The organism is Streptomyces iakyrus, assembly GCF_000717055.1.
Classification (GTDB): Bacteria; Actinomycetota; Actinomycetes; order Streptomycetales; family Streptomycetaceae; genus Streptomyces; species Streptomyces iakyrus.
Window position 1 is genome coordinate 56,146 of record NZ_JNXI01000005.1, and the last position, 219,536, is coordinate 275,681.

The window sequence follows — 219,536 nt, forward strand, 5'->3', positions numbered from 1 at the left end:
CGGGCCAGGGCGAGGAGTTCGGTCTCGCCCCAGGTGCCGACCTCGGCGGCCGTGATGATGCCGGAGCTGCTGACCGACACGACCTCCACACCGGCCGCGCGCAGGAACTCGGCGAACAGCTGCGCCACGTCCTCCGGGTACGTCGCTCCGATCGCGACCCTGCGCGCCCCCAGCTCCCGCACCGCGTGCGCGAACGCGAAGGACGTGGACGACGCCGGCATGCCGGCCGTCTGCGCCAGGGCGCGGACCTGCTCCTGCGCGCCGTCCCAGCCGTAGACGAAGCTGCCGCTCGTGCAGGCCCACACCACGGCGTCCGCACCGGCGTGCCGCAGTTCCTGGACTCCCGCCGCGAGCCGGCCGGCGGAGCCCATCTCCAGCAGCGCGTCCACCCGGTGCGCGTCCTCACCGATGTCGGTGTGCACCAGGTCCACCCGGATGTCGCTGCCCAGCAACTGCTCGATGCGCGGATAGTCGTCCTCGGCGGAGTGGCCCGGGTAGAGAAATCCCAGTGCTGTCATGTCCAGCCTTCCTGCTGCTGCTCTTCTTCCGGCAGTACGGGACCGGGGTCCGCCCCCGGTGCTGCGGGACCGGAACGCGCCGCCGGATTGATCAGCGCTTGGTACGGCCCCACCGCACGGGTACCCAGTCGGCGCAGTGCCGCCCACATCGTCACTTGGTTGGCCGAGATCACCGGGATGCGCAGCTCGGCCTCCAGCTGGGGGATCACGTCGTAGGTGGGCAGGTTGGTGCAGCTGATGAACAGCGCGTCGGCGTCGTCGCGGACGGCCTGCCGGGCCATGTCCACCACCTCGCGGTAGGGGACCTTCCAGATGTGCCGGGTCAGCCCCATGAAGGCGCAGCCGGAGATCGTGACGCCGGCCTGGGCGACGTAGGCCTCCAGCGACTGCGTCACCGAGACCGTGTACGGCGTCACCAGTGCCACCCGGCGTACGTCCAGCTCGACGAGGGCCTCCAGCAGTGCGCCGGAGGTGGTGATCGCCGGTACGGCACCGGCCCGGCTCATCGCCTCGCACATCGCCCGCTCGCCCATCGTGCCGCCGACGAAGGAGCCGGACGTGCAGGCGTAGGCCACGACCTCGGGGGCGATCGCGTTGAGCGTGCGGACCGCCTCGCCGAGCGTCTCGTGCTCGCTGACCAGGCGGGCCAGGTCGAGACTCACCTCGACCGGCACGAAGGGGGTGCGGGTCATATGGAGCGAGACCTCGTCCGGCACCCAGCGCCACAGCTCGCGGTCGAGTGCGAAGTCGAAGGGGGCGACGACGCCGACCCCGCGCTGCGGGCTGGGCCCGCCGAGAAATGAGACGTCCATGGCAGGCACCGGCCTCACGCTGGGCAACGAGTGTGCAACGGATCGTGGGAACGCCCGTGTTGACGACGGTAGGTTCGGGTGCGAGCGTGGTCAATCCGCCCGGATCACTCCTTGGTCAACACCGGGTTAACTCGTCGTCACCGACCGGTGCCCGTGGCCGGTCGGACCCGCCGAACGGCTGGAGAAACGGCTGCTCATGCCCACCCCCACCCTTCTCGTCCTGGACGCCGAACCCCACCCCCGCCTCGGCCGCCTCACCGGTCGCGCCCGTATCGAGCACACCGACGCGGAGGGGCTCGCCGCACGCCTCCCGCGTGCGGATGTACTCCTGGTGTGGGACTTCACCTCGCGCGCCGTGCGGGACGCCTGGCCTGGCGAGGGCCCGCGGCCACGCTGGGTGCATACGGCCAGCGCCGGCGTGGACCACCTGATGTGTCCGGAACTCGCCGCCTCGGACACCGTGGTGACGAACGCACGCGGCATCTTCGACCAGCCGATCGCCGAGTACGTCGCCGCGCTGGTGCTGGCCATGGCCAAGGACCTGCCGCGGACGCTGGAACTCCAGCGGGAACGGACCTGGCGGCACCGCGAGGCGCACAAGATCTCCGGAACCCGGGCCGTCGTGGTCGGCTCCGGCCCGATCGGCCGGGCGATCGCGCACACGTTGGGGGCGCTGGGCATCACGACCGCGCTCGTCGGCCGTGCCGCGCGCTCCGGCGTGCACGGCCCGGAGGACCTGGACCGGCTGCTGGCCCGCGCCGACTGGGTGATCGCGGCGGCGCCGCTCACGGACGAGACGCGGGGGATGTTCGACGCCCGCCGCTTCGGCCTGATGCAGCCGTCGGCCCGGTTCGTCAACATCGGCCGGGGCCGGCTGGTCGTCGAGGACGCGCTCGCCGAGGCCCTGGCCAAGCGCTGGATCGCGGGCGCCGCCCTGGACGTCTTCGAGGCCGAACCCCTGCCTCCCGACAGCCCGTTGTGGCAGACCCCGGACCTGATCGTGTCTCCGCACATGAGCGGCGACACCATCGGCTGGCGCGACGAACTCGGCGCCCAGTTCGTGGAGTTGTACGAACAGTGGGCGTCCGGCGAGCCGCTGAGGAACGTGGTCGACAAGCAGCGTGGGTATGTACCTGGTCACTGACGTTCCGTGGAGGGTGAATGACCGAGCTCACCGACCTGACCGCCGTACGGCTCCTCGACGGGTACCGCAAGGGCGAGTGGAGTCCCGTGGAGGCGGCCCGGGCGGCGCTGGACCGGGCCGAGGCGATCCAGCCGGAGGTGAACGCCTTCGTCCGGCTCACCGCCGAGGACGCGCTGGAACGGGCCCGGGAGTCGGAGGAGCGATGGCGGCGCGGTGAGCCACGGGGGCTGCTCGACGGGGTGCCGGTCACCGTCAAGGACATCCTGCTCCAGCGCGGGGCGCCGACCCTGCGGGGCTCGAAGGCCGTGGACCCGGCGGCCGGGCGCTGGGACGAGGACGCCCCCTCCGTGGCCCGGCTGCGGGAGCACGGTGCGGTCTTCCTCGGCAAGACGACGACCCCCGAGTACGGCTGGAAGGGGGTGACGGACTCGCCGCTCAGCGGTGTGACGCGCAACCCGTGGGACCCCTCGCGCACGGCGGGCGGGTCGAGCGGCGGCAGCGCGGCGGCCGTGGCGCTCGGCGCGGGGCCGCTGTCGCTGGGCACGGACGGCGGCGGAAGCGTGCGCATCCCGGCGTCGTTCTGCGGGATCTTCGCGCTGAAGCCGACGTACGGGCGGGTGCCGCTCTACCCGGCGAGCGCGTTCGGCACGCTGGCGCACGTGGGTCCGATGACCCGGGACGCGGCGGACGCGGCGCTGCTGATGGACGTGATCGGGCATCCGGACTCGCGCGACTGGTCGGCGCTGTCCGCCCCGGCCGGCCCGTACACCGACGGTCTGGCGGGCGGGGTGCGCGGGCTGCGGGTGGCGTACTCGCCCTCGCTGGGCGGGCAGGTGGCGGTGCAGCCGGCGGTCGCGCGGGCGGTGCGGCGGGCGGTGGAGCGGCTGGCGGAGCTCGGCGCGTACGTCACCGAGACCGACCCGGACCTCACCGACCCGGTGGAGGCCTTCCACACCCTGTGGTTCAGCGGGGCGGCCCGGGTGACCCAGCACCTCGGCCCGCACCAGCGGGAGTTGCTCGACCCGGGCCTGCGGGAGATCTGCGCGCGGGGCGCCCGCTACTCGGCGCTGGACTACCTGGCCGCGGTGGACGTGCGGATGGACATGGGCCGCCGGATGGGCCGGTTCCACGACACCTATGACCTGCTCGTCACCCCGACCCTGCCGCTCACGGCGTTCGAGGCGGGCGCCGAGGTGCCGAAGGGATCCGGCCACCGGCGGTGGACGGGCTGGACGCCGTTCACCTACCCGTTCAACATGACGCAGCAACCCGCGGCGAGCGTGCCGGTCGGCGCCGACGGGGACGGTCTGCCGATCGGACTCCAGCTCGTGGCCGCCCGGCACCGGGACGATCTGGTGCTGCGGGCGGCCCACGCGCTGTACGAGGCGGGGGCGGCCTCCGCCGGCCGGCCTACGCCCTCCGGAAGCTGAGCGACTCCCCCGCCGCTCCCGACCTCCACAGGTCGTTGCACGCCTCGGCCATGCTCTCCAGACCGTCGACGACCTGGCCCCAGACGATGCCGGGGACCCAGCCGACATCGCCGTTCAGCAGCAGGTTGTTGCGCTCGTAGAACAGGGCCAGGTCGACGAGCGTGGTGCCGGCGCGGACCTCACGGTCGTAGCCGTAGGCCTTGGTGCCCAACTCCGCCCCGGCGAAGGTGAAATAGCACAGATCGCCGGGGATCGGGGTAATAGTCGGGTTTTCCAGGGGTGGCTCGGTTTCGGCGAAGGGTGGGAAAAGGGCGTAGATCTCGTTGCGTGCGTACTTCGCGTGGTAGACGTCCCCGGCCAGCGGAAGGGAATCCCAGACGGCGGCGCAAGTGATCGGCGCGCGGTCGTCCAGCAACCTGGCCGTGCAGGTCACGTCACGCTTGACCAGCGAGACTTCGATGTAGCGATCAGCCATGCCCTCCATGGGAGTGCCCGCCGCCGCTCGGGTCAAGGGCGCCCGGGGCAAGTGGGGGGCTTGAAAAGACCGGAATAACTCGGATGCGGTCGGGTAGCCGCGCGCCCATGGCTCCACCACAGAGAAGCCCACACAGAAGCACACTGCGAAGTCCCGGACGCATATCCCGGCCCGCCTCGGGGCCCACACGCCGGTCGCTGCTCGCGGGGGTGGCGGCGCTCGGCGCGCTGGGCGCCGCCGGATGCAGCCGGGTAGCCACCGCCTCGGACGTCAAGGGCGGTGATCTGCTCGGCCGGCTCCGGGCGGCGGGCGTCGTCCGCCTCGGCATCGCCGGTGAGATCCCGTTCGGCTTCATCGACACGAACGGCGAACTGACCGGTGAGGCACCGGAACTGGCCAAGGTGATCTTCAAGCGGCTCGGCGTCGACCGGGTGCAGCCCGTGCCGACCGAGTTCGGCTCGCTCATCCCGGGCCTGAACTCCCAGCAGTTCGACGTCGTGGCCGCCGGGATGTACGTCAACCCCGAGCGCTGCGAGCAGGTCATCTTCGCCGACCCCGACTACCAGATGCTCGACGCGTTCATCGTGCGCAAGGGCAACCCCAAGGGGCTGCGCAGCTACAAGGACGTCGTCGAGAAGAAGGCGAAGTTCGCCACCGGGACCGGCTACGCCGAGATCCAGTACGCCGTCGAGGCGGGGTACAAGGAGAGCGAGATCCTGATCGTCCCGGACCAGGTCGCGGGCCTGAACGCGGTCGAGGCGGGGCGCGTGGACGTCTTCGCCGGTACGGCGCTCACCGTGCGCGAGGTGGTGAAGAAGTCCGCCAAGGCGGAGGCCACCGATCCGTTCAAGCCGATCGTCGGCGGCAAGCCGCACGTCGACGGTGGCGCCTTCGCGTTCCGGCCGACCGAGTCGAACCTGCGCGACGCCTTCAACGTGGAGCTGCGCAAACTCAAGAAGAGCGGCGAACTGCTCCGCATCCTCAAGCCGTTCGGTTTCACCGAGGCCGAGATGACGGATCTGACCGCGAAGGAGCTCTGCGGCGGATGACCTCGGGACTCTGGGAACTCGTACTCAAGGGCGTCTGGGTCACGATCCAGCTGCTCGTCTGCAGCGCACTGCTGGGCGCCGCGGTGTCCTTCGTCGTCGGCGTGGCGCGCACCCACCGGCTGTGGATCGTCCGCTTCCTCGCGGGCGTCTACACCGAGGTGTTCCGCGGCACGTCGGCCCTGGTGATGATCTTCTGGGTGTACTTCGTGCTGCCCGTCGCCTTCGGCTGGCAGCTGGTGCCGCTGTGGGCGGGCACCCTCGCGCTCGGCCTGACCTACGGGGCGTACGGCTCCGAGATCGTGCGCGGCGCGCTGAACGCGGTCGACCCGGCGCAGAAGGAGGGCGGGATCGCGCTCAGCTTCACGCCCTGGCAGCGGCTGCGGCTGATCCTGCTTCCGCAGGCCGTGCCGGAGATGATCCCGCCGTTCTCCAACCTGCTGGTCGAACTGCTCAAGGGCACCGCCCTGGTGTCGATCATGGGCATGGGTGACCTGGCGTTCAGCGGCAACCTGGTGCGCCTCGCGCTCCAGGAGAGCGCGGAGATCTACACGATCGTGCTGCTGATCTACTTCGTGATCGCCTTCGTCCTGACCCGCGGCATGCGCGGCCTGGAGCACAGGCTCAAGGCCGGTACGGGCAAGCCGGTCGGCAGCACGCCCGACCAGGAACTCGACCGTCCGCAGACCACCGGCGTGGGAGGTGCTGTCGCATGAAGTGGGACTGGAGCGCTGTCAGCGGCTTCATGCCGGACCTCTGGGCCGGTCTGCTGGTCACCCTGCAGATCCTGGTCCTCGGCTCGTTGATCTCGTTCGCGCTGGGCCTGGTGTGGGCACTGCTGATGCGGGTGCCCTCGCGGTGGGTGACCTGGCCGGTCGGCGCGGTCACGGAGTTCGTCCGCAACACCCCGCTGCTGGTGCAGTTGTTCTTCCTCTTCTACGTGCTGCCCGAGTGGGGCGTGACCTTCTCGGCGCTGACCACCGGCGTCTTCGCTATCGGGCTGCACTACTCGACGTACACGATGCAGGTCTACCGGGCCGGCATCGAGGCCGTGCCGGCCGGCCAGTGGGAGGCGGCGACGGCACTGAACCTGCCGCTGCGCCGGACGTGGACCGCGGTGATCCTGCCGCAGGCGGTGCGCCGGGTCGTCCCGGCCCTCGGCAACTACGTGATCTCCATGCTCAAGGACACGCCGCTGGTCATGGCGATCACCGTGCTGGAGATGCTCGGCCGGGCGCGCCTGTACTCGCAGGAGCACTTCCAGTTCACCGAACCGCTGACGGTGATCGGCGTGGCCTTCATCGTCATTTCCTACCTGGCCTCCCTTGCCCTGCGAGCCCTGGAGCGACGCCTTGCCCACTGACACTCTCCCCAATTCCGGGACCGACCCCGAGAAGAACCCCGCCCGCAGCACCGGCGAACTGATCCGGCTGGAGCAGGTGACCAAGCGGTTCGGGAGCAACACCGTCCTGGACCACCTGGACTTCTCCGTCGACGCCGGCAAGCACGTCACCCTGATCGGCCCGTCGGGGTCCGGCAAGACCACGATCCTGCGGCTGCTGATGACCCTGCTCAAGCCCGACGAGGGCACGATCACGGTCGACGGGCAGCAGCTGTTCCCGGCCTCCGACAAGCAGGTCCGCGAGGTCCGCAAGAAGATCGGGATGGTGTTCCAGCAGTTCAACCTGTTCCCGAACATGACGGTGCTGCGGAACATCACCGAGGCGCCGGTCACCGTCCTCGGCATGCCGAAGGACGAGGCGGTGGAGCGGGCCAAGGGCCTGCTGGACATGGTGGGCCTGGCCGACAAGTGCGACGCGCACCCCGCCCAGCTCTCCGGCGGCCAGCAGCAGCGGGTGGCGATCGCCCGGGCCCTGGCGATGCGCCCGCAGGTGCTGCTGCTGGACGAGGTGACCTCCGCGCTCGACCCCGAGCTGGTCGCGGGAGTCCTCGACGTCCTCAGGGACATCGCCCGCTCCACGGACATCACGATGCTCTGTGTGACCCACGAGATGAATTTCGCCCGGGACATCTCCGACCAGGTCCTGATGTTCGATTCGGGCCGGATCATCGAGGCGGGCCCGCCGGAGAAAATCTTCAGCGACCCGGAGCTGGACCGGACACGGGAGTTCCTCAGCGCAGTGCTCTGACTACGGCCGGTGAGCAGCCGGAACACCCGGCCCGTCGACCGGGGTGCGGCTGGGGCATGCCTCTGACATATGCCAGAGTGTCATTGCCCCAGTCCGGGGCCCCGGGAATCTTGCCAACCCCCGCTCCCCGCAAGGCCATTGCCGGTTAACCTGGAAAAGGTTCACTGACCGGATTACGGCCCTACAGCAAGCGCAGGGGGAGACCACCGTGGCGCTGAAGCACGAGCCGACCACCCCGTACCACTCGGCCCAGGAAGCCCTGCGCGTCCTGGAGACGGTGGCACGCGGTTCCAGCGGTGTCACCGACACCGAGATAGCCCGCCACACCGGCATCGCACCGGAGCGACTGACCGCGCTCCTGCGCATGCTGCGCCGCGAGGGATACGTCGAGCAGATCACCGACGGCGCGTACGTCACCGGCGAGACCCTGGCCCGCCTCGGGTCCGCCCACCACCGCGAGCAGGCCCTGCGGGACAAGCTCCAGCGCACCCTCGACCGGCTGCGCGACTCGGTCGGCGCCGCCGTCTACATGAGCCGGTACGTCGACGGCGAGATCAGCATCACCCAGTACGCCGACAGCCCGGCCGCGCCCAAGGTCAACGAGTGGGTCGACTTCCGCTCCTCGGCCCACGCCACCGCCATCGGCAAGAGCCTGCTCACCCAGCTCGACCACGCCGGCCGCCGCGACCACCTCGCCCGGCACAAGATGGCCCGCCTCACCTCGCGCACCATCACCAGCGACCGGCTCCTGCTCTCCCGCCTGGAGGCCCAGCCGCCGACCGTGCCCGTCCTGGACCTCCAGGAGTACGCGGTCGGCACGGTCTGCGCGGCCGTCCCGATCACCGCCGGCTCCTCCGTCGGCTGCCTGGCCCTGTCCCTTCCGGTCGAGCACGCCCACCGCCTGCGCCAGGCCGCGGACGCCCTCAACCGCAACGCGGCACCGGTGCTGCTCTCCATGGCGATCTAGACCTGTCGATCACGGACGTCGTCGACCCTGCCGGGTGGTCCGGAGCACCCCCCGGCATTGGGTAGTATTTTCTCCGTCGCCCGCCGCGGAACACGATTCCGGCGGCAGGCGAGAGTCATGCGCCGCTAGCTCAGTTGGTTAGAGCAGCTGACTCTTAATCAGCGGGTCCGGGGTTCGAGTCCCTGGCGGCGCACGGATGAGGGGCCTCTCGTGGGAGCGAGGGGCCCCTCAGCGTTTCCGGGACCGGCGCCGGTCAGCCTGCGGTACGTGCACTCCCCCGGCCTCCGCCACCACACCGGGTCCGGGCAGCCGAGGCCTTCCCTGCGCAGCTCCGCCCGGCGGATCTTGCTGGTGGCCGTCACCGGCATCCGCTCCACCACCCGCACGAACCGCGGCGCCATCTTCGTCCCGAGACCGGGCTGCGCGGCGAGGAACGTCGCGAAGCTCTCCGGGTCGAACGAACCGGCGATCGTCGCCATCACCAGATCACCGGTCACCGGGTCCGGCACGGCGTACACGCAGACCGCCTCCGCCCCCTCGTAGCGGGCCAGGATATAGTTGACGGGTCGTCAGATGTGGAGCGCTACGGCTGCACGAAGTCACCCACGGTGGAGAACATCGTGTACGTCACCACCATGAAGCCGACGGCGAAGAGGATGAACGTGCCGAGGAAGGCGAGCAGACATCCCGTGCCCGCGACGAGCTTCCCCTGCGCCGGGGGCCTGGCCGTGGCGTGCTCCGGGCGGTCCGCCGCGTAGTGCACGGTGACGATGTCGCCCTCGAGGGTCGTCCCCGGCCCGCCGTGCTCCTCGAAGCGGACACCGCGGCCGTCGCGCGTGGCGAACTCGTACACGTGATGCAGAGTGGTGCGCACCGAGCTGTCGCCGCCCCCACTCGTCGTGGTGTACGTCCGCAGGCAGCGGGCCTCGGCGGTCAGGCCGCCGCTCCACGCGCGGCTGACCCGCACCGAGCGGCGGATCACCACGACCACGGCACAGGAGGCAACCGCGATCATGAGCGTGGGCACGATGTAGAACAAGGTTTCCATGAGCTCCCCCGAGGCCCTCGGCGGCCTTCGAGCGGCCGGCGTGGGAGGAACCTACCCACACCGGCCGCACCGGTGACTCAAGAGAAGCTCAGAGGTTCCGAGGGGCTCAGAAGGTCACATCCGAACAGGCGTAGAACGCGTTGGCCGTGTCCGCGATCGTCCAGACCGCCACGATGACATGACGGCCGCTCAGCCCGGACGGCAGCCTGCCGCTGTGGGAGAGCGTGGACGGCGGCCGCTGCCCGTTGTAGGGCACGGTGAAGAACGGGGTGAGGTTGAGGTCGGACCGGGCCAGGTTGTGGTTCTGGTTCCAGCCCGGCTTGGTGATGTAGTACTTGAAGTCGGTCGTGGCGTGCATGGCGGTGAACTGCCAGCGGAACGTGTAGTTCTGGCCGCCCGTCACCTTCGTGGCGGGCCAGGCGCCGCCGGACGGTGTGCGCGGTGCGCTGAGCTGGCCGAAGTGGCCGAGCCCCGCGTTGCATATCTGCCCGTCGGCGGGGCCGGAGGCCGGGAAGCCCTTGGGGCCCTCGACGCTCTGCGGCTCCCACTGGATCGAGCCGCAGTTGGTCACGGTGCCGTTCTGGCAGAGCTTCTGCCGGCTGATGGGGAGGTCGGTGTAGCCGTGGCCGCTGGCGCCGCCGGAGGAGAGTACGAGGGCTCCGGTCGTGGCCAGTCCCACCGCGGCTGCGGACAACTTGGTCCTTGTGCGCATGCTGCCGCTCCTGGAGAACGTGGGGGAGGTTCAGTGAGCCGTGCATGTAGGTCTAGACCAAGTTCGAGATTATGGCCGTTAGTTGAACATGTCCATACCAATCACGGAGCTGTTTCGCCCCGGCCGGCGCAGAACGCCACCGTCAGGTCCTTCACCAGCGCCTTCCGCTCGTAGTCGTCGAGTTCGACCAGCCCCCGCACGGTCAGCCGGGTCACCGTGTCCTCGACCGAGTCGACGACCGAGGTGAGCACGCTCGCCCGGTGCTGGGCGTCCAGCGCGGCCATCCGGCGGCGGTGCATCGCGGTGGCGACCTCGGGGGCGTACTCCACCCGGACCGGCTGCACCGAGAACACCTCCAGGCCGACCGGGGCCGCGTCCGTCGCCACCAGCCGGGTCAGCGTCTCGGCCGCCGCGTCCCCGGCCCCCCTCGGCCCGCCCGGCGTCTCCACCGGCACCCGGGCCAGCGCCGCCTCGACGCACTCGCGCAGATACGTCTCGTGGTCCTCGACGCCGAGCGTGGCCCGGGCGGTGTCCCGCACCCGCCACACCACCAGGACGACCACCCGCACCGCGACCCCGCCCCCGTCGGCCGCGGGCACCGGTTCGCTGCGCCAGTGCCGCAGCCGTACGTCCACCCGGCGGCGCAGCAGCAGCGGGTTGATCCACAGCAGGCCGGAGCGCCGGACGGTCCCCCGGTAACGGCCGAACAGGTCCAGCACCCAGGCCCGCCCGGTCCGGCCCCGGGCCAGCCCGCCCAGCCCGAACAGCCCGAGCGCCCCGGCCCCCGCGTAGGCAGCCCACTGCACGGGACCGAGCCCGGCTCCGGCGATCGCGGGCAGCCGCAGTGCCTCCACCGCGAGCGGCGGCAGCACCCCGGCCCACCAGGAGGTGGCCACGCAGCCCGCCGCACCGCACGCCCCGGCCAGGACACCGGCCGCGCCGGGCAGCACCCGCGCGGGCCGCTCCACCAGGTCGGGATCGACCTGCGGCACCGGGCGTTTCGGGGCGACGGCCGGGCGCCTCAGGCGCGGCTGCTCCCCCGTGCCCTGCCTGCGGCCGACGACCGCCGGTTTCAGCGGCACCGTCGCCGGGGCGGGGTCGTCGCGGAACAGCAGGTGGACGGGGATCTCGGTGGTGGCCTCGTTCTGGATCAGCCGGGCGGGCCGGGCCGGTCCGTCGGGCTCGGACGGGTGGGAAGTGGTCGTACTCATGCGTGCCTTCAGCCTCCGCGCCAGATGCGTCACAACAGTGGTCGGTGAGGGACCGCCCGGCAGGGCCGGGGGCGGACCGAGGGCCCTACGAGAAGAGACGCCGCCAGGTCTCCGGCCCCGGGTAACCGTCCGCCGCGCCGCCCCGCCAGCCCTGGGCGCGCTGGAAGGCCTCGACGGCGCGCCGGTCCGCCTCGGTCCAGCGCGGTCCCGGCCCGACCGTGTAGAACCGGCCGAACCCCTTCCGCACGAGCTGCCTGCCCAGCCGGGTGACGTAGGCGTTGTCCGCGCCGGGGCGGAACAGCGCCCGCCCCGGGTAGCCGGGCACGCCGTGCGAGGCGGGCGGCGGGCCGACCGCCCCGTCCCGCACGTCCTCGCCCTCGCCGGTGACCAGCAGCTCCCAGGTGCGCGGGCCGGGCAGCCCGTCGGCGGCCGCCCCCGTCCAGCCCTGCGCCTGCTGGAACGCCCGGACCGCCCGGCGGTCGGCTTCGGTCCAGCGCGGCCCCGGGCCCGCCGCGTACGAGCCGCCGGCCCCGCGCGCGACGAGCATCCGGCCGAGCAGCGTGACGTACTTGTTGTTCGCGCCGGGGCCGAAATACGCCGCTCCCGGATACGGCGTGACGGCCGGGGCGCCCGGTGTGCCGCCGTCCGGTTCGGGGGCCGGCTCCTCCGGGATGACGTCCTTGTAGCGGTAGGGCACGTACCGGTCGGAGTCGTTCCAGTAGGCGTACGGCGTGGTCTGGCGGCGGGTGTGCGGGCGGGTCTGCTCATAGGCGGTGTAGCGGGTGTGCGCGGCGTCCGTCCAGCCGCCGAAAATGGTGACGTGCGAGCCGTTCGCGGGGTCGGACGCATTGTGGAACAGCAGAATGTCGCCCGGCTGGAGTTCTTCCTTTGAAATGCGCTCCCCGTACTGGGCGAGGCTGCCCGTCCATTCGTTTCCGGGAAGCCGCCAGGCCATCGAGACATAGCCGGAGCAGTCCTGCCGGTAACCGTCGGACCAAAAGGCGCTCATGCTGTACGGCACCTTCGCGGCGACCCAGGTCTTGGCCCGGTTGATGATCTCCGTACGGGTGATGGCGGTGGGCGTGGGGGCGACGGGCGGCTTCGCCGGACGGCCGCCGGGGCCGTGCAGCGGGGCCGAGCCGCCCTGGGGGCTGTCAGGCTCGTCACCTGCGAAGACGCCCGGCCGGTTGGGTGCGTGGGGGGCGGCGGCGGCCGGTACTGCGTGACTGGCGCCGAGGGTGGCGGAGGCCACGGCCGCCAGCGCGAGAGCCCGGTGGGCGGCGGGGTGGGTACTGGCCCGGCCGGACCAGGAATGCGGCAGGGCACGACGCCAGTGGACGCAGCCGGGGCAGTCGCAGTCGCTCGCGGGGTCGATTTCCTCGAATACCGGAGACTCCATGCGATTCCCCTCACACTTCCGGCGGAAAATGCGGCGCCCGGGCACCGGAGGGCGCGCCTCGTCAGTTTCGCAACTGTCTTCCGCACGCGCATGCTGACGGTCCGAATGATGTACGCGGGCGCCTCAGGGGCCCCCTCCCGGTCCCGGGCCGGGTGGTCCGGAGCACCTCCGCATGTCCTGTAGAGTTACGACGTCAGCAGGCGCCGCTAGCTCAGTTGGTTAGAGCAGCTGACTCTTAATCAGCGGGTCCGGGGTTCGAGTCCCTGGCGGCGCACCGACCGGAAGGCCCCTCGCGGAAGCGAGGGGCCTTTTGTATGTCTGTGCAGAGCCTGCCGCTCTCTGGCCGGATACCCTCTCGCCATGGCAGCGCGTGACCTGCAGGAGCGGATCAAGAAGCTCATCATCGACCGCCGGCTGGCCTCCGGGGCCCCGCTGCCGACCGAGCCCGAGCTGATGGAGTACCTCGGCGCGAGCCGGAACTCGGTGCGGGAGGCGCTGAAGGCACTCCAGGCGATGGGCATCGTGGAGATCCGGCACGGCTTCGGCACCTACGTCGGCCCGATGTCCCTGGCCCCGATGATCGAGGGCCTCGCCTTCCGCACGGTCGCCGGGCACTACCGGGGCGAGGACTCCCTGCTCCAGCTGCTGGAGCTGCGGGAGGCGGTGGAGACGGGCCTGGTGTCCCGGCTCGCCGGCCGGATGCCGGAAGCCGACCTCGTTGAACTGGACGCGCTCGTCGACCGTATGGAAGAGCAGGCCGCGCAGGGAGCCGGCCTCGCCGAGACCGACCGGGCCTTCCACGCCACCCTCTACCGGGGGCTGGACAACGTGCTGCTGTGCGAGGTTCTGGAGGCGTTCTGGGACGCCTTCCACCGGGTCCGCACAGACCTCGGGGGTGAGCCGCAGGACCCGAAGGTGACCTGCCGGCAGCACCGGGAGATCCTCGACGCGGTGCGGTCCGGCGACGCGATGCGGGCGGAGGGCGCCATAAGAGAACACTTCGGCAACATCCGCGCCCGCCTGTCCACAACGGCTCCACAGGGCCCCCACACCCGTCACAATGAACGCGTTTGACCGGTAACCACCGTGTTTCGCATCTTGCGATCATGATGAACGCCGTAGAACCCTGGTCATCTGGTTTTACAAGATGCTGCGCATTCGCGGCAGTTGGGGGGCTTTAGGACCGGTTGCGGGATGAGCGGGGGTAGGGGCCCGCGTTCATGAACCGATGCCGTGGGGGGCATCATGCAACCGGAAGGTCGCGTTGCCGTGTCTATAGGGTGTGGATGACGTGGTGACTGCGATCCACCACTGATACGTCTGTGAAGGTCGAGGGGGACCTGGAGCAGACGGTACGAAGCTACGAAACACGCGGCTGTCCGCGTGTGGGGGGATGACTCATGACGTCGAGGCCGACGGGTGCCCGGCAGGACCACGACCCGTCCCAGACCACCCAGCTCAGGGTGCCCGGACACCGGATGAGCACGACGGGGACGTTCCGGCGGATCAAGAAGACCCTGCCGAGGTACGACTACGAGCACTACAGCCGGCTCGCGGGTCCCCTCACCCAGCCGGATCCGGGCAAGCCGTACAAGGTGCAGTACCGCTCGCTGATCTCGCAGGAGCCGCACCGCATCCGGGTCGCCCTGATGCTGGCCGCGGCCCCGGTGCTGTCCCTGGTGCTGCTGTTCTGGCTGCTCCAGCCGGAGCACTGGACCGAGCGCGACTACCCGGCCTTCGACTGGCTGCCCGCGCTCGACATGGTGATGCTCGTCTCGATCGGCCTGATCGAGTTCTTCCGCTGCATGAACGTGCTGTCCAACGCGCACGCGACGCTGGTGGCCCGCGACCCGATCCCGGTGGTGCCCGAGACCGGCACCAGAGTGGCCTTCCTCACCTCCTTCGTGCCCGGCAAGGAGCCGCTGGAGATGGTGACGAAGACCCTGGAGGCGGCCGTCAAGATCCGCCACCGGGGTCTGATGCACGTCTGGCTGCTCGACGAGGGCGACGACCCCGAGGTGAAGGCGGTCTGCGAGCGCCTCGGCGTGCACCACTTCTCCCGCAAGGGCGTCGCGAAGTGGAACCAGGCCAAGGGCCCGCACCGCGCCAAGACCAAGCACGGCAACTACAACGCCTGGCTGGAAGCGCACGGCGACGACTACGACTTCTTCGCCTCGGTCGACACCGACCACGTGCCGCTGCCCAACTACCTGGAGCGGATGCTCGGCTTCTTCCGTGACCCGGACGTCGGCTTCGTCATCGGCCCGCAGGTCTACGGCAACTACGACAACCCCATCACCAAGGCCGCCGAGTCGCAGCAGTTCCTCTTCCACGCGCTGATCCAGCGCGCCGGCAACCGCTACGGCTCCCCCATGTTCGTCGGCACGTCCAACGCCGTGCGCATCAAGGCGCTGAAGCAGATCGGCGGTCTGTACGACTCGATCACCGAGGACATGGCGACCGGCTTCGAGATGCACCGCCACAAGAACCCCGCGACGGGGAAGAAGTGGCGCTCGGTGTACACGCCGGACGTGCTCGCCGTCGGTGAGGGCCCCAGCGCCTGGACGGACTTCTTCACCCAGCAGATGCGCTGGTCGCGAGGGACGTACGAGACGATCATCGGGCAGTACTGGAAGGGCTGGTACTCGCTGCCGCCGAGCAAGCTCTTCAACTACACGATGATGATCATCTTCTACCCGATGTCGGCCCTCAACTGGATCCTGGCGGCGCTGAGCTGCTGCCTGTTCCTGGGCCTGGGCGCCTCGGGTGTGAACATCGACCCGGCCGTGTGGCTGATGCTCTACGGCAACGCCTCCGCCCTGCAGATCGGTCTGTACGTCTGGAACCGCCGGCACAACGTCTCGCCGCACGAGCCGGAGGGCTCCGGCGGTGTGGCCGGCATGGTGATGTCCGCGCTGTCGGCGCCGCTGTACGCGAAGGCGCTGATCGACTCCGTGCTGCGGCGCAAGAGCAAGTTCGTGGTGACGCCCAAGGGCGACTCGGCGAGCCCGGACCGCTGGTTCGGCACGTTCCGCTACCACTGGTACTTCGTCGCGATCTTCGGTGGCTCGATCGCCGCCGGCTTCGTCTACGGCCACTCCCACCCCGCGATGATCATCTGGGCGACGTTCGCGCTGCTGATCACCGCCTCGCCGGTGTTCGCCTGGCGCTGGCAGCTGCGGCAGGACGCGAAGAAGCCCGCCGCCCACGCCGCGGGACAGCCGCAGGACCCTGCCGGGCCGAACCGGACGCAGCCGCCGCCCATCCCGCAGCAGCCGTCGGGGCACGTCCCGCAGCAGAAGCCCACGTGGGCCGCCACCCCGGGCGCACACGGGGAGGTCGGGGGAACCGACCAGACCATGCAGATCGCCCTTGGTGGACTTGGGGGACGTAAGGAATGAACGACCGTGCAGGCCGCCGCCGGGCCCGTCGACTCGCGATCGGCACGGCGGTGGTACTCGCGCTGGCCGGGATGAACGGGCCGTGGCTCTACCGCTTCAGCACCGAGAAATACCACCAGTACAAGATCAACCAGCCGGAGTACAAGGCCGCGAACGGCAAGTGGGAGATCATCGATTTCCCCGAGGAGTACCGGCAGAACACCATCCACGCGGCGCTGCTGCGCACCGGCAAGGTGCTGCTCGTCGCGGGGTCGGGCAACGACCAGGACAACTTCGACGCGAAGAAGTTCGACACCAGGATCTGGGACCCGGTCAAGGGCACCATCAAGAAGGTCCCCACACCGGCCGACCTGTTCTGCACCGGCCACACCCAGCTCGCCAACGGCAACCTGCTGATCGCGGGCGGCACCAAGCGCTACGAGAAGCTCAAGGGTGACGTCACCAAGGCCGGCGGCCTGATGATCGTCCACAACGAGAACCCGGACAAGCCGATAACGCTGCCCGCGGGGACGAAGTTCACCGGCAAGAACAACGGCAAGACCTTCGTCTCGAAGGACCCGGTGCTGGTGCCGCGCGCCAAGAAGGTCTTCGACAAGGCGACCGGCAGGTTCCTGCGCAACGACCCCGGTCTCGGCCGGATCTACGTCGAAGCGCAGAAGCGGGGCAAGAAATACGAGACGGGCACGCAGGACAACTACCGCGTGCACGGCCTGAAGGGCGCCGACGCCAAGAACACCTACGGCATCGCGCAGAAGCTCGCGCTCGACAAGAAGGACTTCCAGGGCATCCGGGACGCCTTCGAGTTCGATCCCGTGGCCGAGAAGTACATCAAGGTCGACCCGATGAAGGAGGCCCGCTGGTACCCGACGCTCACCACCCTGAGCGACGGGAAGATCCTCAGCGTCTCCGGCCTCGACGACATCGGCCAGCTGGTCCCGGGCAAGAACGAGGTCTTCGACCCGAAGACCAGGAAGTGGACCTACACCGACAAGGTCCGGCAGTTCCCGACCTACCCGGCGCTGTTCCTCATGCAGAACGGCAAGGTCTTCTACTCCGGGTCCAACGCGGGCTACGGGCCGGACGACGTGGGCCGTGAGCCGGGCGTGTGGGACGTCGACACCAACAAGTTCTCGAAGATCCCGGGTCTGAGCGACCCCACGCTGATGGAGACGTCGGGCACGGTGCTGCTGCCGCCGGCGCAGGACGAGAAGTACATGGTGGTCGGCGGCGGTGGCGTCGGCGAGTCCGAGGAGTCCAGCGAGAAGACCCGGATCGTCGACCTGAAGGAGGCGGACCCGCGTTTCGAGGACGGGCCGTCCCTGGACAAGGGCACGCGCTACCCCAACGCCTCGATCCTGCCCGACGACAGCGTGCTGATCTCCGGCGGTTCGGAGGACTACCGCGGACGCGGCGACTCCAACATCTTCGAGGCGCGGCTGTACGACACGGAGAAGAACGAGCTCAAGCGCGTCGCCGACCCGCTGGTGGGCCGCAACTACCACTCCGGGTCGATCCTGCTGCCCGACGGCCGCGTGATGTTCTTCGGCTCCGACTCGCTCTATGCGGACGCGGCCAACACCAAGCCGGGCGAGTTCGAGCAGCGCATCGAGATCTACACGCCGCCGTACCTCTACGGCGACGGGGACCGGCCCTCGCTGTCGGGCGGGCCGCAGACCATCGAGCGCGGTGGGACGGGGACGTTCACCTCGTCGGACGCGGCGAAGGTCAAGAAGGTCCGGCTGATCCGGCCGAGCGCCGCCACGCACGTCACCGACGTCGACCAGCGGTCCATAGCCCTGGACTTCGAGGCGTCCGGCAGCAAGCTGACCGTGACCGTGCCGGAGAACCGGAACCTGGTCCAGGCGGGCTGGTACATGATGTTCGTGACGGACGCCGACGGGACCCCGAGCAAGGCGCAGTGGGTCAAGGTGCCCTGACAGGCAAACGGAAAGGGGCGCTCTCCTCGCGGAGAGCGCCCCTTTCGTTCGGGCCGGTGAGGACCGCTCGTCAGCCGGAGGCCTTCGCCAGCTTCAGGGCGTAGTCCGCCCACCACTGGCCGGCCTTGGGTCCGCCCTTGCATTCGCCGTCCGACTCGCCCGGCCGCTTCACCCACAGGTAGGCGTCGACCAGCGGGTCGGCCGTCTTCGTCGTCGGGGTCTCCCCCAGGGAGCGGCCCGGCGGGTTGCACCAGCGCTCGTCGGGCTTGCCGTCGGTGTAGGGGCCCTTGCCGTTGCGGCTGGTGTCGATGACGAAGTGCTTGCCGCCGACCTTGGCGGACAGCTTCTTGCCGTAGGCGATGGAGTCTTCGGTGGAGTAGAAGTTGGAGACGTTGACCGAGAAGCCGTCGGCCTGTGCGATGCCCGCGCGGTTCAGCGGTTCGAAGATCTGGTCGGGGTTCTGCCAGCCGGCGTTGCCCGCGTCGAGGTAGACCTTCGTGTTCTTCAGGGACTTCAGCTTGGTGACGGCGCCTTTGAGGAGGTCGTAGCGCTCCTCGTGGAACTGCTGGGGCGTGCAGCCGTCGACGAGGTGGAGCAGCGCGTCCGGCTCCAGGACGATCGTGGCGGGCCGGTCTCCGATGCCCGCGGCCACGCCGTCGACCCAGTCGCGGTAGGCGTCGCCGTCGGCGGCACCGCCCTGCGAGTACTGGCCGCAGTCGCGGTGCGGGATGTTGTAGAGGACCAGCAGGGCCGTGCGGCCGGCCTTCTCGGCGGCTTCGGTGAGGCCGCGGGTCTGCTGCTGCGGGTCGTCCGGGCCGATCCATTCGGCGGTCGGCTGCTCGGCGATCTTGCGGATCTCCTCGGCTTCCCGCTTGTTGCCCGACTTCTCCAGCTCGGCGACCTGCTGGGCCGCGGTCCCGTCCGGATTGACCCAGAACGGGGCTTTCTCCTTGGGCTGTTGGGTGATCCCCGCGCCCGCGTCGGCGGGCTCGTCCGATCCGTCTCCTCCGTCGGAGGAGGAACACCCCGTGATCAGCAGTGCCGCCCCCAGCACCACTGCGGACATCCGCCTCCCGGCGAACACCCCGGCCCCCCTGCTGCCGTACATCCAACTCCCCCTTGGGTGCAGCGTGACAAGTCTCAATCCTGACATACGTCCCGTGGCACCCACGAGGCGAACCCCACCTGCGCGGATGCCGCAGCGCCACCGTGCCGGGCCCGGGCCCCGCCGGGTCCGTCAGAGGCCGGTCCCCGTCAGGTACGCCGAGACGACCACGTTCGCCGTGTAGCTGCGGGTCGTACGGTCGAAGCTGCCGCCGCAGGTGACCAGCCGCAGTTCGGCCCGCCCCGACTCGCGGGGCCCGTAGGCCTGGTGGGCGTCGAAGCGGTCGCGGGTGAGGACCTGGACGGACTCGACGGTGAACTCGGCGACCTTCGCGTCGGCCCGCAGCACCCGGATCGTCTGGCCGGGCCGCATGGCGCTGACCTTGTAGAAGACGGCCGGCCGGGTGTCGGTGTCGACATGACCGACCATCAGTGCGGTGCCCGGCGCCCCGGGCGCGACCCCGCCGGCGTACCAGCCGACCACGCCCGGCTGGTCGTACGGCGGCGGGTCGAGCGCCCCGTCGGCGTCGAGGCCGCGGGCCACCACGGGGGCCTGGACGCCGAGCCCGGGGATGTCGACGCGCTGCGGCAGCGCGTCCCCCAGCGGGCGGTGCTCGGGCGGCAGCTTGATGTCCGGGGGCCGTCCGGCCGCCGCCATATCGCCCGTGGTGGGGGCGGAGATACCGTGCCGCATCTCGGTGACCTCGCGGCCCCACAGCCACAGCCCGAGCAGCAGCACGACCCAGGCCATGCCGGTCAGCAGGCGGCCGGTGCCGGACAAGCGTCTCTCCATGTGATCGCGATCCCGCATGGTCAGTCCGTCCCGCGGCCCCGGCGGACACCGCGTCGCAGCGCGACGATCACCGCGGCGGCCACCCCCGCGAGCACCAGCCCGGTCACCCCCTGCGCCGCGCCGGGACCGGTGCCCCGCTCCTCGGCGGCGACGCGCTCGGCGGCACCGCCACCGCCCGCCCGGACGGGGGCGACGGGCGAGGCCGGCGCACCGGGCCGGTGCGAGGGGAACGCCTCCCGGTCACGGCCGGGAGCGGACGGCTGCCCGCCTCCTTCCGGCGCGGGCTGCTGCCCGGCTTCGCCGTTTGCGGCCTCGCCGTTCGCCGGCTCACCGTGCGCGAGCGGCTGTCCACCGGCTCCGGGCGCGGAGAGCGGTGCGGCGTCGGGCCGCCGCGCCGCGCTGTCCCGGACGGTGAGGGTGGCGGTCTGCTGCGCGGCACCGCAGGTGATCCGCACGGCGTACGAACCCGCCTCGGCCGTGGAGCGGACGCGGCTCTCACCGGCGAGCTCGCGCGCTCCGGTGACAGTCAGCCGGGCGTCGGCGACGAACGCCGCCGAGGCGGCCACGGCCGTCCGCTGGGCGCAGCCGGTCAGGCGGAGTGTGACGTCACTGCCGGGGGCGGGGGCCGCCGGGGTCACCGAGACGCTCTCCCCGTCCGCCCCGTACGCCGAGGGGGCGAGGGCGGCGACGGCCAGGACGCTCGTACAGACAGTGACTCGCAGGGAACCCATCGTGAACCTCCAGATGCCTGGAGCCTCCCCCGCGCGGTGGGCCGCCGCATCCTCAGGAACGCGGCGGCTGCTCCGTACGGGTGGCGACGGGTTTGAGTCCCTCGTGTGCCGGCGCCCGGGCTCAGACCCGGTCGACGAGGTCCGCGATCGAGTCCAGGACCTGCGACGGCCGGTACGGGAAGTCCTCGACCTGTTCGGGCCGGGTCAGGCCGGTGAGCACCAGGAACGTCTCCATGCCGGCCTCCATGCCGGCCAGCACGTCGGTGTCCATGCGGTCGCCGATCATCGCGCTGGTCTCGGAGTGCGCCCCGATGGCGTTCAGCCCGGTCCGCATCATCAGCGGATTCGGCTTGCCCGCGAAGTACGGCTTCTTGCCGGTCGCCTGGGTGATCAGCGCGGCCACCGCGCCGGTCGCGGGCAGCGGCCCCTCGGTGGAGGGACCCGTCTCGTCAGGGTTGGTGCAGATGAAGCGGGCGCCGCCGAGGATGAGCCGCACCGCCTTCGTCATGGCCTCGAAGGAGTACGTGCGGGTCTCGCCGAGGACGACGTAGTCCGGCTCGTGGTCGGTCAGGATGTAGCCGATGTCGTGCAGCGCGGTGGTCAGGCCGGCTTCGCCGATGACGTACGCCGAACCGCCCGGCCGCTGGTCGTCCAGGAACTGGGCGGTGGCCAGGGCCGAGGTCCAGATGCTCTCGATCGGCACCTCCAGGCCCATGCGGCGCAGCCGGGCGTGCAGGTCGCGCGGGGTGTACATCGAGTTGTTGGTGAGGACCAGGAAGGGCTTCCCGGACTCGCGCAGCTTCTTCAGGAAGGCGTCGGCGCCGGGGATCGGAACGCCCTCGTGGATGAGCACACCGTCCATGTCGGTGAGCCACGACTCGATGGGCTTGCGGTCTGCCATGTGCGGGATCTCCTGCCGTACGCGGTCCAGCGTGCGACCCAGCCTAGACAGTGGCGGGATCTTGCGGAATGGCCCGCGTGCGGCGTCCCGACTGGCGGGACGCCCTGCTCAGCGGCGACGGCGGGCGACGAGCAGGATTCCGGCGCCGGTGAGCAGCAGGGCCGCGGCGGCGGCGACCTGCGTGCCGGTGCCCGTCCGGGCCAGTTCCTCCGCGAAGGGGAACCGGTCCTCGCGGGGCGGGACGGAGGCGTCGGGGTCGGTGTCGGGGCGGGTCTCCTTGCCGGTGTCCGGGCCGGTGTCGGTACCGGTCCCCGCGTCCCCGCCGTCGATCCCGAACCGGTAGTCGTTCGACTGCCCGACCCAGTCGCCGTCGTCGTCGTGCCGCTGCACCACCGCGGCGTTGGCCGTGACGTCGTTGGGCACGGCGTCCGAGGTGAGCGTGAGCCGCACCTTCACGGTGACGGTCCTGCCCGGCCCGACGGTGAACCCGGCGAACCGGTCCTCGTCGTCGGCGAACGCCCCGACGAGCTCGTCCTCGCCGGTCTTCTCGAACCGCACGGGGTGGGCCCGCGGCCCCTCGAAGAATTCGAGGCGCGGCTGGGACGGTTCCAGGGCGCGCTTGTCGTCGACGAGGACGACGACGGGGTGGATGCCGGTGCAGGTCCGGTCGGTCGTGTTGGTCAGGTCGACGTACCAGGTCCCGAACGCGCCCCCGGCCGTGTAGGAGTCCGGCCCGCCGTGGATGCGGGTGGTGAGCGGGAAGGTGTGGTCGTCGGGCGCGGCACACGCGGGCGCCGGGGCGTTCGCGCGCGCCGGATGAGCACCGGGGAGCAGGACGGCGGCCGCCGCTGCCGCCGCAAGGCAGAGATGAGCGGGCGTGCAGAGTCGCATGATGATGTGACATTCCGACCGCCGAGCGCCACGAGACTTCAAGGACGCGAACCGTCCCCGAACGGCGGCACGGATCCGCCCGGTCGGCGGACAGACCTACCTGCGCCCCAGGGCCTTCGCGCGCGTGTGGGCCCAGCCGGCGAGGAGGACGCCGACGGCGGTCAGGGCCGCGTAGGTCAGCAGCAGCGGGACGAAGCCGCCGGGCAGCCCTCCCAGCACCCCGCGCTCACTGTCGTCGATGAGGAGCCGCACGAGCCCCTGGACGCACACCGCCAGCAGCAGCATGCCGAGAACCTGAAAGACGTCGTACTTCATGGCCTTCCTTTCCGCGATAAGGGCGACGAGGGCTACGTTACGAACGTATCAATCGATGCGGGTGCTCGGGCCCTGTGCAGCTGGCAATCTTCTGCTTACGTCACACTTTCTCGACGCGCTACTGTGAAGAGGTGCGTGACGAAAAGAACCGGTCGTGCCGGGTCTGCGGCGCGGGGCTGGCCCGTCCGAGCCGGGGCCGTCCGGCCGTGTACTGCTCCAGGAGCTGTCAGGCCCGGGCGTACCGCAGGCGCAGGCAGCCGCTGCCCGAGCCGGGCACGCCGCCCGCGTCCCCGCCGACGGACGTCCGGGCGCGGCAGCGGCGCCGGATCGCCGAGGCGGTGTGGCGGATCGCGGCCGGGCAGGGCCTGGACGCGGCCAGCATGCGCAGGATCGCGGCGGAGGCGGGGGTGTCACTGCGGGTCGTGCAGTACCACTTCGACTCCAAGCACGCCCTCCTGGTGGACGCGCTGCGCCTGCTGCACGAGGAGAACGAGCGGCTGGCCCGGGCGCGCATCCCGCACGACATGACGGACCCGTGCGCGCTGCTGCGGGCGGTGCTGGACGAGTTCCTGCCGCTGGACGAGCAACGTGCTTTCGCGCTGCGCGTGTTCACGGCGTACTACGCGCGCAGCCTGACCGATCCGGAGCTCGCGGCGGTCTTTCTGGCGGCCGAACAGCCGCTGGAACACCTCGTCGCGGACATCATCGGGGCCGGCCAGGCGGCGGGGAGCACGGCCCCGGGCATCGACCGGGCACACGAGGCCGACCTGCTGGTGTCGGGAGCCGTCGGGCTGGGCCTGGACGTCGTACACGAACGCCGGTCCCTCGCGGGGGTGCGGAGGGTGCTGGAGTACCACCTGGCGAGGATCTTCCCCGCCGAAGCCGCCGGGCCCGGGCACGGGCATGTCCCCGGGCATCGACCGTCACCGCCGGCCGGAGAAAGGCCGGGCACCGGGCCCTGAGTGCCCGGGCCTCGATAACGGCCCCGGCACCAGCTCCGCTCCGCTCCCCGTCCTTCAGCCGCCCCCGCGTCCGAACACCGGTCCCAGCACCAGCTCGGCCGCGCCCCCGGCCACGGCCCCGCCGCCACCGGCCGCGACGCGCACCGGTACGGCGTCCTGGCCCGTGCGCCGGGCCCAGGCCTCCAGCACCGCGCCGACCCCGTCCGTGAAGGTCTCGGGGGCCGCCGCCACCGTCCGGCCGCCGAGCAGGACGACGTCGATGTCGAGCAGCCCGACGAGGTTCGCCGCTCCCGCCCCCAGGACCCGTGCCGCCTCCCGCAGATCACCGCGCTCCACCGCACCGAGGCACAGGGCTTCGACACAGCCCCGGTTCCCGCAGGTGCAGGGCGGGCCGTCGAGCTGGATCACCTGGTGGCCGAACTCCCCGGCTCCGGTCCGCGCGCCCCGGTGCACCCTGCCGCCGATCACCAGCCCTGCCCCCAGTCCCGTGCCGAGGTGCAGGTACGCGAAGGAGCCGCCCTGGCCCCCGGCGGCCAGGCCCAGTGCCGCCGCGTTGGTGTCCTTGTCGACCACGACCGGCACGCCGAGCCGCTCCGCCAGCGCCTCCCGCAACGGGAAGCCGTCCCACTCGGGAAACCCGGTCACCCGGTGCAGCACTCCCCGGCCGTGATCAAGCGGGCCGGGCAGTGCGACGCCCACGCCGAGCAGGGCGGGGCCCGGCCGGGATGCGTTGCCATCCCCACCCGGCCCGGCCGCCGGCACCCCGGCCACCGCCTCCCGCACCGCCCCCAGGACGGCCTCCGCCCCCGCCCCCAGGTCCAGTGCGGCCCGCCGCTCCCCGACCACCGTGCCCCGCAGGTCCACGAGCACGGCCCGCACCTCGTCCCGGTCCAGGTGGACCCCGACCGCGTGTCCGGCCTCCGGCACCAGCCGGAGTACCGTGCGCGGCTTGCCTCCGGTCGACGCCCGGCGCCCGGCCTCCGCCGCGAGGCCGTCCTCCCGCAGCCGGGCCGTGATCTTGCTGACCGCCTGCGGGGTGAGCCCGGTGCGCTCGGCGAGTTCGAGCCGGCTGATGCCCTCGTCCCCGGCCGCCCGCAACAGGTCGAGCACCAGCGCGGCGTTGTGGCTGCGCAGGGCGAGCAGGTTCACCCCGCCGCCGCCCGGCCCACCCGGGCCGACCGGGCCGGTCGGCCCCGACCCTCGCGTCCCGCGCATGCCGCCCACTCCGCCCGTACGGTCGTCCGCCCTGTTCACACGCCTATTGTCCCCGGCGCTTGCACTTTGGCAACAGCGTTGCGAAAGTGGGTGGCATGACTGGCACACCCCTCCGCGTCGGCCTCGTCGGCTACGGCCTCGCCGGCTCCGTCTTCCACGCCCCGCTGATCGCCGCCACGGAGGGCCTCGCCCTCGACACGGTGGTCACCTCGAACCCGGAGCGGCAGCAGCAGGCCCGCGCCGGGTTCCCGGACGTACGCCTCGCCGCCACACCCGACGAGCTGTTCGCCCGGGCCGCCGAGCTGGACCTGATCGTCGTGGCGTCCCCGAACAAGACGCACGTGCCGCTCGCGACGACCGCGCTGAAGGCCGGCCTGCCGGTCGTCGTCGACAAGCCCGTCGCGGGCACCGCGGCCGAGGCCCGCGAACTGGCCGCCCTGGCCGAGGAGCGCGAGCTGCTCCTCTCCGTCTTCCAGAACCGCCGCTGGGACAACGACTTCCTCACCCTGCGCAAGCTGCTGAACGAGGGCGAACTGGGCGACGTGTGGCGGTTCGAATCCCGCTTCGAGCGCTGGCGTCCGAAGCCGAAGGGCGGCTGGCGGGAGTCCGGCGACCCCACAGAGATCGGAGGTCTGCTCTACGACCTCGGCAGCCATGTCGTCGACCAGGCCCTGGTCCTGTTCGGCCCGGCGGCCTCCGTCTACGCGGAGACGGACATCCGCCGCCCGGGCGCCGAGACGGACGACGACACCTTCATCGCGATCACCCACGCCAACGGCGTCCGCTCCCACCTCTACGTCTCCGCGACGACCGCCCAACTCGGCCCCCGCTTCCGCGTCCTGGGCTCCTCCGCCGGTTACGTCAAGTACGGCCTCGACCCCCAGGAGGCGGCGCTCCGGGACGGCCTGCGCCCCGGCCCCGGCTGGGGTACGGAGGACGAGTCGCTGTGGGGCCGCGTCGGCTCCGGCGAGTCCCCGGTGACCGGCGGCGGCCGCCCCGAACCCACCCTCCCGGGCGACTACCCGGCTTACTATGCGGCCGTGGCGAAGGCCCTGCTGGAGGGCGCCCCGAACCCGGTGACCGCACGGGAGGCGGCCGCCGCCCTGGACGTACTGGAGGCCGCCCGTCGTTCGGCCCGCGAGAAGGTGACGGTGACGCTGTGACCCACAAGAGCAACCCCTCCCACAGCCAGGGGCTCACCCCGAAGTTCCACCCGGAGCTCACCCCGAGCCTGGAGGAGCTGGAGAAGCAGGAACGCCACCTGGTGTTCCGCCAGTTCACGTACGACGACGCCTGGGCGCTCGGCTCGCTCCTCGTCGAGCTGGCCCGGGAGCGGCAGGCCCCGGTCGCCATCGACATCCACCGCGCCGGCCAGCAGCTGTTCCATGCGGCCCTGCCGGGCTCCACCCCGGACAACGACGCCTGGATCGCCCGCAAGCGCCGCGTCGTCGAGCGCTACGGCTCCGCCTCCTACCTGGTGGGCGCCCGCTTCCGCGCCAAGGGCAGCACCTTCGAGGAGTCCTCGCGCCTCGACCCCGACACCTACGCGGCCCACGGCGGCTCGTTCCCGATCACCGTCGAGGGCGTGGGCGTGATCGGCGCGGTGACGGTGTCCGGGCTGCCGCAACTCCAGGACCACCGGCTGGTGGTGGAGGCGCTGGAGCGGTTCCTGGACCGCTGACCTTCGCTCCCGGGATGAGCCTGGAATGAGCGGGGACCCCCTCCGGTTGGCACCTGCGTACGCGTGATCCACAACGGCGCCCACCGGAGGACCCAACCCCATGACCACCCCCCTGAAGGACACCGTCGGCCGGTACGGCATCTGGAGCGTGGGCCTGCGCTCGGAGGACCCGGACCGGCGCGGCGAACTCGCCGAGGCCGCCGCCGAACTGGAGGAACTCGGCTACGGCGCCGTCTGGCTCGGCGGCAACAGCTCCGCCGCCAACGCCGCCCCGCTGATCGAGGCGACCTCGACGCTCACGGTCGGCACCAGCATCCAGAGCATCTGGCAGCACGAACCGGACGCCGCCGCCACAGCCTTCGCGGACCTGGAGTCGGCCCACCCCGGGCGATTCCTGCTGGGCCTCGGGGTCAGCCACGCCAAGCGCGTGGAGCAGTACGCCCGCCCCTACTCGGCGCTGGTCGGCCACCTCGACGGCCTGGACGCCGCGGGAGTTCCGGCGGAGCGCCGGCTCCTGGCCGCCCTGGGCCCGAAGTCGCTGCGGCTGGCCCGCGACCGGGCGGCGGGCTCGATCCCGTACCTGGTCACCCCGGAGCACACGGCGCACGCCCGCGAGATCCTGGGCGAAGCCCCGCTGCTGGCGCCGGAGCTGGGCGTCGTCCCGGAGACGGACCCGGTCCGCGCCCGCGCCCTGGCCCGCGAGTTCCTGGAGATCTACCTCCCCCTGCCGAACTACACCAACAACTTCCTCCGGCACGGCTTCACCGAGGACGACCTGGTGGACGGCGGCAGCGACCGCCTGGTCGACGCCCTGTTCGCCTGGGGCGACGACCAGGCGATCCGCACGAAGATCGACGCCTTCTTCGAGGCGGGCGCGGACCACGTCGCCCTCCAGATCCTGACCGGCGAGCCCCGCGACGCCCTCCCGAGGAAGGCGTGGCGCGACCTGGCTTCCGTACTGGCGTGAGGGGAGCGCCCCGAGGGGCGCGGGGAACTGCGCGACCGGCCACGGACGGCCCGCAGCCGGCAACGGACCGCAGTCCCCCGCCCCTCCCAGCGGAGCGCCTACGCGTCCTTGAACTCCTGCCGCTGCCGCCCGAGCCCCTCGATCTCCAGCTCCACGACATCCCCGGCCCGCAGGAACGGCTTCGGCTCGGGCGCGCCCAGGGCCACCCCCGCCGGTGTCCCGGTGTTGATGACATCGCCCGGGTAGAGCGTCATGAACTGGCTGAGGTACCGCACGACCTCCCCGACCGGGAAGATCTGCTCGGCCGTCGTCCCGTCCTGCTTGAGCTCCCCGTTGACCCAGAGCTTCAGGGACAGGTCCTGCGGGTCGCGTACCTCGTCCGCCGTGACGAGCCAGGGACCCAGCGGATTGAACGTCTCGCAGTTCTTCCCCTTGTCCCAGGTCCCGCCGCGCTCGATCTGGAACTCCCGCTCGGACACGTCGTGCGCCACGGCGTATCCGGCGACGTGCGCCAGCGCCTCCTCCGTGGACCCGAGGTACCTGGCCGTACGCCCGATGACGACGGCCAGTTCGACCTCCCAGTCGGTCTTGAGGGACCGGCGCGGCACGAGGACCGTGTCGTTCGGCCCGACGACGGTGTCCGGCGCCTTCATGAAGAGGACCGGCTCGGCGGGCGGCTCGGCGCCGGTCTCGCGCGCGTGGTCGTGGTAGTTCAGCCCGATGCAGACGATCTTGCCGATCCGCGCCAGCGGCGGCCCGATCCGCAGCCCGGTGGCGTCCAGGACGGGCAGGTCACCGGCGTCGGCGGCGGCCCGGACCCGGCCGAGTGCCTCCTCGTCGGCGAGCAGCGCGCCGTCGATGTCCGCGACGACGCCCGACAGGTCCCGCAGGGCCCCCTCGGCGTCGAGCAGCGCGGGCCGCTCCGCCCCCGCCGTACCGACTCGCAGCAGCTTCATGATCAGTCTCCCTCGATCGCGGGCGCCCGGCCGATGCGCGCGACCCGGATGCGGCGGGACAGCCATCGGAGGACTGGTCGATCCTCCAAGCTGGGCGGGCACTGCGCAATACCCCGTTCACGTACTGGACCCCGACCGCCCGGTCACCTGTACAGCACGGCCCGCTCGACGGCACTCCACGTCGTACTGGTCACGACGTACAGCGCGGCGGCCAGTGGCACGACGGCCACGGTGACCAGCGTGAAGAACGACATGAACGGCATCACCTTCGTCACCGCCCCCAGCCCGGGCAGCTGCTCCCCGCCGGCGGCCTGGGCGGCCGGGTTCGCGGCCATCATGCGCTTGCCGGTCCGGTAGCTGAACGCGGCGACGCAGGCCACGACCACGAACAGCCCGGCGTAGACGAGCCCCGCCCCGCTGAGGACACCGCCCTGAAGGGCGTCCGCCCAACGCTCCCCCAGCGGCGCCGCCAGCAGCTGGTGGCCGAGCAGGCCGTTGGGCTCACCGCCGATCGTGTCGCTGGAGAACAGGTGGTAGAGCAGGAAGAACGCGGGGATCTGGAGCATCCCGGGCAGGCAGCCGGCCAGGGGCGAGACCTTCTCCTCGGCGTGCAGCTCCAGCACGGCCTTCTGGAGCTTCTCGGGGTTCTTGCCATGCTTCTTCCGCAGCTCGGCGATCTTCGGCTGGAGCGCGGTGCGGGCCTTCTGACCGCGCGCGGCGGCCCGGGACAGGGGGTGGACGAGGAGGCGTACGAGCGCGGTGAACAGGACGATCGCGGCGGCCGCGGCCGAGGCGCCGAACAGCGGCTGGAGCAGGTCGGCGAGGTGCTCGACCAGGTTGGCGAAGACGGACATGGGTGAGCCCTCCGGGGGTCTCGTCGTGCCGGAACAGGTCATGGCGGCATGACGACCCGCGCGGGGTCACGTCAGGTGTGGTGAGGCCCGCACCCTGCTGTGGTTACGCCCCTACGCGACGGTCGCCCGGAGGGCGTGACCGGGTGCCCGGGGCCGGGTGCGCCCCCGGGCATCGGGATCGCGCTGGGGCAGGAAGGCCGTACGCCGGTCCCGGTCGCGGATGGCCGTACGCACCCGCGTGCGCGGCACGGTGGGCGCGCAGCGGGAGGCGACGACGGCGCAGAGCGCGAGGGCGGCGGAGGCCGCGGTGGTCGCGGCGAGGGCGACGGTGGCGGAGAGGCTGCCGGTGTCGAGCAGCGCCACCTCGACGAGCAGGAAGAGCAGCGCGAGGGCGGGACGCAGCGTCGCCCAGCTCCGGTTCATCGGCTGCCTCCCCTCGTACATGTGTATGCCCTGTTGTTCGTTATACAGGATGGCTCTCCCGCCCGGGCCCCCGACTTCGTACACGGGTTTGAGAAAGGTTCGTCAGAACTCTCGACAACCCACCCGCCACACCCGATGCTTCTCGTCACCAACCACGGGGACACCCCTGTGACGCCGGGCCGGGGACCGGCGTCTGCCCCCATCTCCCTTACGGAGGAGCCGTGATCCGACGCAGGAGTCTGCTGGCAGCAGCAGGCGGTACGTTCCTCGGCAGCGCCCTGGCGACGGGCACCGCGCACGCGGACGCCACGATCGCCGTCAACCCGTCGACGACGTACGGCACCTGGGAGGGCTGGGGCACCTCCCTCGCCTGGTGGGCCAACGTCTTCGGCGCCCGGGACGACTTCGCCGACCTGTTCTTCACCACCAAGTCCGTCACGTACAACGGCCGTTCCCTCCCCGGCCTGGGGCTCAACATCGCCCGCTACAACCTCGGCGCGTGCAGCTGGAACAGCGTCGGCGGCGAGACGATGGTGAAGTCGCCCAACATCCCCGCCTTCAAGCAGATCGAGGGCTTCTGGCAGGACTGGAGCAACGAGGACCCCACCTCCTCGGCGTGGAAGTGGACGGCGGACGCCAACCAGCGCGCGATGCTGGTGAAGGCCACCCAGCGCGGTGCGATCAGTGAGCTCTTCGCCAACTCCCCGATGTGGTGGATGTGCAGCAACCACAACCCCTCGGGCGCGGCGGGCGGCGGCAACAACCTCCAGACCTGGAACTACCGCCAGCACGCGAGCCACTTGGCGGCGACGGCCCTCTACGCGAAGAACAACTGGGGCGTGAACTTCGCGACGGTAGACCCCTTCAACGAGCCGGCCTCCACCTGGTGGACCGCGACCGGCACCCAGGAGGGCTGCCACATGGACCCCGCGGTCCAGGCCGCCGTCCTCCCGTACATGCGCAGCGAGTTGGACAAGCGTGGCCTGACGAACCTCCGCATCGCGGCCTCGGACGAGACGAACTACGACACGGCCCGCTCCACCTGGTCGTCCTTCAACGCGACGACCAAGGGCCTGGTCTCCCAGGTCAACGTGCACGGCTACCAGGGCTCGGGCGGCCGCCGCGACCTCCTCTACACGGACGTGGTGACCACCTCCCGCAAGAAGCTGTGGAACTCCGAGACGGGCGACAGCGACGGCACCGGCCTGACCATGGCCTCGAACCTCTGCCTCGACTTCCGCTGGCTGCACCCCACGGCCTGGTGCTACTGGCAGGTGATGGACCCGTCGTCGGGCTGGGCGATGATCGCCTACGACGCCGGCACCCTCCAGCCGACCACCGTCCAGACCAAGCACTACGTGATGGCCCAGTTCAGCCGCCACATCCGCCCCGGCATGACGATCGTGAGCACGGGCGTGGACTACGCGGTGGCCGCGTACGACGCGACGGCCCGCCGCCTGGTGATCGTCGCGGTGAACACCTCCACCTCAGCCCAGACCCTCACCTTCGACCTCTCCCGCTTCTCGACGGTCACGGGCGGCTCCGGAGGCCTGGTCCCCCGCTGGAACACGGTCACGACGGGCGGCGGCGACCTCTACACGGCCCGCTCGGACATCCGCCTGTCAGGCAAATCGGTAAGCGTCCCCTTCACTGCCAAATCAGTCCAAACCCTGCAGATAGACGGCGTGACGCTGTAAGTCCGCGGCGGCGGTTCGGGGCGAATCGTGAAGCCTGGGGGGCGAGCATGGGGAGTCCGGAGGCCGGGTGGTCTGGCCTGCGCATCTCTCACGCTCGTCACCTCCCGGCAGTACGGTGTCCCCCATGCGCCCCGACACGCCTGCCGAAAACGTCGACCACACCGCCGAGGCGGCACGCCTGGAGCGGACCGCCGGCCTGTATCCCGAGGACGCCGAGGCCCTGCTGCTGCGGGCAGCGGCCCACCTGGAACTCTCCGGCGACCGCCCCACCGCGACCACGCTCTACGACCGCCTGCTGTCCTCCCCCGACGGCCTGGAGAACCCCCACCTGGTACGGGCGCTCAAGGCCTCCAACCTCTGGGAGTACGGCCACGAGGCCGAGGCCCGCGCGATCATCGAGGGCGTCCGGGTGGCGTCCCCCAGCGACCCGGCGCCCTGGGTGATCGTGGCGGAGTCCCTGGAATCCCACGACGAGCTGGAAGCGGCCCACGACACGTTCACGGCGGCCGTGCAGCACCTCCTGAGCAACGTCGAGGAGCCCCCCTACGCCACCCACCCCCTCCTCTTCGGCCGCCACCGCGTACGGCGCATGCTGGGCAGGTCCCACGACGAGTGGGACGCCCTGGCGGACACCGTCCACTCCCTCCCGATCACCCTGGACGAACTCCACGACCCCAAGCGGGTCTGGTCCCTGGGCTCGGAGAACCCGGCCGAACTGGAGGCGGAGATCCTCCGCCTCCGAGCAGAGCTGGGCGCCTACCGGGAGGCCCTCTCCCGCCCCTTCCCGGTAGCGGTCCTGCACTGGCCGGCGACGGAACTCACGGAACTCCTGGAGGCGTATCCGGCGCTCACGACGGAGTACCCGACCCACGAGGAACACCTCGCGACCATAGAGACGGCCCTACGCGAACTGTCCGCCTCCGGCACGCCCAACCTGGGCATCGTCACCGGCACGGTCCCGTCCTACGAGGCGTTCGCAGCTTCGGAGCTCTCGTCCCCGGACGACACGACCCTCCTCCCCCAGTACGCGACGACCCTGGCGGCACGGGGACGGGCAGTGGCGTGGCCCCCGCAGCAGGGGGCGGCTTGCTGGTGCGGGTCGGGCAGGGCGTATGGCCAGTGCCACGGCAGCGCCGCCTGAGACTCCACGTACCCCTGCGGGTCGTCGCTGAGCCAACCCGGCGTGCGCGGAACCGCTGACGCGCCCGTCACGCCGGGCACCTGCACATCGCACCAGAGCGCCGCCCACCCTGGCCCCCGCTTCCCCGGGCCGCCCGCTCGCTTCTCTCCCGTGCTGGAGCGGCCCGGGTCAAGGGTGGCCCGCAGGGCCATCGGCGCAGCCGACGCGGAACGCAGCGCAGCGGAGTGGGAGCGCCCTTGAGGCGGGGCGCGGAGGCACGAGACTGGCCAGGAAGCGGGCGGTCTCAACAGTGATGTGAACTCGTCCCATGGTCGGACTACCCTCTGCCGTGTGTCCGAAGATCCTACGTGGGAAGCGCCGGCTGGTTCCTGGGCTTCATCCGCAGCCCGCCGCCGCAATATGCAGGCGATCCGCAGCCGCGACACAAAGCCCGAGAAGCTGATCCGACGGCTGGTTCATGCCCAAGGCCTGCGCTTCCGCGTTGCCGCCCGCCCCTTGCCGGATCTTCGGCGAACAGCAGACATGGTGTTCCGTCCAGCCAAGGTGGCCGTCTTCATCGATGGCTGCTACTGGCACGGATGTCCTGAGCACTACATCCCTCCAAGGACGAACCCTGGCTACTGGTCAGAGAAAGTTCTGCGCAACGTGGCACGTGATCGTGACACTGACCAGCGACTCAGGGAGGCAGGGTGGCTCGTTCTCCGATTCTGGGAGCACGAGCCGGCAGAAGAATGCTCGCTCGCAGTCTGCAAGGCGGTAGCGGACCGCAAGGCACGGCAGTCCAGGGCTCCACGTTGATGTGAGGAGATGGCCCCCGCAGCGGATCCCACTTCACTGATACAAGAGCTCCGGGCCACACGACCGCATCGCTCCCCTACGCTGTTTCCAGCGATTACAGCGGTATGGGCGCCTTCTTGAGGGCAGGCTGTCTGGCTGTGCTCGCGTTGATGCCTAGCGGCGTGGGCACATCACCACGACCGTGCAGAACACTGGGGGGCAGGGTGGCGGTGGAGCGCACGAACCGCGACGTCCGGACGCTGATCACGCAGATCGCGGCAGGGGAGATCATGCTCCCGGAGATCCAGCGCGGATACGTATGGAAAGCATCGCAGGTCGCCAGACTCATCGAGTCGCTATATCGCGGATATCCGGCTGGCTCCTTGCTCTTCTGGAAGACCGGCCAACTCGCCGAAACCCGGGGAGCAGCGATTGGCGTGCCTCAGGCCCTGCCGAGGGTTCTTCCTCTCTACCTCTTGGATGGCCAGCAGAGGCTCACCTCACTCTTCCGCGTCCTCACCGACCACCCAGACGCCCAAGTGGTCTTCAATATCGAAACTGAGGCCTTTCAGAACCAAAGTGCCGCCACACGGCGCAACAGGAAGTGGATTAAGGTTTACGACGTTGTTGGACCTGACGCCGATGTCTTCGCGATCCACGGGGAACTGAAGGATGCCGGGCTAGCTATCCCGGATCCTGAAATCGGGCGGCGGTTGAGCGCGCTTCAGAAGATCACCCAGCGTGACTTCCACATGGAAGTCCTGCATGACTTCGAATACGAGGAAGTCGCCGACATCTTCGTCCGCGTGAACAGCGGCGGCCGGGCCCTCAAGACCACAGACCTCGCGCTCGCAACGCTATCCGCGCGTACACCTGGCTTCTTGGGGCAGCTAGAAGCCGAATCCGCCCGCTGGTCCGAGCGCGGGTACGGGGCCCTTGATGTCAACTTCCTCATCAAGGCGCTGACCTTGAGTTTGTCGACCACTGGCAAACGTCTAGCCTCTGTTGCCAAGCTAACCGCTGCTAGCCAAGAAACGGTCGAAGCAGGATGGGGAACGGTTCGTCGAGGAATTGCGCGTGTCGTACCTCTACTTGAAGACCGGCTCCTAATCCCAACTACGGCTCTAGTTCCATCGCTTGCCGCGCTCCACCCCCTGATTCTTCACTACGGGCGGCATGAAGAAGGCGCAGCAATTTCCTCGGACGTGGAGAACGGACTCCTCTACTGGTTTCTGGCCGCTACAGCGCGCAACCGATACGGAGGTGCTTCAGATACGGCGCTCACGCAGGACATCAGAGCGCTGGACGATCAAAATCCTGTCGCAGCGCTGCTCAACAACCTTGGGATACGCGCAAACGGAATTTCGATTACCTCTGAAGATCTGGCCGGACGAAACCACCAGAGCCCTTACCTGCTGTTCTGTTATCTCGCAGCAGCCCACGCTGGTGCCACTGACTGGTGGGATGGCGGACCCATCTCAGGGGGTGTCGACAGGTCTGGTAAGCCTCAGTACAGCCTTGTACATCCGGCCACAAAGCTCCGCAACCACAGCGCCAAGTACTCGTCGGCGGAGATCAACGAACTCGCCAACATCGTTTTTGTCTCTGAGCAGACGGCGAAGAACATCATTGACGGTCGTAGCCCGGCCGCCTACCTGCAGAGCGTCAGCCTCAGCGACCGGGCCGCACATGCGATCCCAGGCGACCCTGCGGTCCATGGCCCCGAGGGGTACCGGGGCTTCTTGGCTGCCCGGAGAGCACTGCTAGCCGAACGGATCACAGCCCTCCTCAACCAATTCCGGCCTGAATTCCTGACCAAGGACGCGGTGGCAACCAAGGGCGGAACAGCGAACTCACTCGTGCTCGCGGGGTACAGCGGAGCCGGCCGGAGCGTGCTGGTCGCACAAGCGGTAGCCGCCGGACAGAAGTGGATCGGCTGGATCGACCCCTCGGACCTGGAGTCAGCACTCGACGCGGCAGCGACCGGCCTCGCCAGCGACGTGCCGGTCGGTGACGAAACCGCACCGCTGCGCGTTGACGACGAGAACGGTGTGACCTTCGGCCTCGGCCCGTTCGTTGTCCTGGGTTCACTCGATCAGTGGCGGACCGCGGTCAAGGATGCCTTCGAAGCATCTCAACCATTGACGGAGTGCCCTGAGCCTAGCGACGACCATTGGGCTGCGGAGCCAAAGGAGTTCCTGCTCTCCGACGCTGGGATGCGGAAAGCGTCCTAGGAAGCAGACACCCCCCTGAGCACCGCAGGCGCGGCTTCAGTCAGCATCGGCACAATGCTTGGGATGCCTGGCACAGGTACATCAGGGGGTATGTCGAGTCTGCACGACTGCCAGCGCCCCCGGGAAGTGCGGTCCGAGGGAACATGGTCCGCTATCCAGTGCTTCGGCACCGCTGCTACGGCCGTGACCTCCAGATCAGCCGTGAGCCGGACCGTCACGAGTTCCCAGTTCGGGTCACGCAACATGGTCTCGTATTCGTTGCGCGAGATGTACACCGTAAGCCGGCCTACACGCAGCGTCGTTTTCACTTCCAGGTGGGCGGAGCGCTGATGGGCATCCACGAAAATGTCATAACCGTAGCCGTCAGACCACGCCGCGACATGCTCCACCCGACCGTCTGCTGATTCAGACAGCAACTCAAGTAGCGCGAGTTCACCAGCCGAGCCGATCCGGGAGCGCTCCTCGGTATCCACCTTTCCCCAGATGGAACTTACCTGCGCGTAGGCCACTTCATGAGTCAGCCCCAGCGTCTCTGCCGCACGCAAGGCGTCTTCGGGGAGTTCGTCAGGCCTGCGGATGAGCACGTCGGCATCTCGGAGCCAGGGCACTCCGCTATGTTCCATCGCAGCGTCGAAAATTCTGCAATGCAGTGGGATGCTACTGCTTGTCTCGCCCAGGAGTCCGGTGTCTTTGATCCAGGCGTACGCGGCGTCGTACTGTGTTGGCGTGATGTCGCTGTAATCGCTGTGCGTAGTGAAAAGAGCGCGGGAGCGGGCGGCTCCGCTGGCTGGAAGCTTCTCGAGCCAGCGGACCGCTGCACGCAAGACCGGATCAGGCGGCACGGGCACGGAGATGACCCATCAGCGCCTGAAGATCCCTGTGGTCCAGGCCACCCCCGACTGCCGGCTCCTCCTCAAGATCGGCCAATTGATGGACCGCCGGATCATCGAGAATCCCGCCCATGAACTTCAGCTTGTCACCGAGCCGTTGATCGACGATCTCGTCAATTGTGCCCTCCGATGCGAGCACCGTGACCCGAGTTTCCGTCTCTGGAGTGAGACCCAGGCGGTGGATGCGGTCAAGGCTCTGCAAGAAGCGGCCAGCCGCGAAGTCACGATCCACGTACACGGCGTCGTGGCAGTGATGGTGCAGACTGATGCCCTCACCGAGGGTTCCTGGGTTGGACAAGAGGACCATGCAGTCAGGGTCATGCCGGAACCGCTTGATCGCCTTTTCCCTATCGGCGTCAGGCATCGCGCCACAGACCAGAGCGGGCGAAAACTCGCTGAGCATGCGTTCCAGCGTGTTGAGGCTCCGCACGAAGGTCGACCAAACGAGCGTCTTACGTCCCTGAGCCGCATTCCGGCCGACGATCGCGAGGACCTCACGGTACTTCGGAGACATCTCGTAACTCGGAAGGTCACGCATCAGCTCGAAGAGCGGTGTGCCCTCGGGAACAGAGAGCGGAGGTACCTGATACGACAGCGGCTCATGACGTGTCGTACCCACAGCGAGAAGCGCCGGGCTAGTCGCTGCCATCAGCATGTAGACGATCACCTTGCCGAGAGCGAGGAACTCACTCTCCGAACCAGCGGCACGGGCGGAGAACCGCCCCACGAGTGCCTCGTACACCTCCTGATGGAGGGGCGGCATCGGTACGGGTGTCATATACGTAGACACCGGCGGCAGCCCTAGCTCGGCCTTGGTGGTGCGAGTAAAAAGAGGGCGCAGAACTTGGCTCGCCTTAGCGAGATCTCCACCGGCCACGGCCTGGATCACCTTCTGGCGTCCGTGGCCAGGCCACACGAAACCGAAGAGATTCTCCAAATCCTTGACACCATTCGGAGCCGGCGTCCCGGTAAGGATCAACCGGTGTCTGCTGCGGGGCCCGAGAGCCAGGCAGGCGGCGCCGTCCGTTCCGTCGGCTCCACGCTTCATTCGATGAGCTTCATCGAGCAGCAGCATCGACGGCCGCGCAGCCAGCCATTGGCCGAGCTCGTTGACGACCCCGTCCTGACGAAGCCGCTCGTAGTTCACGATGAGCGCGTCCGCCGCCGGATCGGCAACCTTGGAGAACACGTCCATGCTCAGGGGCTCAGCCAGGCACTGATGATTCTCGTACTTCCACGACTCGTAGCAGGATTTGGGCCCAACGATAAGAAGCCGCTCAAGGCCGTTGCTACGCCGGAGAGCCTGGAAAACCCCGAGGCCTACACGAGTCTTCCCAGCGCCGGGCACAGAAAAGTTGGCCCCGTGACGTAGGGACAGCAGTTTCGCAATGTCTCGCCGTTGGAACCCGGTAAGATCCGCGGTCCAGCCGGGGCCGAGCAATCCGTCGACTTCCTCAGGACGAACCTCTCCGTCTGAAACACCTGCCCGGTCTAGGCGTCTGGCGACGGTCTGGGCGTCGGCAGCGGAGTCTCTGGCCAGTGCCGCTAGCTGCGGATCCCAGACAACGCTCCTAGGTTCGGGCCAAGTAGCAAGGGCAACCAGGTTTGTCAGGAGGTCGTCAATCTCGATCTCCATGGTCCCTGGGGAGCGCTGCACACTGCTCTGGAAACGAAGAGCGAGGCGCCGCAGCTCTCCCTCAAAGTCTGCGCCAGCTCGAAGCCGGGCACGCGTCACGCCATCTCCGAAGCCGATCTCCAGGCTGGCCGCGGAAGACTCTTCCGGCATCAGCTCTCCCGCGTGGCGTCGAGCAGCCAGGCGACGCCGTCGCCAGGGGAGGAGAAAGTACGGCCTGCCTGCTTCGCAAGGCGGGCAAGACTGGCCTTCAAGGTGAGCAACGCATCGTCAAAGGCGTCCTCGTCGAGTGCGCGCTTTGCCCTTGCTTCGGCGAACTCCGCAGCACATTGATTGACGTAGTCGGCAGCATCGGTGAGGCGGGCCGGGACAGCGACCTGGCGCTTCTGCAGTTCGGCGTTCGCGCCAGCCATCTTCACGGCGACATCGAAGGTCTTACGCGCCGACTTGATGAGTGCATCGGCCTGCCTCACCGCCGCAGCACCGAGCTTGTCACCAGCCTGCGCGGTCGCCTTCGCCTGGAGCAGGGCATCCGTGAGGGCACGGGTGGTCTTTACCGCTGCGGTGGCATCCGGGATCGCTACACCTTCAAGTCCAGGAATTGACACGGAGGCGGACTCCTGGACCCCAGGCCTTAGTTCGTCAGGCAGGCGCTCGTCGAGGTAGCGGCTGTGGAAGTCAGACTCTGCGAGGCGCACGGTTGTCTTCGCGTAGTTGAGTACGACCATGGCCAGACGCGATTCTTTGAGCTGCTCGGCGGCGTCGGGATCAGTCGTGGCGAGCTTGGTGTAGTCGCGGTGAAGTTCGCGGAGCTTCTCCTGATGGTCCTCGAAGTCCACTAGCCGCAGCAGGGCACCGCTATCGGTGTGGCTTCGTTCGATCGCATCTTTGATCAACTGGTAGACCCAGCGGTCCTGCTGAAGTGTGGTCCTCTTGATGTTGAAGTCGCGAGCCACGTCTTCCTCGCGACGGCCGTCCGAAAGCTCTTCTTCGATCGCGATCAGTCGGTTGATGTACGAGTACTCGCGGCGCTTGTCGCGGCGCAGCTGAAGAGCGAGCTCAACGTTGTTGATATCGCGTCGGGACGTATCCGCCGGGAGCACCCCCACCCGGATGTCCCTGATGCCCAGATCCTTCAGCGCGGCACAGCGGGTGTTCCCATCGACCAGGATGCCGTCTGGGCTGATGATCCCTGGCTCTCGCTGACCCATGTCGTCCAGCTCATCCTGCAACGCTAGGTAGTCAGGGTCCGTCTGGTTGGGATTTGACGGCCGGCAACGCAGCAGGTCATGCAGATACGTTTGCCCGGCCTCACTCCACGGCTCTTCCTCCAGCACCCGGTTGCGCTCAGGTTCCAGGGTGCGCTGTGCCCGAATGCGGTGGGTGTCGGGGTTGAAGTAGAGCATGTCGACCGGCATAGAGATCACATGCAGGTGCTTCTGCTCACCGCGCCACTCCACGGTCACCTTCGGACCGTCCTCGGCCATGGCTTGTTTCAGTCGCTCGTCCACCAGCGAGCGAATCTTCTCACCCTCGGGTGGAACGCCGAACTTCACAGCCATAGCCAGAGCCTCCCCGGAACAGACGTAGCGTGCCTCAGCATCATCGCAGGCTTCGCTGACAGGAGGCGTGCCGATAATCCACAATCAACGTCTCGATCAACGGAGGACGGAGCACGAAGTGACACTGCCCGCTTGGAACGACCCTGACCTGAAGGCAGGAACTATGGTCCGCGGGGCGCTCTGGCTCGTCCAGGTGGTCGGCGAGGGGAACACCTTCAACAAGGAGCAGATCCGCGAAGCGTTCCCCGGCATCGCTCAGGCGGACCGGCGCATGCGCGATCTTCGCAGCTTCGGCTGGGTCATGCTCACCACCACCGAGGACGCGACCCTCACCGCTGAGGACCAGCGCTTCGTGAAGACCGGAGTCCCTGTCTGGGACCCTGCGGCGCGGCGCGCGGCAACACCGCAGAAGGCCGTCTCCAACAGGGAGCGGCAGGCTGTCATGGCCCGGGATCACTACATGTGCACCATCTGCGGCATCTCTGGGGGAGAGTCCTACTACGACGACTCAAATCAGACCGCAGTGCTATCCGTTGTCCGGCGCCAGACGGTACTGCCCGACGGCAGGGAGGAAACGCTACTGACAACGGAGTGCAAGCGGTGCCGCTCAGGTTCGGATGGGAGCACTGCACGCGCGGATGACGCGTTGGCTGAGGTCAAGCGACTCGACGCCGGGGAGCAGCGTCGCCTGCTCCGGTGGATGGAACGGGGGCGTCGCGGAACTACACCGCTGGAGCGGGCTTGGAACACTTACCGACGATTGCCGGCCGACGCCCGGGATGAGCTGCGGTCGGCCATCCAAGGCTGACGCACCTTGCGGCGCCAGCGCCGCCAAGTATGGCCCTCGTCCAGAGAGGTCCCGAGTAGCCGTAGACTTCACTGGCCTGTGCAGCTCTGCGTGCCGACCACCCCCTTCGCCGACAACATGCGGCTAGGGTGCTGGTCCACATCGAGTTGGAAACTTGTTACGTCTGCGGGGCCGAGTAATACGGTGCCCTTGTGCCGGCTTCGGCCGGCGCACTTGGAAGGAGATCGCGATGTCGGCGGCGGAGCGCAAGCAGAGACTCGAAGTCGTCGAGATCTGCGCTGGCGCCGGCGGGCAGTCCTTCGGACTCCATCGTGCCGGGTTTACCCATCGGCTCGCCGTTGAGTTGGACGTACATGCGGCTCACACGCTGGAGCAAAACCTCCGTCGCTTGCTCAAGGAGGACGGCGTTGAGGTACCAGATGACTTGGTGAAGGTCGGCGACGTTGCGGATCCTGCCGTATGGGACCCGGATGCCTTCAAGGAGGGCGAAATCGCCCTACTGGCAGGCGGCGTGCCCTGCCCTCCCTTCAGCATCGCGGGAAAGCAACTGGGGTCAAGCGACGAGCGCGATCTCTTCGCATGGGCTATCGAACTGTGCGGCCGGATGAGGCCCAAAGCTCTACTCCTGGAGAACGTACGCGGACTTAGCGCGAATCGATTCTCCGGGTACAGGCAGGCCGTTCTCGATAAGCTGCATGACTTTGGCTATATCGCATTCTGGAAGCTACTCAACGCCTCGGACTACGGCGTTCCGCAACTGCGGCCTCGTTTCGTTCTCGTTGCACTTCTCCCTGAATACGCGAAATACTTCCAGTGGCCGCAGGGGCGCCCTGGAGAAGCTCCTACTGTGGGCGAAGTCCTCGTTGACCTCATGGGCGAGAACGGTTGGAGCGACGAGGCAGTTGAGGCCTGGGCGGTAAAAGCTAACAAGATCGCCCCGACCATCGTTGGCGGTTCGAAGAAACACGGCGGGGCCGACCTCGGCCCGACCCGGGCAAAGAGAGCCTGGGCCGAACTGGGGGTCGATGCCATGGGTGTGGCCAACCACGCGCCCACGGCAGACTTCAAGCCCACCAAGGGTGCTACAGGTCCAAAACTAACAACCAAAATGGTTGCTAGACTTCAGGGCTGGCACGAGGAATTCTCCGACTGGGAATTTTTGGGCCTTAAAACTTCGGTGTACCGACAGATCGGCAATGCCTTCCCTCCGCCTGTCGCAAAGGCGCTCGGTGAAGCCATTAGGGATGCGCTCCTGAAGAACGGCGAACCACTCCCTCTCGTGGAGACTTCCAGCACCATCCACGACCCTGTGTACAAGCTTCTGCGGCAGCAGACTCGGCCTCTTACCGCCGAGCAGATCATTGCGAAGCTCGCCAAAAACGGCGTGACCATGGAGCAACCCGAAGTAGAGCGACGCCTCAACCACTTGGGCCACGACTTCGAATTGCAGAAAACGGAACGCAAGTCCGGCGAACTCGCTTACAGCTTGGGGCAGTTCAAAGCGTTCGTAGGCCAGGACGACCATCAACGCCATGACTTGTTCACCCAGCACCGCACAAAGATCAGCTGACGTTGTCGGCGCTTCGGCCTCGCAGAATTCATCTTCTGATCTGCAGCCGCACCAACCGGCGCCCCATCGCCCTCCACAGATGGGCAGCGCAATTGGTACTGTCTCACTGCGTGCCTGACCTGCTTGGGGCTAGAGGCGACCAGAGGCCCCGCCCTTCCGCGGATGCAGCCGCGGGATACGAGGGCGAGGCCCCTGGCTTCGGTGGTGTGGGCCCTGGCTGATCACTCAGCTGGGGCCCGCGCGCGTCAGGACCGCATGCCCTGCTCGTAGATCCACGCGATCACGAGGAATGCTTCGCATGCCGCCGAGACCCGTGCGGACGAAACGTGCGGTCGCACTCGGTCCTTCCACCGATCTCCAAGCCAGGTAGCCAGCTTCAAGACCGGTCTCCCTTCTAGCCCGAGGGCCATACTGCGGGGATCGCCCCGCCGCGCGGAGGCCGCCTGTCATGCCTCCAGCTGGAAGGCACAATGCGCGTCCCGCGAAGGGGAAGGACACCTCTCCGTGCAGGAGGTGGCGCATGCCATCAGCACAAATGGCTCACCTCACACCCCACCCTCCTACTCACGCCCACTGACCTCCCACCTCCGCAGTAAGGATTCTGCCGGACGTCGCCGAACGCCGTCGGCCCGTTGTCCGGTGAGGCCGACGGTACACTAGTTGACGCCGTCACCGCTACGAGTGAACGGGCAGTCGAACAGGCAAGCCAGACAGGAGGGTTGCGATGGCGGACGAGCGCCCCGTGCGGCGGTCATCGAAGGTGAAGGTCGCCGAATTTCTGGCGGCTGTGGGTGAGGGCAAGGTCTTCACAAAGCTCCAGCTTTTCGAGGGCGTTCCCGGTGTGGCTCAGGCAGACCGGCGCATGCGGGACCTGCGGGAGCTGGGCTGGAAGATCGACAACTACAAGACCGACCCGCGTCTGCAGCCTGACGAATATCGGCTGACGCAGATCGGCACCCGCATCGACCTCGGAGAACAGCCGAGGGAAAGCCCTCGGCCACGGATCTCTGCCGCTCGTCGGCGGGAAGCCCTGGTAGGGGCCGACTTCGCATGCCAGACGTGCGGCATGCGGGCCGCCGAGCTCTACCCGGACGAAGACCAGACAGCAGTGCTCAGCGTCCACCTCATCGATCCGACCCCGCCCGTGGACACTGACCTGTCTAACCTCCGCGTGGAGTGCCAACGGTGCTATGCGGGAATCCGCGGCGGCACTGCGGCACCAACCACCCCGCAGGACGTCCTGACACGGGCGTCCAGGCTTAGCAGCCGCGAAGAGAAGCGCCGGTTGTACCGGCTAATGCAATCAGGCCGGCCAGAGCGAGACGAGGTTGACCTAGTCTTTGGTGAATGGCTACGGCTCGGGCGAGAGGACCGAGTGGACGTCATGCTGAAGCTTGCGGGGGCACTGATCGAGGACGACTGATGTGGGCCCGGACTGATTGCCGCCTACGGCAGAGCAGTTGGGACCGATCAAACTTCTGGCGTTGCAGAAACAACGACGTCGAACTGGCTATGGGTCGGCAAGGAACCACTGGTGACAGCCAACCCCGCTTCCACCGCTGGAGTGACGTCCAGCAACGGATAATCTGCCCCCATGATTCGCGCAGTCGTGTTCGACGTCGGTGAGTGCCTCGTGGACGAGACCCGGGAGTACGGCACTTGGGCCGACTGGCTCGGCGTGCCGAGGCACACCTTTCATGCGATGTTCGGGGCCGTCATCGCCCAGGGCCGTGACTACCGGGAGACCTTCCAGGAGTTCCGGCCCGGGTTCGATCTGTACGCCGAGCGGGAGAAGCGGGCCGCTGCCGGGCAGCCGGAGAGCTTCGGGGAAGACGACCTGTACAGCGATGTCCGGCCCGCCCTCCGACAGCTCCGGGCCGCCGGGCTGTGGCTTGGAATCGCCGGGAACCAGACCGTACGGGCCGGTGGCATTCTGCGGGAGCTGTTCTCCGATGACGTCGACCTGATCGGTACGTCCGACGACTGGGGCGCCAGTAAGCCCGACCCTGAGTTCTTCAAACGCGTGACCGCTGCCGTGCCCTTCGAGGCCGGTGAGATTCTGTACGTCGGTGACCGGTGCGACAACGACATCGCACCGGCCAGGCAGGCCGGGATGCGTACCGCGCTGGTGCATCGCGGACCGTGGGCCGGCATTCAGTGGAACAGCACCGAAGCCAAGGAGCTGCCGACCTTCCGTATCGAGACCCTCACCGAGCTTGCCTCCAGGGTGGACGAGTTCAACGCCTCAACGCGCTGAGGGTCGTCGCCCAGTCGTACAGGCGGTCGTCGAGGTCACGAACACAGCCCTCGTGCTGGTGTGGAGACAATGCGCGTCGGACTTCGCGCACTCGGTCCATGCCGGTGGCGTACCACGTGAGAGCCAGCTGATCGAGTGCCTTGCCCGCGTACTCGCAGGCCGCTTCCGGACTGCCCGAGGCCGCCTCGACCGCCGCCAAGTCCCCGTACACGACAATTCGTTGCTTCTCCTCGCCCGGCGTCATGGCTTCAAGGGCCTGGAGGAGCGCAGCCCGGGCTTGCGGGAGGTGGCCGGCGAGCAGCTGGGTGTTTCCCTTGAAGGCTGCGAGCCGCGCCGGGGAGAACCAGTCCATCCACGGCGGTGACGGGTGCTCGTTGCCGGCCTCCAGGACGTCCTCGGCGTGGGTGATCAGGTTCAGCGCGGTTCGGGTGTTGCCACACCTGGTCTCGCACTCGGCCTCCACTGCGTCCAGCCAAGCGAGGAACTCGGCGGAGGCAGGGGCGCGGCGGGCGTAGGTCCGGGCCGCGATCATCCGCTCCTGCGCTCCTTCCTGATCACCCACCCAGCCCGGAATGAATGCCATGTGCGCGATGATGGCCGAACCGAGCAAGGCGTGGTCGGCCTCGCCCGCCGCTTGCAGGGCGAGGAGAAGCGTGTCGTGCGCGGTGGCGGGTTCGGAGAGGTCGAAGAACTCGATCCGGCCGGCCAGGAGGTATGTCTCGGCGAGGGCGGCGGCGATCGTGCGTCGGGTGGAGTCCGACGTTTCCGGCAGCAGGGCACAGCCGAGCGTCGCGTGTGCCACGACGGCCGGGTGCAGTGTGGTCGGTGCGACGGACCAGTAGAGCCGACGGTGGGAACGGGTGACTGCCTCGAAATCCGCTCCGGCGGTCTCCGGGTGCGAGGCGGCTGCGGCACGGCCTGCTCCGATCGCCAGACCCGGTGTCGGCGCCACTCCGGCGAACCGCCTGCGCCCGGCGTCGTCGGGCACCGTTCCTTCCGCGCCCCACGGAGGCGTGAAGCCGAGGGTCTCCAAGCTCTGGCCGAGCAGGTGTACCAGCACGCGCTGACAGTCCGGTTGAGGCCACGGTGGATTGTCGGACTCCCAGCGCCGGACCTGCCGCGCCCCGATGGACAGGCCTCTCATGCCCATGTCCTTCGCATGCTCCGTGAGCGCGTCGGCCAGGTCCTGCTGCGAGTTGAAGCCGGCGGCCACCCGAGCAGCCTTGAGTCGCACGTTGCCTGTGGGCCTTGGCATGAGCCACCTCCTCCTGCTGTCTGCGGCTCATACCTTCCCACGTGAGTCCCCTACAGGACATCGACTCCACCCCAAGTGGGCATCCAGGCCCTCTTTTTGTCCTGTCAACGGCCTTTGGAAGTCCTCGAATAGGCAGGTCGCTTGGTGAACTCTGTCCCGTGCACACCGACGGACAGCGAGGGAGCACGTTGTGTACTCACACGAGGGCTTGGACGGAGTGGTCTCGGAGTGGCTGGCTCGGACCCACCCGGACCCGGGGCGCGTATGGACGGAGTGGGCCACGCTGGGCGTCGCGCTGCTGCCTCTCGGCCGGCGATTCGCCGCCGTGCGTATGCCGTCCGAGATCGTGCACGCCGCCGTCCGGTGCGAGGACCCGGACCGCGTGAGGGCCGCGCTCGGTGGCTTACTGGGAGGGGGGATCATCTTCGACCGTCGAGTGGCAGGTGGCACCTACTACGCCCTGGTCGATGGGCATGCCGGTCTCGCGTGGGTCGACGACGACGCCGTGACGTGCCTTGGTCGTGGCACCTACTTGGGGGTTCCGCGCATCGACAGACGGCAACCGCCGGGGACGTACTGGGTTGTTCCGCCGCGGCACGAGGGCGAACTGTGTTGCTCGCGTGCGGTCCTCGATCTGCTCGGAGCGGGTCGCGCCCGACTGGCCGCGGAGGGCGAGGTCCGTTCGCACGACGAGGGTGGAGTCATGCGGGCTGTGGTCGTCGAAGGCCCGTGGGCCATGCGACTCGTGACGGACCGGCTGCCCGTACGCCCGCCGGCGTACGCGAGCGTCGTGCTGGACGGGCCCTCACAGACGGCCCGGTACACGGGCGCCGACGGCCGACCCGTCGAGATGGGCAAGCACGGCACATCCAGGACGACGGGCACCGCATCGATCTCTGGAGGCGGGGACGGGCAGAATCCGCAGCCACAGACTCAGGACGACCACACCACCGACTACGAGTCGGACTGAGCGGTGGCGTCCACGGTTCTGGTGGTCACCGCGTTGGAGGACGTCACAGCGGATCTCGTCATCCATGCGCTCAATGAGCGCGGAGTGCCTGTCGTACGCGTCGATCCGGCGGATATCGGAGCGGACCTGGCCTTCGGATTTCGCCTCGGCGACGACGGTCCTCTATGGGCCGGGCGGCTGATCACCCTCAGCCGAGAGATGGACCTACGGGAGGTGGCGGCGGTCTACTACCGTCGCCCCACCCCGTACACCGCCCGCTTCGGGCGTCTCCCCCGGCAACAGCAGGTCTTCTGCGAGGCAGAGGCGAGACACGGGCTGGGTGGCGTCCTGAACGCCCTGCGGACGGCGACGTATGTGAACCATCCCCATGCGGTGGCCCGCGCTGACTTCAAGCCCGCCCAGTTGCAGCAGTTTGCCCTGTCGGGACTGCGGGTCCCGCCCACACTGATCACCAACAAGGTGGACACGGCCAGAAAGTTCGCCGCTGATCACGGGCGGGTCGTCTGCAAGACCTTCCGTGGGCTTCCCCGCAGCGAGGACGGCCACACCGGCGCGATCTGGACCCAGCGGGTGGACCCCGACAGCTTCGACGAGTCCCTGACGGTGACCGCGCACCTGTTCCAGGCAGAGATCCCCAAACGCGCGGATGTGCGGATCACTGTGGTGGGCCACCGGGTCTTCGCCCAGCAGATCCTCACGCTTGACCGAGCGTTGGACTGGCGTCGTGGCGACTGGGACGAGCTGTCGCATTCCTCCATCGCCGTACCCGCCGCGATCGAGGCTGCACTCCATGCCTACTTGAAGTTCTTCGGCCTGGTTTTCGGCTGCTTCGACTTCGCGCTCACCGGCAACGGGGACGATGCCGACGACTGGTGGGCCATCGAGTGCAACCCGAACGGTCAGTGGGGCTGGCTTCCGGACGCGGCGGACATCGCCGAGGCATTCGCCGACATCCTGAGCAACGACGTACGGAAGGAGACGCCAGGTCATGGTGATGCCCGCTGACCCCGAGACCGATGCGGTCCCGCTCCGCGCAGCCATGGTGGACGCCCTCTCGCAGAACGATGCTCTGGCTGACCCGGCTTGGCGGGCTGCTGTTGGAGCCGTGCCACGACACCGCTTCGTGCCCGGGTTCTACCTGCCGGCCGACGAGCGTGACGAGCGCGGATTGACGACTTGGGAACCGGTCACAGCCGAGCTCGACTACGGCCGGTGGCTGGCGGCCGTGTACTCGGACACGACCCTGGTCACCCAGTTCGACGGAGAGGAACCCGATTGGCGGACACCGGTCGTACGGCACGGTGGCGCGCCCACCTCGTCGTCCACGCTGCCGTCCCTGGTGGTGCGCATGTGGTCCGACGCCGAAGTGGCCGAGGGACACACACTGCTGGAGATCGGGACCGGCACGGGCTACTCGACCGCACTGGCTTGTGAGCGTCTCGATTCCGGGGATGTCACCAGCATCGAGGTCGACCCCCGGCGCTTGGAGGCGGCGGCGGACGCGCTGTACGGCTGCGGCTACACCCCGACCCTGGCAGTGGCGGACGGGCTGTACGGGTACTGGCCCGAGGCCCGCTTCGATCGAGTCGTCGCCGCGTGCTCCTTCCGCACGGTCCCCCCTGCCCTGCTCGCGCAGACCCGACCGGGCGGAAAGATCCTGCTCACCCTGTCGGGATGGCTCTACGGCTACGCGCGTGTGCTGCTCACCGTCGCCGCGGACGGAACGGCCGAGGGGGCATTGCTGCCCGGCACGGTGTCCTTCATGTCCGCGCGGACACATGCCGCACCGGCATTCGGAAATCCCGCCCACTGGGCCGCCGGGCTTCCGGACAAGCCCAGAACGGCTCGACACGGGCCGGATCGACTCGTGGCCGTGACCGAAGAGGCGTTCCAGCTGCGGTTCCTCGCCCAATGCGCCGTGCCGGACGCCCAGATGGTCACCGTCGATGAAGTCCTGTGCCTGATCGACGTCGTGAGCGGCTCGGCGGCCACGCTGACGCGCCTGGACGGCGGCTGGCAGGTACGAGAGGGCGGCCCGGTGAGGTTGTGGGAGCGCGTGGAGAGCGTCTTGGAGGCCTACGATGCCGCAGGCCGCCCAGGGCCGGAGACTTTCACGCTACGGGTGTGCGCCAAGGGACAGCGTCTGGAACAACCGATCATGCCGGACCTGCTACTGCCCGGGACCGCTCCGCTCTGAGCGCAGTCCCCGCTCGAACCGATACTGCTCCACCAGCTCCCCCCACTCCCCGGCATCGCCCTCACTCACGGCGACGGACCTCGTCCCGCCCGCGAGAGCACGCACCCTGGCTGCCACCTGGGCGGCCTGGCCCGCGGACGCGTACACGCCCAGGACCAGAGCCGTCGAGTCGTCGTCGGGCCCGTCACCGGCAACGGTGAAGCTCCAGGGGACTTCGCAGGGAGGCGCATGGTCCGGGTCCGGGCACAAGAGGCGTTGGATCGGGTCCTGGAGGGCGAGCGCCTCCTCCGTGCTCGGGTGTCCGGCGATGCGGATCTCGTACACGCGTGGTGGGTCTTCGGCCGGTAACAAGCGCCCCTCCTGGTTCGGCTCGGCGGCTTCCGACCGTAGGTGTCGCCGCGTGCCTGCGCATCCGGATATCGCCGGCTCACATGTACTGGAAGTATCTGTCCCACCAGGCCAGGGGCAGTTCCTCGTCCTCGTCCTCGTCGGGATCGAAGCCGTACTCGGCGGCCGCCCACGCCCTCAGTATCTCCTCGTCCTCCTCCGAAGGCTCCAACTCGGCCCGGCCGTCGTACGGCTCCAGCAGCAGGGTCACGGGTACGCAGACGCATCCCAGTTCCGTGCACAGTCCGTCGAGCCAGGTCACGAACTCCTCGGTCAAGCCCTCCTCGCAGCCGGGCATTCCCCAGCCCTCGCCGGTGCCGGCCGTGACGAAGGGGCCGAAGTTGCTCATCAGTACCCACAGGGGGCGGTCGGTGCCCGTGGCGGAGGCGGGGATCGAGACGGCGCCGTAGTAGCTTGCGTCCTGGGGCATGCCGGAGGTGACGGACTGGCCGTAGCGCTCTTTCAGGGCCCAGGTCAGGCGGGTGAAACGATCGCGGGCGGCTGGGAGGTCGTAGTTCTCAGGCAGTTCCAGGTGCTCCGGGTCGTCCAGTTCGCGCAGGAGCCCGCGGATGCGGTCGATGGGCAGCATGGTGATGGATGTCCCAGCGGCCCCTAGCCCCGCTCGACGCAGAACTCATTGCCCTCCGGGTCCGCCATCACCACCCAGCCCCGGCCGTTCGGGAGGGTGCGGTCCGTCAGGATGCGGGCGCCCAGGGAGGCCGCGCGTTCGACCTCCTCGGCGCGGGTGCGGCCGGTGGGGCCCAGGTCGAAGTGGATGCGGTTCTTCGCCGACTTGGCCTCCTCGACTCTGACGAAGAGGAGGCCGGGCGCTCCGTCGGGGAGTTCGATCAGGACCTCGTCGTCGCCGGGCTTGTCGGTGTCGGAGATCGGGTGGCCCAGGAACTCGGACCAGAAGCGGGCGAGTTCGTAGGGCTCGCCCGTGCAGTCGAAGGTGATGTGGCGGATGGTCGGGTTCAACGGCCTTCTCCCTCAGGGGTGTTCAGCGGGGTGCGTTTCGCAGGATGCGTGGGGAGGCCGGGGTCTGTCGAACTATTTGGGTTGTCGGCCTGCCGGGTTCTCGGGGAGGTTTCCGTTGCCGCCCAGATTGGCGACCATGCGGCGCAGCACGTTGATCGTCGTGATGAAGTCGGCCTGAGTGATGCCCTCGTGGGTCCGGTGGTGGACGCGGAGATTGCGTTCCCGGGCGCGGAGGCGGCCGGCCTCGCCCTCCTCGGTGAGGGTCATGGTGCCCGTCGCGTCCTGGGTGAGCCAGCCCCGGGCGATGAGGTCGTCGTAGACCGCGTCGAAGTCGGTGTTCTGGTCGTCGTAGGGCGTCAGGCGGTCGGTGAGGGTCGCGCGGGTCCAGTGGCCGGGGGCGCCGGAGGCGTGGTTGAGGGTCCACCAGTGGGGCTGGGTGAGGTTCTCCACGACCAGTTGGGCGCGGAGGGCACCCACCACCCTGCGGCAGGCCTCGCCGGTCCAGGCGCCGATCGGCTGGGCGGCCGGTTCCTCCGGGGAGTACTCCTTGAGGTTCTCCGTCTGTGCGCTCATGCGGCCAACGTAGGACCTCAAGCAAACTTGAGGTCAAGGAACGGCCACCCCGCGCCTGAAGGGGTGGCCGTCTTGGTGCGCGCTGCGCTGCGCGGGCTACGACGCCGGGGTCAGATCGGCTCGGCCGAACAGGAGGGCGTAGCCCGCGGGGAGCTGGGCCAGGATGCGGGTGACCAGGTCGTCGCCGATCAGGGGCGGCAGCGCGCCGAGGACCGAGCTGACGTCCCAGCGGGCCGTGGCGGACGTGGCTCCGGGGGTGCGTGAGGCGACCTCGTCGACGAAGCGCGCGGCCGTGAGCCGGTGCGTGGCCGGGATCTGGGCGGCGATCAGCCGGGCGGCCTCGCCGGGCAGGGCGCGGGCGAGGTCGACCCGTTCGTCGCCGGTGACGTGGGTGCCGAGGGCGGCCAGTACGGTGCGGGTGACCTGCTCCGCCTTCGTCCGGGTGGGGTACAGGCCCGTCTCGCGGACCGCTTCGATCAGCTGGTGCCAGCCGTTGTCGTCGGTGGTGTGGGGGGCGCGGCCGGGAGTCACACGGGGCACCGTCGTCGTGCTCATGTGTGGGGTTTTCCTCCGGGTGTGTGCGTTTCAGTGGGGTAGGTGCGTGGGTGCGGCGCGGGTGGGTGTGCCGCGCCGCCGGGGGATCGTGCCGGCGGCGCGGCGTACCGGTTGGCGGTGCCGTGCGGTGCCGTCAGCCGCTGAGCTGCCTGCGGGTGTCGCCGCCCGAGATCTGGATGCGGCGGGGCTTGGCCTGCTCGGCCACCGGGATGCGCAGGGTCAGGACGCCGGCCTCGTAGGAGGCGTCGATGCGCTCCGTGTCGAGTGTGTCGCCAAGGAAGAGCTGGCGTGTGAAGGTGCCGGTGGGGCGCTCGGCGACGAGCGGTTCCGCGCCCTCGGGGGCGGGGGACCGGCGCTCGGCTCGCACGTTGAGGACGTTGCGCTCGACGTCCAGTTCGATCGTCTCGGGGTCGATGCCGGGGAGGTCGAAGTGGACGAAGAAGTCGTCCCCGGAGCGGTAGGCGTCCATCGCCATGGCCGACGGGCGGGCTGCGGTGGGGCCGAAGACCTGCTGGGTGAGCCGGTCGAGTTCACGGAAGGGGTCCGTGCGCATGAGCATCACTGGTCACTCCTCTCTTCAGGTGCAGTGGGTGCGATGCCCTACGGTCTGCGTCTTCTTATATAGCTCGCAGGAGGAAACTTGACAAGCCTGGGCTCAGGTTCGGGTTTCATAAGAGCCCGGGCTAGCCTCAAGATCCCCATCCGAGATCCCTGGCAGGGTGCAGGACGCAGGAGGCAGACATGGCGAAGGTTCCGAGTGCGGTGGTCGCCGCGAGCGGGCTCGTGGGCGGGTACGGCGTGGCCCGCTGGACCAGGCAGCGGCCCCTCGGCGGGGCCGTACTGGCCGCGGCCGGGGTGGTGGCCGCGCGGCAGTGGCGGCAGCAGGCCGGTGGGGTGGCCGCGGGGGCGTTGTCGGCCGCGTATGTCGCCGCCTTCGCCGGGTCTCATCCGCTGGCCAGAAAGGTGGGCGCCTGGCCTGCCGTGTTCGGGGTGGCGGGGGCCGTGGGGCTGGCGTCGTGGGCGGTCGCGGACCGGCGGAGCCCCGGCGCGTAGGCGACAGCAAAGAACCCGGCCCTGAATGCCAGGGCCGGGTTCTTGTCTGGAGCGCCGGGCAGGCCTTGCACCTGCATTTCCCCACAGGAAGTGGGGCGTCTTTCCTTGGACCACCAACGCACTGTCCCCTCACCGGAGTTCCGGCGACTGGACGCAGATCAACTATAGCGCAGTTTCTGTTATCGCCCGCACCGCCGGGCCGTCTCCTCACCGTCCCCCGCAGGTACGCGACTTACGACGCTGAGGTACGACGACGTGACACGACAGATCAGCCGCCGGAGCATGGTGAAGGCAGCGGGCATCGGCATCGGGATCGGTGTGACCGCGACGGTGACGGCGACGGCGCTCGCCACACCGGCCGGGGCCGCCGCGGGCCCCCTCGCCCACCCCGGGCTGCTGCACACCCGTGCCGATCTGGACCGTATGGCGGCCAAGGTGAAGGCGGGTGCCAGACCGTACGCCGCCGGGTTCGCCAGGCTCACCGCCAACCGGCATGCGCAGAGCGGGTGGCGGCCGAATCCGCAGGCCGTCGTGTACCGGGGGTCGGGTACGCCCGAGAACTACCGGATCCTCTACAACGACATCCACGCCGCGTACCAGAACGCCCTGCGCTATCACGTCAGCGGCGATCAGGCGCACGCCGACACCGCCGTGGCGATCCTCAACGCCTGATCGGGGAAGCTGACCAGGCTGGACGGCAGTGCCGATCGGTTCCTGACGGCGGGGCTGTACGGCTACCAGTTCGCCAACGCCGCCGAACTGGTGCGGGAACACCGTGACTTCGACCTGGGGCGAGCGCAGGAGCTGATGCGCGACGTCTTCCATCCGCTGAGCGACGACTTCCTGACCCGGCACAACGGTGCCGTCGTCACGAACTACTGGCCCAACTGGGACCTGACGGCCATCGCGTGTGTGCTCGCGACCGGGATCTTCTGCGACGAACAGGCCGTGATCGAGCGGGCCGTGGAGTACTTCAGGCACGGGGACGGGATGGGGTCGGTGAAGCACGCCATTCCCGTCGTCCACGAGGACGGGCTCGGCGAGTGGGTCGAGGCCGGTCGCGACCAGGGGCACGCGCTGCTCGGGGTCGGGCTGATGGGCACGGTGTGCGAGATGGCGTGGAACCAGGGGATCGACCTGTACGGCTATGACGACAGCCGGTTCCTCAAGGGGGCGCAGTACGTGGCCAAGTGGAGCCTGGGCGGGGACGTGCCGTACACGGCCAACACGCGGCGGAAGGGCGCGATCGGGGGGTGGTCGGGGAGTGAGACCGCGTCCGGTGTCGCGGGCGTGGATCCGTCGATGACCCGGCCCATCTGGGCGATGATCGCCAACCACTACACCAAGCGGCGGGGGCTGCCGGCGTCGTACCTGACGCGGGCGGCAGCCAAGGCCGCGCCCGAGGGCGGTGGCGGGGATTACGGGCCCAACAGCGGGGGGTTCGACCAGCTGGGGTTCGGGACGCTGGCGTTCACCCGGGACCGGGTGGAGGAACCGGGCGGAAGCCCCACGCCGGGTTCTGGAGCGGACGCAAGCCCCACGCCCGGGTCGGGAGCGGACGCAAGCCCCACGCCCGGGTCGGGAGCGGACGCAAGCCCCACGCCCGGGTCGGGGTCGCCGGGTGGGTCGCGCGGCGCGGGGGGCTCCCGGCCCCAGGGTTCGGCGTCCCCGGTCGCCGGGGACGGCCTCGCCGCGACCGGTTCCGGGGAGGCGGCGGGGTGGGCCGCCGCGGCGGGGATGGGCGCGGTGGCGGGCGGGCTGCTGTTGCTGCGGAGGCGTGACCGGGTGCGTCGGGAGGCGGCCGAGTAGCGCGATCGGAGCATGTGGGCCGGCTCTGGCCGTGTTTCCCTTGCCGTTCGTGGCCCACATGCTCCGATCGCGCCCCGGCCTTCAGGTCCACGCCGTGGTCGGCCGGGCCTCCTCCGCCCCGGGGCCGCCGCCCTTCGGTCCGTTGTCCCGCCCCGGCCCGCAGCCCTAAACCGTCGCCTGCCGCGGCCCCGAGTCGCCGGAGGCGTCCGCCGCCGTCAGCGGCTTCGCGATGTCCTCCAGGGAGCGGCGTTCCGCCTTCACCGCCAGGAGTGCCGCGACCAGGCCCGCCAGGCACATCAGCGTCGCGCCGATCGAGAAGGCGAGGACCGTGTCGCCGACAACGCCGGATTCCGTGAGCTTGGCGAAGAGGAGCGGGCCGCTGATGCCGCCGGCTGCCGTGCCGATGGCGTAGAAGAACGCGATCGACATGGCGCGGGTCTCCATGGGGAAGACCTCGGAGACGGTCAGGTAGGCGCTGGACGCGCCGGCCGAGGCGAAGAACAGGACCGCGCACCAGCACGCCGTCATCGTGGCCGCGCTCAGGGAGCCCTGGTCGAAGAGCCAGGCCGTGCCGAAGAGGAGCAGGCCGGACAGGATGTACGTGCCGGAGATCATGATGCGGCGGCCGACCGTGTCGAAGAGCTTGCCGAGGAGCAGCGGGCCGAAGAAGTTGCCGAGCGCGATGACGGCGAAGTAGTAGCCGGTGTTGCCGCTCGGGACGTCGAAGAACGTGGTCAGGATCGCGCCGAAGCCGAAGGTGATGGCGTTGTAGAGGAAGGCCTGGCCGATGAAGAGGGAGAAGCCGAGGACGGCGCGCCTGCGGTAGTCGGAGAAGACCGTGCGGCCGATCTCGATGAAGGAGACGCTGCGGCGCTGGTGGATGGTGATCTCGCCCTCGGCGCGCGGCAGCGGCTCACCCCTCTCCTCCTCGATCTTGCGTTCGATGGAGGAGACGATGCGTTCCGCTTCGTCGTCACGGCCGTGGATCAGCAGCCACCGCGGGCTTTCGGGGACGTGCCGGCGGACGAGGAGGATCACCAGGGCGAGGACCGCGCCCAGGGCGAAGGTGAGGCGCCAGCCGACGTTCGCCGCGAAGATGTCGGTGTCCAGCGCGACGATCGACAGCAGCGAGCCGAAGACGGCGCCCAGCCAGAAGCTGCCGTTGATCATCAGGTCGGTGCGGCCGCGGTACTCCTTGGGGATCAGCTCGTCGATCGCGGAGTTGATGGCCGCGTACTCGCCGCCGATGCCGAAGCCGGTCAGGAAGCGGAAGAGGAAGAACCACCAGGTGTCGAAGGAGATGGCGGTGAGGGCCGTGGCTCCCAGGTAGACCGCCAAGGTGATCATGAAGAGTTTTTTACGGCCCCACTTGTCGGTCAGCCGGCCCCAGAAGAGCGCACCCAGGCAGGCGCCCGCCACGTACAGGGCGGCCGCCATGCCGGTGACCTCACCGGAGGTGATGGGCAGACCGCTGCCGGGTTCCGACAGGCGGCTCGCGATGTTGCCGACGACGGTGACTTCGAGACCGTCGAGGATCCACACGGTGCCGAGGCCGATGACGATCGTCCAGTGCCAGCGCGACCACGGGAGGCGGTCGAGGCGGGCGGGGATGTCGGTGGTGATGGTTCGGCCGGTCCCGGCCTGCGCGGTGGTCATGGGCTCCCTCCACATCGAGCGAACCCGGGTCGAGTGCCCTGAGCGCCTTTTCTCACGCCTCGGATTCACGCCCCCAGCGCGCGGGAGACCGTGTAGATCAGCAGGCCGGCCAGGGAGCCGACGACCGTGCCGTTGATGCGGATGAACTGCAGGTCGCGGCCGATGTTGGCCTCGATCTTCTTCGTGGTGTGCTCGGCGTCCCAGCTCGCCACCGTGTCCGTGATCAGGGAGGTGATCTCCTTGCGGTAGGTGGTGACGACGTAGACGGCCGCGTCCTCCACCCACCGGTCGACCTTGTCCTGGACCTTGCGCTCGGCCGCCATCCGGGAGCCGAGCGACAGCAGGGACGCCCGCACGCGCAGCCGCAGCTCGCTGCGTTCGTCCTCCGCGGCGGCGACGATCATGGACCGTACGGCCGTCCAGGCGCTGGCGATGAGGTCCTGGACCTCGCCGCGGCCCAGCACCTCGCCCTTGAGCCGCTCGACGCGGGCCCGGGTGTCGGTGTCGGACTGGAGGTCGGAGGCGAAGTCGGTGAGGAAGCGGTCGAGGGCGCCGCGGGCGGGGTGACCGGGCATGTCGCGCATCTCGGTGGCGAAGCGCAGCAGCTCCCGGTAGACCCGCTCGCCGACCTTGCGGTCGACGAACTTCGGCGTCCAGCCGGGGGCGCCGCCCTCCACGGCGTCCATCACCTCGTCGCGGTGCAGCACCAGCCAGTCGTGCGCGCGGTTGACGACGAGGTCGACGACCCGTTTGTGGCCGCCGTCGGCGACGACCTTCTCCAGCATCTTGCCGATGCCGGGCCCGATCTCCTGGGCGTTGGCCCGGCGGGTGATGGCCTCTCCGACCACCGCCTGGACGTCGGAGTCCCGGAGGACCGTCAGGGCGCCGCGCAGGGCGGTGGACAGCTCGGCGGTGACTCGGTCGGCGTGTTCGGGGACGGCGAGCCAGGCGCCGAGGCGGCTGCCGATGCCGACGGCGCGCAGCCGCTGCCGTACGACGTCCTCGGAGAGGAAGTTCTCGCCGACGAACTCGCCCAGGGAGACGCCGAGCTGGTCCTTCTTGGTGGGGATGATCGCGGTGTGCGGGATGGGGATGCCGAGGGGGTGCCGGAAGAGGGCGGTGACGGCGAACCAGTCGGCGAGTGCGCCGACCATGCCCGCCTCGGCGGCCGCGGCGACATAGCCCGCCCAGGGGCCGGCGCCGGAGTTCTGCGCCCACTTGGCGAGGACGTAGACCACGGCGACGAACAACAGCAGACCGGTGGCGGTGAGCTTCATCTGCCGCACACCGCGCTGCTTTTCCTCGTCCGCCGGGCTGAAGGTCGTCATCGCACGGTTCACGGCGCCCCCGGGCCGGGCATGCTGCCCTCCGGTACCGGCGCCCTTTTCTTCTGCTTTCGTCCGTTCCATCCGCTCCACCCGCTTGGTGATCCCGCACACATTGTCCCTTCCTGACCGACTCCTGGAACGGAACAGAGGTTCCCGGCGTCTGTTGGGAGGGGTAATGCCATGGGGTCCTGTGAGCTCCCCCCGGCCCATGCCGCATCATGGGCACATCAGATCGGAGCCTTGGGCTCCCATCGCCCGAGGAGAACTGAACAGCATGACCCGAGGACGTGGCTACGCCCTCCTGGCCCTGGTCGTCGCAGCGATCGTGGCCCTTTCCACCGCCATATACGTCGGCGTGACGTCCGACGACGGCCTGCGCAACCGGAACGCCCTCGGCGACGGCCGCGCCCCCCACAACTCCGCCGCCCCCGCCTCCACCGGCACCTGGGTCGGCACCTGGTCCACGTCCCCCTCCGCCGCCGAACCCGGTACCGAGACGACCGGCATGGCGGACCGTTCGGTACGCAACGTCGTCCACACCAGCGTCGGGGGTACGGGTGCCCGCGTGACGCTGTCCAATCTCTACGGCCAGTCGCCGCTGAACATCACGCGGGCGACGATCGCCGTGTCCGCGGGAAGCGGCACGGCGGCGGCGCTCGCGGACACCATGCGGCAGCTGACCTTCGGCGGCGGGCCCACGGTCGTCATCCCGCCCGGCCGGCAGGTCATGAGCGACGCCGTACGGGTCGTCGTCCCGCACGACTCCGACGTCCTGATCACCACCTACACGCCCACCAGCTCCGGCCCGGTGACCTACCACCGGCACGCCCGGCAGGTCTCCTACATCGCCCAGGGCGACCACGCGCAGGACACGACCGGCACCCCGTACACCGAGCGGACCGGCTCCTGGCGCTACCTGACCGCGCTGGACGTACTGAGCAACGAGTCCGAAGGCACGATCGTCGCCCTCGGCGACTCGCTGACCGACGGCATCACCTCGACGCCGGACACCAACAGCCGGTGGACGGACGTGCTCTCCGACCGGCTGCGCGCGGAGATCGCGGCCGGGCGTGACCTGCCCCGCTACAGCGTCGTCAACCAGGGCATCAGCGGCAACCAGGTTCTCGCCGACGGGCTGGGCCGCCCCGCGGACAATCCCAGCGGGCTGAACCGCTTCGGGCGGGACGTCATGGAGCGGACGAACGTCAAGGTCGTCGTCATCGACCTCGGCGTCAACGACATCCTGCGCAACCCGCGGCTCGCCGACCCGAACGCGATCCTGAACGGCCTGCGCACGATGGTCGGACAGGCCCACGCGCGCGGGGTGAAGGTCGTCGGCGCGACTTTGATGCCGTTCTACGGTCACCGCGGGTACACGGAGGCCCGGGAGGCGGTCCGCCAGACGATCAACGCGGAGATCCGCGCCGGGCGGGTGTTCGACGCCGTGGCCGACTTCGACCAGGCGCTGCGGGACCCGTACGACCCGCGGCGGCTGCGGGCCGACTACGACTCCGGCGACCATCTGCACCCCAGCGACAAGGGGTACGCGCGGATGGCGGAGTCCTTCGACCTGGAGACGCTGAAGGGATCGGCGCCGGCGGAGCTGTAGGCCCCGGCTCGTCCCGTTCCGTGCCCGCTGCCTGACCTCAGGCGGGCATCCGGCTGCCGGGGCCCGGCGTCAGTGCTCCCAGTGGGAGTCCCGTCGGCGCGGCTCGTCCAGCTCCCGCCGCCCCGCTTTGCGCTCGAGCTTCTCCTGGCGGCGTTCCTCGCGGATCCGCAGCTTCTCCGCCCGGGTCAGCTTCCGCTGCACCCCGACGCCGCCCCAGAACGCGAAGCCCGTGACGACGACCCGCGGGGCGCCCGGCTCACCCGGCACGCCCTCCTCGCGGTGGTCGAAGCCGCCCATGACGCCGATACCGCGGACGACGACCTCGACGCCGGGCGGCACGATCACGTCCACCCCGCCCATGATCGCGATGGCGTTGACCTCGACCTCGCGGTCGGCGAAGTTCGCCTCGCGCAGGTCGATCTCGCCGCCGCCCCAGAAGGCGAAGCAGGTGAAGCGGCGGGGCATCGTCCAGTGCCCCTTGCGCTGGAAGCCGGACATCACGGCGACGGCCCACGTGGAGGACCCCTCGCCGCCGGTGATCCGCGCGGGCCAGTCCGGGCCGGCCGCCGGGTCCTTCGTCAGGGACACCGCCGGGACCGTCACGCCCGCGGCCGGCAGGTCCCGGGTGATCGGCGCCAGTTCCCCGTACGTCCGGGCCCGGTACGTCGCGTCGAGCCGCTCCTCGAACTCCGCCATGTCGAGACGGCCCTCGGCGAGGGCGTCCCGCAGGATCTCGGCGACCCGTTCACGGTCGGCGTCGGAGGCTCGGAGGTCCGGGACGGCGTCGTCGGTCATACACAGCAGCCTACGAGTTCACCCCGCCGGGGGCTACGAGATCGCCCGCTCGGCCTGTTCCGGCGGGGGCCCGGGGGTGCCCCCCGATGAATGCAGCATCTTCGCGATCACCGCCTCGATGTCCGGCTCCCGCACCGACAGGTCGACCAGCGGGTACTCGGCCGCGATCCGCGCCACCAGCGGCGCCGCCGACTCCCCCGCCGGGAACGCGAGCCACTGCCGCGGACCGTCCACCCGGACGACCCGCGCCGGCGCCGGCGCCTCGATCGGCGGCAGTTCCCGCTCCAGGTCCACGACCAGGGTCCGCTCGCTCTCCCCCGCCTCGTGCAGCCCGGCGAGCGGGCCGTCGTACATCAGGCGCCCGTGGTCGATGACCATCACCCGCTTGCACAACTGCTCGATGTCCTGGAGGTCGTGCGTGGTCAGCAGCACCGTCGTGCCGCGCTCGGTGTTCAACTCCCGCAGGAACGCGCGCACCTTGGACTTCGACACGACGTCAAGACCGATGGTCGGCTCGTCGAGGTACAGCACCTCCGGGTCGTGCAGCAGCGCCGCCGCGATGTCGCCGCGCATCCGCTGCCCGAGGGAGAGCTGCCGTACCGGCACGTCCAGCAGGTCGCCCAGGTCGAGGAGTTCGACCAGACGGTCGAGGTTCTCCCGGTAACGGGCGTCCGGGATCCGGTACATGCGGTGCATCAGCCGGTAGGAGGCGAGCAGCGGCAGGTCCCACCACAGCGTCGTGCGCTGCCCGAACACCACGCCGATGCGGTGCGCCAGCCGCGTCCGCTCCCGGGAGGGATCGATGCCGGCCACCCTGAGCCGGCCCGCGCTGGGCGTGAGGATGCCCGTCAGCATCTTGATCGTGGTGGACTTGCCGGCGCCGTTGGGCCCGATGTAGCCGACCATCTCGCCGCGTTCCACCCGGAAGGAGATCGAGTCGACGGCTCTGACCTGCCGCCGCTCCCGCTTCATGAAGCCGGTCTTCCTGCGCACCTCGAAGACCTTCTCCACACCGTCGAGTTCGATGAACCCGCTCGCCGACTCGGTCAACTCAACTCCCTGTACTCCGGTACGAACGAAGCCCCGTCCGCCAGGCCAGCCCGGCCAGGGCACAGCAGGCCACCGCCACCAGCGGCGAGGCGAACGCCGCCCACCCGGGCAGCCCGACCGGGTACGGCCGCCCCAGCACGTGGGCGGCAGGCACCCAGTTGACGAAGGCCAGCGGCAGCATGAAGGTCACGCCCCGCACCAGGTCCCTGCCGAACACCGTCGGCGGATACTGCAGCAGCGTCGTCCCGCCGTAGGTGAACGCGTTCTGCACCTCGGCGGCGTCCTGGGCGTAGATCTGGAAGGCCGCGCCCGCCACGAACACCGCCGAGAAGATCGCCGCGCCGCTGACCACCATCACCGGCACCAGCAGCACCTTGGACGCGCTCCAGTCGACGTCCACCGACGCCAGCGCCCAGCCCAGCACCACCGCACCCTGGGTGATCCGGCCCAGCCGGCGCAGCGCGAAGCGGTCGGCCCCGACCTGGGCGAGCACCGGCGCCGGACGCACCAGCAGCGTGTCGAAGGAGCCGTCGCGCATCCGGGCCCCCAGGACGTCCATCGAGCCCAGCGCCAGATCGGCGATCCCGAACGACGTCACGGACAGTCCGTAGAGGAAGGCGACCTCGGGCAGCGACCAGCCGCCCAGCGCGTCCACCTGCGAGAACATCAGCAGGATCCCCACGAAGTCCAGGCCGGTCACCGTCAGGTTCCCGAGCACCGTGACGACGAAGGAGGTGCGGTAGGTCATGCTCGACCGGATCCACATCCCGGCGATCAGCCGGTAGGCCCGCAGCCCCTCGGCCAGAGCGCCGCGCTCAGCCACCCTGCACCACCACCCGGCGCGTCGCGGCCGACTGCAGCAGCCGCCCCGCCGCCAGCAGCGCCACCGCCCAGGCCGCCTGGAAGGCGAACGCCCCGAGCGGGTCGGTCTCCCCCATCAGCACGTCCGCCGGCATCTGGATCTGCGCCGCCCACGGCAGCACCCGCACCACCTCGCCCAGCGCGCCCGGGAAGGCGTTCAGCGGCAGCACCATGCCCGAGAAGAAGATCCCCGTGACCATCAGGACCTGGTTGACGCCCATGCCGTCCATCAGCCAGAACACGCTCAGCGCCGCCAGGTAGCGCAGGGCGAAGCTCACGACCGCCGCCAGCAGCAGCGTCACCAGGAAAGCCGCCCAGGGGGTGACGTCCGTCGGCAGCGCCATCGGGAAGAAGACCGCGCCGAACACGAACGGCACCACCCCCCGCCCCAGCATCTGGAACAGCGCCCGCCCCACGTCCCCGGCCAGCCACCACAGCTGGAGATCGGCCGGCCGGTACAGGTCGACGGCGATCTCACCGGTGCGGATGCGCTCCATCAGGTCCTTCTCGGCGCCGCCGCCCTGGATCGCGAGGGTCGCGTAGAGGCACTGCCCCAGCCAGACGTAGGTCACGGCCTGCGCCTGGTCGTACCCCCCGAGGTGCGGTTTCTCGTGCCACAGCGCCAGATACGTGTAGACGAGGATGACGCCGAAGACGGTGTTGGTGAACACTCCGGCCACCGTGGCCGCCCGGTAGGTCGCGTACCGCCGGAAGCCTCCCGCGGCGACGGCCGCGTACAACCGTCCCGAGCCCACATCCACAGCCCTCCTCGCCACCGGCACCGAAGCGCAGGAGCCTAGTGGTCCGGATATCGGGCGTGCCACGCAATTTCGGGGAGCGGCGGGGGTGCCGCGGGGCGAGTGCGCACCGGCCCAGACGGTACGATCCGTTGCGTCCGCGTGGGCCGAGGCGCCCGTGGCCGGGGCGAGCAGCGTGGCGGCGGCGCCGGCCGGGCGGAGCGTACGAGCCGTCGCGATCACGGCCGTGTCCCCCTTCGGGCGAATGTCGCCCGCGCACGCGCCCGCACGCGGCCCGTCCCACCACACGGCGCACGACACGGCCCTCGATCAGGGAACTGATCAACGGATGGGACAGTCTTCATCACAGGGGCACAAGAGCGAGCAGAGACGTACGGGAACGACGTACGACGCGAAACAGGAGTCCGTGCACGACATGAGTGACGAGCCGCAGCAGCCGAATCCGGGCTGGGCAGCGAGCCAGCCGCAGGCGCACGCCGACGGCGACCCGGGCACGCCCGAGGCCAAGGCGGCCGGGAAACCGAAGCGGACCGGCTGGCGCCGGGCGATCCCGACCTGGCGCATGACGCTCGGCGGCTTCATCATCGTCGTCCTGCTGCTGGTCGGCGGGTTCTTCCTGGGCTACTCCCTCGTGAAGATCCCCCCGGCCAACGCGCTCGCCACCAAGCAGGCCAACGTCTACCTGTACGCGGACGGCTCGGTGATCGCCCGCGACGGCGAGGTCAACCGGGAGAACGTCACCCTCCCGCAGATCTCCAAGCCCGCCCGACACGCGATCCTGGCCGCCGAGGACCGCGACTTCTACACCGAGTCCGCCGTCGACCCCAAGGCCATGGTCCGAGCCGCCTGGAACACCGCCCTCGGCAAAGGCAAGCAGTCCGGCTCCACGATCACCCAGCAGTACGTGAAGAACTACTACCTGCGCCAGGAACAGACCGTCACGCGCAAGGCCAAGGAGTTCTTCATCGCGATCAAGCTGGACCGCGAGGTGAGCAAGGACCACATCCTGGAGGGCTACCTCAACACCAGCTACTTCGGCCGCAACGCCTACGGCATCCAGGCCGCCGCCCAGGCCTACTACGGCATGGACGCCAAGGACCTCGACCCGGCCCGCTCCGCCTACCTCGCCGCGCTCGTCAACGCCCCCAGCCAGTACGACGTCGTCGCGCACCCGGAGAACCGCAAGGCCGCCGAGTCCCGCTGGAACTACGTCCTGGACGGCATGGTCAAGAAGGGCTGGCTCAGCGAGTCGAAGCGGGCCGGCATGAAGTTCCCCATGCCGAAGGAGTCCACCCTCTCCACGGGCATGTCCGGGCAGCGCGGCTACATCGTCCGGATCGTCAAGGACTACCTCACCCAGAACAAGATCATCGACGAGAGCAAGCTCGACGCCGGCGGCTACCGCATCACGACCACCCTGCAAAAGGGCAAGCAGGACGCGTTCGTGAAGGCCGTCAACGACAAGCTGATGTCCAAGCTCGACAAGAAGAACAACAAGGTCGACACCTACGTCCGCGCGGGCGGCGCCTCCGTCGACCCCAAGACCGGCAAGGTCGTGGCGATGTACAACGGCATCGACTACGTCAAGCAGTACACGCCGAACGCCACCCGCAGGGACTTCCAGGTCGGCTCCACGTTCAAGCCGTTCGTGTTCACCTCGGCCGTCGAGAACCACTCGGAGACCCAGGACGGCCGCGTCATCACCCCGAACACCATCTACGACGGCACCAACAAGCGCCCCGTCCAGGGCTGGACCGGCGACCCCTACGCCCCCGAGAACGAGGACCAGCGCTCCTACGGCGACATCACCGTCACCGAGGCCACCGACAGCTCCGTGAACTCGGTGTACGCGCAGATGGCCGCCGACGTCGGCCCCGCGAAGGTCAAGCAGACCGCGATCGACCTCGGCGTCCCCGAGACGACCCCCGACCTCGCCGACGGCCCCGCCATCGCCCTCGGCACCGCCACCGCCAGCGTCCTCGACATGGCGGAGGCCTACGCCACGCTCGCCAACCACGGCCGGCACGGCACCTACACGATCGTCGAGAAGGTCACCAAGGAGGGCACGCCGATCGACCTGCCCGAGCGGCGCACCCGGCAGGCCGTGAGCCGCGAGGCCGCGGACACCACCACCTCCATGCTGCGGAGCGTCGTCCAGAACGGCACGGCCTCCGCCGCGCAGGCCGCGGGCCGCCCCGTCGCCGGCAAGACCGGCACCGCCGAGGAGGACACGGCGGCCTGGTTCGCGGGCTACACCCCCGACCTCGCCACCGTCGTCTCCGTCATGGGCCAGGACCCGGTCACCGCCGCCCACAAGTCGCTGTACAACGCGATGGGCCTGCCGCGCATCAACGGCGGCGGGGCGCCGGCGGAGATCTGGACGCAGTACACCCAGGACGCCCTCAAGGGCAAGCCCGTCAAGGAGTTCGACCTCAGGCTCCAGCCCGGCGCGAACGTCTCGCAGGCGCCCAGCAGCGAGGCCCCGGCCGACCCGACCACCGGCGGCACCACCGACGGCGGCACGACCACCGGCGGCGAGGAAACCGGCACCCAGACGCCTGAGCAGAGCCCCAGCGCCCCCGAGGGGCAGACCGAGGGCCAGACCGACGGCGGCACCACCGACGGCGGCACCGGCGGCGAGTCCCCCACGGGTGGCGGCACCGCGGACGGCGGCACCACCGACGGCGGCACGACAGACGGCGGCACGGCCGACGGCGGCACCACGGAGGGCGGTGGCGGCGGCGACACGAGCGACGGCGGTGCGACGGGCGGCCCGACCGGCCCCGGCTGGGGCGTCGTCCCGCAGACCGCCCGCCGCGAGTAGCGCCACGACGGCCCAGGACCCCTCAGTGACCGCTGGTCGCCTTCAGCCCCACCACGGCGACCAGCAGCAGGCACACGAAGAAGATCCGGGCGGCGGTCGCCGGCTCACCCAGCACCGCCATGCCGAACACCGCCGCCCCGGCCGCACCGATCCCCACCCACACGCCGTAGGCGGTTCCGATGGGGAGGGTCTTGGCGGCCTGCGACAGCAGCAGCATGCTGGCGACGATGCCGGCGCCGGTGAGCAGGCTGGGCAGCGGACGGGTGAAGCCGTCGGTGTACTTCATGCCGACGGACCAGCCCACCTCCAGCAGACCGGCGACGACGAGCAGAACCCAGGCCATGACGGGCACCTCCGGGATACGGGCTGACGGTGTCGGTGCGTCGTCTTTGCCTTGATCCCGGTACGGCGCGTCTCGTCGGGGTCCCTCCAACGTAGCAAAGCCCACGGCACGGCGAAGGGGCCGGTGACGATGGTCACCGGCCCCTTCGCCACGGGTCCTAGAGGTACAGGCCCGTCGAGTCCTCGGCGCCCTCGAAGCGGTCCGCGGCCACGGCGTGCAGATCACGCTCGCGCATCAGCACGTACGCGATCCCCCGCACCTCGACCTCGGCGCGGTCCTCCGGGTCGAAGAGCACCCGGTCGCCCGCCTCCACGGTCCGCACGTTCTGCCCGACCGCGACGACCTCGGCCCACGCCAGCCGCCGGCCGACCGCCGCCGTGGCGGGGATCAGGATGCCGCCGCCGGAACGCCGCTCGCCCTCGCTGGTGTCCTGCCGCACGAGTACGCGGTCGTGCAGCATCCGGATCGGCAGCTTGTCCGGATGGGTACTGTGCTCGTTTCTCTTGGCGCTCACGCCCTGAAACCTACCTGTCTTCCCCGCAAACATACGCAGTCGGGTCAGCCCTTGCGCCGCCGCGTGCTGACCGCGAGCAGCCCGACCACGCCCACGACGACGAGCGCGACGGGCACGACACGCTCCAGCCGGGGCGCCCCGTCCTCGTCCACGAACCGGGCGCGCACATCGGTGACGGCCCGGTTGACCCCCACGTAAGCCCGTCCGAGGGTGTGATCAATGTTGGAAGCGACCTTGGCCTTGGCATCCCCGACGATCGTCTTGGGGTGCACGCGCACCCCGATCTCGTCGAGGGTCTCGGCCAGGGTCGCGCGGCGGCGCCTGATGTCCGCCTCGATCTGCGCCGGGGTCCTGGAGTCCGCCGTGTCCGCCACCGTGTCGCCTCCGAAGTCGGTGTGAAGCCTGTGCAGGACAGTCTGTCAGCTCCACGGGTCATCACACTGTCAGCACCCCCGGTTACGCTGGCCCGATGAGCGAGCGACTCCAGCCGGGGGACGTGGCCCCCGCCTTCACCCTGCCCGACGCCGACGGCACCGAGGTGTCCCTGTCGGACCACAAGGGCCGCAAGGTCATCGTGTACTTCTACCCGGCCGCCCTCACGCCCGGCTGCACGAAGCAGGCCTGCGACTTCACCGACAACCTGGAGCTGCTGGCGGGCGCGGGCTACGACGTCATCGGCATCTCCCCCGACAAGCCGGAGAAGCTGGCCAAGTTCCGCGACAAGGAGTCCCTGAAGGTCACCCTGCTGGCCGACCCGGACAAGCAGGTCCTGGAGTCCTACGGCGCCTTCGGCGAGAAGAAGCTGTACGGCAAGACGGTCGTCGGCGTCATCCGCTCCACGATCGTGGTGGACGAGGAGGGCAAGGTCGAACGCGCCCTGTACAACGTCAAGGCCACGGGCCACGTCGCCAAGATCATCAAGGATCTGGGAGTCTGAGACCCCGCTGATCGACTCGCGAGCGGCTCGTACCGGTGAAATTCCGGTACGAGCCGCTCCGCTTTTGGGTGCGTTCCGGGGGTGACTGTGCGATAAGCGGGTCGTTACTCCGTGCGAGGTCACGAACGGGTGGTCGAGGACGGAGGGACATCTCGATGGGGGCCAGCGCGTACACCAGGGAGCGGCTGGAAGAGGCGGCTCGGGGGGCCGGGTCGCTGTCGGAGGCGTTGGAGAGGCTGGGGGTGGATCCGCGGAGTTCCACGCGGAATTACATCCGGGAGCGGATGAAGAAGCTGGGGGTGGACACGTCGCACTTCGAGCGGGAGGGGAACAAATGGACGAAGAAGGTTCTGCAAGCCGCCGTCTCCGCTTCGTCCAGCATGAACGACGTGCTGAGGCGCCTCGGGCTTGAGCTGGTCGGGGGTCATCACACGCACATCAGCCGCCGCATCAAGGCGTACGGCATCGACACCTCACACTTCGTGCCGGCGGTCCGCACGGAGAGGATGCGGCACAACCAGCGTCGCAGGAGCGCCGAGGAGATCCTCATCGAGGACACCTCCGCGCACCCCAGACGGGTTCCGAGCGCCCGCCTCAAGAGGGCGATGAGCGAGCTGGGGATCGAGGAGCGCTGCGCGATGTGCGGCATCGAGGCTGTGTGGCTGGGGGAACCACTGCCTCTGGAGGTCGACCACGTCAACGGCAACTGGCGCAACAATCGAGTGGAGAACGTTCGGTTCCTGTGCCCCAACTGCCACTCGACGACGGACAGTTATCGAGGACGCGGCATGGGACGCGAGCGGAGGCGTGCCTCATGAGCGGCCGGCGAACCCGGCCCACCCCCGGAGAACTGCGCGCCGCGGTCGCCACGTCGTCCTCCCTAGCGGAGGTGCTGCGCCGCCTGGGACGACCGGACAACGGTGGACAGCGGGCGGCGTTGCGTCGACAGATCGCGCAGGAGCGGCTGGACACGGCGCACTTCCTGGGACAGGCACACAACCGAGGCAAGCCGGGCACCATCCCGGCCAAGCGCCCCGAGGAGATCCTGGTCCGGCACGATGGCAAGCGCAGGACCACGACCACACTGTTGCGCCGCGCTCTCAGCAGCGTCGGCGTACCCCAGCGGTGCGTGCGGTGCGGCATCGGCCCCGAGTGGCTGGGGAAGCCCATGACGCTTGAGGTGGATCACATCAACGGGGACTGGAGCGACGACCGGCTGGAGAACCTGCGGCTGCTGTGTCCCAACTGCCACGCGGTCACCAGCACCTGGTGCCGGGGAGGTCGACGACCTGCTCCCGGTACCATGACAGGCGGCTAGCGGCGGTGGCGCAACGGCGACGCAGCAGGTTTAGGTCCTGTGGCCCCTGACCGGGCTTGAGGGTTCGAATCCCTTCCGCCGCACGAGATACGGCCTGCACCATCGAAAGTTCGATGGTGCAGGCCGTATCTCTTGTCGTCAGCCCAGCAGCTCCCGCACCACCGGCACCAGCGCCCGGAACGCCTTCCCCCGGTGGCTGATCGCGTTCTTCTCCTGAGGGGTCAGTTCCGCGCAGGTCCGCCTCTCCCCCTCCGGCTGGAGGATGGGGTCGTAGCCGAAGCCGCCCGAGCCGGAGGGCTCGTGGCGCAGCAGGCCACGCAACTGCCCCTCGACCACCCTTTCCGTGCCGTCGGGCAGGGCCAGGGCCGCCGCGCAGGCGAAGTGGGCGCCGCGGTGTTCCTCGGCGATGTCCGAGAGCTGGGCGAGGAGGAGGTCCAGGTTGGCCTTGTCGTCGCCGTGGCGGCCGGACCAGCGGGCGGAGAAGATGCCGGGGGCGCCGTTGAGGACGTCGACGCAGAGGCCGGAGTCGTCGGCGACGGCGGGCAGGCCGGTGGCCCGGGCCAGGGCGTGGGCCTTGAGGAGCGCGTTCTCGGCGAACGTCACCCCGGTCTCCTTGACGTCGGGGATGTCCGGGTAGGCGTCGGCACCGACGAGTTCGTGGGGCAGCCCGGCTTCGGCGAGGATCGCGCGAAGTTCGGTGATCTTCCCGGCGTTACGGGTGGCGAGGATCAGGCGACTCATGAGCCCCAGTATTGCGGGGGCCGTGGGCCGCGCCCCCTGAGGGGCGCGGGGAGCGCGAGCGACCACGGCGCACCCGCGCGCGGTCACCGTCCCGCGGTGCTACGGCGTACACACCTTCGTCAACTCGCCCGCCGCGTCCGTGACCGGGCTGATGTCGGGCGTCTCGTCGCCGTTCTCGACGGCCCCCTGGACCTCGATCAGGGCCTTGCGCATGTCCTGGGTCGCCTTGTCCAGGTCGGCGTTGTCCGTCTTGTCGCCGATCTTGTCGAGGTTGTCGCCGATGGACTGGATGGACTCGTCGATCTGCGTCGGGTCGTTCGACGCGTTGTCCACGGCCTGCTGGAGCTCGGTCACGCTGTCGGCGACGGCTTCCGCGGTCTGGACGCAGTCGAGTGCCTTGTTGACGGCGTCGCAGCCGGTGGTGAGTCCGGCGGTCAGCGCGACGGCCGCCAGGGTGGTGGCGACGGCTGCGGTGCGGCGTCGGCGGCTCGCGGCCATGGAGCGGTCCCTCTCGTTCGGCGGGCCGGTCGGGCCCGCGTGGCTGGCCGGGCGCGCGGGGATGAGCCGTGCGCCCGTACTCCTTCAGACGCGAGTGTGCTCGGCTCGGTTGCCCGTGCCGAGCACCCGTCTTGGTGTGCCCTTTACTTTTCGGGGGCGGCCTACTTCTCCAGGACGGCGTCGAGTGCGGTGCGCTGGTGGGCGGCGAGATCGGCGCAGCCGGCGACGGCGAGGTCGAGGAGTGCGTTCAGTTCGTCGCGGGCGAAGGGCTCGGCTTCGGCGGTGCCCTGGACCTCGACGAAGCGGCCGTCGCCGGTGCAGACGACGTTCATGTCGGTGTCGGCCTTGACGTCTTCCTCGTAGCAGAGGTCGAGGAGGGGGACGCCGCCGACGATGCCGACGGAGACGGCGGAGACGGTGCCGGTGAGGGGCTTGCGGCCGGCCTTGATGAGTTTCCTGCCCTGGGCCCAGGCGACGGCGTCGGCCAGTGCCACGTAGGCGCCGGTGATCGCGGCCGTGCGGGTGCCGCCGTCGGCCTGGAGGACGTCGCAGTCGAGCACGATCGTGTTCTCGCCGAGGGCCTTGTAGTCGATGACGGCGCGCAGGGACCGGCCGATGAGGCGGCTGATCTCGTGGGTGCGGCCGCCGATGCGGCCCTTGACGGACTCGCGGTCGCCGCGGGTGTTGGTGGCGCGGGGCAGCATGGAGTACTCGGCGGTGACCCAGCCTTCGCCGCTGCCCTTGCGCCAGCGCGGGACGCCTTCGGTGACGGAGGCGGTGCAGAAGACCTTGGTGTCGCCGAAGGAGACCAGGACGGAGCCTTCGGCGTGCTTGCTCCAGCCGCGCTCGATGGTGATGGGGCGGAGCTGCTGGGGGGTGCGGCCGTCGATTCGAGACATGCGGCTGAGCCTATCCGTACGTGCGGAGGGCCCCTCCCGCGGTGGGAGGGGCCCTTGGTGCGCTGGGGGTGTCAGGGGGTGAAGCCCGGGACGATCCCCGCCCTTCACATCATGTCTTCGATGTCCGCGGCGATGGGGTCGGCGTCGGTGCCGATGACGACCTGGATCGCGGTGCCCATCTTGACGACGCCGTGGGCGCCGGCGGCCTTCAGGGCGGCCTCGTCGACCTTGGCGGGGTCGACGACCTCGGTCCGCAGGCGGGTGATGCAGCCTTCGACCTCTTCGATGTTGTCGATGCCGCCGAGCCCGGCAACGATCTTCTCAGCCTTGCTGGCCATGTTCGTTCTCCCTGATCCGAACCGCTTTGTCGCAGTAACCCACAGTTGGCCCAACTTCGCGAGCGGCCCTGTCGTGTGTGCCGAAGGATGGCGTCACATCGGCGCGACCGTCGAACGACTGGTCTACACCACGAGTATGCCTCCCGACAAAGGGGACCGGAATGAGTGCCGACAGCCCTGCCGGCGCCGAGGCCGCCGTCAGCCCCGCCCGTGTGCGCTGGAACCGGCTGTTCCAGGGGTTGCAGAAGATGGGCCGCAGCCTTCAGCTGCCGATCGCGGTGCTGCCGGCGGCGGGGATCCTCAACCGGCTGGGGCAGCCGGACGTGTTCGGGGACGACGGTCTCGGCTGGACGAACGTCTCGAAGGTGATGGTGGGGGCGGGCGGGGCCCTGCTGGACGGTTCGCTGGGGCTGCCGCTGCTGTTCTGCGTGGGCGTTGCGATCGGGATGGCGAAGAAGTCGGACGGTTCGACGGCGCTGGCGGCGGTGGTGGGGTTCCTCGTGTACTTCACGGTGCTGCGGCAGTTCCCCGAGGACTGCCCCGAGGGGTCGGTGGCGGTGCCGAACGTCGGGTGCCAGGTGACCGACGGGGACCGGGAGGTCACGGCGTTCGCGTTTCAGAATCCGGGGGTGTTCGGCGGGATCGTGATGGGGCTGCTGGCGGCGTTCTTCTGGGCCCGGTTCCACCGGACGCGGCTCGTGGAATGGCTGGGGTTCTTCAACGGGCGGCGGCTGGTGCCGATCATCATGGCCTTCGTGGCGATCGCGTTCGCCGCGCTGTGCCTGTGGGTGTGGCCGCCGATCGGTGAGGCGCTGGAGAGTTTCAGCGACTGGATGGACGGGCTGGACGCGTGGGGCGCGGGCGTGTTCGGGGTGGCCAACCGGGCGTTGCTGGTGGTGGGGCTGCACCAGTTCCTGAACGTGCCCATCTGGTTCCAGTTCGGCTCGTTCACGAAGCCGGACGGGACGGTGGTGCACGGTGACATCAACATGTTTTTGGCGGGGGACCCGGACGCCGGCCAGTTCACCTCGGGGTTCTTCCCGATCATGATGTTCGCGCTGCCCGCGGCGGCGCTGGCGATCACGCACTGTGCGCGGCCCGACCGGCGCAAGGAGGTCGGCGGCCTGATGCTGTCGGTGGCGCTGACGTCGTTCGTCACGGGCATCACGGAGCCGATCGAGTACTCGTTCCTGATCGTCGCGCCGGCGCTGTACGTGGTGCACGCGTTGTTGACGGGGGCCTCGATGGCGGTGACGTGGGGGCTGGGGGTGCACGACGGGTTCAGCTTCTCGGCGGGGCTGATCGACTACGTCATCAACTGGAATCTGGCGACCAGACCGTGGCTGATCGTCCCGATCGGACTGGGGTTCGCGCTCCTCTACTACGTGATCTTCCGGTTCGCGATCACGAAGTTCGACCTGAGGACTCCGGGGCGCGAGCCCGCCGAAGAGGTCGAGGACAGCGCCAAGGCGTGATCGTCACAGCGGGTGGAATTGGCGGGTTCCACTCGTTCGGCCTACCGTGCTACAACTGGTCTACACCACTCACCGGTGGAGGTCGCGCGGCGATGACCGCGTTCCCCTTTCTTTGAGACGCCGCCGTCCCCTTTTCACATGCTTCCTGGGCGGCGCCGTGCCCCATGGAGGAAGTTCATGTCCACAGACACCGCCGCGCCCGCGAGCCCGAAGAAGGGCTCAGCCGTGATGGCCGTCATGCAGCGGATCGGCCGCAGCCTGATGCTGCCGGTCGCCGTGCTGCCCGCCGCCGCCCTGCTGGTCCGCCTGGGCAACACCGACATGCTCGGGCGTGAGTCGTTCCCCGAGTTCATCACCAAGATCGCGGGCTTCATGGCGGCCGGCGGCAACGCCATCCTCGACAACATGGCGCTGCTGTTCGCGGTGGGCATCGCGATCGGCTTCGCCAAGAAGTCGGACGGCTCCACCGCCCTGGCGGCCGTGGTCGGCTACCTGGTCTTCAAGAACGTGCTGGCCACGTTCACCGACAAGAACCTGCCGCAGGTGGCGAAGGTCGTCGACGGCAAGATAGTCATGACGGACGCGCCGGTGGACGCCAAGGTGCTCGGCGGTGTCGTCATGGGTCTCGTGGTGGCCCTGCTCTACCAGCGGTTCTACCGCACCAAGCTGCCCGACTGGGCCGGCTTCTTCGGCGGCCGCCGCCTGGTTCCGATCCTGTCGGCCTTCGCGGGCCTGGTCATCGGCATCGTCTTCGGTTACATCTGGCCGGTCCTCGGCACCGCGCTGCACAACTTCGGTGAGTGGCTGGTCGGTTCCGGGGCGGTCGGCGCGGGCATCTTCGGTGTCGCCAACCGCGCGCTGATCCCGATCGGCATGCACCACCTGCTGAACTCCTTCCCCTGGTTCCAGGCCGGCACCTACGAGGGCAAGAGCGGCGACATCGCCCGGTTCCTGGCGGGCGACCCGAGCGCCGGACAGTTCATGACCGGCTTCTTCCCGATCATGATGTTCGCCCTGCCGGCCGCGTGCCTGGCGATCGTGCACTGCGCCCGGCCCGAGCGCCGCAAGGTCGTCGGCGGCATGATGTTCTCCCTCGCGCTGACCTCGTTCGTCACCGGCGTCACCGAGCCGATCGAGTTCACCTTCATGTTCATCGCCCCGGTCCTCTACGCGATCCACGCCGTGCTCACCGGTGTCTCGATGGCGCTGACCTGGGCCCTGGGGATGAAGGACGGCTTCGGCTTCTCGGCCGGCGCGGTGGACTTCTTCCTCAACCTGGGCATCGCGACCAACCCGTGGGGCCTGGCCCTGGTGGGTCTGTGCTTCGCGGCTGTCTACTACGTGGTGTTCCGCTTCGCGATCACCAAGTTCAACCTGCCGACGCCGGGCCGCGAGTCCGACGAGGAACTCGCCGAGTTGCAGAAGGCCGAGGCCAAGTAGGCCCGCGCCACGCAGAAGGCCCCGGAACCCGAGCGGGTTCCGGGGCCTTCGCGCATGCGGTGCTAGATCTCGTACGTCTGCCGGGGCGCTGCGAGGTCCACCGGACCGTCGTACACCTCGCGGGCGTCGGCGAGGTTGACCTGGGGGTCCGTCCACGGCGGGACGTGGGTGAGGACCAGGCGGCGGGCTCCGGCCCGGGCCGCCGTCTCACCCGCCTCGCGGCCGTTGAGGTGCAGGTCGGGGATGTTCTCCTTGCCGTGCGTGAAGGCCGCCTCGCACAGGAACAGGTCGGCGTCCCGGGCGAGTTCGTCCAGCGCGGGGCTCACGCCGGTGTCACCGGAGTACGTCAGGACCTTGCCGCCGTGCTCGATCCGGATGCCGTAGGCCTCCACCGGGTGGGCGACCCGCTCGGTGTGCACCGTGAACGGGCCGATCTCGAAGGTGGACGGCTTGACCGTGTGGAAGTCGAAGACCTCGCTCATGGAGGAGGCGGAGGGGGTGTCCGCGTAGGCGGTGGTCAGCCGGTGTTCCGTGCCTTCGGGGCCGAAGACGGGGAGTGGATCGCAGCGGCCGCCGTCGTGGCGGTAGTAGCGCGCGACGAAGTACGCGCACATGTCGATGCAGTGGTCGGCGTGCAGGTGGCTGAGGAAGATCGCATCGAGGTCGTAGAGACCGCAGTGGCGCTGCAGCTCGCCCAGGGCACCGTTGCCCATGTCGAGAAGCAGCCGGAAGCCGTCGGCCTCGACGAGGTAGCTCGAGCAGGCCGATTCCGCGGACGGGAACGACCCCGAGCAGCCGACGACGGTGAGCTTCATGAAGCAGAAACCTCCGCTGGCGGGATAAGTCTGAGAGGGGCGTCGGGGGTCGTGCGGTCCGTCGAGCGTAAGGCGCAAAACCTCCGGTAGCTCCTCCACAAAGGCCTGTTGTGGGCGAACTCACCTGTGCTGTCACCGGTTCGGCTGGCAGGGCCGGCAGGTGATCCTCGCGAGGGGGGCGCGCGGCAGGGGCGGCGCCGGTAACGTCTCAGTATGGACACGTCCTGGTGGCTGGCGCTCGCCGCGGTGGTACTGCTCGCGCTCGTCGCCACGCTCGTCGACGGCTGGGGCCGGGGCCGGCGGCCGTCCGCCCGACGGGTCCGGACGGCGGTGCCGGCCGCCGTGCCGGAGGGCCGGCCGCAGCCGGCGGAGATCTGGTGGGCGGACGTGCCCTACGAGGACGAGGCCCGTACGAAGGACCGCCCGTGTCTGGTCCTGGCCGTGCGCGGGGAGCGGGCGACGGTCGCGAAGATCACCACCCGGTTCCGGGGCGAGCGCGCCGGGGTGATCCCGCTGCCGCCCGGCTCGGTGGGTGACGTCCGGGCCCGGGCGAGTTTCCTGGAGACGGACGAGCTGCGGGAGGTCCCGGTGTGGGGCTTCAGGCGGCGGGTCGGCGTGGTGGACGCGGCGCTGTGGGACCGGGTGCGCTACCTGGCGGGCTGAGCAACCGGACAGGGCTGGAGTCGTGGACTCCAGCCCTCTGTGTGTGGGTTCTCGCCGTCGGCTACGCCCAGAGCTGGCCCTGGACCGTGTCGATGGCCTCCTCCGTGGTGGCCGCCGTGTAGACGCCCGTGGAGAGGTACTTCCAGCCGCCGTCGGCGACGACGAAGACGATGTCGGCGCTCTCCCCCGCCTTGACGGCCTTCTTGCCGACGCCGATCGCGGCGTGCAGCGCGGCGCCCGTGGAGACGCCGGCGAAGATGCCCTCCTGCTGGAGCAGCTCGCGGGTGCGGGTGACCGCGTCCGCCGAGCCGACCGAGAAGCGGCTGGTGAGCACGGACGCGTCGTACAGCTCGGGGACGAAGCCCTCGTCGAGGTTGCGCAGGCCGTAGACCAGGTCGTCGTAGCGCGGTTCGGCGGCGACGATATGGACGTCCGGCTTGTGCTCGCGCAGGAAGCGGCCGACGCCCATGAGGGTGCCGGTGGTGCCGAGGCCGGCCACGAAGTGCGTGACGGAGGGCAGGTCGGCGAGGATCTCGGGGCCGGTCGTGGCGTAGTGGGCGCCCGCGTTGTCCGGGTTGCCGTACTGGTAGAGCATCACCCAGTCGGGGTGCTCGGCCGAGAGCTCCTTGGCGACGCGCACGGCGGTGTTGGAACCGCCCGCCGCCGGGGAGGAGACGATCTCCGCGCCCCACATGCCCAGCAGGTCCCGGCGTTCCTGCGAGGTGTTCTCCGGCATCACGCAGACGATGCGGTAGCCCTTGAGTTTCGCCGCCATGGCCAGGGAGATGCCGGTGTTGCCCGACGTCGGCTCCAGGATGGTGCAGCCCGGGGTCAGGCGGCCGTCCTTCTCCGCCTGCTCGATCATGTGCAGGGCCGGACGGTCCTTGACCGACCCCGTCGGGTTGCGGTCCTCCAGCTTCGCCCAGATGCGGACATCGGCGGACGGCGACAGCCGCGGCAGGCGCACCAGTGGGGTGTTGCCGACCGCGGCCAGGGGGGAGTCGTAGCGCATGGTCGATCAGACCATGCCGCCGGCCACGGCCGGCAGGATCGTGACGTTGTCGCCGTCCGACAGCTTGGTGTTGATGCCGTCGAGGAAGCGGACGTCCTCATCGTTCAGGTAGACGTTGACGAAGCGGCGCAGCTGGTCGCCGTCCACGATGCGGGCGCGAATCCCGGCGTGCCGGGTCTCGAGGTCGGTGAACAGGTCGGCGAGGGTGTCACCGCTGCCCTCCACCGCCTTCTGACCGTCGGTGTACGTGCGGAGGATGGTCGGGATGCGGACCTCGATGGCCATGGCTTCAGGGCTCCTGTCGGGAGTAGTCAGTCGGGGCGCGCGGCAGCGCAGGAACAGCGGGGTGGTGCGTGTGTGCGGCGCCGCGGCTCACGGCCGTACGGCGGCAGGGACCTGCGTCAACAGATGGCGCTGGCGAGCCTGCACAGGTCGACGTGCAGCCGCGCCACGAGCAGCTCGCCCGGCGTCTTGTCGCTCACGTCGTGGAAAACCATGGGCTCATCGTATCGATTCCCGGTCCGGGTTCTGGAATGTGATCCCACATGACGGACGTTTCCGGGCCGGGGAGTGAGACCGTGCTGTTCAGACGTCCTCAGTATGCCTCGACGACCTGGACCTCCTCCTCCGTGACCTCGCCCTCGACGATCCGGAAGGAGCGGAACTGGAACTCGCCGGCGCCGTCGGTGTCGGCGGTGGAGACGAGGACGTAGTGGGCGCCCGGCTCGTTCGCGTAGGAGATGTCCGTGCGCGAGGGGTAGGCCTCGGTCGCGGTGTGGGAGTGGTAGATGACCACCGGCTCCTCGTCGCGGTCGTCCATGTCGCGGTAGAGCCGGAGCAGATCACCGGAGTCGAACTCGTAGAACGTGGGCGACATGGCCGCGTTCAGCATGGGGACGAAGCGCTCCGGGCGGTCGGAGCCGGCCGGTCCGGCGACGACGCCGCACGCCTCGTCGGGGTGGTCCTTGCGCGCGTGGGCGACGATCTGGTCGACGAGGGCCTGGGTGATGGTCAGCATGCTCGTCAGGATAAGCAGAAGGGCCGTTCCGTACCGAGGGTTGGTACGGAACGGCCCATATGCCGGACGCCCTGAGCGGCAGCAGCAGGGAGTGCCACGAGTACTCCCTGCTGCTGGGCGTCCCGCGGTGTGGTCAGCCGACCTTCTCGAACTCCGCGTCGCCGCGGCGCTCGGTGAGCTGCGGGTTGCGGCGCTTGAGCACCGCCCAGCCGACGCCGAGGGCGACGGCCCAGCCGGCCGCGACGTACAGGCAGACCCGCGCGTCCTTGTCGTACGCGATCATGCAGGTCACGCCGATGAGGAAGAGCAGTGCGACCCAGCTGAAGAGCGCACCGCCGGGAGCGGGGAAGGACGAGGCGCGCAGCCGGCCCGCGTCGACCGCGGAGCGGTAGCGGATGTGGCTGACGAGGATCATCATCCAGGTCCAGATGCCGGCCGCGGTGGCGACGGAGGTGACGTAGAGGAACGCCTTCTCCGGGACGACGTAGTTCAGGACGACGCCGATGCCCATGAGCGCGACGGAGACGGTGATGCCGACGGCGGGCGTCTTGCGGGCGTTGAGCTTGCCGAAGGCCTGCGGCGCCTCGCTGTTGGAGGCCAGGTCGCGCAGCATGCGGCCGGTGGAGTACATGCCCGAGTTGCAGGACGACAGGGCCGCGGTGAGCACCACGAAGTTCACGATGCCCGCGGCGAGCGGGATGCCGATCTTGCCGAAGGCGTGCACGAACGGGCTCTCGCCTGCGGAGAACTCGGTCCACTTGACCACGGAGAGGATCACCAGCAGGGCGCCGACGTAGAAGACGATGATGCGCCAGGGCAGGGTGTTGATGGCCTTGGGCAGGGTCTTCTCGGGGTTCTCGGACTCGCCCGCGGTGACGCCGACGAGCTCGACGGCGAGGTAGGCGAACATGACGCCCTGGAGCGTCATCAGGCTGGAGCCGATGCCGTTCGGGAAGAAGCCGTCGTGCGCCCAGAGGTTGGAGACGGTGGCGGTGTCACCGGCGTCGGAGAAGCCGAGGGTGAGCACGCCGAGGCCGATGACGATCATGCCGATGATGGCCGTGACCTTGATCATCGAGAACCAGAACTCGACCTCGCCGAAGATCTTGACGGAGATCAGGTTGACGCCGAAGAGCACCACCAGGAACACCAGGGCGCTGACCCACTGGGGGATCTCCGGGAACCAGAAGTGGATGTAGATCGCGGCGGCCGTCAGTTCGGCCATTCCGGTGACCACCCACATGAGCCAGTACGTCCAGCCCGTGACGAACCCGAAGAACGGGCCGAGGAACTCGCGGGCGTACTCGGCGAAGGAGCCGGAGACGGGCCGGTAGAGGAGCAGCTCGCCCAGGGCCCGCATGATGAAGAAGATCACGACGCCGGCGAGGGCGTACATGAGGATGATGCTGGGTCCCGCCTTGGCGATGTTCGCTCCGGCACCCATGAACAGGCCGACGCCGATGGCGCCGCCGATAGCGATCATCTGGACCTGGCGACTGCCGAGTCCCCGCTCGTACCCCTCTTCGGGCACGTTTTCCGTGTCGACCTGCGCAGAGGTCATGTGTGGTGCGCCTTTCTCCATGCCGACCCGGGCCTCTCGTCGGCCTCGGATCGGGTTTCGATCCCCCCGGAATGATGGAGCTGAGCGGGCCCGAAGCCCGCTCGTGCCTGGTCGGCGGTTGCCGGCTCGGTGGCGCACCCGGCCGAACATTCGGGTGGTGTTCTGCCGGGCGGTCGTGAAGATTTATCACGGCCGCAACACTGATCGCGGGAGGGGGATGTGGCACACCGCACAGGGAAAAGCGGACAAAACGCTTTCGAGGGGGCCATAGAAGGCGGGTGCGGTGACGGGATCGTTATCCGGATTTGAGTGTCCTCTGAGCGAACACCGTTTGGTCACCCAGCGGTCACGAAACCTGCACTGATCAGGCCATAAGGGTTCCGACCAGCGTCTCCTGGAGTCCACCCAGCCACAGGTAGGCCATCACCATCGGCTTGCGCGGGTCCGTGTCCGGGAGGCGGTAGAGGAGGTCGGTGTCCTCGTCGTCGGTGATCTCCAGCCGCGAGCCGATCGCGAGCCGCAGGTCGTTCAGGGCGCCCAGCCACTGCTGGGACTCCGCCGGCGACAGCTTCAGCACCGCGCCGCCCTCGCCGGCCGAGGCCGAGGAGAGAGCGTCGAGGGAGCGGATCACCGCGAGGGCGCTGTCGCGCTTGCCGGCCCGCAGGTCGTTCTCGGTGTAGCGCCGGAACTCAGCGGAGTACGCCTTCTGCTCCTCGGCGTCCCGCGGCGAGGCGGGCTGCTCCGGGTCGCTGTAGGCGTCCGGGAAGAGCCGCCTCAGGACGGGGTCGCTGGGCGGTTCGCTGGGGCCCTCGGCGAACAGATCGGCGAGCGGGTCGCCGCTGTCCTCGGCGGGGCCGGGGCCGATGAGCTCCAGGAGCTGGACGGCCAGCGACCGGATGATGGAGATCTCGACGTCGTCGAGGGCGACGGCCGCGCCGCCGCCGGGAAGCGGTTCGAAGGTTCCGGGCATGAACGCCTTTTCGCTGCTGGGCGGGGTGCTGGCTACTTGCGGTCCTGCTGGAGGGTGGCCCACAGGCCGTAGCCGTGCATGGCCTGCACGTCGCGTTCCATCTCCTCGCGGCTGCCGCTGGAGACGACCGCCCGGCCCTTGTGGTGGACGTCGAGCATGAGCTTGGTGGCCTTGTCCTTGGAGTAGCCGAAGTACGACTGGAAGACGTACGTCACGTAGCTCATGAGGTTGACCGGGTCATTGTGGACGATGGTGACCCACGGGACGTCCGGCTCGGGTACGGCGAAGACCTCCTCCGCCGACTCGGTGCGTTCGATCTCCAGGGGCGCGGGTGACGTCACACTGCCCATGCTGCCACCCGAGGGGGGTAGTCGCACAAACGGGCCTGGCCGCAAGGCGATCGCGTGTCCGAGGACCGCAATCGTCAGATTGACGAAATGGGGGTACGCTCCTTCTCATGAACACAGCGGACCTTGGGCTGCCGGTGGACGTTCCCTCGACGGCGCTCTTCACGGACCAGTACGAGCTGACGATGCTGCGGGCCGCCCTGACGGCGGGCACGGCCGAGCGGCGGAGCGTGTTCGAGGTCTTCACCCGGCGCCTGCCGGACGGGCGCCGCTACGGCGTCGTGGGCGGCACCGGCCGGGTGCTGGACGCGGTGGAGAACTTCCGCTTCGACACGGCCGTGCTGAACTTCCTGCGCGAGCGGGGGATCGTCGACGAGGAGACCCTCCAGTGGCTGGCCGGCTACCGGTTCCGCGGCGACATCTGGGGCTACCCCGAGGGCGAGGTGTACTTCCCGGGCTCGCCGATCATGCGGGTCGAGGGCACCTTCGCCGAGTGCGTGCTGCTGGAGACCGTGATCCTGTCGATCCTCAACCACGACTCCGCGATCGCCGCGGCCGCCTCGCGCATGTCGGCGGCGGCGGGTGACCGGCCGCTGATCGAGATGGGTGCCCGGCGCACCCACGAGCTGGCGGCGGTGGCGGCCTCCCGGGCCGCGTACGTCGGCGGCTTCGCGACCACCTCCGACCTGGCGGCCGGCTTCCGCTACGGCATCCCGACCGTCGGCACCTCCGCGCACGCCTTCACCCTGCTGCACGACAGCGAGCGGGACGCCTTCCAGGCCCAGGTGAACACGCTGGGCCGGGGCACCACGCTGCTGGTGGACACCTACGACGTCGCCGAGGCAGTCCGCACGGCCGTCGAGGTCGCCGGGACCGAGCTGGGCGCGGTGCGGATCGACTCCGGTGACCTGCTGCTGGTGGCGCACCGGGTGCGCCAGCAACTGGACGAGCTGGGCGCGACGGACACGAAGATCGTCGTGACCTCGGACCTGGACGAGTACGCGATCGCCTCGCTGGCCGCGGCGCCGGTGGACGCCTACGGCGTCGGGACGCAGCTGGTGACCGGTTCCGGCCACCCCACCTCCTCGATGGTCTACAAGCTGGTCGCGCGGGCCGAGTCCGCGGGCCCGAAGGCGCCGCTGGTGCCGGTGGCGAAGAAGTCCACGGGCGGCAAGACGTCGGTCGGCGGGCGCAAGTGGGCCGCGCGGCGGCTGGACTCCTACGGGGTCGCCGAGGCCGAGGTGATCGGGACCGGGCCGGTGCCGGCCGGGCTCGCGGACCGGCAGCTGCTGGTGGAGCTGGTCAAGGGCGGCGAGGTGGTGGCGCGCGAGCCCCTGGACGCGGCGCGCGAGCGGCACACGAGGGCGCGCGCGAGTCTCCCGATGTCGGCCACGCAGCTCTCGCGCGGGGAGCCCGTCCTTCCCACGGAGTACCTGCACGAGAGCTCGGGTAGCTAATGGCGTGTGCCGTGACGCGCCGACCCTCGCCCCCTCCCGTCCGCTCCCCTCTGTCAATAGGCTCGGTGGTCCAACGGCCGGGCTTGCCGACCTCATAGCCGAAGGACACCGACCATGCGCCGCGCCTTGATCGTCGTCGATGTGCAGAACGACTTCTGCGAAGGGGGCAGCCTCGCGGTGGCCGGTGGTGCCGACGTGGCCGCCGCCGTCACCGAGCTGATCGGGCAGGCGGCCGGGTCCGGCTACCAGCACGTCGTGGCCACCCGCGACCACCACATCGCCCCAGGCGGCCACTTCTCCGCCAACCCGGACTACGCCCGCTCCTGGCCCGCGCACTGCGTCGCCGGCACGGAGGGCGTCGGCTTCCACCCGAATTTCGCCCCCGCCGTCGCCTCCGGCTCGATCGACGCGGTGTTCGACAAGGGAGCGTACTCGGCGGCGTACAGCGGTTTCGAGGGCGCGGACGAGAACGGCACGCCCCTGGCCGACTGGCTGCGCTCACGCGATGTCACCGAGGTCGACGTGGTCGGCATCGCCACGGACCACTGCGTACGCGCCACGGCCCTCGACGCCGCCCGGGAGGGCTTCCGTACGCAGGTCCTGCTGGACCTGACGGCCGGGGTGGCCCAGGAGAGCACCGAGCGGGCCCTGGAGGAGCTGCGCCGGGCGGGCGTGGAGCTGTCGGGCAAGCCGGTCGTGCTGTAGCCCCCGGTGCCGGCGGGGTGTCCGCCGGTCAGGTCTGGGCCGTCGGGCGCCTGAGGAGTGCTCTGATCGGCCGCCACAGTTCCTGGGCCAGGTCGGGGCCCGACGCGACACCGTTGTCGGGGGCCGTGCGCCATATGAGGCCGTCCGGGTGGTGCAGGACCGCCGTGACCTCGTCGGGGGTCGGCGGGGCGGCGTTGCCGCGCAGGTAGACCGACCGCAGACCGAGGTTGCGGAGCCTGGTCAGGGCCCGGGCCCGGTTCACCGAGTGGACGAGGACGCGGACGGCGCCGGGGCCGTCGGCGGCGGGGCTGGGCAGGTTCAGTGCCACCACCACCGTGCCGTTCGGCAGCTTGCAGAAGCCTCCTGCGGCCATGCGCTCATCCCCCCGTGTCGGTCGGTGTCAATAAGAGAGCCACAGGACGCACCTAAACACGGATCGGCGGTGACCCGCCAGTGGGTCACCGCCGATCATGTTCTGACCTGCAAGGATGCGGATTACCTACCCGCGGCGCCGACCTCGAGCTCGATCGTCGAGCCGTCCTTGGCTTCCTTGAGGATCTTGATCTTCGTGTTGGTGTCAGTGATCTTGACACCCGCGGTGGGGTTCGACTCGTCGTAGTAGGTGTTCTTCCGGTCGTTGAAGACCGAGACGCCCTTCGACCCCGGGATGTACTTCGCCACGTCCGCCTTGTGCAGCGTCATGCCGTCGGTGCGGTAGAGGCTGAACGGCGAGTCGTAGGCCTGGATGCGGTTGCGCATCAGTGTGCCGTCGGTCCACTTCAGCGCGGTGGGGTGCGAGTCGACCGGCAGGACCAGACCGGTGCCCTTGTGCTGGCTGGTGTTGTTGTCGACCTGGGAGGTGTCCCACTTCCAGATCAGCAGGCCGTTCTGGTACGCGTAGTGCTCCACCCAGTCCGGGCGCGCCGTGAAGCCGAAATTGTACGGGCCGACCTTGAGGGTCTTGTCGTACGACACGTACTGCCGGTTCTCGGCGATGTAGTACTGCGCGTAGTCCTTGGTGAAGGACGCGCCGATGCGGGAGAAGCCGGTGGCCTTCCACGCGGCGTCCGCGCTCTCGGCGTTGTCGGAGAAGACGGGCGCACCGTCGGCCGTCACCGTGATCGCGTCGGCCGCGAAGCCCTTCTGGGCCACGCCGCCGTCGGTCTGGTAGCGGAAGCGGAGGTCGATCTTCTTGCCCGCGTAGGCGTCGAGCGGGAAGGCGAGCTTCTTGTAACCGTCGACCGTGCCGGTCAGGACCGGCTTGTCGCTGGCGTCGCGCTGGATCGGCTGGCCGTCCACCGTGCCGTCGACGGCGGTCCAGTTGGCGCCGCCGTCGGTCGAGACCTCGGTGTAGAGGAAGTCGTAGTTGGCCTCGATGTCGTACCAGCCGTCGAGGGTCAGCTGCGCCTTCGACTTGCCGGTCAGGTCGACCGAACGCGTCAGAGTGTTCTTGAGGTTGTCACCGCTGCCGCTCCACCACTGGGTCTTGCCCTCGGCGGGGGTGACGACCTCGGTGGTGACCGCCTTCTTGGGGAGGTCGACGACCAGGGCCTGCTTGTGCTTGGTGTTGTACTCCGCCACGCCCAGCTTGTGCCAGGAGTTGACGCCGGCCTTGGCCTTGTCGAAGTTCAGCCAGCCGAGCTGAAGCTTGTCCCAGGCGGTCATGTCGCCGGGCAGGTCGCCGATCTCGTTCTTGCCGGTGCCGAGCCAGGAACCGGACGACATCAGCGTCCAGAAGCCGGTGGAGTTCTCGCCGCCCGCGGTGTCGTAGTGGTCGGGCAGACCGAGGTCGTGGCCGTACTCGTGGGCGTAGACGCCGAGTCCGCCGTTCTCCGGCTGGACGGTGTAGTCGCCGACCCAGATGCCGGTGTCGCCGATCTTGGCGCCGCCGAGCTTGTTGTTCTCGGGGCCGGTGGCGCCGGCGTCGGTGCCGAAGGCGTACCAGCGGTGGGCCCAGATCGCGTCGGTGCCCTGGGCGCCGCCGCCCGCGGACTCGTCCTCGCCGGCGTGCACGATCTGGAAGTGGTCGATGTAGCCGTCGGGCTCGTTGAAGTCGCCGTCGCCGTCGAAGTCGTAGCGGTCCCACTCGTCGAAGCGCGCGACGTCCGCCTTGATCTGCGCGTCGGTCCTCCCCGCTGCCTTCTGCTGGGAGACCCAGGCGTTCAGACCGTCGCTGACGACGTTCCACACGCTGGAGCAGTTGGTGTCGCCGCAGGCGTTGTTGCCGTAGCGCGCCTCGTTGTAGGGGACCTTGACCCAGTCGGAGACCTCGCCCTCGACCGAGTAGCGGCCCGAGGACTGCTTCTCGTAGTAGGTCTTGACGGAGTCGACGCCCTTGCCGGAACCGAAGTACAGGTCCTGGAAGTAGTCCCGGTCGTAGTCGGCCCGCCAGGCCGTGGAGTTGTCCTTCTTGCGGTCGGGCTTGGGTATCGCGTTGTGCAGCGGGCCCGGGGTGCCGCCGTAGCGGCTGTCGACCTGGTCGCCGAACTCGACCAGGATCGTGAAGATCTTGTCGGTCTTCTCGCGGCCGAGCTCGACGTACTTGGCGTCGCCCTTCTTGCTCTTGAGCTGGACGACCTTCGAGCCCTCGCGGTTCTTGACCTTGCTCTTGCCCGAGAGCACCTGGTTCAGGGCCTCCTGGCGCTGGGCGTCCTGCGTCTTGCTCAGCGGTCCTTCGAGGTCGTGCTCGTCGTGGTGGCGTTCCGCCGGGTCGTGCCGGTCCACGGTGGTGGACCGGGGAGCCGGGGCGTCGTCGGCCACCGCGTAGGTCGAGGCGGTGGTGGTGGCCGCCGCGAGCGCCACGCTTATGGCGGCCGCTCTGAACGTCCAGGGTCTACTGGTCACTTGAGATCCTCCCCCGCGTTCGGGCGCGCGGCAGGCAGGGTCCCGGTCGTGGAAATCCGCGCGCGCGTGATCAACGCGTGTAGTCAAGTGACGACATTTGACTAGAGGTTTAGAAGAAAAGACAGACCTTGACTTGCACAGGTCAAGTGCACTATGCGGAGGCAACGTTCGTTTTACGGACAACCAAACGGTTGTCCCGGGACACGCCCCACCGGCCGTGCGGGCGCGCGCATATGTCCACCAGGTGGACGTCATGACTCCGTGCGCCCCCTGTGCACCGCCCTTGTTGATTAGGTCACGCTTACCGCCGGTTCCGGTCGGGCACCCTGCCGGTGAGAATGTCGGATGGCCGGACGCCCGGAGACCGGCGCAATGCCAGGCCGACACCGCCGTGGACCCCCACTTTCGAGGACATGATGGCCATGCCCCGTCCGACTGCCGCACAGCTCGCCTACGGTTCGTGCACCGTGATCTTCTCGACCTTCGCCATGCTGCTGCTGTCTCAGACGAGTTCGGGTGCGGGGATCGCGGTCATCGCCGTCGCGGCGCTCGCCCTCGGGCTGCTGGTCGCCATGACGGTGCCGCTGCCCCAGAAGCGCCCCGCCGGGGTGGAACAGCCCGCGTCCCCGGAACCGCTGAGGGCCTCGGTCCCGGCACCGGCCCACGAGCCGGTACGCGAACGGGCGGCCTCCTGACCGCCCGCTGCACCCGGTTCATCCCTCTGCACCTCAATCGGTGCTGACCACCACCGTTTTGGCCGCCTTGTCGTGCAGGCCCTGCTTGTAGGGCCGGTCGAAGAAGCTCCAGCCGCCGCAGATCGCGGTCCAGACGCACGCGCAGCAGAAGGCGAACGGGAGCCACAGCACCGCGGCGCGCGCCAGCGCGTTCTGCACGGAGGGCGTCGCACCGTTGTCCAGGTTGGCCACCCGCATGTGCAGCAGCTTCTTGCCGAGGGTCTGGCCGGTCCGCGCGGTCAGGACGGTGTCGTAGGCGATGTAGAGGACGGCGGCGACCCCCGACTGCCAGAACGACTTGCCGACCTCGATGCGGTCGCTGTCCACGTCGTACTCGTTGACGCCGAAACCCCACGTGATCAGCCAGACGACGGCACCCACCAGGATCATGTCGATGATGCGCGCGAGTGTGCGCTTGCCGCTGTCGCCGAGCGGGGGCATCCCGGCGAGGGGGTCGGTGGGGTAGGAACCGCCGCCGTACGGATCACCGCCGTAGGGGCCGCCTCCGAAGCCGTCGCCCGGACCGCCGGGACCGCCCGGGCCGCCGCCCCCGTACGGCGGGGGTTCGCTGCCGTAGGGCGAGTCCGCGCCCCGGCCGGGTGGCTCGTTCGGGGGGCGCTTGCGGAACGGGTCGTCTTCCGGGGGCTGCTGACCGGAGCCGGAGGGCGGTTCGCTGCTCATGGCCCGAGTCGACCGCGAACCCCCGGTTTCCGCATCCGGCGGAGATCCGTCCGAGGGAGGTCAGCCCGCCACGAACGTGTGCGCGGCCTTGTCGTGCCAGCACTGGCGCCAGGGCCGGTCGAAGAGGCACCAGGCGACGCCGACGATCCCCACGACGAGGAGCCCGGGCACGCTGTAGACCAGCCAGCGGCGCAGGGCCGCGCCGAAGCCGGGCGAGTCGTGGCCCTCGATGTCGCGGACGTCGAGGCCCATCAGCTTCTTGCCGAGGGTGCGACCCCACTTGACGGTGGGCAGCACCTCGCAGAGCACGCCGGCGAGCAGCAGCACGGCCAGGATGATGCCGAGGTAGACCGAGGTGGTGCCGTCGAGCAGCCAGACCGTGACGGTCTCGCCGGAGAGCTTGGCCGCGTCAATCTTCTCGTTGACGTGGTCGATGGCCTTGGTGCCGAGCGGGACGGCGGCCGAAGCGGTGAGCGCGGCGAGCACGACGGTGTCCAGCAGCCGGGCCACCAGCCGCTTGCCGAGCCCGGCCGGGCGGGCCTCCGCCTGGCGCCGGGCGGCCGCCTGGAACACGTCCTCGACCGGCGGCTTCCAGGGTGTGACGGGCTGTTCGTCACCGCCGCCGGCTCCGGCGAGCCGGTGCACCTGTTGCGCCCAGGAGGACTGGCCGCCACCGGGGCCCGGGCTGAGGGGCGTACCGGAGGAGGCCGCGGCGCCGGGCTGGGCGCTGCCGGGCCCGCCGGACTGCGCGGGGACGACGGGCGCCGCCTGGGGTCCGGACAGCGCCGTCGGGGCGGCCCCGGAGGCCTGGGCCGCCGCGCTTCCGGCACCGGCCTGCGCGGCGGAGGCGCGGGCGGCGGCCGCCTTGCCCGCGCCGAAGCCGGGCCCCGCGGAACCGCTGCCGGAACCGGTCGGCCCGGTCTGCGCGCCGAACGCGGGACCCGACGGGCCGGCACCCGCCGCTGCGGGCCGGCCGCCGAAGGCGGATGCCGCCACACCACTGCCCGGGCCGGCCGGCCCGAAGCCGGAGGCGGCTGCTCCGCCTTGCCCGCCGGAACCGGAGGCCGCCGAGTCGCCGCCCGGCCCCGCCGGGCCGAAACCGGAGCCCGCGGCCCCGCCCTGCCCTGCGAAGCCGGACGCCGCCGCGCCACCGCCCGATCCCGCCGGTCCGAAGCCGGCGCCGCCGGAGCTGCCGCCGGAACCCGCCGCCCCGCGGTCCGAACCCCCCGGCCCCCCGGCCGGTTTCGAGCCACCACCGGCCGGACCCGTGCGCGGGGACACCGCGCGGAACGTCATCGTGCCGTCGTCGGGGGCGTCGGCCGGGGCCCCTCCCCCGGGCTGCCCCGTCTGCCCCGCCGGGCGGCGGAACACGAACGTGCTGCCCCCCGCCGCCGCGCTCGCCTCCTGGTCGGACGGCGGGACGTTCGCCGCGCCGTCGGTGCGGGCGGCCTCTCCGTCGGGTCGCGGGCCGGAGGGCGACACCCTCGGGTCGGCGCCCTGCGCCCCCTGCGGCGCGCCCCACGAGACGCGGCGGTCCTGGCCGCCGCCGAAGCCGGACTGGCGCGAGCGGTCCGCGCCCCAGGCGGAGGCCGGTTCGGGACGGCTGCCGTGCTGGGCGTCGGCGGCGGACGGCGACTCGGACGGCTCCTCGACGGGGTCCTCGTCGAAGAAGTGCGGGCCGGTCTCCTCGACCGAGGCGGGCTGCGCCGTCCCCGCTCCGGGCGGCGGCGCGAGCGACTCGCCGTCCCGGGGCGCCGGACGGCTGGTGCCCGGCACCCAGGAGGCGCCGTTCCAGTACCGGACATATCCAGGAATGGACGGGTCCGGGTAATACCCTTCGCGGGGCCTGTCGTCACCGGGGGCCGGGGTTGGGGCGCTCATGTCCGTCGTCCCGTATCTGCTCGGGGGCCAAATGGGGGCCTCCACATCTATCAGACGTGCGCAAGCCCCACCGCCGCTCCCACCGGACCCACCCCTTTCGAGCACCGATGTGCTACGCACCGCGCCCCTCCGGCGGACCCCCCTGCGAAAAAACTTCCGGGAAGGCGCGTAATGCCGCGGCCCGCGCCCGCTCTCTCCTCCTGACCGGCCCTCGCGGGCAGCCGTCAGGAGAAGGGAGACCGCCGTGCACACCGTGGTGGAGCGGGAACTGGAGCTGAAACTCGTCCTGTCGCCGGAGCGCAGGATCCCCGTGCCGGCCCGGCTCGGGTACCTCACGGACGACCCCTACGCCGTCCACGTCACCTTCCACATCGACACCAAGCACCCGGTGTACTGGACGTTCGCGCGGGACCTGCTGGTCGAGGGCGTATTCCGGCCGTGCGGGCAGGGGGACGTGCGGGTGTGGCCGACGAAGACCGAGGGGCGCAGCGTCGTGCTGATGGCGCTGAGTTCACCCGACGGGGACGCCCTGCTGGAGGCTCCGGCGACGGTGGTGTCGGCCTGGCTGGAGCGCACGCTGCGGGTGGTGCCGCCCGGGACGGAGGGCGAACAGCTCGGTCTTGACGACGAGCTGGCCCAGTTGCTCGCCCAGTGAGGGCCCCGGGCTCAGAAGAGCTTGCCCGGGTTCAGGATGCCCAGCGGGTCGAAGGCCTGCTTGACGGCCCGCTGCATCTCCATGCCCACGGGGCCGATCTCGCGCGCGAGCCACTCCTTCTTCAGGACCCCGACGCCGTGTTCGCCGGTGATGGTGCCGCCCAGTTCCAGGCCGAGGGCCATGATCTCGTCGAAGGACTCGCGGGCGCGCCGGGACTCGTCGGGGTCGGCCGGGTCGAAGCAGACCGTCGGATGGGTGTTGCCGTCCCCCGCATGGGCGACGACGCCGATGGTGAGCCGGTACTTTCCGGCGATCCTGTCGACGCCTTCGAGCATCTCGGCGAGCCGGGAGCGCGGCACGCACACGTCGTCGATCATCGTCACGCCCTTGACCGCCTCCAGCGCGGTGAGCGACAGACGCCGTGCCTGGAGCAGCAGTTCGGACTCGGCCACGTCGTCGGCGGGGACGACCTGGGTGGCACCGGCCGCTTCGCACAGGGCGCCGACGGCGGCGAGGTCGGCGGCCGGGGCGGTGGTGTCGAACGCGGCCAGGAGCAGGGCCTCGGTGCTCTCGGGGAGGCCCATCTGCGCCATGGCGTTGACGGCCTTGACCGTCGTACGGTCCATGAGTTCGAGGAGTGACGGGACGTGGCCGCCCTCCATGATGCGGCAGACGGCGTCGCAGGCCGCGGCGGCGGAGGCGAACTCGGCGGCCAGCACCAGCTGCTCGGGCGGCTTGGGGCGCAGCCCGAGGACCGCCCGCACGACGATGCCGAGCGAGCCCTCGGAGCCGACGAACAGGCGGGTCAGGTCGTAGCCGGCGACGCCCTTGGCGGTGCGGCGGCCGGTGGACAGGAGGCGCCCGTCGGCGAGCACCACGTCCAGCCCGAGCACGTACTCGGCGGTGACCCCGTACTTCACGCAGCACAGGCCGCCGGAGGCGGTGCCGATGTTGCCGCCGATGGTGCACATCTCCCAGCTGGAGGGGTCCGGCGGGTAGTACAGGCCGTGTTCGCCGACGGCGCGGGACAGGGCGGCGTTGACCACGCCCGGTTCGCACACGGCGATGCGGTCGACCGGGTTGATCTCCAGGATCCGGTCCATCTTCGTCAGGGAGAGCACGATGCAGCCGTCGGAGGCGTTGGCGGCGCCGGACAGCCCGGTGCGGGCGCCCTGCGGGACGACGGGGACGCGCAGTGCGGTGGCGGTGCGCATCACGTGCTGGACCTGCTCGGTCGTGCGGGGCAGCACGACCACGGCCGGGGCGCCGGCCGGGCAGAAGCTCGCCATGTCGTTGGCGTAGGAGTGCGTGACGTCGGGGTCGGTGAGGACCGCTTCGGCGGGGAGGCCGCCGAGGAGCAGGCCGACGAGGTCGCCGGTCGCTGCGGTGTCGTCGTCGGAGCGGGGCGCTTCGATACGGCTCATGATCACAGGTTCGCACCGGGGGCCATCGGTGTGAACCCCGTCGGGCGGACCCTTCGGCTGCCCGGGTGTGGTCGTCGTACTGACGCACAGTGAGCGCCATGGAGAACCAGCAGGAGGGCCCGGTGCGGGCGAGTGGCGTGCGACGCCGTCGGGTGCTGATCGCCTCCGTCGCGGGGTGTGCCGTGCTGGGCGGGGTGCTGATGCTGCTGCCGCGGGAGCCTGCCGAGCCCGCTCCCCCGTCGCCCGGGGCGTCGGCCAGGGCCGCGGTCGGCAGTGGCGTGCCGGCCACGCTGCCCGGCCTGGCGGAGCTGATCGGCGAGCGGGAGAAGGCCGTACGGGACCGGCCCGGGGACGCGGCGTCCTGGGCGGTGCTCGGGGCGGCCTACGTGGAGCGGGGGTTGCGGCTCGCGGATCCGGCGTACTACCCGCGAGCGGAGAGGGCGTTGCACGCGTCGCTGGAGGTGCGGCCGCGGCGCAACACCCGGGCGATGGCGGGGCTCGCCGCGCTGGCGAACGCCCGCCGGGACTTCCGCGCCGGGCGCCGGTGGGGCGAGGCGGCGCTCAAGCTGGAGCCGCGGCGGTGGACGACGTACCCGCTGCTCATCGACGCCTACACCGGGCTCGGCGCGTACCGGGCGGCCGAGCGGACGCTGGACCGCCTCACGGAGTTGCGCTCCGGCCCCGCCGTGCTCGCGCGGGCCGCGGCGGTGTACCGGGACCGGGGCCGGCTGGAGGACGCGGCGGCCTCGCTGGCGGACGCGGCGGCGGGTGCGCGGGCTCCCGTGGAGCGGGCGGCCTATCTGGAGCAGGCCGGGCGCCTGGCCTTCGAACGCGGCGATCCCGCTGCCGCGCTGCGGCACTTCCGCGAGGCGGTCCGCCTCGACCCCGGCCAGTGGGCCGCGCGGGCCGGGCAGGGCCGGGCACTGGCGGCCCTCGGCCGGACGGCGCAGGCGCTGAAGGCCTACCGGTCGGCCCTCGCCGGGCAGCCGTGTCCGCGGTACGCCCTGGAACTGGGTGAGTTGTACGAGTCGCTGGGCATGCGGGGTGAGGCCCGGGCCCAGTACGGCCTGCTGCGGGAGCGGGTGCGGGGCGCTGCCGCGGGCGGGGCCGACGAGGGGCTGGTGCTGGGGCGGCTGGAGGCCGACCACGGTGATCCGGCGGCAGCGGTACGGCGGTTGCGGGCGGAGTGGCAGCGCCGCCCCACCCTGGAGGCCGCCGACGCGCTGGGGTGGGCACTGTACCGGGCCGGGAAGCCCGCGCAGGCCTTGCGCTTCGCCCTGCGGGCGACGGACCCCGAACGCGGGGGCGGGCTGGGCGACGCGGTGTACTGGTACCACCGGGGCATGATCGAGCAGGAGCTGAACCGCCACGGCGCCGCCCGACGCCACCTCACCGAGGCCCTGCGGATCAACCCGCACTTCTCACCCTTGCATGCGCCCACGGCGCGGGCGGCACTCGAGGCGCTGGGCGAGCCGCCGGACGAGGGGGTGCCCGAGATGGACGCCGGAGCGGGGTAGGCGGGCACGCCCCCGGGGGCCGCCGGCTGCGACCGCCCGGCGGGGCACGGGCTCGCGGGGCATCACCCGGGGCTCGGTGGCGGAGGCACGCGGTGCGGCGGGCACGACGACGGCCACCGGCGAGGGAACGAACCCGCGCCGTACCTCGGGCGGCCGTAGAGGCGCTGGGAGAGCCGCCGGACGAAGGGTGCCGAGAGGGACGACGGCGCGGGGTGGCCGAGTACGGCCCGAGCCCCGGGGACCGCCGCGACTGCCGCCTGCCGCCCGTCGAGGCACGGGCCCGCACTACGCCGACGGGCCCCCGCGGGGCGTCGGCCCCGGCGCCCGAGGGCGCGGCGAAAGATGATTAGGGGCAGCAGTCCCAGGGCCTCTTCGTCGCTGCACAGCAGCGCGTCGTGCGGGTGCCCCGTGACACCCGCACGACCCGCGGCCGTGGGCGGCTACAGGTTGCCGCGGCGCTCCTGCTCGCGCTCGATCGCCTCGAACAGGGCCTTGAAGTTGCCCTTGCCGAAGCCCATCGAGCCGTGGCGTTCGATGATCTCGAAGAAGACGGTCGGACGGTCCTGGACCGGCTTGGTGAAGATCTGCAGCAGATAGCCGTCCTCGTCGCGGTCGGCGAGGATCTTCAGTTCGCGCAGGGTGTCGATCGGGACGCGGGTCTCGCCGACCCACTCCCCCAGCGTGTCGTAGTAGGAGTCGGGCGTGTTGAGGAACTCGACGCCGGCCGCCCGCATCGTACGGACCGTCTGGACGATGTCGCCCGTGTTGAGGGCGATGTGCTGGACGCCCGCGCCGCCGTAGAACTCCAGGTACTCGTCGATCTGGGACTTCTTCCTGGCGATGGCCGGCTCGTTGATCGGGAACTTGACCTTGAGCGTGCCGTCGGCGACGACCTTCGACATCAGCGCGCTGTACTCGGTGGCGATGTCGTCGCCCACGAACTCCTTCATGTTCGTGAAGCCCATGACCTTGTTGTAGAAGCCGACCCATTCGTTCATCCGGCCGAGCTCGACGTTGCCGACGCAGTGGTCGATCGCCTGGAAGGTGCGCTGCGCGGGCGGTTCGACGATCGGCTGGGCCGCGACGTACCCCGGCAGGTACGGGCCGTCGTAGCCGGAGCGCTCGACGAGGGTGTGGCGGGTCTCGCCGTAGGTGGCGATGGCGGCCAGGACGACCGTGCCGTGCTCGTCCTTCATCTCGTACGGCTCGGCGACCGAGCGGGCGCCGTGCTCCAGGGCGTAGGCGTAGGCGGCGCGCGCGTCCGGGACCTCGATGGCGAGGTCGACGACACCGTCGCCGTGCTCGGCCACGTGCCGCGCGAGGAAGTGGCCCCACTCGGTGGTGGGCTTGATGACCGAGGTGAGGACGAAGCGGGCGGAGCCGTTCTCCAGGACGTACGCAGCGGTCTCTCGGCTGCCGTTCTCCGGTCCGGAGTACGCGACCAGCTTCATGCCGAAGGCGGTGGAGTAGTAGTGCGCCGCCTGCTTGGCGTTGCCCACGGCGAAGACGACCGCGTCCATTCCCTTGACCGGGAAGGGGTCGGCCTGCCGGGCGGTGTCGGGAGTGTGGTGTGTGGTCTGCGTCATAGCCGCAGGGTCTCCCCGCTCGGCAAGGTGCGCAATAGTTTGTGTTTTGACTGGGCAATCTGTTCAGTAATACGGCCGTACGGACGGCCCTTCTGTACAGGATGACCATGCCGGGAGGCTGCTGTGGCGATCGATCATCTGGACGGCCGGATCATCCTGCTGCTCGCCCGTGAGCCGCGGATCGGGGTGCTGGAGATGTCCCGGCGGCTGGGGGTGGCCCGCGGCACCGCACAGGCGCGGCTGGACCGGCTTCAGTCGAACGGAGTCATCAGCGGATTCGGCCCGCAGGTGGACCCGGCCGCGCTCGGCTACCCCGTGACGGCGTTCGCGACGCTGCAGATCCGGCAGGGGCAAGGGCCCGACGTACGGGCCCACTTGGCGACCGTCCCGGAGGTCCTGGAGCTGCACACGACCACCGGCACCGGGGACATGCTGTGCCGGCTCGTGGCCCGCTCCAACGCCGATCTCCAGCGTGTGATCGACCGGGTCGTCGGTTTTGATGGCATCGTCCGGGCCTCCACGGCGATCGTCATGGAGAACCCCGTTCCGCTGCGGATCATCCCGCTCGTGGAGCAGGCCGCGGAGGAGACCTGAGTCGTGGGGTGAGCGCGTGTGAATTTCTGGGAGTACCTGGTCAACCGGCATCAGCAGCTGCTCACGGACGCCTACCAGCACGCGAGCGCCGTCTTCCAGTGCATGGTGGTGGCGACCCTGCTCGGGGTGCTGATCGGCGTCGTCAGCTACCGGAGCGAGTGGGCCGGGAACCTCGCGACCACGACCACCGCCACCATCCTGACCGTGCCGGCGCTCGCCCTGATCGGTCTGCTCATCCCCCTCGTGGGGCTCGGCGTGCCGCCCACGGTGGTCGCGCTGACGCTGTACGGGCTGCTGCCGGTCGTGCGCAACGCGATCGTCGGGCTGCGCGGGGTCGACCCGACGCTGGTGGACGCGGCCACGGGCATCGGGATGTCCCGCCCGGCCCGGCTGCTGAGGGTCGAGCTGCCGCTGGCCTGGCCGCCGATCCTGACCGGGATCCGGGTCTCCACCCAGATGCTGATGGGCATCGCGGCCATCGCCGCGTACGCCTCGGGACCGGGCCTGGGCAATGTCATCTTCCGCGGCCTGGCCTCGCTGGGCAGCGCCAACGCGCTCAACCAGGTCCTCGCGGGCACGCTCGGCATCATCGTCCTGGCCCTGCTGTTCGACGCCGCGTACGTCCTGATCGGACGGCTGACCATTCCCAGGGGGATCCGTGCCTGAGACCGGTGACCACGGCGCGTCCATCGCGCTGGAGAGCCTGACCAAGCGCTACCCCGGCAGTCCGCAGCCGGCCGTGGACAACGTGAGCATGGAGATCAAGGCGGGCGAGGTCGTCGTCTTCGTCGGCCCCTCGGGCTGCGGCAAGTCGACCACGCTCAAGATGATCAACCGGCTGATCGAGCCGACCGGCGGCCGCATCCGCATCGGCGGCGAGGACGTCACCGACATGGACCCGGTCAAACTGCGCCGCAAGATCGGCTACGCCATCCAGTCCGCCGGGCTCTTCCCGCACATGACGGTCGCGCAGAACATCGGGATCGTCCCGAAGATGATCGGCTGGCCGAAGACCCGGATCAGGGAACGGACCGAGGAGCTGCTCGACCTCGTCGGCCTGGACCCCGGGGAGTTCCACGGCCGCTACCCGCGTCAGCTCTCCGGCGGGCAGCAGCAGCGCGTGGGCGTGGCCCGGGCGCTGGCCGCCGATCCCCCGGTGCTGCTGATGGACGAGCCGTTCGGGGCGGTGGACCCGATCACCCGGGACCACCTCCAGGACGAGCTGATCCGGCTCCAGCACGAGCTGCACAAGACGATCGTCTTCGTCACCCACGACTTCGACGAGGCCATCAAGATCGGCGACCGGATCGCCGTGCTGCGCGAGCGGTCGCACATCGCGCAGTTCGACACCCCGGAGGCGATCCTGACCAACCCGGCCGACGACTTCGTGTCCGGTTTCGTCGGCGCCGGTGCGGCGCTGAAGCGGCTGAATCTGACCCGCGTACGGGACGTGGAGATCACCGACTATCCGACGGTCACGGTCGACGACCCGTTGCAGCAGATCTTCAACCTGCTGCGGACCAGCGGCAGCAACGAGATCCTGCTGCTCGACCGGCGCCGCCGCCCCTACAAGTGGCTGCGGCGTGGCGATCTGATGCGGGCCCGGGGCTCGCTCGCCCGCGCCGGGACCCTGGTGAGCGACACGGTCACCCGGGACGCCACCCTGCGGGACGCGCTGGAGGCGGTGCTCACCGACAACGCCGGGCGGGTGGCGGTGACCGGGCGGCGCGGCGAGTACACGGGCGTGGTCGACATGGAGACCCTCATCAACTCCGTGCACGAGATGCTGGAGGCCGACCGGCTCGACGCGATGGAGCACCAGCACGAGCTGGAGTCGCTGCGGGCCTCGCAGACGCACGCGGAGCAGGAGGGGGCCGCGGGTCCGGCGGCGGTGAGCGGCCCCGGAGGCCAGCGGTGACCGCCACGGAGGCCGAGGAGACCTCCGAGCCCCTCGACGAGTCCGAGGCGCCCCCGTCCGCGCGCCGGCCCTCCCGCCTCACCTGGCAGAAGCTGACGCTCCTGCCGGTCGCCCTGATCGCCGTGCTGCTCGCCACCTGGCTGTGGTTCCAGCAGGCCGACCTGGACGCGCTCACCCGCAACGCCCTGTCGGGCGGCCAGGTGAGCAAGGCGCTGTGGCAGCACATCGAACTGACCGTGATCTCCACGTTCTTCGTGCTGATCATCGCGATCCCGCTGGGCATCCTGCTGACCCGCGGCGCGATGAGCCGGGCCACCCCGGTGGCGATGGCGTTCGCCAACATGGGCCAGGCGACCCCGGCGATCGGTCTGCTGGCCCTGCTGGTGATCTGGCTGGGCATCGGCCGCAGGGCCGCCCTGATCGGCATCATCGTCTACGCCATCCTGCCGGTGCTCTCCAACACCATCACGGGCCTGAAGGCGAACGACCCGACCCTGCTGGAGGCGGCCCGCGGCATCGGCATGTCCCCGACGGGCGTGCTGACCCGGGTCGAACTCCCGCTCGCGGTCCCGCTGATCCTGGCGGGCGTGCGCACGGCCCTCGTCCTGAACGTCGGTACGGCGACCCTGGCGGTCTTCGGCGGGGGCGGCGGCCTCGGCGTGCTGATCACGACCGGCATCACCAACCAGCGGATGCCGGTGCTGGTGCTGGGGTCGATCCTCACGGTGGTGCTGGCGCTGCTGGTGGACTGGCTGGCGTCGCTCGCCGAACTGCTGCTGCGGCCGCGGGGGTTGCAGCCATGAGGCGGCGTACGTGCCTGGCGGCGGCCGGCCTGCTGCTGGCGGCGGCCGGTTGCGGCCTGACCAGCGGATCCCCGCTGACCGACGACGTGGAGCCGGGGTCGATCGGCCGTGGCGAGCCGCTGAAGGGCGCGCATCTGACGGTGACGTCGAAGTCGTTCACCGAGCAGCTGATCCTCGGCTCCATCATGGGCATCGCGTTCGAGGCGGCCGGGGCGGACGTGATCGACCGCACCGGCATCCAGGGTTCCATCGGCAGCCGCGAGGCGGTCCGCAAGGGCGACGCGGACGCCGGGTACGAGTACACGGGCACGGCCTGGATCACCTACCTCGGGCACAGCAAACCGATCACCGATCCGCAGGAGCAGTGGGAGGCGGTGAAGAAGGAGGACGCGGGCAACGGCCTGGTCTGGCTGCCGCCGTCGAAGCTCGACAACACGTACGCGCTGGCGATGAACCAGGGGAACGCCAAGAAGTACGGCACGAAGACGATGTCGGACGTCGCGAAGCTGGCGAAGTCCGACCCCGGGGCGGTGAACCTGTGCGTGGAGGTCGAGTTCGCGAACCGGGCGGACGGGCTGCCGGGCATGCAGAAGGCCTACGGCATGGACGTCCCGGCGCGGAACATCACGCAGATGGACACCGGGATCATCTACACCCAGACGGACAAGGGCAGTTGCACGTTCGGTGAGGTGTTCACCACCGACGGGCGCATCAAGTCCATGAACCTGGCGGTGATGGACGACGACCGGAAGTTCTTCCCCAACTACAACGCCGCGCCGATGATCAACGCGAAGTCCCTGAAGGAGTGGCCGGCGATCGCGGAGGTCCTGAACCCGGTGACGGCGAGGCTCGACAACTCCGTTGCGCAGACGCTGAACGCGAAGGTGGACGTGGACGGGGAGGATCCGCACCAGGTGGCGCTGGACTGGATGGTGGAGGAGGGGTTCGTCAAAGAGGGGTGAGGTACAAAGAACTCCTTGCAAAGAGACCTTTGCAAGACTAGCTTTGCATGCATGTCCGACGAACCGGCACCCCGCCTTCTCGACGCCCGCTCCCTGCGCGGCCTGGCCCATCCTCTGCGGATGCAGCTGCTGATTGCACTGCGTCGCGGCGGACCCGCGACCGCCTCCCGACTGGCGGAGAAACTGGGCGAGTCGAGCGGTGCAACCAGCTACCACCTACGGCAACTCGCCGCGCACGGCTTCGTCGCCGACGACCCTGAGCGGGGCAAGGGACGGGAGCGCTGGTGGAAGGCGGTGGACCAGGGCGTGCAACTCGACGAGACCCTGATCAAGGACCCGGACCCGGCCGTGCGGGGAGCCGTCGCCCTCTTCCGGTACGAGCTCGCCAACGTGCACACCCGGGAAGTCGCGACCTGGCTCGGCAACACGAGTGAGTGGGGCGAGGAATGGGACGGCGCCACGGACCTCAGCGACTTCACCCTGCGGCTCACTCCCGAACTCGCCCGTGAGCTGGTCGCCAAGATGCATGACCTCGTCCAGAGCTACCGCCCGGCTGCCGAGGGCACCCCGGACGCCGAGACTGTACGCGTCCACACGCACGTCTTCCCCACCCAGACGACGCCGTGAAAGGCCATCACCCATGCACCCGGACATCCACCTCACCCTGCACCACGTCCGAGCCACCGAACTGCGCGCCGAGGCCGGACCACGTCGGGCGCACCGCCCCGACCTGCGTACGCGTCTGGGCTGGGCCCTCGTGGAAGTGGGCTTAAGACTCGCCGCCCGCCCCGGAACGGCAACGGCCCACTAACAGCTCGGCACGGAACCCTTCCCCGTCTCCAGGGCCACCAGGGACGACACCGTGCTCTTCAGCGTGGTCACCGGAATCAGCCGCAGGCCCTTCGGCAGGTTGGCACGCGCGTCCCCGCACTCCGCCTTGGGGACCAGGAACACCGTCGCCCCGTCCCGCTTCGCGGCCTGCGTCTTGAGGGCGACGCCCCCGACCGCCCCGACCCGGCCGGCCGCGTCGATCGTGCCCGTACCGGCGATGACCCGGCCGCCGGTCAGATCCCCGCCGGTGCCGTCGCCGTCGAGCTTGTCGATGATGCCCAGGGAGAAGAGCAGCCCCGCACTGGGCCCGCCCACGTCCGCGAGCTTCAGGCTGACCTTCACGTCCTTGTCGTCGAGGCCGAGGTACCCCAGCGCGGCCTGCGTCGCCGCGTCCTGGGACTGCCTCATCTGCTTCTCGTTGTGCTGCTCGATCTCCTTGACGCTGTCCCCGCTGGGGTAGACGGAGTCGCGCGGCATGACCGCCTGGTCGGTGCGGAACCAGCCGTCGATGACGTCGGGGAGCGAGACCCGGGTGTCCGGGGAGGTCGCCTCGATGGTGGTCATCCGCAGCTGGCCCCGGGTGTCCCGGACCGGCGCACCCGAGACGGTGATCACCTGTGTGCCCTTGTTCTCGCCCAGCACGTCCGCGGTCAGCCCCGGCTGCGCCACCGAGAACGGCAACGGCGCCAGCGCCGCCGTCGCGAGCAGGGCCACGACGGGCAGGGCGCAGACGGCGATGGCCTGGGGGCGCGTGAGGCGAGAGAACACGGGATCAATCTAACGCGGGAGGGGGAGACCGCCAGGACCAGGGCGTCCGGGGCCCTCCCCCACGACCCGGCATGTGTCAGCGCAGCGCCTCCGCGACCTCCCGGGCGGCGTCGACGACCCGTGGCCCCACCCGTTCCGGCACCGCCTCCGCCAGCATCACCACACCCACACTGCCCTCGACGCCCGTCACGCCCAGCAGCGGTGCGGCCGCCCCGCAGGCGCCCGCCTCCAGCTCGCCGTGGGTCAGCGTGTAGCCGGGGTCGGTCATCGGGTGCTGGCGAGCCGCGAGGATCGCCTTGCCGGCGGCGCCCCGGCCCAGGGGGTGCCGGAATCCGGCCCGGTAGGCGACGTGGTAGTCCGTCCAGGTCGGCTCCACCACGGCCACGGCCAGCGCGTCCGCCCCGTCGACCAGGGTCAGGTGCGCCGTCGCGCCGATGTCCTCGGCCAGGGACCGCAGCGCCGGCATCGCGGCCTCCCGGACCAGCGGGTGGACCTGCCGTCCCAGGCGCAGCACCCCGAGCCCGACCCGGGCACGTCCGCCGAGGTCACGGCGTATGAGGGCGTGCTGCTCCAGGGTGGCGAGCAACCGGTACACGACGGTCCGGTTCACGCCGAGCCGGACGGAGAGCTCGGTCACGGTCAGCCCGTGGTCCGTGTCGGCGAGCAGTTTGAGGACACGCAGTCCCCGGTCGAGCGTCTGGGAGGTCTCCGCGGTCACGACGCCCACTCCTTAGTGGTGAGGTCGGCGGCCCCCGGTCGGCGGATGCGTCACCGAGTCCCGTCGGTGACGCGCTTCAGAGGCCGCCGATCGGCCGGCGGCCCGGCCTGTCCGGGCCGCGTCGCTTCACGGCTGCGCTCCGCGGCGGCGCTGCCACGGGGCGTGTGCGTAGCGGGACAGTAGCGAAGCAGGTTCGCTGAGCGGAAGGCTCCGTCCAGAATCCGGGCACCGGACTGGGCGTACTGCTTGAGTTTGCGACGGTATGCACGCCCGCCAGGTTGTTCGGCCCTCCCGGCCCGTCACTTCATCCGCGTGGCCCACTCCTGCACCTTGGTGATCCGCTGCTTCAGCTGCCCCGCCGTCGCCTCAGCCGCCGGAGGCCCCCCGCACACGCGCCGCAGCTCGGTGTGGATCACCCCGTGCGGCTTGCCGCTCTGGTGGACGTAGGCGCCGACCATCGTGTTGAGCTGCCGCCGCAGCTCCATCATCTCCTTGTGGGAGACCACCGGCCGCCGCTCGGCGGGCATTTCGAGCAGATCGGCCTCCTCGTCCGGCTTCTTGCGGCTGTGCGCGATCTGCCGGGCCTGCCGCTTCTGGAGCAGCAGCTGCACCTGGTCGGGCTCCAGCAGCCCGGGGATGCCGAGGTAGTCCTGCTCCTCCTCGCTGCCCGGGTGAGCCTGCATGCCGAACTCGGCGCCGTTGTACATGACCCGGTCGAAGACGGCCTCGGACTCCAGCGCCTCGAAGGAGAACTGCTCCTGCTCGCCGGTGTCCTCGTCCTGCTCCCGGTTCGCCTCGTCCATCTCCTTCTCGGACTCGGCGTACGGGTCCTCCTCGCCCTGCTTCTTGGGCTTGTCGAGGACGTGGTCGCGCTCGCGCTCCATCTCGTTGGCGAAGGAGAGCAGGTCGGGCACGGTCGGCAGGAACACCGAGGCGGTCTCGCCGCGCCGCCGGGACCGCACGAAACGCCCGACGGCCTGTGCGAAGAACAGCGGCGTCGAGATGGTGGTGGCGTACACGCCGACCGCGAGGCGCGGCACGTCGACGCCCTCGGACACCATCCGCACGGCGACCATCCACCGGTCGTTGTTCGCGCTGAACTCGTCGATCCGCTCGGAGGCGCCGGAGTCGTCGGACAGCACGAGGGTCGCCCTGCTGCCGGTGATCTCCCGGATGAGCTTGGCGTACGCACGCGCCGAGTCCTGGTCGGAGGCGATGACGAGGGCGCCCGCGTCCGGGATGGCCTTCCGCACCTCGGTCAGCCGCTGGTCGGCCGCCCGCAGCACGGCCGGCATCCACTCACCGCGCGGATCGAGGGCGGTCCGCCAGGCCTGGCTGATGGCGTCCTTGGTCATGGGCTCGCCGAGCCGGGCGGCGATCTCGTCACCGGCCTTGGTGCGCCAGCGCATGTTGCCGCTGTACGAGAGGAAGATGACGGGCCGCACGACATTGTCGGCGAGGGCGTTGCCGTAGCCGTAGGTGTAGTCGGCCGCCGACCGCCGGATGCCGTCGTTGCCCTCCTCGTACGTCACGAAGGGGATGGGGTTGGTGTCCGACCGGAAGGGCGTACCGGTCAGGGCGAGCCGTCGGGTCGCCGGCTCGAAGGCCTCCAGGCAGGCCTCGCCCCAGGACTTGCTGTCACCGGCGTGGTGGATCTCGTCGAGGATGACGAGGGTCTTGCGCTGCTCCACGCGGTTGCGGTGCAGCATGGGGCGGACGCCGACACCGGCGTACGTCACGGCGACGCCGTGGTACTCCCGGCCGAGCGGCCCGGCGCTGTACTCCGGGTCGAGCTTGATCCCGATCCGCGCGGCGGCTTCGGCCCACTGTTTCTTCAGGTGCTCGGTCGGGGCGACGACGGTCACCTGCTGCACGACGTGGTGGTGCAGCATCCAGGAGGCCAGCGTCAGCGCGAAGGTCGTCTTGCCGGCGCCGGGGGTGGCGACCGCCAGGAAGTCCCGGGGCTGCTCCTGGATGTACTTCTCCATCGCGCCCTGCTGCCAGGCGCGCAGCTTGCTGGCGGTACCCCAGGGGGCGCGGCCGGGGAACGCCGGGGACAGGTGGTGCGAGGCGGAACTGGTGCCGGCGGTGGTAGTCACGGTCTCCGTTGGGGGTCGGGCGGCTCGTGCGAGGGAGCCTGACGGCTCGGCTACGTATGACAACCGGGCCACCCTACCGGCGCCCCGAGCCGGCCAACGCGCGGACCGGCCCGGGTCACCTGCGGGTGGGACCGACGTCACAGCCCCCTCAGCCGCCCCGCGATGCTCCCGACCTCCGCCTCGGTGCCGGAGGCGACCTCGACGACCAGCGCGTACGCGGTGTCCTGGTCCGCCCCGGCCAGGTCGACGCCGTTGAGGGCGAGGAAGGTGGCGGTGGCCAGCCAGGCCGTGCGCTTGTTGCCGTCGACGAGGGGATGGTTGGCGGCGAGGGCGTGCAGCAGGGCGGCCGCCTGCTCGTACAGGTCGTCGTAGGCGGCCGTGCCGAACATCCGGGCGCGGGGGCGGTGCACGGCGGAGGCGAGCAACCCCGGAGCGCGCGCCTCGGGCGGCCGCCCGCCGAAGGCGACCTCGGCGATGGCGGTGACCTCGTCGACGCTCAGGTACCGGGTGTCACCCGTGTCCCCCGTCATTCGCCGAGCCTCCTCAACAGGTCGGCGTGGTGGTGCGCGAGCCCCTCCGCGACGGCGCGCACGCGGGCGCACTCCTGGCCCAGGTAGGCGCGTACGGCGTGCAGCGCCACCTCTTCGGGCGTGCGGCCCTGGGCGTCGGCGAGGTCGTCGAGGGCGGTCCGCAGGGCGGGGTCGAGGGGCAGATCGAGGTGGGACATGCGCAGAGGCTACGGTCCGGTCGTGGAGGAGACGACCGCTTTACGGCCGTCGCTCCCGCAGCCGCGTCGACACCCAGGCCCCGGCCAGCGCCACCCCTGCCATCGGCAGGAACACCGCGGTGAAGGCGGCCGGGTGGGAGCCGGAGGTGTGGGCGGCCGAGTGGGTCACGGTGCCGCCGCCCAGCGCGGCGAAGGCGGCGCCGCCCGCGGACAGCAGGACGACGTTGGAGAGGCCGTCGGAGATCTGGAGGGCGGCGGAGTTGGTGCCGGCCTCCTCGGGGGCGGAGAGCTTGAGCAGGAGGACGCTCGTGGAGGAGATCACGAGCCCCATCCCGAAGCATCCGAACGCCCAGGCGACGGCGACCGTCCAGACGGGCACGGAGTCGACCAGCACGCTCGGTGCCGTGGCGATGGCCGCGGCCACCAGCAGCATCCCGACGGTGGTCAGCCGCTCCCGGTACGGCTCCACCCGCGACCGCGACTGCACCCACGAGCCCAGTGCCCACGTCCCGCCGCCCGCGGCGAGCGAGAACCCGGCCAGCGTCGGACTGAGCCCGCGCTGCGTGACCAGCATCAGCGGCACGAACGACTCGGCGGCGATGAAGGACCCGGCGGCGACGCCCCGCAACAGCACGACGGACGGCAGCCCGCGAGCGGCCCGGTAGGTGCCGCGTGGCAGCAGGCCGAGCACGGCGGGCACCAGCAGGGCGACGCCGAGCGCACCCGGCAGGAGTGCGAGGGGGCGCAAGTCCTGCGCGGCGTACTGGAGGAGGCCGGCGCCGAGGGAGATGGCGAGGGCGAGCCGGATGCGCCGACGGTCGAAGGAGGCGGGCGGGTCGGCCGGCGGGGCGGGGCGGTCGGTTGCCCGCGCCGGGTCCGGTGGGGCGGGGCGATCGGTGGCCCGCGCCCGGGCGGGCCGGGCGGGCGCGTCCGCCGCCTGCGCGGGGTCCGGCGTGACGGGCCGTCCGGCGAGGGCGGTCCGTTCCGCGGGGACGGGCGAGCTCGGGCTCTCCCCCGTGGCGGACTCGGCATCGGCAGCGGTGTGCCCCGCCGGGCCGGACGCCCGACGCCGTATCTGCGGCAGCGCGAGTGCGAGCGGGAAGACGACGAGCAGAGGTATCCCGACGAACACCCACCGCCACCCCAACTGCTCGGTCACCGTGCCGGCGGCGAGCGGGCCGACGATCGACGGGAGCACCCAGCTCGCGGCGAACGCGGCCATGATGGCCGGCCGCAGCCGCTCCGGATAGGCCCGCCCGACGACCACGTACAGCGCGACGATCACCAGCCCGCCGCCGAGCCCCTGCACGGCCCGGCCCAGGATGAACACCCACATCGACCCGGCGGTGCCGGACAGCAGCAGCCCGGCGCCGAAGGAGGCGATGCCCGTCGTCAACGGCCCGAGGGGGCCACGCCGGTCCGACCACTGCCCGGAGAGCACCATCCCGAACAGGCTGGTCGTGAAATACCCGGAGAACGCGAACGCGTACAGCGACACCCCGTCCAGCTCCCGGGCCGCGACGGGCATCGCCGTCCCCACGGCGGTAGCCTCGAAGGCGATGAGCAGCACGACGGAGACGATCCCAACACTCAACGCCCGGTACGCCGCCCCCAGCACGCCTTCTTCCCGCTCGGCCACGGAGGGCGGTTCAGCGGCTTCCTCGACATCGGCATCACGCGGCTTCGGGACGGTCATGCCCGCCAGCGTAAGGTCCACACCCCACGTTGACCCCTGTCCCAAGACGGTCCGGCCCTGAGACCTTGGTCGTACGCCCCGCTTCTCGGCCACCCCCTTCATGAACGGCGTATGGCAGTCACATGGCAGCCCACGCGCCACCCTTGAACCCACACCCACCCCGCCCTACGGTCACTACACCGAGTTCACAACACGGCCGTGTGCCCGAGCGGTTCAGGGGCTCGCCTGCGCAGCATCCAATAGCGAGCTCCGCTCGCGGGGAGTTACGCGGGTTCGAATCCCGCCACGGCCTCTACTGCCTTGACCGGGCAAACGCGCAGATAGGACGACTCCTTGGCGCCGGCCCCGTGATGCCGAAGCAGCGTGGGCTCAGGCAGCGGCACTCCCTTGTGGCCCGGATGTCCAGGCCAGGATGTGCGGGACCGCTTCGCCCAGACTGGCGAAGTGGCGATGCACGCCCTCCACCGCGGCAGCGGCGTTCACGCCCCACACCGTCATCCCGGCGCGTATCCCGGACCGCACTCCGGACGGGGCGTCCTCGACGACCAAACAGTCTGCCGGCCGGGCGCCGAGCCGTGCGGCAGCCTGCAGATAGGGCACCGGAGAGGGCTTGCCCTCCTCCACAGCGGCCGCGTCCACGATCACCTCCGGCACAGGCAGGCCCGTGCGCTCGAAACGGCCGCGCACCCGGTGCACGTAGTTCGAGGTCACCAGCGCCCAGGTCCCTGGCGGCAGACCGTGCAGCAACTCCGACGCGCCCTGGAAAGCCGTATAGACGCCGGACCGGACGTCCTCGTCCTCCAGGTCATGCAGCAGGGCCAGGCACTCGCTCGGGTCACGGTCGGCAGCGACCTGGGCGAACGTCTCCATCGGCCGGGTCCGCAGAGCCACCCCGTAGACCTCGTCCGCGTCCAGCCCGTAACGCCCCGCCCAGGTTTCCCAGACCCGGCGCTGGTTGCTCACCGCGTCGATCAATGTGCCATCGACATCGAACAGGACGTACTTCGTGCGGCCCGGCCGCCCAGGTTCACTGGTCACGCGTCGATCATGCCAGGCGGCCGGCAGGCGATTTCGGAACAGAAGCGCCTGCCTCGTTCTGAGACGCCGGGCAAACTCGTGCACAACCCCAGGCACCTCTCACGTGTCCAGGACATGACCGGTAGCCGACGCTCCGGTCGTTCGCCGCCTGTTTCGACGAGGAGAACCACCGTGCACCTCCGCCCCCCGGCAGCCGTCCTGGCCGCTGCTGTGATCGCCGTCGCCGGTCCCGCTGTCGTCGCGCCCCTGGCGCACGCCGAGGAGGGGGCGCCCGAGCTGGTCGTGTCGGCCCTGCCGGCCGCGGCTCCCGAGCCGGGTGAGGTCTACGACAAGTCCGTCACCCTCACCAACAAGGGCACGGCCGCCGTGGACGGGGTCACCTTCCGGGTGCGTCTGACGCGCGGGCTGGACTTCCCCGAGCAGGTGAAGGGGTGTACCTACTCGACCGTCAAGGACCAGGTCAGGCAGGCGGTCTGTGAACTCGACACGGTCGTCGAGCCCGGTGCCTCCGTCACCACGCCCGTCCGGTTCAAGGCGCTGGACAACGCCCTGATGGAGGCCGTCGAGTACGGCACGAGCGCGAGCGGTGGGACGCCGGGCGAAGGGTACGACGACAGCTACCGGCGGCTCACCCTGACCGCGGACAACACCGCCGATCTCGTCGCCGTCGGTGCGGAGATGGAGGCGCTGGCCGGCGAGGAGCAGTCGATCACGGCGACCCTGCGCAACGACGGCCCGGGCTGGGTGCAGAACCAGGACAGCGACGATCTTCCGGCGCTGCTGGTGCAGATCCCGCCGGGCGCCGTGGCCATGGGTGTGCCGAAGGACTGCGCGCCGTTCGGGATCGACGGGCCGAGCGGGCCGCAGGGGACCACGGGCAAGCCCAAGTACGTGTGCTGGCCGAAGGACGGGACCCTCGACGTCGGTCAGTCCCTCGCCTACACGTTCACGCTGAAGATCAAGGAGTCCGCGCAGGACACCAAGGGTGAGATCAAGGCGTCGTCCGTCTACGACATCGCCCCGGAGTACGACACGAACCGGGCCAACAACACCGCCGTGATCAGTATCGACCTGCCGAGCGACTACGAGCCGGAGCCGAGCCCCTCGGACGGCGCGGACGGTGGTACCGGTGACGGCGGGGACGGCAACGCCCCCGAGGGACAGGCCGCCGGCGGCACCGGGGCCACGGCTTCCCCCTCCGCATCGGCCTCGAACGGCACCACGGCCGGTGGCTCCACGGGCACCACGACCGGCAGCACCACCGGCGGCAACCTCGCCGCCACCGGCTCCGACGGCACCCCGCTCCTCGCCGGTGCGGCTGCCGCCGCCGCGGTGATCGGTGGCGGCCTGGTGCTCGCCGTACGCCGCCGCAAGGCCGCCGGGTCCGCCTGACGGCAGGGCCGTCAGAGCACCCCGCCCGCCTCGTCCTGGAACGCGTCCGTCCAGTAGTGACGGACCGTTCCTCCGGCGGTCACGCCCGTCGGGTCCACCGTCGACAGGACCTGGAGCATCGTCATGGCCAGCTGGTCGTAGGTGTCGGTCGTCAGCTCGTGGGACGACTGGGCGTCTATCGCGCGCTCGCGGTGCAGCAGCCAGAGCGTGAAGGCGAGGGTCGACACGTCCGTGTTGAGCGGGTACAGCGTCGCCTCGGGTTCGCTCCAGTTCAGGACCGCGCCCGTCGCGCCGTCGACGACCAGGCTGTTGTCCTCGACGAGATGGCCGAGGCGAAGCAGGCGGTGGGCCCCGGCGGGGAGTTCGGCCGGGGCGCCGGTGTCGGCGTAGTACTCGGCGAGCGTCGCCAGGGGGACGTCCGTGTCCAGGGAGAAGACGTGGGCGTCCTCCGGCAGGCCCACCTCGCGCAGGAAGCGGCGGGTCGGTTCGTGCGTGAGGGTCGCGGGGAAGTCGACGTCCTCGAAGCGCGCCACCTTGCCGGGGCCGAACTCCTGGTCCAGGAGGCGGTGCGGGAGGTCCAGGGAGAGGCCGGACACGCCGCCGCGGCCCGCCACCAGGGACAGGGGGCGGATCAGTGCCGCCATCTTCCAGAACGGGGCCGGTTCGCCGTCCGCGCCGTCACGGAACACCGCCAGCAGGTGCTGGGACGCCTCCGCCACCGCCTTCGGCCCGAAGCGGCCCGCGTAGGAGGCGAACTGGCCGCGCAGGCCCGCCAGTTCGTCCGTGGCCTCCGCGAAGCGGACCAGTGTCCGGAGGGAGGGCGCCAGGGGGCGGCGGTCCATCAGGTCGGGGCGGTCGTACAGGACGTACGTCGTCGAGATCTCGCCCGTCGCGCCGTCGAGCAGGACCGACTCCGTCTCCAGGCCGGCGGGGCCCAGCAGTCCGCCTATGACCAGCTGCTCGCGCAGCTCCGCCGAGAGGCGGCCGTCCGGGTCGCCCGTGGAGTCGGCGACCGTGCGCAGGCCCTCGCGGCTCAGCTCCGCGAAGCTCAGCACGCCGCTGTCGCCGGGCAGTCCGGGGCCGGTCAGCCAGTGGCGCGTGGACGCGTGCGTCACCCACGGGTCCAGCTCGGACTCTGTCAGGGTGATCACCGCGGAACCGGCGTCGGTCGTACTCATGGGCTCCCCCGCATGTGCTTGCTCACCGTCCCCTGGCGGAGCACGGCAGACCGACCGGGCCCAGCCCGGCAGCCGTCCCCCACTGCCCAGAACGGTACGCCCCACCACTGACAACGCCCCGGAACAGCGACGCGCGCCCGGCGACCACGCCACGTCACCTCACAAGACGCTCGGAGCACCCCCGCGCGTTCCCTTTCCGCGGAATCCCCTCAGCCCCGTTCGGTGACCACCGCGGCCTGGGGGCGGATGGGGAGCCGGTTCACGGGGCGGCCCGTCGCGGCCCGCACGGCGGACGCGACGGCCGCCGGGGACGTCACCACCGGCACCGCGCTGACCGCCTTGGCCCCGAAGGGGGCGACGACGTCCCGTTCCTCCACCAGCCGGACGATGCGGATGTCGGGCGCGTCGAGGGCGGTCGGGAGGGCGTAACCGGTCAGGTCGGGGTGGCGGACGATGCCGCGCGGCGTGCGGAGGTTCTCCGTGAGGGCGATGCCCACGCCCTGCGTCACACCCGCCTCGATCCTGGCCGTCAGCTGGGCGGGGTTCAGGACCCGGCCCACGTCCTGGGCGACGGCGAGTTCGACGACCCGTACGGAGCCGATCTCGATGTCGACGTCCACCACCGCACGGACCGCGCAGAAGGCCATGCCCACGAAGGCGTCGCCCTGCCCGGCCTCGTTCAGCGGCTCGGTCGGGTGCGGGCGGCACTGGGCGGTGGCCCACAGTTCCTTGCCGTCCAGCGCCTCGGTGACGGTCGTCGAGAGGACCCCGTCGTACGACGTGATCTTGCCGTCGGTGATCTGGAGCAGCTCCGTCGACATGCCGAACTTGTGGGCGAGCGGCTGGAGGAGCTGGGTGCGGACCATCTTGGCCGCGCGCTCCACCGCCCCGCCCGACACCCAGGTGTGCCGGCCGCGGCAGCCCGGGCCCGCCGGGGGCTGGTCGGTGTCGACCGGCGCCACGTGCACCTCGTCGACGCCGAGCGTCTCCTGGACGATCTGCCGGGCCAGGGTCGTGAAGCCCTGGCCGGTCTCGACGGCCGCGCACAGGACCGTGGCGACGCCGTCGTGGACCTTCACGGTCGCCGTGGAGACCTCGTCCGCGCCCTCCGCGCCGAGCATGTGCACCATGCCCACGCCGTAGCCGACGCCCCGGCGCACCGCGCCCGGTTCGCCCGCGCCCTCGGGGCCGCCGGGCAGCAGCCACTCGTCCTCGGGGGTGTCCTTGGGCAGCGGCGGCAGCGGGAAGTCCCGTACGGCCTGGAGCAGTTCGGCGACCGGGGCCGGGCAGGTCACGGTCTGGCCGGTCGGCAGCACGTCGCCGGTGGCCAGGGCGTTGCGCAGCCGCACTTCCGCCGGGTCGAGGCCGAGCTTCTTGGCGATCTTGTCCATCTGCGCTTCGTAGGCGGCGCAGACCTGCATGGCGCCTTCACCGCGTACGTGGCCGGACGGGGGGTTGTTGGTGCGTACGGCCCAGCCCTCGATGAAGGCGTTCGGGACGACGTAGGGGCCGCAGGCGAACGCGACGGCGGCGGCCAGGGCCTCGGAGGAGGTGTCGGCGTAGGCCCCCGCGTCGAGGAGGATCTGCGCCTCGACCTTGACGAGTCTGCCCTCGGCGTCGGCGTGGTGGCGGTAGCGCAGCAGGGTGGGGTGCCGGTGGACGTGGCCGAGGAAGGACTCCTCGCGCGTGGCGGTGAGTTTCACCGGGCAGCCGGTGCGCAGCGCGAGCAGGCCGAGCGGGAGCTGGAAGCCCTGGTCCTCGCGGTCGGCGGTGGCGCCGGGGACTCCGGTCACGACGACCTTGACGCGCTCGGGTTCCAGGCCGAACGCGGCGGCGGCCGCGTCGCGGTCGGCGTGCGGGTCGGTGGAGGCGAGGTACAGCTCCACCCCGCCGTCCGGGCGCGGTACGGCCAGGCCGGCCTCGGCGCCGATGGGCGCGGGGTCCTGGCGGCCGATGCGGTACAGGCCCTCGACGACGATCTCGCCGGCCGCCTCCGGGTCGCCGTGGTGCAGGGGGATGTGCCGGATCAGGTTGCCGTCGGGGTGCAGCGGCTCCGCTTCGAAGGCCTGCTCCGGGTCGGTCACCGGGTCGAGCACCTCGTACTCGACGATGACGGCGGCGGCGGCCATGCGCGCGGTGTCCGGGTGGTCGGCGGCGACGGCGGCGATGGGCTCGCCGTGGTGACGCACGACCTCGGAGGCGAAGACCGGGCGGTCGGCCTTGCCGCGGCCGTGCAGCGGTCTGCCGGGAATGTCCTCGTGGGTGACGACGGCGCGGACGCCGGGCATCTCGCGCGCGTGGGTCGTGTCGATCGACAGGATGCGCGCGTGCGGGTGCGGGGAGCGCAGCACGGCCGCCCACAGCAGGCCCTCGGCCCACAGGTCGGCGGCGTACGGGAAGGTGCCCTCCGTCTTGGCACGGGCGTCGGCGGGCGGGAGCGAGGCGCCGATGCCGTGCGGAAGCGGTTCGGGGGCGGGGGCGGCCTGTGCGGCCTGGGCGGTGGCTGCTTCGTTGCTCACGCGGGGCCTCCGTCCTGACCGTAGGGCTGGTCATGCGGTTCCGGAGAGTGCGGTTGCGGGGTGCGCGGTTCCGGGGGCGCGCCGAAGGCCGACGCGTTCACGCCACCGGCGCCCGGGCCGGCCTGGTGCGGGATGCGGGCCTCGTCGGTTTCGCCGTCGGCGGGCGCGGAGTGGGTCTCGCGCTCGGCGACGACCTCCTTGACGGCGTCCACCACGCCCCGGTAGCCGGAGCAGCGGCACAGGTTGCCGCACAGCGCCTGGCGGGTCTCCAGCTCGGTGGGCGCCGGGTTGCCCTCCAGGAGGTCGTGCACGGTCATCGCCATGCCCGGGATGCAGAAGCCGCACTGCACGGCGCCGCAGCGCGCGAGCGCCCGCTGCACGTCCGAGGGCTGTCCGTCCTCGGCCAGGCCCTCGACGGTGCGGACCTCGCTGCCGGCCGCGGTCACGGCCGGGACCAGGCAGGACGCCACGAGCCGTCCGTCGACCTGGACGTTGCACGCGCCGCACTCGCCTTGCGAGCAGCCGTCCTTGGCGCCCGCGAGTCCGAGCCGCTCGCGCAGCACGTACAGCAGGGACTCGCCGATCCACGCGTCGGCGACGGGGCGTTCGGTGCCGTTGACGCTCAGGACGTAGGAGGCGAGGGGGTGTTCCTCCTGCGGCGCGGCGGGCGGTACGTCGTGGGGGGCGGCGCCGGACGGCTCGGCAACCGTCTCGGCAGCCTGGCTCTCGTCCGGGGCCGGGTCGTCCTGGCTCTCGCCCTCGGCGGTCTCCGGGCCGGTGACGGTATCGGCGTCCGCGAAGGCCGCCGGGGGCCCGGCAACGGGCTCGGAGGGGCCGTCGGCGGCCTCTGGGATCCCGGGGGCGTCCTCGTCGTCCGCGGAGGGCTCACCGGGGCCGGGAGCGGGCTGTGAGGCTTCCTGGGCGTCCTGCGGGGGCGCGACGACGTCCGGGTGTGCCTCGGGCCCGTGCTGCTCTCCGGGGAACTCGTCAGGGGCCTCGGGGTACGGCTGCCCGATCGCGTGGCCGTCGGGGGCGGACGCCTCCGGACCGTGCTCGGAGAAGTCGGAGGGCTCGAACCCGTGGCCGGGCCCGTGGTCGGCCCCGTGGTCCGTCCTCACGTCGGGCCCGTGGCCGGTCCCGTGGTCGGCGAAACGGGACGGCTCCGCCGTGTGGCCGGCCGCCGCCGCCCCGGGCTCCTCCGGCGCGTGTTCCGACGGCCCAGGCGCGTGATCCGTGCCGGGCCCCTCCGGCACGTGGCCGGCGAGCGCGGACGGCTCCGGCTCATGGCCGAACTCGCCGGGCCGGTGCGCGGGGCCGGCGTCCTCGTGGGCTCCCGGCGCGTGGGCGTCCTGCGGGTGTCCGGGTCCGGCCTCGTCCGGGCCCGCCTCCCGCGGCAGCGGCCCGGTGGCCTGCTGCTCCGGGGCGTATCCGGAGGCCGGTCCGGTGTCGCCCTGCCGCCCGTGGTCCTGCTCCTGACCGTGCTCGTGGGGGTAGCCCGGGTGGGCCTCCTCCTGCCCGGCCGGGTCCTGCGGGTCCTGTCCCCACGGCCGGCCCGCGGCCTGGGTCGCCCAGGGTGCGGGCGCACCGCCGGGCAGCGTGGCCGGCGGGGTGCCGCCCCACTGCTCGACCAGCGAGGACGTGGTGAACTCGCCCGACTCGTCCGGAAGGTCGCCCCCGGCGACGGGGATGGACCACTGCCCGGTCACGTCATGGCCGGGCGCGGTCCCGGCCGCCGGGGTCTCCTCGAAGTTCCACTGCCCGGTCGCCCCGGGGTTGTACGTGAACCGGTCGTCGCCGTGCTGCGGCGCCGTCGCGTCGGAGCCGTAGGGCGCCCCGGGGTCGTACGGCGCGCCGGGACCGCCGTACTGCTGCTCGGGGACGTCGTGTCCCTGCTGGTGGTGCGCGCCGTGCTCGTGTCCGTGCTGCGGGTGCCCGGCGTTCGGGTCGTGCCACTGCGCCCCGTCGACCGGCGCGCCCGGCACGGGCCACGCGCCCGTGGCGGCCGGGTCGGTGCCCGCCGTGGAGGCGGGGCTGACCGTTATCTGCGGCGGTACGTAGCCGTGGCCGGGCGCGGCCAGGGGGCTGTCGGCGGCCAGCAGGGCGTCGACGCCCCCCTCGGGCAGTTCGACGAAGGCCGTGGCGCCGTCGTCGTACTCGCCCTGGGGCAGCGGGTCCCAGCGGCTGCCGCCCCGGGGCGTGCCCTCTCCGTGCTGGTCGTCGGTCACGACAGCGCCCTCCCCAGTGCTCGTCGGGCCAGCGCGGCGACGGTGCGCCGCAGGTGCAGTACGGCGGGCGGAAGCGGTGCGACCGAGCCGTCCTCGGCCGGCGCCGCGTCGGGGATGCAGGCCGCGGCGACGTACTCCCCGAAGGCGTTCAGCGCCTCCGGGACGAGCGCCCGGTTGTTGTCCCAGTCGATGAGGCCGGCCACCCACTGCTCGGCCTCCAGGGGCCGCAGCGCCATCGGCGCTATGGCGCCCACCGCGCAGCGCACACCCCGGCGCGCGGGGTCCAGGACCAGGGCCACGGACGCCACCGCCCGCCCCGGGCCGGTCCGGCCGGTCGCCTTCAAGAAGACCTGCGGGGCGTGCAGCAGCGGCACGCGCACGTAGCCGATGAGCTCGCCGGCGCGCAGCATGTCCATCCCGGCCAGCAGGTGCGAGACCGGGATCTCCCGGCGGGCTCCGCCCGGGCCCGCGATGATCAGGGTCGCCTCCAGGGCCGCCAGCACCGGCAGCGCGTCCCCCGTGGGTGCGGCGGAGGCGATGTTGCCGCCCAGGGTACCCGCGTTGCGGATGTGCGGCGGGCCCGCGGCGCGCGCGGCGGCGGCGAGCGCCGGGATCAGGGCCGCGAAGTCGGGGCGGCCCATGCGCGCGTGCGTGAGGCCCGCGCCGAGCAGTGCGTGACCGTCCAGGTACTGCCAGCCGCGGATCTCGCTGATCCGGCCCAGTCCCACCAGCGCGGCGGGCCTGAGCTGCCCGGAGTTCACGGAGGCCATCAGGTCGGTGCCGCCGGCGACGGGCACGGCGGCGGGCATGGCGGTGAGCGCCGCGACGGCCTCGTCCAGCGTCGTGGGCAGCGTGACGGCCTGCCCCGCCTGCGGTGCGTGCGTGGTCAAACCGGCTGCCCCTTCCCGCTGCCCCACCTGGTCCCACCTGTGCTGCCGTACGGTACGTGCTGACAGGGCGGACGTGGCAACTCTGGCACATCTTGGCGAGAGGCGAAGACACGGGTCCGCTAGGAGGCATTCGCCCTCCTCACCGGCGAGATGGTCCGTTTTCGCACAGGTTCACCAGTGCATGCCGATTGGCACTTTCGGTGACCCTTGTGCGCTTTTTCCGTGGCCTGTTCGAGCTGTTCGGTCGCGACGGGCGGCAGGACCGTCGCCGGGCCGCGACCGCCGGCCCTACCGGCTGGGCGGCGGGCCGTCGATCGGGCGGCCCAGCACCCCGGGACGCCGTTGCCAGGGCAGCGGGCCCGTGGGAGGCCGGTAGGCCACGCCGAGGGCGTCCAGCCGCCGGTAGTGGGCGGCCATCCGGCGTTCGAAGTCGGCGAAGTCCCGTGCCTCCGGGGCCGGCAGGGGGCTCCAGGCGACCTCCGCGAAGGCCGCGAGGCGGGGGAAGGCCTGGTAGTCCACGCGCGCGTGGTCCTCCATCACCTCGGTCCACAGGTTGGCCTGCGTGCCCAGCACGTGCCGGGCCTCCCCGGGCGTCAACTCCGGTGGAACGGGCTCGAACCGGTAGACGTCCTCCAGGGTGCGCACCCACCCGATCGGTACCGGCTCCTCGGGACCCGGGTCCTGACGGTGGTCCAGGTACACCTGCTGCTCGGGGCACATGACGACGTCGTGGCCGGCCCGGGCGGCGGCGATGCCCCCGGCGTAGCCCCGCCAGGAGGACACGGCTGCGCCCCCGGCCAGGCCGCCCTCCAGGATCTCGTCCCAGCCGATCAGCCGGCGGCCGCGCTCGGCGAGCCAGGTGTCGAAGTGCCCGATGAACCAGGACTGGAGCTCGTCCTCGTCCGCGAGGCCGAGTTCCCTGATGCGCGCCTGGGCCGTCTCCGAGCGCTGCCACTGGTCCTTGGGGCATTCGTCGCCGCCGACGTGGACGAACTCCGAGGGGAAGAGTGCGAGCACTTCCTCGAAGACGCCCTCGTAGAAGCGCAGGGTGTTGTCAGTGGGGGCGAGTACGTTCGGGTTGATTCCCCAGGTGTCCCAGACGGAGAGGGAGGTCGTGTCGATGACGTCGGTGTTGCCGAGTTCCGGGTACGCGGCGATGGCGGCCTGCGAGTGGCCCGGTACGTCGATTTCGGGGACGACGGTGATATGCCGCTCGGCGGCGTAGGCGACGATCTCCCGGATGTCGTCCTGGGTGTAGTAGCCGCCGTGCGGCTTGTCCTCCCACAACGGCGAGGCCCGGTGGCCGGTTTTGGTCCGGGCCCGCCAGGAGCCGGTCTCCGTCAGCCGCGGATGCCGCTCGATCTCGATGCGCCAGCCCTGGTCGTCCGTCAGGTGGAAGTGGAAGACGTTGAGTTTGTGCGCCGCCATCAGATCGAGGTAACGCAGGACGCCTTCCTTGGGCATGAAGTGCCGGGCGACGTCGAGCATCAGGCCGCGCCAGCGGAACCGGGGGCCGTCCTCGATCGTCAGGTACGGCACGGTCCAGGAGCGGTCGCGGCCGAGCGGGGCCCTGCGGTACGCGTCGGGGCCGAGGAGCTGCCGCAGGGTCTGGGCGCCCCAGAAGACACCGGCCGCGCCGCCGCCCTCGATGAGGACGCCGTTCCCGTCGCTGACGAGGCGGTACTCCTCGGGGCCGAGCCCGGGGCGGAGCCGCAGCCCGATGCCGCCCTCGGCCTCGCCGGGCTCCCGCCCCTCGCCCAGCGGCAGGCCGGTGGCCTGCCGGAGGGCCGCGCCCAGCCAGCGGCCCACGCGTTCCGTCCCGGTGCCGGCGTGGAGCCGGGAGTGGCGCGTCAGCCGTACCTCGCCGGCACCGGTGACGGCACCGCGGGGCGCCGGAATCAGTTCGGTCACGTCAGTCCTTCACCGCTCCGCCCAGTCCCGAGACCAGGCGGCGCTGTACGAGTACGAAGAAGACCAGGACGGGGATCGTCATCACCGTGGAGGCGGCCATGACCCCGCCCCAGTCCGGGTCGTCGGGCTTGTAGAAGACGAGCAGGGCCATCGGCAGCGTCGACTGCGAGGTGTCGCTGATGATGAACGACTTGGCGAACAGGAAGTCGTTCCATGCGGAGATGAACGAAAAAACGCTGGTGGCCACGAGACCCGGCAGGACGAGCGGGAAAAGGATCTGCCAGAGGAATCGCGCCCTGCTCGCCCCGTCGATGTACGCGGCCTCCTCCAGGGCCTCCGGAACGGCTTTCACGAACCCCCGGAGCATCCAGATCGCGAAGGGCAGTGAGAAGGCGATGTGGGGCAGGATCAGCGAACCCAGCGTGTTCAGCTGACCGGCGTCCCGCATGAGGAAGAACAAGGGGATCGTCAGGGCTTCCACGGGCACCATCTGGGCCACCAGAAACATGATCAGAAGGGTGGTCCGGAGGCGGAAGCGGAATCGTGTGACCGCGGTCGCGGCGAGAAACGCGATGAGCGCGGAGGCGATCACGACACAGCCCGCGACGAGAAGGCTGTTGAGGAAGTAGCGGCCGAATTCCTGCTGCCCGAAGACGTGTCGGAAGGAATCCAGGGAGGGCGCGAGTGTCCAGGGCCTGGGCTCGCTCGACTCGATCTCCCCGGCTGGTTTGAAGGCGCTGAGCACCATCCAGTAGAGGGGGAAGGCGACGACGACCGCGATCAGCAGGGCGGAGGCCTCGGCGGCCAGTCGGCCCGGGCGGCGCACACGGGCGCGGAGCGGATTCACAGTTCCTCCCCCTGCCGGCGCAGCAGCCGCAGGTAGACCAGCGTTACGGCGAGCAGAATCAGCAGCATCACGACGCCGATCGCTGAGCCGAGGCCGTACTGCGAGGACGCGAAGGCCTGCTGGTAGGCGTAGACGTTCAGGACCAGGTTCTGGCCGGCGATGCCGCCGCCGTTCGTCATGACGTAGATCTGGGTGAAGACCTTGAAGTCCCAGATGATCGACTGGATGGTGACGACGACCAGGATCGGCCGGAGCATCGGGGCGAGTACGGAGCGCCAGATGCGCCACTGCGAGGCGCCGTCGAGGGAGGCGGCCTCCAGTACTTCGCCGGGTACGGCGCGGATCCCCGCGTAGACGGTCACCATCACGAACGGGAAGGAGCACCAGACCACTTCGAGCAGGACGAGGAAGAAGGCGCTGAGCCGGCCGTACGTCCACGAGTGGTCGCCGAGGCCCAGCATCCGGTTGACGGGGCCGAAGTCCGGGTCGAAGAGGAACAGCCAGACGGTCGAGCCGGTCACCGCAGGGGTCGCCCACGCGCCCAGCGCGGCCAGCATCAGCGCGAGCCTCGGCAGGGCCCGCACGCGGGTGAGGAGCACGGCCAGGGCGCAGCCGACCGCGAGTGTGGAGACGACACAGGCCGTCGCGAACAGCACGGTGGCGAGCAGCACCTGCCAGAACTGCGGGTCCCCGAACAGCTCGGCGTAGTTCCCGAACCCCTCGAAGGTGGTTGGCTCACCGCCGCTGACCTGAGCCTGCGTGTACTGGAAGAAGGAGATCAGCCCGAGCTGGTAGATCGGGTAGACGAGCAGCCCCCCGAGCACGACGAGCGCGGGCGCGAGGTACAGCCAGGGTGTCCAGCCACCGGACACGAGCGGGGACGCACCGGAAGCGCCCCGGCGCACCCTCGCCCGGCCGCTCCGCCTCCCCCGGGCCTCCTTGCCCGGCGGCCGGCCGGTCGAGCCACCGCCCTGCCGGGCGGGGGCCGCGACGGAGCCTTCCCGGACCCCTCCCGCCGGAGCCGCCTCGGCTGCGGCGACGTTCCCCGGACCGGACGCCGGAGCGTGCGCCGGGCGGCTTCCGTGCGGTGGCCGTGCGGCCGGTGCCGGGGCCGCCCCCGCGGCGGCGCCTGTCCCGGCACGGGTTTCGCTCGCCCGTGCACCGGTGCCGACCGCGTCGCTCCCGGCCGCTCCGGCCCCGGCGGAAGCACCTCCTGCCTCCACGGGGTCGAATTCCGCCGAAGCACCGGCAACCCTGCCCCCCTCGGTGTCCGCCGGCTCCGCGTGGTCGTTCACCCGGCTCACCCCGCGGAGCCGAACGCGGCGTTCATCTTCTTCGCGGCGTCCTCGGAGGCCTTTGTGACGTCCTTCTTGCCGCTGATGACCTCCTGGAACATCGTCGGCAGGACGAGGGAGGAGTCGATCTGGGCCCAGGCCGGTGACGCGGGGACGAACTTGGTGCCGGCGGAGAGGGTCCGCACGAAGGGCTTCACGAACGGCTCCTGCCGCGCGACCTGCTGGCGGACGTCCGTGAAGGTCGGCAGGAAGCCCATCGCCTCGAAGAGTTCACTCTGTGTCTTCTTGGAGGCGAGCTGCTCCATCAACTCGACGGCGAGCGTGCGGTGCGACGTGCTCTTCAGGACGCCGATGTTGTTGCCGCCCGCGAACGCCGGCGCGATCGAGCCGGACTTCACCCCGGGCAGCGGGACGACGGCGTACTTGCCCTTGACCTTCCCGGCCTCCACGGCGGTGTGGCTGAAGTCGCCGCCGATGGCCATGCCGGCCTTGCCCGCGGCGAACGCGGAGATCGTGTCGTTGCCGCCCATGCCCGCACACTTGGCGGCCGGGCAGTTGTCGTCGCCGAACAGGGACGTGTACGCCTTGATGCCCTTGCGGGCCTCGGGACTGTCGATGCCGGACGCGTACGAGCCGCCCTTGCCGCTCGCGATCTCACCACCGTTGGCCCACACGAACGGCATCGCGCCGTAGGTGTAGGCGCCGCCGACGACCAGCCCGTACAGCTCGGGCTTCGCGGCGCGTATCTCGCGGGCGGCGGAGGCGAGTTCGTCCATGGTCTTCGGGACGGACAGGCCGAGCTCCTCGAAGACGTCCGTGCGGTAGTAGAGCGCGCGGACGCCGACGTAGAAGGGGGCGCCGTAGAGCTTGCCGTCCACCGTCACCGACTGCCTGGCCGTCGGGTCGGTGTCCTTCGCCTCGCTCCAGTCGCCAAACTCCTTCGTGACGTCGAGGAGTCCGCCGTCCTTCACATGGCCGGCCGTGTCGGTGTTGCCGTACTCCATCACGTCGGGCGCGGAGGCGGGGTCGTTGAAGGCGGCCTTGACGCGCTGGGCGCGGGTGTCGACCGGGATGTACTCGACGTCGACCTTCGTGCCTTTGTGGGCCTTCTCGAAGCCGGCGACGACGGAGTCGACGACCTTCTCCTTGGGGGCGTTGCCGACCTCCTGGAAGAGCCACACGCGCAGCGTGCCGGTCTTCTCGTCCTTGTCGGAGGAGGAGTTCGAGGAGGTCTGGGGCGCGCAGGCGGTGGCGAGGAGAGCGGCGAGCGCGGTGAGCCCGGCAAAACGGACGGACAGCTTCATGGAGTGCTCCTCCGAGGGAGTGTTGCAACATGCGCAATGAAGGTTTCGCTGTGCACAACACATCGGAGGCTAAGGACTGCATGAACACGCCCACAAGAGGTCTCAACCACTCTGTGACCGGCAGACGCACCCCGTGCAACGACCGGACAGCACAAAAGCCCCCAGAGCGCGCAAAACGCGCTCTGAGGGCTTCACGCCCCGCGGGCAGGGCCTACTTGTCGCCCTTGTCGTCGTCCCCGGAGCTCATGGACTCGTAGATCTCCTTGCACATGGGACACACGGGGTACTTCTTCGGGTCGCGGCCGGGCACCCAGACCTTGCCGCACAGCGCCACGACGGGGGTGCCGTCGAGGGCGCTCGCCATGATCTTGTCCTTCTGGACGTAATGGGCGAAGCGCTCGTGGTCACCGTCACCGTGGGAGGTCTGCGGCGTCGGCTCAACGAGGGTCCCCGTACCAGTCCCGCGCTCGGGCTCGAGAGTGCTCATAGGGCCAAGGGTACTGAAGCTCACACGCATCAGTTGAGCGAAGGGTCGTCCGGGTACGTCGCGACCATCGCCAGCTCGCTGCGCTGGCGGCGCAGCACCTCGCGCCAGAGCCGCTCGGGAGACGGGGACGAGACATCGCCGGGCTCCGACTCGACGACGTACCACGCGCCGTCCACCAGCTCGTCCTCCAGCTGGCCCGGGCCCCAGCCGGCGTACCCGGCGAAGATGCGCAGGGAGCCGAGGGCGGAGGCCAGCAGCTCCGGCGGGGCCTCCAGGTCGACCAGGCCGATCGCGCCGTGCACCCGGCGCCAGCCCAGCGGGGTCGTCCCGCCGGACGCGCCGCCGGGAACGACCGCGACCCCGAGGGCCGAGTCGAGCGACACCGGGCCGCCCTGGAACACGACACCCGGTTCCACGGCGAGATCCCCCCAGCCCTCCAGGATGTCGCCCACGTCCACGGGGGTGGGACGGTTCAGGACGACACCGAGGGAGCCCTCCTCGTCGTGGTCGAGGAGCAGCACCACCGCACGGTCGAAGTTGGGGTCCGCCAGGGCGGGGGTGGCCACGAGCAACCGCCCTGTGAGCGAGGACACCTCGGTCATGGCAGACATGATCCCGCATTCTCCCTTCGCTTGGGGAGGCAATGCGGCACAGGGAGGGAACGCAGCTCAGGGCGCACTGATGCGTCCCACGCGCACGAAACCGGCAGTGACCCCATGTGCCCGGCACGGAACGGTTCGTGTTGTGACAGACCTATGACGTGGCTGGGTCTCACTCAGGCTTACAGAAGGGGGGTGGTGGGCGATTACCCTTTCCCTCCTGGCCCCTGCCCGACTCCATGGAACGCGAGATTCATGACCGTCAACGACGATGTCCTGCTTGTCCACGGCGGAACCCCGCTGGAGGGCGAGATCCGTGTCCGCGGTGCGAAGAACCTCGTACCGAAGGCCATGGTCGCAGCGCTGCTGGGCAGCGCTCCGAGCCGGCTGCGCAATGTTCCGGACATCCGCGACGTTCGGGTCGTACGGGGTCTGCTGCAGCTGCACGGTGTGACGGTCCGTCCGGGTGACGAGCCCGGCGAACTGGTGATGGACCCGACGCGCGTGGAGAGCGCCAACGTCGCTGACATCGATGCCCACGCCGGTTCGAGCCGCATCCCGATCCTGTTCTGCGGTCCGCTGCTGCACCGCCTCGGCCACGCCTTCATCCCCGGTCTCGGCGGCTGCGACATCGGCGGCCGGCCCATCGACTTCCACTTCGACGTGCTGCGCCAGTTCGGCGCCCGCATCGAGAAGCGGGACGACGGCCAGTACCTGGAGGCGCCGCAGCGGCTGCGCGGCACGAAGATCCGGCTGCCGTACCCGTCCGTCGGCGCGACCGAGCAGGTGCTGCTGACGGCCGTCCTCGCGGAGGGCGTCACGGAGCTGTCCAACGCGGCCGTCGAGCCGGAGATCGAGGACCTCATCTGCGTGCTGCAGAAGATGGGCGCGATCATCGCGATGGACACCGACCGGACGATCCGGATCACCGGTGTCGACAAGCTCGGCGGCTACACCCACCACGCCCTGTCGGACCGGCTGGAGGCCGCGTCCTGGGCGTCGGCGGCGCTGGCGACCGAGGGCAACATCTACGTCCGCGGCGCGCAGCAGCGCTCGATGATGACGTTCCTGAACACCTACCGGAAGGTGGGCGGGGCCTTCGAGATCGACGACGAGGGCATCCGCTTCTGGCACCCCGGCGGCCAGCTGAAGTCCATCGCGCTGGAGACGGACGTCCACCCGGGCTTCCAGACGGACTGGCAGCAGCCGCTGGTGGTGGCGCTGACGCAGGCCACGGGCCTGTCCATCGTCCACGAGACGGTCTACGAGTCCCGGCTCGGCTTCACGTCCGCGCTGAACCAGATGGGCGCGCACATCCAGCTCTACCGCGAGTGCCTGGGCGGCTCCGACTGCCGCTTCGGCCAGCGCAACTTCCTCCACTCGGCGGTCGTCTCGGGCCCGACGCGGCTCCAGGGCGCGGATCTCGTCATCCCCGACCTGCGGGGCGGTTTCTCGTACCTGATCGCGGCGCTGGCGGCCCAGGGCACGTCCCGTGTCCACGGCATCGGCCTGATCAACCGCGGCTACGAGAACTTCATGGAGAAGCTCATGGAGCTCGGCGCGAAGGTGGAGCTGCCGGGCAAGGCACTCGGGTAGTCCACATGAAGACGCCAAAGGGGCGGCCACCCGGTTCGGGTGGCCGCCCCTTTGATGTCACTCACTGTGGTTCGCACACCGCCGGCGTGCGAACGGCAGGGTTACTTGCCCTTGGCCGCTTCCTTGAGCTTCGAGCCCGCGGAGACCTTCACGCTGTAGCCGGCGGGGATCTGGATGGGCTCGCCGGTCTGCGGGTTGCGGGCGGTGCGAGCGGCACGGTGGGTGCGCTCGAAGGTCAGGAAGCCGGGGATGGTGACCTTCTCGTCGCCCTTGGAGACGATGTCGCCGACGACGTCGGCGAACGCGGCCAGCACGGCGTCGGCGTCCTTGCGGGTCACCTCGGCGCGGTCGGCCAGCGCGGCCACCAGCTCACTGCGGTTCATGTTGTTACTCCCGTGTTCATCTTGCCGTTGAGGCGTCAGATCGAAGCCGATGCTGCCAGGGTCCTCGATGAGTCCCCGGACCCGGGTCCGTCGTCAGACCCTCGCGCCCAGGGACGCATCCTGCCCCTACCTGCGGCGGGAAAGCCAATCCGGCACCCGCAGGAGTCGTGAGAACACCCTTGGGGAGTCACACGAAAAGAGGGCCTGAGCCTGGCGCCACGATAGCTGCGCTGCTGACAGGGTTCTTGCGACGCGCCGGGTTCCGGGCCGCCGTGGGGTTACTCACAGTCCGGGCGCCGACGGCTCCCGGGCCCCCGTGGGGGCCCGGACGGACCCGCCTCAGACGCCGGACGGGCTGCCCGCCGTCGCGCCGACGGCCTTGGCGGCCTCCCGGACGGCGCCGGCGACCGCGCCCGCGACCTTGTCGTTGAAGACGCTCGGAATGATGTAGTTCGGGTTCAGCTCGTCCTCGGTCACCACGTCCGCGAGGGCCGTCGCGGCGGCCAGCATCATCTCGGTGTTGACGGTGCGGGACTGCGCGTCCAGCAGACCGCGGAAGACACCCGGGAAGACCAGCACGTTGTTGATCTGGTTCGGGAAGTCCGAACGGCCGGTGGCGACAACCGCCGCGGTCTGGCGGGCGATCGCCGGGTCGACCTCGGGGTCGGGGTTCGCAAGCGCGAACACGATGGCGCCCTCGGCCATGGCGGCCACGTCGTCGCCGTCGAGGACGTTCGGGGCGGAGACGCCGATGAAGACGTCGGCGCCGCGCACGGCCTCCTTGAGCGTGCCCGTGAGGCCCTCGGGGTTGGTGTTGTCGGCGATCCAGCGCAGTGCCGAGTCCGGGGCGGCGTCCACGAGGTCCTCGCGGCCCGCGTGCACGACGCCGTGGATGTCGGCGACGACGGCGTTCTTGACGCCCGCGGCGAGCAGCAGTTTGAGGATGGCCGTACCGGCGGCGCCGGCGCCGGACATGACGACCCGGATGTTCTCCATGTCCTTGCCGGCGACGCGCAGTGCGTTGGTGAGCGCGGCGAGGACGACGATCGCGGTGCCGTGCTGGTCGTCGTGGAAGACGGGGATGTCGAGGGCCTCGCGCAGCCGGGCCTCGATCTCGAAGCAGCGGGGTGCGGAGATGTCCTCCAGGTTGATGCCCGCGAAGCCCGGGGCGATCGCCTTGACGATCTCGACGATCGCGTCGGTGTCCTGGGTGTCGAGGCAGATCGGCCAGGCGTCGATGCCGGCGAACCGCTTGAAGAGGGCCGCCTTGCCCTCCATGACGGGCAGCGCGGCCTTCGGGCCGATGTTGCCCAGGCCCAGCACGGCGGAGCCGTCCGTCACGACCGCAACGGAGTTGCGCTTGATGGTGAGGCGGCGGGCGTCCTCGGGGTTCTCGGCGATCGCCATGCAGACGCGGGCCACGCCCGGCGTGTAGACCATGGACAGGTCGTCACGGTTGCGGATGGGGTGCTTCGACGCCATCTCGATCTTGCCGCCGAGGTGCATGAGGAAGGTCCGGTCCGAGACCTTGCCCAGGGTGACGCCCTCGATGCCGCGGAGTTCCTCGACGATCTCGTCCGCGTGCGCGGTCGACGTCGCCGCGATGGTGACGTCGATACGGAGCTTCTCGTGACCGGACGCGGTGACGTCGAGGCCGGTCACCGAGCCTCCGGAGGACTCCACGGCGGTGGTGAGCTGCGAGACGGCGGTTCCGCTCGCGGGCACCTCCAGCCGGACCGTCATCGAGTAGGAGACGCTGGGCGCCGTTGCCATGGCCGACTTCCTCTGCTTTCACCTGACGCTGAGTTGTGCCGTCCGATCGTCGCACCTACCGCTGAGTAGCAGGTAGCCGCCCTCAATTGCGAACGTTTTGTTCGCGGAATAGGCCAGCAAAAAGAGACCCACGTCACGCGGACGTGGGTCTCTTCTGAGTCAAGTGGCACCGACCCGCCATGCTCGCCTCGCGGCAAGTGGTCGCTCGTAGCGACGAAGGTTGGGCCCGGGGGCTTGGATCGAGCCGGTGCCACATCCAGGCTAACAAACAGATCCCGTAAGGCCACTCCCGTACCGGGAGTTCATTTCGCCGGCAAGTGGGTAACCCGGCTCAGTCCCTGAGCAGGTCCGGGATCCCCGCCGCGTCGGGCTCGTCCCGGTCGGCCGAGACGACCGTGAGCTGCTGGGTGGCCCGGGTCAGCGCGACGTAGAGGACGCGCAGTCCGGCCGGGGACTCGTCGGCGATCTCCGCCGGGGAGACCACGACCGTCGCGTCGTACTCCAGGCCCTTCGCCTCCAGGCTGCCGAGCGCCACGACGCGGTCGCCGAGGCCGGCGAGCCAGCGGCGGGCTTCCTCGCGGCGCTGCATGGCGACGACCACGCCGACCGTGCCGTCGACACGCTCCAGCAGCCGGGCCGCCTCGTCGCGGACGGTCGCGCCCAGCGTGTCCGCCACGACGGTGAAGCGGGGTTCCACGCCGGTGGAGCGGACCGCCTTCGGTGACACGGAGCCGGGCATGGCGAGTGCGAGGACCTTCGAGGCCAGGTCGGCGATCTCGGCCGGGTTGCGGTAGTTCACCGTGAGTTCGAAGCGGCGGCGGGGGCGGGTACCGAGGGCCTCGTCGCGGGCCTGGGCCGCCTCGTCCGGATCGGACCAGGAGGACTGGGCCGGGTCACCGACGACCGTCCAGGTGGCGTGCCGGCCGCGGCGGCCGACCATCCGCCACTGCATCGGGGTGAGGTCCTGCGCCTCGTCGACGATGACGTGGGCGTACTCGACGCGTTCCTGCGCGAGGCGTTCGGCGCGCTCGCGCTGCGACTCCTCGCGCACCGGCATCAGCTCCTCCAGGCCGGTGAGCTGGTCGAGCGGGTCGAGTTCGCGCTTCCTGCGGGGTCGGGCCGGGGCGCCGAGGACGGCTTGGAGCTCGTCGAGCAGGGCGACGTCGTGCACCGAGCGGCCCTCGCGCTTGAGGGAACGGGCGACCTTGCGGACCTCGCCGGGGTTGAGGATCCGGCGGGCCCAGCGGCCGAGGCGCCGTTCGTCGGCCATGGCGTCCAGGACGGCCGCCGGGGTCAGCTCCGGCCACCAGGCGTCGAGGAAGGCGATGAAGGCGTCCTCGGAGGTGATGTCCTCGTCGAAGGAGGAGCGCAGCTCGGCCGCGAGCTCCGGGTCGCTGTGCCGGCCGGCCGCGCCGGACCGCTCCCACAGGGCGTCCAGGAGGAGCTTGCGGGCGCGGGGGCGCAGCAGGTTCACGGGGGCGGTGCCGCCGAGGGCGGAGCGGCGGATGCCGTCCAGCTCCCGGGCCTCAAGCTCCAGGCGGCGTCCGAAGGCGACCACGCGCAGCCGCTCCGGCGGATCGTTCAGCTCCAAGGCGCCGCGCGCGGCCTTCCGCAGCACCTTGAGCATGCGCGAGGAACCCTTGGCGCGGGCCACCGACGGGGAGTCGTAGACCGTGGCCTCGCTGCCCTCGACCAGGGAGCCGATGGCGCGGATGGCGACCTGGCCCTCCTCGCCGAGGGAGGGCAGCACGCCCTCGGTGTAGGCGACGAGCAGGGGGGTCGGCGAGACGATCAGGATGCCGCCCGCGTACCGGCGCCGGTCCTGGTAGAGGAGGTAGGCGGCGCGGTGCAGGGCGACGGCGGTCTTGCCGGTGCCCGGACCGCCCTCGACGTACGTCACGGAGGCGGCGGGGGCGCGGATGACCAGGTCCTGCTCGGCCTGGATGGAGGCGACGATGTCGCGCATGGTGTGGCTGCGGGCCTGGCCGAGCGCGGCCATCAGGGCGCCGTCGCCGATGACGGGCAGCTCGTCGCCGCCGAGGTACGCCGTCAGTTCGGGGCGCATCAGGTCGTCCTCGACGCCCAGCACCCGGCGGCCCTTGGAGCGGATGACGCGGCGGCGGACGACCCGGCCGGGGTCGACCGGGGTGGAGCGGTAGAAGGGGGCGGCGGCCGGGGCCCGCCAGTCGATGACCAGCGGCGCGTAGTCCTGGTCGAGGACGCCGATGCGGCCGATGTGCAGGGTCTCGGCGATGTCGGCGGTGTTGTCGGGGCGTACCGCCCCCTCGGCCGGCTCGACCGCGGTGTACGCCCCGTCGGGGCCCTTCTTGCCGTCCCTGCCGGTCAGGAGGTCGATCCGGCCGAAGAGGAAGTCCTCGAACTCGTTGTTGAGCCGGCTGAGGTGGATGCCCGCGCGGAAGACCTGCGCGTCCCGCTCGGCGAGTGCGCCGGGGGTGCCGACCTGCCCGCGCCGGGCCGCGTCCTGCATCAGGAACTCCGCCTCGTGGATCTTCTCCTCCAGGCGCCGGTACACCCGGTCGAGGTGTTCCTGTTCGACGCTGATCTCCCGGTCACGAACCGAATCGTGCACCGAACCGACCGCGTCTTGTCTGTGAGCCTGAGCGGCCACCGGGCCCCCTTCTGACGTGCTGGGCAGCCGTCAACCGTACGCGAAGGGGACCCCTGGAAGCTACGGGCCGGCGGCAGGCACGGGTCTGTTGCCCCCAATGGCTCCTGCCGGCGACCGGACAGACCTGGCTAGGCGTCGACCTCGACGAGCCGCTTGCCGTCGAAGGTGACGACCTCGAAGTGGTCGATCTCGTTCGGCTCGAAGGCGGCGCCGCCCTGGACGTACAGGGGCTCCTTGGCCTTGTCGGACTTGGCGTCCGGCAGGCCGTAGCCCCACTCAGGGACGGACCAGGAGGAGAGGGTCTCGCGCTCGCCGTTCTTGCCGACCGCGACGAGAGCGCACTTCAGCGGGCCCTTGACGTTCTTCAGCTCCAGGACCATGCCCGTGCCCCAGTCCTTCTTCTGGACGGCGACGGTGGCGGAGACCTTGGTGTTCGGGTCGGTGGCGCTGATCTTGTCGGAGATGCCGTCGAAGGCGGCCTTGGCGGGGCTGGCCGCGAGCGGGCGGTTCTCCGGACCTCCGCCGTCGCCGCCGCCGTTCGTCGCGACCGCGACGAACGGGCCGCCGATGATCAGCGCACCGGCCGCGGCCACCATGTAGAAGCTGCGGCGGCGCTTCTGGGCGCGGCGGTCGGCGACCTCGTCGACCAGCTTCTCCACCAGGCGCGGCCGGGGCTTCGCGGACAGCGAATCGCCGATCGCGGGTGTGCTGCCGGAGCCGGGGAGGTCGGCGAGGGCGGCGAGCATCGGCTCCATGCCGGCCAGTTCGTCGAGCTGCTGTGCGCACCATTCGCAAGTGGCGAGGTGGGCTTCGAAAGCGGTTGCTTCGGCGTCGTCGAGGATGCCGAGGGCGTAGGCGCCGACGGTCTCGTGCTCGTTCGGCACCGGAGATTCCTGCATGGGGCCAGACATACCCATGCCTCCCGTACCGAACCCTTGGTTACCCCCGTAAACACTCATCACGCCGTCACCCCCCGCTCCTCCAGTGCCAGCTTCATCGAACGCAGGGCGTAGAACACCCTGGAGCGGACGGTGCCGCTGGGTATGCCCAGGGTCTCGGCCGCCTCATTGACGGTACGCCCCTTGAAATACGTCTCGACGAGCACCTCCCGGTGGGCGGGCGTCAGGTCGTCGAGTGCGTCCGAGAGAGTCATCAGCCACAGCGCCTTGTCGATCTCGTCCTCCGCGGGGATGACCTCCAGCGGCGACGGGTCGACCTCCTGCGGCCGGGCCTGCCGGCTGCGGTGGCCGTCGATGACGATGCGCCGGGCGACCGTCACCAGCCAGGGGCGTACCGATCCGGTCGCTCTGTTGAGCTGACCGGCGTTCTTCCAGGCACGGATGAGCGTCTCCTGGACGACGTCCTCGGCGCGCTGCCGGTCGCCGGCGACCAGGCGCAGGACGTATGCCAGCAGGGGTCCGGCGTGTTCGCGATAGAGCGCACGCATCAGCTCCTCATCGGGTTCCGAGGGCTGGGACATGCGATGTCGGGCCCTCGGTGCACGTTCATTGGCCACGACGGAATCCTTGCGCACGCCCACCTCCGGTGTCCGGGGGTTCCCCCAGTCGGTCGCTCCACAAGCCGTACGGACGCGAGCCGTTGGGTGTTCAAAGAGACGTGACAGATTTCTTCGGGATGACGTGACGAGCTGGACATGGGGTCACATTCCCACCCCGCGTTCTTTACATTTCCGCCACATCGGAAAGTTCAGGCCAGCCCTTCCCTACGGTGGCGTAGGTAAACGGCATGTAATCGAAATCACTTCGACAGCGCGGTCGCAGAAGTCGCATTTAGGACAGGTAAATTGAGTGCACGGACCACTCAATTCCGTTTCAGGCGCGGGAGAGTGCCGCGCGGCGACGGTGCCGGGCGACTCTTTCGCGGTTCCCGCAGACCTCACTGGAGCACCAGCGCCTCCTGCGTCCCCGGGAGGTGTCGAGGTACACAATGGGGCAGTTGTCGCCTTCGCACTGGCGCAGGGCCGCGCGGGCGACGGGATCGGTCAGCAGGTCCACGGCGTCCCGGGCGACGACCGCGAGCAGGGCGGCGCAGCCGGGCGGGCCGTCCAACCGCCGCAGGAGCTGGCCGTCTTCGCCGCGGACTGCGCGCGGGGCCGGGGGCGCGGTGCGGGCCAGGTCGTTGACGCGGGCGAGGGCGAGGTCGTACGTCGCGACGCCGGGTCTCGGCCGGCAGCGGACCAACCGGTCGATCTGGGCGCGCAGTTCACGGAAGGCGAGCAGCCAGCCGGTGTCCGCGTGGGTCAGGGGGGTGTCCGCCGGGACGAGTCCGGAGCCGGTGATCCAGGCGCGCAGCACGTCCACGGAGTCGAGCCGCTCCTCCGGGTGCGTGGTGGAGAGCAGGTCCAGGCAGGCCCGCCCGGCATCGAAGCGCAGCTCGTAGGGGGCCGTGGCCGTACCCAGTGCCATGTGCCTGTCACCGCCTAGGGGTTCACCCCGGTCGCGAGGGCTTGGGTGAGACGCCAGTGAGAGGGCCGGTAAACCGCTCCCTCTTACAGTGCCTGCCCGCTACGACGCCGGAAACCCCTCGCACACGGCTCGTCGCGACGACCACCGACAGGGGACGCGCGTTCAGGCCAGGGCCGGGCGGGAGGCCAGGTTCCGCTGGGGCACCGGGCACAGGACATCCCGCTCGGGCCGGCGACCGGAACCGGCGCCTCATGCTCCGGCAGGCGGCCTGCCACGAGGCATCCCGCTCAGGCCGGGCGACCGGGCACGGCGCCTCACACTCCGACGGGCGGCCGGGCTCAAGCCGCCCCACTCGGGCCGGCCGACCGGGCTCAAGCCGTCCCGCTCGGGCCAGGCGACCGGGCTCAAGCTGCCCCACTCAGACCAGGCGGCCGGGCTCATCTGCCCCACTCAGACCAGACGACCGGGGTTGGCGCCTCGCACTCCGGCAAACCCACCGGCCACAAACCACCGGCTCGGGCCGTGCGACCGGGCACGGCGCCTCACGCTCGACGAGCGACCGGACTCAAGGCATCCCGCGCGGGCCGGCGGCCGGAACCGGCGCCTCATGCTCCGGCAGGCGACCGGGCTCAAGGCATCCGCTCAGGCCAGGCGACCAGGTCTGGCGGATTTCGGCTCAACCCCCGGACGGGATCACGCGTCCGCGTACTTCGTCTCCGCGCTCGGGTCCAGGGCCAGGCGGTAGCCCCGTTTGACCACGGTCTGGATCAGCTTCGGCGTGCCGAGGGCCGTGCGGAGGCGGGCCATGGCCGTTTCGACCGCGTGCTCGTCGCGGCCGGAGCCGGGGAGGGCGCGCAGGAGGTCCGCACGGGCCACGACCCAGCCGGGGCGCCGGGAGAGGGCGCGCAGGAGGGACATGCCGGCGGGCGGGACCGGCTTGAGGTGGCCGTCGACGAGGACGGCGTGGCCCCGGATCTCCACGCGGTGCCCGGCGACGGGGAGGGAGCGGGCCCGAGCGGGAAGTTCCTGGCAGAGGAGCTGTACGAGAGGGCCGAGCCGGAAGCGCTCCGGCTGGATCGTGTCGATGCCGCGGGACTGCAGGGGCAGGGCGGTGACCGGGCCCACGCAGGCCGGCAGGACGTCATGGCCGAGCGCCGCCAGGACCTCGTCGAGCAGTCCGCGCTCCTCCGCCCGGGAGAGGAGGGAGGCCGCTGCCGGGGCGCTGGTGAAGGTGACGGCGTCCAGGGCCCGGCCGACCGTCGCGTCGAGCAGGCGGTCGACCGGGGTGATGTCCTCCGGCGGCATCCAGCGGTAGACGGGCACCCCGACCACCTCGGCCCCGCCCTCCCGCAGCGCCTCCACGAACCCGGGCAGCGGCTCACCGTGCAGCTGGATGGCGATCCGCAGACCGTCGACGCCCTCCTCCAGCAGCCGGTCCAGCACCTCCGCCATGGACTCCGACGACGGCGACCACTCCTCCGTCAGCCCGGCGGCCCGGACCGCGCCCTTGACCTTCGGCCCGCGCGCCATGATCCGTACGCCGCCCAGCCGGGCCAGCAGCTCCTCCCCCAGCCCCCAGCCGTCGGCGGCCTCGACCCAGCCGCGGAAGCCGATCGCGGTCGTGGCCACGACGACGTCCGGCACCTGCTCGATGATCTCCTTCGTCGCCGCCAGCAGTTCGCTGTCGTCGGCGAGCGGCACGATGCGCAGGGCAGGGGCGTGCAGGACGGCGGCTCCGCGTCGCTGCAGCAGCGCCCCGAGCTCGTCGGCCCGGCGCGCGGCCGTCACACCCACGGTGAAACCCGCCAGGGGTCCGTGGTCCGGTCGCTGTTCTTCCTCGTACATGGCTCTCGTCCCGCACTCGAGTCGTCGTACTGCGTGGGTACGGCGTACCTACATGCCGAACGAGCCTGTCAACGGCTCGTGACAGGCCCGGATCGGCTTGATGTCGCTGGTGTTACGTCACACCTCGGCGTAGCTGAGCTGCGGCTTCGCCTCCGAGGTCGCCGTGGTGACGGGTACCCGGGGAGCCGTACGCCGAAGGTATACGGCCCAGGTGACCACGAAGCAGACCGCGTAGAAGGCGAGGAAGGCGACGAACGCCCCGGTGCCCGAGCCGTAGGAGAGGAAGGACTGGCGGAAGGCGAGGTTGATGCCGACGCCGCCGAGCGCACCCACCGCTCCGATCAGCCCCATCGAGGCCCCGGACAGCCGCCGCCCGTACGCCGCAGCCTCCTCACCCTCCAGTCCCTTGGCCAGGGCCTTGTTCTGGAAGATGCCCGGGATCATCTTGAACGTCGAGCCGTTGCCGAGCCCGCTGAGCACGAACAGCACCACGAACGCCGCGGTGAACAGCGCCAGCGACTTCTCCATGGAGGCTCCGATCAGGACCGCCGTGGCGACACCCATGGCGACGTAGTTCCACAGGCTGATCTTCGCGCCGCCGTACTTGTCGGCCATCCAGCCGCCCAGGGGCCGGATCAGCGAGCCGAGGAGCGGACCGATGAAGGTGACGTACGCCGCCTCCAGCGGGGTGCGGCCGAACTGGTTCTGGAGGACCTGCCCGAAGGCGAAGCTGTAGCCGATGAACGACCCGAACGTGCCGATGTAGAGGAAGGACATGATCCACGTGTGGGCGTCCCGCGCGGCGTCCTTGGCGGCACCGGTGTCGTTCTTGACGTTCTCCAGGTTGTCCATGAACAGCGCGGCCATCACGGCGGCCACGACGATCAGTGGGATGTAGATCCCGAGCAGCACTCGCGGCCCGCCGCCGGCGCCGATGATCCCGAGGGCGGCCAGCTGGATCACCGGTACGCCGATGTTGCCGCCGCCCGCGTTGAGGCCGAGGGCCCAGCCCTTCTTCCGCAGCGGGAAGAAGGCGTTGATGTTGGTCATGGAGGAGGCGAAGTTGCCGCCGCCGATGCCGGCCAGCAGACCGACGAGCAGGAACGTGGAGAAGGAGGTCCCCGGTTCCATCACCGCGAACGCGGCGCAGGTCGGGATCAGCAGCAGGGCCGCGGAGATGATCGTCCAGTTCCGCCCGCCGAAGATCGCCACGGCGAAGGTGTAGGGGACGCGGACGACCGCGCCGACCAGCGTGACCATCGAGGTCAGCATGAACTTGTCGGCCGGGGTCAGTCCGTACTCCGGGCCCATGAAGAGCACCAGCACGGACCACAGGGTCCAGATCGAGAATCCGATGTGCTCGGACAGGACGGAGAAGTAGAGGTTCCGGCGGGCGACCTTCTCCCCGGTCTCCTTCCAGAACGTCTCGTTCTCCGGATCCCAGTGCTGGATCCAGCGTCCGCCCTTGCTCGGGGGTGCGGGTGCCGTGCCAGGGCCTGTCATGACGCCTCCACTGTGGTCCGGGGCTCGGTCGTGCCTTCGAGTGACTGATCCCGAAGGTAGGGAGGACGCGTTTCCTGCCTGTGGCACCGCGGGTGTCCGCGAGGGAACTTTGCTCTCACCCCCGGCCCGGGCGGGATGAGAGGTTCCGGCGGATTTCAGAGGCCCCTCAGTGCTGCGGAGGCTGCCAGTGCGGGTTCTGCTGCTGTGGGTGGGGCTGGTTGTACGGCTGCCCGTACGGACCCGGCTGCCCGTACGGACCCGGGGGCTGCGCTCCGTAGGACCCGGGGTACGGGCCCGGGGCGGGCTGACCGCCGTACGGCGCCGGCTGGGCGTACGGGCCCGGGGCGGGCTGACCGCCGTAGTGCCCCGGGGCGGGTTGCGCGTACGGCCCGGGCGCCTGCTGCCCGTACGGTCCGCCCGCGAACGGATTGCCCTGGCCGGGCAGCTGCGCCCCCGGCGGCAGATACCGCGTCCGGCCGTTCTCGTCCGTCACCGGCAGGAAGCCGGCCGCCTGCAACCGGGCCGCGAACTTGGCGTTGCGCTTGCGCGTCACCACGAGACCGATGCCGAAGACCGCCATGAGCAGCACCCACACGACACCGGCCGCGACGAAGTCGTCGGACTGGCCGCCGAAACGGAAGCCGAGGATCGCGCACCCCACGGTGACACCCAGGGCCCCGTACCCCATGCGCTTCTCGGCGTGCTTGCCGGTGAGGTCGAAGTTGATGCGGGCCTTGAGGAGCTCGAAGGCGTCCGGCACGACGGGCGGCACGGAGACGCCGTCGGCCGCGTCCGGGTACTGCGCCCAGTTCTGCCCGGCCCGGGCCCGGGCCTGCGGGCTCGGGTCGGGCACCAGCAGCATGGTGAGAGCGCCGTTGCGGCCGCTGCTCTGGCGGACGTCCGCGTACTCGTACCCGAACTGCTGGGCGACGGAGGCCAGCCGGGCGAGCTTCTTCACGGACGCCATCGGGCTGGTGAGCTCGACGGGTTCCCCGCTCGCCATCAGCCGCAGCATCTTCTGCATCTGCCGCTTACTCATCCCCACCGCTCCCGCCGACCACTGTGTTCACAAGCGCAACCCGGGCAGTTTTCCACACTGGGAAGGCCGGGGCGAACGGGCCGGATATCCTCTAGCGGACCCGACAAGGGGAAAGGGAGAGTCCATGTCCGCTGAGTCGGGGGCCGGCCGGCCGAAGGCACCGCGTCCACGGCGTTCCGCCGCCGGGAACCTCGCTTTCGGAGCGGGAGTGCTCCTCGTACTGGCGACGGCGACGCTGGGCGCGTTCGCGGTCGTCGCCCTGCTGGGCAAGGCCGTCGACCCGGGTCCCTTGTCGAGTGTGGTGCCTGACGAGGGGCACAACGCCCTGGTCGTGGGAAGCATCGCGATCGGCGGGCTGACCGGGCTGATGCTGCCCGTGATCTTCTTCGGGATGGTGCGCGGGAACGAGGACACCCCCCGCGTGGGTCCCGCCTCCGCTGCCCGCAAGGTGCTGGCGGTGCTGGTCTTCGACGTCGTCCTGTTGGTCGTGTCGTTCCTCGTCGCCCAGCTCGGGTGGCTCCTCCCGGCGCAGATCACCACGGTCGTCGCCGTCTTCGCCATCGGGTTCAGCTGGATGCCGCTGGCGATGGTGCCGTGGGAGCGGTTCGGCCTGGGTGACGGGTTCGGGAAGCTCCGTGGGCCGTCCGCGTCACACCAGGCGCAGTGAGTCCGCCAGTTCGTCGGCGACCTTGACCAGCTCCGCGCCGAGTCCCAGGGACGTCCACAGCAACCGGCACTCCAGCGCCGTGGGGTACCGGCGCGGCAGGACGTAGTGGGCGATGCCCTCCACGACCGTTCCGCTGTCCGCCTCCGGGTCCGTCGGCTCCTGCCGGTGCACACGCAGGGCGGGCCCGAGGGGCAGCTCGACCTCGGTGAGGACCTGACCGTCGCCGAAGTACGGGCCCGGCGCGGACTCCGCCTCCGCCCGGAACGCCGTCACCGTGCGGGATTGCGCCGGGACGGTCAGCTCCCGCACCGTGTAACTCGCCACGACGGGCCCGTCCTGGGGTGCCAGTACTGCCGCGCACAAAGCGCCCTGCCGGACCGCCGCGCCCCAGTACCAGAGCAGGTCGGTCGCGAAGGCCTCGCGCCACTGCTCCGGTACGTCACCGCCGAGGTGCTGAACGGCGAGGGTGTGCGCCCATACCTCGGGCTCCTCGCTGCGCAGGTGCAGTACCAGCCAGTTGTGGTGGGCGGGCAGCGCGACCCGGCACTCCCGCCACTCGTCCGGATGCGTCATGGGCGCGTTCACACTCCGGCCAGCGACGCGTCGGACCCGGTGACGTCGATCTCCGGATCGTCGCCGAACAGGCCGATGAAGCTGTTGGTGTCGGAGGCCGCGCCCGTCCCGGTGCCACCGAGGCCCACCACGTTGTACGCCATGGCCTGCTTGAACGCGTCGGGCGTGCCGATGACGGCCAGGTCCGTCGGGTCGATGTTCTTGATGCGCGAGAGTTCGTCGACCATGCCCGGTCCCGCGTACATGCTGACCAGGCCGCGCGGACCGGCGGCCGTGTAGGCGTCGCGGGCCGCCGAGAGGTTGTCGCCGACCTTGAACAGGTCGCGCCAGTTGCCGCGGATGGTCGCCAGGTCGCCCGCGAAGGAGCTCGGCAGACCCCGGAAGGCCGCCCTCAGACCCACGTCGGGCAGCGCGGCGCCGGGGCGTGCTCCGGCCCGTGCCCCGACCATGGATTCGACCAGCGCGCGGCGCGCGGCCGAGTTCATGCCCGGGTTCCAGCCGCGCACGTACTGCGTGGCCGCCGTCCAGACGCGGCTGCGGCCCACGGTGGCGGCGGCCTTGGCGCCCGCCGTGAAGACCCGTCCGATACCGAACGTGGCGAGGCCCAGCACGTCGACCGCCACGTCGCCCCACGAACCGTCGCCGTTGATGGCGAGCAGAACATGACAGACCAGTGAGATCGCCGTCATCACCAGGGCGATGGTGCCGAGCACACCCGCCAGGGCCTGCCCGATGACGGGGATCCATCCAACCAGCAGCGACAGCACCCCGCAGACGGCGGCGATGGCTCCCGTGATCTCGCTGACGATCTTGAGGGTGTCGCGCAGGTCGTCCAGCAAGCCGTCGTTGAGGCCGTCGCCCTCGGTGGTGTCGTGAATGCGCTTGGCCGCCTTGTCGCCGGCATCCTTGTGACGGGTCTTCAGCTCGGCCAACTGACCGCGCAACCCGTCCAGACCCTCCTGGAGATCGGTGACCGCCTTGTCGAGCTTGTCCTGCCCGGCGTCATCGGTGCCTTTGGGCGGGTTCTCGGCCTTGCCCTTGGCCGTGGTCAGACTGTTCTGCTTCGTCTCGGCCTGAGTGAGCAGCTTGTCCGCCTCGCCCTGGATCGTCTCCAGGTCCGTGGAGTAGTCCTTGAGGGCGCTCCCGGCGTCCGCGTAGCGGTCATGGGCCTTGCTCACCGTCTTGGCCGTCTCATCGGCCTTCTCGGCGAAGGCGCGGCCGGCCTCGGAGTCCCAGCTCTCCAGGTTGCCGATCCGGCGCAGCGCGTCGGCCGTCTTGGTGATGGTTTCGGCCGTGGCCGTGAACCGGCGGGCGAGGGCCTTCATGTCGTGGACGTCACCGGGCACGGGATCGCCGCTCTCGCCCAGCACCTCCCACCGGTGGCCGGCGGGGCGGGTCACTTCTTCTTCCCCTTGCCGGTGAGGGCGTCGTACAACGCGGTGTCGAGCTCGGTGTAGGCCTTCCCGGCCTCCTTGGCGAGGGTTCCGAGCCCCTTGATCTCCTCGATCATCTTCTTGCGGTTGTCGTCCCAGCCGTCGGAGAACTCCTGGAGCCGGTCGTGCAGCGTCTGGTGGCCGACGGTGCGGCGGTCATAGGCGTCCATGAGCTTGTCGAGTCCCTCCAGCTCTGTCGCCACCGTCCGCAGGCCGGTTCCGGCCGTGTCGAGATCCTGCGTCGAAACCTTGAGCTTCTTGCTCACGCGTCTTCCTCCCCCGTCAGCTCCTCCTCGCGGTGCTGCCAGCGCAAGGTCCCGGCCACCGCGTCGAACAACTCCACCATGGCGTCCGCGATCGGCTCCAGCGGCGTGCTGAACGTCAGCATCAGCACCTCGTCGCGGTCCGGGACCGGCACGAAGTACTCGACGACGGTGTCGTCGAACTCGGAGCCCAGCTTGCGCGACTGCTTCGTACGCTCCTGCCGCCGCACCCGGGCCACACGGCCCACGGCAGGCAGCGACTCCAGGGTGACCTCGCCGGTGCCGGCCAGGGCGGCCACGGCGTCGAGGCCGTCGAAGCTCTCGTGCAGACGGGAGATCAGGAGCGAGGCCGACAGCGGGATGCCGCCGGCCTCCAGGAACGACAGGTACAGCACCACCCCGCCCTGCCCGACCGCGGCGTCGGCCGTGCCGAGCAGCTGCTCCTCGGCCTTGCGGCGCAGCACGGGCTGGTCGTCGATGCCCGCGAACTGCCGTTTGACGAGCGCGTTCACGGACGCGTCACGTCGGTCGGCGGGCAGCAGCGGAATGCGGTACCAGTCCTCGGGCGTGATCAGCCCGAAGACCGGCAAGCGCGGCCCGGCCGGCTCTGAGGTCGGCGCTTGTGTCACTGTCGTTCTCCACGTGCGGCCGGAAAGGGACCTCGCCGAGGGCCGCTCATCGTCCGCCCCCGTCGATGCCGGGGCAGCTTAGCCGCCGCGCGCCGCGCGCCTCCGGCTCCTGGGAACCCTCACCATGGGCTCACCTGTCGGCCACAACCGCGGCCTCTGCTTCGCCGCAAGGTCCTCCGCCCAGCCGAAGGCCAGGACGCAGCAGCCGATGAGGATCCAGCCCAAGAGCAGGACCGGCCAGACGCTCTCCAGCAGGCCGGGCACGTTCTGTTCCAGCAAGGGGAAGCCCCACAGGCGGTCCCAGAGGGTCGCGGCGATCAGGATGCAGGTGTTGTGCCACAAGTAGATGGTCACGGCCCGGGAGTTGAGCAGGGTGATCGTCCCGGCGAAGGGGCGCAGCCGGCGCGGCCACTGGGTCCAGGAGGGGCTGAGGTGCAGCAGCAGGAACACCGTGCCGAAGGACCACAGGGCCTGGGCGAGCGGCATGCTGTCGAGGTCGTTGCCGGTGCCGAAGTCGTGGTGCAGGGCGTACCAGAGGCCGGCCAGGGCGATGACGGGGGCGACGGACGGCACGATGTAGCGCGGCAGCCGGCGCAGGATGCCCTCCTGGTGGGCCATGCCGAGCATCCAGCAGGCGCCGAAGGTGGAGAAGTCCGTGAGCGCCGAGGGGATCCGCTCCCCGGGCAGCGCGAGCCAGTCCTGCTCGAAGACGACGGCCAGGGCGACCGGCGCGAGGATCGTGACGACCGGCAGGGCGCGCAGGGCCTTCAGCAGCAGCGGGGACAGCAGGACGTACCAGAGGTAGGCGCGGATGTACCACAGCGGTCCCGCGAGTTCCGCGGCCCAGTTCTCGCCGATGAAGCCGTGGATGCCGGGCAGGCCCTCGGCGTACGGCGGGTCGCTGAGCGGGACGATCCAGAAGGTGAGGTGGAGCAGCCACCAGCCGGGGTGCCCGTCCGCGTCCGGGCCCCAGCCCTGCAGGACCATGCCGGTGACGCCGACGACGCCCAGCAGCCACAGCGGGGGCAGCAGGCGGCGCATCCGGCCGCGGATCACCTGCACGGCCGGCCGCTTCAGCGAGCGGGCCATCAGGCTCCCGGCGAGCGCGAACATCACGCCCATGGACGGGAAGAGCAGCGGCAGCCAGGCCCAGCCCGTCAGGTGGTACAGCACGACGCGGAACAGCGCGAGGGCGCGCAGCAGGTCGAAGTACCGGTCACGGCCGGGCTTCTTGGAGGGGGTCCGCTCCTGAGGAGCGGCCTCGGCCGCGGTGGTCACCTGGGCGGTCATCCGACCGGCCTCTTCTCCGTCATCTGCTGGGGCGTGCCGGTTCCGGACCCGGGCAGGCCCACCGCACCCGTGCGCCGCAGCTTCTGCCAGCGCAGCCGGCCGCCGGTGAGGGCGGTGATCCAGGACTGGAGCAGGACGACGTACATCAGCTGGCGGTAGAGGAGCTGCTGGAGCGGGAGGGAGATGAGGTGGGTCATGCGTTCCTTGTCCAGGTGGAACGCGTAGGCCGCGCACACGCCCTGCACCGCGAGGACGCCCAGCCAGGCGCCGATGGTCTTCTCGGTGGGGCCGAACACCAGCCCGTACAGCAGGAACACGTCGATCAGGGGGGCCAGCAGCGGTGCCACGACCATGAACATGGACACGAGCGGCATGCCGACCCGGCCGAAGCGGCCCGAAGGCCCCCGTTCGAAGACGGACCGGCGGTGCTTCCAGATGGCCTGCATGGTGCCGTAGGACCAGCGGTAGCGCTGGGACCACAGCTGCTGGACGGACTCCGGGGCCTCGGTCCAGGCCACGGCCTTCTCGGCGTACACCACGTGCCAGCCGTCGCGGTGCATGGCCATGGTGATGTCGGTGTCCTCGGCGAGCGTGTCGTCGCTCATGCCGCCGACGCGTTCCAGGGCGCTGCGCCGGAACGCCCCGACCGCGCCGGGGATGGTGGGCATGCAGCGCAGCACGTCGTACATGCGGCGGTCGAGGTTGAAGCCCATCACGTACTCGATGTGCTGCCACGCGCCGATGAGGGAGTCCCGGTTGCCGACCTTGGCGTTGCCCGCGACGGCCCCGACGCGCGGGTCGCCGAAGGGCTGGACGAGTTCGCGGACGGTGGTCGGCTCGAAGACGGTGTCGCCGTCCATCATCACGATCAGGTCGTACTTGGCGTTGGCGATGCCCCGGTTGAGGGCGGCGGGCTTGCCGGCGTTGAGCTGGCGGACGACACGCACACCGGGCAGGCCCAGGTTCTCGACGATGCGGGCGGTGCCGTCGCTGGAGCCGTCGTCGATGACCAGCACCTCGATGGGGTGGTCGCTGGCGACCAGCGAACGGACCGTCTGCTCGATGCACTTGGCCTCGTTGTAGGCGGGCACGAGGACGGACACCGGTTCCGTGACGGGTTCGCCCCAGCTGAACCCGCGGCGCCGGACCCGGCGGGCGTGCGCCACGGAGAGGATCAGCATCAGCCCGAGACGCCCGAAGACCAGCACGCCGACGACGGCGAGGCCGGCGACGAGAACCCCGGTCACGTTCTCGGAGGCCTGCACCAGGAAGACCCACGCCTCGCCCTTCAGCGACTCCAGCCCGGCGACGCGGGTGTGCGCGCTCGGCGCGTCCAGGGCGCCGGTGAGGGTGTGGAAGCGGTAGCCCTTGTCCTGCAGCCCCGAGATGTAGTCGTCGAGCGCGGCCACGGTCTGGGAGCGGTCACCGCCGGAGTCGTGCATCAGCACGATGGCGCCCTTGCCGCCCTTCGGCGTGGCATTGCTGATGATCTTCTCGACCCCGGGCCGGCGCCAGTCCTCGCTGTCGGTGTTGTTGACGATGGTGATGTAGCCCTTGCTGCCGATGTACTCGGTGACCGGCCACGTGTTGTTGTCCATGTTGTGGGCGAACGACGAGTAGGGCGGGCGGAACAGCGAGGTGCGGATTCCGGCCGCCCCGGCCAGCGCGAGCTGGTTCTGGGACAGCTCCCAGTCGATGCGGCTCTTGGTCTGCAGCGACAGGTCCGGGTGGTTGAAGGTGTGCAGGCCGATCTCGTGGCCCTCGTCGACCATGCGCTGGACGAGGTCCGGGTGGCGGGAGGCCATGGTGCCGGTGATGAAGAAGACGGCCCGGGCGTCGTGCTTCTTCAGGACGTCGAGGACCTTGGGCGTCCACCTCGGGTCGGGGCCGTCGTCGAAGGTCAGGACCAGTTCGCCGTCCGGGAGTTCCAGAGCGGTGGGCTTCCCGTTGCGGGTGTCGATGACGGGCCCGCCCTTCAGGATGTCCTTCGGGACGCGGTCGTTCGCCGCGGGCGGGCCGACGCGGTGGTCGGCGAGGATCTCGCTGTGCACGTAGCCGCGCAGCATGAGCATCGCGCCGAGTGCGACGAGCACGAGCAGGGGCAGCAACAGACGCATGGGCAGGCGCCGGCGCCTGAAGCCGCCACGGGCTCGCGACGCGGGCCCGGAACGGCGGGTACGGGATGCCATGGGTGGTGGTACTCCGGGGTGGTGCGGGATGGGGTGATACGGGGACGGAGGCGGGCGGACGGTGTGGTGTGGTCGGGCCCGGCCGGCCGGGGACGTCTCGGTTGCGCGGGGTGGGGCGCATGCGACGGCGTCCTGAGGTCCCGCTGCGGGAGCGGGACGGGTGGGTGGTGCGGATGGAGCGGGTGAAGCGGATGGAGCGGGTGATCGCGAGGTGCGCGGCTCCGCTCCGGAAGGTTCGGGGTTCCGCCCGCCGGTCCGTACCGGTGCCGCAACGGCGCCCCGCCGGAAGGACGGTGGAGCGGCGCCCGGGCGGCGGGCGCCGCTGTCGGACGCGGAGGACTACGCGGCGGCCGGTGTCTCCGCGACGGGCTGCGACTGGACCGGGCCCTCGGCGACGGGCTGCGGCTCGGCCGGGCCCTCGGCGACGGTGCCGCCGTCGCCGCCGGTGCCCGTCGTCTCGGTGGGCGTGGCCGTGGGCTCGGCCGTCGGGGTCGGGTCGGTGGCCGGCGTGCTCGGCGGGTCGGCCGGTTTGGTGGGGGCCGGAGCGGTGGCCTTGCCGCCCGGTGCCGGGACGGTCCGGGTCGCGCTCGGCGTGGGCTCGGCGGATGTGCCGGAGCGGCCGGTGCCGGCGGTGGTGTCGGGTACGGCGGCACTGAGGCCGGGCCCGGGTGCCGTGGGCTGGCCGGTCGCCGGCGTGCTGCCCGGTGCGGTGGCGCCGGTGCCGGCGCCGGTGGTGGGTGCCGACTCGGCGGGCAGCGACGGGGTGTCGACCTGCCCGGCCGGCGGGTTGTCGTCCTTGGTCGGCACGGGCAGCCAGGGGGCGTTGGAGTTGCCCGACAGCAGCGTGGCGACGATGACGACGGCGTAGGCCCCGCAGGCCAGGGCGACGGCCATGCCGATCCGGCGGTAGCGGCGGCTGCGGCGGCCGGACTCGTCGACGAAGACGGGCCGGTCGGCGGCGGCCTCGGCGCCCGGGCCCTCCTTGACCTGCCGCAGGAAGCCGTCCCCGAGCTGCACGGCGTCGAGCTGGACGGTGACCTCGTGCGGATCGTGGGTCTGCCCGTCGGCGTCGGGGGTGTGACCGGACGGTTCGGCTCCGGCGTCCTCCTGCTCCTGCCAGGGGTCGCGGACCGAGGTCTTGTTGCCCGGCTGCGGGGCGAGCGAGTCGGCCTCCCCCTCGCTCTGGCGGGGAATGCCGCGCAGTATCTCCGTCCCGGCGGGCAGCCGGTGGACGGTCGTCCGGACGTCACGGTCGGGGAAGACCTGAGTGGCTCTCCCGTCCCGGGCTCCGCTGTCCGACGGGAGTTCCCCGGTAGCCATGGCGGCCTCGGGCCACTCGGGTTGGGCGTCTTCTCGCCACTTTGTCACGCGCACGCACTTCCCCCCACGGGATGGTTCAGGTGCGCTTGCCGACCTGAGCACCCGCCGTCGGATCGGGCCCCCACCCGTCCGAGCGCCCCCTCTTACCACACCGTGCTCAGGCGTCGAATGTAGCGCACGCGCAGGTTCCGTGTGGGCGCCGTGTCGAATCGTGTCAACCGTGAGACGCCATCAGGACATCGTCTCCGGGCGGGAGCCAGGCGCCCTCAGGCCTGCGCAACCAGCCCGTTTCCGCGGCCAGCCGGGCCGCCGCCCGGCGCAGCGCGTCGAACGCGGGATGGGTCAGGCCCTTGCGCCACACCAGGGAGACGGGGGACAGCGGAACGGGGTCGACCAGGGGCCGCACCACCATCGACGGGAGCGCCGGGAACTCCACGACGGCCAGGACCGGATTGCGCGTTCTGGCCATGAGCCGCTGGAATTCCTCTTCACCGACGGCCAGCGGCGCGGGTGGCGCGATGTCGATGCCCCGCCCCTCGAACAGCAGCCGCGCCAGTCCGGTCCATTCCGGTGTGCGGGGGTTGCCGGCGCCCGCGTAGACGCTCTCACCGGCCAGCTCGGCGAGGGGCACGGCGTCCCAGGCGGCCAGCCGGTGATCGTCGGGCAGCACGACCGCCATCGGCTCCAGCCGCACGGGCTGATGGTCGAGCCCGGACCGCAGCGCCGGGTCCAGCCCGGCGAACCGTCCGAACGACGCGTCCAGCCGGCCGGCGAGCAGTTCTCCGGCGGCGCCCGTCAGGCCGCTCTCGTAGCGGGCCATCAGCTCGTGGTGGGGGGCGAGTTCACGCGCCTCGTGCAGCACCCGGCGCGGTGTGACCAGGCCCGGGGAGTTGAGGTCGACCAGCAGCGGCCGGGCCTGGCCGAAGGCGGCGAGCAGGTCGTCCTGCGCCTGGAGCACCCGGCGGGCGTACGGCAGCAGCCGCTCCCCGTCGGGGGTGAGCGTCACCTGCCGGGTGGTCCGCACGAACAGCTCGGCACCGAGTTCCCGCTCCAGTCGCCGCACGTCCCGGCTGAGCGCCTGCTGCGCCACGTGCAGCCGCATCGCGGCACGCGTGAAGTGCAGTTCCTCGGCGACGGCGACGAAGCCGCGCAGCAGACGGTGATCGAGGTGCCCGGACATGCCGCGAACCTACAGCGGCCGGGTGCCCGGGCATGCGCGGCCCTCTCGGGCTCAGGGGCCGGTGGTCTTGGGGGACGTCCCCGCCCCGCCCGTCCGGCCCTCGGTACCCGCATCCGGCGGAGCCTGTCCCACCCGGTGCCGGGGTACCGACCGCATCGGCGGCCTGGTCAGGGTGATCTGGCGGACGACCTGCTGGAAGCAGGCAAGGGCGGCGAGGCCGGGCAGGGCGGCCGCCGCGGTGCCGAGGACCGTCCGGGGCGCCTGGACGACACACAGCAGCACGGCGATGGAGGAGAAGGCCAGGACCACGCACCAGGAGTGCACGGCACGGCGCTGGTGCAGCGCGGCGCGCAGGACGGACAGGGAACCCACCAGCCAGGGCCCGTACACCAGCAGCGGCCACCAGGTGCTCAGGCCCCTCGCCGCGGGGGACACGGCGACCAGCCGCAGGGGGTCGTAGGCGACGATGCCGCTCAGGAGGCTCACCGCGGAGGCGATGACGGCCGATAGGGCGGCGACGAGGAAGCTGGTGGTGCGGAGCAGGCCGTGGGCTTTGCGGGCCCGGACCTTGCGGTGCCGCCGGGGCACCTCCCGTACGGGCGGCAGTTCCTCGGTGATGTCCTGGAGCCGCCGCATATGGGCGCCCGGGGCGGCGGCCGGTTCCGGCTCCGCGGCGGGGACCGGGTCCTCGTCACGCGGGGCGGGAATCCTCGTCGCCTGAGCAGCCTGAGCAGCCTGAGCCGCCTGCTGCCCCAGTGCCTCCTCCAGGATGAACGCCAGTTCCTCGGCGGGGTCCCAGGTCGGGTCCGGTGGTGTGAGGGGAGTGATGAAATCCCGGGCCGGAGCCCGATGCCGGCCGGTGCCCTCTACTTTGTCGTACATGGCGGGACCCGACTATTCCGCAAGTGCGAAAGCGTGCCAATCCGTGGCACTGCCCCACCGTCGGGCGAGATCCTTTTCCAGCGCGCTCATACGGTCGATGAAGTCGCGCAGAACCTGCTCGGTCACCTGGAGCGCGACCGGGCAACCCCCTTTGGTGAGCGTCCCGTTGACGGTCGCCGACGAGTGCGCTGGAGCGGGAATGTAGGTGTACGGGCCGAGCGTTACCGCCCAGCCGTCTTTCCTGGTCGCCTCGGTCATGTACCCACTAACCGTCGGTTCACTCCGGCGGATGCGCGGCAAACGAGTGAAGGAATTTCCCGAATGAACATCTTTTCCATGCGCCATGAGGAGCATTTGGAATCTCCATAAACCTGTATGAAGAACAGGGAGCGAACGGTTTCCGCCATGTCCTTCCGGCCCGCCCGCCACGGATTCACAACCCAGGTGCGTGACTGCGCACGGAACAGGTGTTGGACCCCTTGATCGTCCCCGGGTGACGGTGGACGCATGCCGCAACTCTCCCCGTACTACCGCCTGTTCCGGCTGCCGGGCACCCGCGCGTTCACCGCCGGGAACCTCGTCGCCCGGCTGCCGATGGGCATGTTCAGCGTCAGCGCGGTCGTGATGATCGCCGGAAGCCGGGGTTCGTACGCCCTCGCCGGTGCCGTCACGGCGACGGGGCTCGCGGCGACCGCCCTGGTCGCACCATGGATCGCCCGGCTCGTCGACCGGCACGGCCAGGCCCGGGTGGCCCTGCCCGCCACGGTGATCGCCGTCCTCGGCTCGCTCTCCTTGCTGCTGTGCGTCCGCCACGACGCCCCCAACTGGACCCTGTTCACCTCCTACGCCGCCACCGCCACCACCCCGAACACCGGCGGCATGTCCCGGGCCCGCTGGGCGCATCTGCTGGCCGGCGACCCGAAGGCGCTGCACACCGCCAACTCCTTCGAGCAGGCGGCGGACGAACTGTGTTTCATGCTGGGCCCGGTGCTCGCGGCGTTCCTGTGCGGGGCGTTCTTCCCCGAGGCGGGCACGCTCGTGGGCGCGGTGCTGCTGCTGACCGGCATGGTGCTGTTCACGACCCGGCGCGCGACGGAGCCTCCGGTGCGCGCGCAGATACCCGGCAAGGCGCCCTTGCGCGCCCCCGGCATCCCCCCGCTGCTCGCGGTCTGCCTGGCGATGGGTGCCGTCTTCGGCGCGACGGAGGTCGTCACACTGGCGTTCGCCGACGCGCAGGGGCGGCAGCCGGCGGCCGGTGTCGTGCTCGCGCTCCAGGCCGCGGGCTCCTGCGGGGCGGGCCTGCTGTACGGCGCGATGAAGCCCGCCGGTCCGGCCGCGGCGCGGCTGCCCTGGTGCGTGGCGGCGATGGCCGCGCTGCTGGCCCTGCCGCTGCTGGCCGCGGCCCTCACCGGTTCGCTCCTCGCCCTGGCGGCGGCGCTGCTGGTCGCCGGGATGGCGACGGCCCCGACGATGGTCACCACCATGACGCTGGTCCAGGAGCGCACCCCCGAGGGCCGGCTGAACGAGGGCATGACCCTCGCGGTGACGGGACTCCTCGGTGGCATCGCCTGCGGCAGCGCGATCGGCGGCTGGACGGTGGAGCACCTCTCGCCGACGGCGGGTTACGTGGTCCCGGTGTCGGCGGCGTGCGTGGCCCTGGCGTTGTCCCTGCCCTTTGCTTCGAATCGCTTCACCGTTATCCCGACGCCCCATTGACGCCCTCAGGGCCCCCGCATACGTTCGATCGTCGAAGCGCTTCGACGTCATGCGCCGGGAGAATAGGGACCCCCACATGAAGTTCACCGACGGCTACTGGCTCCTGCGTGAGGGCGTCACCGCGGCCCACCCGGCCCAGGTCCTCGACGTCACCGAGGCGGACGGCGCCCTGGAGATCCACGCGCCCACCCGGCCCGTCCGCTCGCGCGGCGACCTGATGACCGGCCCGGTCCTCACGGTCAGGGTGCACACCCCCATGCCCGGCGTCATCGGCCTGACGCTGACGCACTTCACCGGCGGCGAGCCCCGCAGCCCCGCGTTCGAGATCACGGCGTCGGACACCACCGCGGACATCTCGTACGACGACGAGTACGCGACCCTGGCCTCCGGCGACCTGTCGGTCCGGCTGGCCCGGGGCGGGCCGTGGCACGTCGAGTTCCTCGCGCACGGCCGGACGCTCACCAGCAGCGGCCACCGGAACGCGGGCATCATGACGGACGCCTCCGGCGCGCACCACCTGCGCGAGCAGCTGGTCCTGAACGTCGGCACGTCCGTCTACGGCCTCGGTGAGCGCTTCGGCCCGCTGGTGAAGAACGGCCAGGTCGTCGACATCTGGCAGGCCGACGGCGGCACGTGCAGCGAACAGGCCTACAAGAACGTGCCCTTCTTCCTCACGGACGCGGGCTACGGCGTCTTCGTCGACCACCCGGGCAAGGTGTCCTTCGAGGTCGCCTCGGAGGTGGTCTCCCGGGTGCAGTTCAGCGCGGAGACGCAGGAGCTGACGTACTACGTCATTCACGGCCCCACCCCGAAGGAGATCCTGCGCAGGTACACGGCCCTGACCGGCCGCCCGGCCCTGCCGCCCGCCTGGTCGTTCGGCCTGTGGCTGTCGACGTCCTTCACCACCTCGTACGACGAGGACACGGTGACGTCCTTCATCGACGGCATGCGGGAGCGTGAACTGCCGCTGTCCGTCTTCCACTTCGACTGCTTCTGGATGCGCGAGTACAACTGGTGCGACTTCCGGTGGGATCCCCGCGTCTTCCCCGACCCGGAGGGCATGCTGGCCCGGCTGAGCGCCCGTGACCTGCGAATCTCCGTCTGGATCAACCCGTACATCGCCCAGCGCTCCCCGCTGTTCGCCGAGGGCAAGGCGCTCGGGCACCTGCTGAGGCGGCCGGATGGCAGCGTCTGGCAGTGGGACATGTGGCAGCCCGGCATGGCCCTGGTCGACTTCACCTCCCCGGCCGCCCGCGACTGGTACGCCGGCAAGCTGGAGGCGCTGCTCGGGCAGGGCGTCGACTGCTTCAAGACCGACTTCGGCGAACGGGTGCCGCTCGACGTCGTCTGGTCCGACGGCTCGGACCCGGAGCGGATGCACAACTACTACACCTACCTGTACAACCGCACGGTCTTCGAGGTGCTGCGCAAGCACCGGGGCGAGCAGGAGGCCGTCCTCTTCGCACGGTCGGCGACGGCGGGCAGCCAGCAGTTCCCGGTGCACTGGGGCGGCGACTGCGAGGCGACGTACGAGTCGATGGCGGAGTCGCTGCGGGGCGGCCTGTCGCTGGGCCTGTCGGGATTCGGCTTCTGGAGCCATGACATCGGCGGCTTCGAGGGCACCCCGACCCCGGCCCTGTTCAAGCGCTGGCTGGCCTTCGGACTGCTCTCCTCGCACAGCCGCCTGCACGGCAGCAACTCCTACCGGGTCCCCTGGCAGTTCGATGAGGAGTCGGTGGATGTGGCCCGCCACTTCACCCGGCTGAAACTCCGCCTCATGCCCTACCTGTACGAGACGGCCCGCGCTGCCCACGCCGAGGGCCTGCCCATGATGCGGGCCATGGTGCTGGAGTTCCCGGACGACCCGGGGTGCGCGCACCTGGAACGGCAGTACATGCTCGGCCCGGACCTGCTGGTCGCCCCGGTGTTCAACGACGAGGGCGACGTCACGTACTACGTGCCCGAGGGCACCTGGACGCACTTCCCGGCCGGCGAGACGGTGACCGGCCCGCGCTGGGTGCGTGAACGTCACGGCTTCCTGAGCGCGCCGCTGCTGGTGCGGCCCGGTGCGGTGATCCCGGTCGGCGTGCGGGACGACCGGCCGGACTACGACCACGCCGACGGGGTGACGCTGCGGGCGTACGGCCTTCGGCCCGGCGACGAGGTGACGGTGCCGGTCGGAGACGTGACTTTCACGGTCGTCCGCGAGGGGGACACCCTGCACGCGACGTGCGGCGCCCCGGCCGCCGCCTGGAGCCTGGCGGCCGGCGACCGCGAGGTCCAGGCCCCGCCGGGCACGGAGCGGATCGCGCTGGAGCTCGGCTGATGGTCAGGATCACGGACGTGGCGCGACGGGCCGGGGTCTCCCCCAGCACCGTCTCCTACGCGCTGAGCGGAAAGCGCCCGATCTCCGACGCGACCCGGCGGCGCGTCGAGGCAGCCGTCCGCGACCTGGGCTACCGCCCCCACCCGGGCGCCCGCGTCCCGGCCGGCGGCCGGCAGAACGTCCTGGCCCTGGCGGCGCCGCTGCGCCCCGGCGTGCACACCCCGGTGGTGATGCGGCTGGCGGTGTCGGTGGTGACGACGGCCCGGGCGCACGACCACGACGTGCTGCTCCTCACCCAGGAGGAGGCCGAGGAGGGCCTGAGCCGCGCCCTGGGCACGGCGTCGGTGGACGGGCTGCTGCTGACGGACGTCGAACTGCACGACCCCCGCCTCTCCCGGCTCCGCTTCCTGGACAGCCCGTCGGTCCTGATCGGCGTGCCGGCGAACCCGCGCGGCCTGACCTGTGTGGACCTCGACTTCAGGGCGGCGGCCGAGGCCTGTGTGAACCACCTGGCGGGACTGGGTCACCGCACGGTCGCCCTGGTCGGTTCACCGCCGGAGGTCTACCTGCGCAGGACGGCCTACGCCCACCACCTCATGCAGGGCTTCACCACGGCAGCCGCCCGGCACGGCCTCACCACGTCCGTCCACCCGGGTGACCCCGACCCCGCCGCGGCCCCCCGGCTCGCCGAACGGCTGCTCCGCGAGCATCCCGCCCTCACCGCCGTGGTCATCCACAACGAACCTCTCCTGGCCCCTCTGATCACCGCCTTCGAGGACCTCGGCCTGCGGGTCCCCGCCGACCTCTCCGTCACCGCGGTCTGCCCCGACGACCTGGCGACGACGCCCCGCGTCCCGGTCACATCGGTGGCCCTGCCTCCCGAGGAGCTGGGCGCGTGCGCCGTGGACCTCCTGATACGGAAGCTGCACGGCACCCCCGTGCCGGAGACGACACTGCTGCCGCCCCGGCTGACGGAAAGGGCGAGCACGGCACGGCGGACGGCATGACAAAGGCCCCGCCGCAGATGAGCGGCGGGGCCTTTGCCCACATGGGATGAGTGGAGATGGCGGGAATCGAACCCGCGTCCAACGGTGCAGAACCAGGGCTTCTCCGTGTGCAGTTCGCTGCGATTTTCTCGGCCCCGGCGATCACGCGAACAAGTCGCCGACGGGCCCAGTCACTGTTTGATTTCCCATCGAACCCCGTGACCGGGCTCGATGGTTTAGTTCCCTAGCTTATGCCAGGATCCGGGTCGGGAACACTCCCGGGCTGACACCCATTTAGGGTCCTTCAGTCACTGCTTATCAGGCAGCGAGGGCGAAGGACTGGGAATCGCGCTTGGTATTGGCGATTATTTTTTGCGACATATGGTTTACGAGATCATTGCCGCTTCCTCGACACGCTTCCCCTGCCTCGACAGCCGCTGTCGAAACCGATCATCCCCATGTTGTGTTGACAATCCCCTCCGGAGAGGGGCGCGCACCCGCTGTGGGGTGCAGGCACCATCGTACGTGACCAACGCAGGTCGGTGCCAGCGTATTCCCTACGCCCCGCGCTGCCTCCGCTTCACCGCCGCGATCGCGCGGTCGGTCTCCCGGCGGTCCTGCTTCTCCCGCAGCGCCTGACGCTTGTCGTACTCCTTCTTGCCCTTCGCCAGCGCGATCTCGACCTTGGCCCGGCCGTCCTTGAAGTACAGCGCGAGCGGCACGATGGTGTGGCCCGTCTCCCCCGACTTCGACTCCAGCTTGTCGATCTCGGCGCGGTGCAGCAGCAGCTTCCGCTTGCGCCGGGCGCTGTGGTTGGTCCACGTGCCCTGGCTGTACTCCGGCACGTGCACGTTGTGCAGCCACGCCTCGTTCCCGTCGAGCTGCACGAAGCCGTCGACCAGCGACGCCCGTCCCTGGCGCAGGGACTTCACCTCGGTCCCGGTGAGGACCAGGCCGGCCTCGTAGGTGTCGATGACGAGGTAGTCGTGCCGCGCCTTCTTGTTCTGCGCGATCAGCTTGCGCCCTTTTTCCTTAGCCATAGTGCCGACCATTTTCGCACTACGGAGGGGCTATGCGGAAAGTCGATTACGAGGAGCTCGCGAGGCCGCGCAGTACGGCCTGGGCCCGGGGGAGGGCGTCCTCGCCGGTCTCCAGGTCGGGCGTGATGCCCCGGCCGTCGACCCCGCGGCCGGAGGGGGTGCGGTAGTGCCCGACGGTCAGCTCCGCGACGGAGCCGTCGGGCAGCTCGCTCGGCATCTGGACCGAGCCCTTGCCGAAGGTGCGGGAGCCCACCACGAGCGCCCGCCCGCGGTCCTGTACGGCGCCGGTGAGGAGCTCGGCCGCGCTCATCGTCCCGCCGTCGACGAGCGCGACCAGGGGTCTCGTGGTGTCCCCGCCGGGCTCGGCATGCAGGGCGCGCTGCTGGCCGTCGACGTCGTACGTGGCGACCAGGCCGCCGTCGAGGAAGGCGGAGGCGGCGGTCACGGCCTCACCGACCAGGCCCCCGGGGTTGCCGCGCAGGTCGAGGACGATTCCGGCGCCGGGCGGGGACTGCCTTACGGCTTCGCGGACCTGGTGGCCGGAGTCCTTGGTGAAGGTGGCGACCTTGATCACGGTCACCCGGCCGTCGAGTTCCCGGACGGTCACCGCGTCCGTGGAGAGCCGGGCCCGGCGCAGGGTTTCGGTCCACGCGCGGTCGCCGCGCTCCAGGCCGAGGCGGACGGCGGTGCCGGCGGGGGCGTCGGTGGCGTCCCCGCGCAGTAAGGAGACGACCTCCGTGACGGGCCGGCCGTCGGTCTTCTCGCCGTCGACGCTGCGCAGCAGGTCCCCGGGGCGGATCCCGGCGGTGGCGGCGGGCGAACCGGCGCGCACCCTCGTCACCTCGATACGGCCGTCCCGCTCGCTGCGGGCCCACAGGCCGACGCCGGTGTACTGGCCGTCGAGGGACTCCTCGAACTCCTCGTACTCGCCCCGGGAGTAGACGGCGGCCCAGCGGTCGCCGCTGCGGCTGACGGCGCGCTTCGCGGCCTGGACCGGGGACTTGCCGTCGGCCATGGCCTCTTCTGCGGCCCGGGCGACGTCCGCGTGACGCCCGGCCGGTCCGGCCGAACGGGCCTCGTCCGGGGCGGACTTCGCCTGGCTCTGCGGCAATGCCCCCGTGGCCGCGCCGGCGACGAGCACGCTCGCGAACACCAACGTCAGGGCGGCCCCGCGACGGATGCGACGGGGCTGACAGAACGGGTCACGACCTGACATGCCGGTGAGTCTAGGACAAGCGGAAGGGCCGTACGGTCGGTTGACCGCACGGCCCCTCTTGGCATGCGTCACACCTTCAAGTACTTGCGCAGCGCGAAGAACGCGGCCAACGCGGGCATCAGAAGGCTCGTCGCGAGGATGAGCGGGAGCTTGGTGAGGACGGCGTCCCAGCCGATGAAGTTGATCAGTGTCAGCTGGTCGGCCAGGGCGAGTCCGTGGTCGATGAGGAAGTACCTGGCGAGCAGCAGGAAGCCGCACGCGAGGGTGCCGCCGATGAGCCCGGCGACCGCGGCCTCCATGATGAACGGCGCCTGGATGTAGAAGCCGGAGGCACCGACCAGCCGCATGATGCCCGTCTCACGCCGGCGGCTGAACGCGGAGACGCGCACGGTGTTGACGATCAGCATCAGCGCGACGACCAGCATCAGGGCCATCACCGCGCGGGCGGCCCAGTTCATGCCGTTCAGCAGCTTGAAGAGGTTGTCCAGGATGCCCTTCTGGTCCTGCACGGACTGCACGCCGTCCCGGCCGTTGAAGGCGGTGGCGATGACCTGGTACTTCTCCGGGTCCTTCAGCTTGATGCGGTACGACTCCTGCATCTGGTCCGGCGTGAGGGAGCTGGCGAGCGGGGAGTCGCCGAACTGCTCCTTGTAGTGCTTGTACGCCTGGTCCTGCGTCTCGTACGTGACCGCCTGGACGACGTCCATCTTGTCGAGGTCGGCCTTGATCTGCTTCTTCTGGTCGTCGGTCACCGCACCCTTGGCGCAGTTGGGGTCGGACTCGGCGTCGCTCTTGTTGCAGAGGAAGATCGAGACGTTGACCTTGTCGTACCAGTAGCCCTTCATCGTGTTGACCTGGTCGCTCATCAGGAGCGACCCGCCGAACAGGGCGAGCGACAGGGCGACGGAGACGACGACGGCGAAGGTCATCGTCAGGTTGCGGCGGAGACCGACACCGATCTCCGACAGGACGAACTGGGCGCGCATGGCGACTGGTTATGCCTTTCCGTGGATCTCGGGTGCGGTATCAGTGCTGGTAGCCGTAGACACCGCGGGCCTGGTCGCGGACGAGGCGGCCCTTCTCCAGTTCGATGACGCGCTTGCGCATCTGGTCCACGATGTTCTGGTCGTGCGTGGCCATCACCACGGTCGTGCCCGTCCGGTTGATGCGGTCGAGCAGCTTCATGATGCCGACGGAGGTCTGCGGGTCGAGGTTGCCGGTGGGCTCGTCGGCGATGAGCAGCTTGGGCCGGTTGACGAAGGCCCGTGCGATGGCGACGCGCTGCTGTTCACCACCGGACAGCTCGCCGGGCATCCGGTCCTCCTTGCCGCCGAGGCCGACGAGGTCGAGCACCTGGGGCACGGACTTGCGGATCTCGCCGCGGGACTTGCCGATGACCTCCTGCGCGAAGGCGACGTTCTCGCCGACCGTCTTGTTCGGCAGCAGCCGGAAGTCCTGGAACACCGTCCCCAGCTGGCGCCGCATCTGCGGCACCTTCCAGTTGGAGAGGCGGGCGAGGTCCTTGCCCAGAACGTGCACCTGTCCGTGGCTGCACCGCTCCTCGCGGAGGATCAGCCGCAGGAAGGTGGACTTTCCGGAGCCGGAGGACCCCACGAGGAAGACGAACTCGCCCTTCTCGACCTCCAGGGAGACATCCCTGAGGGCGGGGCGGGTCTGCTTGGGGTAGACCTTGGAGACATTGTCGAATCGGATCACGGATGCACCACGGGTCGCCGGGGGTAGATGAGCGTGACCATACGCGACCCGGGTAGGGCATCGCAGTCACCGACCGTGGTTGCGCCATGGATGTGCCGTTTTGTGCCGAGCCCGGAGGGGCGCGGGGAGACTGTGCGAGCAACCGCAGAAAATGCTCAGCCGCGCGACGGCCGCCGGAACCTGGCAAAGTGGAGGGGGAACATTCCCACCCCCACGGACGTTGGACACGTGGAACCGGCGCAAGGAGGGCAAGCGCATGACGTACGACCGGCTGGTGTGCGCGAACTGCGCGTCCCCCGTGAACGAGGGCCGCTGCGCCGTGTGCCGCGCGAACCGTGAGCGGATGCAGCAGGAGAACTTCTTCGCGGGCATGAATCCGATGGCTCTGATCGCACTGCTGACGGTGCTGATCGCCGCGGTGGCCCTGCTGGCGCACCAGACCGCTTAAGGCGGTAGGCAGCCCCCCTCCCAGGCATGGCCGAGGGCCCGGAGCGTTTCGCTCCGGGCCCTCGGTGGTGTCACTGTGCGTACGGTCCGTACGGCTGCGGCTACCGTCAGGCGGCAGCGCCGCCGCGGCCGCCCGCGAGGCGGGGCAGCAGACGGAAGCCGACACCGCCGGCGATCATCGTGGCGGCGCCGATCACCAGGAAGGTGGTCTGCGCGGCACCCGTCTCGGCGAGCTCCTGGCCGTTGCCCTGGGCCTGGGCCTGCGAGGCCGGGGTGGAGTCCGAGCCGATCTCGGTGAGGGAGGAGGAGCCCTCCTCCTGCGGCGAGGTGCCGCCGTCGGGGTCGGCGTTGTTGCCGTCGCCGATGCTGCCACCGTTGCCGTTGCCGTTGCCGTTGCCGCCGCCGTTCCCGTTGCCCGGGTCGGACGGGACGTCGGTCGGGTCCTCGGTGGGCTCGGTGGGCTCGTCGGTGGGCTCGGTCGGCTCGTCCGTGGGCTCCTCGGTCGACGGCGGGTCCGTCGGGAGGTCCGTGGGCGGGTCCGTCGGGAGGTCCGTCGGCGGGTCCGTCGGGAGCTCGGTCGGCGGGTCCGTCGGGTCCTCGTCGCCGGCGCTCACGCCGACGCCGACACTGGTGTCGCCGAGGCCGACGCTCACGCCCAGGTCGAGAGCGGATGCCGCACCGGCGGCGGTCAGCGAGGCGCCGGCGGCGATCACGGCACCGGCCGCTATCCGCGCGACACGGATCCGCGTCTTCTTCGTCATGTGGTTGCTACCCCCAGTAGCTCATCGTCATTAGGCAGCGCTCGGGGCTGTGCTCGACGGGGACAACTGCGGTGAAAGGCGCCCCGGTTCACATGCGCCCCAGAGACACGCATGCCGCGCTTTACCCTTCCCATTTTTCAAGAACACGTCAAGGCCGTTTGCGGCCGCCATGTCCAACTACGGGGGCTATGCCGGGAGTCTGAGGGCGTGAGTGTGATGTAAAACCCGGACATGGGGTACGGAAAAGGCAACTGCCGCCTCTATGGCGGCAGTTGCCTTATCGACAAACTTACTTCTCCTGCTGCTTGCGCCAGCGAATTCCGGCCTCGATGAAGCCGTCGATCTCGCCGTTGAACACCGCCTCGGGGTTGCCGACCTCAAACTCGGTGCGCAGGTCCTTGACCATCTGGTACGGGTGCAGGACGTAAGAACGCATCTGGTTGCCCCAGGAACTGCCGCCGTCCTTGAGGGCGTCCATCTTGGCCCGCTCCTCCTGGCGCTGCCGCTCCAGCAGCTTCGCCTGGAGCACGTTCATGGCGGTCGCCTTGTTCTGGATCTGCGACCGCTCGTTCTGACAGGAGACGACGATGCCGGTGGGGAGGTGGGTCAGCCGCACCGCGGAGTCGGTGGTGTTGACGCCCTGGCCGCCGGGGCCGGACGAGCGGTACACGTCCACGCGCAGTTCGGACTCGTCGATCTCGATGTGGTCGGTCTGCTCGACCACGGGCAGGATCTCGACGCCCGCGAAGGACGTCTGCCGCCGGCCCTGGTTGTCGAAGGGCGAGATGCGCACGAGCCGGTGCGTGCCCTGCTCGACGGAGAGCGTGCCGTACGCGTAGGGCGCCTGGACGGCGAAGGTGGTCGACTTGATGCCGGCCTCTTCCGCGTACGAGGTCTCGTAGATCTCGGTCTTGTAGCCGCGCTGCTCGGCCCAGCGCAAGTACATGCGCTGGAGCTTCTCGGCGAAGTCGGCGGCGTCGACGCCACCGGCCTCGGCGCGGATGTTCACCAGGGCCTCACGGGAGTCGTACTCGCCGGAGAGGAGGGTGCGGACCTCCATCTCGTCCAGCGCCTTCTTCACGGCGGTGAGCTCGGACTCGGCCTCGGCGCGGGTGTCCGGGTCGTCCTCCTCCTCGGCCATCTCGAAGAGGACGCCCAGGTCGTCGATGCGACCGCGCAGGGCCTCGGCCTTGCGCACCTCGGCCTGGAGGTGGGACAGCTTGCTGGTGATCTTCTGCGCCTCATCGGGGTTGTCCCAGAGGGACGGCACGGCCGCCTGCTCCTCGAGCACGGCGATGTCTGCCCTCATCTTGTCGAGGTCCAGAACGGCCTCGATCGACTCCATGGTCGAGGAGAGGGACTTGAGCTCTTCGGATACGTCGACGACTGCCACGCCCTCCAGCGTAACGGCTCCGCCCGGCGGCCATGCCCGGGCGGCCCGGACCAGGAGCGCCGGGGCGCCCGGGCGGTCATCCGTGCTGGGGGCGAGAGGACCCCGGCGTCCCGCGACGGCCTGCCCGGCAGGCTGCGGGCCCGACGGCGAACCGGCCGCGCGCCGCGGGAAGAGCCGACGCCCGGCCACCGAACCGGCCGGCGCGCTGTGGTCCGCGGCGCGCCGGGGCCGTCCGGGGGCGGAGCATCCGTGTCCCGCGGCGGCTCCTGCGGCACATCGCCCCGGGACCCTGGGCGGACGGCGGCTCAGGGGGTCTGCGGGGCGGAGTTCTTCGTGTCCTGGGGAGGTGCGCCGCCGTCGTCGTCCGACGTGGTCAGCCAGGCGCCGACGCCGATCGCCGCCGCGAGGGCGACCGCGCCCGCTCCCAGAGCCACCCGGCGGCGCCGGGCCGCGGCGCGGTTGCGGGCCGAGCCGGGGCGGGGGGTGCCCGCGGTGCGCGGGGCCCGGGCCGTGCCGTGGGCACCCCCGGCCAGCTCGTCGGGGGCGGGGACGCGCATCGAGGTGTGGGTGTCGCGGTTGGAGTCGGCCGGCTTCGCGCCCGGCACCAGCGGGACCGCGCCCCGCCGCCGGATCCGCTCCGGGGCCGGTCCGGCGGGCTGTTCCTCGCGGTCGGAGTCCTCGGCGGACTCGGTGTCCGGCTCGTCGACCTCCAGCGGGGGCATGCCCGCCAGCAGCGGCAGCAGCTCGCGCAGCCGGGCGCCGAGCTCCGAGGCCCGCAGCCGCGAGGCCGGGGCCTTGGCCAGGCACTGCACCAGCAGTTGCCACAGCTCATCCGGGATGCCGGGCAGCGGGACGACGGTCTCCGTGACGTGCCGGCGCAGGACCGCGCCGGGGTGGCCGCCGCCGAAGGGGGTGAAGCCCGCCAGCAGCTCGTACAGGACGGTGGCGAGCGCGTAGATGTCGACGGACGCGCGCGGGGGCAGGCCCTCGACGATCTCCGGGGCGAGGTAGTCCGGAGTGCCGATGATCTTCGTGGCCTTGGTACGGCGCGGGGTGTCGATGAGCTTCGCCACGCCGAAGTCGGTCAGCAGCGCGCGGTGCGAGCCGCCTGGGCCGAGCGGGCCCTGCATGTCGAGGAGGACGTTCTCCGGTTTGACGTCACGGTGCACGACGCCGGCGGCGTGCGCGGCCGCCAGTCCGTCGGCGACGTCGGCCGCGATGGCGACGGCCGCCTCCGGGGCCAGGCGCCGGTCACGGTCGAGGCGGGTGCGCAGGTCCGTGCCGCGGACGAGGTCCATGACGAGCGCCAGGTCGTTGCCGTCGACGACCAGGTCGCGCACCGAGACGACGTGCGGGTGCTCCAGGCCGAGCAGCGCGGTGCGCTCCTGCACGAAGCGCCCGACGAGTTCCTGGTCGGACGCCAGGTCCTCGCGCAGCAGCTTGATGGCGACAGGGCCTTCCGGCCCCTCGCCCAGCCACACCGTGCCGGCGCTGCCCCGCCCCAGGATCTGGTGGGCGGTGTACCGGCTGCCGATCTTCCGTGCCAAGGCTGCTCCTACCGACGCGTGTTGTCGCTAAAACTACGCGGCCGGAGAGCCAACCTTCACCGTGGTAGCCGAAATCACCCACCGGGTGTCGACAAATCACCAACCCCGCGGGGTGGTTCCGGTCAGTTCGTGCCTGAACCGCCCCCGCCGAGCTTCTCGAACCAGCCGGTCACGGTGCCGAACCAGTCGGTGAGCTGGTCCCAGTAGCCCTTGGTGGTGCCGATCCAGTCCTGGAGCGGGCTCAGTTCCCAGATCAGCCAGCCCGCGACGAACAGGATGACGATCGTGAAGAGGCAGCCCTTCAGGCAGCCGAGGCCGGGAATCCGCATCGGGTTGGCGCTGCGCTGCCGCGGCTGCCGGGGTTCGCGCTGCGGCTGCTGGGGCTGCTGGGGCTGGGGCGGCGGCGCGGGCGGGGCGTAGCGCTGCGGCGGCTGGGGCCGCTGGGGCTGCGGGGCGTACTGCTGGGGTTGCTGCTGCTGCGGGTGGCCGTAGCCGGGGCCGGGCGGGGGTGCCTGGCGGCGCGGGGGCTGCTGCTGGGGCCGGGCCACCTGGCGCTGGGGGCGGCGGCGCAGCGGGTCCTGGCCGGGGTCGAGGTACTGGACCTGCGTCTGCTCGTTGCGGTCACGGGCCGCCCGCAGCTGGTTCTGCCAGGGGTGCGGGTCCTCGGGGCCGCCCTGCTGCCCCTGCTGACCGGGGTGGCCGGGCGAGCCCGGCGGGACCGGCGGCATGACGGCGGTCGGGTCGGCCGCGCCCCGGTGGTTCATGACGGCGGTGGGGTCGGCGGCGCCGGCGGGGCCGCCGGTGTGCGGCATGACGCTGGTCGCGGCGTTCGGGTCGTACGAGCCGGCGCCCTGCGGGAGGACCTGCGTCGGGTCGGCCGCGCCGGGCGTGTCCGGCACCGGCGCGGGGGCCGGGTCGGGCACGAGGAGCATGCCGACGCCCTCGGCGGCGGCGATCTGCGCGGAGTTCGCGTGCACCCCGATGCCCTCGGCGACGACACGCAGGCCGCGGGCGAGGTTCACGGCGCTGGGCCGCTCGTCGGGGTTCTTGCGCAGGCAGCGCTCGATGACCGTCCACAGCGGGTCGGGGACGGTGGACGGGCGGCGCGGCTCGGCGCTCAGGTGCTGGTGCAGCACTTCCAGGGCGGAGCCGCCGGAGAACGGCGGGCGGCCGGTGACCAGCTCGTACAGCAGGATGCCGGCGCCGTAGATGTCGACGGCGGAGGTCTGCGGACGGCCCTCGGCGGACTCGGGGGCGACGTAGGCGGGCGTGCCGACGAACTCCTGGGTGCGGGTCAGCCCCGGGGAGTCGGCCAGGCGGGCGATGCCGAAGTCGGTCAGCAGCGGGTGCATCTGCCCGTCGTACTGCTGGAGCAGGACGTTGGCCGGCTTGAGGTCGCGGTGCACGACGCCGTCGGCATGGCTGGCGGCGAGCGCGTCGGCGATCTGGGCGGTGAGCAGGGTCGCGGCGACCGGGGTGAACGGCCCGTTCTCGCGGAGGTAGCGGTGCAGGTCGGGACCCTCGACGAGGTCCATGACCAGCGCCAGCAGCTCACCCTCGACCACCAGGTCGCGGACCCGGACGATGTTCGGGTGGGTCAGCCGGAGCAGGACGGAGCGCTCACGGAGGAACCGCATGACGATGTCCGGATCGCCGGCCAGCTCCTCCTTGAGGACCTTGATCGCGACGGTCTCGCCGGGCTGCCCCGGCACGGCCGCCTCGGCGCCCGCGGTCTCGCGCTGGCGGGCTCGCCAGACGGTGCCCGTGGCGCCGCGTCCGAGCGGCTCCTCGAGCAAGTACTTGCTGCCTACCGGCCGCACGTCATGCGCTCCCTGGTGCTTGCCTTGCCTGCTGGCCTGTCCGACCCACTGTAGTGCCGGGGGACCGAGGACCGGAGTGTCGTCTTTCTGTGGGTCTTACGTAGCGGCCCTCACACTCGTTCGAAGGAAAGACGCTCACCTCGGTCTTGTGGTTGCCGGGAACGAACGTGACTGATCTCAAGAGGTCGCCTGTGGGTCATCTCTCAGGCACTTTTGCGGGCAGAGCCGACCAATCAAGATCACCTTTTCCGGAGCGAGGGGCGCGCTGTCAGTGGCAGGTGCGAGGATGCTGGCAGTACTGGCCGACGTGCTGGGGCGGGGTGGGGGACTCCGCGCCCGGGCAGAAGGGACCGCTGACGGCGATGCAGATCCGGCTGACCGTCGTAGATCCGCTGGGCCCGTCGGCGCCGGCGCTGGACCGCGCCCCGCGCAGCGACGTACTGGTCACCGCCCCCGCCGGTACGGCGCTCGCCGCGGTGGCGTCGGCGCTCGTCCAGGTGGTCTCAGGCGGTGACGGCTCGGGCACGCCCGTGCTGTACGCCGGGGAGCAGCGGCTGGACGCGCAGCGCTGCACGCTGGGCGAGCCCCCGCTGACCGACGGTGCCGTGCTGTCCGTCGGCACGCCCGGCGAGCCGGAGCCGCACCCCGAGCTGGACGACGCCCCGGCCCAGCTCCAGGTCGTGGCCGGCCCCGACGCCGGCGGCGTCCATCTGCTGCACGGCGGCGAGATCCGCATCGGCCGCTCCGCCGACGCCGACGTGCCGCTCGACGACCCGGACGTCTCCCGGCTGCACTGCGCGGTGACGGTGGGTGCGGACGGCCGCGTCGCGGTCGCCGACCTGGACTCCACGAACGGCACGACGGTGAACGGCGCGCGGGTCGGCACCCGGGTGGTCCCTTTCGCGCCGGGTGCGCTGCTGCGGATCGGCGAGTCGGCGCTGCGGCTGGTCCCGGCCGGGGGGCCGGGGGGCCGGGTGGAGACGACGCCGGACGGCGAGGGACACGTGCGCGTGGCCGCCCCCGCCGGGGAGGGAGAGGTGTCCCCCTCCTCCCCTTCCGTGGCGGATCCGGGGCCGGCCGGCCCTTCGGGTCCCACGCATCACGCCTACGGCTCGGCGGCCTGGGGCACGCCCAGTGCCTCCGGGCGCGGCTCGGCTGATCCGGCCGTGGTGCCGGGGCAGGGCGGGGCGCCGCGGATCGAGAGCGGGGGTGCGGGGGCGGCGTCCGAGGCGCCGCGGCAGTGGGAGCAGGGCAGCGGTGCCCGGCCGGGGGGCAGCGGTGCCCGTCTTGCCGGCAGCGGGAGTGAAGCCCTGTCGGGTGACCGCCGGAGCGAGGTGCCGCCCCCGGGCAGCCGGGGTGACGCGCCCTCCGGAAGCGAGGTGCCGCCGCCGGGCACGGGGGACGCTGCCCGCGCGGGGGGCCACCGGCGCGACGTGCCGCCCCCGGGCAGTCGGAGCGAGGACCCCTTCGGGAGCCGCCGGAGTGAGGTGCCCGCCCCGGGCCACCGGGGAGAAACACCGTCCGGGAGCTACCGGAACGACATGGCCACCGCGGACGGCAGGGGCGAAGCCCCGTCGGGTGACCGCCGGAGTGAGGTGCCCGCCCGGGGCGGCCGTGACGATGCGTCCTCGGCGGGCCGCCGGAGTGACGTGCCGGCGCCGGGCTCGGGCGGCGCTGCCCGCGCGGGGGACCGCCGGAGCGACCTGCCCACCGGATACGGCCAGGGCGAAGCCCCCTCCGGCAGCCACCGAGACGACACGCTCACCGTGGGCAATTGGGGCGAGGCCCCCTCAGGCGACCGCCGGAACGAGGTGCCGCACCCGGGCAGCCGAGGCGAAGCCCCCTCAGGCGACCGCCGGAGCAAGGCACCGCACCCGGACAGCCGGGGCGAAGCCCCCTCCGCGAACCGCCGGAACGACGTATCAACCCCGGACAACCGAAGCGAAGCCCCCTCCGGCAGCCGTCGGAGCGAGGTCCCCTACCCGGGCCCGGGGGGCGCGGCCCATGCGGGGGACGGCTGGAGTGAGGTGCCGCCCGGGGGCACCGGAAGCGGGGCCCGTCGGCAGACGGGCGGCGGAGGATCACGGCCCGGGCCCGCCGGGGCCGAGCAGACCTCCTCCGGAACGCACGGAACGCGTACCCGGCAGCACGGCACCGCTCACGGTTCCACACCCCCGGCCTCTCCCGGAGCCCCGGCCGACGCCGTACGGCAGCGCGATGCGGGGCGGCCCCCGAGCGGCGGCGGAGACACGCACGCGGGTCGTTCCGGCGCCACGGCGTACGACACCGGTCGGGCGGACGGAGCCGGCCCGCACCCCTGGGGCGAGGACGGGCCTGCCGCTCCCCCCAGTACCGACGACCCGGCCCTGGCGGACCAGCGTGCCGGGCGCGGGCGCAAAGGCACTCCCCTGCGCGGCACCGACGTACCCCCGGGTACCCGCAAGCGCGGCGGGCTCGGGGCATGGGCCCGGCGGCTGGCCGGAGGGCGTGGTGAGCAGGCGGCGGAGCCGCGCGAGGCGTACGAGGACGCTCCGGCCGCCGTGGTGGCGGAGCAGCACCCGGTCGTCGTGCCGGCCGCGCCGGAGACCTGGCCGGACCCGGCCACACTGCTGCTCACGGCCCTGGGGCCCGGGCCCCGGCTGTGGGAGCGCGGCCCCGGCCACCCGGAGGCGCTCGCCGTGCGCCTCGGTACGGCCGACCGGGCGGCGCCCGACGGCTCGGGCCTGCTGCCCGCCGTCCCCGTGACCGCCGGGCTGCGCGAGGTCGGCGCACTGGGACTGGCGGGACCGCGGGCGCGGCTGGCCGGCCTGACGCGGGCCGTGCTGGCCCAGCTCACCGCGCTGCACTCGCCGGACACGCTGGAGGTCGTCCTGATCGCCGCGGACCGCTCCCGCCCTCTTGAGGAGCGCACCGCCGAGTGGTCCTGGCTGGGCTGGCTGCCGCACGTGCGCCCGGGGCACGGGCAGGACTGCCGGCTGCTGCTGGCCCTCGACCGCGAGCAGGCCGCAGCCCGCACCGACGAACTCACACGCCGCCTGGAGGACCACCTGGCGGACGCGGCCACGGGGTGCGGCGCACAGCCCACCGGTGCCGTCCCCTCCCCCGCCGGGACCGTCCCGGCCCCCCGCCGCCCCTCGTGGGTGCAGGACGACGCCTCCGGTACCGACGCGACAGCCGGTTTCCCCGGTCCGTACACGGTCGTGGTCGTCGACGGCGACCCCGGCGGCGCCGACCTGCGCGCAGCGGTCGCGCGGCTGGCGCTGGAGGGCCCCCGGGCCGGGATACACGTGGTCTGCCTGGCCGAGACGGCCGCCGCCTCCCCGGCCTCGCCGGTGACGGAGACGTACGAGGCGGCCTGTTCGGTGGCGCCGACGTTCCGGCAGTGCGGCGCGGTCGCACTGCTCAGCGGGGACGTGGCGACGGCCCTGCGGCTGATGCGGGTGGCCCGGGCCGGCGGTGACGGCACACCGGCCGGGCCGGTCGGGCACGGCACCATCGCCACCGTCGACGCCGTCTCCCCGGCCTGGGCCGAGCGGTTCGCGCGGGCGCTGGCGCCGCTGCGGACGGACGGGCCGGCGAGCGAGCGCCAGCCGCGCGTCTCCGCACCGCTGCCGCAGGCGGCCCGCCTGCTGGACGAGCTGGGCCTGGCCCGGGCCACCCCGGCGTCGCTGATGGCGCGCTGGGCGGACGCGGCCGACGACGCCGACGCGCTGGGCGGGCGGGTGCGTGCGGTGCTGGGCGCCGGCCCGCGCGGGCCGGTCTGCGCGGACCTCGCGGTCCACGGGCCGCATCTGCTGATCGAGGGCCCGCCGGGCAGCGGCCGTACGGAGCTGCTGCGGGCGATCGTCGCGTCGCTGGCCGCCGCCGAGCGGCCGGACCGCCTCGGCATCGTGCTGGTCGACGGCCGGGGCGGCCCGGGCGGCGGGCACGGCGAGGGCCTGCGGGTGTGTACGGACGTACCGCACGTCACCACGCTGCTCATGGCCCACGACCCGGTCCGGATGCGGGAGTTCGCGCAGTCCCTGAGCGCCGAGCTGAAGCGGCGTGCCGAGCTGCTCGGGCGCTCCGACTTCGCCGAATGGCACACCGGGCGCGAGCTGTCGGGCCGTATGGTCGCCCAGCGCACGGCTGCGGGCCGGGGCGGTGCCCAGGCCGAGGCGGCCGCGGCGGCAGGGTCCGGCGACCTCGACTCGCCGGCCAGTTCCACCATTCGGCTGCGGCCCGGAGCGGCCCGGCGGCAGACGGAGGCGGCCGCGCCCCCGCTTCCCCGGCTCGTCGTGGTCGTCGACGACCTGGACGCGCTGGTCTCCCCGGCGCTCGGCTCGACCGGCCGGCCCGCCGCCGGGTCGGTGATGCGGGCGCTGGAGGCCGTGGCCAAGGAGGGCGAGCGGCTCGGCGTCCATCTGGTGGCGGCCACCGGCCCGTGCCCCCGGACGGCGGAGACGGAACCGGCGCGCCGGGCCACGCTGCGTGTCGCGCTCGACGCCCCGGCCCCAGGCCCGGAGGAGCCCGCGCCCGGGCGGGGCAGGCTGACCGGTGCGGACGGGCGGGTCACCCCGTTCCAGGGCGGCCGGGTCACCGGCCGGATCCCCCGGACGGCGACGCTGCGCCCCACGGTCGTCCCCCTGGAATGGCACCGCATGGGTGACCCTCCGGCCCGGCGTCCGGTGCGGGAACTCGGAAACGGCCCGACCGACCTGGCACTGTTGGCCAGCGCGCTGGAAAGGGCGGCGCGGGAGGTCGCGGCGGCGAAGGTGCCGTCGCTGCTGTAGCCGGAGACTGCTGCCGGCCCCACCCCGGCGTCATGGGCCGCGGCCCTGGTCACGAGGGAGTCACGATCCCCCGCTTGACAGCCGACGCCATCTTGCCGCCCCCGCACACCCGGGCGTAGACCAGATCGCACGGGAGCGCGCTCGACGTTCGACGAGGAACGAAGAACGGGGCAGTCATGCGCATGACGAGCAGCACCATCCGGACACGCTGGTCGCCCAAGCGGGACACGGCGACCCCCCAGCACCGCAGAGCCGCCAGGACGGCGGCCGCCGTCGCCGCGGGAGCCCTGGCGCTCTCGCTGTCCGCCTGCGGAAGCAGCGACGACGGCAGCGGTGGAAGCACGGGCGACACCGACCAGACCACCAACGACGTCACCCTTCCGAAGCTGGACGGGACGAGCCTGGAGGTCGCCGCCGTGTGGAGCGGCACCGAACAGGCCAACTTCAAGAAGGTCCTGCAGGAGTTCGAGAAGCGCACGGGCGCCAAGGTCACGTTCGTGCCCGCGCAGGACCCGATCATCAACTTCATCGGTTCCAAGGTGGCCGGCGGGCAGCCGCCGGACATCGCGATGCTGCCGCAGCCCGGCGCCATCAAGCAGGCCGTCGACAAGGGCTGGGCCAAGCCGCTGGGCTCCGAGGCCGCCAAGGAGCTCGGCGAGAACTACTCGCAGGGCTGGCAGGACATCGGCAAGGTGGGCGGCAAACAGTACGGCGTCTACTACAAGGCCGCCAACAAGTCCCTGATCTGGTACAACAACCAGGTCTTCGAGAACGCCGGGGCGAGTGAGCCCGAGACCTGGCCGGATCTGCTCAACACCGCGCAGACGGTCTTCGACTCCGGCGTCACCCCGTTCTCCGTCGGCGGCGCCGAGGGCTGGACGCTGACCGACTGGTTCGAGAACGTGTACCTCTCCCAGGCCGGGCCGGAGAAGTACGACCAGCTGGCCAAGCACGAGATCAAGTGGACGGACCCGTCCGTGAAGGACGCGCTGACCACGCTCGCGCAGGTCTGGGGCAAGCCGGACTGGATCGCGGGCGGGGCGAACGGGGCGTTGCAGACCGACTTCCCGGCGTCCGTCACCCAGGTGTTCACCGGCGGGGACCAGCCCAAGGCCGCCATGGTGGCCGCCGGCGACTTCGCGCAGGTCAACATCCCCTCCGGTATGAAGATCGGCACGGACGCGAAGGTGTTCCCGTTCCCCGCGGTCGGTGACAACGGACCGGTGGTCTCGGGCGGCGACGCGGCCGTGATCCTGGAGGACTCGAAGGGGTCGCAGGCCCTGGCCACCTGGCTCGCCTCCCCGGACGCGGCGTCGATCCAGGCCAAGCTGGGCGGGTACCTCTCGCCCAACAAGAACGTGCCGAACTCCGACTATCCGAACGCGGTGCAGCAGAAGATCGCCAAGGCGCTCATCGACGCCGGTGACGACTTCCGCTTCGACATGTCCGACCAGGCCCCGCAGGCCTTCGGCGGTACGCCCGGCAAGGGCGAGTGGAAGATCCTCCAGGACTTCCTGAAGAACCCGAAGGACATCGCGGGGACGCAGGCGAAGCTGGAGGCCGAAGCGGCAGCGGCCTACGGGAACTGACGTCATGACGTCGGTTCCGGCGGCAGGGGGCACCAAGCCCCCTGCCGCTCCCAAGTCGCGCAAGAGTGTGACCGGCACCCGCAGGACCGTCGCGGCGCTGTTCCTGCTGCCCGCGCTCGTCCTGCTCGGCGCGCTCGTGGTGTACCCGATCGGGTACTCGGTCGTACGCAGTTTCTACGACCAGTCCGGTGACGGCTTTGCCGGAATAGACAACTACCAGGCCCTCTTCACCGACGAGGGCATCCGCACCGCGCTGAAGAACAACATCATCTGGGTGGTGTTCGCGCCGACGGTCGCGACGGCGCTCGGCCTGATCTTCGCGGTGCTGACCGAACGGGTGCGCTGGGGTACGGCCTTCAAGCTGGTCGTCTTCATGCCGATGGCGATCTCGATGCTGGCGGCGGGCATCATCTTCCGCCTGGTGTACGACCAGGACCCGGACAAGGGCTTCGCGAACGCGGTGTGGGTGGGCGTGCACGACACGTTCTCCCAGGCGTCGGCGTTCCCGAAGGCCCACCCGGGCCGGGAGTCGCCGCTGAAACCGGCCGGCGGCGGCGCGTTCGTCACCACGTCGCCCGTCCGCACGGGCGAGGCGGTCTCGCTGCCCCTGGTGGGTGTGGCGCCCGACCTGATGCCCGACGGCGCGAAGACGGCCGTCGCGCCGAAGCCCGAGCCGGACAAGGTCACGGGCACGACCTGGCAGGACTTCACGCGCGGCAAGGGCGTCGGCACGCTCAACAGCGTCGACTCCTCCGAACTGGGTTATGCCGGGATGAAGATCGAGGCCGTGAAGGACGGCAGGGTGGTGGCGTCGGCGACGGCCGCCGACGACGGCACCTTCACGCTTCCGGCCTCGGCCGACGGGGCCCAGCTCCGGCTCCCCGCGAGCAACTTCAAGGAGCCCTACAACGGCCTGGACTGGCTCGGCCCGTCCCTGGTCACCCCGGCCATCATCGGCTCGTACATCTGGATGTGGGCGGGCTTCGCGATGGTGCTGATCGCGGCCGGGCTCGCGAGCGTGCCCCGGGAACTGCTGGAGGCGGCCCGGGTCGACGGCGCGAGTGAGTGGCAGGTGTTCAGACGGGTCACGGTGCCGCTGCTGGCGCCGGTCCTGGCGGTCGTCACCGTCACCCTGATGATCAACGTGCTGAAGATCTTCGACCTGGTCTTCATCATCGCCCCCGGCTCCTCCCAGGACGACGCCAACGTCCTCGCCCTGGAGCTGTACCGCAAGGGCTTCTCCGAGGACCAGCCGGGCATCGCCAGCGCCATCTCGGTGTTCCTGCTGCTGCTCGTGATCCCGGTGATGTGGTTCAACGTACGCAGGCTGCGGCGGGAGGTGCGGCGATGAAGGCGGCCCGGCCTTCCCTCGGCTGGGGGTCCGGGGGTTATCCCCCGGGAAGGCGCAGTAACGTACGCAGGCTGCGGCGGGAGGTGCGGCGATGAACGCCAAGCAGTCGCTGGGATCGCGGCTCGTCGAGGCGGTCGGCGGCGGGGTGCTGCGGGTCTTCCTCATCGTCGTCGGACTGTTCTGGCTGGTGCCGACGATCGGGCTGCTGCTGTCCAGCCTCCGTGCGCCGGAGGACATCTCGGCCAGCGGCTGGTGGAAGGTGTTCAGCGAGCCTTCGCAGATCACCTTCGACAGCTACGCGAAGCTGCTGGAGAACGACGACATCACCAGCTCCCTGCTGAACACGGTCTGGATCACCGTGCCGGCGACCCTGCTGGTCGTGATCATCGGCTCGCTGGCGGGCTACGCCTTCGCCTGGATGGAATTCCCGGGCCGGGACTGGTGGTTCCTCGGCGTGGTCGGTCTGCTGGTCGTGCCCGTGCAGGTGGCGCTGATCCCGATCGCCGAACTCTTCGGCACCATCGGCATCTTCGGCTCGGTGCTCGGCGTGGTGCTCTTCCACGTCGGTTTCGGTCTGCCGTTCGCGGTGTTCCTGCTGCGGAACTTCTTCGCGGAGATCCCGAGAGAACTGCTGGAGGCGGCACGGCTCGACGGGGCGGGCGAACTGCGCCTGTTCTTCCGTGTCGTCATGCCCCTCGGCGGTCCGGCGATCGCCGCACTCGGCATCTTCCAGTTCCTGTGGGTGTGGAACGACATGCTGGTCGCGCTGATCTTCTCGGACTCCGGGAGCCAGCCGATCACGGTCGCCCTCCAGACCCAGGTACGGCAGTTCGGCAACAACATCGACGTGCTGGCACCCGGCGCGTTCATCTCGATGGTGGTCCCGCTGGCCGTCTTCTTCGCGTTCCAGCGGCAGTTCGTGTCCGGCGTCATGGCGGGCGCGGTCAAGTAGCCCTCAGAACAGCGCAGTTGAAGGGGCGGGCCGGGGGCGGTCCGCCTCTTCCGCGTTCCCCCGGATGCCGTAGCCACCGTAACCAAGCCGGCCCAGCGGCCGTTCCCGGGCCGAACGCCCGCGCCGACCGATGGATGGCCTCTTGCCCAGGTTCAGTGTCATTGTCCCCGCGTACCAGGTTCAGGCGTACCTGCACGAGTGCCTCGAATCGGTGCTCTCCCAGTCCTGTCCCGATCTGGAACTGATCGTCGTCGACGACTGCTCGCCGGACGCGTGCGGCGCGATCATCGACGAGTTCGCCGCCCGCGACACGCGCGTGCGCCCCGTCCACCTGCCTCAGAACGTGGGCCTGGGCCGCGCGAGAAACGCCGGGGTGGCGCACGCGAGCGGCGACTACCTGCTGTTCCTCGACAGCGACGACACCCTCACACCCGACGCGCTGCGGTCGATCGCCGACCGGCTGAAGGAGACCGGCGAGCCGGACGTGCTGGTCTTCGACTACGCGCGCACCTACTGGACGGGTGAGGCGATCCGCAACCAGGCGGCCCTGCAGCTCACCGAGCAGGGCCCGGCGCCGTTCCGGCTGGAGGACCGGCCGGGGCTGCTGCGGCTGCTGATGGTCGCCTGGAACAAGGCCTACCGGCGGGAGTTCGTCGAGCGCGAGGGCTTCGTCTTCCCGCCCGGCGTCTACGAGGACACGCCGTGGACGTACCCGGTGCTGATGACCGCCGAGTCGATCGCGACCCTCGACCGGGTCTGCGTGCACTACCGGCAGCGGCGCCAGGGCAGCATCCTGCGCACCACCAGCGAGCGGCACTTCGACGTCTTCGAGCAGTACGACCGGGTCTTCGCGTTCCTCGACGAGCGCCCCGGGCTGGCCCAGTGGCGGCCGGTGCTGTTCCGCCGCATGGTGCACCACCTGGCGATCGTGTACTCCCGGCGGGACCGGCTGCCCCGGGATTCGCGCGCCGACTTCCTGCGCCGGGCCCGCGCCCACTACCGCCGCTACCGCACCCCCGGCGTGCCCGTCCCCCTGCGGTGCCGCATCCACCACGTCCTGATCCGCTTCGGCCTGCACCGCACCTACCGCACCCTCCAGCTGGCCTCCGCCCTGCACCGCGCCGCGGCGAGGACCGCCGGAACGCTGCTGCGGGGCCTGCGGTCGGCGGTCCTGCGCACCCACTACCGCGTGCAGCGCTGTCTGCCGCTGCGCGCCGACCGCGCCGTCTTCGCCGCCTACGACGGCCGCGGCCACGGCTGCAACCCGGGTGCGCTGGAGGCCGCGTTCCGCGAGCTCGCGCCGCACATCCGCACGGCGTGGATCGCCCGCCGCGAGCACCACCACACCATCCCGCCCGGCCCGCGCCGTCTCGTCCCCGGGACGGCCGCCTACTGGACGGCCCTCGCCCGCTCCCGCTACCTGGTCAGCAACACCGGCTTCGACGACGGGCTGGCCAAGCGCCGCGGGCAGGTCCTGATCCAGACCGGGCACGGCACCCCGCTCGGCCACCTCGGCCTCGACCTCCAGGAGCGTCCGGCGGCGGCCCGCGGCCGGGACTTCACGCGGCTGCTGAAGGACGTCGACCGCTGGGACTACGTGCTGTCCGCCAACCGCCACACCACGCTGACGAACGAGCGGGTCCACCCCGGCCGCTACACCACTCTGGAGTACGGCTACCCCCGCAACGACGTGTTCCGGACGGCGACCCCGGCGGACGTGGCCCGGCTGCGCGCCTCATTGGGCATCCCCCGCGGCTCGGTGGCGATCCTGTACGCGCCGACCCACCGCGACTACCGGCGCTCCCAGCGCCACGCCCTCGACCTCCAGCGGATCGTGCGCCGCCTCGGCCCGCGCTTCGTCGTCCTGGCCCGCGCCCACCACGCCTACGACGCCCCGCTGACCAGCACCTGCGGCCGGGTCGTCGACGTCTCCGGACACCCGAGCGTCGAGTCGCTCTGCCTGGCGTCGGACGCCCTGGTCACGGACTACTCGTCGCTGATGTTCGACTACGCCAACCTGGACCGGCCGATCGTGGTCCACGCCGACGACTGGGAGGCGTACGACGCGGCCCGCGGCACCTATTTCGACCTGCGTGACTTCCCGCCGGGCGCGGTCGCTCGCGGGGAGGACGAGCTGATCGACATCTTCGCCACGGGCCACTGGCGCGGCTCCCGCTCGGCCCAGCTGCGGGCTGCGTTCCGCGAGCGGTTCTGCACCTACGACGACGGCCGGGCCGCCGAGCGGGTGGTGCGCCGGGTCGTCCTCGGCGAGGCGGAGCTGCCGCCGGTCGTGCCGCTCGGCGAGCGCCGCCCGGTGCCCTCGGCGGCGGCCTCGCTGACGCGTGAACCGCTCACCACGGTGCCGTTGCCGGCCGGTCCGCACGCCGTCGCCGACAGCCTCTGACCACGGTTCTCACTCCGGGGAGTCCGCATGCCCTCCAGCCCGTCCCGGCCGGCACCCGGCCGGCCGTCCTCCTGGCGCCCGTCCGGGCGGCCGGGACGCCCGCGCGCCGGGTGAGACGGCCCGCCACCCCCCTGTGAAGACCGCCCCGGGCAGACCCCCGGGACAGACCGCCCCGGGCAGACCGCCCTCGACAGAAAGAGCAGAATGCCCCGCTTCAGCATCGTCGTCCCGTCCCATGGGGTCGCGGGCCGCCTGTCCCAGGCGCTGGACTCCGTCCTCGCCCAGTCGTTCGGCGACTTCGAGCTGATCCCGGTGTGCGACGCGCCCGACGCGCCGGCGGCGGGCGTCGTCACGGAGTACGCCGAGCGGGACTCCCGGGTGACGCCGGTGCACTCGCCGCCGTCGGACGGCCTGGCCGGGGCGCGCAACACCGGGCTGCGGGCGGCGGTCGGCGGCCATGTGCTATTCCTCGACGGCGACGACGTCCTGGTCCCGGGAGCGCTGGCGGCCCTGGACGCCCGGCTGGACGAGACCGGCGAGGTGGACGTCCTGTACTTCGAGCACGAGCGCACCCCCTGGTGGGAGGGCGAGCCGACCAATCCGGCCGCCCCCCTGCTGGTCAGGACGCCGGACGGGGCCTTCAGCCCCGGCCGTGCCCCCCTGCTCACGGGCGTGACGCTCCCGGCGTGGAGCGCGGTCTACCGCCGGGCCTTCCTCACCGAGCACAACATCGCCTTCCCCGGGGACCACTTCACCGATGTCGGCTTCGGCGGTCTGGTCGCCCTGCGGGCGGAGCGGGTGGCGGCCCTGCGCACGGTCGTCGTCCGGCACCTGCTGCGCCGGCAGGGCAACCGGCCGGCACTGCCCGGCGAACACCACGCCGAGCTGCTGGACCAGACCGAGCTGGTGCTGACGCGGGCCGTGGAAGCGGACCTGCCGGCGGACCGGCTCAAGCCGCTGTTCGAGCAGCTCTTCGCCGCCGTACTGAAGACGGCCGCCCACCCCCGGCGGCTGACGTCCGGACGACGGGCTTTCTTCCGGCGGGCGAGCACGCTGTACCGGCGCCACCGCCCCGACGGCTACCGGGCCCCCGGCGGCAGCCTCGGCGTCCAGCACCGGCTGCTGGCCTCGGGGTCGTACGCGGCGTTCCGCTCCCTGCGCGCCGCCCACCGGACGGCATCGCGGGCCGCCGCGCTGCTTCCCCGCCCGCGGGGCCTGCGCACCCGGCTGCGCTACGCGGCGGCCCTGCGCCTGCCGCTGGACCGGAACCTCGTCGTGTACTGCGCGTACTGGGGCCGCGGCTACGTCTGCAACCCGGCCGCGATCCACGCCAAGGCCCGCGAACTCGCGCCGCACCTGCGCGCGGTGTTCCTGGTGGAGCCGGACGCGGTGGGCAGCGTGCCGCCGGGCGTCGACTACGCGGTGATCGGCAGCCGGAAGTACTGGCAGGTGCTGGCCCGCGCCAAGTACCTCGTCAACAACGCCAACTTCGCCGACGCCGTGGTCAAGCGCCCCGGCAGCGTCCACCTCCAGACCCAGCACGGCACCCCGCTGAAGACGATGGGCGCCGACCAGGCGACGTACCCCGTGGTGGCCGCGGCGACCGGCAGTTTCGCCAAGCTGCTGGCCCGGGTGGACCGCTGGGACTACAACCTCACCTCCAACCGGCACTCCACCGAGATGTGGGAACGGGCCTTCCCGAGCACGCACGAGACCCTCGAGTACGGCTATCCGCGCAACGACGTCTACTGCACGGCGTCCGCCGAGGACGTCGCCCGCGTCCGCAAGGAACTGGGCGTCCCCGACGGCAAGAAGGCCCTGCTCTACGCGCCCACGCACCGCGACTACGCCACCGGCTTCGAGACGGGCCTGGACCTGGCGGAGTTCTGCGAGGCGATCGGCGACGAGTACGTGGTGCTGCTGCGCGCCCACTACTTCTACGACCGGGGGGCGAGCAGGGGCGGCGGGCGGATCATCGACGTCACCGGGCACCGCTCGTCGGAGGACGTGTGCCTGGCCGCGGACGGGCTGATCACGGACTACTCGTCGATCATGTTCGACTACGCCAACCTGGACCGGCCGATCGTCGTGTACGCCGACGACTGGGACGTCTACCGGGAGACGCGGGGCGTCTACTTCGACCTGATGGAGCTCCCGCCGGGCCGGGTCGCCCGGACTCCCGGAGAGCTGGCGGCCGTCTTCCGCGACGGCTCCTGGGCGGACGAGACCGCCACGTCCCTGCGGGCCGCCTTCCGGGAGCGCTTCTGCCAGTTCGACGACGGGCGGGCCGCCGAGCGCGTGGTGCGCAGGGTGCTGCTCGGGGAGCCGCCCGCGTCGATCCCGCCCGTGATCCCGCTCGCGGAGCGCGTCCCGGCCCCCGCCGCCACCCTCGTGAGGAGCTGACCGAAGAAGTGCCCCGCTTCAGCATCATCGTCCCCGTCTACAAGGTGCAGGGCTTCCTGCGCGAGTGTCTCGACTCGGTGCTCGGCCAGTCCTACGGCGACTTCGAGGTGATCGCCGTGGACGACTGCTCGCCCGACGGCAGCGGCGCCATCCTCGACGAGTACGCCGCCCGCGACGCCCGGGTGCGGGTGCTGCACCTCCCCGAGAACGTGGGCCTCGGCCGGGCCCGCAACGCGGGTCTCGCGCAGGCGGCCGGCGACTACGTCCTGTTTCTGGACAGCGACGACCACTACACGCCGGGCCTCCTGGCCGCCGTTGCGGCACGCCTCGCGGCGACCGACGACCCGGACATCCTGGTCTTCGACCATGTGCGCACCTACTGGTGGGGCCGCGGCGGACGCAGCGAGGCGGCGGACCTGCTGGCCGCGGCGGGCCTGGAGACGTTCGGCGTCCGGGAGAGCCAGCAGTACCTGAACCTGTTCCTGGTCGCGTGGAACAAGGCCTACCGGCGCTCCTTCTTCCAGGAGCACGGTCTGGAGTACGCGCCGGGGCTGTACGAGGACGCGCCGGTCACCTACCGGTCGATGGTGCTGGCCGACCGCATCGCCTGCCTGGACCGGATCGGCGTGGAGTACCGGCAGCGCCGGCAGGGCGCGATCACCAAGACGCCCGGGCGCCGGCACTTCGAGATCTTCCCCCAGTACGAGGGCCTGTTCGCGTTCCTGGAGCAGCGCCCCGACCTGGACTGGGCGCGGCCCCTGCTGCTGGAGCGGGCGCTGGACCACATGCTGTTCGTGCTGGCCCGCGAGGACCGGGTACGGCCCGCGGACCGGGGCGACTTCTACCGCGAGATCCGCTCCTTCCACCGCCGTCACCTCCCCGAGGGCGGTTTCCCGCTGCCGGACGGCTGGCGCGGGGCCGAGATGCGGCTGCTCGCCTCGGCGCCCTACACGACGTACGCGGCCGCCCGCGGGCTGCGGGACCTGCGCGCGGCCGCGCTGGGCGGGCGGCGGCGGGTGGCGAGGAAGGCGTCGGAGAGCGCCCTGCGCGGCTGGTACACGGCCCAGTCGAAACGCCCGCTGGACCCGCATCTCGCCGTCTACTCGGCGACCCACCACCGGGGTGTGACCGGTGACCCGGCCGCGATCCACGACAAGGCCCGCGAGATCGCCCCGCACATCCGGGGCGTGTGGGTGGTCCGGGAGGACGCGGTGGACGCGCTGCCGCCCGGCATCGACCATGTGACACCGGGCTCGCGGCGCTACCACGAGGTCATGGCGCGGGCCACGTACTGGGTGAACAACGTCAACTGGCCCGGCACCCTGGCCAAGCGGCCCGGCAGCGTGCACCTCCACACCCACCAGGGCACGCCGCTCAAGTACATGGGCGCCGACCTGCTGACCAAGCCGGGCGCCCGGCACGGCTTCGACGTACCGCAGATGCTGCGCCGCGCCGACCGCTGGGACTACAGCCTGGTCGCGGGGCGGCACGCGGAGCGGGCCTGGGAGCGGGCGTACCCGTGCCACTTCACCTCGCTGCGGACCGGCAGCCCGCGCAACGACGTGCTGGTCGGGGCGGGGCCCGAGCGGGGCCGGGCGGTGCGCGAGCGGCTCGGCGTCCCGGCCGACCACACGGTCGTGCTCTACGCGCCGACCCGCCGTGACTACCGGCGGGGCGGCCATGTCGACCGGTTCGACCTGGCCCGGTTCGCCGCGGACCTGGGCCCCGGGCACACCCTGCTCGTCCGGCTCCATCCCTCACTGGCAACAGGGGTGGCGCGGGGTCTCGGTCTGGCCGACCTGCACCGGCGGGGCGTACTGGTGGACGTCACCGACGAGCCGCACGTCGAGGACGTGATGCTCGCCTCCGACGTGCTGGTCACCGACTACTCCGCCCTGATGTTCGACTACGTCCTGCTGGACCGGCCGATCGTCGTCCACGCCGACGACTGGGGGGCGTTCGCGGCGAGCCGGGGAGCGTACTTCGACATCACTGCCGACGCGCCGGGCCATGTGTCGCGCTCGTACCGGGAGCTGTCCTGGCTGTTCGCCTCCGGCACCTGGCAGGACGCGGAGGCGGCGCGGCTGCGCTCCGGTTTCCGTGAGCGGTACTGCGAGTTCGAGGACGGCCGGGCCGCCGAGCGGGTCGTCCGGCTGCTGATGCTGGGCGAGCGGGGCGGGGCACTGCTGCCCGCTGCGCGCCGGACCGAGGGGGCCCCTGCCCGACCCGAGGCGCTGATCGAGAGATGAGAACCCCCGCGACTCCCGAGGCCGTCCCCTCCCTGCCCGGCCAGCGGGCCTCCTCGGCCCGGCCGCCGGACGCCGCCGAGCGGCTGCGGCCGGTGCACGGATGGCATGCCGCCCTGGTCGCCGTGCCCACCGCGGCCCTGTTCGTGCTGGGCTACCGGCGCCGCTGGATCTGCGACGACGGGCTCATCTACCTGCGCCCGGTCCGGCAGATCCTGGCGGGCAACGGGCCGGTGTTCAACGTCGGTGAGCGGGCGGAGAGTTCCACGGGCACCCTGTGGCAGTGGCTGCTCGCCCTCGCCACCTGGGTGACGGGCGAGGACCCGGCGTTCCTCGCGGTCGGTCTCGGCCTGGTCCTGAGCACCGCGGCGTTCGCGTTCGCCCTGCTCGCCACGTGCCGGCTGCACCGGGGCGCGGGGCTGCTGCTCCCGGCCGGGGTGTTCGTGCTGCTGGCCGTGCCGCCGTTCTGGTCGTACATGACGTCGGGTCTGGAGAGCGGTCTGGGCACCTTCTGGACCGGCCTGTCGTGGTGGCTGCTGACGCGGACCCGGCGTGGGCAGGAGGCCAGGCTGACCTGGACGGCCGCCTTCGTGTTCGGGCTGGGTCCGCTGGTCCGGCCCGATCTGGCGGTGGTCACGGCGTGCTTCCTGGCCGCGCTGTGGTGGGTGCTGCGTCCCGCCCTGCGGGGCACGGCGGCGATGCTCGCCTCGGCGGGAGCGGTGCCGCTGGCCTACGAGGTGTTCCGGGCGGGGTACTACGGGGTCCTGGTGCCGCTGCCGGCCATCGCCAAGGAGGCGAGCGCCAGCGACTGGGGCCGGGGCGCCGGGTACGTGCAGGAGACGCTCGGGCCGTACTGGCTGTGGCCGGTCGTCCCGGTGCTCGGGGCGCTGGCCGTCCTGCTGGTGCGGCGCACCCGCCGGGAGCAGCGGGAGCGCGTCCCGGGGCGGGCCGCGCTCGCGGTGCTGCTGGCGCCGCTCGCGGCGGGTGCGCTGCTCGCCGGGTACGTCGTCCGCGTCGGGGGCGACTACATGCACGCCCGCATGATCCTGCCCGCCCTCCTGCTGCTGCTCCTGCCGGTGCTGGTCGTGCCCGCGACCAGGGCCACGGGCGTGGCGGGCGCGGTACTGGTGGTGTGGCTGTGCGCGGCGGTCAGTCCGCTGCGGGCGCCGTTCGACGTGCGCAGCACGCCCGGGTCGTTCAACGTGCGCAGCTCCGACGTGGAGGGCCTCGGCGACCACAACCCGGTGCGCACCGCCACCTGGGTGGCCAACTGGCCCGCACTGCCGGAGGGCCGCGCCATGCTGGCCCGGGCCGAGCGGGCGCCGGTGCCGACGCTGCTCTACTTCGACGCCGAGCGGCGGCTGCACGCGACGCCGATGCGCGAGGACTCGCCGTACCAGGTGGTGATCGTGGGCCGCCATCTCGGCGTGACGGGGGCGGCGGCGCCGCTGGACGCCTACGTCAACGACGCCTGGGGGCTGGCCAGCCCGATCGGCGCGCACCTGGCGCTGGAGCGGTGGAGCTGGCCCGGCCACGAGAAGTTCCTGCGCAACTACTGGGTCTTCGCCGAGTGGGCGGCGAAGCATCCGCCGGAGCGCGACCTGCTGCGGGCCGGGGCCCCGCGGGAGGCGGTGGAGGCGGCCCGGGCCGCGCTGGGCTGCGGCGAGCTCGCCGAGCTGAGGGAGTCGGTGCGCGCACCGCTCACCGCCGAGCGGTTCTGGCGGAACCTCACCGGGGCGGTCGAGCGGACGCAGTTCCGCTTCGCGCGCTGGCCGGCGGCGGCGCAGCAGGCGCTGTGCGACCGGCCGGCAGGTGGGCGCGGCGGCCTCACCCGATGAAGTGATCCGGGGTCAGGGCATGCGTAGGGCGGGAACATTCGGCGCATGCCCCCGACCCCTTCCACCTTCCTGTGAGCGCCCCGGCCCTGGTCCGGCGGGCCGTGCGCGGCGCGACGGCGCTCCGCGGCGGCCGTGCCGGGAGGCTCACCCCGTACCAGTTCTACGGCGCGCTGTTCTGGCTGGTGATGACGCTGGCGTACTGGCGGATCCCGCTGTGCTGTGACGCCGGACAGCACGCGGCGGTCGTCGAGCGCCTCAAGGCCGACCTGCTCCACCCGGCCCACACCATGGCGGACCTGCCGGGCGAGGGCAGCCCGTACTACGGGCCGTACGCCGTCGCCCAGGGCTATGTGGCGCGGCTGACCGGGCTGTCGGGCTGGGAGGTCGTGAAGCTCGCCGGGCCGGTGCATCTGCTGGTGCTGCTGACGGGGCTGGGCCGGTTCGTCCGGAGCGTCACCGCCCGCCCGTGGGCGCCGGTGTGGGCCCTGCTGTTCATGACGCTGCTGTGGGGCACCGCGCGGATCCTGTGGAGCGGCTACCTCGGGCTGATGTCGATGACGACGAACCTGGGCTATCCGTCCGCGCTCGCCATCGGGCTGACGTTCTGGGCGTGGGCCTGGACGGGCACGCTCGCGTGGGACGACGCCCCCGCCGTGCGGTTCGTCGGTCCGAGCGGGCTCGGCGGCTGGTGGGGGTATGCCGGGCTCGGCGCCCTGTACGCGCTGATCCTGCTCACCCATCCCGTCACGGCGGCCTCGGCGCTCACCGGGGTGGTGGCGGTCGTGGCGTCCGGGCAGCGTGGCTGGCGCAGGCCGGTCGCGGCACGCTGGGCGCTTGCCGGGGCGGTCTGCGCGGCGGTCGCCGTGGCGTGGCCGTACTACGACGTCCTGACGCTGGTGGGCGACACCGGCATGGACGCGATGCACCGGCAGCTGTACGAGAGGATGCTCGCCAACTCCTGGCTGGCGCTGCTGGGGCTGCCCGCGCTGTGGCTGCGGGCGCGCCGGTCGGTGCGTGATCCGCTGGTGCTGATGTTCCTGCTGGAGTGCCTGCTGGTGGCGTACGGCTGGGTGAGCGGGCACTACACGTACGCCCGGGCCCTGTGGGCCGTGCTGGTGCCGCTGCAGTTCGCCCTGGCGGTGGAGCTGGCGGCGCCCAGGCCCTGGCGGCGGGCCCGGCGGGTGCTGGGCGGGGCGGCGGTGGCCGGGGCCTGCGCCGGGTTCGTCACCGTGCACGCCGGGGCGGTCGTGCCGCGTTCGGTCGACCCGGTGGGGTTCGCGCAGCCGACGCGCTGGCCGTCCTACGACTGGGCCGCGCGGCACATCGGGCCCGGCGAGGTGGTGATCACCGACGGGTACTTCGCCAGTCACGCCATCGCCGGGTACGGGCCGAACCTCGCGGCGCCCATCTGGCCCGACCCCGCCCTGGAGGAGCGGGAGCGGAAGCGCCGGGCGGCCGATGTCCGCGCCTATCTCGCCCCCGGCTCGACCCGCGCCGAGCGGTCCGCCGTGGTCCGCCGCTATCACGTGCGCTGGCTGCTGCTGACGCGCTGGCACCCGGTGCCCGAGGAGGCGGTGGTGGTGGCGTGGAGCAGGCGGACGGGGGAGGTGCTGGCGCGGGTCGGGGGTGGCGTCCGAACGGTTACTCGATGACGAGGTCGACCTCGATGTTGCCGCGGGTGGCGTTGGAGTACGGGCAGACCTGGTGGGCCTGCTCGACCAGCTTGCGGCCGGTCGCCTCGTCCACGCTGTCGGGCAGCTCGACGCGGAGGGTGACGGCGAGGCCGAAGCCCTCGCCCTGCTTGCCTATGGAGACCTCGGCGGTCACGGCGGCGTCGCTGACGTCGACCTTGGCCGCGCGGCCGACGAGGCCGAGGGCGCTGCCGAAGCAGGCGGCGTAACCGGCGGCGAAGAGCTGCTCGGGGTTGGTGCCCTGGCCGTTGCCGCCCATCGCCTGGGGCACGCCCAGGGCGAGGTCCAGCACGCCGTCGGAGCTGACGGCGCGGCCGTCGCGGCCGTGGGTGGCGGTGGCGACAGCGGTGTAGAGCGCGTCCATGGAAATACCTTCCCTCTCACGTCATCGTTCGGCGGCCCGCCTCCGGGTCGCCCGACATCCAGAATTAGAGCACACAATTGAGTTGTGCGCAATTGAATGGTGGGCTCGGGCTATCCTGGAGGCATGAACACGCCCGACGACGACTGGCTCCGCCTGGACCAGCAGATCTGTTTCTCCCTGCACGCGGCCTCCCGCGCCTTCAACGGGGTCTACCGCGGGATCCTCAAGGACCTCGGGCTCACCTATCCGCAGTACCTGGTGATGCTGGTGCTCTGGGAGCACGACGAGCTGCCCGTCAAGAAGCTCGGCGAGCACCTGCGACTCGACTCGGGCACGCTGTCGCCGCTGCTCAAGCGGCTGGAGGCGGCCGGTCTGGTACGCCGGGAGCGCAGCGCCCGCGACGAGCGGTCGGTGGAGGTGCGGCTGACCGAGGAGGGCGTCGCGCTGCGCGGGCGGGCGCTTCAGGTGCCGCGCCGGATCGCGTCCTCGACCGGCTTCGGCCCCGAGGAGATCCGCGCCCTGCGCGCCCGCCTCGACGACCTCACCACCGCGCTGGACGCGGCGGCAGCGCTCGCGGACCCACGGGGCGACTCGTCCGCCGCCGAGCGGCCGTAACCGCACCAGGCGGCTACGCCGTCGGCAGGGGCAGGGCGAAGGCGCCGGGGCGCGCGCCGCGAGCAGCGGCAGGAGGACGGCGGAGGTGCCGCCCGGCCGACGTCCCTCGCCGCCCTGGCCGATCGCGCTGGGCGACACCGCGAGAACCGGGGCGTGAGCCGGGGCCACGGCGGACGCGCCGGGCGAACGGCCCTCGGCCGGTTCAAGTCCGGTCACGGCGAGCCGAGAGCCGGGACGCCCGCACAAGCGCCAGGAGACCAACCGCCGACCGGATCGCGCCGCCACTCACCGCCGGCCGAAGCCAAGCGACAGCCGAAGCACCGACGGACGCACCGGGCGAACGGCCCCCGGCGATTCAAGTCCGGTCACGGCAAGCCGAGAGCCGGGACGCCCGCACAAGCGCCAGGAGACCAACCGCCGACCGGATCGCGCCGCCACTCACCGCCGGCCGAAGTCAGACGACAGCTGGGGCGTCGGCGGATGCGCCGGGTGGCCGGCCCTCGGTCGGTTCGTGTCCGGCCGGGGTGAGGCGAGGCCCGGGGCGCCCGCGGACGTGCCGGGTGGCCGGACGCCGGTCGGATCGCGGGGCGGCTCGCCGGCCGGGCGGCGGACGTAGAGGCGCAGGAGTACGTCGTCGCGGACGCGTTCCTCGTGGACGTGCTCCTCGCGGACGGTGAACTCCGCGGCCAGGACGGCGAGCTTGGTGCGCTCGACCGGGTCGGTCGGGCTTCGGTGCGGGTCCAGGGCGGACCGCTCGGCGACGACCCAGACGCGGTCCACGGGGGCGAGCCGCCGCCGCAGCTCCCTAGGGGTCGTCTCCCTCCCCCACAGCGTCCCGGAACGGGGTGCGGACTCCCGCAGCGCGATGTCCCGCACCCGCCGGAACCCCTTCGGGTAGGCCAGCGCGGCGAGCCTGCCGACCGACGGCACGAACAGCACCGGGTCGCCGGGGCGCATCCGGCTCACGGCGAGCGCGGAGACCACGGCGAGGTTGTCCGGGCGGTAGGCGGCGGACCGGTCCTGGCGGTACACGGGGAGCTGGCTCAGGAACGTGGCGGTGAGGGCGAGGACGCCGCTCACGCCCACGACGGCCCGCACCCGCCGGCCGCCGATCCGTGTCCGCCGCCCCTCGAACCTCACCCGGCCCAGCGCCCGTGCCACCCGCCCGGCCCCGGCCGCGACCAGCAGGGACGCGCCCGCCAGCGCGTAGAGCACGTACCGGTCGTGGTAGAGCGGCCGGACCTGCGACACGGTCATCAGGATCCCCGGCGGCACCAGCAGCAGCGGAAGCGCGACCGCGGCCGTGCGCCGCTCGCGCAGTCCCACGGCCATCAGCAGCAGCGAGCCCCAGAACACCGGCCCCGCCGGACCGGGAGCGACGTTCCGGGCCAGCTTCCCGACCCGGTCCCAGTCCGGTGGCACCAGCCACGCGACCTGCCCGGACTGCCCCTGCGACACCCACACCAGCGGCAGCAGGAGCAGCGCCACCGCCCCCGCCGCACGCCCCCAGCCGGACCACATCTTCCTCGGCACCCGCAGCAGGGCCAGCGTCAGAGCGTGCGCGCCCAGTACCGGCACCGCCAGCTCGTGCAGCACGCAGGTCAGGGCGACGACCGTCCCGTACGGCCACCAGGCCCGGGCGCCCCCGGCGTCCACGGCCCTCACCAGCAGCAGCGTCGCCCCCGCCACACCCGCCGCGACGAGCGCGTACGACCGGCCCTCCTGGGCGTAGTGGCCGGTCATCGGCGTGATCGCGTACAGGGTCCCGGCCCACAGGCCGACCCGGGGACCGGCCAGCCGGACGCCGATGGCGGCGACCAGGCCGGCGGTCGCCGTCGCCGCGCACACCGACGGCAGGCGCAGCACGACCTCGCCGGGGTGGACGGTGAGGACGGCGTGCATGAACAGGTAGTAGAGGCCGTGGACGGCGTCCACGTCGTGCAGCAGCCGCCAGATCTGCGGGACCGTGCGCTGCGCGACCTGGAAGGTGACACTCTCGTCGCCCCACATGCCGCCACGGTCCAGACCCCACAGCCCGGTCGCGAACATCACCGCCATGGGCACCGCCACGGGCACCGCCGCGGGCACCGCCGCGGGCACCGGCCCCGTGCCGAACCGGCCGCTCCCCTTCGACTGTCCGCTCTCCACGGCCCGATTCTGTGCTGAATAAGGGGCTTCGCTGGGGTTTGATGGTGTGTTATCACTTTCATGTCATTCGCCCGGCTTACCATCCGCCGTGATGAATGCCGAGAGTGAGACCGAGACGGACACCCGGACGCCGCCTGCCGATGTCGCCGTCGTGGTGATCGGTTACGACGACGCCGCCCATGTGACGGACGCCGTGCGGTCGGCGCTCGCCCAGGGACCGGCCGTGCGCGAGGTGGTGGCCGTCGACGACTGCTCGACGGACGGCAGCGTCGGCCTGCTGCACCGGCTCGCCGCCTCGGAGCCGCGCCTGAAGGTGATCCGCCGCCGGGCCAACAGCGGCGGCTGCGGCACCCCGCGCAACACCGGGCTCGACGCGGTGACCTCGCCGTACGTGATGTTCCTGGACAGCGACGACGTCCTGCCGCCCGGCGCGGCCGCGGCGCTGCTCGAAGCGGCCGAGGGTGCGCACGCCGAGGTCGCGGGCGGTCTGTGCGTACGCCGTGAGCTGCCGTCGGGGCGCGAAGTCCCCTGGCAGGCGCGCCTCTACGCACTGCACGCCGTGGTGCCGCAGCCCGCTCGGCGGCCGCGCCTGGTCCACGACACGCTCTGCGTCAACAAGCTCTACCGCACCGGCTTCCTGCGGGCGCACGGCATCCGCTTCCCCGAGGGCCGCTTCCCGTACGAGGACGTCGTCTTCACCGCGCGCGTCCTGGCCGCGGCTCCGCGTATCGCCCTGATCCCGGACCGGGTGTACGTCTGGCACGTGCGCCGGTCCGCCGGGCGGCTGTCGATCTCCCTGGACCGGTCAGGAGTCGAGAACTGGAGGGCCCGTACGGAGGCGTGCCGACAGGCGTACGAGGTGCTGCTGGGCGCCGGGCAGAAGGAACTCGCGCGGGCCGTGCGCGCCAAGTTCCTCGACCACGACCTGCGGATGTACGTGCGCGAACTGGGGGTGCGCGACGCCGCGTACCGGCGGGCGTGGTGGGAGCTCACGCGGGCGCACCTGGCGGAGTACGACGCCGACGACTGGGCGCGCAACCCGGCCGCTCCGGGCCGGCTGATCGGGCGGGTCGTGCTGGCCGCCCCGGAGCCGTGCGACCTGCCCCGGCTGCGGGAGCTCGCGGCCCGGCCGGCCCGCCTGTGCCCGCCGTACGCCCGCGCCGCGGACGGCTCTCCGGTCTGGTCGGACGCCCTCCCGGTCTCCCTTGAGCCGCTGCGGGCCCGGCCGGTGCGCGCGCTGCCCCTCGCCGTCGACGCGGAGCTGCGGCCGTGCGCGCGCGGCACCCGGCTGCGGCTGCGTCTGCACGAGCTGTACGGGCGGGTGGCGCAGGCGGGGCCGGAGTCGGTGGAGGTGGAGTGGCTGCACCGGGACGACGGGGGCGTGGTCGTCCGGGAGACGGCCGTGCCGCTCGCGCCGTGCCCGAGCGGCTCCGAGCCGGCCGGGACCGCCGGTTCCGGGGCCGTGGCGCTCGCGCAGGGACCGGAGCCTGCCGGGAGGGCCGGTTCACGAGCCGTGGCGCTCGCACGGGGCCCCGAGCCTGCCGGAGCCGGGCCTGCCGGAGCCGTGGCGCTCGGACCGTGCTCGCAGGGCTCCGAGCCCGCCGGCACCACGGGGTGCGTTCGTGGCGGCGCCTGGTCGGCGGAGGTGGCCGTCGACCTCGCCGCGCTGTCCGCGCTCGGCGTGGGCACCTGGGACCTGCGCCTTCGTATCCGCTTCCGCGACGGCGTGAGCCGCGACGTCTCGGCGCACGCGCTCACGGGCGCCGGTCTGCTGCGCCGCAGCGCCGTCCCGAGCGCCCGGTACGGCGTGGTACTCGTACAGCCGTACGCCACCCACTCCGGCTCGCTGGCGCTGCGGGTGGCCCCCGGCGTACGCGGTGTGCTGTCGGTCGCCCGCGCGCGGCTGCGCCGCCTGCTTCACTGAGAGCACCGGTCCACGACGGAGCAGCGCACCGCACCATCACCACCACGGGCCAACTGACGAGGGGACGGCCGCACATGACCTGGTTGATCACCGGCGGCGCCGGCTACATCGGCGCGCACGTCGTACGGGCGATGACCGCGGCGGGCGAGCAGGCGGTGGTGTACGACGACCTGTCCACCGGCATCGCCGAGCGCGTGCCCGACGGGGTGCCGCTGGTGGTGGGCTCGACCCTGGACGCCGGGCGGCTCGCCCGCACCCTCGCGGACCACACGGTCACCGGCGTCGTCCACCTCGCGGCGAAGAAGCAGGTGGCCGAGTCGGTGGAACGGCCGCTGCACTACTACCGGGAGAACGTCGAGGGCCTGCGGGTCCTGCTGGACGCCGTGACGGCGGCGAGGGTGCCGTCCTTCGTCTTCTCCTCGTCGGCGGCGGTGTACGGCATGCCGGACGTGGACCTCGTCACGGAGGAGACGCCGTGCCTGCCCATGTCGCCGTACGGCGAGACCAAACTGGCCGGTGAGTGGCTGGTCCGCGCGACCGGCCGGGCGACCGGACTGTCGACCGCGTGCCTGCGCTACTTCAACGTGGCGGGCGCCGCGGGCCCGGAACTCGCGGACACCGGGGTGTACAACCTCGTGCCGATGGTCTTCGAGAAGCTCACCGAGGACGCGCCGCCGCGTGTCTTCGGCGACGACTACCCGACCCCGGACGGCACCTGCGTGCGCGACTACATCCACGTGGTCGACCTGGCCGAGGCCCATGTCGCGGCGGCCCGGGCCCTGCGCTCCTCCCCCGGCCGCGACCTCACGCTCAACATCGGCCGGGGCGAGGGCGTCTCCGTCCGCGAGATGATCGACCGCATCAACGCCGTCACCGGCTACGACCGCCCGCCCGCCGTCACATCCCGCCGCCCGGGCGACCCGGCCCGGGTCGTGGCCTCCGCCGACCGCGCCGCCGCGGAACTGGGCTGGAAGGCCCGGCTCGACGTGCAGGACATGATCACGTCGGCGTGGGAGGGGTGGCTGCGGCTGCATCCGGAGGCGGGGCGGGGCTGATCCGCCCCGGCACCAGGACGAGCCCCGGCGCACCTGCCGGGGCTCACTGCCGTGGGGCGGGCCGGCCTACAGCGCCTTCAGCCCCTCCGACGTGGCCCGGGCCAGCGCGCCCAGATACCCCTTCGGCAGCTTCGGGCTGCGGATGACCACCGAACGCCAGTAGAGCGGGCCGGAGATCAGGTCGAGCGCGAGGTCGTGGTCGATGCCCTCGCGCAGCTCGCCGCGGCGTTCCGCCGCCGTCACGATGCCGGTGGCGACGCCGTCCTGCCCCTCGCGCAGGGCCTTCTGCAGGGCCTCGGCGATCTCGGGGTTGCGGGCCGCCTCGGCCTGGAGGTCGGGGATGACCTGCGAGGCGACGGGGTGGCGCAGGGCGCGGGACGTCACCTCGTAGAGAAGGCGCAGGTCGCCCTCCAGGGAGCCGGTGTCCGGCGCGGGCAGGCCCTGCACGGCGAGCGCCGAGACGATGTCGAGGACCAGGTGCAGTTTCGAGCGCCAGCGGCGGTACACCGCCGTCTTCCCGACCCCCGCCCGGCGCGCGATCCCCTCGATGGACATCCGCGCGTAGCCGACGGCCGCGAGCTCCTCGAAGACGGCAGCCCGGATCGCTTCCGTCACGTCCTCCCGCAGTACGGCCGCCCCCGCGGGGGCCCGGCGGCGCGGGGGCTGCTGGGGCTCGTCCGGCTTCGTCGTCATGCCGACAGCATAGGGCGTCACGACGAAACGGTTGCGTTCCGACGCTCGCCCGTCGTACGCTCCCGTTACGACGATACGGTCCCGTCCCGACGTAAGAAGTCGTGAAGAGTCGGGTAAGAACCGGCTCCTCCTCGCTCTTCACCCCCCGGTCCCACACCCCCCGAGCGAAAGCAGCGGATGTGAGTACGGTCCTCCACACACCGCCCGAGACCCCGGCCCCGGCCGAACACGACCTCGCGGCCCTCGCCGCCCGCCACGGCCTCGCGGTCAGCGGCGCCCGGCCCTCCCTGCCCGAGTACGTCCGGCAGCTGTGGGCCCGCCGCCACTTCATCACCGCGTTCGCCACCGCCAAGCTCACCGCCCAGTACAGCCAGGCGAAGCTCGGCCAGGTCTGGCAGGTGATGACCCCGCTGCTGAACGCGGCGGTCTACTACTTCATCTTCGGCGTGCTGCTCGGCACCAAGCACGGCGTGCCCGACTACATCCCGTTCCTGGTCACGGGCGTGTTCATCTGGACGTTCACACAGAGCTCGATCATGGCGGGCACCCGCGCCATCTCCGGCAACCTCGGCCTGGTGCGCGCCCTGCACTTCCCGCGCGCCGCCCTGCCGATCTCCTTCTGCCTCCAGCAGCTCCAGCAGCTGATGTTCTCGATGGGCGCCCTGGTCGTCATCCTGCTCTGCTTCGGCGTGCCGGTCAGCGCGTCCTGGCTGCTGGCCCTGCCGGCCCTGTTCCTGCAGTTCACGTTCAGCGCGGGCATCTCCATGGTCATGGCCCGGATGGGCGCCAAGACCCCCGACATCGCCCAGCTGATGCCGTTCGTGCTGCGCACCTGGATGTACGTTTCGGGCGTCATGTGGAGCATCGACAAGCTGGCACAGAAGGACAGCCTGCCCCACGTGGTGAAGGTCGCGCTGGCGACCAACCCGGCGGCCGTCTACATCGACCTGATGCGCTTCGCCCTGATCGACAGCTTCCACGCGAGCCAGCTGCCCGCCCACGTGTGGGCGATCGCCGCGGGCTGGGCCCTGCTCGCGGGCGTCGGGGGCTTCATCTACTTCTGGAAGGCTGAGGAGACGTACGGCCGTGGCTGAGCACCCGAGCGAGAAGATCCCCACCGTCGTCGCCGACGGCGTCGACATCGTCTACCGCGTCAACGGCACCGGCGCCGGACGCGGCTCCGCGACCGCCGCCCTGAACCGCATCGTGCGCCGCAAGCAGGCCGAGAAGGCCTCGGGCGTGCGCCGGGTGCACGCCGTGAAGAACGTGTCCTTCGTCGCCTACCGCGGTGAGGCGATCGGCCTGATCGGCACCAACGGCTCCGGCAAGTCGACCCTGCTGAAGGCCGTCGCCGGGCTCCTGCCCGTGGAGAACGGCCGCATCTACACCGACGGCCAGCCCTCCCTGCTCGGTGTCAACGCCGCCCTGATGAACGACCTGACCGGCGAGCGCAACGTGCACCTCGGCGGCCTGGCCATGGGCATGTCCCGCGAGCAGGTCAAGGACCGCTACCAGGAGATCGTCGACTTCTCCGGCATCAACGAGAAGGGCGACTTCATCACGCTGCCGATGCGGACGTACTCCTCCGGCATGGCCGCGCGGCTGCGGTTCTCCATCGCCGCCGCCAAGGACCACGACGTCCTGCTGATCGACGAGGCGCTGGCCACCGGCGACCGCTCCTTCCAGAAGCGCTCCGAGGAGCGCATCCGCGAGCTGCGCAAGCACGCGGGCACGGTGTTCCTGGTCAGCCACAACAACAAGTCGATCCGCGACACCTGCGACCGGGTGCTGTGGCTGGAGCGCGGGGAGCTGCGCATGGACGGGCCGACGGAGGACGTGCTCAAGGAGTACGAGGCGTTCACCGGTGACAAGGCGGACAAGCCGAAGCCCAAGCCGAAGGCCGCCGCCGTTCCCTCGTGAGGCCCACTCGGTCGGTGCTTTTGTCGCATTGATGGCAGCATGACCGCATACCGTGCAGCCGTGAGAGGGGTCCCCGTGATGGCCGAGCTCAGCATCGTCGTCCACGGGCCGAACGTTCAGGACCATCTGACGGAACTCCTCGACTCCCTCACCGCCCATCCCCTGCCGAATGCCGAGGTGATCGTGGCCGCGGTCGGCGACTGGGCCCGGGAGACCGCCGAGCGGCACGCCCCAGAGGTACAGGTCGTGCCGCTGCCGGACGGCACCGGGGACGCGGCGGCCCGGGCAGCGGGCGCGGCCCGGGCCTCCGGCCGCTGGCTGCACTTCGTCCACGCCAAGGACGGCCTGCCCGCCGGCACCCCGCGCATGGTCGCCGAGCGGGTGGCCGAGCTCCCCGGCGAGGTCGACGTCCTTCTCGTGGACCACGTCCGCAGCACCTGGCACACCTCCGGCATGCCCTCCCCGGACGGCCCGCTCCTCGCCCGGGCGGGCCGCGCCGACGTCCCCCTGGACGACTGCTCGCCCCTGCTGCGGCTGACCCCGCTGCTCGGCACCCGCGTCCTGCGCGCGGACTTCTGGCGGGCGCACGAGGCGCGGCTCACCACCGACGACGAGCCGTACGCCGCCCTGGCCGCCCTGCTGCTCGCCGACCGCGTCGCCTGCCTGCCGCACATCGCCTACGAGGACCGCCGGCTGCGCCCCGCGAGCCTGCCCCCGGTCACCCCCGAGCAGCGCTACGGCCTCGTCGAGCGCTACGAGTCCCTCCTCGATCTCACCCGCGACCGGCGCACCGCGCACACCGTGCTCTACGACCTCATGGTCCGCGACTGCCTGCGCACCTTCGCGCGCGGTGGCATGGCGGAGGAGGTCGCGCGGGAGTTCTTCCGCCGGGCGTCCCTGGCCGCCCTGCGCCGCCGCCCCGAGGGCCACCGCCGCCCGGGCGGACTCGAAGGCGTCCGCCGCTCCCTGCTGGAGGAGGGCGCCTACGCGAAGTACCGGGCCTTCCAGGCCGTCAACCGCACCCGCCGCACCGCCAAGTCGGCCGTACGGGCCCGTAAGCGCCAGGCGGGCGCCAGACTCCGCGACCACCAATACCGCAGGGCGCTCGGCCGCCCCGTCAATCCGCACCTCGCGGTGTTCGCGGCGTACTGGAACCGCGGCGTCGCCTGCAACCCCGCCGCGATCGCCGCCAAGCTCGCCGAACTGGCCCCGCAGATCCACGCGGTGTGGGTGGTCACGGAGGAGAACGCGGCCCTGCTGCCGACCGGCACCGACCACGTCGTGCCCGGCAGTCGCCGCTACTGGGAGGTGCTGGCGAGTGCCAAGTACCTCGTCAACAACGTCAACTTCGAGAACGCCGTGGTCAAACGCCCGGACGCGATCCACGTCCAGACCCACCACGGCACGCCCCTGAAGCGTATGGGCCTCGACCAGATGGCGTTCCCGGCCGCCGCGCAGGGCCTGGACTTCAAGGCGCTGCTGGAGCGCATCGACAAGTGGGACTTCAGTGTCTCGGCCAACAGCCACACCACCCGCATGTGGGAGCGGGCGTACCCGTCGCGCTACGTCTCCCTCGACCACGGCTATCCGCGCAACGACGTCTACTACACGGCCGGCGCCGACACCATCCGCACGGTCCGCGACCGCCTCGGCATCGCCCCGGGCCGCCGTGCCGTCCTCTATGCGCCCACCCACCGCGACTACGAGGCCGGCTGGACCCCGCGCCTGGACCTCGCCACCCTCGCCGACCGCCTGGGCGACGACACGGTCCTGCTCGTGCGCGGCCACTACTTCTACGACGGCGCCGCCTCCCCGCTCACCGGCCTGCGCCGCACCGGCCGGATCATCGACGTCTCCTCCTACGACCCGGTCGAGGAACTGTGCCTGGCGGCGGACGCCCTGGTCACGGACTACTCCTCGATCATGTTCGACTACGCCAACCTCGACCGGCCGATCGTGATCCACGCCGACGACTGGGAGACCTACCGCACCACCCGGGGCGTCTACTTCGACCTGATGGCGGAGGCCCCCGGCCCGGTCGCCCGCACCCAGCAGGAGCTGACGGAGATCCTCACCACCGACGCCTGGCGCGACGAGAGCGCGGCGAAGACCAGGGCCGTCTTCCGGCGCCGGTTCTGCGAGTACGACGACGGACGCGCCGCCGAACGCGTCGTCCGCCGGGTCTTCCTCGGCCAGGACGAACGGGAGCTGCCGCCCGTGCTGCCCCTCGAGGAACGCACGCCGGCCCCGACCCCGCAGGAGGCGACCGCATGAGCACCCCCGACGTCACCGTGACGGTCATCGTCTACAACGACGCCGAGCGCCTCCCGCGCGCCGTCGCCTCGGTCCGCCGACAGACCCACGCCAACCTCGAAATCATCATCAGCGACGACCACTCCACCGACGCGACACCGGCGGTGGCCCAGCGGCTCGCGGCCGAGGACCCCCGCATCCGCCACCTCCGCCTGGAGCGGAACAGCGGCGGTTGCAGCGCCCCGCGCAACCGCGCCCTGCAGATCGCGCGGGCGCCGTTCCTGATGTTCCTCGACAGCGACGACGAACTCCCCGACAACGCCGTCGAACTGCTGCTCGCCGCGCACCGCGAACGCGAGATCGACTTCGCGATGGGCGCGGTGCAGCGGGTCAGGGTGGACAACGGCCGCCGCTCGACGTGGATGCCGCACCTGGTCGCCGAGCGCCGCGCCCTCGACGGCATCGAGGCCGACCCGCGCCTGCTCTTCGAGCACCTGGCCACCAGCAAAATGTACGCCCGCGCCTTCCTCGACCGGCACGACCTGCGCTTCCCCGAGGGCATCCACTACGAGGACCAGCTGTTCTCGGCGCAGGCGTACTGCCTGGCCAAGAGCTTCACGATCATCCCGGAACCGGTCTACCGCTGGTACGTGGCGCCCTTCGCGGCCTCCGGGGCCGCCTCGATATCCAACCAGCGGCACAAGCTCGCCAACGTCCGGGACCGGGTCCACGTCCAGCACCTCATCGACGCGTTCCTGGCCGAGAGCGGGCACGAGTCGCTGCGCGAGGACAAGGACCACAAGTTCCTCAAGCACGACCTCCGGATGTACGCCGGTGACCTGCCCTACCGGGACGACGCCTGGCTGACGTCCTTCGCGGACCTCGTCATCCCCTACCTGGACACGCTCACGCCGGGCGCGTTCGCCCGTCTCCCGCGCGCCGAACGCGTCGTCATCCAGCTGATCCGCGACCGGCGCCTGCCGGAGGCCCGGCTGGCGGCCCTGGGCCTGGGGCACGGAGTGGCGCCGAGGCGCGTGACGGCCGACGCGGAGGGGCGCACCTACTGGGGGGACCGCGTCCCCGAGTCGGAGTGGTCCCGCCGCGAACTGGACATCTCCGACCTGGAGCTGGAGACGCGCCCCTTCCCGAGCGCCCAGTTCCGCCACGAGATCAAGGAGATCACCCGGGGCCCGGGCGCTTCGATCGACCTCACGATCCGCACCTACGACCCGGCGCTGCGCCTCCCCGTCGGCCCCCAGCGCGCGACGCTCCTCATCACCCCGGGCCGCCACCGCCTTCACGTCCACTTCCGCCTCTCCCCCGTCCGCCCCGGCATCTTCGAGGGCCACGCCCACCTCGACCTCGGGGCGGCCCGGCTCCCCCTCCAGGGCTTCGCGGGAATCCGCCACCCGCTGCTCCGCCTCCGGCACCAGGGCCTGTCCCACACGGGCCTGCTGCTGGCGCCCCTGACCTTCCCGACGCTGACGACGCGTGTGCCGTCCCACCACCTGACGGTGGAACCGGAGGGCCACGGCCCGGGCCGCCTCCAGGTCCGCTGGGAGCCGGTAGGAGTGACGGCGAAGCTGATCCGCCCGACGGTACGCAGGCTGGCCCGCCCTAGGGTGAAGTCGGCGGCGCGGCTGGTGGCGAGCGCGCTGAAGTAGGCCTAGGCCGTGCCCAGGTGCGCGTCGCGCTGGAACACCCAGGTCCGGTAGACGAGGAAGCGGAAGGCCGAGGCCAGCACGATGGACAGCGCCTTGACCGCGTTCGCTTCGAGCGGCCCGTCCAGGCCGAGGCCGTGATAGCCGGCGTAGAACAACCCGCTCTCCATGGCGACGCCGATCGCGCTGAAGACGAAGAACAGCGCGATCTGACGCCGGGTCCGGGACGCCCGGTCGCGATAGGTGAAGTACCGGAAGCCGAGATAGTTGGTCCCCATGGCGGCCAGGCTGGCCAGGACGGTCGCCGCCATGGCGTCCCGGTGCAGTCCGTGCAGCAGCACGTTGAACACCAGGAAGTTCACGGCGACGCCGCTGCCACCCACCAGCGCGAAGTTCACCGCTTCGAGGACGACGCCCCTGACCGGGAGAGCGGGGGCGGCCACTCGCTCCTCGGATACGTTCACAGTCACGACCCAAGCCTTAGCGGGGTTCGGTAAGCCCTCCCCTCGAATCGCCCAAAGGCCTCCCAAGAAGACAGGCGCCCCGGGCCGGACCGGCCCGGGGCGCCTGTCACGCCGTACGCCCTAGGAGTGCGTGCGCAGCAGCGTCCTCATCGTGCGCATGGCCACCGACAGGTTGGCCAGGTCGAACGAGTCGGAGCTCTGGATGTCCTCCAATGTGGTGCGCGCCCGGCTCAGGATCGCCGCGTTCTTCTGCTCCCACGCCTTGAAGCGCTGCTCGGGCGTCGAGGTGCCGTTGCCGACGGCCAGGACGTCGGCGGTCAGCGCCGCGTGCGCCGCGTACAGGTCCTCGCGGATCGCCGCGCGGGCCATGGACTGCCAGCGGTCGGCGCGGGGCAGCTCGATGATGCGGTCCATGAGCTGGGTGATGCGCAGCCGGTCGGCGAGGTCGTAGTACACCTCGGCGACGTCCAGCGGCTCCCGGCCCATGCGGTCGGCGATCGAGACGATGTCGAGTGTCGGGAAGGCCGAGGAGAAGCCCGCCACCCGCGTGGCGAGTTCGTCCGGGACACCGGCGCCGGTCAGCTCGTCGTAGATCTTCTGGTACCACTCCAGGTCGGCGCCGCGCAGCAGCTTCGGCAGCTGCCCCCAGACCTGCTCGACCCGCTCGGCGAAGAAGTCGACCGTCCCGGCGAGCTCCAGCGGCTGCGGCCGGTTGTTGAGCAGCCAGCGCGTGCCGCGCTCCACCAGGCGGCGCGCATGCAGCCGGATACGGGTCTGGACCTCGGCCTCGACCTTGTTGTCGAGCGCCTCGACGCCGTCCCACACCGGGGACTGGCGGAAGATCGCCCGGGCCGCGGTCTGCGCCCGCACGATCTCCTCCAGCGACGCGCCGGTCTCCTCGCGCAGGCGGTGCAGGTACGTCGTACCGCCCGTGTTGACCGTGTCGTTGACCAGGACGGTCGTGGTGATCTCGCGGCGCAGCGGGTGGCTGACGAGGTGTTCGGGGTACTGCTCGCGCAGCTCCTTCGGGAAGTACGCGTGCAGCAGGGTGCTCAGGTACGGGTCGTCCGGCAGCGTGGTGTGCAGCAGCTCCTCGGCGACCGTGATCTTGGTGTACGCCAGCAGGACGGCCGTCTCGGGGCCGGTCAGGCCCTGGCCCTGGGCGAGCCGCTCGCGGATCTGCCGGTCGGTGGGCAGGAACTCCAGCGCCCGGTCCAGGTGCCCCTCCCTGACCAGGTGCTTCATGAAGCGCTGCTGGGCGTGGAGCATGGCGCTGGACTGGGCGAGGGCGTTGGCGATCGCCGTGTTCTGCGCGTAGTTGTTGCGCAGCACCAGGCGGCCGACCTCGTCGGTCATCTCGGCGAGCAGCTTGTTGCGCTGCTTGACGGTCATGTCGCCGTCCGTGACCAGGCCGTTGAGCAGGATCTTGATGTTCACCTCGTGGTCGGAGGTGTCCACGCCCGCGCTGTTGTCGATGGCGTCGGTGTTGATCCGGCCGCCGTGCAGCGCGAACTCGATCCGGCCGAGCTGGGTCAGGCCGAGGTTGCCGCCCTCGCCGACGACCTTGACGCGCAGGTCCTGGCCGTCGACGCGGATGGCGTCGTTGGCCTTGTCGCCGACGTCCGCGTTCGACTCGGCGGAGGACTTGACGTACGTGCCGATGCCGCCGTTCCACAGCAGGTCCACCGGCGCGTGCAGGATCGCCTTCATCAGGTCGGCCGGGGTCAGCTTGGTGACCTTGGCCTCGATGCCGAGGGCCTCGCGGATGTGCGCGTTGACCGGGATCGCCTTGGCCGTGCGCGGGAAGATGCCGCCCCCGGCCGACAGCAGCTCCTTGTCGTAGTCCTCCCAGCTGGAGCGGGGCAGCTCGAACAGGCGGCGGCGCTCGGCGTAGGAGGTGGCGGCGTCCGGGTTCGGGTCGAGGAAGATGTGCCGGTGGTCGAAGGCCGCGACCAGGCGGATGTGCTCGGAGAGCAGCATGCCGTTGCCGAACACGTCACCGGACATGTCGCCGATGCCGACGACCGTGAAGTCCTCGCTCTGGCAGTCCACGCCCATGTCGCGGAAGTGCCGCTTGACCGACTCCCAGGCGCCGCGGGCGGTGATGCCCATGCCCTTGTGGTCGTAGCCGGCGGAGCCGCCGGAGGCGAAGGCGTCGCCCAGCCAGAAGTTGTACTGCTCGGCGACCCCGTTGGCGATGTCGGAGAAGGTCGCCGTGCCCTTGTCGGCGGCGACGACGAGGTAGGTGTCGTCCTCGTCGTGCCGGACGACGTCGGCCGGGGGCACGACCTCGCCCGCGACCATGTTGTCGGTGATGTCGAGCAGCGCCGAGATGAACGTCTTGTAGCTGGCCACGCCCTCGGCGAGCCACGCGTCCCGGTCGACGGACGGGTCCGGCAGCTGCTTGGCGACGAAGCCGCCCTTGGCGCCGACCGGCACGATGACGGTGTTCTTCACCATCTGCGCCTTGACCAGGCCGAGGATCTCGGTGCGGAAGTCCTCACGCCGGTCGGACCAGCGCAGACCACCACGCGCGACCTTGCCGAAGCGCAGGTGCACGCCCTCGACGCGCGGCGAGTAGACCCAGATCTCGAACGCCGGGCGCGGTGCCGGCAGGTCGGGGATGGCCTGCGGGTCGAACTTCATGGAGACGTAGTCGTGCGGCTTGCCGCCCGCCGCCTCCTGGAAGAAGTTGGTCCGCAGCGTCGCCTTGATGACGGTGAGGAAGGACCGCAGGATCCGGTCCTCGTCGAGCGAGGCCACCTGGTCGAGGGCCGCGTCGACCTCCTCCAGCAGCGCGTCCACGATCTCGTGCCCCGCGCGCTGCCGGTCCGGCGACATCCGCGCCTCGAAGAGGGAGACGAGCAGCCGGGTGGTGTGGACGTTGTTGCGGAGGGTGTCCTCCATGTAGTCCTGGCTGAACGTCGAGGCCGCCTGGCGCAGGTACTTGGCGTACGCGCGCAGCACCACGGCCTGGCGCCAGGTCAGCCCGGCGCTCAGCACGAGGGCGTTGAAGCCGTCGTTCTCCGCCTTGCCGGTCCAGGTGGCGGCGAAGGCGTCCTGGAAGCGCTCGCGGGCGTCGTCGCCGAAGTAGTCCCCGCCGCCGTTGGCGCGGGGCATGCGCAGACCGAAGTCGTAGATCCAGGCCACGCCGCGGTCCGAGCAGCGCAGCTCGTAGGGCCGCTCGTCGACGACCTCGACACCGAGCCGGTTGAGGACCGGCAGCACGGCCGAGAGGGAGATCGCGTCGCCCGTGCGGTAGATCTTGAAGCGGCGCTCCTCGGGGGCGGCACCCACAGGCTCGTACAGGCTGAGCGCGAAGTCCTTGTCCGCCTCGGCGTTGAGCTGCTCCAGGTGGACGAGGTCGGCGACCGCGGCGCGCGGGTTGTGGTCGGCCTTGTAGCCCTCGGGGAAGGCGTGCGCGTAGCGGCGCATCGCCTCGGCCGCGTGCTCCTCGCCGAGCTCGGCGTTGAGCGCCTCGGCGAAGGCGTCCTCCCAGGAGCGGGCGGCCTCCACCAGCCGGGCCTCGATGCGCTCCTTGTCGGAGTCGGACAGCTCCGGCAGCTCGGTGCCCTGCGGGACGCGCACCACGAAATGCAGCCGGGACAGGATCGACTCGGTGTTCCACGCCGTGAAGTCGACGCTGATCCCGCCGAGCTCCTCCTTCAGGATCTCGATGATCCTGAGGCGCACGGCCGTGGTGTAGCGGTCGCGCGGGAGGTAGACGAGGGCGGAGTAGTAGCGTCCGTACTCGTCCTGGCGCAGGTAGAGCCTGAGGCGCCTGCGCTCCTGGAGGTAGAGCACGGAGGTGACGATCGACCGCAGCTCGTCGACCGGGGTCTGGAACAGCTCGTCGCGCGGGTACGTCTCCAGGATCTGCAGCAGGTCGCGTCCGTCGTGGCTGTTGGGCGAGAACCCGGCCTGCTTCAGGACCTCCTCGACCTTGCGCCGGATGACCGGCACCCGGCGCACGGACTCGGTGTAGGCGGCGGAGGAGAACAGCCCGAGGAAGCGCCGCTCGCCGATGACGTTGCCGTCCGCGTCGAACTTCTTGACGCCGATGTAGTCCAGGTAGGACGGCCGGTGCACGGTCGACCGGCTGTTCGCCTTGGTCAGCACGAGCAGCTTGTGCTCGCGCGCCTTGGCCCGGGCGTCGGCGGGCAGCCGCTCGAACGAGGGGCTGACCGGGTGGCTCTCCTCGGCCGCGTGGTGCGGGTCCGCGCGCAGTATGCCGAGTCCGGTGCCGGGCACGGCGGCCAGCGAGTCGTCGTCGCGCAGCTGGTACTCGCGGTAGCCGAGGAAGGTGAAGTGGTCGTCCGACAGCCAGCGCAGCAGCTCGCGGGCCTCCTCGACCTGGGGTCCGGGCAGGTCGCCGGGGATGGGCTCGTCCGGCAGCCCCTCCGCCAGCCGGATCGCCGCCTCCCGCATCTTGCCCCAGTCCTCGACGGCCTCACGGGCGTCGGACAGCACGCGCAGCAGGTCGGCGGTGATCTGCTTCAGATCGGCCCGGTCGGTCTCGCGGTCGATCTCGACGTGGATCCAGGACTCGACGTGCGCGTCGTGCGGTAGGTCGCCGGTGGCCGGGGTCGACAGGACCTCGATGAGCTTGCCGGTGACGTCGCGCCGCACGACGAACTGGGGGTGGATGACGACGTGGATGCCACGCCCCTGACGCGTCAGCTCATTGGTGACGGAGTCGACGAGGAAGGGCATGTCGTCGGTGACGACCTCGACCACGGAGTGGCTGCAGGTCCACCCGTTCTCTTCCACCGTGGGGGTGTGCACCCGCACGTTCGCCGTGCCCTGGGGGCGGTTCTCGGCCAGCCGGTAGTGCGATACGGCCGCTCCGAAGACGTCGACCGGGTCGCGGTCGGTGAGGTCCTCCGGGGCCGTGTGCAGGTAGTAACGCTGGAGGAACGTGAGGAGGGTCTCGCGGTCCGGGGCCTTCTGGGCGTCTGGGGTCTCCTCGCCCGTCGACCCGGTCGGTAGGTGCCCCCCGACCGGGCTGTTCTCAGCTACCCGGGCGGCCCTCTCGAGCAACTCGGCCTTGGCTTCGTCCAGCTTGGTCTGCATTGTCCTCTGGCTCCTGTCGCGCGCCGTTGCGTGACGTAGAAGGAAGTACGGCCTCTGCGCTTACGACCTCACGTCGTGACACGGGGTATCCGGTCTGGTCCGACGCTATGCCGCAAGGTGAGATGAGCGGGGGTGTCTGAGCCATTCTTGAGCTGCGCCACCGGTGTGACGATGCTCTCTGCGACGCCCGGGTCCTGGTGATGTTCGGCGTCCCGGGAGCCCTCGACGGCACGTCCCGCCCGCGAAGACCAGCGACTGCCGCCCGGTCACGGATGTGGTCCGTGCTCTCCGGGCGCAGGGCAGGGACGACGACGTCCCCGCGAACTATCGCGCTGATCACGCCACCAAGGCTATCGCTCCTTACAGGGGCTCCGTCATGAGCCGTATGTGTACAAAACCAGCCCTGGAAGTTTGACGTTCTGCACAGTGCCGCTACGCATTTCGGTCTGGAGAGCCTCTGATGTCGGTCTCGGAGCTTTGTGGGGGCCGGTCAGGCCGCGAGCCGCTCCGCCTCCTCGACCGCTTCCTCCAGCGTGTCCACGACAGGCACGCCGACCGCTTCCAGGCTCACCCGGCTGTGCGACCCGCCGGTGTACAGCACGGCCCGGGCCCCGACGTGCAGCGCGGCCACGGCGTCGTCCGCCGCGTCCCCGATCACCACGGTGCGCTCCGGCGCCACCCCGCTCAGCGATGCCAGGTGCCGCACCATGTGCTCGGCCTTGCTGCCCCCCGACGGGCCGGTCCGCCCGTCCACCCGTATGAAGTGCGGCTCGATGCCGAAGCCGCGCACCAGCGGCACGAGCTCCTCGTGCACGTACATGCTCAGGATCGACTGGCTGCGACCCGCCGAGCGCCACCCGGCCAGCAGCTCCACGGCCCCCACCGTCAGCCCGCACGCCGTCCGGTGCTCGGCGTAGTACCGGTGGAAGACGTCGTCCATCGCCTCCCACTCGGCCTCGGTCGGCAGCCGCCCCATCAGCCGCTCGTAGAACTTCGGCACCGGCACGCAGTACAGCTCCCGGTACTTCTCCAGCGTCAGCGGCTCCAGCCCCAGCTCGGCGAAGGCCGCGTTCGTCGCCCCGATGATCGCGTCGATGTCGTGGAACAGCGTCCCGTTCCAGTCCCAGACAATGTGCGCGCCCGTCTTCATCCCCATGCCTGAAAACGTACCCGCCCTCACTGACAATCAAGAGGACGGCGCCTCAACGCGCCCCCCGGGGGGCATGTTCCGTCCCGCATGTTCAGTCCCCGCGCCCGACCAGGTTCGCGATCTCCTGCGTGGCGAACCACAGCAGCTCGTGGTCCTCGGCCCCGTCCACGAGGTACTGCGCGTCGTCGTCCCCGCCGTCCGCCGCCGGCAGCGCGTCGGCGGCCGCCGTCACATCGGCCCGGGCGTCCGCCGCGTCGACGTGCACCGACGCCGCCTTGGCCAACGGCACCGGTCCCGCGACCCGCACCTCGCCCGGTGCCGGATCGAGCCCCCGGCCAGGATCCGCGCTCACGGCCCGGTCGGCCACGTCGACGGCGATCACGACCCGGCGCCGTGGCGCCTCGGGCTCCTCCGCCAGCAGGCGCAGCGAGGCCAGCGCGGCCCGGCCTAGCGCCGCGTACTCCAGTTCCTCGGTGTCGTCGGAGACGTACCACTCGCGCAGCCCGGGCGTCACGGCGTAGGCGGCGAACGGCCCGGCTCCCAGCTCGCCCGTCCGGTACGCCTCGGCGAGACCGGGGAGGGTCAGGGGCACGTAGACACGCATGGGCTGGCCGCTTTCGTGGTCGTGGTCGGGCGTCCGAAGGGCTCCGCGAGGCTCCGGAAGGCCTTCAGGATACGTGCGGGGCGTCCCCTTTCGAGTCCCGCCCCGTGACGCCCGGGGCGTCCACCCCGGGCCCGGAATTCACCCTGCGCATCCCCGCATTCATGGGCTCCACGCCTTCGATATCACCCGGATAAGCGAACCTTCCGGCGCCCGCGACGCGCATCCCCCTTTTCTTGCCGCCGCCCCCGTAGGCCCCGTACAAGATCACCACCCGAAGTTACTCCCCGGTACCCACCGGACCCACGAAACGGGGACCCCCATGCACAAGGTCATGACCAGGACCCAGCCCCGCCCCACCCGCGCCCGACCCGGCACCGACCGCGCCGCCCTGACGACGGCACCCTTCCCGCCGACGAGCACGACTCGCCACGTCTCGGACGGCACCGCGCCGCGGACACCGGCCGGCACCACACCCCGCGCCTCGGGCGACGCTGCTCCCCACACACCCGCCGGCGCAGCACCTCCGCGGTCCCCCGGGAGCGGCCGGATGCGGCCTCCCGCGGCGGGTGGGCGCCCGCCGGCCTCCACCCGTGCCAGGGCCTCCCGCACCCGCCCGTCGGACACGCGCCCGCCGACCCCCTCCGCGACCCGCACAGCACCCCGCAGGACCACGGGAACGGCCACCATCCCGGAACCCGCGGACGCGACAGCTTCCGCCCCCGCCGAGGCCGGAACGGCCCCCCGCGTCCCGGCCCAGGGGTCCCGCCCCGCGGTGATCCCCCAGCCCCTGCCCACCGACCTCTTCGCCGACCTCCTCGTCGCCGTGCTGAGCGGTCACCGCCCCGTCCACTCGATGCTCCGCCACACCCGTGGCCGCGCCTACGACGAGCTGGCGTGGCTGGCCGAACGCGGCCCCCTGCGCACGCGCGGTGCCCGTCCCGTCGTCCGCGACATCGGCTACTACGAGCCCCGCCCGGGCGCCATCGAGGCCTTCGCCCGTATCGGTGCCGGCGACCGGCTGCGCGCCATGGCCTTCCGCCTGGAACTCGGGCGGGACCGCCGGTGGCGCTGCACGGCTGTCGAACTCGGCGGCCCCCGCCCGCCTCGCCCGGAAGCCGACTGAGGCCGCGAGGCCGCGAGGCCGCGAGGCCGACTGAAGCTGTCGACGCCGGCTGATGCCCTCGACACCGACTGATGCCGTCGACACCGACTGATGCCGTCGACGCCGAAGGGCCGGACACCCTCGGGTGTCCGGCCCTTCAAACCGCTACGGCGCCTCGGCGACCGTCACTTCTTGCGGCGGCCACGCCCCCGCGCCTGCTTGCGCCGCTCCGCGCGCGTGAGGCCGTCGGCCTCGGAGCGCACCGGCTCGCCGTCCTCGGTGAAGTCGCCCTCGATGGTGCCGCCCTCGCCGTCGACCGTCGGCGCGGAGAAGTGGAGGTTGCGCCGCTGCGGGACGTCGAGCCCCTTGGCGCGGATCTCCGGACGGGAACCCGCCTGCGCCGGCACCGCGTCGTGCTTCTCCAGGTCGGCCACCGGCTTGGTGTCCTCGACCGGGACCTCCTCGACCTGCTGCTCGACCTGGACCTCCAGGTTGAACAGGTAGCCGACGGACTCCTCCTTGATGCCCTCCATCATCGCGGTGAACATGTCGAAGCCCTCGCGCTGGTACTCGACCAGCGGGTCCTTCTGCGCCATGGCGCGCAGGCCGATGCCCTCCTGGAGGTAGTCCATCTCGTAGAGGTGCTCGCGCCACTTGCGGTCCAGGACCGACAGCACGACCCGGCGCTCCAGCTCCCGCATGATCTCGGAGCCGAGCTGGTCCTCGCGCGCCTGGTACTGCTCGTGGATGTCGTCCTTGATGGAGTCGCCGATGAACTCGGCGGTCAGCCCGGCACGGTCGCCGGCGGCCTCCTCCAGCTCCTCGATCGAGACGTTGCACGGGTAGAGCTGCTTGAAGGCGCCCCACAGCCGGTCGAGGTCCCAGTCCTCGGGGAAGCCCTCGGCGGTCTCGGCCTGGACGTAGGCGTCGATGGTGTCGTCCATGAAGTGCTGCACCTGCTCGTGCAGGTCCTCGCCCTCCAGGACGCGGCGCCGCTCGCCGTAGATGACCTCGCGCTGGCGGTTGAGCACCTCGTCGTACTTCAGGACGTTCTTGCGCGTCTCGAAGTTCTGCTGCTCGACCTGCGACTGGGCGGAGGCGATCGCGCGGGTGACCATCTTGTTCTCGATCGGCACGTCGTCCGGGACGTTCGCCATCGACATCACGCGCTCGACCATCTGGGCCTTGAACAGGCGCATCAGGTCATCGCCGAGGGAGAGGTAGAAACGGGACTCGCCCGGGTCGCCCTGACGGCCCGAACGACCGCGCAGCTGGTTGTCGATACGGCGCGACTCGTGGCGCTCGGTGCCCAGCACGTAGAGCCCGCCGAGCCTCTCGACCTCGTCCTTCTCCGCCTGGACGGCCTTCTCGGCCCGCTGGAGCGCCTCGGGCAGGGCGTGCGCCCACTCCTCGATGTGCTCCTCGGGGTCGAGGCCACGCTGGCGCAGTTCCGCCTCGGCGAGGTCCTCGGGGTTGCCGCCGAGCTTGATGTCCGTACCACGGCCGGCCATGTTCGTGGCCACCGTGACGGCACCCTTGCGGCCAGCCTGGGCGACGATCGTCGCCTCCCGGTCGTGCTGCTTGGCGTTCAGCACCTCGTGCTGGATGCCGCGCTTGCTGAGCTGCTGCGAGAGGTACTCGGACTTCTCGACGGAGGTCGTGCCGACGAGGATCGGCTGCCCCTTGCGGTGCTTCTCCTCGATGTCGTCGACGACCGCCTCGAACTTGGCGACCTCGGTCCGGTAGATCAGGTCCGACTGGTCCTTGCGGACCATCGGCCGGTTGGTCGGGATCGGCACCACGCCGAGCTTGTAGATCTGGTGGAACTCCGCGGCCTCGGTCATGGCCGTACCGGTCATGCCGGACAGGCCGGGCTGTTCCTTGCCGTTGTGGTCGTGGCGCTTGTAGAGGCGGAAGAAGTTCTGGAGGGTGATCGTGGCGAGCGTCTGGTTCTCGTCCTTGATCGGCACCGCTTCCTTGGCCTCGATCGCCTGGTGCATGCCCTCGTTGTAGCGGCGGCCCGCGAGGATACGTCCGGTGTGCTCGTCGACGATCATGACCTCGTCGTCGATGATGACGTAGTCCTTGTCCTTCTTGAAGAGCTCCTTGGCCTTGATGGCGTTGTTCAGGTAGCCCACCAGAGGGGTGTTCACCGACTCGTAGAGGTTGTCGATGCCCAGCCAGTCCTCGACCTTGGCGACACCGGACTCGTGGATGGCGACGGTGCGCTTCTTCTCGTCGACGTCGTAGTCGCCGGTTTCCTCGATGCCCTTGAGCGGCTGGCCGGCCTCGCCGCGCTTGAGGCGCTTCACCAGCTTGGCGAAGTCCCCGTACCACTTGGTGGCCTGGTCGGCCGGGCCGGAGATGATCAGCGGCGTACGGGCCTCGTCGATGAGGATGGAGTCGACCTCGTCGACGATGGCGAAGTTGTGGCCGCGCTGGACGAGCTCGTCCTGGGACCAGGCCATGTTGTCGCGCAGGTAGTCGAAGCCGAACTCGTTGTTCGTGCCGTACGTGATGTCGCAGGCGTACTGCTCGCGGCGCTGAGCCGGCGTCATGTTGGCGAGGATGCAGCCGACCTCGAGCCCCAGGAACCGGTGGACGCGGCCCATCATCTCGGAGTCGCGTTCGGCCAGGTAGTCGTTGACCGTGATGATGTGGACGCCCTTGCCGGACAGGGCGTTCAGGTAAGCCGGCAGGGTGCCGACGAGGGTCTTGCCCTCACCGGTCTTCATCTCGGCCACGTAGCCCATGTGCAGGGCCGCGCCACCCATCATCTGCACGTCGTAGTGACGCTGGCCGAGGACCCGCTTGGCGGCCTCGCGGACTGTGGCGAACGCCTCGGGCAGCAGGTCGTCCAGGGTCTCGCCGTCGGCGTAGCGCTGCTTGTACTCATCGGTGAGGGCGCGCAGCTCGGCGTCGGAGAGGTCGACGAAGTCCTCTTCGATGGAGTTGACCTGGTCCGCGATGCGGTGCAGCTTGCGCAGGATCTTGCCTTCGCCTGCACGCATGATCTTCGAGAGGACGGACACGGGGGTTGGTCTCCTTGCCGGTCGGGCCTGGGACGGTCGGTTACCACTTGACTTACTGAGCAACGGCCATCGTATGCGAGGACCCCACCGCGCCGGGAGGGCCTGCCGTGACGGCGACCGTCCGCTGCTTCGATTCTGATTCACGTCTGCGTCGAGATTCACGTCTGCTTCAAAGGGGACAACGTGCGGCCCCCTCGGATAGTGCCGCACTCCTCCACCGAATTGCACAACCCGTAATCACCTCTTCACCGACGGCAAGCACAAGACATCACGGCCGGCATCCGAGCAGAATCGCCCGATGGAACCCGTCACCCTCACCACGGACCGTCTCCTGCTGCGCGCGGTGGGCCCCCAGGACACCGACGCGGTGTACGAGGCCTGCCAGGACCCCGGCATCCAGCGCTGGACCACGATCCCCTCGCCCTACCTGCGCGAGCACGCCCAGAGCTTCACCGAGCAACTGGTCCCGGACGGCTGGAGGGACGGCTCCATGTTCACCTTCGGCGTCTTCCTGCACTCCGCGGAACTGGCGGGCATGCTCGGCATCACGATGCGCGCCCTGGGCATGGGCGAGATCGGCTTCTGGGCCGCCAAGCAGCACCGCGCCAACGGCTACGTCACCGAGGCCGTCCTCACCGTCTGCCGCTGGTCCTTCACCCGCGCCGCACTCGACCGCGTCGAATGGCGCGCCGAGGTGGGCAACCGGGCCTCCCGCGCGGTGGCGGAACGAGCGGGCTTCACGATCGAGGGCACGCTGCGCTCCGCGACGAACAACAAGGGAGTGCGGCGGGACACCTGGGTGGGCTCACTGCTCCCCTCGGACATGGGCCTGCCGTCGACGGCCCCGTACCTGCCGGCCCGCTGACCTGCCCCTCCTCCCCGGAGAACCCGCAGGTCACCCCCGTTGTCAGACCCACCCCCTACGCTGCGACCATGACCACCCCTCGCCCCATCGCCGACCTCTCCGCGGACGAGGCCCGCAGAATCGCGCTCCGCGCCCAGGGCTTCCTCGGCGCTCCCGACCGCCGTTCCGGTGTCCGTGGCGTCCTCCGCCACCTGGGCGCGATACAGCTCGACACCATCTCGGTCCTGGCCCGCTCCCATGAACTCGTCCCGTACGCCCGGCTGGGCGCGGTCGGCCGCAGAACGGTCGAGGATGCCTACTGGCAGGACACGCACTCCTTCGAGTACTGGTCCCACGCCGCCTGCATCCTCCCCATCGAGGAGTGGCCCCACTTCGCCTTCCGCCGCCGCGCCTACCGCAACCGCCCGCAGTGGAACCACGACCTGCCCGACGGCGTTTACGACCAGGTCATCAAGCAGCTCCGCTCCGAAGGCCCCCTCACGGCGACGGAGTTGGGCGGCGCGAAGAAGACGAACGACTGGTGGGACTGGTCCGGCTCCAAGGTCGCGGTGGAACGCGCCCTGATGTACGGCGAGGTGGTCTGCGTGGAGCGCCGCGGCTGGAAGCGCATCTACGACCTCGCCGAGCGCGCCGTGCCCGACGATTTGCTGCACGACGAGCTGGACGACACCGAGTGCCTGCGCCGCCTGGTCGGTCTGGCGGGCCGGTCCCTCGGGGTGGGCACCCGCGCGGACATCGCCGACTACCACCGCCTCAAGGGCGAGCAGGTCGACGCGGTGATCGCCGAGTCCGGCCTGGTCCCGGTCTCGGTCGAGGGCTGGGGCAAGCCTGCGTGGGCCGATCCCGCGGCTCTGGAGACGCCCCCGCGCGGCCGCCACCGCACCACGCTCCTGTCGCCCTTCGACTCCCTGATCTGGGAGCGGGCGCGCACGGAGCGGATCTTCGGATTCACGCACCGCCTGGAGGCCTACGTCCCCAAACAGAAGCGGATCCACGGCTACTTCGCGATGCCGGTCCTGGCCGGCGGCCGTCTGGTCGGCCGCGTGGACCCGGCCCGCGAGGGCCGCACGCTGGTCGCCAAGCAGGTCACCCTGGACGGCACGAAGGCCGTCCAGGCCGTCGCCCAGGCCCTGGCCGAGGCGGCGACGTGGGTGGACTGCACGGACGCCCGCGTGGAACGGGTCGACACTCCGGAGCTGCGCGAGCCCCTGGCGCGGGAACTCGCCCGCCTTCTCGGCTGAGACCGCGTCCTAGCGGATCTCGAGGATCTTCTCCCGCATCGCGTACACCACCGCTTCCATCCTGGAGTGCAGTTGCAGCTTCTCCAGGATGTTGCGGACGTGGTTCTTCACGGTGTTCTCGGAGATGAACAACTCCTTGGCAATGTCACGGTTGTTCATTCCCGTCGCGACGAGCTTGAGGACTTCCAGTTCGCGGTCGGTCAGGCGCGGCGCGGGCACCAGCCGGCGTTCGTCCGTGCGCTGGATCATCGACTTGAACTCGGTGAGGAGTTTCGACGCCATGGACGGGCTGATCTGCGACTGCCCGTCGGCCACCGCGCGAATGGCGGTGGCCACCTCGTCCGTGGAGATCTCCTTGAGGAGATAGCCGGTCGCTCCCGCCTTGATGGCCTCGTAGAGATCGGCTTCCTCGTCGCTGATCGTCAGCATGATGATCTTGGCGCTGGGTGCCACTTCCTTGATGGAGGTGCACGCCTCGATCCCGCCCCGCTTGGGCATCCGCACGTCCATCAGGACGATGTCGGGCAGCAGGTCGGCGGCCTTCTCGACGGCCTCGGCGCCGTCGCCCGCCTCCCCGATGACCTGGATGTCCTCCTCGGCCGCGAGCACGATCTCCAGGCCCCGGCGGAACAAGGCGTGGTCGTCCACCACAAGGACTCTGATCGGTTCCTTGCGTGGAGTCCCCGAGTCCGGGCCCATGCCGACGACGCCGTCGTCGGCATCCTCGTCACGCATCGGTCCGAAGCTGTCCGCCATCGTTCCTCCCCCTGAAGGCTGTGGCCTGAGGTCCTGAGCCATCGCCAACCCAGAGCAACGACCCACCGGTTGGGCCGTGGCCACCATGATTTCATGCCCGGACGGCACCGGGGTGCCGGAGCGGGGCGCGAAGTGGTCGCACGGGGGTGCCCCTGGGGGCGCACACGCGCTCCAGGGGCACCTGTTCCGCTGTCACCCGGCACGGTCAGCCGCCGAGCGCACCACCCGCGTCGGGGGAGTGCGCCTGGGTGACCATCGTGTCCGTGCTGAGGTGGATCACGCCGTAGTCGTAGGCGTGCCGTCGGTAGACGACACTCGGTTCCTTGGTCTCGGAGTCGACGAACAGGTAGAAGTCGTGCCCGACCAGCTCCATCTCGTAGAGAGCCTGGTCGAGGGTCATGGGGGCTGCGACGTGGGTCTTCTCGCGGACGACGATGGGGCCGTCACCCTGCACTTCCAGCGAGCCGATCTTCTTCGTGGGTACGGCCTCGGGCTCCTCCTCGGAAGCCGGCACCAGGCCGTTTCCGTTGAGCGTCGCCACACCCGGGACGTGGTCGGCGACCTCGGCGGCCGGGATCCGGCGCGCGCCACGGCGCGAGTACCGCTTGTCGTGCTGCCTGCGCAGCCGGGCTTCCAGCTTTTCCGCCGCCAGGTCGAGCGCCGCGTACGGATCGCTCGCCGCTGCCTCCGCCCGGATCACCGGGCCGCGGGAGCGGAGCGTGATCTCCACTCGGTCACAGCGGTCGGCCTGCCGGGGGTTGGGCTCCTTGGACACCTCGACGTCGAGGCTGATCACCTTGCCATCGAGCTTCTGGATCTTCTCCAGCTTCAGCTTCTCGGCCACGTGCTTCCGGAACCGCTCGGGCACCTCGGTCTTGCGGCCCTTGACGACGATGTCCACGCAGAACTCCGTTCCCGGATCACTCCGCTGCGGTGCGGAGCGTCTCCCTTTTGCACCAGGCTCCGGTGAGTCCCGGAACCTCGGACTCGGTGACTTCCACCTCCTCCCCCGCGAGCGAGATCTCCACTCCACCGGTGCGAGTGATGAAGAAAAACTCGCAGCACGGCATTCGGATTCGAGAGGTGTGGCCTGCGGCTTTCCCTCTCAACCGAACATATCTCGCCCGGACGGATGTCGTCACCCTCTACTGCGGCGTACCTCCGTTCAGGTGAATAGGCCCTCTCGTTACCTGCAACGACACAAGATCTCAGTCAGTTCCGGTTTATTTCGAAAGAGTCCGGAGTTGCCGCGACCACTGCCGCGCACACCACCTCGGCGACTCCGCCGACGTCGCCCGCGCCCGTGTTCACCTGCCGGGCGGGCCTCCGGCCCGTCCTCTCCTGCCTTGATCCGACGTTCTGTTCCTCTCTGCTTTCCCACGTCTCTCCCGCATACACGGCCGAAGTCCATGAGACGTTCGGAATCGGCCCCGTCACCCCGAAAGCGGTCTGCCGCCCGCCCGAGACCGCCCGCACGGCACGCGCGGCCTCCGCCAGAGAGGCCCCGGTGGTCATCACGTCGTCGACGAGGACGACCGCTCCCCCGGAGAGCAGCCGGGCGCCGCCGGGAGCCACCGCCAGCGCGCCCGCGAGATTGTCCAGCCGCTGCCGTGAGCTGAGCCCCGACTGGTCGGCCACGGCCCGGCGTTGCCGCAGCACCCCGGCCACCCGGGCCGGAAGCCCCCGCCGCCGCAACTCACCCGCTGCCGCGAGCGCGATCCGCCGCGCCGGATCATGCCCCCGGGCCCGCACGGCCCGCCGCCCGGACGGCACCGGCACGAGCAGCACAGGAGCCCTGCCGCCCCAGGGCAGGGCCCCTCCGGCCGGCGCCGGAGCCCGGGCATCCATCAGCCCCGCCCCTACCGCTTCCGCAAGCGCCACTCCGAGCGGTCCGGCGAGCGCCAGGGCACCCCGTTCCTTGTGGGCCAGCAGCGTCGCCCGGACCTCGTCGGCGTACCGGGCCGCCGCGTGCACCACGGGCAGCCCGGGCGGCTCCGGCACCGGTCGTACCCGCCGCACCGCGCTTCCGCCCAGCACCGCACGGCACCGCGCGCACAGCACCGTACGAGGCACCCCGCAGCCCCCGCAGTCGCCCGGCAGCATCAGGTCGGTCAGGTCCTGCCACCAGCGCCGCATGGCCACCACTGTGCCCCTGTGGGCCCGGTCCGGCCACCCCTGTGGACAACCGTGGCGGACCGCCTGTGGACAACCAGCCGCCCTCGCCACCGGCTCGTCCCCCACACGAGTGACGCCCCGCAGAAGCCCCAGCAACCACGGAGCCACGGAAGCCACGGGCCGGAGGCGACCGACGAGCACCGGCCCCGCGCACGCCCCCCGAACGCCGGCGGCCGCTCCTGCCGAGTCCGACCTCGGCAGGAGCGGCCGCCCGCACCCAGCGCACCCCGGCCACACCTGCCACCGGGGCGCTCACAGCTCACCCCGGATAGACCGGCGCCGTCCCCTCCGTCACCTTCTGCCACTGCTCGCCCGAGGGCAGGCGGACGATGCCGTCCACCGAGTACGCCACCAGCGGCAGCTGGTCGTCCTCGGCAGCGGTGACCTCCTTGACGCCGGTCAGAGCGGCGGGCGCCGGCACGTCCGGCGTGGAGCCGTCGACCTGGACGTACCGCATCTGCTCGACGCCCCCGTGCTCGCGCCCGACCACCACGAGCCGGCTGTCCCCGGCCCACGACATGGTGGTGACCTCCTCCAGTTCCGGCGTCGCGGAGCGCAGTTCCACCACCCTGACGGCCGGCTTCTCACCCGGCTTCTCGTCCCGCTCGATCAGACCGATCAGCAGGGCCTTCTTGCCGCCCTTCTCCACGACGAGCGCGATCCGCACTCCGTCGGCGGCGACCCGCACGGACTGGATCCGTCCGTCCAGGTGCGGCGTGCGCACCTCTACCGGATCGCCCTTGCCCTCCTCGAAGAGGAGCAGCCGGGGACGCTCGGGATCGCGGTCGGCCACCCACAGTCCGTCGTCCGCGTCCCAGCTGGGGGGCGTCAGCCGGTCCTTCTCGGACCGGCCCTGGCTGCGCAGCACCGGCTCGCCCAGCGATCCGCCCGAGACGAGCGAGCCCACGTACAGCGACCGGCCGTCGAGGCTCACGCCGGCCGCCGTGTGCTCATCACGCGACACCGCCACCGACCGCAGCGCCGTGTCACCCTCGCCGAGGGCGCCCGGCGCCGGGTCAGGCTCGTTGCCGCTGCTGCCCGCTGCGATCCGCACGAGCCGGTGCTTGCCGTCGACGAAGTACAGGTAGTCGGGGTGCCGCGCCGAGCTGCGGGAGGCCGCCGAATCGGCCCCCTCCTGCGTGAGCGAGCACAGCTCCGCCCCTCCGGCCCGCAGCTCGACCTCCTCCACCGCGGGGCTGAGGTTGCGCAGCGTGAAGAGCATCTGGGCGGCCATCTCCTCGCACCGGTTGGTGCCGATGCCCGCGGCCTTGTCGTTGAGCGGGACCGTCAGCTTGCTCCGGTCGTCCGGCGTCAGCGCCCCGGCGTCCTTCGCCAACGCCGTACCGGTGGGGAAACTCGATCTGACCACGGGTCCGAGCCACCGCGTGGGCCCGCTGAGCAGGGAACTCACCATCTGCGTCATGGGCTCCACACGCCGGCGCACGTAGATGGGATCGGCGACCGCCGTGGGCCGTGACTTCGATCCGGCCGCCTCGGTGTTCGAGGCGAAGTAGTACTTGCTGACGGACATGTAGTTGCGCTGGAAGTCCGACTCGCCGATGACGACGCCCTGCGGCAGCGCGTCGATCCGCCACTGCCGCTTGTCGTCCTGCGTCAGGTGCACGCTCCTGCCGTACGCCCCGGTCGCGGGCGCGTACGCCTGCTGGGCGTCGACGGTGGCGACCTTGGTACCGGTCAGCATGTACGAGATCTCGCCGGTGTCCTCCCCGCCGCCGCCGGGCTCGGGCTTGGCACCCGGCCCGTCCGTCAGCACCGTGGCGGACGCCTCGGGCCGCCACGTCTTCGCGGCGTCGCCGGTCAGGTACTGGCGCGCGGTCTTGTACTGCGGATCGTCGCTGGTGAGCGCCTCAAGGAAGCCCTGCACGATCTCCGAGGGCGACGCGTCCTCCCCCGGCGGCACGGCGAACACCTGCACCTGGGTCTCCTGGCGCGGTGTGGACTCCACACCCCGCAGGTCCCCGCTGTCCGGCATCGAGGCACAGCCCGCCAGCACCAGAACGCCACCGGCGGCGTACGCCATCACTTGCGCAGGCCTGCGCCGGCCGCGCCCCTCGCGGTCAGCGCCCACGAGATGCCTCCCCTTGCCTGTCCACGTCCCCGGGCCCGGTCGCCCGGCTGCCCGTTCCCGCGGAGTGGTCGTCCTCGTCCCGCGGCCCGTTCACGACCGGATCCCGTCCGGCCCGGCCCTCGGCACCACCCTGGCGCCCCGCCCCCTCCGGGCGACCCACGCCGTCGCCGGGAGGCTGCTGCTCAGCCCCCGCCGATTCGTCCTGCCGGCGCGCGCCCGATGCGGGCCTGGGCACCACACGCGAACCGTTGCCGGGCAGCGCCGTCGGATCGGCCGTAGGAGCGCTCCGCGGCGGTATCGGGTCCCGCTTCGCCCCCTGCGGCCCCGGCCCGCTCACCGGCTGCGCCGGCACCGTCGCCCGCTTCTCGCCGTCCCCGCCGCCGCACGGCAGACCGGCGTCGTCGAGCCCGCGGTTGCGCCGGGAGTCCTTGGGCTCCAGCGGTATCGGGGAGCCCCGCAGCGGCTCGTCGGCGGTCCTGGGCAGCGTCAGCCGGAACTGCGATCCCCCGCCCGGCTCGCCCCAGGCCTGCAGCCAGCCGCCGTGCAGCCGCGCGTCCTCCAGGGCGATGGACAGCCCCAGGCCCGTACCCCCCGTGGTACGCGCGCGTGCCGGGTCGGCCCGCCAGAAGCGGCTGAACACCCGGGTCGCCTCGCCCGGCTTGAGCCCGACCCCGTAGTCCCGCACCGCCACGGCGACGGCACCGCCGGCCGCGGCGAGCTTGACGACGACGTCCCTGCCCTCGCCGTGCTCGACGGCGTTGACCACGAGGTTGCGCAGCACCCGCTCCACGCGCCGGGCGTCGGCCTCGGCGACGACGGGCTGCTGGTCGCCGAGGACGCGGATCCGCGTCCCCTTGCGCTCCGCGAGCGGCTCGGCCCCGCTGACCACCCGCCGTACGACGTTCCTGAGGTCTATCGGCTCCGCCTCCAGCGCCGCGGCGCCCGCGTCGAACCGGCTGATCTCCAGCAGATCCGCGAGCAGCGACTCGAACCGGTCCAGCTGGTCCGCGAGCAGCTCCGCCGACCGCGCGGTGACCGGATCGAAATCCACCCGCGCCTCGTGGATGACGTCGGCGGCCATCCGTACGGTCGTCAGCGGCGTCCGCAGCTCGTGCGACACGTCCGACACGAACCGGCGCTGCATCCGCGACAGGTCCTCCAGCTGGCTGATCTTGAGCTGGAGGTTCTGCGCCATCTTGTTGAAGGCCTCACCGAGCCGCGCGATGTCGTCCTCGCCGGTGACCTTCATACGCTCCTGGAGCCGCCCGGCCGACAGCCGCTCGGCGATCCCCGCCGCCATCCGCACCGGCGTCACGACCTGCCGCACCACGAGCCAGGCGATGGCCCCCAGCAGGACGACGACGAACAGCCCGGCCGTCGCCAGCGTGCCCTTGACCAGGCTCAGCGACTTCTCCTCCTGGGTGAGCGGGAAGAGGTAGTACAGCTGGTACGGGTCGCCGTTGGGGTCGTCGACCTGCTGGCCGATGACCAGGCCCGGCTGGGAGTCCTTCGTCGGGTTGTTGTAGGTGATGCGGGTGTAGCTCTGCGCGGCCGTCGTACTGTGGCCGATCCGCTCGCGCAGGTCGGCGGGCACACTCCGGTTCCAGTCCACCTCGCCGGAGGCACGCTGCCCGCGGCCGCCCGCCCCCTCCGCGTCGGTGGCCGGGAGCGTCACGACGTCGAAGGCGCCCTGGCCGCCGCTGGACAGGGAGGAGACGAGGTCGCTCATCCACGGGGTGACGTTCTGCGCGGGACGCCCGACCGACGTGGTGCCGTCGTCGCCGGTGCCACTCGCCGCTTCGTCGGCCCGCTGTTTGGCCACCGCGAACCCGCCGGTGGCCTGGCTCTGGGACGCCTTCACCTTGGCGTCCAGGAGGCCGTTGCGCACCTGCCCGATGACGACGAAGCCGAGCAGCAGCACGACGCCCAGCGACATCAGCAGCGTCGTGACGACGACCTTGAGCTGGATGTTGCGCCGCCACAACCGCATGACGGGCAGCAGGGGCCGGCGCACCCACCGCATGAACAGGCGGATGACGGGGCTGCCCTGGACTCCGCCCTGGAGCAGCAGCCCGCTCTCCAGGAACCGTCCCCAACGGGAGCCGGGTTTCTTCCGCCCGACAGGCCGCTCCGGGCGGGCCCCGGACCGGCCGGGCGCCGAAGCGGCACTGTCGCCGGACATGTCAGCTCGGTCCTGCCTTGTATCCGACACCACGGACGGTCACCACGATCTCCGGCTTCTCCGGGTCCTTCTCGACCTTGGAGCGCAGCCGCTGCACATGGACGTTGACCAGCCGCGTGTCCGCCGCGTGCCGGTAACCCCAGACCTGCTCCAGCAGCACCTCGCGCGTGAACACCTGCCACGGCTTGCGCGCGAGCGCGACCAGCAGGTCGAACTCCAGCGGCGTCAGCGCGATCGACTGCCCGTCCCGCTTCACGGAGTGCCCCGCCACATCGATGACCAGGTCACCGATGGCGAGCTGCTCCGGAGCGGGCTCCTCCGACCTCCGCAGCCGCGCCCGGATCCGGGCCACCAGCTCCTTCGGCTTGAACGGCTTCACGATGTAGTCGTCGGCGCCCGACTCCAGGCCCACGACGACGTCGACCGTGTCGCTCTTCGCCGTCAGCATCACGATCGGCACACCCGACTCCGCCCTGATCAGGCGGCACACCTCGATGCCGTCGCGGCCGGGCAGCATCAGATCGAGCAGCACCAGGTCGGGCTTGGCCTCACGGAACGCGGCCAGCGCCTTGTCCCCGTCGGCCACGAACGACGGCTCGAAACCCTCACCACGCAGCACGATGCCGAGCATCTCGGCCAGTGCGGTGTCGTCGTCGACGACAAGGACTCGTCCCTTCATAAACGACATCATCCCATTCTCATAACAGTGGCGAAGGCAGTGGTGAGGTAGGTCACCGGCCAGTGACCATAGTCGCAGCAAGCGCTACTGTCTGCCCTCGCCGGGCCCGCAGACGATCTCCAGCAGGGCGGAGAGGCGAGGGTGCCGGAGCACGCCGCCGCCCCGTGCACCCACGCAGCGCCCGGCTCAGCCCGCGGCCACCCGGCTTGACCGGGCACACATCTCGGCGAGCGCCTCGGCCGTCACAGGCGAAACAGCGCCCTCCTCCGTGACGATCGCCGTCACCAGCTCGGCCGGCGTCACGTCGAACGCCGGGTTGTACGCCTGCGTCCCCAGCGGCGCCACCGGAATCCCACCGCCCGCCTCCGCACCGACCACCGGCACCTGCGGCGCCGTCACCTCGGTCACCTCATGCCCAGGACGCTGCTCCACCTCGACGGACGCCCCGTCCGCGGTGTCCAGATCCACCGTCGTCACCGGCGCCACCACGATGAACGGCACGTGGTGGTACCGCGCCAGCACCGCCAGCGGATAGCTCCCGACCTTGTTCGCCACCGAACCGTCCGCCGTGATGCGGTCCGCCCCGATCAGCACCGCGTCCACCTCCCCCGCGGCGAACAGCGACCCCGCCGCGTTGTCGGTGAGCAGCGTGTACGCCATCCCGCTGCGAGCCGCCTCGTACGCCGTCAGACGAGCGCCCTGCAGCAGCGGCCGCGTCTCGTCCACCCACAGCCGCCGCAGCCGCCCCGTCCGGTGCGCCGCGAGCGCCACCGCGAACGCCGTCCCCTCCCCGCCCGACACCAGCGAACCGGTGTTGCAGTGGGTGAGGATCCGGTGCCCGCCACCGGGCAGCAGCTCGTCCAGCAGCGCCAGCCCGTGCTCGGCCATCCGCCCACTGGCCTCGGCGTCCTCCCGGTGCAGCTGCCGCGCCGCGGCCAGCGCCGCCGCGGCCGCCTGCCGGACGTCACCGCCCTTGGCGAGCGCCGCCTCATGGGCCGACTGGGCCCGACGCACGCCCACGGCCAGGTTCACCGCCGTCGGCCGGGCACTCGCCAGCGCGGCCGCCGCCTCGTCCACGTCGAAGCCCCGCGCGGCGGCGAGCGCGACGCCGTACGCCCCCGCGATGCCGAGCAGCGGCGCCCCGCGCACCGCCAGCGAACGGATCGCCTCCACGAGTGCGGACGCGTCCGTACAGACCCGTTCGACCTCCTCGGCGGGCAGCCTCGTCTGGTCCAGCAGGACCAGAACCGGGCCTTCCGGTGGCTCTTCCCAGCGGATCGCCGGGATCTCGGTCGGCCGCTTGTCATCGCCGCTGTGCGCGTACTGATCAGCCATGCCGTCAGTCTGCCCCCTATCGAGCGGACAATTGAAGGTACGCAGCCCCTACCGCGGCCGGTCACTCCAAGACCACCCCATGGCACGATGGCTGCCAACCTGCCGCCGCGACCGCGGACGGGCACCGTGAAGGAGCGACGATGAACGACACTCCGGGCTGGGCCTCGCCCGGATCCGCCCCGTCCGACGGGCAGAAGCCGGACCAGTCCGGACCTGCCGAGCCCACCGACCGCCCCGCCCCCGCACAGCCCGCGGACCAGCCGGCCCAGCCCGGCCAGGCCCCGCAGGACGCCGGCCCGCAGTGGTCCAAGGAACAACCGCCACCGGCCCAGTGGTCCGCCCCCAGCGGCCCGGCGGCCCCCGGCCAGGCGCCCCCGCCCCCGCCCCCCGGCCCGGGCTGGGGCAACCAGCCCCCCGGCGGCTACGGCCCCGCAGGCCACGGCGGATACGGCGCGCCCGGAGCTCACGGCGGCTGGGGAAGCGGCTGGGGCGGCCCCCCGCCCGCCGCCAAGCCCGGCATCATCCCGCTCCGCCCGCTCGGCGTGGGCGAGATCCTCGACGGCGCGGTCTCCACCATGCGCACCTACTGGCGCACGGTCCTCGGCATCTCCCTGACCGTCGCCGTCCTCACCGAGCTCATCGTCGTCCTGTTCCAGGGCCTCGTCCTGAACGACTCCAGCACCGAAGCCCTCAACGACCCCAGCGCCACCCTCAGCGAGCTGAGCCGCGCCATGGGCGACGCCATGCTCAACTCCAGCGTCGTCTTCGTGATCTCCCTGGTCGGTACCGTCATCGCGACCGCCCTGCTCACCACCGTCACCAGCCGCGCCGTACTCGGCACATCGGTGACCATCGGCGAGGCCTGGCGCGACGCCCGCCCCCAGATCCTCAAACTGTTCGGCCTCATCTGCGTGTTGCTGCTCATCACCGTCGGCGTCGTCACCGTGGGAGCCCTGCCCGGCCTCCTCGTGACCATCGCCGGGAGCAGCGGCCCGGGCGTCGCCCTCACCGTCCTCGGCATCATCGGCGCCGGCATCGTCGCCCTGTGGCTGGCCATCCGCTTCTCCCTCGCCTCTCCCGCCCTCATGCTGGAGAAGCAGGGCATCAAGAAGGCCATGAGCCGCTCCGCGAAGCTCGTCCAGGGCACCTGGTGGCGGATCTTCGGCATCCAGCTGCTCGCCACGCTCATCGCGAACGTCGTCGCCTCGATCATCGTCATCCCCTTCACCCTCCTCGCCGCGGCCCTCAGCGGCGACGGCCTCACCGGCTGGCTCAACACCGGTGTCGGCAGCCTCGGCTGGACGTTCCTCATCATCAGCGGCATCGGCTCGGTGATCGGCTCCATGATCACGTTCCCCATCACGGCCGGCGTCACCGTGCTCCTCTACATCGACCAGCGCATCCGCCGCGAGGCCCTCGACCTCGAACTGGCCCGCGCCGCCGGCGTCCAGGGCTACGGCTCCACCGCCCCCGGCGCCACCCCGGGGAGCTGATGCGGTGAGCCGGGCGGGGGAACTTCTCACAACGGCGCTGCCACGCGCCGGCATACGGACGCTGCTGAGCGCCGGCGACACCTCCCTGCTGTCGCCGGTCCGCTCCGCCGACGAGCCGCCCCTCACCATCCCGCGCGACCCCGCGCGCGAGGCGGCCCGGCGCGAGCTGTCCAAGCGCATGTACCACGAGAACGACCCCAGCCTGTTCCAGCGCGCCCTCGACGCCTTCTGGGACTGGCTCGGCAAACTCCTCAACGCCGCCTCGACCGCCACCCCCGGCGGCACACTCGGCCTGATCGTCGTCGTCCTGGCCGTCATCGCCGTCCTGGCCGCCCTGTGGTGGCGCCTGGGCACCCCGCGCCGCCAACCCACCTCGTCAGCAACCCTGTTCGACGACCGCCCCCGCAGCGCCGCCGACCACCGCGCCACCGCCGAGGCACACGCCGCCCAGGGCCACTGGAACCAGGCCGTCCAGGAACGCATGCGCGCCCTCGTCCGCGCCCTGGAGGAACGCGCCCTCCTCGACGTCCGCCCCGGCCGCACCGCCGACGAGGCCGCAGCCGAAGCCGGCCGCGCCCTGCCCGCCCACACCGACCGGCTGCGCACCGCCGCCCGCGACTTCGACGACGTCACATACGGCGGCCGCTCGGCGACCGAACAGTCGTACCACCGCATCGCGGAACTCGACCGCGACCTGGAACGCACCAAGCCCCAGCTCGCGACGAGCAGCGCCACCACGGCCCCCAACACCCGCCAGGGAGCCGCCGAATGACCACCGAGGCCACCCTCACGTCCACCTCGGCCTCGCCCACCGCCCGCCAGGTGTGGACCCGCGCGCGCGGTATCGCACTCGCCCTGGTGGTACTCCTCGCGGGAGCCGTCGCCATCGCCGTCATTCGTTCCGACGCCCGCCACGGCGAACTCGACCCGCGCTCCGCCGACCCGGGCGGCAGCCGCGCCGTCGCCGAACTCCTCGCCGACCGGGGCGTGGACACCCGCGTGGTCACCACCCTGGACGAGGCAGCCACCGCGGCCGGCCCGGACACCACCCTCCTGGTCGCCGCCCCCGACCTGCTGACCCCCACTCAGCAGACCCGGCTGCACAACGCGTTCGCCGACTCCCGCGGCCGCACCGTCCTGGTCGCCTCCGGCAGCGCCTCCATCGAACGGCTCGCCCCCGGCGTCACCGCCGACCCCGCCACCAGCCTCGACTCGACGCTCTCCCCCGACTGCGCCCTGCCCGCCGCCCAGCGGGCCGGCACCGCCGACACGGGCGGCGTCCGCTACTCCACCACCCACCTCGGCGCCGACGCGTGCTACCCCAGCGAACGCCTGGCAACCCTGCTGCGCATCCCGGACAGCACAGGGGACGGCGACACCATCGCCCTGGGCGCGCCCGACATACTCCTCAACGACCACCTCGACGAGCAGGGCAACGCCTCGCTCGCCCTCCAACTCCTCGGCTCGCGCCCCCATCTGGTCTGGTACCTCCCCTCGCTCTCCGACACGTCGGCAGCCAACCCCGACGACGAACGCAGCTTCTTCGACCTGCTCCCCTCGGGCTGGCTCTGGGGCACCCTGCAGCTCTTCATCGCCGCGGCCCTGGCCGCCCTCTGGCGGGCACGTCGGCTCGGCCCCCTCGTGCCCGAAAAACTCCCCGTCGCGATCCGCGCCTCCGAAACCGCCGAAGGCCGCGCCCGGCTCTACCGCAAGACCGACGCCCGCGACCGCGCGGCCGACGCTCTGCGCTCCACCACCCGCACCCGCCTCGCCCCCCTCGTAGGCGTCCCCGTCACCCAGGCGCACACGCCCGAGGCCCTTCTCCCCGCCCTGTCCGCCCACCTCCACGGCGACGGCCAGGACCAGCAATCCCTCCTCTTCGGACCACCGCCCAGCGACGACGCAGCACTCATCGCACTCGCCGACCGACTCGACGCCCTCGAAAGAGAGGTACGCCGTCCATGATGGACCCGACCACTGACAACGCTGGGCAGACCGGGGACCCGGGCACCGCCCGAGACGCCCTGGAGGCCCTGCGCGCCGAGATCGCCAAGGCCGTGGTCGGCCAGGACCCCGCCGTCACCGGCCTCGTCGTCGCCCTGCTCTGCCGCGGCCACGTCCTCCTCGAAGGCGTCCCCGGCGTCGCCAAGACCCTCCTGGTCCGCGCCCTCGCCTCCGCCCTCGAACTCGACACCAAGCGCGTCCAGTTCACGCCCGACCTCATGCCGAGCGACGTGACCGGCTCCCTGGTCTACGACACCCGCAGCGCCGAGTTCTCCTTCCAGCCCGGCCCCGTCTTCACCAACCTCCTCCTCGCCGACGAGATCAACCGCACGCCCCCCAAGACCCAGTCGTCCCTCCTCGAAGCCATGGAGGAACGCCAGGTCACCGTCGACGGCACCCCCCGCCCCCTCCCCGACCCGTTCCTGGTCGCAGCGACCCAGAATCCGGTCGAGTACGAGGGCACCTACCCCCTCCCGGAAGCCCAGCTCGACCGCTTCCTCCTCAAACTCACCATCCCCCTCCCCTCCCGCCAGGACGAGATCGACGTCCTCACCCGCCACGCCGAGGGCTTCAACCCCCGCGACCTCCACGCCGCCGGCGTACGCCCCGTAGCGGGCCCCGCCGACCTGGAGGCAGCCCGCGCAGCGGTCGCCAAGACGACCATCTCCCCGGAAATCACCGCCTACGTCGTCGACATCTGCCGCGCCACCCGCGAGTCGCCCTCCCTCACCCTGGGTGTCTCTCCCCGAGGCGCCACGGCCCTCCTGGCCACCGCCCGCGCCTGGGCCTGGCTGACCGGCCGCGACTACGTCATCCCGGACGACGTGAAGGCCCTCGCCCTGCCCACCCTCCGCCACCGCGTGCAACTCCGCCCGGAGGCCGAAATGGAAGGCGTGACGGCCGACTCCGTCATCAACGCGATCCTCGCCCACGTCCCCGTCCCCCGCTGATGGCACTCACCGGACGCGCCGCCCTCCTCGCGGCCCTGGGCTCCCTCCCCGTCGGCATCTGGGAGCCCAGCTGGACGGGTATCCTGGCGGTCAACGCTCCCCTGGCCGTGGCCTGCGCCTGCGACTTCGCACTCGCCGCCCCCGTACGCCGCCTGGGCCTGACCCGCTCCGGCGACACCTCAGTACGCCTCGGCGACACGGCGGAGGTGACCCTGACGATCACGAATCCGTCCCGCCGCCCCCTCCGCGCCCGACTGCGCGACGCCTGGCCCCCCAGCAGCTGGCAGCCCGGCACGGAGACAGCGGCCTCCCGCCACCGCCTCACGGTCCCCGCGGGCGAACGCCGCCGCGTCACGACCAAGCTCCGCCCCACCCGCCGGGGCGACCGCCAGGCCGACCGCATCACCATCCGCTCGTACGGCCCCCTCGGCCTCTTCTCCCGCCAGGGCACCCACCGGGCTCCCTGGACGGTCCGTGTCCTGCCGCCGTTCACCAGCCGCAAGCACCTCCCGTCCAAACTGGCCCGCCTCCGCGAGCTGGACGGCCGCACCAGCGTCCTCACTCGCGGCGAGGGCACGGAGTTCGACAGTCTGCGCGAGTACGTCCCCGGCGACGACACCCGCTCCATCGACTGGCGCGCCACAGCCCGCCAGACCACGGTCGCCGTACGCACCTGGCGTCCCGAACGCGACCGCCACATCCTCGTGGTCCTCGACACCGGCCGCACCTCGGCCGGCCGCGTGGGCGACGCACCACGCCTCGACGCCTCCATGGACGCGGCCCTCCTCCTCGCAGCCCTCGCCTCCCGCGCCGGCGACCGCGTGGACCTCCTCGCCTACGACCGCAAGGTTCGCGCCCTCGTGCAGGGCCGCACGGCGGGCGACGTCCTTCCCGCCCTGGTCAACGCCATGGCCATGCTGGAGCCGGCGCTCGTCGAAACGGACGCCCGAGGCCTCACAGCGACCGCTCTCCGTACGTCCCCTCGCCGCTCCCTGATCGTCCTGCTCACCACGCTGGACGCCGCCCCCATCGAAGAAGGCCTGCTCCCGGTCCTCACTCAGCTCACCCAGCGCCACACCGTCCTGCTGGCGTCGGTGGCAGACCCGCACATCACGGAAATGGCCACAGCACGCGGTAGCGCCGACGCAGTCTACGAGGCCGCAGCAGCCGCCCAGGCCCAGTCAGAGCGTCACCACACAGCAGAACAACTCCGCCGCCACGGCGTCACGGTCGTGGACGCCACTCCGGACGACCTGGCGCCGGCACTGGCGGACGCGTACCTGGCATTGAAGACGGCTGGACGCCTGTGAAAAGACGGGTCCTTGAAAGGGGGCCTAAACGCAGAAAACCCCCGCATCCGAAGATGCGGGGGTTTTCCCAAAAATTGTTCGGCGGCGTCCTACTCTCCCACAGGGTCCCCCCTGCAGTACC

The 219,536-nt window shown here is 71.1% G+C and carries 190 protein-coding genes, 4 tRNA genes, 1 other RNA gene, 2 pseudogenes and 1 riboswitch (1 of these 198 running past the window's edge); of the genes and pseudogenes, 82 read left to right on the forward strand and 115 right to left on the reverse strand.

Translation table 11 applies throughout. The annotated features are described in order from the left end of the window. Both OO68_RS10975 and OO68_RS10980 read right to left on the reverse strand, forming a co-directional pair. Positions 1-518: the 5' portion of a maleate cis-trans isomerase family protein gene (locus OO68_RS10975; RefSeq protein WP_033308088.1), read on the reverse strand. 214 nt of this gene lie to the left of the window's left edge; only the first 518 of its 732 coding nucleotides appear in the window; the start codon lies at positions 516-518; its stop codon lies off the left edge, out of view. After that, complete coding sequence (locus tag OO68_RS10980) at positions 515-1,330, reverse strand: maleate cis-trans isomerase family protein (protein ID WP_033308089.1); 816 nt, start codon at positions 1,328-1,330, stop codon at positions 515-517. The genes OO68_RS10975 and OO68_RS10980 overlap by 4 nt, the downstream gene beginning before the upstream one ends. 196 nt (positions 1,331-1,526) lie before the next feature. Between OO68_RS10980 and OO68_RS10985 the strand changes: the two genes are divergently transcribed. Both OO68_RS10985 and OO68_RS10990 read left to right on the forward strand, forming a co-directional pair. Next, positions 1,527-2,474: a D-2-hydroxyacid dehydrogenase gene (locus tag OO68_RS10985; protein WP_033308090.1), complete on the forward strand. Its 948-nt coding sequence runs from the start codon at positions 1,527-1,529 to the stop codon at positions 2,472-2,474. Positions 2,475-2,491: 17 nt separating this feature from the next. Beyond that, positions 2,492-3,904, forward strand: coding sequence for an amidase (locus OO68_RS10990; RefSeq protein ID WP_033308091.1), 1,413 nt, complete (start codon positions 2,492-2,494; stop codon positions 3,902-3,904). Here OO68_RS10990 and OO68_RS10995 read toward each other — a convergent pair. After that, positions 3,885-4,379 (reverse strand): DUF3830 family protein, encoded by a 495-nt coding sequence (locus OO68_RS10995; protein WP_033308092.1) that lies wholly within the window; start codon positions 4,377-4,379, stop codon positions 3,885-3,887. The genes OO68_RS10990 and OO68_RS10995 overlap by 20 nt on opposite strands. Before the next feature lie 107 nt (positions 4,380-4,486). On the opposite strand from OO68_RS10995, the gene ehuB reads away from it, so the two are divergent. From ehuB to OO68_RS11025, 6 genes are all read left to right on the forward strand, one after another. After that, positions 4,487-5,428, forward strand: a complete 942-nt coding sequence (ehuB, locus tag OO68_RS11000) for an ectoine/hydroxyectoine ABC transporter substrate-binding protein EhuB (RefSeq protein WP_106974314.1) — start codon at positions 4,487-4,489, stop codon at positions 5,426-5,428. Then, positions 5,425-6,141, forward strand: a complete 717-nt coding sequence (ehuC, locus tag OO68_RS11005) for an ectoine/hydroxyectoine ABC transporter permease subunit EhuC (RefSeq protein ID WP_033308094.1) — start codon at positions 5,425-5,427, stop codon at positions 6,139-6,141. Before ehuB ends, ehuC begins: the two co-directional genes overlap by 4 nt. After that, positions 6,138-6,788 carry an ectoine/hydroxyectoine ABC transporter permease subunit EhuD gene (gene ehuD, locus OO68_RS11010; protein WP_033308095.1) on the forward strand — a complete coding sequence of 217 codons (651 nt, stop codon included), beginning with the start codon at positions 6,138-6,140 and terminating at the stop codon, positions 6,786-6,788. Before ehuC ends, ehuD begins: the two co-directional genes overlap by 4 nt. Next, positions 6,778-7,575: an ectoine/hydroxyectoine ABC transporter ATP-binding protein EhuA gene (gene ehuA / locus OO68_RS11015; protein ID WP_033308096.1), complete on the forward strand. Its 798-nt coding sequence runs from the start codon at positions 6,778-6,780 to the stop codon at positions 7,573-7,575. The genes ehuD and ehuA overlap by 11 nt, the downstream gene beginning before the upstream one ends. Before the next feature lie 208 nt (positions 7,576-7,783). Beyond that, on the forward strand, positions 7,784-8,542 hold the full coding sequence (locus tag OO68_RS11020) for an IclR family transcriptional regulator (protein ID WP_033308097.1): 759 nt from the start codon (positions 7,784-7,786) through the stop codon (positions 8,540-8,542). Between the two features lie 119 nt (positions 8,543-8,661). After that, positions 8,662-8,735 (forward strand) — tRNA-Lys (locus OO68_RS11025). Here OO68_RS11025 and OO68_RS43895 read toward each other — a convergent pair. From OO68_RS43895 to OO68_RS11050, 5 genes and pseudogenes are all read right to left on the reverse strand, one after another. Beyond that, a pseudogene (locus OO68_RS43895) lies at positions 8,701-9,105 on the reverse strand (AMP-binding enzyme); the annotation flags it as partial. The gene OO68_RS11025 and the pseudogene OO68_RS43895 sit on opposite strands and share 35 nt — an antisense overlap. Positions 9,106-9,125: 20 nt before the next feature. Further along, positions 9,126-9,590: a DUF3592 domain-containing protein gene (locus tag OO68_RS11035; RefSeq protein ID WP_033308099.1), complete on the reverse strand. Its 465-nt coding sequence runs from the start codon at positions 9,588-9,590 to the stop codon at positions 9,126-9,128. A gap of 106 nt (positions 9,591-9,696) precedes the next feature. Next, the gene (locus OO68_RS11040; protein WP_033308100.1) at positions 9,697-10,302 is read right to left on the reverse strand and encodes a lytic polysaccharide monooxygenase auxiliary activity family 9 protein; all 606 of its coding nucleotides are present in this window, start codon (positions 10,300-10,302) and stop codon (positions 9,697-9,699) included. A gap of 101 nt (positions 10,303-10,403) precedes the next feature. Next, positions 10,404-11,513, reverse strand: a complete 1,110-nt coding sequence (locus tag OO68_RS11045; RefSeq protein WP_033308101.1) for an SPFH domain-containing protein — start codon at positions 11,511-11,513, stop codon at positions 10,404-10,406. An 85-nt stretch (positions 11,514-11,598) separates the two neighbouring features. Then, complete coding sequence (locus tag OO68_RS11050; protein ID WP_033308102.1) at positions 11,599-12,912, reverse strand: peptidoglycan-binding protein; 1,314 nt, start codon at positions 12,910-12,912, stop codon at positions 11,599-11,601. Positions 12,913-13,112: 200 nt separating this feature from the next. Between OO68_RS11050 and OO68_RS11055 the strand changes: the two genes are divergently transcribed. The 4 genes from OO68_RS11055 to glxA all read left to right on the forward strand — a co-directional run bounded on the left by OO68_RS11055 (position 13,113) and on the right by glxA (position 18,250). Beyond that, a tRNA-Lys gene (locus tag OO68_RS11055) sits at positions 13,113-13,186 on the forward strand. Between the two features lie 86 nt (positions 13,187-13,272). Beyond that, the gene (locus tag OO68_RS11060; protein WP_033308103.1) at positions 13,273-13,986 is read left to right on the forward strand and encodes a FadR/GntR family transcriptional regulator; all 714 of its coding nucleotides are present in this window, start codon (positions 13,273-13,275) and stop codon (positions 13,984-13,986) included. A gap of 326 nt (positions 13,987-14,312) precedes the next feature. Then, entirely contained in the window at positions 14,313-16,313 is a 2,001-nt protein-coding gene (locus tag OO68_RS11065; RefSeq protein ID WP_033308104.1) for a glycosyltransferase family 2 protein, read from the forward strand. Then, positions 16,310-18,250 carry a radical copper oxidase GlxA gene (gene glxA / locus OO68_RS11070; RefSeq protein ID WP_033308105.1) on the forward strand — a complete coding sequence of 647 codons (1,941 nt, stop codon included), beginning with the start codon at positions 16,310-16,312 and terminating at the stop codon, positions 18,248-18,250. Before OO68_RS11065 ends, glxA begins: the two co-directional genes overlap by 4 nt. Before the next feature lie 70 nt (positions 18,251-18,320). On the opposite strand, the gene OO68_RS11075 is transcribed toward glxA, so the two are convergent. From OO68_RS11075 to OO68_RS11100, 6 genes are all read right to left on the reverse strand, one after another. Then, complete coding sequence (locus tag OO68_RS11075; protein WP_033308106.1) at positions 18,321-19,358, reverse strand: glycoside hydrolase family 6 protein; 1,038 nt, start codon at positions 19,356-19,358, stop codon at positions 18,321-18,323. Between the two features lie 129 nt (positions 19,359-19,487). Further along, entirely contained in the window at positions 19,488-20,165 is a 678-nt protein-coding gene (locus tag OO68_RS11080) for a class F sortase (protein WP_033308107.1), read from the reverse strand. 2 nt (positions 20,166-20,167) lie between these two features. Further along, positions 20,168-20,878: a hypothetical protein gene (locus OO68_RS11085; protein ID WP_033308108.1), complete on the reverse strand. Its 711-nt coding sequence runs from the start codon at positions 20,876-20,878 to the stop codon at positions 20,168-20,170. A 121-nt stretch (positions 20,879-20,999) separates the two neighbouring features. Continuing rightward, positions 21,000-21,779 carry an HAD-IIA family hydrolase gene (locus tag OO68_RS11090; RefSeq protein ID WP_033308109.1) on the reverse strand — a complete coding sequence of 260 codons (780 nt, stop codon included), beginning with the start codon at positions 21,777-21,779 and terminating at the stop codon, positions 21,000-21,002. Positions 21,780-21,887: 108 nt separating this feature from the next. Further along, positions 21,888-22,670, reverse strand: coding sequence for an LPXTG cell wall anchor domain-containing protein (locus OO68_RS11095; RefSeq protein ID WP_033308110.1), 783 nt, complete (start codon positions 22,668-22,670; stop codon positions 21,888-21,890). 96 nt (positions 22,671-22,766) lie between these two features. Then, positions 22,767-22,985, reverse strand: coding sequence for a hypothetical protein (locus tag OO68_RS11100; RefSeq protein ID WP_033308111.1), 219 nt, complete (start codon positions 22,983-22,985; stop codon positions 22,767-22,769). A gap of 131 nt (positions 22,986-23,116) precedes the next feature. Between OO68_RS11100 and OO68_RS11105 the strand changes: the two genes are divergently transcribed. Then, a complete protein-coding gene (locus OO68_RS11105) occupies positions 23,117-23,947 on the forward strand; it encodes a TetR/AcrR family transcriptional regulator (RefSeq protein ID WP_245236943.1) in 831 nt (276 codons plus the stop codon). Between the two features lie 54 nt (positions 23,948-24,001). Here the strand turns inward: OO68_RS11105 and OO68_RS11110 are convergent, their stop codons facing one another. Further along, complete coding sequence (locus tag OO68_RS11110; protein ID WP_033308112.1) at positions 24,002-25,162, reverse strand: ROK family transcriptional regulator; 1,161 nt, start codon at positions 25,160-25,162, stop codon at positions 24,002-24,004. A gap of 95 nt (positions 25,163-25,257) precedes the next feature. Here OO68_RS11110 and OO68_RS11115 point away from each other — a divergent pair, with 95 nt between their 5' ends. From OO68_RS11115 to OO68_RS11125, 3 genes are all read left to right on the forward strand, one after another. Then, positions 25,258-26,325 (forward strand): Gfo/Idh/MocA family oxidoreductase, encoded by a 1,068-nt coding sequence (locus tag OO68_RS11115; RefSeq protein ID WP_033308113.1) that lies wholly within the window; start codon positions 25,258-25,260, stop codon positions 26,323-26,325. Then, positions 26,322-26,843: a heme-degrading domain-containing protein gene (locus OO68_RS11120; RefSeq protein ID WP_033308114.1), complete on the forward strand. Its 522-nt coding sequence runs from the start codon at positions 26,322-26,324 to the stop codon at positions 26,841-26,843. Before OO68_RS11115 ends, OO68_RS11120 begins: the two co-directional genes overlap by 4 nt. A 100-nt stretch (positions 26,844-26,943) precedes the next feature. Beyond that, positions 26,944-27,810 (forward strand): LLM class F420-dependent oxidoreductase, encoded by an 867-nt coding sequence (locus tag OO68_RS11125; protein WP_033308115.1) that lies wholly within the window; start codon positions 26,944-26,946, stop codon positions 27,808-27,810. Between the two features lie 98 nt (positions 27,811-27,908). Here OO68_RS11125 and OO68_RS11130 read toward each other — a convergent pair whose 3' ends face one another. The 3 genes from OO68_RS11130 to OO68_RS11140 all read right to left on the reverse strand — a co-directional run bounded on the left by OO68_RS11130 (position 27,909) and on the right by OO68_RS11140 (position 30,043). Beyond that, a complete protein-coding gene (locus OO68_RS11130) occupies positions 27,909-28,766 on the reverse strand; it encodes a fumarylacetoacetate hydrolase family protein (protein ID WP_033308116.1) in 858 nt (285 codons plus the stop codon). 143 nt (positions 28,767-28,909) lie between these two features. After that, positions 28,910-29,620 carry a YidC/Oxa1 family membrane protein insertase gene (locus OO68_RS11135; protein WP_033308117.1) on the reverse strand — a complete coding sequence of 237 codons (711 nt, stop codon included), beginning with the start codon at positions 29,618-29,620 and terminating at the stop codon, positions 28,910-28,912. Between the two features lie 111 nt (positions 29,621-29,731). Further along, the gene (locus tag OO68_RS11140) at positions 29,732-30,043 is read right to left on the reverse strand and encodes a DUF6412 domain-containing protein (protein ID WP_033308118.1); all 312 of its coding nucleotides are present in this window, start codon (positions 30,041-30,043) and stop codon (positions 29,732-29,734) included. A 221-nt stretch (positions 30,044-30,264) separates the two neighbouring features. Here OO68_RS11140 and OO68_RS11145 point away from each other — a divergent pair, with 221 nt between their 5' ends. The 4 genes from OO68_RS11145 to OO68_RS11155 all read left to right on the forward strand — a co-directional run bounded on the left by OO68_RS11145 (position 30,265) and on the right by OO68_RS11155 (position 35,892). Then, on the forward strand, positions 30,265-31,740 hold the full coding sequence (locus OO68_RS11145) for a glycoside hydrolase (RefSeq protein ID WP_033308119.1): 1,476 nt from the start codon (positions 30,265-30,267) through the stop codon (positions 31,738-31,740). Positions 31,741-31,864: 124 nt separating this feature from the next. Continuing rightward, the gene (locus tag OO68_RS11150; protein ID WP_033308120.1) at positions 31,865-32,881 is read left to right on the forward strand and encodes an SEC-C domain-containing protein; all 1,017 of its coding nucleotides are present in this window, start codon (positions 31,865-31,867) and stop codon (positions 32,879-32,881) included. A 399-nt stretch (positions 32,882-33,280) separates the two neighbouring features. After that, positions 33,281-33,679: a very short patch repair endonuclease gene (locus OO68_RS43900; RefSeq protein ID WP_245236947.1), complete on the forward strand. Its 399-nt coding sequence runs from the start codon at positions 33,281-33,283 to the stop codon at positions 33,677-33,679. Positions 33,680-33,888: 209 nt separating this feature from the next. Further along, the gene (locus tag OO68_RS11155; protein ID WP_033308121.1) at positions 33,889-35,892 is read left to right on the forward strand and encodes a GmrSD restriction endonuclease domain-containing protein; all 2,004 of its coding nucleotides are present in this window, start codon (positions 33,889-33,891) and stop codon (positions 35,890-35,892) included. Here the strand turns inward: OO68_RS11155 and OO68_RS11160 are convergent. Genes OO68_RS11160 through OO68_RS11170 form a run of 3 tightly spaced genes read right to left on the reverse strand, consistent with a single transcriptional unit; the run spans position 35,889 to position 39,977 of the window. Next, positions 35,889-36,740 carry a protein NO VEIN domain-containing protein gene (locus OO68_RS11160; RefSeq protein WP_078625251.1) on the reverse strand — a complete coding sequence of 284 codons (852 nt, stop codon included), beginning with the start codon at positions 36,738-36,740 and terminating at the stop codon, positions 35,889-35,891. The genes OO68_RS11155 and OO68_RS11160 overlap by 4 nt on opposite strands. Continuing rightward, positions 36,724-38,568 (reverse strand): DEAD/DEAH box helicase, encoded by a 1,845-nt coding sequence (locus OO68_RS11165; protein ID WP_033308123.1) that lies wholly within the window; start codon positions 38,566-38,568, stop codon positions 36,724-36,726. The genes OO68_RS11160 and OO68_RS11165 overlap by 17 nt, the downstream gene beginning before the upstream one ends. Continuing rightward, complete coding sequence (locus tag OO68_RS11170) at positions 38,568-39,977, reverse strand: hypothetical protein (protein WP_033308124.1); 1,410 nt, start codon at positions 39,975-39,977, stop codon at positions 38,568-38,570. Before OO68_RS11170 ends, OO68_RS11165 begins: the two co-directional genes overlap by 1 nt. Before the next feature lie 118 nt (positions 39,978-40,095). Between OO68_RS11170 and OO68_RS11175 the strand changes: the two genes are divergently transcribed. The 4 genes from OO68_RS11175 (at position 40,096) to OO68_RS11190 (ending at position 44,612) form a co-directional block, all read left to right on the forward strand. Further along, positions 40,096-40,785 (forward strand): KpnI family restriction enzyme N-terminal domain-containing protein, encoded by a 690-nt coding sequence (locus OO68_RS11175; RefSeq protein ID WP_033308125.1) that lies wholly within the window; start codon positions 40,096-40,098, stop codon positions 40,783-40,785. A 229-nt stretch (positions 40,786-41,014) separates the two neighbouring features. Continuing rightward, positions 41,015-42,355, forward strand: a complete 1,341-nt coding sequence (locus OO68_RS11180; protein WP_033308126.1) for a DNA cytosine methyltransferase — start codon at positions 41,015-41,017, stop codon at positions 42,353-42,355. A 724-nt stretch (positions 42,356-43,079) separates the two neighbouring features. Then, complete coding sequence (locus OO68_RS43050; protein WP_051814587.1) at positions 43,080-43,778, forward strand: KpnI family restriction enzyme N-terminal domain-containing protein; 699 nt, start codon at positions 43,080-43,082, stop codon at positions 43,776-43,778. A 171-nt stretch (positions 43,779-43,949) separates the two neighbouring features. Next, on the forward strand, positions 43,950-44,612 hold the full coding sequence (locus OO68_RS11190; protein ID WP_033308127.1) for an HAD family hydrolase: 663 nt from the start codon (positions 43,950-43,952) through the stop codon (positions 44,610-44,612). Here OO68_RS11190 and OO68_RS11195 read toward each other — a convergent pair. Then, on the reverse strand, positions 44,593-45,867 hold the full coding sequence (locus OO68_RS11195; RefSeq protein ID WP_033308128.1) for an NsdA family TPR-like regulatory protein: 1,275 nt from the start codon (positions 45,865-45,867) through the stop codon (positions 44,593-44,595). The genes OO68_RS11190 and OO68_RS11195 overlap by 20 nt on opposite strands. A 190-nt stretch (positions 45,868-46,057) precedes the next feature. Between OO68_RS11195 and OO68_RS47555 the strand changes: the two genes are divergently transcribed. Genes OO68_RS47555 through tgmC form a run of 3 tightly spaced genes read left to right on the forward strand, consistent with a single transcriptional unit; the run spans position 46,058 to position 49,034 of the window. Continuing rightward, complete coding sequence (locus OO68_RS47555; protein ID WP_245236944.1) at positions 46,058-46,837, forward strand: putative ATP-grasp-modified RiPP; 780 nt, start codon at positions 46,058-46,060, stop codon at positions 46,835-46,837. A gap of 3 nt (positions 46,838-46,840) precedes the next feature. Further along, complete coding sequence (gene tgmB / locus OO68_RS11210) at positions 46,841-47,842, forward strand: ATP-grasp ribosomal peptide maturase (protein WP_033308129.1); 1,002 nt, start codon at positions 46,841-46,843, stop codon at positions 47,840-47,842. After that, a complete protein-coding gene (gene tgmC / locus OO68_RS11215) occupies positions 47,826-49,034 on the forward strand; it encodes an ATP-grasp peptide maturase system methyltransferase (protein ID WP_033308258.1) in 1,209 nt (402 codons plus the stop codon). Before tgmB ends, tgmC begins: the two co-directional genes overlap by 17 nt. Here tgmC and OO68_RS11220 read toward each other — a convergent pair. The 6 genes from OO68_RS11220 to OO68_RS11245 all read right to left on the reverse strand — a co-directional run bounded on the left by OO68_RS11220 (position 49,008) and on the right by OO68_RS11245 (position 52,086). Continuing rightward, positions 49,008-49,385: a hypothetical protein gene (locus OO68_RS11220; RefSeq protein WP_063739310.1), complete on the reverse strand. Its 378-nt coding sequence runs from the start codon at positions 49,383-49,385 to the stop codon at positions 49,008-49,010. The genes tgmC and OO68_RS11220 overlap by 27 nt on opposite strands. Before the next feature lie 76 nt (positions 49,386-49,461). Continuing rightward, entirely contained in the window at positions 49,462-50,010 is a 549-nt protein-coding gene (locus OO68_RS43055) for a hypothetical protein (protein ID WP_051814588.1), read from the reverse strand. Between the two features lie 23 nt (positions 50,011-50,033). After that, complete coding sequence (locus tag OO68_RS11230; protein WP_033308131.1) at positions 50,034-50,399, reverse strand: VOC family protein; 366 nt, start codon at positions 50,397-50,399, stop codon at positions 50,034-50,036. Between the two features lie 72 nt (positions 50,400-50,471). Continuing rightward, positions 50,472-50,972 (reverse strand): winged helix DNA-binding protein, encoded by a 501-nt coding sequence (locus OO68_RS11235; RefSeq protein WP_033308132.1) that lies wholly within the window; start codon positions 50,970-50,972, stop codon positions 50,472-50,474. Between the two features lie 96 nt (positions 50,973-51,068). After that, positions 51,069-51,527, reverse strand: a complete 459-nt coding sequence (locus tag OO68_RS11240; protein WP_033308133.1) for a DUF2267 domain-containing protein — start codon at positions 51,525-51,527, stop codon at positions 51,069-51,071. A gap of 133 nt (positions 51,528-51,660) precedes the next feature. Continuing rightward, a complete protein-coding gene (locus tag OO68_RS11245; RefSeq protein WP_209442567.1) occupies positions 51,661-52,086 on the reverse strand; it encodes an Hsp20/alpha crystallin family protein in 426 nt (141 codons plus the stop codon). A gap of 182 nt (positions 52,087-52,268) precedes the next feature. Between OO68_RS11245 and OO68_RS11250 the strand changes: the two genes are divergently transcribed. Continuing rightward, complete coding sequence (locus OO68_RS11250) at positions 52,269-52,580, forward strand: hypothetical protein (protein WP_033308135.1); 312 nt, start codon at positions 52,269-52,271, stop codon at positions 52,578-52,580. A gap of 282 nt (positions 52,581-52,862) precedes the next feature. After that, a pseudogene (locus OO68_RS42215) lies at positions 52,863-54,389 on the forward strand (alginate lyase family protein). A 165-nt stretch (positions 54,390-54,554) separates the two neighbouring features. Here OO68_RS42215 and OO68_RS11260 read toward each other — a convergent pair. After that, positions 54,555-56,045, reverse strand: coding sequence for an MFS transporter (locus OO68_RS11260; protein ID WP_033308136.1), 1,491 nt, complete (start codon positions 56,043-56,045; stop codon positions 54,555-54,557). A 65-nt stretch (positions 56,046-56,110) separates the two neighbouring features. Beyond that, the gene (locus OO68_RS11265) at positions 56,111-57,454 is read right to left on the reverse strand and encodes a DUF445 domain-containing protein (RefSeq protein ID WP_403549333.1); all 1,344 of its coding nucleotides are present in this window, start codon (positions 57,452-57,454) and stop codon (positions 56,111-56,113) included. 193 nt (positions 57,455-57,647) lie between these two features. Here OO68_RS11265 and OO68_RS11270 point away from each other — a divergent pair, with 193 nt between their 5' ends. Then, positions 57,648-58,982: an SGNH/GDSL hydrolase family protein gene (locus OO68_RS11270; protein WP_033308138.1), complete on the forward strand. Its 1,335-nt coding sequence runs from the start codon at positions 57,648-57,650 to the stop codon at positions 58,980-58,982. A gap of 69 nt (positions 58,983-59,051) precedes the next feature. Here OO68_RS11270 and OO68_RS11275 read toward each other — a convergent pair whose 3' ends face one another. Genes OO68_RS11275 through OO68_RS11290 form a run of 4 tightly spaced genes read right to left on the reverse strand, consistent with a single transcriptional unit; the run spans position 59,052 to position 62,443 of the window. Further along, complete coding sequence (locus OO68_RS11275) at positions 59,052-59,777, reverse strand: DUF1707 SHOCT-like domain-containing protein (RefSeq protein WP_033308139.1); 726 nt, start codon at positions 59,775-59,777, stop codon at positions 59,052-59,054. Positions 59,778-59,810: 33 nt separating this feature from the next. Continuing rightward, on the reverse strand, positions 59,811-60,827 hold the full coding sequence (locus OO68_RS11280) for an ABC transporter ATP-binding protein (RefSeq protein ID WP_033308140.1): 1,017 nt from the start codon (positions 60,825-60,827) through the stop codon (positions 59,811-59,813). Between the two features lies 1 nt (position 60,828). Continuing rightward, positions 60,829-61,650: an ABC transporter permease gene (locus OO68_RS11285; RefSeq protein ID WP_033308141.1), complete on the reverse strand. Its 822-nt coding sequence runs from the start codon at positions 61,648-61,650 to the stop codon at positions 60,829-60,831. Further along, positions 61,643-62,443, reverse strand: a complete 801-nt coding sequence (locus OO68_RS11290; protein WP_033308142.1) for an ABC transporter permease — start codon at positions 62,441-62,443, stop codon at positions 61,643-61,645. The genes OO68_RS11285 and OO68_RS11290 overlap by 8 nt, the downstream gene beginning before the upstream one ends. A gap of 418 nt (positions 62,444-62,861) precedes the next feature. Between OO68_RS11290 and OO68_RS11295 the strand changes: the two genes are divergently transcribed. After that, the gene (locus OO68_RS11295; protein ID WP_033308143.1) at positions 62,862-65,270 is read left to right on the forward strand and encodes a transglycosylase domain-containing protein; all 2,409 of its coding nucleotides are present in this window, start codon (positions 62,862-62,864) and stop codon (positions 65,268-65,270) included. Between the two features lie 22 nt (positions 65,271-65,292). Here OO68_RS11295 and OO68_RS11300 read toward each other — a convergent pair whose 3' ends face one another. The 3 genes from OO68_RS11300 to OO68_RS11310 all read right to left on the reverse strand — a co-directional run bounded on the left by OO68_RS11300 (position 65,293) and on the right by OO68_RS11310 (position 66,501). Continuing rightward, positions 65,293-65,613 carry a DMT family transporter gene (locus OO68_RS11300; protein WP_033308144.1) on the reverse strand — a complete coding sequence of 107 codons (321 nt, stop codon included), beginning with the start codon at positions 65,611-65,613 and terminating at the stop codon, positions 65,293-65,295. A 34-nt stretch (positions 65,614-65,647) separates the two neighbouring features. Continuing rightward, positions 65,648-65,714: riboswitch (guanidine-III (ykkC-III) riboswitch) on the reverse strand. Between the two features lie 56 nt (positions 65,715-65,770). Then, positions 65,771-66,127 (reverse strand): GroES family chaperonin, encoded by a 357-nt coding sequence (locus tag OO68_RS11305; RefSeq protein ID WP_031140106.1) that lies wholly within the window; start codon positions 66,125-66,127, stop codon positions 65,771-65,773. A 44-nt stretch (positions 66,128-66,171) separates the two neighbouring features. Further along, positions 66,172-66,501 (reverse strand): DUF3618 domain-containing protein, encoded by a 330-nt coding sequence (locus tag OO68_RS11310; protein WP_033308145.1) that lies wholly within the window; start codon positions 66,499-66,501, stop codon positions 66,172-66,174. A gap of 95 nt (positions 66,502-66,596) precedes the next feature. Here OO68_RS11310 and bcp point away from each other — a divergent pair, with 95 nt between their 5' ends. The 4 genes from bcp (at position 66,597) to OO68_RS11330 (ending at position 68,465) form a co-directional block, all read left to right on the forward strand. Further along, a complete protein-coding gene (gene bcp / locus OO68_RS11315) occupies positions 66,597-67,064 on the forward strand; it encodes a thioredoxin-dependent thiol peroxidase (RefSeq protein ID WP_033308146.1) in 468 nt (155 codons plus the stop codon). Between the two features lie 155 nt (positions 67,065-67,219). Further along, positions 67,220-67,882, forward strand: coding sequence for an HNH endonuclease signature motif containing protein (locus OO68_RS11320; protein WP_033308147.1), 663 nt, complete (start codon positions 67,220-67,222; stop codon positions 67,880-67,882). Continuing rightward, positions 67,879-68,382, forward strand: a complete 504-nt coding sequence (locus OO68_RS11325) for an HNH endonuclease signature motif containing protein (RefSeq protein WP_033308148.1) — start codon at positions 67,879-67,881, stop codon at positions 68,380-68,382. Before OO68_RS11320 ends, OO68_RS11325 begins: the two co-directional genes overlap by 4 nt. Continuing rightward, positions 68,382-68,465, forward strand: a tRNA-Leu gene (locus tag OO68_RS11330). Before OO68_RS11325 ends, OO68_RS11330 begins: the two co-directional genes overlap by 1 nt. A 55-nt stretch (positions 68,466-68,520) precedes the next feature. On the opposite strand, the gene rdgB is transcribed toward OO68_RS11330, so the two are convergent. The 4 genes from rdgB to OO68_RS11350 form a co-directional block, all read right to left on the reverse strand. Next, complete coding sequence (rdgB, locus tag OO68_RS11335) at positions 68,521-69,123, reverse strand: RdgB/HAM1 family non-canonical purine NTP pyrophosphatase (protein ID WP_033308149.1); 603 nt, start codon at positions 69,121-69,123, stop codon at positions 68,521-68,523. A gap of 99 nt (positions 69,124-69,222) precedes the next feature. After that, positions 69,223-69,621, reverse strand: coding sequence for a hypothetical protein (locus OO68_RS11340; RefSeq protein WP_033308150.1), 399 nt, complete (start codon positions 69,619-69,621; stop codon positions 69,223-69,225). A gap of 161 nt (positions 69,622-69,782) precedes the next feature. Further along, positions 69,783-70,520 carry a ribonuclease PH gene (rph, locus tag OO68_RS11345; protein WP_033308151.1) on the reverse strand — a complete coding sequence of 246 codons (738 nt, stop codon included), beginning with the start codon at positions 70,518-70,520 and terminating at the stop codon, positions 69,783-69,785. Between the two features lie 104 nt (positions 70,521-70,624). After that, positions 70,625-70,858: a PTS sugar transporter subunit IIB gene (locus OO68_RS11350; protein WP_033308152.1), complete on the reverse strand. Its 234-nt coding sequence runs from the start codon at positions 70,856-70,858 to the stop codon at positions 70,625-70,627. 161 nt (positions 70,859-71,019) lie between these two features. Between OO68_RS11350 and OO68_RS11355 the strand changes: the two genes are divergently transcribed. Together OO68_RS11355 and OO68_RS11360 are read left to right on the forward strand one after the other, a co-directional pair. Further along, a complete protein-coding gene (locus OO68_RS11355) occupies positions 71,020-72,333 on the forward strand; it encodes a PTS transporter subunit EIIC (protein WP_033308153.1) in 1,314 nt (437 codons plus the stop codon). A gap of 177 nt (positions 72,334-72,510) precedes the next feature. After that, positions 72,511-73,773 (forward strand): PTS transporter subunit EIIC, encoded by a 1,263-nt coding sequence (locus OO68_RS11360; RefSeq protein ID WP_033308154.1) that lies wholly within the window; start codon positions 72,511-72,513, stop codon positions 73,771-73,773. A gap of 62 nt (positions 73,774-73,835) precedes the next feature. Here OO68_RS11360 and OO68_RS11365 read toward each other — a convergent pair whose 3' ends face one another. Then, positions 73,836-74,588 carry an MBL fold metallo-hydrolase gene (locus OO68_RS11365; protein WP_033308155.1) on the reverse strand — a complete coding sequence of 251 codons (753 nt, stop codon included), beginning with the start codon at positions 74,586-74,588 and terminating at the stop codon, positions 73,836-73,838. Between the two features lie 213 nt (positions 74,589-74,801). Here OO68_RS11365 and OO68_RS11370 point away from each other — a divergent pair, with 213 nt between their 5' ends. Then, positions 74,802-75,251, forward strand: a complete 450-nt coding sequence (locus OO68_RS11370; RefSeq protein ID WP_033308156.1) for a type II toxin-antitoxin system PemK/MazF family toxin — start codon at positions 74,802-74,804, stop codon at positions 75,249-75,251. A 61-nt stretch (positions 75,252-75,312) separates the two neighbouring features. On the opposite strand, the gene OO68_RS11375 is transcribed toward OO68_RS11370, so the two are convergent. The 7 genes from OO68_RS11375 to clpS all read right to left on the reverse strand — a co-directional run bounded on the left by OO68_RS11375 (position 75,313) and on the right by clpS (position 80,162). Further along, the gene (locus OO68_RS11375) at positions 75,313-76,263 is read right to left on the reverse strand and encodes a PLP-dependent cysteine synthase family protein (protein WP_033308157.1); all 951 of its coding nucleotides are present in this window, start codon (positions 76,261-76,263) and stop codon (positions 75,313-75,315) included. 6 nt (positions 76,264-76,269) lie between these two features. Beyond that, positions 76,270-76,548, reverse strand: a complete 279-nt coding sequence (locus tag OO68_RS11380; protein ID WP_033308158.1) for a MoaD/ThiS family protein — start codon at positions 76,546-76,548, stop codon at positions 76,270-76,272. Positions 76,549-76,664: 116 nt separating this feature from the next. Beyond that, positions 76,665-76,760, reverse strand: coding sequence for a putative leader peptide (locus OO68_RS48450; protein ID WP_311125941.1), 96 nt, complete (start codon positions 76,758-76,760; stop codon positions 76,665-76,667). 98 nt (positions 76,761-76,858) lie between these two features. Next, positions 76,859-77,281: a M67 family metallopeptidase gene (locus OO68_RS11385; RefSeq protein ID WP_033308159.1), complete on the reverse strand. Its 423-nt coding sequence runs from the start codon at positions 77,279-77,281 to the stop codon at positions 76,859-76,861. A gap of 133 nt (positions 77,282-77,414) precedes the next feature. Then, positions 77,415-78,842 (reverse strand): amino acid permease, encoded by a 1,428-nt coding sequence (locus OO68_RS11390; RefSeq protein ID WP_033308160.1) that lies wholly within the window; start codon positions 78,840-78,842, stop codon positions 77,415-77,417. A 364-nt stretch (positions 78,843-79,206) separates the two neighbouring features. Next, positions 79,207-79,812 carry a DUF2017 domain-containing protein gene (locus OO68_RS11395; RefSeq protein WP_033308161.1) on the reverse strand — a complete coding sequence of 202 codons (606 nt, stop codon included), beginning with the start codon at positions 79,810-79,812 and terminating at the stop codon, positions 79,207-79,209. Between the two features lie 32 nt (positions 79,813-79,844). Next, positions 79,845-80,162 (reverse strand): ATP-dependent Clp protease adapter ClpS, encoded by a 318-nt coding sequence (gene clpS, locus OO68_RS11400; RefSeq protein ID WP_031102986.1) that lies wholly within the window; start codon positions 80,160-80,162, stop codon positions 79,845-79,847. Positions 80,163-80,269: 107 nt separating this feature from the next. On the opposite strand from clpS, the gene OO68_RS11405 reads away from it, so the two are divergent. Both OO68_RS11405 and OO68_RS11410 read left to right on the forward strand, forming a co-directional pair. Then, positions 80,270-81,616, forward strand: a complete 1,347-nt coding sequence (locus OO68_RS11405) for a nicotinate phosphoribosyltransferase (RefSeq protein WP_033308162.1) — start codon at positions 80,270-80,272, stop codon at positions 81,614-81,616. Positions 81,617-81,730: 114 nt separating this feature from the next. After that, complete coding sequence (locus OO68_RS11410) at positions 81,731-82,321, forward strand: isochorismatase family protein (RefSeq protein WP_033308163.1); 591 nt, start codon at positions 81,731-81,733, stop codon at positions 82,319-82,321. 28 nt (positions 82,322-82,349) lie between these two features. Here OO68_RS11410 and OO68_RS11415 read toward each other — a convergent pair whose 3' ends face one another. Both OO68_RS11415 and OO68_RS11420 read right to left on the reverse strand, forming a co-directional pair. Then, entirely contained in the window at positions 82,350-82,694 is a 345-nt protein-coding gene (locus tag OO68_RS11415) for a hypothetical protein (RefSeq protein ID WP_033308164.1), read from the reverse strand. A gap of 122 nt (positions 82,695-82,816) precedes the next feature. Then, the gene (locus OO68_RS11420) at positions 82,817-85,165 is read right to left on the reverse strand and encodes an immune inhibitor A domain-containing protein (RefSeq protein ID WP_033308165.1); all 2,349 of its coding nucleotides are present in this window, start codon (positions 85,163-85,165) and stop codon (positions 82,817-82,819) included. A 416-nt stretch (positions 85,166-85,581) separates the two neighbouring features. Between OO68_RS11420 and OO68_RS11425 the strand changes: the two genes are divergently transcribed. Next, complete coding sequence (locus OO68_RS11425) at positions 85,582-85,860, forward strand: hypothetical protein (protein ID WP_033308260.1); 279 nt, start codon at positions 85,582-85,584, stop codon at positions 85,858-85,860. A gap of 33 nt (positions 85,861-85,893) precedes the next feature. Here the strand turns inward: OO68_RS11425 and OO68_RS11430 are convergent, their stop codons facing one another. After that, complete coding sequence (locus tag OO68_RS11430) at positions 85,894-86,580, reverse strand: RDD family protein (protein WP_033308166.1); 687 nt, start codon at positions 86,578-86,580, stop codon at positions 85,894-85,896. A 60-nt stretch (positions 86,581-86,640) separates the two neighbouring features. Continuing rightward, on the reverse strand, positions 86,641-88,461 hold the full coding sequence (locus OO68_RS11435) for an RDD family protein (protein ID WP_078625252.1): 1,821 nt from the start codon (positions 88,459-88,461) through the stop codon (positions 86,641-86,643). 244 nt (positions 88,462-88,705) lie between these two features. On the opposite strand from OO68_RS11435, the gene OO68_RS11440 reads away from it, so the two are divergent. After that, a complete protein-coding gene (locus tag OO68_RS11440) occupies positions 88,706-89,116 on the forward strand; it encodes an SsgA family sporulation/cell division regulator (protein WP_033308168.1) in 411 nt (136 codons plus the stop codon). A gap of 11 nt (positions 89,117-89,127) precedes the next feature. On the opposite strand, the gene OO68_RS11445 is transcribed toward OO68_RS11440, so the two are convergent. Continuing rightward, on the reverse strand, positions 89,128-90,546 hold the full coding sequence (locus OO68_RS11445) for an FAD-binding oxidoreductase (RefSeq protein ID WP_033308169.1): 1,419 nt from the start codon (positions 90,544-90,546) through the stop codon (positions 89,128-89,130). Positions 90,547-90,638: 92 nt separating this feature from the next. Here OO68_RS11445 and OO68_RS11450 point away from each other — a divergent pair, with 92 nt between their 5' ends. Then, on the forward strand, positions 90,639-92,057 hold the full coding sequence (locus OO68_RS11450) for a tetratricopeptide repeat protein (protein ID WP_033308170.1): 1,419 nt from the start codon (positions 90,639-90,641) through the stop codon (positions 92,055-92,057). A gap of 440 nt (positions 92,058-92,497) precedes the next feature. Here the strand turns inward: OO68_RS11450 and hppD are convergent, their stop codons facing one another. Further along, positions 92,498-93,643 carry a 4-hydroxyphenylpyruvate dioxygenase gene (hppD, locus tag OO68_RS11455; protein WP_033308171.1) on the reverse strand — a complete coding sequence of 382 codons (1,146 nt, stop codon included), beginning with the start codon at positions 93,641-93,643 and terminating at the stop codon, positions 92,498-92,500. Between the two features lie 123 nt (positions 93,644-93,766). On the opposite strand from hppD, the gene OO68_RS11460 reads away from it, so the two are divergent. From OO68_RS11460 to OO68_RS46745, 7 genes are read left to right on the forward strand one after another with little or no spacing between them, the layout of a single operon-like run. After that, complete coding sequence (locus tag OO68_RS11460; RefSeq protein WP_033308172.1) at positions 93,767-94,237, forward strand: Lrp/AsnC family transcriptional regulator; 471 nt, start codon at positions 93,767-93,769, stop codon at positions 94,235-94,237. An 18-nt stretch (positions 94,238-94,255) separates the two neighbouring features. After that, the gene (locus tag OO68_RS11465; protein ID WP_033308173.1) at positions 94,256-94,903 is read left to right on the forward strand and encodes an ABC transporter permease; all 648 of its coding nucleotides are present in this window, start codon (positions 94,256-94,258) and stop codon (positions 94,901-94,903) included. After that, positions 94,896-96,155: a betaine/proline/choline family ABC transporter ATP-binding protein gene (locus OO68_RS11470; RefSeq protein ID WP_033308174.1), complete on the forward strand. Its 1,260-nt coding sequence runs from the start codon at positions 94,896-94,898 to the stop codon at positions 96,153-96,155. The genes OO68_RS11465 and OO68_RS11470 overlap by 8 nt, the downstream gene beginning before the upstream one ends. After that, the gene (locus OO68_RS11475) at positions 96,152-96,958 is read left to right on the forward strand and encodes an ABC transporter permease (RefSeq protein WP_033308175.1); all 807 of its coding nucleotides are present in this window, start codon (positions 96,152-96,154) and stop codon (positions 96,956-96,958) included. The genes OO68_RS11470 and OO68_RS11475 overlap by 4 nt, the downstream gene beginning before the upstream one ends. After that, positions 96,955-97,920 carry a glycine betaine ABC transporter substrate-binding protein gene (locus OO68_RS11480; protein ID WP_033308176.1) on the forward strand — a complete coding sequence of 322 codons (966 nt, stop codon included), beginning with the start codon at positions 96,955-96,957 and terminating at the stop codon, positions 97,918-97,920. Before OO68_RS11475 ends, OO68_RS11480 begins: the two co-directional genes overlap by 4 nt. Positions 97,921-97,971: 51 nt before the next feature. Continuing rightward, on the forward strand, positions 97,972-98,547 hold the full coding sequence (locus OO68_RS11485) for an ArsR/SmtB family transcription factor (protein ID WP_033308177.1): 576 nt from the start codon (positions 97,972-97,974) through the stop codon (positions 98,545-98,547). 13 nt (positions 98,548-98,560) lie between these two features. Beyond that, positions 98,561-98,731, forward strand: a complete 171-nt coding sequence (locus tag OO68_RS46745) for a hypothetical protein (RefSeq protein ID WP_167345882.1) — start codon at positions 98,561-98,563, stop codon at positions 98,729-98,731. Here the strand turns inward: OO68_RS46745 and OO68_RS11490 are convergent. The 6 genes from OO68_RS11490 to OO68_RS11515 form a co-directional block, all read right to left on the reverse strand. Next, a complete protein-coding gene (locus OO68_RS11490; RefSeq protein WP_033308178.1) occupies positions 98,728-99,519 on the reverse strand; it encodes a S16 family serine protease in 792 nt (263 codons plus the stop codon). The genes OO68_RS46745 and OO68_RS11490 overlap by 4 nt on opposite strands. Positions 99,520-99,595: 76 nt before the next feature. Then, complete coding sequence (locus OO68_RS11495) at positions 99,596-100,237, reverse strand: IclR family transcriptional regulator (RefSeq protein WP_033308179.1); 642 nt, start codon at positions 100,235-100,237, stop codon at positions 99,596-99,598. A 299-nt stretch (positions 100,238-100,536) separates the two neighbouring features. Further along, positions 100,537-102,336, reverse strand: coding sequence for a DEAD/DEAH box helicase (locus tag OO68_RS11500; RefSeq protein ID WP_033308180.1), 1,800 nt, complete (start codon positions 102,334-102,336; stop codon positions 100,537-100,539). Between the two features lie 137 nt (positions 102,337-102,473). Continuing rightward, on the reverse strand, positions 102,474-102,866 hold the full coding sequence (locus tag OO68_RS11505) for a type II toxin-antitoxin system death-on-curing family toxin (RefSeq protein ID WP_033308181.1): 393 nt from the start codon (positions 102,864-102,866) through the stop codon (positions 102,474-102,476). Continuing rightward, a complete protein-coding gene (locus OO68_RS11510) occupies positions 102,863-103,063 on the reverse strand; it encodes a CopG family ribbon-helix-helix protein (RefSeq protein ID WP_033308182.1) in 201 nt (66 codons plus the stop codon). Before OO68_RS11510 ends, OO68_RS11505 begins: the two co-directional genes overlap by 4 nt. 40 nt (positions 103,064-103,103) lie before the next feature. Continuing rightward, on the reverse strand, positions 103,104-104,759 hold the full coding sequence (locus tag OO68_RS11515) for an MFS transporter (RefSeq protein ID WP_033308183.1): 1,656 nt from the start codon (positions 104,757-104,759) through the stop codon (positions 103,104-103,106). Between the two features lie 194 nt (positions 104,760-104,953). On the opposite strand from OO68_RS11515, the gene OO68_RS46235 reads away from it, so the two are divergent. Next, positions 104,954-105,051 (forward strand) — tRNA-OTHER (locus OO68_RS46235). A 77-nt stretch (positions 105,052-105,128) separates the two neighbouring features. Here the strand turns inward: OO68_RS46235 and OO68_RS11520 are convergent. Next, the gene (locus OO68_RS11520; RefSeq protein WP_033308184.1) at positions 105,129-105,797 is read right to left on the reverse strand and encodes an HAD family hydrolase; all 669 of its coding nucleotides are present in this window, start codon (positions 105,795-105,797) and stop codon (positions 105,129-105,131) included. A gap of 171 nt (positions 105,798-105,968) precedes the next feature. Here OO68_RS11520 and OO68_RS11525 point away from each other — a divergent pair, with 171 nt between their 5' ends. Next, positions 105,969-107,189 (forward strand): LPXTG cell wall anchor domain-containing protein, encoded by a 1,221-nt coding sequence (locus OO68_RS11525; protein ID WP_033308185.1) that lies wholly within the window; start codon positions 105,969-105,971, stop codon positions 107,187-107,189. An 11-nt stretch (positions 107,190-107,200) separates the two neighbouring features. On the opposite strand, the gene OO68_RS11530 is transcribed toward OO68_RS11525, so the two are convergent. The 10 genes from OO68_RS11530 to OO68_RS11575 all read right to left on the reverse strand — a co-directional run bounded on the left by OO68_RS11530 (position 107,201) and on the right by OO68_RS11575 (position 120,447). Then, the gene (locus tag OO68_RS11530) at positions 107,201-108,367 is read right to left on the reverse strand and encodes an SUKH-4 family immunity protein (RefSeq protein ID WP_033308186.1); all 1,167 of its coding nucleotides are present in this window, start codon (positions 108,365-108,367) and stop codon (positions 107,201-107,203) included. Positions 108,368-108,576: 209 nt separating this feature from the next. Further along, a complete protein-coding gene (locus OO68_RS11535) occupies positions 108,577-110,886 on the reverse strand; it encodes a xanthine dehydrogenase family protein molybdopterin-binding subunit (protein WP_033308187.1) in 2,310 nt (769 codons plus the stop codon). Further along, positions 110,883-113,111 (reverse strand): 2Fe-2S iron-sulfur cluster-binding protein, encoded by a 2,229-nt coding sequence (locus OO68_RS11540; RefSeq protein ID WP_033308188.1) that lies wholly within the window; start codon positions 113,109-113,111, stop codon positions 110,883-110,885. Before OO68_RS11540 ends, OO68_RS11535 begins: the two co-directional genes overlap by 4 nt. Continuing rightward, the gene (locus OO68_RS11545) at positions 113,108-114,001 is read right to left on the reverse strand and encodes an FAD binding domain-containing protein (protein ID WP_033308189.1); all 894 of its coding nucleotides are present in this window, start codon (positions 113,999-114,001) and stop codon (positions 113,108-113,110) included. Before OO68_RS11545 ends, OO68_RS11540 begins: the two co-directional genes overlap by 4 nt. Before the next feature lie 288 nt (positions 114,002-114,289). Continuing rightward, positions 114,290-115,912, reverse strand: coding sequence for a beta-N-acetylhexosaminidase (locus tag OO68_RS11550; RefSeq protein WP_033308190.1), 1,623 nt, complete (start codon positions 115,910-115,912; stop codon positions 114,290-114,292). A gap of 1 nt (position 115,913) precedes the next feature. Further along, positions 115,914-116,759, reverse strand: coding sequence for a carbohydrate ABC transporter permease (locus tag OO68_RS11555; protein ID WP_033308191.1), 846 nt, complete (start codon positions 116,757-116,759; stop codon positions 115,914-115,916). Further along, a complete protein-coding gene (locus OO68_RS11560; protein WP_033308261.1) occupies positions 116,756-117,631 on the reverse strand; it encodes a carbohydrate ABC transporter permease in 876 nt (291 codons plus the stop codon). The genes OO68_RS11555 and OO68_RS11560 overlap by 4 nt, the downstream gene beginning before the upstream one ends. A 428-nt stretch (positions 117,632-118,059) precedes the next feature. Next, positions 118,060-119,358, reverse strand: coding sequence for an extracellular solute-binding protein (locus tag OO68_RS11565; protein ID WP_033308192.1), 1,299 nt, complete (start codon positions 119,356-119,358; stop codon positions 118,060-118,062). A gap of 211 nt (positions 119,359-119,569) precedes the next feature. Further along, entirely contained in the window at positions 119,570-119,845 is a 276-nt protein-coding gene (locus OO68_RS11570) for a DUF3039 domain-containing protein (RefSeq protein ID WP_033308193.1), read from the reverse strand. A 29-nt stretch (positions 119,846-119,874) separates the two neighbouring features. Continuing rightward, positions 119,875-120,447 carry a YqgE/AlgH family protein gene (locus OO68_RS11575; protein WP_033308194.1) on the reverse strand — a complete coding sequence of 191 codons (573 nt, stop codon included), beginning with the start codon at positions 120,445-120,447 and terminating at the stop codon, positions 119,875-119,877. 252 nt (positions 120,448-120,699) lie between these two features. Between OO68_RS11575 and murA the strand changes: the two genes are divergently transcribed. Beyond that, entirely contained in the window at positions 120,700-122,040 is a 1,341-nt protein-coding gene (gene murA, locus OO68_RS11580; protein ID WP_033308195.1) for a UDP-N-acetylglucosamine 1-carboxyvinyltransferase, read from the forward strand. 101 nt (positions 122,041-122,141) lie between these two features. On the opposite strand, the gene OO68_RS11585 is transcribed toward murA, so the two are convergent. The 9 genes from OO68_RS11585 to OO68_RS11625 all read right to left on the reverse strand — a co-directional run bounded on the left by OO68_RS11585 (position 122,142) and on the right by OO68_RS11625 (position 133,638). Then, complete coding sequence (locus tag OO68_RS11585) at positions 122,142-122,423, reverse strand: HU family DNA-binding protein (RefSeq protein WP_003990598.1); 282 nt, start codon at positions 122,421-122,423, stop codon at positions 122,142-122,144. A 339-nt stretch (positions 122,424-122,762) separates the two neighbouring features. Then, positions 122,763-124,196 (reverse strand): NAD-dependent malic enzyme, encoded by a 1,434-nt coding sequence (locus OO68_RS11590; protein WP_033308196.1) that lies wholly within the window; start codon positions 124,194-124,196, stop codon positions 122,763-122,765. 331 nt (positions 124,197-124,527) lie between these two features. Further along, a complete protein-coding gene (locus OO68_RS11595; protein ID WP_033308197.1) occupies positions 124,528-126,825 on the reverse strand; it encodes a HelD family protein in 2,298 nt (765 codons plus the stop codon). 128 nt (positions 126,826-126,953) lie between these two features. Further along, positions 126,954-127,784 carry an anti-sigma factor family protein gene (locus OO68_RS11600; protein WP_403549364.1) on the reverse strand — a complete coding sequence of 277 codons (831 nt, stop codon included), beginning with the start codon at positions 127,782-127,784 and terminating at the stop codon, positions 126,954-126,956. Then, on the reverse strand, positions 127,784-128,305 hold the full coding sequence (locus OO68_RS11605) for a sigma-70 family RNA polymerase sigma factor (protein WP_010039908.1): 522 nt from the start codon (positions 128,303-128,305) through the stop codon (positions 127,784-127,786). Before OO68_RS11605 ends, OO68_RS11600 begins: the two co-directional genes overlap by 1 nt. 352 nt (positions 128,306-128,657) lie before the next feature. Further along, the gene (locus tag OO68_RS11610) at positions 128,658-129,251 is read right to left on the reverse strand and encodes a CGNR zinc finger domain-containing protein (protein WP_033308199.1); all 594 of its coding nucleotides are present in this window, start codon (positions 129,249-129,251) and stop codon (positions 128,658-128,660) included. 693 nt (positions 129,252-129,944) lie between these two features. Then, positions 129,945-131,096 (reverse strand): uroporphyrinogen-III synthase, encoded by a 1,152-nt coding sequence (locus tag OO68_RS11615; protein WP_033308200.1) that lies wholly within the window; start codon positions 131,094-131,096, stop codon positions 129,945-129,947. Between the two features lie 117 nt (positions 131,097-131,213). Then, a complete protein-coding gene (locus OO68_RS11620; RefSeq protein WP_033308201.1) occupies positions 131,214-132,599 on the reverse strand; it encodes a nitrate/nitrite transporter in 1,386 nt (461 codons plus the stop codon). A gap of 166 nt (positions 132,600-132,765) precedes the next feature. Continuing rightward, positions 132,766-133,638, reverse strand: coding sequence for a hypothetical protein (locus OO68_RS11625; RefSeq protein WP_033308202.1), 873 nt, complete (start codon positions 133,636-133,638; stop codon positions 132,766-132,768). Between the two features lie 124 nt (positions 133,639-133,762). On the opposite strand from OO68_RS11625, the gene OO68_RS11630 reads away from it, so the two are divergent. Then, positions 133,763-134,305 carry a hypothetical protein gene (locus OO68_RS11630; RefSeq protein ID WP_051814591.1) on the forward strand — a complete coding sequence of 181 codons (543 nt, stop codon included), beginning with the start codon at positions 133,763-133,765 and terminating at the stop codon, positions 134,303-134,305. Here the strand turns inward: OO68_RS11630 and OO68_RS11635 are convergent. From OO68_RS11635 to OO68_RS11680, 10 genes are all read right to left on the reverse strand, one after another. Next, positions 134,288-134,878 (reverse strand): hypothetical protein, encoded by a 591-nt coding sequence (locus OO68_RS11635; protein WP_033308203.1) that lies wholly within the window; start codon positions 134,876-134,878, stop codon positions 134,288-134,290. The genes OO68_RS11630 and OO68_RS11635 overlap by 18 nt on opposite strands. Before the next feature lie 8 nt (positions 134,879-134,886). After that, on the reverse strand, positions 134,887-136,278 hold the full coding sequence (locus OO68_RS11640; protein ID WP_033308204.1) for a putative T7SS-secreted protein: 1,392 nt from the start codon (positions 136,276-136,278) through the stop codon (positions 134,887-134,889). Then, a complete protein-coding gene (locus tag OO68_RS11645) occupies positions 136,275-136,577 on the reverse strand; it encodes a DUF6317 family protein (protein WP_033308205.1) in 303 nt (100 codons plus the stop codon). The genes OO68_RS11640 and OO68_RS11645 overlap by 4 nt, the downstream gene beginning before the upstream one ends. Beyond that, positions 136,574-137,203 (reverse strand): hypothetical protein, encoded by a 630-nt coding sequence (locus OO68_RS11650; protein ID WP_157852700.1) that lies wholly within the window; start codon positions 137,201-137,203, stop codon positions 136,574-136,576. The genes OO68_RS11645 and OO68_RS11650 overlap by 4 nt, the downstream gene beginning before the upstream one ends. 78 nt (positions 137,204-137,281) lie before the next feature. Further along, positions 137,282-138,493, reverse strand: a complete 1,212-nt coding sequence (locus OO68_RS11655; RefSeq protein ID WP_033308206.1) for an acyltransferase family protein — start codon at positions 138,491-138,493, stop codon at positions 137,282-137,284. Continuing rightward, positions 138,490-140,682, reverse strand: coding sequence for a bifunctional polysaccharide deacetylase/glycosyltransferase family 2 protein (locus OO68_RS11660; RefSeq protein WP_033308207.1), 2,193 nt, complete (start codon positions 140,680-140,682; stop codon positions 138,490-138,492). The genes OO68_RS11655 and OO68_RS11660 overlap by 4 nt, the downstream gene beginning before the upstream one ends. A gap of 339 nt (positions 140,683-141,021) precedes the next feature. Beyond that, on the reverse strand, positions 141,022-142,050 hold the full coding sequence (locus tag OO68_RS11665) for a hypothetical protein (protein WP_245236945.1): 1,029 nt from the start codon (positions 142,048-142,050) through the stop codon (positions 141,022-141,024). 166 nt (positions 142,051-142,216) lie between these two features. Continuing rightward, a complete protein-coding gene (locus OO68_RS11670) occupies positions 142,217-143,182 on the reverse strand; it encodes a LysR family transcriptional regulator (RefSeq protein WP_033308208.1) in 966 nt (321 codons plus the stop codon). Positions 143,183-143,233: 51 nt separating this feature from the next. Then, positions 143,234-144,064, reverse strand: coding sequence for a hypothetical protein (locus tag OO68_RS11675; protein ID WP_033308209.1), 831 nt, complete (start codon positions 144,062-144,064; stop codon positions 143,234-143,236). 12 nt (positions 144,065-144,076) lie between these two features. Continuing rightward, positions 144,077-144,322, reverse strand: coding sequence for a hypothetical protein (locus OO68_RS11680; RefSeq protein WP_033308210.1), 246 nt, complete (start codon positions 144,320-144,322; stop codon positions 144,077-144,079). 249 nt (positions 144,323-144,571) lie between these two features. Between OO68_RS11680 and OO68_RS11685 the strand changes: the two genes are divergently transcribed. The 3 genes from OO68_RS11685 (at position 144,572) to OO68_RS11695 (ending at position 149,113) form a co-directional block, all read left to right on the forward strand. Further along, on the forward strand, positions 144,572-145,780 hold the full coding sequence (locus OO68_RS11685) for an MFS transporter (protein ID WP_033308211.1): 1,209 nt from the start codon (positions 144,572-144,574) through the stop codon (positions 145,778-145,780). 76 nt (positions 145,781-145,856) lie between these two features. Continuing rightward, positions 145,857-148,106, forward strand: a complete 2,250-nt coding sequence (gene yicI / locus OO68_RS11690) for an alpha-xylosidase (protein ID WP_033308212.1) — start codon at positions 145,857-145,859, stop codon at positions 148,104-148,106. After that, entirely contained in the window at positions 148,106-149,113 is a 1,008-nt protein-coding gene (locus OO68_RS11695) for a LacI family DNA-binding transcriptional regulator (RefSeq protein ID WP_033308213.1), read from the forward strand. Before yicI ends, OO68_RS11695 begins: the two co-directional genes overlap by 1 nt. A gap of 48 nt (positions 149,114-149,161) precedes the next feature. On the opposite strand, the gene ssrA is transcribed toward OO68_RS11695, so the two are convergent. The 5 genes from ssrA to ftsE form a co-directional block, all read right to left on the reverse strand. Continuing rightward, positions 149,162-149,550, reverse strand: a transfer-messenger RNA (tmRNA) gene (gene ssrA / locus OO68_RS43450). A 99-nt stretch (positions 149,551-149,649) separates the two neighbouring features. Next, on the reverse strand, positions 149,650-150,132 hold the full coding sequence (smpB, locus tag OO68_RS11700; RefSeq protein WP_033308214.1) for an SsrA-binding protein SmpB: 483 nt from the start codon (positions 150,130-150,132) through the stop codon (positions 149,650-149,652). A gap of 46 nt (positions 150,133-150,178) precedes the next feature. Further along, complete coding sequence (locus OO68_RS11705) at positions 150,179-151,348, reverse strand: S41 family peptidase (RefSeq protein WP_167345883.1); 1,170 nt, start codon at positions 151,346-151,348, stop codon at positions 150,179-150,181. Positions 151,349-151,416: 68 nt separating this feature from the next. Next, positions 151,417-152,334 carry a permease-like cell division protein FtsX gene (ftsX, locus tag OO68_RS11710; protein WP_033308216.1) on the reverse strand — a complete coding sequence of 306 codons (918 nt, stop codon included), beginning with the start codon at positions 152,332-152,334 and terminating at the stop codon, positions 151,417-151,419. A 40-nt stretch (positions 152,335-152,374) separates the two neighbouring features. After that, the gene (gene ftsE, locus OO68_RS11715; protein WP_003990615.1) at positions 152,375-153,064 is read right to left on the reverse strand and encodes a cell division ATP-binding protein FtsE; all 690 of its coding nucleotides are present in this window, start codon (positions 153,062-153,064) and stop codon (positions 152,375-152,377) included. Positions 153,065-153,320: 256 nt separating this feature from the next. On the opposite strand from ftsE, the gene OO68_RS11720 reads away from it, so the two are divergent. After that, positions 153,321-153,512: a hypothetical protein gene (locus OO68_RS11720; RefSeq protein ID WP_033308217.1), complete on the forward strand. Its 192-nt coding sequence runs from the start codon at positions 153,321-153,323 to the stop codon at positions 153,510-153,512. Positions 153,513-153,618: 106 nt separating this feature from the next. Here the strand turns inward: OO68_RS11720 and OO68_RS11725 are convergent, their stop codons facing one another. From OO68_RS11725 to OO68_RS11740, 4 genes are all read right to left on the reverse strand, one after another. Beyond that, the gene (locus OO68_RS11725) at positions 153,619-154,272 is read right to left on the reverse strand and encodes a hypothetical protein (RefSeq protein WP_033308218.1); all 654 of its coding nucleotides are present in this window, start codon (positions 154,270-154,272) and stop codon (positions 153,619-153,621) included. A gap of 289 nt (positions 154,273-154,561) precedes the next feature. Further along, on the reverse strand, positions 154,562-155,665 hold the full coding sequence (gene prfB, locus OO68_RS11730; RefSeq protein WP_033308219.1) for a peptide chain release factor 2: 1,104 nt from the start codon (positions 155,663-155,665) through the stop codon (positions 154,562-154,564). 305 nt (positions 155,666-155,970) lie between these two features. Further along, complete coding sequence (locus OO68_RS11735) at positions 155,971-157,212, reverse strand: serine/threonine-protein kinase (protein WP_033308220.1); 1,242 nt, start codon at positions 157,210-157,212, stop codon at positions 155,971-155,973. A 122-nt stretch (positions 157,213-157,334) separates the two neighbouring features. Continuing rightward, a complete protein-coding gene (locus tag OO68_RS11740) occupies positions 157,335-159,032 on the reverse strand; it encodes a serine/threonine-protein kinase (RefSeq protein ID WP_033308221.1) in 1,698 nt (565 codons plus the stop codon). A gap of 362 nt (positions 159,033-159,394) precedes the next feature. Here OO68_RS11740 and OO68_RS45375 point away from each other — a divergent pair, with 362 nt between their 5' ends. The 9 genes from OO68_RS45375 (at position 159,395) to OO68_RS11785 (ending at position 178,239) form a co-directional block, all read left to right on the forward strand. Continuing rightward, the gene (locus OO68_RS45375; RefSeq protein ID WP_043458201.1) at positions 159,395-163,804 is read left to right on the forward strand and encodes an FtsK/SpoIIIE domain-containing protein; all 4,410 of its coding nucleotides are present in this window, start codon (positions 159,395-159,397) and stop codon (positions 163,802-163,804) included. A gap of 176 nt (positions 163,805-163,980) precedes the next feature. Continuing rightward, entirely contained in the window at positions 163,981-165,393 is a 1,413-nt protein-coding gene (locus OO68_RS11750) for an ABC transporter substrate-binding protein (protein WP_033308222.1), read from the forward strand. A gap of 4 nt (positions 165,394-165,397) precedes the next feature. Then, positions 165,398-166,744, forward strand: coding sequence for a carbohydrate ABC transporter permease (locus OO68_RS11755; protein WP_033308223.1), 1,347 nt, complete (start codon positions 165,398-165,400; stop codon positions 166,742-166,744). A 91-nt stretch (positions 166,745-166,835) separates the two neighbouring features. Then, positions 166,836-167,696, forward strand: coding sequence for a carbohydrate ABC transporter permease (locus OO68_RS11760; RefSeq protein WP_033308224.1), 861 nt, complete (start codon positions 166,836-166,838; stop codon positions 167,694-167,696). Positions 167,697-167,838: 142 nt separating this feature from the next. Beyond that, positions 167,839-170,100, forward strand: a complete 2,262-nt coding sequence (locus OO68_RS11765; RefSeq protein WP_033308225.1) for a bifunctional glycosyltransferase/CDP-glycerol:glycerophosphate glycerophosphotransferase — start codon at positions 167,839-167,841, stop codon at positions 170,098-170,100. 204 nt (positions 170,101-170,304) lie between these two features. Continuing rightward, positions 170,305-172,503, forward strand: a complete 2,199-nt coding sequence (locus tag OO68_RS11770) for a bifunctional glycosyltransferase/CDP-glycerol:glycerophosphate glycerophosphotransferase (RefSeq protein WP_033308226.1) — start codon at positions 170,305-170,307, stop codon at positions 172,501-172,503. 8 nt (positions 172,504-172,511) lie between these two features. Further along, a complete protein-coding gene (locus OO68_RS11775) occupies positions 172,512-174,752 on the forward strand; it encodes a bifunctional glycosyltransferase/CDP-glycerol:glycerophosphate glycerophosphotransferase (RefSeq protein ID WP_033308227.1) in 2,241 nt (746 codons plus the stop codon). After that, the gene (locus tag OO68_RS11780) at positions 174,749-176,587 is read left to right on the forward strand and encodes an arabinofuranosyltransferase AftB family protein (RefSeq protein WP_051814593.1); all 1,839 of its coding nucleotides are present in this window, start codon (positions 174,749-174,751) and stop codon (positions 176,585-176,587) included. The genes OO68_RS11775 and OO68_RS11780 overlap by 4 nt, the downstream gene beginning before the upstream one ends. A gap of 71 nt (positions 176,588-176,658) precedes the next feature. After that, complete coding sequence (locus OO68_RS11785; protein ID WP_033308228.1) at positions 176,659-178,239, forward strand: hypothetical protein; 1,581 nt, start codon at positions 176,659-176,661, stop codon at positions 178,237-178,239. On the opposite strand, the gene OO68_RS11790 is transcribed toward OO68_RS11785, so the two are convergent. Beyond that, positions 178,229-178,642 carry an organic hydroperoxide resistance protein gene (locus tag OO68_RS11790; RefSeq protein ID WP_033308229.1) on the reverse strand — a complete coding sequence of 138 codons (414 nt, stop codon included), beginning with the start codon at positions 178,640-178,642 and terminating at the stop codon, positions 178,229-178,231. The genes OO68_RS11785 and OO68_RS11790 overlap by 11 nt on opposite strands. A gap of 96 nt (positions 178,643-178,738) precedes the next feature. Here OO68_RS11790 and OO68_RS11795 point away from each other — a divergent pair, with 96 nt between their 5' ends. Next, positions 178,739-179,257, forward strand: a complete 519-nt coding sequence (locus OO68_RS11795; protein ID WP_106974319.1) for a MarR family winged helix-turn-helix transcriptional regulator — start codon at positions 178,739-178,741, stop codon at positions 179,255-179,257. 438 nt (positions 179,258-179,695) lie between these two features. Here the strand turns inward: OO68_RS11795 and OO68_RS11800 are convergent, their stop codons facing one another. Further along, positions 179,696-181,405: a glycosyltransferase family 39 protein gene (locus OO68_RS11800; protein ID WP_403549388.1), complete on the reverse strand. Its 1,710-nt coding sequence runs from the start codon at positions 181,403-181,405 to the stop codon at positions 179,696-179,698. Positions 181,406-181,496: 91 nt separating this feature from the next. Between OO68_RS11800 and OO68_RS11805 the strand changes: the two genes are divergently transcribed. Both OO68_RS11805 and galE read left to right on the forward strand, forming a co-directional pair. Then, on the forward strand, positions 181,497-183,329 hold the full coding sequence (locus OO68_RS11805) for a glycosyltransferase family A protein (protein ID WP_051814594.1): 1,833 nt from the start codon (positions 181,497-181,499) through the stop codon (positions 183,327-183,329). A gap of 74 nt (positions 183,330-183,403) precedes the next feature. Beyond that, positions 183,404-184,384, forward strand: coding sequence for a UDP-glucose 4-epimerase GalE (gene galE / locus OO68_RS11810; RefSeq protein WP_033308231.1), 981 nt, complete (start codon positions 183,404-183,406; stop codon positions 184,382-184,384). A gap of 66 nt (positions 184,385-184,450) precedes the next feature. Here the strand turns inward: galE and OO68_RS11815 are convergent, their stop codons facing one another. Then, entirely contained in the window at positions 184,451-185,077 is a 627-nt protein-coding gene (locus OO68_RS11815; protein ID WP_033308232.1) for a TetR/AcrR family transcriptional regulator, read from the reverse strand. Positions 185,078-185,256: 179 nt separating this feature from the next. Between OO68_RS11815 and OO68_RS11820 the strand changes: the two genes are divergently transcribed. The 4 genes from OO68_RS11820 to OO68_RS11835 all read left to right on the forward strand — a co-directional run bounded on the left by OO68_RS11820 (position 185,257) and on the right by OO68_RS11835 (position 190,914). Further along, positions 185,257-186,171, forward strand: a complete 915-nt coding sequence (locus tag OO68_RS11820) for an ABC transporter permease (protein ID WP_033308233.1) — start codon at positions 185,257-185,259, stop codon at positions 186,169-186,171. Further along, positions 186,164-186,997 carry an ABC transporter ATP-binding protein gene (locus OO68_RS11825; protein ID WP_033308234.1) on the forward strand — a complete coding sequence of 278 codons (834 nt, stop codon included), beginning with the start codon at positions 186,164-186,166 and terminating at the stop codon, positions 186,995-186,997. Before OO68_RS11820 ends, OO68_RS11825 begins: the two co-directional genes overlap by 8 nt. Before the next feature lie 78 nt (positions 186,998-187,075). Then, the gene (locus OO68_RS11830; protein ID WP_033308235.1) at positions 187,076-189,271 is read left to right on the forward strand and encodes a CDP-glycerol glycerophosphotransferase family protein; all 2,196 of its coding nucleotides are present in this window, start codon (positions 187,076-187,078) and stop codon (positions 189,269-189,271) included. Then, a complete protein-coding gene (locus tag OO68_RS11835; protein ID WP_033308236.1) occupies positions 189,268-190,914 on the forward strand; it encodes a glycosyltransferase family 2 protein in 1,647 nt (548 codons plus the stop codon). The genes OO68_RS11830 and OO68_RS11835 overlap by 4 nt, the downstream gene beginning before the upstream one ends. 2 nt (positions 190,915-190,916) lie before the next feature. On the opposite strand, the gene OO68_RS11840 is transcribed toward OO68_RS11835, so the two are convergent. The 4 genes from OO68_RS11840 to OO68_RS11855 all read right to left on the reverse strand — a co-directional run bounded on the left by OO68_RS11840 (position 190,917) and on the right by OO68_RS11855 (position 198,202). Beyond that, a complete protein-coding gene (locus OO68_RS11840) occupies positions 190,917-191,381 on the reverse strand; it encodes a GtrA family protein (protein ID WP_245236946.1) in 465 nt (154 codons plus the stop codon). 114 nt (positions 191,382-191,495) lie between these two features. Next, complete coding sequence (locus OO68_RS11845; protein WP_033308237.1) at positions 191,496-196,448, reverse strand: NAD-glutamate dehydrogenase; 4,953 nt, start codon at positions 196,446-196,448, stop codon at positions 191,496-191,498. 490 nt (positions 196,449-196,938) lie between these two features. Then, positions 196,939-197,604, reverse strand: coding sequence for an HAD family hydrolase (locus tag OO68_RS11850; RefSeq protein WP_033308238.1), 666 nt, complete (start codon positions 197,602-197,604; stop codon positions 196,939-196,941). A gap of 85 nt (positions 197,605-197,689) precedes the next feature. Further along, complete coding sequence (locus tag OO68_RS11855) at positions 197,690-198,202, reverse strand: DUF6912 family protein (RefSeq protein WP_033308239.1); 513 nt, start codon at positions 198,200-198,202, stop codon at positions 197,690-197,692. Positions 198,203-198,974: 772 nt separating this feature from the next. Here OO68_RS11855 and OO68_RS48455 point away from each other — a divergent pair. Then, positions 198,975-199,325, forward strand: coding sequence for an Rv3235 family protein (locus tag OO68_RS48455; protein WP_329503533.1), 351 nt, complete (start codon positions 198,975-198,977; stop codon positions 199,323-199,325). Positions 199,326-199,489: 164 nt separating this feature from the next. Here OO68_RS48455 and secA read toward each other — a convergent pair whose 3' ends face one another. Further along, entirely contained in the window at positions 199,490-202,336 is a 2,847-nt protein-coding gene (secA, locus tag OO68_RS11870; RefSeq protein ID WP_033308241.1) for a preprotein translocase subunit SecA, read from the reverse strand. A gap of 298 nt (positions 202,337-202,634) precedes the next feature. On the opposite strand from secA, the gene OO68_RS11875 reads away from it, so the two are divergent. Further along, a complete protein-coding gene (locus tag OO68_RS11875) occupies positions 202,635-203,201 on the forward strand; it encodes a GNAT family N-acetyltransferase (protein WP_033308242.1) in 567 nt (188 codons plus the stop codon). A 68-nt stretch (positions 203,202-203,269) separates the two neighbouring features. Then, positions 203,270-204,442: a winged helix-turn-helix domain-containing protein gene (locus tag OO68_RS11880; protein WP_033308243.1), complete on the forward strand. Its 1,173-nt coding sequence runs from the start codon at positions 203,270-203,272 to the stop codon at positions 204,440-204,442. A 9-nt stretch (positions 204,443-204,451) separates the two neighbouring features. On the opposite strand, the gene OO68_RS11885 is transcribed toward OO68_RS11880, so the two are convergent. The 7 genes from OO68_RS11885 to mtnA all read right to left on the reverse strand — a co-directional run bounded on the left by OO68_RS11885 (position 204,452) and on the right by mtnA (position 213,658). Next, on the reverse strand, positions 204,452-205,198 hold the full coding sequence (locus tag OO68_RS11885) for a response regulator (RefSeq protein WP_033308244.1): 747 nt from the start codon (positions 205,196-205,198) through the stop codon (positions 204,452-204,454). A gap of 205 nt (positions 205,199-205,403) precedes the next feature. Then, a complete protein-coding gene (gene hpf, locus OO68_RS11890; RefSeq protein WP_033308245.1) occupies positions 205,404-206,099 on the reverse strand; it encodes a ribosome hibernation-promoting factor, HPF/YfiA family in 696 nt (231 codons plus the stop codon). Positions 206,100-206,410: 311 nt separating this feature from the next. Continuing rightward, entirely contained in the window at positions 206,411-207,334 is a 924-nt protein-coding gene (locus tag OO68_RS11895) for a ComF family protein (protein ID WP_033308270.1), read from the reverse strand. 298 nt (positions 207,335-207,632) lie between these two features. Then, on the reverse strand, positions 207,633-209,462 hold the full coding sequence (locus tag OO68_RS11900) for an LpqB family beta-propeller domain-containing protein (protein ID WP_033308246.1): 1,830 nt from the start codon (positions 209,460-209,462) through the stop codon (positions 207,633-207,635). Next, positions 209,452-211,644 carry an MtrAB system histidine kinase MtrB gene (gene mtrB, locus OO68_RS11905; RefSeq protein WP_033308247.1) on the reverse strand — a complete coding sequence of 731 codons (2,193 nt, stop codon included), beginning with the start codon at positions 211,642-211,644 and terminating at the stop codon, positions 209,452-209,454. The genes OO68_RS11900 and mtrB overlap by 11 nt, the downstream gene beginning before the upstream one ends. A 1-nt stretch (position 211,645) precedes the next feature. Further along, on the reverse strand, positions 211,646-212,335 hold the full coding sequence (gene mtrA / locus OO68_RS11910; protein ID WP_009188938.1) for a two-component system response regulator MtrA: 690 nt from the start codon (positions 212,333-212,335) through the stop codon (positions 211,646-211,648). A 174-nt stretch (positions 212,336-212,509) separates the two neighbouring features. Beyond that, positions 212,510-213,658 carry an S-methyl-5-thioribose-1-phosphate isomerase gene (gene mtnA / locus OO68_RS11915; protein WP_033308248.1) on the reverse strand — a complete coding sequence of 383 codons (1,149 nt, stop codon included), beginning with the start codon at positions 213,656-213,658 and terminating at the stop codon, positions 212,510-212,512. A 140-nt stretch (positions 213,659-213,798) separates the two neighbouring features. Here mtnA and OO68_RS11920 point away from each other — a divergent pair, with 140 nt between their 5' ends. The 5 genes from OO68_RS11920 to OO68_RS11940 are packed head-to-tail and all read left to right on the forward strand — an operon-like array spanning position 213,799 to position 219,415. Further along, positions 213,799-215,151 carry a glycerophosphoryl diester phosphodiesterase membrane domain-containing protein gene (locus OO68_RS11920; RefSeq protein WP_033308249.1) on the forward strand — a complete coding sequence of 451 codons (1,353 nt, stop codon included), beginning with the start codon at positions 213,799-213,801 and terminating at the stop codon, positions 215,149-215,151. 4 nt (positions 215,152-215,155) lie between these two features. Beyond that, positions 215,156-215,923, forward strand: a complete 768-nt coding sequence (locus tag OO68_RS11925) for a DUF4129 domain-containing protein (protein ID WP_051814596.1) — start codon at positions 215,156-215,158, stop codon at positions 215,921-215,923. Continuing rightward, positions 215,920-217,116, forward strand: coding sequence for a DUF4350 domain-containing protein (locus OO68_RS11930; RefSeq protein ID WP_033308250.1), 1,197 nt, complete (start codon positions 215,920-215,922; stop codon positions 217,114-217,116). The genes OO68_RS11925 and OO68_RS11930 overlap by 4 nt, the downstream gene beginning before the upstream one ends. Next, on the forward strand, positions 217,116-218,105 hold the full coding sequence (locus OO68_RS11935) for an AAA family ATPase (RefSeq protein WP_106974321.1): 990 nt from the start codon (positions 217,116-217,118) through the stop codon (positions 218,103-218,105). The genes OO68_RS11930 and OO68_RS11935 overlap by 1 nt, the downstream gene beginning before the upstream one ends. Next, entirely contained in the window at positions 218,105-219,415 is a 1,311-nt protein-coding gene (locus OO68_RS11940; RefSeq protein ID WP_033308252.1) for a DUF58 domain-containing protein, read from the forward strand. The genes OO68_RS11935 and OO68_RS11940 overlap by 1 nt, the downstream gene beginning before the upstream one ends. Positions 219,416-219,536: the final 121 nt, after the last annotated feature.

Coding starts and splice junctions, on each gene's coding strand:
- OO68_RS10980 (WP_033308089.1), bottom strand. CDS start 1,330: ATGGACGTCTCATTTCTCGGCGGGCCCAGCCCGCAGCGCGGGGTCGGC.
- OO68_RS10985 (WP_033308090.1), top strand. CDS start 1,527: ATGCCCACCCCCACCCTTCTCGTCCTGGACGCCGAACCCCACCCCCGC.
- OO68_RS10990 (WP_033308091.1), top strand. CDS start 2,492: ATGACCGAGCTCACCGACCTGACCGCCGTACGGCTCCTCGACGGGTAC.
- OO68_RS10995 (WP_033308092.1), bottom strand. CDS start 4,379: ATGGCTGATCGCTACATCGAAGTCTCGCTGGTCAAGCGTGACGTGACC.
- ehuB (WP_106974314.1), top strand. CDS start 4,487: ATGGCTCCACCACAGAGAAGCCCACACAGAAGCACACTGCGAAGTCCC.
- ehuC (WP_033308094.1), top strand. CDS start 5,425: ATGACCTCGGGACTCTGGGAACTCGTACTCAAGGGCGTCTGGGTCACG.
- ehuD (WP_033308095.1), top strand. CDS start 6,138: ATGAAGTGGGACTGGAGCGCTGTCAGCGGCTTCATGCCGGACCTCTGG.
- OO68_RS11035 (WP_033308099.1), bottom strand. CDS start 9,590: ATGGAAACCTTGTTCTACATCGTGCCCACGCTCATGATCGCGGTTGCC.
- OO68_RS11040 (WP_033308100.1), bottom strand. CDS start 10,302: ATGCGCACAAGGACCAAGTTGTCCGCAGCCGCGGTGGGACTGGCCACG.
- OO68_RS11045 (WP_033308101.1), bottom strand. CDS start 11,513: ATGAGTACGACCACTTCCCACCCGTCCGAGCCCGACGGACCGGCCCGG.
- OO68_RS11050 (WP_033308102.1), bottom strand. CDS start 12,912: ATGGAGTCTCCGGTATTCGAGGAAATCGACCCCGCGAGCGACTGCGAC.
- OO68_RS11060 (WP_033308103.1), top strand. CDS start 13,273: ATGGCAGCGCGTGACCTGCAGGAGCGGATCAAGAAGCTCATCATCGAC.
- OO68_RS11065 (WP_033308104.1), top strand. CDS start 14,313: ATGACGTCGAGGCCGACGGGTGCCCGGCAGGACCACGACCCGTCCCAG.
- glxA (WP_033308105.1), top strand. CDS start 16,310: ATGAACGACCGTGCAGGCCGCCGCCGGGCCCGTCGACTCGCGATCGGC.
- OO68_RS11075 (WP_033308106.1), bottom strand. CDS start 19,358: ATGTACGGCAGCAGGGGGGCCGGGGTGTTCGCCGGGAGGCGGATGTCC.
- OO68_RS11080 (WP_033308107.1), bottom strand. CDS start 20,165: ATGCGGGATCGCGATCACATGGAGAGACGCTTGTCCGGCACCGGCCGC.
- OO68_RS11085 (WP_033308108.1), bottom strand. CDS start 20,878: ATGGGTTCCCTGCGAGTCACTGTCTGTACGAGCGTCCTGGCCGTCGCC.
- OO68_RS11090 (WP_033308109.1), bottom strand. CDS start 21,779: ATGGCAGACCGCAAGCCCATCGAGTCGTGGCTCACCGACATGGACGGT.
- OO68_RS11095 (WP_033308110.1), bottom strand. CDS start 22,670: ATGCGACTCTGCACGCCCGCTCATCTCTGCCTTGCGGCGGCAGCGGCG.
- OO68_RS11100 (WP_033308111.1), bottom strand. CDS start 22,985: ATGAAGTACGACGTCTTTCAGGTTCTCGGCATGCTGCTGCTGGCGGTG.
- OO68_RS11110 (WP_033308112.1), bottom strand. CDS start 25,162: ATGCGCGGGACGCGAGGGTCGGGGCCGACCGGCCCGGTCGGCCCGGGT.
- OO68_RS11115 (WP_033308113.1), top strand. CDS start 25,258: ATGACTGGCACACCCCTCCGCGTCGGCCTCGTCGGCTACGGCCTCGCC.
- OO68_RS11125 (WP_033308115.1), top strand. CDS start 26,944: ATGACCACCCCCCTGAAGGACACCGTCGGCCGGTACGGCATCTGGAGC.
- OO68_RS11130 (WP_033308116.1), bottom strand. CDS start 28,766: ATGAAGCTGCTGCGAGTCGGTACGGCGGGGGCGGAGCGGCCCGCGCTG.
- OO68_RS11135 (WP_033308117.1), bottom strand. CDS start 29,620: ATGTCCGTCTTCGCCAACCTGGTCGAGCACCTCGCCGACCTGCTCCAG.
- OO68_RS11140 (WP_033308118.1), bottom strand. CDS start 30,043: ATGAACCGGAGCTGGGCGACGCTGCGTCCCGCCCTCGCGCTGCTCTTC.
- OO68_RS11150 (WP_033308120.1), top strand. CDS start 31,865: ATGCGCCCCGACACGCCTGCCGAAAACGTCGACCACACCGCCGAGGCG.
- OO68_RS43900 (WP_245236947.1), top strand. CDS start 33,281: ATGCAGGCGATCCGCAGCCGCGACACAAAGCCCGAGAAGCTGATCCGA.
- OO68_RS11165 (WP_033308123.1), bottom strand. CDS start 38,568: ATGCCGGAAGAGTCTTCCGCGGCCAGCCTGGAGATCGGCTTCGGAGAT.
- OO68_RS11170 (WP_033308124.1), bottom strand. CDS start 39,977: ATGGCTGTGAAGTTCGGCGTTCCACCCGAGGGTGAGAAGATTCGCTCG.
- OO68_RS11180 (WP_033308126.1), top strand. CDS start 41,015: ATGTCGGCGGCGGAGCGCAAGCAGAGACTCGAAGTCGTCGAGATCTGC.
- OO68_RS43050 (WP_051814587.1), top strand. CDS start 43,080: ATGGCGGACGAGCGCCCCGTGCGGCGGTCATCGAAGGTGAAGGTCGCC.
- OO68_RS11190 (WP_033308127.1), top strand. CDS start 43,950: ATGATTCGCGCAGTCGTGTTCGACGTCGGTGAGTGCCTCGTGGACGAG.
- OO68_RS11195 (WP_033308128.1), bottom strand. CDS start 45,867: ATGCCAAGGCCCACAGGCAACGTGCGACTCAAGGCTGCTCGGGTGGCC.
- tgmC (WP_033308258.1), top strand. CDS start 47,826: ATGGTGATGCCCGCTGACCCCGAGACCGATGCGGTCCCGCTCCGCGCA.
- OO68_RS43055 (WP_051814588.1), bottom strand. CDS start 50,010: ATGCTGCCCATCGACCGCATCCGCGGGCTCCTGCGCGAACTGGACGAC.
- OO68_RS11235 (WP_033308132.1), bottom strand. CDS start 50,972: ATGAGCGCACAGACGGAGAACCTCAAGGAGTACTCCCCGGAGGAACCG.
- OO68_RS11240 (WP_033308133.1), bottom strand. CDS start 51,527: ATGAGCACGACGACGGTGCCCCGTGTGACTCCCGGCCGCGCCCCCCAC.
- OO68_RS11245 (WP_209442567.1), bottom strand. CDS start 52,086: ATGCTCATGCGCACGGACCCCTTCCGTGAACTCGACCGGCTCACCCAG.
- OO68_RS11250 (WP_033308135.1), top strand. CDS start 52,269: ATGGCGAAGGTTCCGAGTGCGGTGGTCGCCGCGAGCGGGCTCGTGGGC.
- OO68_RS11260 (WP_033308136.1), bottom strand. CDS start 56,045: ATGACCACCGCGCAGGCCGGGACCGGCCGAACCATCACCACCGACATC.
- OO68_RS11265 (WP_403549333.1), bottom strand. CDS start 57,454: ATGGAACGGACGAAAGCAGAAGAAAAGGGCGCCGGTACCGGAGGGCAG.
- OO68_RS11270 (WP_033308138.1), top strand. CDS start 57,648: ATGACCCGAGGACGTGGCTACGCCCTCCTGGCCCTGGTCGTCGCAGCG.
- OO68_RS11275 (WP_033308139.1), bottom strand. CDS start 59,777: ATGACCGACGACGCCGTCCCGGACCTCCGAGCCTCCGACGCCGACCGT.
- OO68_RS11295 (WP_033308143.1), top strand. CDS start 62,862: ATGAGTGACGAGCCGCAGCAGCCGAATCCGGGCTGGGCAGCGAGCCAG.
- OO68_RS11300 (WP_033308144.1), bottom strand. CDS start 65,613: ATGGCCTGGGTTCTGCTCGTCGTCGCCGGTCTGCTGGAGGTGGGCTGG.
- bcp (WP_033308146.1), top strand. CDS start 66,597: ATGAGCGAGCGACTCCAGCCGGGGGACGTGGCCCCCGCCTTCACCCTG.
- OO68_RS11320 (WP_033308147.1), top strand. CDS start 67,220: ATGGGGGCCAGCGCGTACACCAGGGAGCGGCTGGAAGAGGCGGCTCGG.
- OO68_RS11325 (WP_033308148.1), top strand. CDS start 67,879: ATGAGCGGCCGGCGAACCCGGCCCACCCCCGGAGAACTGCGCGCCGCG.
- rdgB (WP_033308149.1), bottom strand. CDS start 69,123: ATGAGTCGCCTGATCCTCGCCACCCGTAACGCCGGGAAGATCACCGAA.
- OO68_RS11340 (WP_033308150.1), bottom strand. CDS start 69,621: ATGGCCGCGAGCCGCCGACGCCGCACCGCAGCCGTCGCCACCACCCTG.
- rph (WP_033308151.1), bottom strand. CDS start 70,520: ATGTCTCGAATCGACGGCCGCACCCCCCAGCAGCTCCGCCCCATCACC.
- OO68_RS11350 (WP_033308152.1), bottom strand. CDS start 70,858: ATGGCCAGCAAGGCTGAGAAGATCGTTGCCGGGCTCGGCGGCATCGAC.
- OO68_RS11355 (WP_033308153.1), top strand. CDS start 71,020: ATGAGTGCCGACAGCCCTGCCGGCGCCGAGGCCGCCGTCAGCCCCGCC.
- OO68_RS11360 (WP_033308154.1), top strand. CDS start 72,511: ATGTCCACAGACACCGCCGCGCCCGCGAGCCCGAAGAAGGGCTCAGCC.
- OO68_RS11365 (WP_033308155.1), bottom strand. CDS start 74,588: ATGAAGCTCACCGTCGTCGGCTGCTCGGGGTCGTTCCCGTCCGCGGAA.
- OO68_RS11370 (WP_033308156.1), top strand. CDS start 74,802: ATGGACACGTCCTGGTGGCTGGCGCTCGCCGCGGTGGTACTGCTCGCG.
- OO68_RS11375 (WP_033308157.1), bottom strand. CDS start 76,263: ATGCGCTACGACTCCCCCCTGGCCGCGGTCGGCAACACCCCACTGGTG.
- OO68_RS11380 (WP_033308158.1), bottom strand. CDS start 76,548: ATGGCCATCGAGGTCCGCATCCCGACCATCCTCCGCACGTACACCGAC.
- OO68_RS48450 (WP_311125941.1), bottom strand. CDS start 76,760: ATGGTTTTCCACGACGTGAGCGACAAGACGCCGGGCGAGCTGCTCGTG.
- OO68_RS11385 (WP_033308159.1), bottom strand. CDS start 77,281: ATGCTGACCATCACCCAGGCCCTCGTCGACCAGATCGTCGCCCACGCG.
- OO68_RS11390 (WP_033308160.1), bottom strand. CDS start 78,842: ATGACCTCTGCGCAGGTCGACACGGAAAACGTGCCCGAAGAGGGGTAC.
- OO68_RS11395 (WP_033308161.1), bottom strand. CDS start 79,812: ATGCCCGGAACCTTCGAACCGCTTCCCGGCGGCGGCGCGGCCGTCGCC.
- clpS (WP_031102986.1), bottom strand. CDS start 80,162: ATGGGCAGTGTGACGTCACCCGCGCCCCTGGAGATCGAACGCACCGAG.
- OO68_RS11405 (WP_033308162.1), top strand. CDS start 80,270: ATGAACACAGCGGACCTTGGGCTGCCGGTGGACGTTCCCTCGACGGCG.
- OO68_RS11410 (WP_033308163.1), top strand. CDS start 81,731: ATGCGCCGCGCCTTGATCGTCGTCGATGTGCAGAACGACTTCTGCGAA.
- OO68_RS11415 (WP_033308164.1), bottom strand. CDS start 82,694: ATGGCCGCAGGAGGCTTCTGCAAGCTGCCGAACGGCACGGTGGTGGTG.
- OO68_RS11425 (WP_033308260.1), top strand. CDS start 85,582: ATGGCCATGCCCCGTCCGACTGCCGCACAGCTCGCCTACGGTTCGTGC.
- OO68_RS11430 (WP_033308166.1), bottom strand. CDS start 86,580: ATGAGCAGCGAACCGCCCTCCGGCTCCGGTCAGCAGCCCCCGGAAGAC.
- OO68_RS11435 (WP_078625252.1), bottom strand. CDS start 88,461: ATGAGCGCCCCAACCCCGGCCCCCGGTGACGACAGGCCCCGCGAAGGG.
- OO68_RS11450 (WP_033308170.1), top strand. CDS start 90,639: ATGGAGAACCAGCAGGAGGGCCCGGTGCGGGCGAGTGGCGTGCGACGC.
- hppD (WP_033308171.1), bottom strand. CDS start 93,643: ATGACGCAGACCACACACCACACTCCCGACACCGCCCGGCAGGCCGAC.
- OO68_RS11480 (WP_033308176.1), top strand. CDS start 96,955: ATGAGGCGGCGTACGTGCCTGGCGGCGGCCGGCCTGCTGCTGGCGGCG.
- OO68_RS11485 (WP_033308177.1), top strand. CDS start 97,972: ATGTCCGACGAACCGGCACCCCGCCTTCTCGACGCCCGCTCCCTGCGC.
- OO68_RS46745 (WP_167345882.1), top strand. CDS start 98,561: ATGCACCCGGACATCCACCTCACCCTGCACCACGTCCGAGCCACCGAA.
- OO68_RS11505 (WP_033308181.1), bottom strand. CDS start 102,866: ATGACGGGGGACACGGGTGACACCCGGTACCTGAGCGTCGACGAGGTC.
- OO68_RS11510 (WP_033308182.1), bottom strand. CDS start 103,063: ATGTCCCACCTCGATCTGCCCCTCGACCCCGCCCTGCGGACCGCCCTC.
- OO68_RS11515 (WP_033308183.1), bottom strand. CDS start 104,759: ATGACCGTCCCGAAGCCGCGTGATGCCGATGTCGAGGAAGCCGCTGAA.
- OO68_RS11530 (WP_033308186.1), bottom strand. CDS start 108,367: ATGAGTACGACCGACGCCGGTTCCGCGGTGATCACCCTGACAGAGTCC.
- OO68_RS11565 (WP_033308192.1), bottom strand. CDS start 119,358: ATGAAGCTGTCCGTCCGTTTTGCCGGGCTCACCGCGCTCGCCGCTCTC.
- OO68_RS11570 (WP_033308193.1), bottom strand. CDS start 119,845: ATGAGCACTCTCGAGCCCGAGCGCGGGACTGGTACGGGGACCCTCGTT.
- OO68_RS11575 (WP_033308194.1), bottom strand. CDS start 120,447: ATGACCGAGGTGTCCTCGCTCACAGGGCGGTTGCTCGTGGCCACCCCC.
- murA (WP_033308195.1), top strand. CDS start 120,700: ATGACCGTCAACGACGATGTCCTGCTTGTCCACGGCGGAACCCCGCTG.
- OO68_RS11585 (WP_003990598.1), bottom strand. CDS start 122,423: ATGAACCGCAGTGAGCTGGTGGCCGCGCTGGCCGACCGCGCCGAGGTG.
- OO68_RS11590 (WP_033308196.1), bottom strand. CDS start 124,196: ATGGCAACGGCGCCCAGCGTCTCCTACTCGATGACGGTCCGGCTGGAG.
- OO68_RS11600 (WP_403549364.1), bottom strand. CDS start 127,784: ATGAGTGTTTACGGGGGTAACCAAGGGTTCGGTACGGGAGGCATGGGT.
- OO68_RS11605 (WP_010039908.1), bottom strand. CDS start 128,305: ATGTCCCAGCCCTCGGAACCCGATGAGGAGCTGATGCGTGCGCTCTAT.
- OO68_RS11610 (WP_033308199.1), bottom strand. CDS start 129,251: ATGGCACTGGGTACGGCCACGGCCCCCTACGAGCTGCGCTTCGATGCC.
- OO68_RS11615 (WP_033308200.1), bottom strand. CDS start 131,096: ATGTACGAGGAAGAACAGCGACCGGACCACGGACCCCTGGCGGGTTTC.
- OO68_RS11620 (WP_033308201.1), bottom strand. CDS start 132,599: ATGACAGGCCCTGGCACGGCACCCGCACCCCCGAGCAAGGGCGGACGC.
- OO68_RS11625 (WP_033308202.1), bottom strand. CDS start 133,638: ATGAGTAAGCGGCAGATGCAGAAGATGCTGCGGCTGATGGCGAGCGGG.
- OO68_RS11630 (WP_051814591.1), top strand. CDS start 133,763: ATGTCCGCTGAGTCGGGGGCCGGCCGGCCGAAGGCACCGCGTCCACGG.
- OO68_RS11635 (WP_033308203.1), bottom strand. CDS start 134,878: ATGACGCATCCGGACGAGTGGCGGGAGTGCCGGGTCGCGCTGCCCGCC.
- OO68_RS11655 (WP_033308206.1), bottom strand. CDS start 138,493: ATGACCGCCCAGGTGACCACCGCGGCCGAGGCCGCTCCTCAGGAGCGG.
- OO68_RS11660 (WP_033308207.1), bottom strand. CDS start 140,682: ATGGCATCCCGTACCCGCCGTTCCGGGCCCGCGTCGCGAGCCCGTGGC.
- OO68_RS11670 (WP_033308208.1), bottom strand. CDS start 143,182: ATGTCCGGGCACCTCGATCACCGTCTGCTGCGCGGCTTCGTCGCCGTC.
- OO68_RS11675 (WP_033308209.1), bottom strand. CDS start 144,064: ATGTACGACAAAGTAGAGGGCACCGGCCGGCATCGGGCTCCGGCCCGG.
- OO68_RS11680 (WP_033308210.1), bottom strand. CDS start 144,322: ATGACCGAGGCGACCAGGAAAGACGGCTGGGCGGTAACGCTCGGCCCG.
- OO68_RS11685 (WP_033308211.1), top strand. CDS start 144,572: ATGCCGCAACTCTCCCCGTACTACCGCCTGTTCCGGCTGCCGGGCACC.
- yicI (WP_033308212.1), top strand. CDS start 145,857: ATGAAGTTCACCGACGGCTACTGGCTCCTGCGTGAGGGCGTCACCGCG.
- OO68_RS11695 (WP_033308213.1), top strand. CDS start 148,106: ATGGTCAGGATCACGGACGTGGCGCGACGGGCCGGGGTCTCCCCCAGC.
- smpB (WP_033308214.1), bottom strand. CDS start 150,132: ATGGCTAAGGAAAAAGGGCGCAAGCTGATCGCGCAGAACAAGAAGGCG.
- OO68_RS11705 (WP_167345883.1), bottom strand. CDS start 151,348: ATGTCAGGTCGTGACCCGTTCTGTCAGCCCCGTCGCATCCGTCGCGGG.
- ftsX (WP_033308216.1), bottom strand. CDS start 152,334: ATGCGCGCCCAGTTCGTCCTGTCGGAGATCGGTGTCGGTCTCCGCCGC.
- OO68_RS11720 (WP_033308217.1), top strand. CDS start 153,321: ATGACGTACGACCGGCTGGTGTGCGCGAACTGCGCGTCCCCCGTGAAC.
- OO68_RS11725 (WP_033308218.1), bottom strand. CDS start 154,272: ATGACGAAGAAGACGCGGATCCGTGTCGCGCGGATAGCGGCCGGTGCC.
- OO68_RS45375 (WP_043458201.1), top strand. CDS start 159,395: ATGCAGATCCGGCTGACCGTCGTAGATCCGCTGGGCCCGTCGGCGCCG.
- OO68_RS11750 (WP_033308222.1), top strand. CDS start 163,981: ATGCGCATGACGAGCAGCACCATCCGGACACGCTGGTCGCCCAAGCGG.
- OO68_RS11755 (WP_033308223.1), top strand. CDS start 165,398: ATGACGTCGGTTCCGGCGGCAGGGGGCACCAAGCCCCCTGCCGCTCCC.
- OO68_RS11760 (WP_033308224.1), top strand. CDS start 166,836: ATGAACGCCAAGCAGTCGCTGGGATCGCGGCTCGTCGAGGCGGTCGGC.
- OO68_RS11770 (WP_033308226.1), top strand. CDS start 170,305: ATGCCCCGCTTCAGCATCGTCGTCCCGTCCCATGGGGTCGCGGGCCGC.
- OO68_RS11780 (WP_051814593.1), top strand. CDS start 174,749: ATGAGAACCCCCGCGACTCCCGAGGCCGTCCCCTCCCTGCCCGGCCAG.
- OO68_RS11790 (WP_033308229.1), bottom strand. CDS start 178,642: ATGGACGCGCTCTACACCGCTGTCGCCACCGCCACCCACGGCCGCGAC.
- OO68_RS11795 (WP_106974319.1), top strand. CDS start 178,739: ATGGTGGGCTCGGGCTATCCTGGAGGCATGAACACGCCCGACGACGAC.
- OO68_RS11805 (WP_051814594.1), top strand. CDS start 181,497: ATGAATGCCGAGAGTGAGACCGAGACGGACACCCGGACGCCGCCTGCC.
- galE (WP_033308231.1), top strand. CDS start 183,404: ATGACCTGGTTGATCACCGGCGGCGCCGGCTACATCGGCGCGCACGTC.
- OO68_RS11815 (WP_033308232.1), bottom strand. CDS start 185,077: ATGACGACGAAGCCGGACGAGCCCCAGCAGCCCCCGCGCCGCCGGGCC.
- OO68_RS11830 (WP_033308235.1), top strand. CDS start 187,076: ATGGCCGAGCTCAGCATCGTCGTCCACGGGCCGAACGTTCAGGACCAT.
- OO68_RS11835 (WP_033308236.1), top strand. CDS start 189,268: ATGAGCACCCCCGACGTCACCGTGACGGTCATCGTCTACAACGACGCC.
- OO68_RS11845 (WP_033308237.1), bottom strand. CDS start 196,448: ATGCAGACCAAGCTGGACGAAGCCAAGGCCGAGTTGCTCGAGAGGGCC.
- OO68_RS11850 (WP_033308238.1), bottom strand. CDS start 197,604: ATGGGGATGAAGACGGGCGCGCACATTGTCTGGGACTGGAACGGGACG.
- OO68_RS11855 (WP_033308239.1), bottom strand. CDS start 198,202: ATGCGTGTCTACGTGCCCCTGACCCTCCCCGGTCTCGCCGAGGCGTAC.
- OO68_RS11875 (WP_033308242.1), top strand. CDS start 202,635: ATGGAACCCGTCACCCTCACCACGGACCGTCTCCTGCTGCGCGCGGTG.
- OO68_RS11880 (WP_033308243.1), top strand. CDS start 203,270: ATGACCACCCCTCGCCCCATCGCCGACCTCTCCGCGGACGAGGCCCGC.
- OO68_RS11885 (WP_033308244.1), bottom strand. CDS start 205,198: ATGGCGGACAGCTTCGGACCGATGCGTGACGAGGATGCCGACGACGGC.
- OO68_RS11895 (WP_033308270.1), bottom strand. CDS start 207,334: ATGCGGCGCTGGTGGCAGGACCTGACCGACCTGATGCTGCCGGGCGAC.
- mtrB (WP_033308247.1), bottom strand. CDS start 211,644: ATGTCCGGCGACAGTGCCGCTTCGGCGCCCGGCCGGTCCGGGGCCCGC.
- mtrA (WP_009188938.1), bottom strand. CDS start 212,335: ATGATGTCGTTTATGAAGGGACGAGTCCTTGTCGTCGACGACGACACC.
- mtnA (WP_033308248.1), bottom strand. CDS start 213,658: ATGGCTGATCAGTACGCGCACAGCGGCGATGACAAGCGGCCGACCGAG.
- OO68_RS11920 (WP_033308249.1), top strand. CDS start 213,799: ATGAACGACACTCCGGGCTGGGCCTCGCCCGGATCCGCCCCGTCCGAC.
- OO68_RS11930 (WP_033308250.1), top strand. CDS start 215,920: ATGACCACCGAGGCCACCCTCACGTCCACCTCGGCCTCGCCCACCGCC.
- OO68_RS11935 (WP_106974321.1), top strand. CDS start 217,116: ATGGACCCGACCACTGACAACGCTGGGCAGACCGGGGACCCGGGCACC.
- OO68_RS11940 (WP_033308252.1), top strand. CDS start 218,105: ATGGCACTCACCGGACGCGCCGCCCTCCTCGCGGCCCTGGGCTCCCTC.